Annotated in this window: 214 protein-coding genes, 1 tRNA gene, 1 riboswitch and 1 other annotated feature (2 of these 217 only partly in view); of the genes, 155 read left to right on the forward strand and 60 right to left on the reverse strand. The window is 51.1% G+C overall.

All coding sequences use genetic code 11. The annotated features are described in order from the left end of the window. Positions 1-600, forward strand: partial view of a LamB/YcsF family protein gene (locus QU597_RS11850; protein ID WP_310832822.1) — the 3' portion only. The gene continues 180 nt to the left of window position 1, outside the view; the window shows 600 of its 780 coding nt (coding positions 181-780); its start codon lies beyond the left edge, outside the window; the stop codon is at positions 598-600. Positions 601-706: 106 nt separating this feature from the next. On the opposite strand, the gene QU597_RS11855 is transcribed toward QU597_RS11850, so the two are convergent. Then, on the reverse strand, positions 707-1,990 hold the full coding sequence (locus QU597_RS11855) for an ammonium transporter (RefSeq protein WP_310832823.1): 1,284 nt from the start codon (positions 1,988-1,990) through the stop codon (positions 707-709). 139 nt (positions 1,991-2,129) lie between these two features. After that, on the reverse strand, positions 2,130-2,477 hold the full coding sequence (locus tag QU597_RS11860) for a P-II family nitrogen regulator (protein ID WP_054940182.1): 348 nt from the start codon (positions 2,475-2,477) through the stop codon (positions 2,130-2,132). Positions 2,478-3,324: 847 nt separating this feature from the next. On the opposite strand from QU597_RS11860, the gene QU597_RS28770 reads away from it, so the two are divergent. Further along, complete coding sequence (locus tag QU597_RS28770) at positions 3,325-3,531, forward strand: DUF5131 family protein (protein ID WP_369698843.1); 207 nt, start codon at positions 3,325-3,327, stop codon at positions 3,529-3,531. A gap of 256 nt (positions 3,532-3,787) precedes the next feature. On the opposite strand, the gene QU597_RS11865 is transcribed toward QU597_RS28770, so the two are convergent. Beyond that, a complete protein-coding gene (locus QU597_RS11865; RefSeq protein ID WP_310833289.1) occupies positions 3,788-4,030 on the reverse strand; it encodes a hypothetical protein in 243 nt (80 codons plus the stop codon). A gap of 328 nt (positions 4,031-4,358) precedes the next feature. Between QU597_RS11865 and QU597_RS11870 the strand changes: the two genes are divergently transcribed. Further along, a complete protein-coding gene (locus QU597_RS11870) occupies positions 4,359-4,547 on the forward strand; it encodes a hypothetical protein (RefSeq protein ID WP_310832824.1) in 189 nt (62 codons plus the stop codon). 137 nt (positions 4,548-4,684) lie between these two features. On the opposite strand, the gene QU597_RS11875 is transcribed toward QU597_RS11870, so the two are convergent. After that, positions 4,685-4,756, reverse strand: a tRNA-Val gene (locus QU597_RS11875). A 168-nt stretch (positions 4,757-4,924) separates the two neighbouring features. On the opposite strand from QU597_RS11875, the gene QU597_RS11880 reads away from it, so the two are divergent. The 3 genes from QU597_RS11880 to QU597_RS11890 are packed head-to-tail and all read left to right on the forward strand — an operon-like array spanning position 4,925 to position 6,426. Beyond that, entirely contained in the window at positions 4,925-5,458 is a 534-nt protein-coding gene (locus QU597_RS11880; protein WP_310832825.1) for a cupin domain-containing protein, read from the forward strand. Further along, the gene (locus QU597_RS11885) at positions 5,455-5,886 is read left to right on the forward strand and encodes an NUDIX hydrolase (protein ID WP_310832826.1); all 432 of its coding nucleotides are present in this window, start codon (positions 5,455-5,457) and stop codon (positions 5,884-5,886) included. The genes QU597_RS11880 and QU597_RS11885 overlap by 4 nt, the downstream gene beginning before the upstream one ends. A 57-nt stretch (positions 5,887-5,943) precedes the next feature. After that, positions 5,944-6,426 (forward strand): NUDIX hydrolase, encoded by a 483-nt coding sequence (locus tag QU597_RS11890; RefSeq protein ID WP_310832827.1) that lies wholly within the window; start codon positions 5,944-5,946, stop codon positions 6,424-6,426. Here the strand turns inward: QU597_RS11890 and QU597_RS11895 are convergent. Both QU597_RS11895 and QU597_RS11900 read right to left on the reverse strand, forming a co-directional pair. Further along, entirely contained in the window at positions 6,398-6,703 is a 306-nt protein-coding gene (locus tag QU597_RS11895) for a hypothetical protein (RefSeq protein WP_310832828.1), read from the reverse strand. The two genes, QU597_RS11890 and QU597_RS11895, sit on opposite strands and share 29 nt — an antisense overlap. 52 nt (positions 6,704-6,755) lie before the next feature. Then, positions 6,756-7,238, reverse strand: coding sequence for a hypothetical protein (locus tag QU597_RS11900; RefSeq protein ID WP_310832829.1), 483 nt, complete (start codon positions 7,236-7,238; stop codon positions 6,756-6,758). A gap of 277 nt (positions 7,239-7,515) precedes the next feature. Between QU597_RS11900 and QU597_RS11905 the strand changes: the two genes are divergently transcribed. The 3 genes from QU597_RS11905 (at position 7,516) to QU597_RS11915 (ending at position 8,613) form a co-directional block, all read left to right on the forward strand. Beyond that, a complete protein-coding gene (locus QU597_RS11905; RefSeq protein ID WP_310832830.1) occupies positions 7,516-7,731 on the forward strand; it encodes a hypothetical protein in 216 nt (71 codons plus the stop codon). Positions 7,732-7,845: 114 nt separating this feature from the next. Beyond that, positions 7,846-8,289 carry a GNAT family N-acetyltransferase gene (locus QU597_RS11910; protein ID WP_310832831.1) on the forward strand — a complete coding sequence of 148 codons (444 nt, stop codon included), beginning with the start codon at positions 7,846-7,848 and terminating at the stop codon, positions 8,287-8,289. An 87-nt stretch (positions 8,290-8,376) separates the two neighbouring features. Further along, complete coding sequence (locus QU597_RS11915) at positions 8,377-8,613, forward strand: DUF3892 domain-containing protein (RefSeq protein ID WP_236329060.1); 237 nt, start codon at positions 8,377-8,379, stop codon at positions 8,611-8,613. A 77-nt stretch (positions 8,614-8,690) separates the two neighbouring features. On the opposite strand, the gene QU597_RS11920 is transcribed toward QU597_RS11915, so the two are convergent. After that, complete coding sequence (locus tag QU597_RS11920) at positions 8,691-9,428, reverse strand: MBL fold metallo-hydrolase (RefSeq protein WP_310832832.1); 738 nt, start codon at positions 9,426-9,428, stop codon at positions 8,691-8,693. 153 nt (positions 9,429-9,581) lie between these two features. Here QU597_RS11920 and QU597_RS11925 point away from each other — a divergent pair, with 153 nt between their 5' ends. Next, positions 9,582-10,133 (forward strand): hypothetical protein, encoded by a 552-nt coding sequence (locus QU597_RS11925; RefSeq protein ID WP_054940195.1) that lies wholly within the window; start codon positions 9,582-9,584, stop codon positions 10,131-10,133. Between the two features lie 91 nt (positions 10,134-10,224). Further along, positions 10,225-10,548 carry a DUF1292 domain-containing protein gene (locus tag QU597_RS11930; protein WP_019911532.1) on the forward strand — a complete coding sequence of 108 codons (324 nt, stop codon included), beginning with the start codon at positions 10,225-10,227 and terminating at the stop codon, positions 10,546-10,548. 120 nt (positions 10,549-10,668) lie between these two features. Here QU597_RS11930 and QU597_RS11935 read toward each other — a convergent pair whose 3' ends face one another. After that, on the reverse strand, positions 10,669-12,144 hold the full coding sequence (locus QU597_RS11935; RefSeq protein WP_310832833.1) for an aminotransferase class I/II-fold pyridoxal phosphate-dependent enzyme: 1,476 nt from the start codon (positions 12,142-12,144) through the stop codon (positions 10,669-10,671). A gap of 92 nt (positions 12,145-12,236) precedes the next feature. Here QU597_RS11935 and QU597_RS11940 point away from each other — a divergent pair, with 92 nt between their 5' ends. From QU597_RS11940 to QU597_RS11960, 5 genes are all read left to right on the forward strand, one after another. Continuing rightward, the gene (locus QU597_RS11940; protein ID WP_310832834.1) at positions 12,237-13,523 is read left to right on the forward strand and encodes an MFS transporter; all 1,287 of its coding nucleotides are present in this window, start codon (positions 12,237-12,239) and stop codon (positions 13,521-13,523) included. A gap of 313 nt (positions 13,524-13,836) precedes the next feature. Further along, positions 13,837-14,433: a YkzI domain-containing protein gene (locus QU597_RS11945; protein ID WP_310832835.1), complete on the forward strand. Its 597-nt coding sequence runs from the start codon at positions 13,837-13,839 to the stop codon at positions 14,431-14,433. A gap of 55 nt (positions 14,434-14,488) precedes the next feature. Beyond that, positions 14,489-14,719 carry a hypothetical protein gene (locus tag QU597_RS11950; protein ID WP_310832836.1) on the forward strand — a complete coding sequence of 77 codons (231 nt, stop codon included), beginning with the start codon at positions 14,489-14,491 and terminating at the stop codon, positions 14,717-14,719. Beyond that, complete coding sequence (gene gnd, locus QU597_RS11955; protein ID WP_310832837.1) at positions 14,695-16,107, forward strand: NADP-dependent phosphogluconate dehydrogenase; 1,413 nt, start codon at positions 14,695-14,697, stop codon at positions 16,105-16,107. The genes QU597_RS11950 and gnd overlap by 25 nt, the downstream gene beginning before the upstream one ends. Positions 16,108-16,238: 131 nt before the next feature. Then, positions 16,239-16,784, forward strand: coding sequence for a shikimate kinase (locus QU597_RS11960; RefSeq protein ID WP_310832838.1), 546 nt, complete (start codon positions 16,239-16,241; stop codon positions 16,782-16,784). A gap of 23 nt (positions 16,785-16,807) precedes the next feature. On the opposite strand, the gene QU597_RS11965 is transcribed toward QU597_RS11960, so the two are convergent. Beyond that, positions 16,808-17,116: a rhodanese-like domain-containing protein gene (locus QU597_RS11965; RefSeq protein ID WP_310832839.1), complete on the reverse strand. Its 309-nt coding sequence runs from the start codon at positions 17,114-17,116 to the stop codon at positions 16,808-16,810. Between the two features lie 114 nt (positions 17,117-17,230). On the opposite strand from QU597_RS11965, the gene aroA reads away from it, so the two are divergent. The 3 genes from aroA (at position 17,231) to QU597_RS11980 (ending at position 20,201) form a co-directional block, all read left to right on the forward strand. Continuing rightward, positions 17,231-18,523 carry a 3-phosphoshikimate 1-carboxyvinyltransferase gene (aroA, locus tag QU597_RS11970; RefSeq protein ID WP_310832840.1) on the forward strand — a complete coding sequence of 431 codons (1,293 nt, stop codon included), beginning with the start codon at positions 17,231-17,233 and terminating at the stop codon, positions 18,521-18,523. 191 nt (positions 18,524-18,714) lie between these two features. Beyond that, positions 18,715-19,149: a CoA-binding protein gene (locus QU597_RS11975; protein ID WP_310832841.1), complete on the forward strand. Its 435-nt coding sequence runs from the start codon at positions 18,715-18,717 to the stop codon at positions 19,147-19,149. 383 nt (positions 19,150-19,532) lie between these two features. Then, positions 19,533-20,201 carry a hypothetical protein gene (locus tag QU597_RS11980; protein ID WP_310832842.1) on the forward strand — a complete coding sequence of 223 codons (669 nt, stop codon included), beginning with the start codon at positions 19,533-19,535 and terminating at the stop codon, positions 20,199-20,201. 347 nt (positions 20,202-20,548) lie between these two features. Here the strand turns inward: QU597_RS11980 and QU597_RS11985 are convergent, their stop codons facing one another. Further along, positions 20,549-20,932, reverse strand: coding sequence for a hypothetical protein (locus QU597_RS11985; protein ID WP_310832843.1), 384 nt, complete (start codon positions 20,930-20,932; stop codon positions 20,549-20,551). Between QU597_RS11985 and QU597_RS11990 the strand changes: the two genes are divergently transcribed. The 4 genes from QU597_RS11990 (at position 20,892) to QU597_RS12005 (ending at position 26,669) form a co-directional block, all read left to right on the forward strand. Next, positions 20,892-22,778 carry a glucose PTS transporter subunit IIA gene (locus QU597_RS11990; protein ID WP_310832844.1) on the forward strand — a complete coding sequence of 629 codons (1,887 nt, stop codon included), beginning with the start codon at positions 20,892-20,894 and terminating at the stop codon, positions 22,776-22,778. The two genes, QU597_RS11985 and QU597_RS11990, sit on opposite strands and share 41 nt — an antisense overlap. Continuing rightward, positions 22,775-24,532: a phosphoenolpyruvate--protein phosphotransferase gene (gene ptsP / locus QU597_RS11995; protein ID WP_310832845.1), complete on the forward strand. Its 1,758-nt coding sequence runs from the start codon at positions 22,775-22,777 to the stop codon at positions 24,530-24,532. Before QU597_RS11990 ends, ptsP begins: the two co-directional genes overlap by 4 nt. A 192-nt stretch (positions 24,533-24,724) precedes the next feature. Further along, positions 24,725-25,258 (forward strand): sigma-70 family RNA polymerase sigma factor, encoded by a 534-nt coding sequence (locus QU597_RS12000; protein WP_310832846.1) that lies wholly within the window; start codon positions 24,725-24,727, stop codon positions 25,256-25,258. Next, the gene (locus tag QU597_RS12005) at positions 25,248-26,669 is read left to right on the forward strand and encodes a hypothetical protein (RefSeq protein ID WP_310832847.1); all 1,422 of its coding nucleotides are present in this window, start codon (positions 25,248-25,250) and stop codon (positions 26,667-26,669) included. The genes QU597_RS12000 and QU597_RS12005 overlap by 11 nt, the downstream gene beginning before the upstream one ends. A gap of 85 nt (positions 26,670-26,754) precedes the next feature. Here QU597_RS12005 and QU597_RS12010 read toward each other — a convergent pair whose 3' ends face one another. Next, positions 26,755-27,279 (reverse strand): type 1 glutamine amidotransferase domain-containing protein, encoded by a 525-nt coding sequence (locus tag QU597_RS12010; protein ID WP_310833290.1) that lies wholly within the window; start codon positions 27,277-27,279, stop codon positions 26,755-26,757. A gap of 175 nt (positions 27,280-27,454) precedes the next feature. Between QU597_RS12010 and QU597_RS12015 the strand changes: the two genes are divergently transcribed. From QU597_RS12015 to QU597_RS12025, 3 genes are all read left to right on the forward strand, one after another. Beyond that, the gene (locus QU597_RS12015; protein WP_310832848.1) at positions 27,455-27,940 is read left to right on the forward strand and encodes a hypothetical protein; all 486 of its coding nucleotides are present in this window, start codon (positions 27,455-27,457) and stop codon (positions 27,938-27,940) included. 362 nt (positions 27,941-28,302) lie between these two features. Then, complete coding sequence (ccpA, locus tag QU597_RS12020; protein ID WP_206104454.1) at positions 28,303-29,313, forward strand: catabolite control protein A; 1,011 nt, start codon at positions 28,303-28,305, stop codon at positions 29,311-29,313. A gap of 99 nt (positions 29,314-29,412) precedes the next feature. Continuing rightward, a complete protein-coding gene (locus tag QU597_RS12025) occupies positions 29,413-30,108 on the forward strand; it encodes a 5'-methylthioadenosine/adenosylhomocysteine nucleosidase (protein ID WP_310832849.1) in 696 nt (231 codons plus the stop codon). Between the two features lie 17 nt (positions 30,109-30,125). On the opposite strand, the gene QU597_RS12030 is transcribed toward QU597_RS12025, so the two are convergent. After that, a complete protein-coding gene (locus QU597_RS12030) occupies positions 30,126-30,758 on the reverse strand; it encodes a GNAT family N-acetyltransferase (protein ID WP_310832850.1) in 633 nt (210 codons plus the stop codon). 160 nt (positions 30,759-30,918) lie between these two features. Here QU597_RS12030 and acsA point away from each other — a divergent pair, with 160 nt between their 5' ends. After that, positions 30,919-32,643, forward strand: a complete 1,725-nt coding sequence (acsA, locus tag QU597_RS12035; RefSeq protein WP_310832851.1) for an acetate--CoA ligase — start codon at positions 30,919-30,921, stop codon at positions 32,641-32,643. Between the two features lie 92 nt (positions 32,644-32,735). Here acsA and QU597_RS12040 read toward each other — a convergent pair whose 3' ends face one another. After that, positions 32,736-35,765, reverse strand: a complete 3,030-nt coding sequence (locus QU597_RS12040; protein WP_310832852.1) for a transglycosylase domain-containing protein — start codon at positions 35,763-35,765, stop codon at positions 32,736-32,738. 138 nt (positions 35,766-35,903) lie between these two features. After that, positions 35,904-36,161 (forward strand) — a binding site (T-box leader). Between the two features lie 87 nt (positions 36,162-36,248). On the opposite strand from QU597_RS12040, the gene tyrS reads away from it, so the two are divergent. After that, positions 36,249-37,502 (forward strand): tyrosine--tRNA ligase, encoded by a 1,254-nt coding sequence (tyrS, locus tag QU597_RS12045; RefSeq protein WP_310832853.1) that lies wholly within the window; start codon positions 36,249-36,251, stop codon positions 37,500-37,502. Positions 37,503-37,570: 68 nt separating this feature from the next. On the opposite strand, the gene rpsD is transcribed toward tyrS, so the two are convergent. Then, positions 37,571-38,170, reverse strand: coding sequence for a 30S ribosomal protein S4 (gene rpsD, locus QU597_RS12050; RefSeq protein ID WP_206104461.1), 600 nt, complete (start codon positions 38,168-38,170; stop codon positions 37,571-37,573). Between the two features lie 391 nt (positions 38,171-38,561). On the opposite strand from rpsD, the gene QU597_RS12055 reads away from it, so the two are divergent. From QU597_RS12055 to QU597_RS12075, 5 genes are all read left to right on the forward strand, one after another. Further along, positions 38,562-40,559, forward strand: a complete 1,998-nt coding sequence (locus QU597_RS12055) for a sensor domain-containing diguanylate cyclase (RefSeq protein ID WP_310832854.1) — start codon at positions 38,562-38,564, stop codon at positions 40,557-40,559. 206 nt (positions 40,560-40,765) lie between these two features. Beyond that, positions 40,766-41,581: a hypothetical protein gene (locus QU597_RS12060; RefSeq protein WP_310832855.1), complete on the forward strand. Its 816-nt coding sequence runs from the start codon at positions 40,766-40,768 to the stop codon at positions 41,579-41,581. Between the two features lie 94 nt (positions 41,582-41,675). Continuing rightward, positions 41,676-42,791, forward strand: coding sequence for an aminopeptidase (locus QU597_RS12065; protein ID WP_054940213.1), 1,116 nt, complete (start codon positions 41,676-41,678; stop codon positions 42,789-42,791). A 147-nt stretch (positions 42,792-42,938) separates the two neighbouring features. Beyond that, on the forward strand, positions 42,939-43,184 hold the full coding sequence (locus QU597_RS12070; protein WP_038590490.1) for an HPr family phosphocarrier protein: 246 nt from the start codon (positions 42,939-42,941) through the stop codon (positions 43,182-43,184). Positions 43,185-43,419: 235 nt separating this feature from the next. Further along, positions 43,420-43,722, forward strand: coding sequence for an Fpa/YlaN family protein (locus QU597_RS12075; RefSeq protein WP_310832856.1), 303 nt, complete (start codon positions 43,420-43,422; stop codon positions 43,720-43,722). 99 nt (positions 43,723-43,821) lie between these two features. Here QU597_RS12075 and cax read toward each other — a convergent pair whose 3' ends face one another. Beyond that, a complete protein-coding gene (gene cax, locus QU597_RS12080; RefSeq protein ID WP_310832857.1) occupies positions 43,822-44,892 on the reverse strand; it encodes a calcium/proton exchanger in 1,071 nt (356 codons plus the stop codon). A 154-nt stretch (positions 44,893-45,046) separates the two neighbouring features. On the opposite strand from cax, the gene QU597_RS12085 reads away from it, so the two are divergent. Beyond that, entirely contained in the window at positions 45,047-45,412 is a 366-nt protein-coding gene (locus QU597_RS12085) for an Asp23/Gls24 family envelope stress response protein (RefSeq protein ID WP_019911482.1), read from the forward strand. A 79-nt stretch (positions 45,413-45,491) separates the two neighbouring features. On the opposite strand, the gene ftsW is transcribed toward QU597_RS12085, so the two are convergent. Beyond that, complete coding sequence (ftsW, locus tag QU597_RS12090; protein WP_310833291.1) at positions 45,492-46,727, reverse strand: putative lipid II flippase FtsW; 1,236 nt, start codon at positions 46,725-46,727, stop codon at positions 45,492-45,494. A 5-nt stretch (positions 46,728-46,732) separates the two neighbouring features. Next, positions 46,733-47,080, reverse strand: a complete 348-nt coding sequence (locus QU597_RS12095; RefSeq protein ID WP_206104468.1) for a YugN family protein — start codon at positions 47,078-47,080, stop codon at positions 46,733-46,735. A 215-nt stretch (positions 47,081-47,295) separates the two neighbouring features. Here QU597_RS12095 and QU597_RS12100 point away from each other — a divergent pair, with 215 nt between their 5' ends. The 16 genes from QU597_RS12100 (at position 47,296) to QU597_RS12175 (ending at position 64,706) form a co-directional block, all read left to right on the forward strand. After that, positions 47,296-48,489 carry a M20 family metallopeptidase gene (locus QU597_RS12100; protein WP_310832858.1) on the forward strand — a complete coding sequence of 398 codons (1,194 nt, stop codon included), beginning with the start codon at positions 47,296-47,298 and terminating at the stop codon, positions 48,487-48,489. A gap of 79 nt (positions 48,490-48,568) precedes the next feature. Next, the gene (locus tag QU597_RS12105; RefSeq protein WP_310832859.1) at positions 48,569-49,000 is read left to right on the forward strand and encodes a CBS domain-containing protein; all 432 of its coding nucleotides are present in this window, start codon (positions 48,569-48,571) and stop codon (positions 48,998-49,000) included. Positions 49,001-49,121: 121 nt separating this feature from the next. Beyond that, complete coding sequence (locus tag QU597_RS12110; protein ID WP_310832860.1) at positions 49,122-50,819, forward strand: DNA repair helicase XPB; 1,698 nt, start codon at positions 49,122-49,124, stop codon at positions 50,817-50,819. Continuing rightward, positions 50,816-52,732, forward strand: a complete 1,917-nt coding sequence (locus QU597_RS12115) for a helicase-associated domain-containing protein (protein ID WP_310832861.1) — start codon at positions 50,816-50,818, stop codon at positions 52,730-52,732. Before QU597_RS12110 ends, QU597_RS12115 begins: the two co-directional genes overlap by 4 nt. Before the next feature lie 73 nt (positions 52,733-52,805). Next, complete coding sequence (locus QU597_RS12120) at positions 52,806-53,243, forward strand: YlbF/YmcA family competence regulator (protein ID WP_310832862.1); 438 nt, start codon at positions 52,806-52,808, stop codon at positions 53,241-53,243. 41 nt (positions 53,244-53,284) lie between these two features. Further along, complete coding sequence (locus tag QU597_RS12125; protein ID WP_054940223.1) at positions 53,285-53,548, forward strand: YlbG family protein; 264 nt, start codon at positions 53,285-53,287, stop codon at positions 53,546-53,548. Between the two features lie 383 nt (positions 53,549-53,931). Then, positions 53,932-55,371, forward strand: a complete 1,440-nt coding sequence (locus QU597_RS12130) for an ethanolamine ammonia-lyase reactivating factor EutA (protein WP_369698850.1) — start codon at positions 53,932-53,934, stop codon at positions 55,369-55,371. Between the two features lie 18 nt (positions 55,372-55,389). Continuing rightward, entirely contained in the window at positions 55,390-56,745 is a 1,356-nt protein-coding gene (locus QU597_RS12135) for an ethanolamine ammonia-lyase subunit EutB (RefSeq protein WP_310832863.1), read from the forward strand. Positions 56,746-56,822: 77 nt separating this feature from the next. Continuing rightward, positions 56,823-57,533 (forward strand): ethanolamine ammonia-lyase subunit EutC, encoded by a 711-nt coding sequence (gene eutC, locus QU597_RS12140; RefSeq protein WP_310832864.1) that lies wholly within the window; start codon positions 56,823-56,825, stop codon positions 57,531-57,533. Between the two features lie 238 nt (positions 57,534-57,771). Further along, positions 57,772-59,337 carry an amino acid permease gene (locus QU597_RS12145; RefSeq protein WP_310832865.1) on the forward strand — a complete coding sequence of 522 codons (1,566 nt, stop codon included), beginning with the start codon at positions 57,772-57,774 and terminating at the stop codon, positions 59,335-59,337. 172 nt (positions 59,338-59,509) lie between these two features. Further along, the gene (locus QU597_RS12150; RefSeq protein ID WP_310832866.1) at positions 59,510-60,418 is read left to right on the forward strand and encodes an EAL domain-containing protein; all 909 of its coding nucleotides are present in this window, start codon (positions 59,510-59,512) and stop codon (positions 60,416-60,418) included. After that, on the forward strand, positions 60,399-61,367 hold the full coding sequence (locus tag QU597_RS12155; protein WP_310832867.1) for a GGDEF domain-containing protein: 969 nt from the start codon (positions 60,399-60,401) through the stop codon (positions 61,365-61,367). Before QU597_RS12150 ends, QU597_RS12155 begins: the two co-directional genes overlap by 20 nt. A gap of 115 nt (positions 61,368-61,482) precedes the next feature. Beyond that, positions 61,483-61,926, forward strand: a complete 444-nt coding sequence (locus tag QU597_RS12160) for a hypothetical protein (protein ID WP_310833293.1) — start codon at positions 61,483-61,485, stop codon at positions 61,924-61,926. A 329-nt stretch (positions 61,927-62,255) separates the two neighbouring features. Further along, complete coding sequence (locus QU597_RS12165) at positions 62,256-63,155, forward strand: selenium metabolism-associated LysR family transcriptional regulator (protein WP_310832868.1); 900 nt, start codon at positions 62,256-62,258, stop codon at positions 63,153-63,155. Between the two features lie 40 nt (positions 63,156-63,195). Then, a complete protein-coding gene (locus tag QU597_RS12170) occupies positions 63,196-63,762 on the forward strand; it encodes a GNAT family N-acetyltransferase (RefSeq protein ID WP_310832869.1) in 567 nt (188 codons plus the stop codon). A gap of 35 nt (positions 63,763-63,797) precedes the next feature. Beyond that, positions 63,798-64,706: a PHP domain-containing protein gene (locus tag QU597_RS12175; protein WP_369698851.1), complete on the forward strand. Its 909-nt coding sequence runs from the start codon at positions 63,798-63,800 to the stop codon at positions 64,704-64,706. A gap of 169 nt (positions 64,707-64,875) precedes the next feature. Here the strand turns inward: QU597_RS12175 and QU597_RS12180 are convergent, their stop codons facing one another. Continuing rightward, entirely contained in the window at positions 64,876-66,747 is a 1,872-nt protein-coding gene (locus tag QU597_RS12180; protein ID WP_310832870.1) for an Rqc2 family fibronectin-binding protein, read from the reverse strand. Between the two features lie 192 nt (positions 66,748-66,939). On the opposite strand from QU597_RS12180, the gene QU597_RS12185 reads away from it, so the two are divergent. The 5 genes from QU597_RS12185 (at position 66,940) to QU597_RS12205 (ending at position 74,813) form a co-directional block, all read left to right on the forward strand. Further along, complete coding sequence (locus QU597_RS12185; RefSeq protein WP_310832871.1) at positions 66,940-69,759, forward strand: calcium-translocating P-type ATPase, SERCA-type; 2,820 nt, start codon at positions 66,940-66,942, stop codon at positions 69,757-69,759. 76 nt (positions 69,760-69,835) lie between these two features. Beyond that, complete coding sequence (dapF, locus tag QU597_RS12190) at positions 69,836-70,672, forward strand: diaminopimelate epimerase (RefSeq protein ID WP_310832872.1); 837 nt, start codon at positions 69,836-69,838, stop codon at positions 70,670-70,672. Between the two features lie 174 nt (positions 70,673-70,846). Beyond that, positions 70,847-72,490: a spore germination protein gene (locus tag QU597_RS12195; protein WP_310832873.1), complete on the forward strand. Its 1,644-nt coding sequence runs from the start codon at positions 70,847-70,849 to the stop codon at positions 72,488-72,490. A 2-nt stretch (positions 72,491-72,492) separates the two neighbouring features. Beyond that, positions 72,493-73,698: a Ger(x)C family spore germination protein gene (locus QU597_RS12200; protein WP_310833295.1), complete on the forward strand. Its 1,206-nt coding sequence runs from the start codon at positions 72,493-72,495 to the stop codon at positions 73,696-73,698. A 14-nt stretch (positions 73,699-73,712) separates the two neighbouring features. Continuing rightward, positions 73,713-74,813, forward strand: a complete 1,101-nt coding sequence (locus tag QU597_RS12205) for a GerAB/ArcD/ProY family transporter (RefSeq protein ID WP_310832874.1) — start codon at positions 73,713-73,715, stop codon at positions 74,811-74,813. Here the strand turns inward: QU597_RS12205 and QU597_RS12210 are convergent. Next, on the reverse strand, positions 74,786-75,043 hold the full coding sequence (locus tag QU597_RS12210) for a hypothetical protein (RefSeq protein ID WP_310832875.1): 258 nt from the start codon (positions 75,041-75,043) through the stop codon (positions 74,786-74,788). The genes QU597_RS12205 and QU597_RS12210 overlap by 28 nt on opposite strands. Positions 75,044-75,212: 169 nt before the next feature. Here QU597_RS12210 and QU597_RS12215 point away from each other — a divergent pair, with 169 nt between their 5' ends. From QU597_RS12215 to spoVM, 16 genes are all read left to right on the forward strand, one after another. After that, positions 75,213-77,087 (forward strand): bifunctional homocysteine S-methyltransferase/methylenetetrahydrofolate reductase, encoded by a 1,875-nt coding sequence (locus tag QU597_RS12215; protein ID WP_310832876.1) that lies wholly within the window; start codon positions 75,213-75,215, stop codon positions 77,085-77,087. Between the two features lie 38 nt (positions 77,088-77,125). Beyond that, positions 77,126-78,022, forward strand: coding sequence for a YicC/YloC family endoribonuclease (locus QU597_RS12220; protein WP_310832877.1), 897 nt, complete (start codon positions 77,126-77,128; stop codon positions 78,020-78,022). A gap of 50 nt (positions 78,023-78,072) precedes the next feature. Further along, positions 78,073-78,333 carry an extracellular matrix/biofilm regulator RemA gene (gene remA, locus QU597_RS12225; protein WP_006209218.1) on the forward strand — a complete coding sequence of 87 codons (261 nt, stop codon included), beginning with the start codon at positions 78,073-78,075 and terminating at the stop codon, positions 78,331-78,333. A gap of 18 nt (positions 78,334-78,351) precedes the next feature. Next, positions 78,352-78,921, forward strand: coding sequence for a guanylate kinase (gene gmk / locus QU597_RS12230; RefSeq protein ID WP_236329193.1), 570 nt, complete (start codon positions 78,352-78,354; stop codon positions 78,919-78,921). Between the two features lie 54 nt (positions 78,922-78,975). Further along, the gene (gene rpoZ / locus QU597_RS12235) at positions 78,976-79,176 is read left to right on the forward strand and encodes a DNA-directed RNA polymerase subunit omega (RefSeq protein WP_310832878.1); all 201 of its coding nucleotides are present in this window, start codon (positions 78,976-78,978) and stop codon (positions 79,174-79,176) included. 331 nt (positions 79,177-79,507) lie between these two features. After that, on the forward strand, positions 79,508-80,740 hold the full coding sequence (coaBC, locus tag QU597_RS12240; RefSeq protein WP_310832879.1) for a bifunctional phosphopantothenoylcysteine decarboxylase/phosphopantothenate--cysteine ligase CoaBC: 1,233 nt from the start codon (positions 79,508-79,510) through the stop codon (positions 80,738-80,740). Continuing rightward, positions 80,740-83,271 carry a primosomal protein N' gene (gene priA, locus QU597_RS12245; RefSeq protein ID WP_310832880.1) on the forward strand — a complete coding sequence of 844 codons (2,532 nt, stop codon included), beginning with the start codon at positions 80,740-80,742 and terminating at the stop codon, positions 83,269-83,271. The genes coaBC and priA overlap by 1 nt, the downstream gene beginning before the upstream one ends. Before the next feature lie 63 nt (positions 83,272-83,334). Further along, complete coding sequence (def, locus tag QU597_RS12250; protein ID WP_310832881.1) at positions 83,335-83,820, forward strand: peptide deformylase; 486 nt, start codon at positions 83,335-83,337, stop codon at positions 83,818-83,820. 5 nt (positions 83,821-83,825) lie between these two features. Continuing rightward, positions 83,826-84,764 carry a methionyl-tRNA formyltransferase gene (gene fmt / locus QU597_RS12255; protein ID WP_310832882.1) on the forward strand — a complete coding sequence of 313 codons (939 nt, stop codon included), beginning with the start codon at positions 83,826-83,828 and terminating at the stop codon, positions 84,762-84,764. Positions 84,765-84,883: 119 nt separating this feature from the next. After that, positions 84,884-86,257, forward strand: coding sequence for a 16S rRNA (cytosine(967)-C(5))-methyltransferase RsmB (gene rsmB, locus QU597_RS12260; protein ID WP_310833296.1), 1,374 nt, complete (start codon positions 84,884-84,886; stop codon positions 86,255-86,257). Positions 86,258-86,506: 249 nt separating this feature from the next. Then, complete coding sequence (rlmN, locus tag QU597_RS12265) at positions 86,507-87,547, forward strand: dual-specificity RNA methyltransferase RlmN (protein ID WP_232381107.1); 1,041 nt, start codon at positions 86,507-86,509, stop codon at positions 87,545-87,547. 6 nt (positions 87,548-87,553) lie between these two features. After that, entirely contained in the window at positions 87,554-88,330 is a 777-nt protein-coding gene (locus tag QU597_RS12270; RefSeq protein ID WP_206104497.1) for a Stp1/IreP family PP2C-type Ser/Thr phosphatase, read from the forward strand. Beyond that, positions 88,327-90,525, forward strand: coding sequence for a Stk1 family PASTA domain-containing Ser/Thr kinase (gene pknB / locus QU597_RS12275; RefSeq protein WP_310832883.1), 2,199 nt, complete (start codon positions 88,327-88,329; stop codon positions 90,523-90,525). The genes QU597_RS12270 and pknB overlap by 4 nt, the downstream gene beginning before the upstream one ends. Positions 90,526-90,658: 133 nt before the next feature. Continuing rightward, the gene (gene rsgA / locus QU597_RS12280; RefSeq protein WP_310832884.1) at positions 90,659-91,564 is read left to right on the forward strand and encodes a ribosome small subunit-dependent GTPase A; all 906 of its coding nucleotides are present in this window, start codon (positions 90,659-90,661) and stop codon (positions 91,562-91,564) included. Between the two features lie 3 nt (positions 91,565-91,567). Further along, positions 91,568-92,236, forward strand: coding sequence for a ribulose-phosphate 3-epimerase (gene rpe / locus QU597_RS12285; protein ID WP_206104500.1), 669 nt, complete (start codon positions 91,568-91,570; stop codon positions 92,234-92,236). 200 nt (positions 92,237-92,436) lie between these two features. After that, positions 92,437-92,517, forward strand: a complete 81-nt coding sequence (spoVM, locus tag QU597_RS12290; RefSeq protein WP_020431362.1) for a stage V sporulation protein SpoVM — start codon at positions 92,437-92,439, stop codon at positions 92,515-92,517. Between the two features lie 101 nt (positions 92,518-92,618). Here spoVM and rpmB read toward each other — a convergent pair whose 3' ends face one another. Next, a complete protein-coding gene (rpmB, locus tag QU597_RS12295) occupies positions 92,619-92,807 on the reverse strand; it encodes a 50S ribosomal protein L28 (protein WP_036686205.1) in 189 nt (62 codons plus the stop codon). Between the two features lie 191 nt (positions 92,808-92,998). On the opposite strand from rpmB, the gene QU597_RS12300 reads away from it, so the two are divergent. The 5 genes from QU597_RS12300 to QU597_RS12320 all read left to right on the forward strand — a co-directional run bounded on the left by QU597_RS12300 (position 92,999) and on the right by QU597_RS12320 (position 101,003). Next, positions 92,999-94,777: a DAK2 domain-containing protein gene (locus QU597_RS12300; RefSeq protein WP_310832885.1), complete on the forward strand. Its 1,779-nt coding sequence runs from the start codon at positions 92,999-93,001 to the stop codon at positions 94,775-94,777. 29 nt (positions 94,778-94,806) lie between these two features. After that, positions 94,807-95,667, forward strand: coding sequence for a DegV family protein (locus QU597_RS12305; protein WP_310832886.1), 861 nt, complete (start codon positions 94,807-94,809; stop codon positions 95,665-95,667). 7 nt (positions 95,668-95,674) lie between these two features. After that, positions 95,675-97,732 (forward strand): ATP-dependent DNA helicase RecG, encoded by a 2,058-nt coding sequence (gene recG, locus QU597_RS12310; protein WP_310832887.1) that lies wholly within the window; start codon positions 95,675-95,677, stop codon positions 97,730-97,732. Positions 97,733-97,798: 66 nt separating this feature from the next. Next, the gene (locus QU597_RS12315) at positions 97,799-98,086 is read left to right on the forward strand and encodes a stage VI sporulation protein F (protein ID WP_206104504.1); all 288 of its coding nucleotides are present in this window, start codon (positions 97,799-97,801) and stop codon (positions 98,084-98,086) included. A 247-nt stretch (positions 98,087-98,333) separates the two neighbouring features. Then, positions 98,334-101,003 carry a calcium-translocating P-type ATPase, SERCA-type gene (locus tag QU597_RS12320; protein WP_310833297.1) on the forward strand — a complete coding sequence of 890 codons (2,670 nt, stop codon included), beginning with the start codon at positions 98,334-98,336 and terminating at the stop codon, positions 101,001-101,003. 69 nt (positions 101,004-101,072) lie between these two features. Here QU597_RS12320 and QU597_RS12325 read toward each other — a convergent pair whose 3' ends face one another. Further along, positions 101,073-102,011, reverse strand: a complete 939-nt coding sequence (locus QU597_RS12325) for a C40 family peptidase (protein WP_206104505.1) — start codon at positions 102,009-102,011, stop codon at positions 101,073-101,075. Positions 102,012-102,353: 342 nt separating this feature from the next. Here QU597_RS12325 and QU597_RS12330 point away from each other — a divergent pair, with 342 nt between their 5' ends. From QU597_RS12330 to QU597_RS12345, 4 genes are all read left to right on the forward strand, one after another. Continuing rightward, positions 102,354-103,430 carry an ABC transporter substrate-binding protein gene (locus QU597_RS12330; RefSeq protein ID WP_310832888.1) on the forward strand — a complete coding sequence of 359 codons (1,077 nt, stop codon included), beginning with the start codon at positions 102,354-102,356 and terminating at the stop codon, positions 103,428-103,430. A gap of 68 nt (positions 103,431-103,498) precedes the next feature. After that, complete coding sequence (locus QU597_RS12335; protein WP_206104507.1) at positions 103,499-104,425, forward strand: ABC transporter permease; 927 nt, start codon at positions 103,499-103,501, stop codon at positions 104,423-104,425. After that, the gene (locus QU597_RS12340; protein ID WP_310832889.1) at positions 104,412-105,206 is read left to right on the forward strand and encodes an ABC transporter ATP-binding protein; all 795 of its coding nucleotides are present in this window, start codon (positions 104,412-104,414) and stop codon (positions 105,204-105,206) included. The genes QU597_RS12335 and QU597_RS12340 overlap by 14 nt, the downstream gene beginning before the upstream one ends. Before the next feature lie 253 nt (positions 105,207-105,459). Beyond that, a complete protein-coding gene (locus QU597_RS12345) occupies positions 105,460-106,335 on the forward strand; it encodes a GNAT family N-acetyltransferase (RefSeq protein WP_310832890.1) in 876 nt (291 codons plus the stop codon). A gap of 106 nt (positions 106,336-106,441) precedes the next feature. On the opposite strand, the gene QU597_RS12350 is transcribed toward QU597_RS12345, so the two are convergent. Then, complete coding sequence (locus tag QU597_RS12350) at positions 106,442-107,524, reverse strand: GntR family transcriptional regulator (protein ID WP_310832891.1); 1,083 nt, start codon at positions 107,522-107,524, stop codon at positions 106,442-106,444. A 292-nt stretch (positions 107,525-107,816) separates the two neighbouring features. On the opposite strand from QU597_RS12350, the gene QU597_RS12355 reads away from it, so the two are divergent. The 15 genes from QU597_RS12355 (at position 107,817) to QU597_RS12425 (ending at position 127,664) form a co-directional block, all read left to right on the forward strand. Further along, positions 107,817-109,430, forward strand: a complete 1,614-nt coding sequence (locus tag QU597_RS12355; RefSeq protein WP_310832892.1) for a xylulokinase — start codon at positions 107,817-107,819, stop codon at positions 109,428-109,430. Between the two features lies 1 nt (position 109,431). After that, entirely contained in the window at positions 109,432-110,127 is a 696-nt protein-coding gene (locus tag QU597_RS12360) for an L-ribulose-5-phosphate 4-epimerase (RefSeq protein ID WP_310832893.1), read from the forward strand. 34 nt (positions 110,128-110,161) lie between these two features. Continuing rightward, positions 110,162-111,586, forward strand: coding sequence for an L-arabinose isomerase (gene araA, locus QU597_RS12365; RefSeq protein WP_310832894.1), 1,425 nt, complete (start codon positions 110,162-110,164; stop codon positions 111,584-111,586). Positions 111,587-111,798: 212 nt separating this feature from the next. After that, positions 111,799-112,590, forward strand: coding sequence for an SDR family oxidoreductase (locus tag QU597_RS12370; RefSeq protein WP_310832895.1), 792 nt, complete (start codon positions 111,799-111,801; stop codon positions 112,588-112,590). Between the two features lie 290 nt (positions 112,591-112,880). After that, complete coding sequence (locus QU597_RS12375) at positions 112,881-113,603, forward strand: MgtC/SapB family protein (protein WP_206104513.1); 723 nt, start codon at positions 112,881-112,883, stop codon at positions 113,601-113,603. 84 nt (positions 113,604-113,687) lie between these two features. Then, positions 113,688-114,677: an aldose 1-epimerase gene (locus QU597_RS12380; protein WP_310832896.1), complete on the forward strand. Its 990-nt coding sequence runs from the start codon at positions 113,688-113,690 to the stop codon at positions 114,675-114,677. 240 nt (positions 114,678-114,917) lie between these two features. Next, positions 114,918-116,714 carry an LTA synthase family protein gene (locus tag QU597_RS12385; RefSeq protein WP_310833298.1) on the forward strand — a complete coding sequence of 599 codons (1,797 nt, stop codon included), beginning with the start codon at positions 114,918-114,920 and terminating at the stop codon, positions 116,712-116,714. 206 nt (positions 116,715-116,920) lie between these two features. Further along, a complete protein-coding gene (locus QU597_RS12390; RefSeq protein ID WP_310832897.1) occupies positions 116,921-117,934 on the forward strand; it encodes a substrate-binding domain-containing protein in 1,014 nt (337 codons plus the stop codon). A gap of 24 nt (positions 117,935-117,958) precedes the next feature. Further along, complete coding sequence (locus tag QU597_RS12395) at positions 117,959-119,818, forward strand: cache domain-containing sensor histidine kinase (protein WP_310832898.1); 1,860 nt, start codon at positions 117,959-117,961, stop codon at positions 119,816-119,818. Positions 119,819-119,837: 19 nt separating this feature from the next. Next, the gene (locus tag QU597_RS12400) at positions 119,838-121,070 is read left to right on the forward strand and encodes a response regulator (RefSeq protein WP_310832899.1); all 1,233 of its coding nucleotides are present in this window, start codon (positions 119,838-119,840) and stop codon (positions 121,068-121,070) included. A gap of 234 nt (positions 121,071-121,304) precedes the next feature. Beyond that, complete coding sequence (gene chvE, locus QU597_RS12405; RefSeq protein WP_310832900.1) at positions 121,305-122,390, forward strand: multiple monosaccharide ABC transporter substrate-binding protein; 1,086 nt, start codon at positions 121,305-121,307, stop codon at positions 122,388-122,390. Positions 122,391-122,487: 97 nt separating this feature from the next. Then, positions 122,488-124,017, forward strand: a complete 1,530-nt coding sequence (gene mmsA / locus QU597_RS12410; protein ID WP_310832901.1) for a multiple monosaccharide ABC transporter ATP-binding protein — start codon at positions 122,488-122,490, stop codon at positions 124,015-124,017. 6 nt (positions 124,018-124,023) lie between these two features. Beyond that, positions 124,024-125,187: a multiple monosaccharide ABC transporter permease gene (gene mmsB / locus QU597_RS12415; protein WP_310832902.1), complete on the forward strand. Its 1,164-nt coding sequence runs from the start codon at positions 124,024-124,026 to the stop codon at positions 125,185-125,187. Between the two features lie 202 nt (positions 125,188-125,389). Beyond that, complete coding sequence (locus QU597_RS12420; protein WP_310832903.1) at positions 125,390-126,058, forward strand: TraX family protein; 669 nt, start codon at positions 125,390-125,392, stop codon at positions 126,056-126,058. A 91-nt stretch (positions 126,059-126,149) separates the two neighbouring features. After that, the gene (locus QU597_RS12425) at positions 126,150-127,664 is read left to right on the forward strand and encodes a copper amine oxidase N-terminal domain-containing protein (protein WP_310832904.1); all 1,515 of its coding nucleotides are present in this window, start codon (positions 126,150-126,152) and stop codon (positions 127,662-127,664) included. Between the two features lie 112 nt (positions 127,665-127,776). Here QU597_RS12425 and QU597_RS12430 read toward each other — a convergent pair whose 3' ends face one another. Then, positions 127,777-129,213, reverse strand: coding sequence for a metallophosphoesterase (locus tag QU597_RS12430; RefSeq protein ID WP_310832905.1), 1,437 nt, complete (start codon positions 129,211-129,213; stop codon positions 127,777-127,779). A gap of 271 nt (positions 129,214-129,484) precedes the next feature. On the opposite strand from QU597_RS12430, the gene QU597_RS12435 reads away from it, so the two are divergent. After that, positions 129,485-130,084, forward strand: coding sequence for a nitroreductase family protein (locus tag QU597_RS12435; protein ID WP_310832906.1), 600 nt, complete (start codon positions 129,485-129,487; stop codon positions 130,082-130,084). Positions 130,085-130,159: 75 nt separating this feature from the next. Next, the gene (locus QU597_RS12440; RefSeq protein ID WP_206104525.1) at positions 130,160-130,354 is read left to right on the forward strand and encodes a DUF2188 domain-containing protein; all 195 of its coding nucleotides are present in this window, start codon (positions 130,160-130,162) and stop codon (positions 130,352-130,354) included. An 80-nt stretch (positions 130,355-130,434) separates the two neighbouring features. Here the strand turns inward: QU597_RS12440 and QU597_RS12445 are convergent, their stop codons facing one another. Then, positions 130,435-131,640, reverse strand: a complete 1,206-nt coding sequence (locus QU597_RS12445) for a peptidylprolyl isomerase (protein WP_310832907.1) — start codon at positions 131,638-131,640, stop codon at positions 130,435-130,437. 238 nt (positions 131,641-131,878) lie between these two features. Continuing rightward, positions 131,879-132,214: a hypothetical protein gene (locus tag QU597_RS12450; protein WP_206104527.1), complete on the reverse strand. Its 336-nt coding sequence runs from the start codon at positions 132,212-132,214 to the stop codon at positions 131,879-131,881. 222 nt (positions 132,215-132,436) lie between these two features. On the opposite strand from QU597_RS12450, the gene QU597_RS12455 reads away from it, so the two are divergent. Next, on the forward strand, positions 132,437-133,543 hold the full coding sequence (locus QU597_RS12455) for a lactonase family protein (RefSeq protein ID WP_310832908.1): 1,107 nt from the start codon (positions 132,437-132,439) through the stop codon (positions 133,541-133,543). 153 nt (positions 133,544-133,696) lie between these two features. Here QU597_RS12455 and hfq read toward each other — a convergent pair whose 3' ends face one another. Further along, the gene (gene hfq, locus QU597_RS12460; protein WP_108721988.1) at positions 133,697-133,918 is read right to left on the reverse strand and encodes an RNA chaperone Hfq; all 222 of its coding nucleotides are present in this window, start codon (positions 133,916-133,918) and stop codon (positions 133,697-133,699) included. A 150-nt stretch (positions 133,919-134,068) separates the two neighbouring features. Between hfq and QU597_RS12465 the strand changes: the two genes are divergently transcribed. Continuing rightward, on the forward strand, positions 134,069-134,671 hold the full coding sequence (locus QU597_RS12465) for a phosphatase PAP2 family protein (RefSeq protein ID WP_310832909.1): 603 nt from the start codon (positions 134,069-134,071) through the stop codon (positions 134,669-134,671). Between the two features lie 67 nt (positions 134,672-134,738). On the opposite strand, the gene QU597_RS12470 is transcribed toward QU597_RS12465, so the two are convergent. After that, on the reverse strand, positions 134,739-135,233 hold the full coding sequence (locus QU597_RS12470) for a hypothetical protein (protein WP_310832910.1): 495 nt from the start codon (positions 135,231-135,233) through the stop codon (positions 134,739-134,741). A gap of 334 nt (positions 135,234-135,567) precedes the next feature. Between QU597_RS12470 and QU597_RS12475 the strand changes: the two genes are divergently transcribed. Continuing rightward, positions 135,568-136,599: an FUSC family protein gene (locus QU597_RS12475; protein WP_206104531.1), complete on the forward strand. Its 1,032-nt coding sequence runs from the start codon at positions 135,568-135,570 to the stop codon at positions 136,597-136,599. 230 nt (positions 136,600-136,829) lie between these two features. Next, positions 136,830-139,187, forward strand: a complete 2,358-nt coding sequence (gene helD, locus QU597_RS12480) for an RNA polymerase recycling motor HelD (protein ID WP_310832911.1) — start codon at positions 136,830-136,832, stop codon at positions 139,185-139,187. 82 nt (positions 139,188-139,269) lie between these two features. Here the strand turns inward: helD and QU597_RS12485 are convergent, their stop codons facing one another. From QU597_RS12485 to fsa, 3 genes are all read right to left on the reverse strand, one after another. Beyond that, positions 139,270-140,472, reverse strand: coding sequence for an MFS transporter (locus tag QU597_RS12485; protein WP_310832912.1), 1,203 nt, complete (start codon positions 140,470-140,472; stop codon positions 139,270-139,272). 12 nt (positions 140,473-140,484) lie between these two features. After that, entirely contained in the window at positions 140,485-140,928 is a 444-nt protein-coding gene (locus QU597_RS12490; protein WP_310832913.1) for a MarR family winged helix-turn-helix transcriptional regulator, read from the reverse strand. A 163-nt stretch (positions 140,929-141,091) separates the two neighbouring features. After that, positions 141,092-141,745 (reverse strand): fructose-6-phosphate aldolase, encoded by a 654-nt coding sequence (gene fsa, locus QU597_RS12495; RefSeq protein ID WP_206104535.1) that lies wholly within the window; start codon positions 141,743-141,745, stop codon positions 141,092-141,094. 233 nt (positions 141,746-141,978) lie between these two features. Here fsa and QU597_RS12500 point away from each other — a divergent pair, with 233 nt between their 5' ends. The 3 genes from QU597_RS12500 to QU597_RS12510 are packed head-to-tail and all read left to right on the forward strand — an operon-like array spanning position 141,979 to position 143,499. Beyond that, entirely contained in the window at positions 141,979-142,446 is a 468-nt protein-coding gene (locus QU597_RS12500; RefSeq protein WP_310832914.1) for a hypothetical protein, read from the forward strand. A gap of 4 nt (positions 142,447-142,450) precedes the next feature. Continuing rightward, positions 142,451-142,984 (forward strand): macro domain-containing protein, encoded by a 534-nt coding sequence (locus QU597_RS12505; protein ID WP_310833299.1) that lies wholly within the window; start codon positions 142,451-142,453, stop codon positions 142,982-142,984. A gap of 38 nt (positions 142,985-143,022) precedes the next feature. Then, entirely contained in the window at positions 143,023-143,499 is a 477-nt protein-coding gene (locus QU597_RS12510; protein ID WP_310832915.1) for a GNAT family N-acetyltransferase, read from the forward strand. Positions 143,500-143,508: 9 nt separating this feature from the next. On the opposite strand, the gene QU597_RS12515 is transcribed toward QU597_RS12510, so the two are convergent. Further along, entirely contained in the window at positions 143,509-143,706 is a 198-nt protein-coding gene (locus QU597_RS12515) for a hypothetical protein (RefSeq protein WP_310832916.1), read from the reverse strand. Positions 143,707-143,779: 73 nt separating this feature from the next. Here QU597_RS12515 and rpiA point away from each other — a divergent pair, with 73 nt between their 5' ends. The 5 genes from rpiA (at position 143,780) to QU597_RS12540 (ending at position 149,204) form a co-directional block, all read left to right on the forward strand. Continuing rightward, positions 143,780-144,466, forward strand: coding sequence for a ribose-5-phosphate isomerase RpiA (gene rpiA / locus QU597_RS12520; RefSeq protein ID WP_310832917.1), 687 nt, complete (start codon positions 143,780-143,782; stop codon positions 144,464-144,466). Continuing rightward, positions 144,423-144,941, forward strand: coding sequence for a VanZ family protein (locus QU597_RS12525; protein WP_310832918.1), 519 nt, complete (start codon positions 144,423-144,425; stop codon positions 144,939-144,941). The genes rpiA and QU597_RS12525 overlap by 44 nt, the downstream gene beginning before the upstream one ends. Positions 144,942-144,955: 14 nt before the next feature. Then, complete coding sequence (locus QU597_RS12530; RefSeq protein ID WP_310832919.1) at positions 144,956-145,396, forward strand: GNAT family N-acetyltransferase; 441 nt, start codon at positions 144,956-144,958, stop codon at positions 145,394-145,396. A gap of 195 nt (positions 145,397-145,591) precedes the next feature. Beyond that, positions 145,592-146,065 carry a MarR family winged helix-turn-helix transcriptional regulator gene (locus QU597_RS12535; protein ID WP_310832920.1) on the forward strand — a complete coding sequence of 158 codons (474 nt, stop codon included), beginning with the start codon at positions 145,592-145,594 and terminating at the stop codon, positions 146,063-146,065. Further along, positions 146,043-149,204, forward strand: coding sequence for an MMPL family transporter (locus QU597_RS12540; RefSeq protein ID WP_310832921.1), 3,162 nt, complete (start codon positions 146,043-146,045; stop codon positions 149,202-149,204). The genes QU597_RS12535 and QU597_RS12540 overlap by 23 nt, the downstream gene beginning before the upstream one ends. Before the next feature lie 543 nt (positions 149,205-149,747). Here the strand turns inward: QU597_RS12540 and QU597_RS12545 are convergent. From QU597_RS12545 to QU597_RS12565, 5 genes are read right to left on the reverse strand one after another with little or no spacing between them, the layout of a single operon-like run. After that, the gene (locus QU597_RS12545) at positions 149,748-150,461 is read right to left on the reverse strand and encodes a GntR family transcriptional regulator (protein ID WP_310832922.1); all 714 of its coding nucleotides are present in this window, start codon (positions 150,459-150,461) and stop codon (positions 149,748-149,750) included. Positions 150,462-150,470: 9 nt separating this feature from the next. Further along, entirely contained in the window at positions 150,471-151,487 is a 1,017-nt protein-coding gene (locus QU597_RS12550) for a sugar kinase (protein WP_310832923.1), read from the reverse strand. Beyond that, complete coding sequence (dagF, locus tag QU597_RS12555) at positions 151,480-152,247, reverse strand: 2-dehydro-3-deoxy-phosphogluconate aldolase (protein ID WP_310832924.1); 768 nt, start codon at positions 152,245-152,247, stop codon at positions 151,480-151,482. Before dagF ends, QU597_RS12550 begins: the two co-directional genes overlap by 8 nt. Then, positions 152,244-153,353 carry a DgaE family pyridoxal phosphate-dependent ammonia lyase gene (locus QU597_RS12560; RefSeq protein ID WP_310832925.1) on the reverse strand — a complete coding sequence of 370 codons (1,110 nt, stop codon included), beginning with the start codon at positions 153,351-153,353 and terminating at the stop codon, positions 152,244-152,246. The genes dagF and QU597_RS12560 overlap by 4 nt, the downstream gene beginning before the upstream one ends. Next, positions 153,319-154,452: an amidohydrolase/deacetylase family metallohydrolase gene (locus QU597_RS12565; RefSeq protein ID WP_310832926.1), complete on the reverse strand. Its 1,134-nt coding sequence runs from the start codon at positions 154,450-154,452 to the stop codon at positions 153,319-153,321. The genes QU597_RS12560 and QU597_RS12565 overlap by 35 nt, the downstream gene beginning before the upstream one ends. A 256-nt stretch (positions 154,453-154,708) precedes the next feature. Between QU597_RS12565 and QU597_RS12570 the strand changes: the two genes are divergently transcribed. The 6 genes from QU597_RS12570 to QU597_RS12595 all read left to right on the forward strand — a co-directional run bounded on the left by QU597_RS12570 (position 154,709) and on the right by QU597_RS12595 (position 163,619). Next, positions 154,709-156,619 (forward strand): beta-N-acetylhexosaminidase, encoded by a 1,911-nt coding sequence (locus QU597_RS12570; RefSeq protein WP_310833300.1) that lies wholly within the window; start codon positions 154,709-154,711, stop codon positions 156,617-156,619. 198 nt (positions 156,620-156,817) lie between these two features. Further along, the gene (locus QU597_RS12575) at positions 156,818-158,599 is read left to right on the forward strand and encodes a cache domain-containing sensor histidine kinase (RefSeq protein ID WP_310832927.1); all 1,782 of its coding nucleotides are present in this window, start codon (positions 156,818-156,820) and stop codon (positions 158,597-158,599) included. Beyond that, the gene (locus QU597_RS12580) at positions 158,596-160,167 is read left to right on the forward strand and encodes a response regulator (RefSeq protein WP_310832928.1); all 1,572 of its coding nucleotides are present in this window, start codon (positions 158,596-158,598) and stop codon (positions 160,165-160,167) included. The genes QU597_RS12575 and QU597_RS12580 overlap by 4 nt, the downstream gene beginning before the upstream one ends. 173 nt (positions 160,168-160,340) lie before the next feature. Beyond that, complete coding sequence (locus QU597_RS12585; RefSeq protein ID WP_370656262.1) at positions 160,341-161,675, forward strand: extracellular solute-binding protein; 1,335 nt, start codon at positions 160,341-160,343, stop codon at positions 161,673-161,675. Positions 161,676-161,862: 187 nt separating this feature from the next. Continuing rightward, positions 161,863-162,741 (forward strand): carbohydrate ABC transporter permease, encoded by an 879-nt coding sequence (locus QU597_RS12590; RefSeq protein ID WP_310832930.1) that lies wholly within the window; start codon positions 161,863-161,865, stop codon positions 162,739-162,741. Further along, entirely contained in the window at positions 162,738-163,619 is an 882-nt protein-coding gene (locus QU597_RS12595; RefSeq protein WP_310832931.1) for a carbohydrate ABC transporter permease, read from the forward strand. The genes QU597_RS12590 and QU597_RS12595 overlap by 4 nt, the downstream gene beginning before the upstream one ends. Before the next feature lie 368 nt (positions 163,620-163,987). Here QU597_RS12595 and QU597_RS12600 read toward each other — a convergent pair whose 3' ends face one another. Both QU597_RS12600 and QU597_RS12605 read right to left on the reverse strand, forming a co-directional pair. Further along, the gene (locus tag QU597_RS12600) at positions 163,988-164,116 is read right to left on the reverse strand and encodes a hypothetical protein (protein ID WP_310832932.1); all 129 of its coding nucleotides are present in this window, start codon (positions 164,114-164,116) and stop codon (positions 163,988-163,990) included. 64 nt (positions 164,117-164,180) lie between these two features. Then, entirely contained in the window at positions 164,181-164,852 is a 672-nt protein-coding gene (locus tag QU597_RS12605) for a tetratricopeptide repeat protein (protein ID WP_310832933.1), read from the reverse strand. Positions 164,853-165,006: 154 nt separating this feature from the next. On the opposite strand from QU597_RS12605, the gene QU597_RS12610 reads away from it, so the two are divergent. Next, on the forward strand, positions 165,007-166,005 hold the full coding sequence (locus tag QU597_RS12610) for an aldo/keto reductase (protein WP_310832934.1): 999 nt from the start codon (positions 165,007-165,009) through the stop codon (positions 166,003-166,005). 169 nt (positions 166,006-166,174) lie between these two features. Next, positions 166,175-166,333 (forward strand): hypothetical protein, encoded by a 159-nt coding sequence (locus QU597_RS12615; RefSeq protein WP_167347611.1) that lies wholly within the window; start codon positions 166,175-166,177, stop codon positions 166,331-166,333. A gap of 169 nt (positions 166,334-166,502) precedes the next feature. Here QU597_RS12615 and QU597_RS12620 read toward each other — a convergent pair whose 3' ends face one another. Beyond that, on the reverse strand, positions 166,503-166,808 hold the full coding sequence (locus QU597_RS12620; protein ID WP_310832935.1) for an HNH endonuclease: 306 nt from the start codon (positions 166,806-166,808) through the stop codon (positions 166,503-166,505). A gap of 3 nt (positions 166,809-166,811) precedes the next feature. Then, on the reverse strand, positions 166,812-167,024 hold the full coding sequence (locus QU597_RS12625; protein ID WP_054940297.1) for a hypothetical protein: 213 nt from the start codon (positions 167,022-167,024) through the stop codon (positions 166,812-166,814). 240 nt (positions 167,025-167,264) lie between these two features. On the opposite strand from QU597_RS12625, the gene QU597_RS12630 reads away from it, so the two are divergent. The 17 genes from QU597_RS12630 (at position 167,265) to QU597_RS12710 (ending at position 189,322) form a co-directional block, all read left to right on the forward strand. Next, positions 167,265-168,626: an ABC transporter substrate-binding protein gene (locus QU597_RS12630; protein ID WP_310832936.1), complete on the forward strand. Its 1,362-nt coding sequence runs from the start codon at positions 167,265-167,267 to the stop codon at positions 168,624-168,626. Between the two features lie 117 nt (positions 168,627-168,743). Continuing rightward, a complete protein-coding gene (locus tag QU597_RS12635; RefSeq protein WP_310832937.1) occupies positions 168,744-169,697 on the forward strand; it encodes a carbohydrate ABC transporter permease in 954 nt (317 codons plus the stop codon). Further along, positions 169,694-170,557 (forward strand): carbohydrate ABC transporter permease, encoded by an 864-nt coding sequence (locus QU597_RS12640; protein ID WP_310832938.1) that lies wholly within the window; start codon positions 169,694-169,696, stop codon positions 170,555-170,557. The genes QU597_RS12635 and QU597_RS12640 overlap by 4 nt, the downstream gene beginning before the upstream one ends. 149 nt (positions 170,558-170,706) lie before the next feature. Next, positions 170,707-172,431 (forward strand): sensor histidine kinase, encoded by a 1,725-nt coding sequence (locus QU597_RS12645; protein WP_310832939.1) that lies wholly within the window; start codon positions 170,707-170,709, stop codon positions 172,429-172,431. A 35-nt stretch (positions 172,432-172,466) separates the two neighbouring features. Further along, positions 172,467-173,813 carry an ABC transporter substrate-binding protein gene (locus QU597_RS12650; protein WP_310832940.1) on the forward strand — a complete coding sequence of 449 codons (1,347 nt, stop codon included), beginning with the start codon at positions 172,467-172,469 and terminating at the stop codon, positions 173,811-173,813. Positions 173,814-173,830: 17 nt separating this feature from the next. Then, positions 173,831-175,438, forward strand: coding sequence for a response regulator (locus QU597_RS12655; RefSeq protein ID WP_310832941.1), 1,608 nt, complete (start codon positions 173,831-173,833; stop codon positions 175,436-175,438). 145 nt (positions 175,439-175,583) lie between these two features. Then, a complete protein-coding gene (desA, locus tag QU597_RS12660) occupies positions 175,584-176,648 on the forward strand; it encodes a Delta(5) desaturase DesA (protein ID WP_310832942.1) in 1,065 nt (354 codons plus the stop codon). 150 nt (positions 176,649-176,798) lie between these two features. Next, the gene (locus QU597_RS12665) at positions 176,799-177,938 is read left to right on the forward strand and encodes a sensor histidine kinase (RefSeq protein ID WP_310832943.1); all 1,140 of its coding nucleotides are present in this window, start codon (positions 176,799-176,801) and stop codon (positions 177,936-177,938) included. Further along, on the forward strand, positions 177,935-178,537 hold the full coding sequence (locus QU597_RS12670) for a response regulator transcription factor (RefSeq protein WP_054940304.1): 603 nt from the start codon (positions 177,935-177,937) through the stop codon (positions 178,535-178,537). Before QU597_RS12665 ends, QU597_RS12670 begins: the two co-directional genes overlap by 4 nt. 415 nt (positions 178,538-178,952) lie before the next feature. Beyond that, positions 178,953-180,392, forward strand: a complete 1,440-nt coding sequence (locus QU597_RS12675) for an SWIM zinc finger family protein (protein ID WP_310832944.1) — start codon at positions 178,953-178,955, stop codon at positions 180,390-180,392. A gap of 52 nt (positions 180,393-180,444) precedes the next feature. Further along, positions 180,445-182,286, forward strand: a complete 1,842-nt coding sequence (locus QU597_RS12680) for a HEAT repeat domain-containing protein (RefSeq protein WP_310832945.1) — start codon at positions 180,445-180,447, stop codon at positions 182,284-182,286. 50 nt (positions 182,287-182,336) lie between these two features. Next, on the forward strand, positions 182,337-183,440 hold the full coding sequence (locus QU597_RS12685) for an AAA family ATPase (protein ID WP_310832946.1): 1,104 nt from the start codon (positions 182,337-182,339) through the stop codon (positions 183,438-183,440). Further along, positions 183,440-185,782, forward strand: a complete 2,343-nt coding sequence (locus QU597_RS12690; RefSeq protein ID WP_370656263.1) for a DUF5682 family protein — start codon at positions 183,440-183,442, stop codon at positions 185,780-185,782. The genes QU597_RS12685 and QU597_RS12690 overlap by 1 nt, the downstream gene beginning before the upstream one ends. Then, positions 185,783-186,997 carry a VWA domain-containing protein gene (locus QU597_RS12695; RefSeq protein WP_310832948.1) on the forward strand — a complete coding sequence of 405 codons (1,215 nt, stop codon included), beginning with the start codon at positions 185,783-185,785 and terminating at the stop codon, positions 186,995-186,997. Positions 186,998-187,143: 146 nt separating this feature from the next. Continuing rightward, complete coding sequence (gene asd, locus QU597_RS12700; protein WP_310832949.1) at positions 187,144-188,229, forward strand: aspartate-semialdehyde dehydrogenase; 1,086 nt, start codon at positions 187,144-187,146, stop codon at positions 188,227-188,229. 128 nt (positions 188,230-188,357) lie between these two features. Further along, positions 188,358-188,528 (forward strand): DUF3934 family protein, encoded by a 171-nt coding sequence (locus QU597_RS12705; RefSeq protein WP_370656244.1) that lies wholly within the window; start codon positions 188,358-188,360, stop codon positions 188,526-188,528. 95 nt (positions 188,529-188,623) lie between these two features. Continuing rightward, positions 188,624-189,322, forward strand: a complete 699-nt coding sequence (locus QU597_RS12710) for a pseudouridine synthase (RefSeq protein WP_310832950.1) — start codon at positions 188,624-188,626, stop codon at positions 189,320-189,322. A gap of 1 nt (position 189,323) precedes the next feature. Here the strand turns inward: QU597_RS12710 and QU597_RS12715 are convergent, their stop codons facing one another. Then, positions 189,324-191,159, reverse strand: coding sequence for an ABC transporter ATP-binding protein (locus QU597_RS12715; protein ID WP_310832951.1), 1,836 nt, complete (start codon positions 191,157-191,159; stop codon positions 189,324-189,326). Positions 191,160-191,184: 25 nt separating this feature from the next. Continuing rightward, positions 191,185-191,640 (reverse strand): MarR family winged helix-turn-helix transcriptional regulator, encoded by a 456-nt coding sequence (locus tag QU597_RS12720; protein ID WP_310832952.1) that lies wholly within the window; start codon positions 191,638-191,640, stop codon positions 191,185-191,187. Between the two features lie 126 nt (positions 191,641-191,766). On the opposite strand from QU597_RS12720, the gene QU597_RS12725 reads away from it, so the two are divergent. Next, entirely contained in the window at positions 191,767-192,309 is a 543-nt protein-coding gene (locus tag QU597_RS12725) for a GNAT family N-acetyltransferase (protein ID WP_310832953.1), read from the forward strand. 62 nt (positions 192,310-192,371) lie between these two features. Here the strand turns inward: QU597_RS12725 and thiE are convergent, their stop codons facing one another. From thiE to QU597_RS12760, 7 genes are all read right to left on the reverse strand, one after another. After that, positions 192,372-193,028: a thiamine phosphate synthase gene (thiE, locus tag QU597_RS12730; protein WP_310832954.1), complete on the reverse strand. Its 657-nt coding sequence runs from the start codon at positions 193,026-193,028 to the stop codon at positions 192,372-192,374. Continuing rightward, positions 193,025-193,843: a bifunctional hydroxymethylpyrimidine kinase/phosphomethylpyrimidine kinase gene (gene thiD, locus QU597_RS12735; protein WP_310832955.1), complete on the reverse strand. Its 819-nt coding sequence runs from the start codon at positions 193,841-193,843 to the stop codon at positions 193,025-193,027. The genes thiE and thiD overlap by 4 nt, the downstream gene beginning before the upstream one ends. A 29-nt stretch (positions 193,844-193,872) precedes the next feature. Continuing rightward, the gene (thiM, locus tag QU597_RS12740) at positions 193,873-194,670 is read right to left on the reverse strand and encodes a hydroxyethylthiazole kinase (RefSeq protein ID WP_310832956.1); all 798 of its coding nucleotides are present in this window, start codon (positions 194,668-194,670) and stop codon (positions 193,873-193,875) included. A gap of 120 nt (positions 194,671-194,790) precedes the next feature. Further along, on the reverse strand, positions 194,791-195,849 hold the full coding sequence (locus QU597_RS12745) for an ABC transporter substrate-binding protein (RefSeq protein ID WP_310832957.1): 1,059 nt from the start codon (positions 195,847-195,849) through the stop codon (positions 194,791-194,793). Then, positions 195,846-196,613: an ABC transporter permease gene (locus QU597_RS12750; protein ID WP_370656264.1), complete on the reverse strand. Its 768-nt coding sequence runs from the start codon at positions 196,611-196,613 to the stop codon at positions 195,846-195,848. The genes QU597_RS12745 and QU597_RS12750 overlap by 4 nt, the downstream gene beginning before the upstream one ends. Further along, positions 196,603-197,289, reverse strand: a complete 687-nt coding sequence (locus QU597_RS12755) for an ABC transporter ATP-binding protein (RefSeq protein WP_310832959.1) — start codon at positions 197,287-197,289, stop codon at positions 196,603-196,605. The genes QU597_RS12750 and QU597_RS12755 overlap by 11 nt, the downstream gene beginning before the upstream one ends. A 187-nt stretch (positions 197,290-197,476) precedes the next feature. After that, a riboswitch (TPP riboswitch) is annotated at positions 197,477-197,579 on the reverse strand. Positions 197,580-197,608: 29 nt separating this feature from the next. Beyond that, positions 197,609-197,812, reverse strand: coding sequence for a hypothetical protein (locus tag QU597_RS12760; protein ID WP_310832960.1), 204 nt, complete (start codon positions 197,810-197,812; stop codon positions 197,609-197,611). A 297-nt stretch (positions 197,813-198,109) separates the two neighbouring features. On the opposite strand from QU597_RS12760, the gene QU597_RS12765 reads away from it, so the two are divergent. From QU597_RS12765 to QU597_RS12775, 3 genes are read left to right on the forward strand one after another with little or no spacing between them, the layout of a single operon-like run. Then, positions 198,110-198,955: an amino acid ABC transporter substrate-binding protein gene (locus tag QU597_RS12765; protein WP_310832961.1), complete on the forward strand. Its 846-nt coding sequence runs from the start codon at positions 198,110-198,112 to the stop codon at positions 198,953-198,955. Between the two features lie 54 nt (positions 198,956-199,009). Further along, positions 199,010-199,678 (forward strand): amino acid ABC transporter permease, encoded by a 669-nt coding sequence (locus QU597_RS12770; protein WP_310832962.1) that lies wholly within the window; start codon positions 199,010-199,012, stop codon positions 199,676-199,678. 12 nt (positions 199,679-199,690) lie between these two features. Beyond that, positions 199,691-200,443 (forward strand): amino acid ABC transporter ATP-binding protein, encoded by a 753-nt coding sequence (locus QU597_RS12775; protein ID WP_310832963.1) that lies wholly within the window; start codon positions 199,691-199,693, stop codon positions 200,441-200,443. Between the two features lie 168 nt (positions 200,444-200,611). Here the strand turns inward: QU597_RS12775 and QU597_RS12780 are convergent, their stop codons facing one another. Together QU597_RS12780 and QU597_RS12785 are read right to left on the reverse strand one after the other, a co-directional pair. Beyond that, entirely contained in the window at positions 200,612-201,286 is a 675-nt protein-coding gene (locus QU597_RS12780; protein ID WP_310832964.1) for an S-layer homology domain-containing protein, read from the reverse strand. A 112-nt stretch (positions 201,287-201,398) separates the two neighbouring features. Next, the gene (locus tag QU597_RS12785; protein ID WP_310832965.1) at positions 201,399-201,977 is read right to left on the reverse strand and encodes a hypothetical protein; all 579 of its coding nucleotides are present in this window, start codon (positions 201,975-201,977) and stop codon (positions 201,399-201,401) included. Positions 201,978-202,261: 284 nt separating this feature from the next. On the opposite strand from QU597_RS12785, the gene QU597_RS12790 reads away from it, so the two are divergent. Then, positions 202,262-202,735, forward strand: a complete 474-nt coding sequence (locus tag QU597_RS12790; RefSeq protein WP_310832966.1) for a Fur family transcriptional regulator — start codon at positions 202,262-202,264, stop codon at positions 202,733-202,735. 89 nt (positions 202,736-202,824) lie between these two features. On the opposite strand, the gene QU597_RS12795 is transcribed toward QU597_RS12790, so the two are convergent. Continuing rightward, complete coding sequence (locus tag QU597_RS12795) at positions 202,825-203,505, reverse strand: TIGR00266 family protein (RefSeq protein ID WP_236329368.1); 681 nt, start codon at positions 203,503-203,505, stop codon at positions 202,825-202,827. A 213-nt stretch (positions 203,506-203,718) separates the two neighbouring features. Here QU597_RS12795 and brfA point away from each other — a divergent pair, with 213 nt between their 5' ends. Continuing rightward, positions 203,719-203,985, forward strand: coding sequence for a ribosome rescue factor BrfA (brfA, locus tag QU597_RS12800; RefSeq protein ID WP_310832967.1), 267 nt, complete (start codon positions 203,719-203,721; stop codon positions 203,983-203,985). Here brfA and QU597_RS12805 read toward each other — a convergent pair. Beyond that, positions 203,948-204,766 (reverse strand): helix-turn-helix domain-containing protein, encoded by an 819-nt coding sequence (locus tag QU597_RS12805; protein WP_310832968.1) that lies wholly within the window; start codon positions 204,764-204,766, stop codon positions 203,948-203,950. The genes brfA and QU597_RS12805 overlap by 38 nt on opposite strands. Before the next feature lie 305 nt (positions 204,767-205,071). On the opposite strand from QU597_RS12805, the gene QU597_RS12810 reads away from it, so the two are divergent. From QU597_RS12810 to QU597_RS12830, 5 genes are all read left to right on the forward strand, one after another. Continuing rightward, entirely contained in the window at positions 205,072-205,839 is a 768-nt protein-coding gene (locus QU597_RS12810; RefSeq protein WP_310832969.1) for a sugar phosphate isomerase/epimerase family protein, read from the forward strand. Further along, positions 205,832-206,932, forward strand: coding sequence for a Gfo/Idh/MocA family protein (locus QU597_RS12815; RefSeq protein ID WP_206104583.1), 1,101 nt, complete (start codon positions 205,832-205,834; stop codon positions 206,930-206,932). Before QU597_RS12810 ends, QU597_RS12815 begins: the two co-directional genes overlap by 8 nt. A 39-nt stretch (positions 206,933-206,971) precedes the next feature. Beyond that, the gene (locus tag QU597_RS12820; protein ID WP_310832970.1) at positions 206,972-208,042 is read left to right on the forward strand and encodes a Gfo/Idh/MocA family protein; all 1,071 of its coding nucleotides are present in this window, start codon (positions 206,972-206,974) and stop codon (positions 208,040-208,042) included. A 252-nt stretch (positions 208,043-208,294) separates the two neighbouring features. Next, positions 208,295-209,263, forward strand: coding sequence for a sugar phosphate isomerase/epimerase family protein (locus QU597_RS12825; protein ID WP_310832971.1), 969 nt, complete (start codon positions 208,295-208,297; stop codon positions 209,261-209,263). Positions 209,264-209,269: 6 nt separating this feature from the next. Further along, positions 209,270-210,250: a phosphotransferase family protein gene (locus QU597_RS12830; RefSeq protein WP_310832972.1), complete on the forward strand. Its 981-nt coding sequence runs from the start codon at positions 209,270-209,272 to the stop codon at positions 210,248-210,250. Between the two features lie 114 nt (positions 210,251-210,364). Here QU597_RS12830 and fabV read toward each other — a convergent pair whose 3' ends face one another. After that, positions 210,365-211,555, reverse strand: a complete 1,191-nt coding sequence (fabV, locus tag QU597_RS12835; RefSeq protein ID WP_310832973.1) for an enoyl-ACP reductase FabV — start codon at positions 211,553-211,555, stop codon at positions 210,365-210,367. Positions 211,556-211,841: 286 nt separating this feature from the next. On the opposite strand from fabV, the gene QU597_RS12840 reads away from it, so the two are divergent. Beyond that, on the forward strand, positions 211,842-212,912 hold the full coding sequence (locus tag QU597_RS12840; RefSeq protein ID WP_310832974.1) for an ABC transporter ATP-binding protein: 1,071 nt from the start codon (positions 211,842-211,844) through the stop codon (positions 212,910-212,912). 222 nt (positions 212,913-213,134) lie between these two features. Then, positions 213,135-214,547: an arabinan endo-1,5-alpha-L-arabinosidase AbnB gene (gene abnB, locus QU597_RS12845; protein ID WP_310833302.1), complete on the forward strand. Its 1,413-nt coding sequence runs from the start codon at positions 213,135-213,137 to the stop codon at positions 214,545-214,547. 63 nt (positions 214,548-214,610) lie between these two features. Here abnB and fabF read toward each other — a convergent pair whose 3' ends face one another. Then, positions 214,611-215,846, reverse strand: a complete 1,236-nt coding sequence (fabF, locus tag QU597_RS12850) for a beta-ketoacyl-ACP synthase II (protein ID WP_310832975.1) — start codon at positions 215,844-215,846, stop codon at positions 214,611-214,613. Between the two features lie 146 nt (positions 215,847-215,992). Here fabF and QU597_RS12855 point away from each other — a divergent pair, with 146 nt between their 5' ends. Both QU597_RS12855 and QU597_RS12860 read left to right on the forward strand, forming a co-directional pair. Beyond that, positions 215,993-216,829 carry a helix-turn-helix transcriptional regulator gene (locus QU597_RS12855; RefSeq protein ID WP_310832976.1) on the forward strand — a complete coding sequence of 279 codons (837 nt, stop codon included), beginning with the start codon at positions 215,993-215,995 and terminating at the stop codon, positions 216,827-216,829. 129 nt (positions 216,830-216,958) lie between these two features. Further along, the gene (locus QU597_RS12860; RefSeq protein WP_310833303.1) at positions 216,959-218,062 is read left to right on the forward strand and encodes a citrate/2-methylcitrate synthase; all 1,104 of its coding nucleotides are present in this window, start codon (positions 216,959-216,961) and stop codon (positions 218,060-218,062) included. A gap of 128 nt (positions 218,063-218,190) precedes the next feature. Here the strand turns inward: QU597_RS12860 and QU597_RS12865 are convergent, their stop codons facing one another. After that, positions 218,191-218,478, reverse strand: a complete 288-nt coding sequence (locus QU597_RS12865) for a hypothetical protein (protein WP_054940336.1) — start codon at positions 218,476-218,478, stop codon at positions 218,191-218,193. Positions 218,479-218,648: 170 nt separating this feature from the next. Then, positions 218,649-219,824: an MFS transporter gene (locus QU597_RS12870; protein ID WP_310832977.1), complete on the reverse strand. Its 1,176-nt coding sequence runs from the start codon at positions 219,822-219,824 to the stop codon at positions 218,649-218,651. A 136-nt stretch (positions 219,825-219,960) separates the two neighbouring features. On the opposite strand from QU597_RS12870, the gene QU597_RS12875 reads away from it, so the two are divergent. Continuing rightward, positions 219,961-220,725: an exodeoxyribonuclease III gene (locus QU597_RS12875; protein WP_310833304.1), complete on the forward strand. Its 765-nt coding sequence runs from the start codon at positions 219,961-219,963 to the stop codon at positions 220,723-220,725. 96 nt (positions 220,726-220,821) lie between these two features. Here QU597_RS12875 and QU597_RS12880 read toward each other — a convergent pair whose 3' ends face one another. The 3 genes from QU597_RS12880 to QU597_RS12890 are packed head-to-tail and all read right to left on the reverse strand — an operon-like array spanning position 220,822 to position 224,997. Next, on the reverse strand, positions 220,822-222,285 hold the full coding sequence (locus QU597_RS12880; protein ID WP_310832978.1) for a serine hydrolase domain-containing protein: 1,464 nt from the start codon (positions 222,283-222,285) through the stop codon (positions 220,822-220,824). A gap of 40 nt (positions 222,286-222,325) precedes the next feature. Further along, a complete protein-coding gene (locus QU597_RS12885; protein ID WP_369698844.1) occupies positions 222,326-223,846 on the reverse strand; it encodes an amidase family protein in 1,521 nt (506 codons plus the stop codon). Continuing rightward, positions 223,843-224,997: a VanZ family protein gene (locus QU597_RS12890; RefSeq protein WP_310832979.1), complete on the reverse strand. Its 1,155-nt coding sequence runs from the start codon at positions 224,995-224,997 to the stop codon at positions 223,843-223,845. The genes QU597_RS12885 and QU597_RS12890 overlap by 4 nt, the downstream gene beginning before the upstream one ends. A gap of 226 nt (positions 224,998-225,223) precedes the next feature. Here QU597_RS12890 and QU597_RS12895 point away from each other — a divergent pair, with 226 nt between their 5' ends. From QU597_RS12895 to QU597_RS12915, 5 genes are all read left to right on the forward strand, one after another. Continuing rightward, positions 225,224-225,571 (forward strand): hypothetical protein, encoded by a 348-nt coding sequence (locus tag QU597_RS12895; RefSeq protein ID WP_310832980.1) that lies wholly within the window; start codon positions 225,224-225,226, stop codon positions 225,569-225,571. Positions 225,572-225,752: 181 nt separating this feature from the next. Next, positions 225,753-226,988, forward strand: coding sequence for an aminopeptidase (locus tag QU597_RS12900; protein WP_310832981.1), 1,236 nt, complete (start codon positions 225,753-225,755; stop codon positions 226,986-226,988). Positions 226,989-227,152: 164 nt separating this feature from the next. After that, a complete protein-coding gene (locus QU597_RS12905; protein ID WP_310832982.1) occupies positions 227,153-229,177 on the forward strand; it encodes a YncE family protein in 2,025 nt (674 codons plus the stop codon). A 248-nt stretch (positions 229,178-229,425) separates the two neighbouring features. After that, on the forward strand, positions 229,426-229,959 hold the full coding sequence (locus tag QU597_RS12910; RefSeq protein ID WP_310832983.1) for a sigma-70 family RNA polymerase sigma factor: 534 nt from the start codon (positions 229,426-229,428) through the stop codon (positions 229,957-229,959). After that, positions 229,952-230,686, forward strand: the 5' portion of a protein-coding gene (locus tag QU597_RS12915; protein ID WP_310832984.1) for a DUF4179 domain-containing protein. It continues 396 nt past the right edge of the window; only the first 735 of its 1,131 coding nucleotides appear in the window; the start codon lies at positions 229,952-229,954; its stop codon lies beyond the right edge, outside the window. The genes QU597_RS12910 and QU597_RS12915 overlap by 8 nt, the downstream gene beginning before the upstream one ends.

Below are 230,686 nucleotides of genomic sequence, written 5' to 3' on the forward strand. Positions count from 1 at the left end.
GGCGCTCACCCCGGCCTGCAGGATCTGACCGGCTTCGGACGCAGGGAGATAAAGCTCTCCCCCCGGGAAGCCTATGAAATAACCGTCTATCAGGTGGGTGCACTATGGGGGTTTGTGCGGGCGGAAGGTGCGGTTCTTCAGCATGTTAAGCCACATGGCGCGCTTTATAATATGGCCGCTGTTTCCGCAGGACTGGCGGAGGCGATTGCAGAGGCCGTGTACCGAATCGATCCGGAGCTTATTCTAGTCGGCCTGGCTGGGAGCGAACTGATCCGGGCGGCCAAGAATACCGGGCTTCGCAGTGCCAGTGAGGTATTCGCCGACCGAACTTACCAGCGTGACGGATCATTAACGCCCAGAAGCGAGGCGGGCGCACTGATCACGGATAAACAACAGTCGTTGCAGCAGGTCCTGAAGATGGTAACAGAAGGTAAGGTGCGCTCCATTGGGGGAGAGAATATGCATATCGCCGCGGAGACAATCTGCCTGCATGGCGACTCTTCCCACGCCGTAGAATTTGCATCGTCCATCCGCTGCTTATTGGAGACAGAGGGAGTGTCGGTACGGAGCCTGAGCCATACAACTAAGCGCTTATCTTGAACAATATGCACACTATCACCCGTATAACAAAAGAAACCTCGCTTTAGAAATGGCAGGCTGTACTCCATTTTCTAAAGTGAGGTTTCTTAATTGTACTTGCGGTCTTCTAATCCTCTGAACCGGTTCTAAGGAGCAAAGCTTCATCCAGACCAGGCTGATCGCTGAACCGTTCCAGCTCGTTATATGCAGGGATACCATGCATAGCCATGTCCAAACCTTCTTCTTCCTCAGAGGCATTGACCCGCAGACCAACGGTTTTCTGAATCAGCTTGGCCGCAGCGTAGCTCATTACAAATCCCCATACCATGACTACGGCCACACCTAGCAGCTGAACACCCAGCTGGTGAAACTGTCCTGTGGTGAATAAGCCTTCCTGTTTATCAAAAAGCCCCACAGCTAACGTACCGAATGCTCCGTTAATTCCGTGTACCGCAACCGCTCCGACTGGGTCATCCACCTGCAGCTTATCGATGGCAAGCGTTCCCCAAATCACCAGGATACCGGCAATCAGACCAATAAGAATGGCCGAGTAGGGAGTTACAAACGCGCAGCCTGCTGTAATCGCAACGAGACCGGCCAGTGCACCGTTCATAGTCATACTCGGATCCGCTTTACCAAAACGGAACATCGTGTAAACCATAGCGGAAGTCCCTCCTGCAGCAGCAGCCAGCATAGTATTTAAGGCAATAACGGAAAGGTTAAGATCCGCAGCATTCAAGGTGCTTCCGGCATTAAAGCCAAACCAGCCAAACCAGAGGATAAAAGTACCTGCTGATGCCAGTGGAATATTACTCGGTGCAAACACGTTCACACTGCCATCGGTGTTGAATCTTCCACGGCGAGGGCCCAGAACTTTGGCGAAGGCCAGCGCAGCAGCTCCCCCGAGGGCATGTATAGCGGCTGACCCGGCGAAATCCTTCATTCCGAGACTAGCCAGCCAGCCGTCCGGGTTCCAGACCCAGTGTCCGGAGACCGGATATAATATCGCTGCCACAAAAAAGGCGATGAGGATATAAGCTTTAAAGGACATCCGCTCAGCTACCGCGCCGGAGATAATCGAGATGGCTGCGATGGCGAAGCCGATCTGAAATAATACGTAAGCTGATAATGGGAGATTTAAATCTATAGGCAGAGACTGGGAAGCTCCCCAAAAATTAAAGCTAATGATTCCGGCAAAATCTTTTCCGAACATAATTCCAAAGCCAATCAGGAAAAATGCCAGAACTCCGACTGTAAGATCTACAAAAATCTTCATGGTGACATTCACCGCGTTCTTCGTCCGCACAAAACCTGCTTCGAGCAGGCTAAAGCCGCCCTCCATAAACAAAACCATAGCAGCAGCAAGCACTACCCAAACCGTATTTAATGCCATATCCGTTCCGGCGTTCATGATGTTACCCTCCCTGTCACTTTTACAACATAGTAATGATATAAGGAGAGTGTAGAGAATGTCAACTTCAAATGTTATGTTAGCTTACATAGAATCCGGTTAAAAACGTCTGCTCATTTGCACTTTATGACATATTGGGCTATTTTAACTCGTCGATCGTATCATCGGTTTCGCCGGTTCGGATGTTGTACATTTCAAGGAGGGGCAGCACGAAAATTTTACCGTCTCCCATTTCTCCGGTCTGGGCGGTAGCAATAATGGTCTTAATCGTTTCTTCGACTTTATGGTCGGAGACGACGATTTCCAGCTTTATTTTATGGTGCAAATTAACGGTATACGATTTCCCTCTGTACACTCCGGTTGTGTTTTTTTGCTGGCCGCGCCCCTGGGCCTGGGTAACAGTGAATCCCGTGACTTGAATCGTACGGAGTGCATCGATGACTTCTCTTAGTTTCTCGGGGCGAATAATCGCTTCAACTTTTTTCATATATATCCTCCAGAATCAGTGTATCTGCTATGTGAATTGTACCACAACATTTGCACTCATAGGTATTTCAAAAAATATGACTTTAGCAATGAGAAGCGTTAAAAAGTTTTTTGGTAGCGCTGTATTTTGTAGCAGAGAGTTGACGGTGATTATCACCATTACCTGATTCTACTAACCGATCAGGTCCTTAAATCGCCTAATTGAAGTGCCAATTCCGGCTTCATTATATGTACACAATTCCGAAGAGGTCTCTAGTTCCTGTTTCAGATTGCAGATTGTAAGGAATATGGGCTGCGATAGTGTGGACGGTACGGGATACAGCATGTTTCCGGACACGAACTTTCCGGGTGCACTCAAATACATGCGGCACGATCAAGTAGCAATAGTTTTCGAAGAATCAATATGTGGGCATAGCCCCTAAAAGGGGAGAGAAACGATGCATCCGGAATGCAATTATTGTGACAACGTATTTCTGCCAAGTAATTATGACGGCGACCTGGTCTACAGCAGCTACGGAGCTAAGTAGGAGGATGCTCGAATCTTGGTTGAAGATGAACAATACGTTGATGAGGACTGAGGGAGGGTTAAACATCCCCCCTTATAAATCCTACTTTTTCTTACGTTTGTTCAGGAACCCTATCCAACAACTAGTAGCTGCGAGGAACGCAAGAATAACTGGCACCAATTGATTATTAGACAAGCTAATACACCCCCAGTATTCCAAATGCTAGCATTAAATAATTTTGGATTATGTACTTTATATCACCGAAGGAGATAAACAATATGAGCGGCAAAACGGGTAATGAATGGGCAAACGCGGCTACCTTCCGGTTCCTAAGCTGTACCGTTGCTGGGGGTAGTAATCTATCATGGCATATGTAAGACGTCAAATGATCAGTACGGCGGCCAGTTAACCGGGTCAACTACCAGCATAGATTGGCTCATCGTCGGCGGAGAAAGCGGCCATAAAGCCCAACCTATGCATCCATGGTGGGTGCAGGAGCTTTGGGACAAGTGTCAGGCTGCCGGCGTCCCTTTCTTCTTCAAACAGTGAGGGGAGTGGAAAGAGACCCAAGCTCTACGATGCAACGAGCCGGCGATTTAAAGGCAAGCAGGTAGCTGGCAGGGAACTGGACGGCAGAACATGGAATGAATCTCGGGGATGGTTACAGTATTGACGTAGTAGACGCAAACTGTGCAGTAAGGTGGGGCGTAGGTACCGAAATTTCTAACGAGGGTAGCTCACAATGAATGTCGTTGTTTTGTTGAACTAACGTTACCCGTTCCATGAACGCTAAGTATATTGCTATTTAATTAATAATATCGTGTTGTTGACCCTCTTTTGGGTCTTTTATAACAACCCATTGGTCCTGTATAACTTTGTACTTTTCAATGCAGTAGTCAAAAGCTTCATCAAACGTTTCAAACCATAAATCGGCAAATCCACTCTTATCTTCTTGTGTATCATACAAAAAAACATAAACTCCATTTTCATTATCGTAAATCATAAGCTTTCTAACATCATTAACATGTTCTTTAAGAAGGGCATACATTCGCACTTCGTTACCCCCAATTCATTTTTGCACCATTTTACCATTAAACAAATCAGCTCGGTAGCTAAATGAGTTTTTTTGCCAAGAGTCATAGTGACTGTTGAATAGTACGACGATACCAGGGAGTAGGAGTATCCCTCCTCTCCCAAAGGTTCAATAAATTACTTCTTCTTTTTGAAGAAACCAAACAAAAACAAGAGAATTAAAATAACGATTATAAATTTCATCGGTATCACCTCATTTTTTGGGATTATAGCATGATCTGCACGATTGATATAGGGGGTAGAGGATGTAAAAGCCTTCCTCTCCCGCAGGGAGGATATAAGCAATGGGTGAATCGAACAGGGCCATTAATAAATCAACATCAGATTATCCTTCAGCTCTCACGGCACAGAAGTTGAAGAAGTACTGGGCATCGGAAAACGTCAAACATATTAAATTTTGGACTATTTCATGTGGTACGGGTTTTGCAAAAATGATAAGAATATCTAAAGAACTCTTCCTGTTGGAAGGATAAAAAAGCTGGTGCCGAAGATGGCACCAGCTTTTACTTTAGTCTAGTACGGGGTACCATATCGGCACCAATACCATTTGTGATTTGATATGAGGAGGAGGAAAAGAAAAAAAGCCTTGGTATACAAGGCTTTTTGCGTATAGGACGGATGGGGTTCGAACCCATGACCCCTACCCTGTCAAGATAGTGCTCTCCCGCTGAGCTACCGTCCTGCAACGAAATTTATAATACCACAGGATGTCAGGTGAGCGCAATATTTTTTTCAGGGATAAGGTTAATCGTGGTTTTTAGGTATTGTGAATGAAATTGAAAATTATGGTAAAGTAAACGGATATCATGGTATCTTAAGTGGGACGAATTAATAAAGGGAGTGAGCGGAAATGGCGACGATTTTTAATGAACACAATATTTCTTTTACACAAAAACAGTCTCCGGTACCGGAGTTTGCCTGGCATACCAGTGAAAGGCTGGCGAATATGGTCGGTTCGAAACATTTGATCTTTGATATCCGGTCACTCGATCCGGGAAAGTATTCTTACCCTTATCATTTTCATAGAAATGCGGAAGAGATCTTTGTGATTATGGAAGGAAAGGCAATGCTCAGAACGCCAAAAGGAATTGAGGAGCTGGGCACAGGCGATGTTGTGTTTTTTGAAACAGGTCCGGAAGGAGCACATCAGCTGTTTAATCATACAGAGGCGCCATGCAAGTACTTGGATCTGCGGACGAATAACGGATTAGATGTGGCGGAGTATCCTGATTCCGGAAAAATCAATATTTTGCCGTACGAAGAGCTGTATCAATCCGAAGACCGGGTGGATTATTACAAAGGCGAAGACAAGACCCGGGAGAAGTGGGAGCAGCTATCCGGAAGTTCTTCCAGCTATTCTGACAAAGGGGATAACAGCCAGTGAAAGTAACGATGCATGAGACAGATGTAGATGAAGCTGTATTAAAGTATGTGGTTATTGTTGCGAGACAGGGTGAGCAGTGGGTAATGGCAAAGCATCGGGAACGGTCGACATGGGAGTTTGCCGGCGGACATATTGAGCCGAATGAATCCCCGGATGAAGCTGCGGCCAGAGAGCTGTTCGAGGAGACTGGAGCGGAGGAATACACCTTATATCCAATTTGCATTTACTCGGTTGTCAGTGAAGGAGTCCCCGAGAGCTTCGGCAAACTCTATCTGGCAGCCGTTCATAAGTTCGGACAACTCCCGCAATATGAAATGGGGGAAATTAAGAGCTTTGCGGAAATACCTGAAGAAGTAACGTACCCGATGATCTACCCTTCGCTTATGGCCAAGGTGAAAGATTTCATGAGGCAGGATGAGCAGGTCTAACTAGCTGTATAAGGCAAGGCTTAATGAATAATTAATTATTGATTTGGAGGTGCCGTCATGGCAATGCCCGTTCATATTGTAGCGGTCGGGGGAATTGTTGAAAATGAGCAAGGTGAGATTCTTTTAGTCAAAACCTTTCATGGAGGCTGGGTGTTTCCCGGCGGGCAGGTGGAATCGGGGGAGAATCTGCTGGATGCGCTGGTAAGGGAAATCCGGGAAGAGAGCGGAATCGAGACGGAAGTCTCCCATTTAATTGGCGTCTATTCCAATACAGGAATGTACAAATGGCATGATGGTGTAACAGATGTGCCTACCAAAGTGATGCTAGATTATGTATGCAGACCGGTGGGTGGTACATTAGCGGTTTCTGAGGAGACGTCGGAGAGCTGCTGGACCGCAAAAGAGAACGTGCTGAATATGATCACGAGCGCTGCGATCCGGACGCGTTATCAGGCTTATCTGGATTTTAAGGGTCAAGTAGCTTACATGGCCTATGAGACCAGACCTGAATTTACAGTGAGTGTGACGAGACATATTTAGATTTTATCCAATCGAGAATAAGCCCTGCAGCCAAAAAAGTTGCAAAGTGAAAGAGGTAGGCGGGAAACCTTAGCGCAATCAGCGCACTGCTGCCGGACCATTTGATGCTGTGTACACTGGTCATCCAGCTGCTGAAGGGCTCAGTGAGCACAAGCGAATCAACCAGCGGATTGCCCCGGACCAGCAGGATATTTGCAAAGCCGCTTCCTAAGTAGTCGCTGTAACAAAGAGCAATGCTGAGGATAGACAGCCAGAAAGTGTATTTTCGTATTAACAAAAGAACCCACCCCACTTCATGACAGTTGAATACAAAAAATTAACTTTGCTCGTCAGTATTGCTGCTGAATGAACTCGTAATCATAATAAAATTGTTCCACAGCTTGCGCTCCCAAATCGTTGTAGATGATCAGTGCTTTATCTGGCAAGTTCCAGGAATACCCTTGAAAATTGGCATCGTTTCTAGAAGTGCCTTCACCATAAATATTGGAGTATTGTTGTGTCAGCTTGTCAGCGAGCAAAGTTCTGGCATTATCATCTTCTATATAATAGATATAGCCGGCTATGCTTAATCTGGAATTGCTCTTTTGCGGGAATAAATAATAAACATATGCGCTGTCAGATTCCGGTGACAGGTAAGGGTACTGCAAAATCTTCACTGCACCATCGGCCAGAGTTTCAAACGGCAGTTGCTCACTATCCCTGACCTCAGCAATGCTCATACCTACGTATGCACTGCGAAACAAAGGCTCTTGTTTGGGAGAAGAAGAGGCAGTCAGACACAGGAGGGTGAATAGAATAAGGGATTTTCTCATAGGGTTACCTCTGAATAAGTTGGATGTTGCGGGACAATAAAGCTGATTATCATTAAATACCCGGCACATTAATATTAATCCTGTCCTCCAGCATATGGCAATCAGGAATAACCGCATTCTCAGTGAAATCCGGTTATTCATTTTAACCAGAAGCGCTCTTTCTTCTACTATGTGCTCATTTGATCCTCCCAAAGAGCTTCTGCCGAGGAAGGTTGTTTAATAATCCCCGCAATCGTCAAAGCTGGAAACAGCAGATGATGATAGGAGGAAAAAGCAAATGCGCAAATTCAAGTTACCGGTAACCGTTCTCTGTCTGGCGCTGCTCCTGGGATTAACCGGTTGTATGGCAGCTTATCAGGCTCCAGATGCTGTGGAAATACACCAAATGACGGACATGGGCGGCAAGCAGAGTAGTTTATATGGTCCGCTGTCACCCGTAATGCAGGATGTCTATGACCGTTCCATCTCCACAGAAGTCTACTCGGCTGAATAAGCCCTGCTGCCCCCGCCGTGGCAGGAGCAAATGTACTTCCCTATACAGGTAATCAAAAATTCAGTATAATAGATCAACTATTGTTTAGACATAGAGAGGGGACAAAGGGAGAACATGGCGGCGGAAATTGTACATGTGACTACAGATGAACTGCTTCAGATGGGACTGGATATCCGCAAAAAGGTATTTGTTGACGAGCAGAAGGTACCGGCGGAAGAAGAAATTGATGAATACGATGTGATCAGCGATCAGGCGCATCATATGCTGATTATCGATAACGGCCTGCCGGTAGCCACCGGACGCCTGATTTATTATAAAACGGGAACTGCCAAGATGCAGCGGATTGCTGTGCATAAGGATTACCGGAGCAAGGGATACGGACGTGTTCTGCTGATGGCACTGGAGGAGCGGGCCCGGGAGCTGGGTCTTGAGTTCTCCGTGCTCGATGCACAGTGCCACGCAGAGGACTTTTACAGTAAGCAGGGCTATGAGGTTATCTCTACGGAGCCGTTTTATGATGCCGGTATTTTACATGTAAGAATGCAGAAGAAGCTGTAACGGGCACAGGTACATATTTTGTCGGTGCTGAGGGCAGGATAGGGGTGAGCCGTATGGCTAATCCAAGCGTGAAGGAATGAATCCCAAGTGATGAACAATGAACGCGAGCGGTTTATAGCCGCCCAAAGAAATGGTGACGGTGACCTGATGAAGTTTCAGACTTCCTCAGGACGGGTGCTGGATTACCAGCAGGCACTTCAGGAGGTTCAGGCCGGCAGTATAGCGGGAGTGAACGTGTTCAAAGGAAGAGACGGGGAGATGTATATCCGCGGTGATGCAGACGGTGATCCAAGCAATAATCTGGATCAGCTGCCGCAGTTTTAAGTACGGCTGGACAAACGCTATTAAAGCGTACTTGTCCGGCCTTTTTTTTCGTGTATTTCCAAAAAGTTTAGCAGATATTACATCGCATAGATTACATGCTGCTCCAGAAAGGTCATCTCAGCAGTTTTTCCCTCGAACTCAGGCTTATGATCGCTATAATGCATCAGTCGGATCACCTTACGGACGTCTTCGGGCAGAGACAATAATTCACTAAGCGTTGTATGAACATCGCCGGGACCTTTAAGCTGGCAATCGTGGAAGATTTGGCGGATCCCCTGCTTACGGACCAGCTTCAGGAGCAGTTCAGGTTGAAAGATCATATCGGCACTATAAAAGATATCTCCGCCCAGCAGCAGAGAGTAGCTGTCTTTGCCGCGGATATGGGGTGTGCGGAGCAGCTCCAGTGTGAATTCGGTGGAGAGCTTATAAGGAGAGCCAGGTTTCAGCAGCCTGACCTCAAACGCGTCTTTTAGAGAACTTGGGTTCTGTGCTGGTGCGGGGCTGTTCTTTTGAAAACTCTCCCACAGCGGTTCAGCTAATGTATCGGCTACCAGCAAGATCATCTTTCTGCCGAATTTAGTTTTCATAAGCCTGGAAAGCTTAGGAAGACCACCGACATGATCATCATGGATATGGGTGATGAGGACGGCGTTTACATCCGCGAAGGATCTGCCCAGCTTCTCCATTGCCAGCAGAGCTGTCGTTCCACAGTCGATCAGAAGTGTGTAATCCCTGCTCAGAAGCAGCCCGTTATTATTATAGTAGTTTTTGGCAAAAGCATCGCCTGTACCAAGCATTTGCAGATTTATGGACATCGTATCGTTCCTCCAATATTCAGTGCTGAGGCCTTAATTTAAATATAGTATCATTTTAAGCTTTGTATTGAAATTTTCGCCTTCATCCTGCGCAACTTGTGGCAATCTTAGTAGTATATATTAACAGCATGAATTATTTGGAGGGTCTCTATTATGAGATGGAAAAAAATTGCTCTGTGCGTGGTTGTATTTTCCCTGATGGGAGGATCATTATTGTTCGCGGACGCTGTAAATCAAAAGCTTAGGGTATGGAGCAATGGAAAGGAAATGGCCGACGGAGGCTATTTGATTGACGGAAAAGCCTATATACCGGCTAGAGAAGCCGGAGGTGTCGTCAGCTGGGACGGTTCGGGCAAAGTAACGATCCTTAAGCCAAATGTGCAAATCGTGCTGTTTAATGGCGATAAGGTTTTTGGCAATGTAAATGTGGGCAAGCTCAAAATCAAGGTGTTGACCCAAGTGGACAGTCTTACCGACGATATTGCTGCAGTGAAGGTCGCCATTACCGATCCTTCCGGCAATGTGAAGGACATTCAGTCCCAGGAGCTTGGCGGTTCGAAGAAGGAGGATTTCTGGTTCCCGACTTCGGAGTTCACTTATGATTTCAAGGATGCCGGCAAATACCGGGTGGGCTTCTATATCAAGGCGTCCAAGGGCTCTGATTACGTACTTGTGTCGGAGAAGGTAATCACTGCGCTGGATTAAGTATTTTGGGCGGCCTCCAAATTGACCTGAACTTATCATACGTGTTACGATACCAAATGTAGGATAATTCAATTTAAAGTGAGGTATTTCAATGAGCGATCACAAACATGAGCATGGCCATGAACATGGTGAAGCATGCGGTTGCGGACATGATCACGACCATGAGCACGAGGAGTTTGTGCTGACCTTGACGAACGAGCAGGGCGAAGATGTAGAAATGGTGCTGGTGGAAACGTTCGACGTAGGCGAGAAATTGTACGCACTGCTGCTGGAACGTGAAAACCCTGAAGCGGACGGCATCATTCTGCGTATGGAAGAAGAAGATGAAGAAATGGTTCTTTACAACATTGAAGATGAAGCTGAATGGAAAGCTGTTGAAGAAGCTTACAATGAGCTGCTTGCCCAGCAAGAATAGATTTCAGTGTAGCTGAGAGGCTGCGGACCGGACAGGCAGCGGCGCTCTAATGCACAAAACCCGATACTGATCCAGTATCGGGTTTTTGTATGGAAACATTTAATTGGGAGAAGCGGCCGATCAGGAGATCGGCTCGGCTTCTACAATCACTTTAACGAAGTTGATGCTGCGGTCTTCAGGCCCTTTGACCGGCAGACCGATTTCTACATGGTCGATGATATAGTCGATGTTATCCTGGGTAATAACTTCACCGGGGAGCAAAATAGGAATCCCCGGCGGATAGACGTAGATAAACTCCGCTATGATATAGCCTGCAGACTCGCGGAACGGAACCACCTGAGTGTCTGCATAGAAGGCGTCCCGTGGGATTAGGGCAAGCTGCGGAATTTCCGGCACTTGCACCTTTAGCTCATAGATTTCACCCTTGCTGTAGTGGATCGCTGAGAGCACCCGCAGTGCGGAAATCAATTTATCTACGGATTCCTGGGTATCACCAGGGGTAATCAGGCAAAGAATGTTATACATGTCGCTCAGTTCAACTTCAATGTTGTACTTCTGGCGGAGCCAGTTCTCAGTCTCGTAACCGGTAATGCCAAGATGACGCACATGAATGTTGAGTTTCGTCGGATCCAGATTAAAGGTGGCTTCTGTACCGAGAATTTCTTTACCAAAACTGTACAAGCCGTCAATGTTATTAATCGCCTCACGTGCGTAATTGGACAAAGCAATCGTCCGTGAAGCCATTTCGTGGCCGTTCAGTGCCAGATTGCGTCTGGAGGTATCCAGGGACGCCAGTAAAATATATGAAGTGGACGTTGTTGTGAGCATGCTGATGATCGTCTGTACCCGCTGCGGGTTGACCAGGCCGGTTTTTGCATTCAGATTCAAAACCGAGCTTTGCGTCATGGAGCCGCCCAGCTTGTGTACACTGGTTGCTGCCATATCCGCTCCGGCCTGCATGGCCGATACCGGCAGATCCTCATGAAAATGAATCAATACTCCATGTGCCTCATCCACCAGTACGGGAACCCCGTAGCTGTGGGCAAGATCCACAATCGAACGCAGGTCGGCGACAACGCCAAAATACGTCGGATTGATTACTAGAACTCCTTTGGCGTCCGGATGACGCTTTAATGCCCGTTCCAGCGAGCTGGTGGTAATGCCGTGGTCTATCCCAAGATTCTCATCCTGTACAGGTGAGACAAAAACAGGCTTGGCTCCGGAGAAAATTATCGCCGACATCACTGATTTGTGAATGTTGCGGGGGACAATTATTTTGTCTCCTTCCGAGCAGACAGAGAGGATCATAGTCATGATGGCATTGCTCGTGCCTTGTACGCTAAAATACGTATAGTCGGCGCCAAAGGCCTGCGCAGCCAGCTTCTGAGCTTCCAGTATCACGCCGGTAGGCTGATGGAGGTCATCGAGCGGTGCGATGTTGATCAAATCTATGGATAGCGCGTTATCGCCGATAAACTCACGGAATTCGGCATCGGTTCCTAGCCCCTTCTTATGCCCGGGAATATGAAATTGAACAGGGTTTCCGGCGGCATGCTTTTTAAGAGCGGTGAAGAGGGGAGTTTCGTGTTGATTCATTTAATGCTGTCACAACCTTTCGTCAAGATTTATTTTTTTACGACAAGCATCAGTATAACAAATCAATCACCATAATACTAGGATGTGATGTAATGTCTGGCAAAGTAGCACAACGTATGCATATCAATCTGGCTTCGCCGTTCATCATGGAGATGTGGGGAATTATCTTTCTGGTGGAATTTGTAAAAGGATCCCTGCTGGTCGCTTTGCTGCCGGTTTATATGGAGAACATTCTGGGTCTGTCAGTCACCGTTGTCGGTTTCGCTTTTGCCCTGCAGTATTTAGGTGATAATCTCTTCCGCAGCCCGTTCGGTTGGGTGATGGAGCGTATCGGGTACCGCTGGACCATGACCGGGGCTTTGGCGCTGATTCTGGTGGCTGTCGGTATGATTATATATGCTAAGGATGCCGTAACGTTGTCTGCAGCCTGTCTTATTCTGGGCATCGGTACTTCGCCCCTCTGGCCATGCACCATGACCGGCATCACCGAACTGGCAGGCTCCACCGAAAGCGGCAGCAGCGGGGCAGCGATGGGCGCGGTGGAGATGGCTTCGCTGGCCGGAACGGGTATCGGACCGATTGTTGTTAATTTCATGATGGATCATGGAGGACAGAGCTACCGGTTCGTATTTTTTGTACTCATGGGCTGTGCCGCAGCGGTGGCTGCGATTGCCCTGCTGCTGCCTTCGAGAATTGGCGGGCAGGTGCCTCATGTGGTACGCGATATGCATGGTGATGCTCCGGAAGCAGTGCGCAGACCGCTACAGCCCCTGCAGAGTCTGAAGCGTACGATGCATCAGGTAAGAACCTCGCTGAAGGTCAGCCGGCTGCTCTTCCCGGCTTTGTTCCTTCAGGCGTTTGCCATCGGGCTCATGACTCCTGTGGTGACCCTGTTTACACGCGCTGAGCTGCATGTGACCCCGAACCAGTTCAGTCTGCTCTTAATTGCAGGTGGAGGAATCACGGTACTGGCGCTTATTCCAGCAGGAAAGCTGGTAGACAGGATCGGAACAACACTCTTTTTGAATATCGGCTTCCTGCTGGCGGCCTGCTCGCTGGCATTCTTCTCCCAGGTGCGCTGGCTGCCGCTGGCCTTCGTGGCTGTGGCGCTTGTCGGAATCAGTTATGCGCTTATTCTGCCCGCCTGGAATGCTTTTATAGCTAAGCAGGTGCCAAAAGGTGAGCGGGGCACCGTATGGGGCTTGTTCCTGACCCTGCAGGGCTCCGGGATGGTAGCCGGGCCTGTGCTGTCTGGCAAGCTGTGGGATTCGGTCAGCCATAGTGCGCCTTTTCTGGCGAGTGCAGCGGTGATGGTATTGCTGTTCGGCCTTCATCTGCTGATCGTCCACCGGACCAGGCTGAAGCATAATCCAAGCTGAATACTGTCGGTCAGCCTCATTAACAAGCCGCAAGCCAGGGAACACTGTTGTTCCTGTACTTGCGGCTTTATTTTATCGTAAGGGGCTGAATTAATAGGGGCATAAGTAAAATGAGCGGACACCGTTTGGAAATGACAGGAAACGGGTAAAAATAGTCAATAAACCAAGTTACCGCTACATAATATGAAGTATAAAATAAGTGTAAGACGAATGCATAGCTATTGACAGGTAAAGTGGAGGTCCGGCAGTCAGTTTTACTCTATGTATACAGATCAGCTGTATTGTATTAACAAAGCTGTTAGGGGGGAGTGCCGTGAACAAAAATGATGAAGTGGAGTACTGTAATCTGGAGCTGCGCTTTGACAGACAGCATATTCAGGAGCTGATCAAGGATTTGATCAAAGAAGGCTATTCCCTTTACTGGAGTGAGAATGAAAGTGTTTTTTTGATTTCGGTGCGCACCGGACGCAAGCTGGTGAAGCTTCGCTTCCAGCAGATCAAGGATGGCTATAAGCTGGTAGGCGATTATATGATCCGTGATGCGCGCCTGTCCGAGTGGATGGAGAAGCTGATTGGCGATATGAGAGGACACGCGGTAGTGAAACGGTTCCGTGACCGCCAGATCATTATTGAGAATATTTTATTTGGTGAAGTGATCCGGCTGGTGGAGATTTCCGGCTATCAGCAGCGTGTGCTGTACCAGAAGGGCCCGCTGCTATCGGATCAGGAGCTGACGAAGCTATTCTACTCCGGCGAGGGGGAGGAACGGATCCAGCAGCGCAGAGTGGAAGTGGATGAGGAGCTGGACCGCATGAGCGAAGCGCTGCGAAGCAAGGACCCCGCGCTGGTAGAGGCTAGCAAGGCGAAACTGGCTAAACTGGCCCGTGAATTAAACATGCTTGAATGGTAAGGACAATCAGCATTGATACCAGGGTATCCCGCAGGCCGGGGTGCCCTGATTTTTGATGAGTGATGGTCAGGGGTTCACTTCTGGCGGCAAAAACGGTAAAATAGTCATTGTGAGCAATTTCCTGATTGAAAAGGATTTTGTCAATGAAATTGATCTCTCTTTCGCAGGCGGAACTTTGCTGTATCTGACAAAGGGTGGTATTCTTAATACTGCGAGAAATGGATTTCACAAAAATACAGGGTGCAAAGGGTGGAGGACCAGATGGCAAAACAACAAATCGGCGTGATTGGCTTGGCGGTAATGGGTAAAAACTTGGCTCTTAACATCGAGAGCAAAGGCTTTACCGTATCGGTATTTAACCGTTCCCCGGAGAAGACACATGATCTGATTGCCGAGGCAGAAGGCAAAAACTTGGTAGGTACTTTTTCTGTCGAAGAGTTTGTAGAATCACTTGAAGTACCGCGCAAAATTCTGATCATGGTACAAGCGGGTAAAGCTACTGACGCTACAATCGAGCAGCTTCTGCCGCATCTTGACCAGGGCGATATCATTATCGATGGCGGTAATGCTTACTTCCCTGATACTGTGCGCCGCAGCAAAGAGCTTGAAGAAAAAGGCTTCCGCTTCATCGGCACCGGTGTATCCGGCGGTGAAGAAGGCGCGCTTAAAGGACCTTCCATTATGCCTGGCGGTCAGGAAAGTGCCTATAAGCTGGTAGAACCGATTCTTACGGCAATTTCGGCCAAAGTGGACGGAGAGCCTTGCTGTACATATATTGGACCTGACGGTGCCGGACACTATGTGAAAATGGTGCATAACGGTATCGAGTACGGCGACATGCAGCTGATCTGTGAAGCGTATCAATTATTGAAGGATGTGCTTGGCCTGGATGCCAAAGAACTGCACAGCATCTTCAAAGAGTGGAACAGCGGGGAGCTGGACAGCTACCTGATCGAGATCACTACCGATATCTTCGCACAGTATGATAAAGAAACCGGCAAACCGATGGTAGACGTAATTCTGGATGCAGCGGGCCAAAAAGGAACAGGCAAATGGACAAGCCAAAGCTCGCTCGACCTTGGTGTGCCTCTGTCCATGATCACCGAATCTGTATTCTCCCGCTTCCTGTCTGCTATGAAGGATGAGCGTGTAGAAGCCAGCAAAGTGCTGAGCGGACCGGCAGTGGAGCCTTTCCAGGGTGACAAGGCAGAATTCATCGAGAACGTGCGCAAAGCACTGTTTGCCAGCAAAATCGTATCTTACGCTCAAGGCTTCGCCCAGCTGCGCGTAGCTTCCGACGAATACAACTGGGATCTGAAATACGGCAGTCTGGCTAAAATCTGGCGCGGCGGCTGCATTATCCGCTCCCGTTTCCTCCAGAACATCACCGACGCTTATGAAACCAATCCGGAGCTGAAGAACCTGCTGCTGGATCCGTTCTTCAAAGACATCATGAGCTCCTATCAGTCCGCTTGGCGTAAAGTGGTTGCCGCAGCGGTAACTCAAGGGGTACCTGTACCGGGCTTCTCCAGTGCACTTGCGTACTACGACAGCTACCGTACAGAGCGCCTGCCTGCGAACCTGCTTCAGGCACAGCGCGACTACTTCGGCGCCCACACCTTCAAACGTGTGGACAAGGAAGGCGTCTTCCACCACAACTGGCTGTCTGAATAGTAGTAAGGGATAAACCGCTAATACGGCCCGAACAGCTTCCCTTTCGCGGGAGGACGTTCGGGCCTTTTTTATTTGTGCAACCTTTTCACCCTGTGTTATGATATGACAAATGTCGCGGTTGGAGGGTAGTCATGACAGGGGATAGGGAGCAACAAAGTGATAACAGGGCGAAGCGGAACAAGAACATTATCCTGGTCGGGATGATGGCTACAGGCAAGTCAACGGTTGGCGCTATGCTGGCAGAGGAACTTGGCTACGAGCTGGTTGATTTAGATCATGTCATTATTGAGAATGAAGGCCGGAGTATCGCAGAGATTTTTGCGAGTGAGGGTGAGGCGTATTTCCGGAAGCTGGAATCGGCAGCATTGCTGCGGATGCTTGAGGGAGAGGGAAGAATAATTTCCACAGGCGGAGGAGCGGTGCTTGTCCCCGGTAACGCCGAGATTATGCTGGCCCATGGTCTTGTGGTGGCTCTTACAGCTACTGAGGAGGCAATTCTTGCAAGGGTTAGCGGAGATCAGAATCGTCCGCTGCTCGCCGGCAACGCGCAGGAAAGGGTCCGCACCATAATGGAGCAGCGCCGTGAGGCTTACCGTTTCGCGCATTGCACGGTCGATACATCGGAGCTGAGTGCGGCAGAAGTGTCGCAGCATATTTTAATGCATTACCGCGGTTGAGCTTTTAAGTGTGCTTGCACAGCTTATTCTTCTGCAGTTTCGTTCCATTCAATCATCCCGCCGCTGAGGTTGGCGGTAGTAAAGCCGAACTGCTGCAGATATTCACAGACACGCTGGCTGCGCGCGCCGGAGCGGCAGATGAAGACCACTTCAGCATCGGCCGGAAGCTCTGCGGTACGCTGCGGGATCTGGCCCATGGGAATGTGAACAGCGCCCGGAATCATACCGGTGGCCACTTCATCATCTTCACGGACATCTATCAGACACAGGTCCTCACCTGCCGTAAGACGCTGCCGCAGCACTTCGGGTGTAATTTGTGGAATCTCGTTCATGGTAAAGACCTCTTTTCTTTTTGAAGAATGATTTTATGATAACACAGCATTAGATTGCCATGTCAAACTCAGCACTACATATATACACTACATTTATTAAGGAGCGTTTGGATTATGGACGTTATTGTTAGGCCGACACCTACCCTGCAAGGAGAATTTGGAGCACTGTCTTCCAAAAACTACACAACACGCTACCTGCTGGTAGCCGCTCTGTCTGAAGGCGTGAGCACCATTTATCATCCTGCGCACAGTGAAGACAGTGATGCTATCCGCAGATGTATCGCCGATCTGGGAGCTGTGCTGACGGAAGACGACGAGAAAATCGTGATTCAGGGTTTCGGCCGGAATCCACGCGATGTAAAGGAATTGAATGTCGGTAATGCCGGAGCAGTACTGCGTTTTCTGATGGCTGTTGCCGCGCTGAGCCCTGAGGTAACCTTTGTAAATACATACCCGGATTCACTGGGTAAACGACCGCATGACGATCTGATTAAGGCACTGGGGCAGCTGGGTGTTGAAGTGGAGCATAACAACGGAAGGCTTCCGATTACGATTCGCGGTGGCAAGCCGGCCGGCGGGCGGATTACCGTCTCCGGAGCAGTCAGCTCTCAGTATCTCAGCGCACTGCTGTTCCTGACACCGCTTCTTGAGGAAGACAGCGAGATCATTGTTCTGGACGATCTGAAATCGAAGGTCGTTGTCGGCCAGACACTAGAGGTGCTGGAGCAGGCAGGCATCATTGTGCATGCCGCAGATGATTACATGTCCTTTAAAGTGCCGGGCCGCCAGGCTTATGCCGCCAAATCGTACACTGTACAAGGCGATTATCCGGGATCAGCGGCTGTGCTCGCGGCAGCGGCAGTCACGAAGTCGGATGTCAAGATCCACCGGCTGGCTGAACACAGCAAGCAGGGAGAGCGGGCAATTGTCGACGTGCTGCGTATGATGGAAGTACCGCTTACCCATGAGAACGGTACAGTACATGTTCAGGGCAACGGAATCCTGAAGGCTGTGGAATTCGATGGCGATGCAGCCACTGACGCTGTACTGGCTATGGTAGCAGCGGCGGTCTTTGCCGAAGGTACCTCTCGCTTCTATAATGTGGAGAATCTGCGATATAAGGAATGCGACCGCATTACGGAATATCTGGCTGAGCTGACCCGGGCCGGAGCCAAAGTCGAGGAGCGCCGCGACGAGATCATCGTCCATGGTATGCCGGAAGGCGTAGAAGGCGGCGTGACTATTAACGCGCATTACGATCACCGGGTCATTATGGCCTTGACGGTGGTGGGCCTTCGTGCCCGTCAGCCTCTGCTGATCAAGGACGCTCACCATGTCGCAAAATCGTATCCGCAATATTTTGACCATTTGCGCGAGCTTGGTGCGGATGTGGAATGGGTAAAATAGCAGTAGAGCGCGAAATAAGACTTGAATATCATAGGGGTCTGGAAGCGGAAGACCATCTTGGACCGTACACATCCGATTCCTTTGTGGGAGGCTTGCTTTGAGCTAAACCCAAGTCTAATATGAATGTGATCCATAATATTCACAGGAATCCCGGCCTAAGGCGGGGACAACTGAAAAGGGGGCAAATCACTATGAGTTTTGAGAACCCGAGCCGTGAGCAGATCGGTGACATCCTCGCCTCTGCTGGCAATATTGCTGTTGTAGGTCTTTCTGACAAATCGGACCGTACCTCGTACATGGTCGCTTATGCCATGCAGAGCCGGGGTTACCGGATCATTCCGGTTAATCCTACAGTGGACGGCGACATACTGGGCGAGAAATGCTACCATACACTGGCTGAGATACCGGAGCCGGTCGATATCGTCAATGTGTTCCGCCGCAGTGAATTCTGCGCTGAGGTTGCGCAGGAGGCGGCTGAAATCGGGGCGCGCGTGCTGTGGCTCCAGCAGGGCATTATCAGCCAAGAGGCGGCTGACATCGCCGCTGAGCACGGCATGATCGCAATCATGGACCGCTGCATCAAGGTCGAGGAAGCCGTTACGATGCACGGGCGCAGCCGCGCGTAACCACTCGGGCTTGGGGCGGAACGGGGAAGCCGTCCGGACACAAGCCTGAATGCGTGAATAGTGACTGGAATCCATAGACCAGAGACACTGTAACCCCGGAACCTCAGGAGCAACGGAAGCTCGGGTACCCAGAACCCCGGAATCCCGGGCAACGGCACTCCGGCACTCCGGAATCCCGGCACCCCCGGCACCCCGGCACCCCGGAACCCCGGAACCCGGGCAACCGGCACTCCGGCACCCGAGAGAGAGTTCTTGGGTCCAGTTAGTTTATTATGGAAAATCCCTGGCCGGATTGCTATACTGGCATTAGACGAAGAACGTCCATACCCGTAAGATTACTTACGTGCTGTGGGCGTTTTTTTTTTTGCCGGGAGGGGTACCATATGGAGTTTGATGAAGGCCACAGTTTGTGGATCAGCCGCCATTCAGAAGAAAGAAACGGTGAACGTAAGGGAAGATTAAGGAGAGGTCATCATTTTGCGGAGAAGTTGTTCGTACAGAACGTGTGGTGGCTTCTGTTTGAGTCGCTCGACCATTTGCATCCCGAATATGAGGTGTATGACTGGAACCGCAAATCACAATTTCTGGACTTTGCTTATCTGCCGCAGAATGGTGCGCGCTTTGGGATTGAATGCGATGGGTATCAGAGCCACGTTAAAGACATGGACCGGGAGAAATTCAGCTATGCGCTGAATCGGGATGCTTTTCTAACCGCAATGGGCTGGAGGATGCTCCATTTCTCGTTTGATGATGTCCAGCAGCTTCCGGAAGTGTGCAGAATGCTGCTCCAGCTTGCACTTGCACCTTATTTTGCCAGAAAAGAAAATGCAGCCAACCTGCTTTCCGAAGAAAAGGAAGTGTTGAGGTTAGCCTGGCAAATTGGCAAACCGCTTCGCCCAAAGGATGTTACCAACTACTTTCAGATTAATTTCCGGACAGCCCGGAGGCTGCTGGATAATTTAAGTGGAAAAGGGCTGCTAAAGCCAATTGCGGGTGGCCGAGGGGTTCGATATTATGAGCTAAAGCCAATGCAACCTGATCAAATTTGGTGAACAAGAGTGCTTGGGGTGAAAATTCGCAAAAGCCTAGAATGATATTCACTGGTTGTACTCACAAAAGGAGGCTCTCCGTTAAATCTGATGTATTTGGTGCAGTAGATTAAACGTAAAACATCCTCTGAATGGATTCTATTGCACTTTGTACAGCAGAATTATCCGATTTCCTTCTATTTGGTCTATATATGCGAAATCTGATGTATGAAGTGCAATAGATCGCAAAAATGAATACGAAATCAGCCAATCTATTGCACGAAATACAGCAGAATCTAATATTGGCCCGGAAAGCGTGTGTCTCTGGTAAGTGACTAACACAAGAAGTTTGTTTAATCGATTTTATGTATCTATTTACAATATTGTAGTTGTAAAAATACACTTACCAGCACCAGCACCAGCACCAGCACCAGCACCAGCACCAGCACCATTCTGTTTTTACTATAATCAGTTGGTGAAACAATAATCCGATGATCTCTCTTAACCACCTGAAAATACAGTGTGTGCAAGAACCGCCATCTGCCGATTCCCTTGCCGATTCCCTGCTGCAGGAGCAGCTTTTTCTGTGCTGCGTAATTTCGAATTCCCTTCCCATCCCACCTGGAAGCGTGGTATTCTAAGTGTTGCGTATTCTTTTGACAAAAACTGCTGTAGCGCTTACCATTCATTATAGAACGAAAGGAGAGGGTCACCTTGAATTGGCTCGGATCTTTGCAGCAGTTGGGCAGAGCCATTATGCTTCCTACCATGGTGCTTCCGGCTGCGGCCATTCTGCTGAGTCTGGGCAGCTTACCGTGGTCTGCATGGGGACTTTCTTCGGTATCCGAAGTGACTACATACGCGGGGCAGGGGATATTTTATTTCATGCCTTATTTGTTTGCTGTCGGTGTAGCCTGGGGGCTGTCCAATCAGGCCGGACCGGCCGGGCTTGCAGCGCTTGCGGGAATGTTCACATATGACCGGATTGTTACCAATATGGGCAACGGGGCTGTTCAGCCTGCAACACTCATCGGAATTATCCTCGGGATTGTCGCCGGCGTGGCGCATAACCGGTTCAAAAATATCAAGCTGCCAGAGGCGATTCAGTTTTTTGGCGGTTCACGTTTCGTACTGTTGTTCATGGGACTGTTCTCCGCCTTGTTTGCCTGGGTAATGCTCGGTGTTTCGCCGCTCTTGCAGGATGTGCTGGATATTTTATTCCGGGATATACAGGCCGCCGGCGGATTTGGGGTCTTTGTATATGGGGTTTTGTATAGGGTCCTTACAGCCTTTGGGCTGCATCATATCCTGAACAATGTATTCTGGTTCCAGCTGGGTACCTTTACCACTCCTGACGGCAGTGCGGTCGTGCAGGGGGATTTGCCGCGTTTTTTTGCGGGTGATCCAACAGCAGGCGTCTTTATGGCCGGTTTGTTCCCGATCATGATGTTCGCACTGCCGGCGATTGCACTGGCTATTATTCAGGAAGCACGAGAAGACTTGAAGCCGAAGATTAAGAAGACTTTTCTGCGGGCAGCCCTCGTCTGCTTTTTGACAGGGGTTTCGGAGCAGATTGAGTTCGCCTTCCTCTTTGCTTCCCCTTATTTATTCGGTCTGCATGTGGTCATGTCGGGTCTAGCTATGGTGCTGACCTATGCGCTGGGCATTCATCACGGGTTCTCGTATTCGGCGGGAGCGATTGATTTCATCCTCAATATGCATCTCTCACAGCGTGCCTGGCTGCTGATTCCGATCGGCATCGGCTACGGCATTGTATACTATAATGTGTTCCGCTGGGCGATCCGCCGCTTCCAGATTCCGACACCGGGGCGTGAGGAAGGTTCGGAGCTGGGAGATTGGGCAGGTAACATTCCATATCAGGCACCGCTGATTCTGGAAGCTCTGGGCGGCAAAGAAAATATTGTCCAAGTGCAGGCCTGCATCACACGGCTAAGATTAACGGTACACAATGACCGATATATAGACACAGCGGCACTGAAAGGCCTTGGCTCTGCAGGTATTATCAAGCTGGGCGGCGGTAACGTACAGGTGGTGTTCGGGACTTACTCCGAGCTGATCCGCGAGGAGATCGATAAGCTGATGCTGCGTGACCTTCCGCAGGTGTTGTTCTGTTCACCGATTCAGGGCCGGATGATGCCGATTGAAGAGGTGCCGGATCATATTTTTGCAGCTAAGCTGGTTGGAGACGGAGTTGCCTTTTTCCCGGAAAAAGGAGAGCTGGTTTCGCCTGTCTTCGGCAAGGTAATGCACGTGTACCCCACAATGCACGCAGTAGGCATTTCAACGCCTGAGGGGCTGGAGGTGCTTATGCATATAGGGATCGATACTTCGCAGCTTAAAGGGCCGTTTGAGGCGCTTGTACAGGAAGGTGACAGTGTGGAGCCGGGACAGCTGCTGGTCAGATTTGACCTGGCCTTTTTGCAGGAGCATGCAGCTTCACTTGCCACACCAATGGTCATTACCAACCCTGACCGTGTAAAATCCTGGAGCTATGCTCCATTCAAAAACGTGAAAAAGGGGCAATCGTCTGTAATGTCCGTGGTACTACATGAGAGTAATGTTGGAGGGATCGAAGCATGATACAGGGCATAGGCGCTGCAGCAGGTGTAGCCATCGGGAAGGCCTTTGTCTTGCCGAACTGGGAATGGAGCCTGCCGGATACGCAAGTGAATCCCGTGGATCTGGCCAAGGAGTTTGAACGGTTATATGAAGGCATCCGTACCTCTAAAGATGAAATAGAATTTATTAAAAAAGAATTCCGGGAGGTCGTAGGTCCGGAAGAATCGAGTATCTTCGACGCTCATCTGGCTATCCTGGATGATCCGGTATTCATGAGTGAAATCCGCGGTATTATTGAACGTCAATATAAAGCGGCTGAGGTAGCTGTTAAGGAAGCAATCGATCACTTTGTTGCGATGTTCGATCTGCTCGACGATGAGTACATGAAGGAGCGGGCCGTTGATATTAAGGATGTCGGAAACCGCCTGCTGAAGCATCTGCTGGGAGCGCCAGAGGTGACGCTGCCGTCAGATACACAGCCGTATATTCTGGTGGCAAAAGAGCTTTCGCCCTCCCAGCTGGCTCACTTGAATCCGGTTTATGTGCTCGGCATTGTTACGATGATGGGCGGCAAAACCTCCCATTCCTCGATTATGGCCCGGGCGCTGGGCATTCCGCTGGTTGCGGGCCTGGAGAACAAGCTGACGAACCCGATCCAGACCGGAGATATGCTGGTGATGGATGGTGAGACCGGGACGGTGCAGATTCATCCGGATGAATCCACGGTACAAGCCTACGCCGCAAGACGCGATAAGCAGCAGAAGAAAAAAGAACAGCTCGAGCTGCTCGCGACGGTGGAAGCCGTCACCAAAGATGGTGCGTCTCTGCATCTCGCCGGCAATATCAGCTCAGTCAAGGAGCTGGATATGGCGCTGAAGTATGGAGCCGAAGGCGTAGGGCTGTTCCGTACAGAGTTTTTGTATATGGACCGCCACTCGTTCCCGACGGAAGAAGAACAATTTGAAGTCTATAAGCTGGTTGCTGAGAAGGTGGGCAGCAACAGCGTAGTGATACGTACCCTGGATATCGGGGGGGACAAGCATCTGGATTATTTCCAGCTGCCGGAAGAGCAGAACCCGTTCCTTGGCTACCGCGCAATTCGCATCAGTCTGGACCGTAAGGATATGTTCAAAACGCAGCTGACTGCGATTTTGCGGGCAAGCCATTATGGAAATGTCAAACTGATGTTCCCGATGATTTCTTCGGTAGAAGAAGTTCAGGCGGCCAAAGCCATACTGAATGAAGTGAAGGACGAGCTGGATAAGCAGGGAATTCCCTATAACCGTAAAATACCCGTCGGCATCATGATTGAGGTTCCGGCTGCTGTTATGATTGCGGAGCTGCTGGCGGAGGAAGTTGACTTTTTCAGCATTGGCACGAACGATCTGGTGCAATATGTACTGGCGGTTGACCGGATGAATGAGCAGATTGCCCATATGTACCACCCGTATCATCCGGCCGTACTGCGCATGATCCGGATGACTGTGCAGGCTGCACGGGATGTTGGCATCGACGTTAGCGTATGCGGCGAGATGGCTGCTGATGAGCGCTCGCTTCCGCTCTGGCTGGAGCTGGGCATCCGCACTCTCAGTATGTCACCGCAGGCGTTGCTGCGGGTGAAGCACCGCACACTTAATACATTAGCCGCTGAAGCTAAAGAGACAGCCAAGGCTTGTTTCCGTCACCGGACAAGTCTGCAGACGGAAGAGCTGCTAAGCGCATTCGCCGTACGAAGCGGAGCTGCTGCCGAAGCATCGAAAGAGAAGACCTTGTAATGATCAGGCAGCCAAAGTATATTCGATGAAATGAAGGTCCGGCGGATACGCCGGGCTTTTTGCGTTACTGCTCCAAGAATGCCGTTAGCAAAAAAAGTAAAACCGTTTTCGCCTTAAGGGAGTCAGTATAGATAGAAGTACATAAGGGGCGCTTTTTGAGGCTGTTATTAAGGGAGGGAGAGAAAACGGAGCATGGAAAACCTGATGGAAGGCGAACGGATTAAGTATGGTGAAGAAAGCGGCCAGGCTTTTATCGGACTCGTCTCGGCGCAGAAAAGAATACTTTACGGAATCGCATACAGCTACTTCCGGAGTGAAGCGGATTCGCTCGAAATGCTGCAGGAAGCTACGTACCGGGCTTGGATGAAACGTAAAAGTCTCAAAGATCCGGAACGGTTTGCACCCTGGATCACGCGAATACTGATCAACTGCTGCAAGGATGAGTTGAAGCGTAGAAAGCGGCTGGCTTCCGTAAAACCTGTCCATAACGGCAGTGATGGAGTGATGGAAATGACCAGTGACCGCAAGCTGGACATGGAGCAGGCGCTTGACAGCGTGAAAATGAAATACCGCCAGGTGCTGGTGCTGAAATATTACCGTGATATGACCCTGACAGAGATTGCGGAAGTGCTCGGCAAGCCCGAAGGGACGGTAAAGACCTGGCTGAATAAAGGGTTAAAGCAGCTGCGTGACAAAATGAAAGGGGGGCTTACCAATGGCCGGTAATGAGGAAAGGCTGCTGAAGGATTATTTTGAGGGATTATCCAGGCAGGTGGAGGATGTGTCGGAAATCAAATTACAGGCGGCAATACGCAGCGGGATGTCAGAACCTGTTCGTTACCGTATTTCTGCAGTCAAAAAGCGGGTTGCAATAAGTATTGCGGTAGTCATAGCGGCTGCTCTGCTATTCACATTCCCTAGGTTCGCTCAGCAGGTGAGGCCTCACAGTGCCCAGACTCCGCCGGAAATGGTCCAGAGAACAGGGGAGTTCGACGAATACCGTGTAGCGGCAGGCATTAATCCTGCTGGATACGATAACACTACCGTATTTTCGGCGATCGAAGCAGGTTTGATACAGCGCGTCAGCGGTGCTACAGCCCGGCAGAATGGATTTGTGCTGACGGTAGACGGAATTGCTGCAGACCGTATGGGGATTATTATCTTGTACTCCCTGCAGAATAATACAAAACAGAGAGCCCGCGTGAATTTTCTGCAGCTAACAGGAACTGGAGATAAGCCGGTGAACAATCTGCCTGGATCGGGCTGGAATGCCAAAGATGTGCCGACCGGCACTACGCGCGGATATGAAGTATTGCAGTGGGGTGAGGAGTTCAGATCGCTACCGGACCAGATTACGTTCGACGTAAAGCTTGGGGAGTATAAGCTTGCGGATTTCGGAGATACGCTGGCGCAGCTGTCAGTGCCAATCCTGCTGGATAAGGAGCAGATGGCCAAAACAGGAGAAGTTAGGAATATAGACCAAACTCTAACTATAGCGGGACAGGATATACAGATTGAGGATGTTTACCTTTCAACCACAGGTGTTTATTTGGATTATGTCTACGAACCGCAGAACACCAAGCAAATCTTTTCATTGCTTAATCCGCAGCTTTTAATGGGCAATAGTGGTGATTTTACGAATCTGGCTTTGCTTCGCACACTGGAAGTTGAAGGGAGTAATCGTTTGGTATTTGCGAACGATAGCCGTTACAGCCAGCCGCTTAAGCTGCAGATCGGCGGAATTCTGGCGCTGGATAAGGATGCAACGGAACTGATTATTGATACGGAGAAGCAGGAAATTATTAAGGCACCCGACAATCATTTGAAAATGTCACTTTACAGCACTGAAAAGGGTTCTACAATGATTCTGGAATATTTCAGGGCGTCAGCAAAGCAGAGATTATACAATACCCTGATGATTGACAGTGAGTTTACGGATGCAGATGGTAAGATTCATTCAGCCAATCAGTTTGATATCAGCATTCCACAGCACCAGGTGTCGGAGGAGAAAAAGTTAATCCCACTGCTGCATTATCTGGGTCTCGGTAGCAATAAATATTCCCAGCCTCTGACGTTCACCATAACAGGCTATCCTAATCCGATACAGGAGGCACTATCTGTCCCTATCCGCGAATAGCAGCCATAAAGCACAAACAGCCCTGCACCTCAGCAAGCAGTAGAGGCAGGGCTGTTTATCCTTGTTGAAGATATTTAATTACGGCCTATTCCCCGGCCAGCGCATCACAGAACGCCTTACCGTAAGGCGGGAGATCCGGCGGACGACGTGCAGAAATAATATGTCCATCCGTCACTACAGGTTCATCCTTCCAGATAGCCCCGGCATTCTCCATGTCATCACGGATGCCAGGGGTAGATGTGACGGTAACGCCATTCAGAATCTTGGCCGATATCAATACCCAGCCGGCGTGGCAAATTTGGCCGATCGGCTTCTTAGCTGTGTTAAAATCCTGCACCAGCTTCAGTACGGCACTGTAACGGCGGATTTTATCCGGTGCCCAGCCACCAGGCACTAGAATTCCATCATAATCGTCCGCATTCAGCTCATCCCAGGAATATTCGGCTGTAGCGGGTACGCCGTATTTACCGGTATAAGTTTTGCCTTTCTCAAGGCCTGCCAGATGAACCTCGGCGCCTTCCTCCCTCACACGGTACACGGGATACCAGAGCTCCAAATCTTCAAACTCCTCATCGACAAGCGCGATAACCTTTTTACCGGATAGTCTCATGATCATTGCAGCTCCCTTCACGTCATCATATCCTGTTTATTCTATCAAATTTGAAATATGAAGTCATCTTTGAACATGTAAACCTTTGCTTTATTACCAAATAAATCATTTTATGCAAATGAGAAGGGATTTAAGGCGAAGAGGGCGAATATAGCAATTGAAAAGGCGGACTCACGTGTTTTTCAATATTGAGCCTGAGGTGTGGGAGATGTTAAAAGATAATCTGGTTAAAAAGTCATGCGGCTGCGGCGGAATCATGACCCTACATATGCATACGCTGATTTACAGCGCAAAGATCAAAATCACTCATGTTCCGGTCTATACATGCGGCGTCTGCGCCCGCTATGAACCCTTACCCTTCATTAAAAAGGAACTGGGCAAGCTGATTGGAGAATTAGGAGAGACTCCACCCAGACGCCATCTTTCCTTCGCAGACCGGAATGAATGGGCGAGTGTACTTAAGGATGCTTTTACTTCCGGCATATTTCCCGGTGGAATGACTGAGCTTGAAGAAACCATTTATAAGTCGATTCAGGGACGGATCGATGTCCTTTTGGACGTATACCGGCTGTCGGCGGAGCTTGGTGACCATCAATGGATGGAAGAAACTGGTTCCAGACTGTCACAATTGACACTTCAATCGGCAGAAAGTGCGAAATGAAATGTTTTTTCTGCAAAATCAATGAAAATTTTTCACGAATGTTGGATTTTTCACGGACTTTTTGATACGATAGAAGCAGGTTCAGATTATCGCTGATTCCGGCAGAACCCCTAGCTGATGTCTCCAGCATTTTTCGTTAAATTATAGCAAAGGGAATCAACGCCGCACCGATAGCCTACTGGAAATCAGTGGAGGGCTTTATTGAGGGAATTGGAGATAGAACCGCGCCAGGATAAGCTTTTTGCTCCTTTGAAAGAATTTTGAAAGGAAAATGAAGCGTTATCATTGCACAATTGTACAAAGTGTCGTATCATAATTTTAATTAGTCGAACGATAAAATTTATCGCAATGGAGAGAGTAATTTGACGGTAACCATTTACGATGTAGCTCGCGAAGCAGGCGTATCTATGGCAACGGTATCACGGGTTGTGAATAATAACCCTAACGTGAAGCCGCAGACCCGGAAGAAAGTATTTGAAGCAATTGAACGTTTGGGCTATCGTCCAAATGCTGTGGCGAGAGGTCTCGCCAGCAAGAAAACGACAACCGTAGGGGTTGTCATTCCTGATATCTCCAACTCGATTTTTGCAGAAATTGCACGCGGGATTGAAGATATTGCCAATATGTATCATTACAATATTATTTTGTGTAATGCCGATAAACGCAAAGAGAAGGAAATTCGTGTAATTAACACACTTCTGGAGAAACAAGTGGACGGGCTGCTCTTCATGGGCGGAACGGTAACTGAGGAACATATCCAGGCTTTCCAGACCTCTGCAGTTCCGATCGTGCTTTGCGCAACGCGTGACGAGAAGGGGACTTACCCGTCGGTTGATATCGACCATGAGAATGCGGCTTTTGATGCTGTGAACACGCTAATCCGCCACGGACACCGTGAGATTGCGATGATCAGCGGAACGCTGCAGGATCCTGCAAACGGCTATGCCCGGTTCCAAGGCTACAAGAAAGCACTTGAAGCGGCAGGAATCGAGTATCAGGAAGACCTGGTGCGTATCGGTAACTATCGTTACGAATCCGGTGTCGAAGCGATGAAGTATTTCCTTGGCCTCAAGAAGAAGCCGACAGCTGTTTTCGCCGCAACGGATGAAATGGCTATTGGCGCAATTCACAGTATTCAGGATGAAGGTCTTAAAGTTCCGGATGATTTCTCAATCATCAGTGTAGACAACATCCGTATGGCTTCGATGGTTCGTCCGCTGTTGACTACGGTAGCACAACCTATGTACGACTTGGGTGCGGTAGCGATGCGGCTTTTAACGAAGCTGATGAAGAAGGAGACGGTTGAGAATCCACGGGTTATTCTGCCGCATGAGACCATTCTCCGTTTGTCTGTCAATCATGTAAACAAATAAGATTATAGGTTCGTAGAAAGCTCCTTCGGGGGCTTTTTATGTTGAAGAAGTGAAAGTTCAGCCTCCCGCTTGGTGGAGGAATTTACGGAGGGGTACATATTGAGTGAATTAATCGGTTTAATTGGCGCGATGGATGAGGAGATTGAACTGCTGCTGAAGAGTATGGAGAACAGGCAGACCACCGTTAAAGCCGGTATCAAATATTATTCGGGAGCCATCTTCGGCAAACCTGCTGTTCTCTGCAAGTCGGGAGTAGGCAAAGTAAATGCAGCGGTGACTACGCAAATTCTTCTCGATACCTTTGGTGTATCCAAGGTGTTGTTTACCGGTGTGGCGGGGGCTGTTCATCCTGGCCTTAATATTGGAGATATCGTAATCTCCTCCCATTGTATCCAGCATGATATGGATGTAACAGCCCTAGGTTATCCCAAAGGGGTAATCCCTTATCAGGAGGTATCAACCTTCACTGCAGATGAGGCTTTAGTCAAATTGGCAGAGCAGGCTTGCTCTGAGCTGAAGCAGCATGCCATCACCGGAATTGTGCTGTCCGGCGATCAATTTATTGCAAGCAGTACTGTGGTTGCTAATCTGCGAGAACAGCTGAACGGCGCTTGTGCCGAGATGGAAGGGGCGGCTGTTGCACAGGTCTGCACCATGAATGCTGCACCATTTGTTATTATCCGTTCCATGTCAGATAAGGCTGACGGCTCGGCTCATGTGAATTATCAGGAGTTCACGGTATTAGCCTCCCGGCGGTCCCATGCCATTCTTGAATATATGCTAAAAGCATTATAACGGTACTCACCCGCTATTTAGTACATAAAACGCTGCCTGAAGCGCACTCTGTCGAAGGTCTCTTGAGAAGACATCGGCACTTCATTTCCAATCCGGACCATCAGGCAGTTGGCCGGATGCGAGCAGATTTCCGGATCATCGGTGGCATACCAGACCATATCAACAGTTTTCATGAGGTTTTCCATCATTTTCCGGTATGCCCATACATCCAGTCCGCTGCCCTTCAGGTCCCAATGCCAATAGTATTCTGTAGTGTAAACAATACAATTCTCCAGCTGCTCCCGCTCAAACGCTGTGGCAATCAGCAGTTTGCCAAGCCCGCCTCCCCTATAAGCGTCTGCTACCTCTATAGCTCCCAATTCAATCAGGTCAGGCATGCCTCCCTGTGACCACAGCTCCAGCTCATCCGGATAATGAAAGGTTACATAGCCTATCAGCATGTTATCTGTAACTGCGGTAATAACCCTGCCCTCGGGTAGACCCGAAATTTCAATCAGTGCCTCCAGCTGTTCATGCGGCTTACGGAAGGCATCCAGATCGTTATGGATGTCCAGGCTTTGTAAATCTACAGGGGACATAGGACCGCTAATTATAATTTCTTTGTTGTGATATACGTATACATGTGAGACGGGGATCTTGCGGTGCTCCATGAATGGGCTCCTCTCGAACAACTAATTTATGGAATGTAACCGTTTCCTATGTTATACTGATTCCGACATAAATATTTCACATTTAGTACATTGACAGTTTTCATGAACTGAGAATCTCGCCCTTAAAGCTTAATTCAATCTAGTAGGGGAGGCAAGAGTAATGGGGCAAGTCCATAGTGAAATTTTACCGGGCCGTGTACAAAATGCGAACATGACAGATTATACCCGGGCAGTCAGCGAATTCCGGTGGGAGGATGTAGAGAAGGAGTTCTCCTGGTTTCATACGGGCAAAGTGAATATGGCCCATGAAGCCATAGACCGCCATGTAGAAGAAGGGCGTGGTGCGGCAACAGCACTTATCTACAGCGATTCTGCCAGAGAGGAAAGGTACACTTTCAGTGATCTGCAGGAACGCTCCAATCGCTTTGGGAATGTTCTGCGTAAATACGGTATAGGCAAAGGCGACCGGGTATTTATCTTTATGCCGCGGAGCCCGGAGCTGTACTTTAGTCTCCTTGGCGTCCTAAAGGTTGGTGCGGTGGTCGGACCGCTGTTTGAAGCTTTTATGGAAACGGCCGTGAAGGACCGGCTGGAGGACAGCGGAGCGGTGGCATTGGTTACTACACCGGAGCTGCTGAAGCGGGTCAGGCATGAGGAGCTTCCAGAACTGCGGCATATTATTGTTGTCGGGGCGAAGGCAGAGCCGGAACACGGTATTCTAAGCTACGAAGAGGAGACAGCCGCTGCTGCGGCCGAACTGGAGCCGGAATGGCTAACCTTGGAAGATGGACTTATTATGCACTATACCTCGGGCTCAACCGGGAAACCTAAAGGGGTCTACCATGTGCAGAGGGCGATGATTCAGCATTATTATACAGGCAAGATCGTACTCGATTTACGTCCCGATGATGTGTATTGGTGCACCGCAGACCCGGGGTGGGTTACAGGAACCTCTTATGGGATTTTTGCACCTTGGCTGAATGGGGTGGCCAACGTAGTCCGGGGCGGGCGCTTCAGCCCGCAGGACTGGTATAAGACGATTGAACGTTTCGCGGTTACGGTATGGTACAGTGCGCCTACAGCATTCCGGATGCTGATGGGAGCAGGTCTCAGCAGCCTGCAGGGGATTGATCTGAGCAGTTTACGTCATGTGTTATCTGTCGGGGAGCCGCTTAATCCAGAGGTTGTCCGCTGGGGGGATAAGATTTATAACCAGCGCATTCATGATACATGGTGGATGACCGAAACAGGCGCGCAGCTGATCTGCAATTACCCGGGAATGGACATTAAGCCAGGCTCCATGGGACGTCCGCTGCCAGGTATTGAAGCGGCGATTCTGGATGACCGGGGCAACGTGCTACCCCCCTATTCGATGGGGAACCTGGCTATACGGACACCTTGGCCTTCTATGATGGGTACCATCTGGAATAACAAAGCTAAATACGACGAATATTTCCGCATTCCCGGCTGGTATATCTCTGGGGACTCGGCTTATATGGACGATGAGGGGTATTTCTGGTTTCAGGGGCGGATCGATGATGTTATCAATTCCTCCGGTGAACGGATTGGCCCCTTCGAAGTCGAAAGCAAGCTGATAGAGCATCCGGCAGTGGCGGAGGCGGGAGTCATCGGCAAACCGGATGTGCTGAGGGGAGAGATCATCAAAGCATTCATCTCTTTGCGGGAGGGCTACCTGCCCTCACTGGAGCTTAAGGATGAGATCGCTGCCTTTGTCAAAGCGGGGTTATCCGCGCATGCGGCCCCCCGGGAGATTGAATTCAAGGATAAGCTGCCGAAAACCCGCTCGGGCAAAATCATGCGCCGGGTGTTAAAGGCCTGGGAGCTTCATCTTCCGGCTGGAGACCTGTCGACAATCGAGGATTAGGCGTGCTTAAGCAGTATACGCAAAAAACACCGATTCCCGCACTTTCGTGAGGAATCGGTGTTTTTGCGTTTTGAAAGGCCGGCCTGGAGCGGTTACTTTGTTTTCCCGGCACCCTTACCACCGGGAGCAGCATTATTGCTTCCGCCGGCAGCATCGTTACCTCCGCCGGCAGCGTTATTGCCTCCGCCGGCAGCGTTATTGCCTCCACCGGCAGAGTCGTTACCCCCGCCGGCAGCGTTGCTGCTACCGCCAGCGGCGTTATTCCCACTGCCAGTTGGTACATCCGAGCTGCCTGGATCCACAATAATCATCCCGGGATCTTCGGTTCCTTCAGGTACCGCGCCTCCGTCAGGAGTCGGATCAGTTCCCGGCAGCGCTTCTGGTGTCGGCGTTACCTCCGGTGTCGGAGCAGCACCGCCTGCTACGCTGCCTGATGCTGTCTCATGGCCGGCTACATCTACAGCGGTCACGTAGAAGGTTGCATTTACGGTCTCTGGTGTGCCGGGCGAGAAGACGGTATTTTCACCGGCGGAAATGACCGCCTGCTTCTTGAAGGTACCTCCGTTTAAGGAGCGGTACAACCGGTAGCCTACAACGTCGGATGAGCTGCTTGGGGTAAAGGTTACAACGGCTTTACCGGAGCTGTAGGAGACATTAACTCCGCCTGGAGCCGCGGGTGCGTTTCCGTCATCAACACGCGGGTCTACTTCCGTTGGGAAGTCGGTCTTGGCATCCTCCGGCATATAGTATTCCAGCGGTTCATGCTCCTTCATAGCCGGGAAAGCAGCCAGTAGTTCTTTGACCAGATCCTGAATCGGCTTCTCACGCTTGACGACGATTTTCTCCTTCAGGAAATCCTCCGGTGTGCCTTCCAAAGGCAGATAGTTTACGCCGCCATATGTTATATATTTGGCTTTGGAGATACCGTCATCGCTATCTTTAGGCACATATTTGGTATTGAACAGGTCTGTTGTGAATTTGTCGGTCAGATCCGTAGGAAGCTTGCCGCTGTAAGCGGAGACTGTCTTTTTGACGATACCCTCAGGCTTAGTGAACGCTTTGGTTACGAACAAATCAGGCTGTTTCTCGATCACCTTGTTCATTACCTTAGTCCAGAGCGTCTGTGCCTGCCGTTTTTGGGCATCACCCTGGAGGGTGTTGATCTGCTCTTTATAGCCTACCCACATACCCAGTGTAACATCTGGTGTGTAGCCCATAAACCACACATCTCCATAGTTCTGTGTAGATCCGGTCTTCCCGACAATCGGCACTTCTTTGAAATGCTTATAATTGCTTCTTACCGTGCTTGCTGTACCTTCGGTAATAACCGTACGCAGCATGTCGGTCATAAGATAAGCCGTCTGTTCGGAGAATACCTGCTCCGGATTCACTTTATGCTGATACACAATTTTACCTTGCGAATCTACGATCTTCTCGATCATATAGGCGTCGTTAAAAGCGCCTTTGTTACCGATGGAAGAGTAGGCATTCGTTAATTCTTCTACGGACACCCCGTAACGCAGCCCCCCGATAACCCCGGTTTGCGCATTATAGTCATCGTCCTGAATGGTGGTGATCCCCAGTTTCTTAGTGAAAGCCCAGGAGGCTTCGATCCCTACCTTGTCATTAAACAGTTTAAGGGCAGGAAGGTTCAAGGATTTGTTGAGCGCATAGCGTGCTGTAACGAGCCCCTGATAGCGGTTATTGGCATTCTTCGGAATATGGAATCCCTTGGTGCCGTCCTTCAAAATAATCGGCGCATCGTCCAAGATACTGGCAGGCTGAATTAATCCGGCGTCAAGCGCAGGCAGGTATGCGGCAATTGGCTTCATGGTGGAACCCGGTTGACGAACCATCTGCGTGGCGTAGTTCATCTGCTCGATATTGAAGTCACGGCCCTCGATCATCCCGAGAATGGCCCCGGTTTTGTTATCGATCATCATGCCCGCAGTCTGTTCTTTGCCTCTTGATTTACTATCCTTGGTAAAGTTGTCGCTGTCTTCAGAAATGCTGTGCATCGCGCTGTACACTTTTTTGTCAATAGTGGTGTATACACGGTAACCGCCGGTCATAAGCTGCTGGCGTGCTTCCTCGAGTAGTACGGTGTCATCTGTAGAAGCGGCGGGATCTGCTGCGTCAGTCTTCTCTTCATTCATGGAGAGCAGGATCTCTGCAGCCTTGCGTTCCGTTTCCAGCATCAGATAAGGATATGTAGCGTACGCTTTCTTCGTGTGCGGAGCCAGGGATGCCTTGATGTCGAACAGCAACGCTTCATCATATTGTGAGGTGGTGATTTTGTTCTCTTCGAGCATCCGGCGCAGGACCAGCTTCTGGCGGTCCATGGCACGGCCAAAGGCAGTTTCGTTGAATTCGCCTACTCCGTTAAAAGCGGAATACTTGGAAGGAAGCTGCGGAAGCCCGGCTAAGTATGCGGCTTGGGCAATATTCAGCTTGTCGAGATCATCGAGCCCAAAGATCCCCTTGGCTGCAGCTTTGATGCCGTATACATTATAACCGTTTGATCCGTTCCCAAAGGGAACCTTGTTAAGATAAGCTGTAATAATTTCCTGTTTGGACAAAAAACGCTCCAGCCGCAGAGACAGCAGGATTTCTTTTACTTTGCGGTCTTCTGTGCGGTCCAGATTCAAAAATACACGTCTTGCCAGCTGCTGGGTGAGTGTACTGCCTCCGGTCTGAACGGATTCATTAAGCAGCTTCTGTTTGACGGCACGCAGAGTGCCGCTGAAATCGACTCCTTTGTGGTCATAGAAATTATTGTCCTCTATAGCGAGAACGGCATCGATCACTAGCTGTGGAATATCATTAAACTCAATAAGCCTGCGGTCTTCTTCAGTGCGAAGCTGACCGATAGGCTGGCCGTCACGGAAATAAGCAAAGCCGGTGATGGCGTTCTGGCTGACTTGCTGCTGAATCAATTCTTCGGAGCGCACAGGGTCATCTTTTACTATGGAAGTGACATAGCCTGCCACGGCACCGCCTGCAAACAGAATGCCCAGGATGCCGAGTATAAACATCCACTTTACGACTGAACCGAACCTGCGGAGCCAGGATCTTCGCGCGGGACGCTGTTTTGCGGTCTTCTTCTTGTTCTCCTCAACCATCGACGATAATCCTCCTTTTAACGGAACTATTATAGCACAATTTGCCGATTTTGAATGCGCTTCTGCCCGGAAACCCGGTTTGCGGGGGTGTTGACTTGTTAAAAGCAACTGTGGTATAAATTTACTCAATTGGATATTCAAAAAGCATTGAAGGACATCAGTAGAAGGCAAGCCAGGTGTTTCAGAGAGCCGGTGGGTGGTGCGAACCGGCAGCAGGCCCCTTTGAATTACAGTCTGGAGCTGTCCGGAGGAACATCAGGCGCTAACGTGCTTGCTCAGTAGTCCGGAACCGGGGCGTGCCCCGTTATCGCAATGAAGTGAAGGATTACGTCCCGCGTCCCGGCGCGGCGGATCTTTAATTAGGGTGGTACCGCGAGTCTTTGACTCGTCCCTTTGTGGGATGAGTGAAAGGCTCTTTTTGTGTTGCTGAACAGGAAACAAAGAATCACTATTCATGGACAGATTGTTTAAGGAGGAGTAATTATGAATTGGAAAGAGTTGACTCTCACACAGCAGCTGGAAGTGGAAAGGCAGCTGGAAGCGGTCTCACGTGGTGCAATGGAAATTGTACCGCAGGAGGAATTGCGAGGCAAGCTGATAAAGTCTGTGGTGACAGGGGTTCCGCTAAACATAAAGCTGGGGCTTGATCCCTCGGCGCCTGATATTCATATCGGGCATACGGTTGTACTTCATAAGCTGCGCCAATTTCAGGAATTTGGACATGTCATTCAGCTGATCATCGGAGATTTCACCGGACGGATCGGCGACCCCACAGGTAAATCTGAGACACGGAAACAGCTTAGTGAGGAAGATGTGCAGCGTAATGCCATGACTTATAAGCAGCAGGTGTACAAGATCCTTGATCCGGAAAAGACACAGATACTATGCAACTCGGATTGGCTGAGTCCGATGACTTTTGCGGAGGTAGTGAATCTATCGGCAAAGGTAACCGTAGCCCGGATGATGGAGCGTGACGACTTCACCAAACGTTTCCAGGGCGGCCAGGCCATCAGCATTCATGAATTTTTCTACCCGCTGATGCAGGGGATGGATTCAGTGGCGAACGGGACGGATGTTGAGATCGGCGGTATGGATCAGAAATTCAATATATTGATGGGACGCACCCTGCAGAAGGAATACGGGGCAGAGCCGCAGGTAATTATGCTGATGCCGCTGCTCGAAGGGTTAGACGGAGTGAAGAAAATGAGTAAAAGTCTCGGAAACTACATCGGTATCGATGAAAAGCCGAGTGAAATGTACGGGAAAGCAATGTCTATTCCGGATGAGCTGATGCTGAGATACTATGAAATGGTTACGGACCTCAGCAATGGGGAGCTGGATACGCTTAAGGAAGCTCTGTCTTCCGGAAAGGCACATCCAAGAGATGTCAAAATGCAGCTGGCCTACACCTTTGTACGCATGTACCATGGTATAGCGGCAGCGGAGGCCGCGCAGCAGCATTTCATCACCGTGTTCCAGCAGCGTGTCCTGCCTGAGGATATTGAAGCTCACACCCTTCCGGCAGAAATGCTGGTGAACGGCACGCTCGCGCTGGTTAAGCTTCTGACCCTCCTGGGCTTTGCAGACTCAAACAGTGAGGCAAGAAGGAGCATCCAGCAGGGCGCAGTGAAGCTGAACGGGATGAAGCTGGAGGACCCGAACGGGGTAATTAAGCCGCAGGACGGGGATATTGTTCAGGTAGGTAAGCGGAAGTTCGCTAAATTGATCTTTTCATAACGAAGCTGAGCACAAAAAAAGCCTCCGGAAAACCGGAGGCTTTGATGGATTCGCGTAAACGCGAAATCTTAACGGTTGTAGAATTCGACGATTTGCTTTTCATCGATATCTTGGGACAGCTCGGCACGTTCTGGCAAACGGATGTATTTGCCTTCGAAAGAGCCATCAGCATATTCCAGATAGCCTGGAAGGTGGGAACGGTTATCCAAAGCTTCTTTGATCGAAGTCATGGAGCGGCTTCTTTCGCGAAGTCCGATAACGTCGCCTACACTTACACGGTAAGAAGCGATGTCGACTTTTTTACCGTTAACGGTTACGTGGCCGTGGGATACCAGCTGACGTGCGCCTGCACGGGAGTTAGCAAAACCAAGACGGTAAACCAGGTTGTCCAAACGGCTTTCGAGCAGGAACATGAAGTTTTCGCCCGCGATACCTTGGAGCTTTTGTGCTTTGGTGAAGAGAGTTTTAAACTGTTTTTCACCCAAGCCGTACATGTGGCGCAGTTTTTGTTTTTCCAAAAGCTGCATTCCGTAGTTACTTACTTTTCTGCGTTGGTTAGCGCCGTGCTGTCCTGGTGGGAAAGGGCGTTTCAGGTCTTTGCCTGTACCGCTAAGGGAAATGCCCAGACGGCGGCTGAGTTTGAATTTAGGTCCGGTGTAACGTGCCATGATATAGTAGACTCCTTTATAATTGAAATTTCATGTTAGGGCCTATTTGTGCCGCAAATCGTATCCGTGAAAGCGTGTATTTGGTTTCACTCTGCCGGGGAAGTTCAGCCGCTGCCCTGGCAGTAACGAAATGCGTGAGGGTGACACAACGTTACGCCCAGTAAGACTTCTTACAGTCTTGTTCAACAATAAATATTATATGAAAACAATATATAATGTCAAGCGCATCTTTAAAGAGATTTTGTCTATCTTTGTCGTTAGTTCTTTGGTCCTAAAAAAAATCCCGGTTTTCAGGAAAATATAATGCATTGCAGGAAAAAAGAGAGTAAAATATAGCTAATTAGATGTTATCGGAAAGAAATTCATTTGAGATGCAAAGGGGATCCTTTTTATGTCGGAACAGGAAGCATATGGTCGTAAAGACAATCGTATGCTGTTGCAGGACACGATGCAATCAAGCGGAGAGTTCAATGATCCCGCCGCATGGCTCAAGGAAACGGATATTGTATCCTATGATTTCCCGTATGCAGCCGAATTGATTGCAGAGAGCTTCAGAGAATGGCGGGGACAGGCTGTCCCCCCGTTCGCAAAGTTGTGGGAATGGTGCGTGCTGAGTTTCGACGGGAAGTGGCTTGAGGCCATTGACGGGTCCGGAGCACGGAGTGAACGCTGGAAAGCGCAGTGGGAAGCAGAGGCGGCATATTCTCTTCGCTCCGGAAAGCTTTATTCGGCAGAAGAACGGACAACTGAACCGGCGATGGTGCTGCTGACGATTCCTGTATTTACCAGAGGTCTCGGAGAAATATTTGCCCTGCTCGGCTGTGCAATGACAGCAGAGCAATATGAACAGGGGGGAGTGCATACGGCGGAAGCGATGGCTATGCATTTCCAGACCTGCTTTTACCACAGATTCGAACATGTTTTTGTGTCTGATCTGGCAGGAGTGCATCAGCATGCGGAACGGGAAAGCAGCCGCCGGTCATTACTGTTTCAGATCGTTCAGCGGATGCATGACAATATCGATGTTAACGCTGTGCTGACTGAAGTCATCGACAGCATCTCAGCGATGTATCCGGGAGCCCGGCTGGATCTTTTCATGTCCCAGGATCACCGCAGCACTCATCCACAAGTCAAGCCGCTTCCGTTTCGTTGGGGCGATGATGACGTCTGCGCCAAAGCCTTCAAGGACGGGCGTGTAGCCCTTCACGCTGGACCTGATAAGAGGTCTGTGGAAATCGGACTGCCGCTTGGAGGTAAGCAGGGCGTATACGGCGTTTTTCATATGGTGCTGGACAGGCCGGCATTTCCCGATGTGGATCTCCGCTTTCTTTCAATGGTAGCAGATACTGCGGGGACTGCTTTTGAGAACGCCAAGCTGTATGAGCGCTCTAATCAGCTAATCCGTGAGCTGAGGATGAGTAATGAGCTGACCCAGCGTCTGAACCAGAGCTTGCGTCTCGGAGATATTTTTCAATATGCCTTTGAAGAGCTGCTGGAGATGTTCGACGCGGATTACTGCTGTATCCTGCATCTTAATGAAGAAAAGGGCGGCCTCGAAGCGATTGCCTGCAATTACCAGCCGCTTCGCGGTGAGATTATTGATGCGGGCAATGGACTCGGGGGGAAGGTTTATACCACGGGTGAGCCCATTATAGTGTCTAACTATAGAGATGCCGAAGATACCTCATCCAAGCTTATGCAGGCAACACACTCACAGTCACTTATTGCTACTCCGCTGAGTGTCGGCGGGGAAGTGCGCGGAGCGATCATGCTGGCCCACCGTGAACCACAGTTCTTCTCCTATGACAGCTTCAGGCTGCTGCAGGCGATGGCCGGTCATATCGGACTAGCCGTAGGCAATGCGCGTTTGCATGCAGAGGTTCGTTACCTGGCGAACCGGGACAGCCTGACCGGGCTATATGCCCGCCATTATCTGGACGAGGAGATCAAGGAAAGGCAGTCCAAGGACTTCTGCGGATCCTTGATTGTCGTCGATATCGATCAGTTCAAAATGGTCAACGACACCTACGGGCATCAGAAAGGCGATAAGATTCTGAAGCAGGTTAGTGAAATTGTGAAATCCTCGATCCGCCAGGGTGATATCGCTGCAAGATGGGGCGGGGAAGAACTGGCAGTCTATCTGCCTCAGCTGGGAGTTCAGCAGGCTGTGTTTGTGGCCGAGCGGATCCGCAAGCGGGTGATGGGTGAAACGGAGCCCCGTGTTACCGTATCCTGCGGAATAGCGGAATGGAGCTGGACTGATGATAGAGTGAGCGTAGAATCCCTGTTCTACCGGGCCGACATGGCACTATATGATGCTAAGAACAACGGCCGCAATCAGGTAGTGATCGACTGTAAAGACGCAGATGTGAGTGTGAAGAATCCTTAAGGCGTAAGCCGCAAGGGTTCTTTTTTTTGCCCGGGGAAGAAAGTAAGTATAAGCAAAATGTGAAGGGAGAACCTATAAAAGATCGTTCAGGCGAGAAGTGCAGTCTTATTCCGCCTGAACCTTCCACAGCAAATTACTCGACCGGGAAAGGCTTGAATGCCATGAATATACCTAACTATCGGTGTAAGAGAAAGGCTTCATTCATAATGATATTACTGCTTCTCAGCGGCTGCGGGACCTTAAACGGCAAACCTGCTGCGCAGGAACTGAATCTGGTTCTCGCCGGTATGGACGGCAGCGACGCGGTATCTTTTGAAGGAGCGGCGGCGCTGCTGATCGGCGGACAGCCCGTTTCCGAATCGGCGCTTTATTATGGAGGCAAGATTGAGGACCATAACAAGGTCAGTCTGTATTCACTGCTGCCTGATGAGCCGGGAGAGACGAAGGCGGCAGCACAAGAAGGCCTGAATAAGCTTGAGCAGAGCCGTTCGGCAGCTCCTGCATACTACACTCGGCTTGAGAAGAAAGACGGGGAGTGGCTAATGCAGTCTTCATCCCCGGAATCCGGGGCAGGAAATCCGCTTACTGCGCTGAACCCTCTGCGGCAGCTGGAAGAGCTGGAACAGCTCGAGAAGCAGGTGACAGAGGAAACGGGCTCGGCCAGGGGGAGCAAGGTGCTGCGGATTAAGCTGAGTCCCGGTGAAGCGAAGCGGCAGCTTAAGGCACAGCTTGAACGGGAGATGCAGGCTATCCGCCCGGCTGCAGGCAACACTCAGGACCCAGCAGGGCAACGGACTGAAGTCACTACTGCGATGAATACCTTATGGGCACAGAAGGAGAACGAGCTGCAGCAGAAGCTGGCTGAAGCTGAGATCACGTCTGTGTATTTCTTGAAGGTAGATACAAAGCGCAATCTGCCCAAGCGGTTAACTTGGACCCGTACGGTAAGTTATCCCGCTTCCGGGGACCCTGCGGAGGTCGAAACCTATGTGACCAAGGTGGATTTTTACGGGTATCACTGAGAAGCTGCTGCAGGGGAAAACCTTGCGCTAAGTAGTGGGCGTGCTACAATAGAACAGTATGTTTATTTTCTGTAAGAGGAAGGAAGAGAGAAAGATGAAAGATCCAAGAATTCAAAAGCTTGCGGCAAACCTTGTAGGTTATTCCGTAAACGTGCAGCCCGGTGAGAACGTGCTCGTCGAAATGATCGGCAGCGAAAGAGATTTGATTAAAGCTGTGGTGGAGGAAGTCGGCAAAGCCGGAGGTCATCCCTTTGTGCAGCTGACAGACCGTACTGTCCTGCGCAGCATGCTTCAATATGCTACCCCAGAAGGCCTCAAGGCTTGGGCGGACATTGACCTGAACCGGATGAAGCAGATGGATTGCTATATCGGAATCCGTGCCGGTGAGAATGTTAACGACCTGGCAGACGTGCCGGAAGAAAACATGAAGCTGTACAACGCCCTTTATTCGCATCCGGTACATAGTGAGCAACGCGTAAAGCATACTAAATGGGTTGTACTGCGTTACCCGAATGCAAGTATGGCTCAACTGGCTAATACTACTACAGAAGCTTTTGAGGACTTTTATTTCGAGGTCTGCAACCTGGATTACGCTAAAATGGATAAAGCACAGGACGCACTGGCGGATCTTATGCGTAAGACTGATAAGGTGCGTATCGCAGGACCTGGTACAGAGCTTACCTTCTCCATCAAAGGGATCGGCGCAGAGAAATGCTCCGGCCAGAAAAATATTCCGGACGGCGAAGTATACAGCGCCCCTGTCCGCGATTCCGTAAACGGTACTATCAGCTATAATGCGGCAACCCTATACAACGGGATCACGTTTGAGAATGTGAAATTCCGATTCGAGAACGGTAAAATTGTTGAAGCGACCAGCAATGATACTGTACGCCTCAACGAAATTCTCGATTCCGATGACGGTGCGCGCCATATTGGTGAATTTGCCATTGGCTTTAACCCTTACATCCTGCATCCGATGAAGGATATTTTGTTCGATGAGAAAATTGCCGGAAGCCTGCACTTTACACCGGGCCAGGCTTATGATGTAACTGATAACGGCAACCGTTCTTCCATCCATTGGGATCTTGTGCTGATTCAGCGTCCGGAATACGGCGGGGGCGAGATCTATTTTGATGATGTGCTGATTCGCAAGGACGGCATTTTTGTCATTCCTGAACTTACAGGTCTGAACCCTGAAAACCTGAAATAAAATGTAATAACAAGCAGAGTGTTCTTATGTTCTTAGTGTATTTACAGAAAACACCTTGCGCGAGTAAGCGGATTCAATGTATCATGGAATTGGTTACAAATGAACAAGCGTACTAAGTTTTTCTAATCAAGTTGCGGAGGGATTCCTATGTCCAGTAACAATGCGGCAATCGTGGATATTGCCCAAACGGCAAGCCAGTTCAACTCATCTATCGTTCTTCAGGCGGACAACAAGTACATTGACGTTAAGAGTATCCTTGGATTGTTTACTACTCTGGTTTCCAGTCAAAGTTACGAACTTCATGTTCATGGTACTGATGCCGAAGAGGCTAAGAAGGCAATGAGCGAAGTTTTTGCCAAACATGGTCTGAACTTTACAGTAGTTGCTGAGTAATCTATTCAAATCTGAGACGTCCTGCCCTAAACGGCAGGGCGTTTTTAGTACATATCAGAAACTATAGATTCAGAGTTCCCTCAAACGTTCTGAATAAGCTTCAATGGAAAGGCCCTGCTTTGTGGGGTTATTTTGTATACTTGAAACTGAATTCTTGTATTGGGTCCCAATTTCGACTAATATTAAACTAAATAGCAGTAGCAGCTGTAACTTTTGGACATGGGGGGGAAAATGCATGACTTCATCGGATTTGCAGGACCAGCTTAACCTTAAAGCCATCACTCTTCTACAAGAAGATGCCGATAAAATTCAGAAGCTCATCGAAGTGCAGATGGAGAATCTGGCAACTCGTTACTGCCCTCTCTATGAGGAAGTGCTGGATACCCAGATGTACGGCTTTTCAAGAGAGGTTGATTTTGCGGTCAGAGCGGGTCTGGTTCCTGAATTTACCGGCAAGCAGGTATTGAGTGAACTGGAACGCAATTTGGCTGTGCTGTATGAGGCTCTGAACCAAAAAGCGAAAGAACGCGAGAATTAGGCTGAGCTTCCGGGCTAATCATAAAAACGCACATGAGGACCTGCCGGCCGCTCATGTGCGTTTTTTGTTGTACCGCTAAAGATGAAAGAGAGCCCGTACTTAAACCAGATAGAAGGACACACCGAGGATGAGGTACACTGCCAGCAGGAGCAGTCCTTCATACCAGTTGGTTGCACCGTCCTGAATGATTGATTTGGCAATAAACACGGATACGGCGATGGCCACAATTTCAATGGTGGTAAAGACGATATCCATCGTATTCCCCATAAAGTAGCTGGCGAAGATGAGCACTGGGGCTACGAATAAGGCGATCTGCAAGCTGCTGCCAACAGCGATTTCCACTGCGGCACCGATCTTGTTCTTCATCGCCAGCATGATTGCAGCACTGTGTTCAGCCGCATTACCGATAATGGCTACGAGGAATGCACCGACGAACAGCTCGCTGAAGCCAAAGCGTTCAGTTAACGTCTCCAGAGTACCGACCAGCCATTCGCTGACAAAAGCGACCATTACAGTTGCTAATACCAGATAGATGATTGACTGTCTCATCGACCAGGCCGGCTTGTGCTCATTAGGCAGCTCTTCCTCAGAGTCCACAGTGACATCAGCCAGGTATTTCTTGTGTGTGATCATTGAGAAGACCAGCCAGGCCATATAAGCCGCAATGAGCAGACCTGCGACGACAAGACTGAGCACATCGGTGTCTCTCTCAGTGATCGAGTGGGTGTTGAAGAACATAGCAGGAACAAACAGGGCAATGACTGCCACGATCATCAGTGAGCCGTTCAATCCGGCCAGGGTAACATTGAAATTCTGTACCTTAAACTTCATCCCGCCGGCAAAAATGCTGAGACCAAGCACTAACAGCAGGTTGCCGATGATAGAACCGGTAAGACTGGCTTTTACCATGTCGAAGAGTCCTTCCTTGACCAGGAAGAAGGCGATGATCAGTTCGGCAGCATTACCGAAGGTGGCATTAAGAAAGCCGCCCAGCCGCTGGCCTGCATAGTGGGCTACACTCTCTGTGGCTCTGCCGAGAAAGCCGGCCACAAATACGACTGCAATTGCGGATAATACGAACTGCAGAGTGTGGTCCCAGTCTGCATAGTGTCCGATGGCGCTTAAGATAAATGTGATTATCAACAGCGCTGGAGAAATCCATTTTTTCAAGTAAGACACACCCCAGTTTCTATATGTAGGTTGAATTCATAATTCAATATACCCAAATTGATCCACTGTGTAAACGGGTGTGATAGAAAGTCATTTGCTTTTTAGCCTGTTTTCGAATTACAATAATTGATAATGAGTGTAGGGGGGATATGGCATGGCGGAACAACTTCAACTTGAAATGGGAAACATACGGATATCCAATGACGTCGTCTCGAAGATTGCCGGATTGGCTGCGCTGGAGACTCCGGGAATTGCAGCCATGTCAGGCGGATTGTCCGAGGGATGGGCGAAACGCCTCAGCGGTAAAAACGTGCAAAAGGGCGTTACTGTTGAAGTAGGACAGCTTGAAGCCGCAGTGGATTTACGCATTATCGTACTTTATGAAACTCCGATCCATGAAGTCTGCCGGATGCTTCAGCAGAACGTCCGCGAGGCTGTGGAGAGCATGACCGGACTTCATATTGTTGAAGTCAACGTTAAGGTGGAAGGTGTAGCTTTTAAGAATGATGAGATTTCGTAAGATAGAACACAAAAAGGCAGTCCGGAGGTTATTCCGGACTGCCTTTTTGTGTTGCTTAGCTAATGTTGTATATGTAGGCTTAGCGTGCCCGTACTTGTCTGACTGTGGTCACTGATTTTGTTACTTCTTCTTTGGCCGGCCGGTTAGTCTCGCGGGAAATGCTCAGCATGATACCCATACAGAACATGGTGACCACGAGTGAAGAACCGCCGTAACTGATAAATGGCAGCGTGACCCCTGTGAGCGGAATGGTTTTGGTAACACCGCCGATATTAACGAAAGCCTGGATCGCTATCAGGCCCATGACCCCAATTCCGACTAGGGTACCGAAAGGATCGGTACACCTTAGGGCAATCAGAATGCCCCTCCAGATGAAATACAGATACACCAGCAGGAAAATCGTTGTTCCGATAAACCCAAGCTCTTCACCAATCACGGCAAAGATAAAGTCTGTATAGGGATAGGGCAGATAGTGCAGCTTCTGGATGCTCTGTCCGAAGCCGGCGCCGCTCGTTCCGCCTTCACCGAGTGCCGTGAGCGACTGAATGATGTTATAGCCTCCGTCTTCGGCATCCTGAAACGGATCCAGAAAAGCCTCGATACGGTCCATTTTATAACTCTGGTCAGCTGCGACTGTCTGGGTCTGCGGTGACAATGAATCAATTGCAGTCTTAGCGCCCATGACGATCCCGACACCAAGCACGAGCAGCGCAATGGAAGCGAGAATATGCTTCATGCTGGCCCCTCCGGCATAAATGACCAGACCGCTTGTCGCTACAAGGATTAAGCAGGAGCCCAAATCCGGCTGCATCATTATTAATCCTGCAACGATTCCTACGATAACCATTACCGGAATGTAGCCGGTGCGCAAGTCTCTTAACCGCTCGCCTTTTTTGGTAATCAGTGCCGCAAGATACAGGATAATGGAGATCTTGGCCAGCTCGGTAGGCTGAATACCAAAGCCTCCGATATTAAACCAGCTCTTGGCGCCGTTCGTACGCTCTGCGAAGGCAACTAGAAACAGCAGCAGAAGCGTTAGCAGAAATATCGGAGCATACCATTTCTTGAATTTGCTGTAATGGACATTCATTACGAAGAACATCACAACAGTGCCCACGACAACCCATTGCATCTGGTTCTTAAAAAAGTATAATGGATCATTGCCGAATTTTTCGCTTGCCAGAGTCAGGTTGGAGCTGGCACTGAACACCATGACGAGTCCGAAGCCGACAAGCAGCAGGGTGAGAATAAGTAACTGGAAATCGGGCGTTCCTCTTTTGGGCAGGCTGACTTTTTTACTCGTCTTTCCCTTCATTGTACTCAAGCTTCAAGCAGCTCTTTCAGCTCAAGAATCCGCTGTGCGGCAGTATCCAGTATAGGCTGTGGAACCGGAGAGTCGTACTCCAGGCCGTGGGGAAAGGTAGCCTTGCCCAAGTAAACGGCTTCAATGGCCAGTATGCTATCGGGTTTTTCCAGCTTGCCTTCGACAGCACGTGTATTAACCCTCAGGAAGTATTCCCCGCCATTCTGATGGTCTTCTATCTTACAGTCGTAAGTGGCGCGGTAATATTCCCATTGCCAGCGGATAAATCCGGCTTTGGCCGCGCTCTCGTCAAGATAAAGTAGGTCGCTTTTTAATCCAACGAGGCCAGTGTTCTCAAATATCATAGCGAACATATCCCCCTTATGAAGTATAATGATTATTTTGTAACCGTAATTATTAATGTTCTACCTCATGATAGTATGTTTCCGGGGGATGCGCAAGGTAGGCGGGGCCTATCGATACACAGTTTTTTGCGTTTCTGCTACAATATAAGAAATATAGTTCTTTGCGGCAGGAGACCTGCGCAAACGCTGCGTTTGCAGGTCTGCCGGAGCGGGCTATGGAAGAAGGGAATGGAAGCGATATGGAGAACACGGCATTGGAACAGCTGCTTCCGGATATGGTGGCGTGGCGCCGCCATCTGCACATGCATCCGGAGCTGTCTTATCAGGAGAAAGAGACATCAGCTTATGTAGCCGCCCGATTGGCTGAATTCGGCATTGAAGTCAAACGGAGCAGTGCCGGCTTCGGTCTGACCGGGATTCTTAAGGGGGACAAGCCGGGAAAGACGGTAGTCCTGCGCGCAGATATGGATGCGCTGAATATCACTGAAGAGAACGGAAGCGAATATGCTTCGCAGAATAGTGGTGTTATGCATGCCTGCGGGCATGACGGACATACAGCAATGCTGCTTGCAGCAGCTTCCTATTACAGCACCCGGCGTGATAGCCTCAAAGGGGAGCTTCGCTTCCTGTTTCAGCCTGCTGAAGAAATCTGCCCCGGCGGAGCAAAGGACATGATTGCCGAAGGGGTGCTTGAGGGAGCAGATGCCGTCTATGGCCTGCACCTGTGGACACCGCTGCCGCTCGGCACGATCGGCAGTGCACCGGGACCGCTGATGGCTTCAGCGGATGAGTTTTTTATTGATATCACCGGTAAAGGCGGACATGGCGGCATCCCTCACCGCACGGTAGACAGTATAGTTGCCGCAGCAGCGCTTGTAACCCAGCTGCAGACGATCGTCAGCCGCAATGTTGATCCGTTGCAGCCTGCCGTTCTGAGTGTGGGGACGATCCAGGGCGGATCTGCACAGAATATTATTGCCGAACGATGCCGGATTACAGGAACGGTCCGGGCTTTTGATGAGGAAACCCGTTATTTGATCCGCCGCAGAATCGAAGAAATGGCTGTTTCTGTAGCAGCGGTATACGGGGCGGAAGCGAACGTGGATTATTTGATGGGGTATCCGCCGCTCGTCAATGACGAAGCGGAGTTCAACAGGTTTTTCCGTGTTGCTCCGGAAGCCCTTGGAGACTCCGTAAATGTGATCCGGATGGAGAAGATTATGCCGGCTGAAGATTTTGCCTATTATGTTAAGGAGATTCCTGGCTGCTTTATTTTTGTGGGTGCCGGCAATCCGGACAAAAATGCGGTATATCCGCATCATCACAGCAAATTTGATTTCGATGAGGATGCAATGCTGCATGGTGCGAAGCTGCTGGTAGCGCTGGCTGAATCCTGTCTTAATGAATAGTCGTATTCTTGACGAATAAAAAGCATAGTTCGGGGAGAACCTACTTCCGTAGATTACTGAGCAGACAGGAGGTTCTTTTTTGAAAACAGTCCAGGAAGTAATGACAACACAGCCTGCAGCCGTGACGCTGCAAGACAACATTTATGAGGTTGCCGTCAAAATGAGAGATTTTGATACGGGATTCATTCCTGTAGTTGATTCAGAAACGAGTAGAAAGCTCATTGGTGTGATAACGGACCGTGACTTGGTTCTTAGAGGATATGCGGACAAGCACTCAGGTTCTACCTCCGTTGAGACGGTCATGAGCAAACCGGTGACCTCGATTGCAGAGAACGCATCTGTAGATGAAGCGGCTGAAATTATGGCCTCAGGACAGATCCGCCGCCTGCCGGTAACACGTAATAACGAACTGATTGGTATCGTATCGCTGGGCGATCTGGCCGTGAAGCGTATCTTCGCAGATGAAGCGGGAGAAGCGCTGAGCGAAATTTCGCAACGTCAGCTGCATTGAATAAGAAAACAGGGAAGCTCATGTCCGCATTCGTGCGGAGGTGGGCTTTTTCCTGCTTCATCTTGACAAGACATCATACAGATCTGACAGCATGTAATGTTAAAAGACAGGAGGGGACCCTATGACTGGGACAGGGTCATGCATTATCCGCAAAGATAAGACGATCCTGCTGGAATGCGGCCATCCGGGATTTGAAGCGGCGAGAACGGCGCTGGCTGATTACGCTGAGCTTGTGAAAAGTCTTCCGACCTACCACACCTACCGGATCACACCTCTGTCTTTATGGAACGCAGCATCCGGCGGAAGGACAGCGGAAGAGATTATTGCCAGCCTGCAGGGATTGTCCCGATGGGGAACACCGGCCGGGCTGGAGGAAGAAATCCGCAGGCTCATATCCCGATATGGCAGGCTGGAACTGCATGCCCATATGACTGACAGCCGGATCATGATCCTTCGCTCTGATCTGCCTGCTCTGCTAGATGAGCTGGGGGAATTTCTGGTGCTTAGCGGGCTCCAGTTGAACAGATCAGGGCTAATGGAATGTGAATGTCCTGCGGTGAATCGGGGACTGCTGAAGCAGGAGCTGACCAGACTCGGATATCCTGTGATCGACATGGCGGGCTACCGGGAAGGCCAGAGACTGAACCTTGCCTGGAAAGAAAAAGAATACCACGAAGGTGATTCTAAAGAAGAGATCTTCGGGCTTCGGGATTACCAGCGGGAAGCGGTCCGCTTATTTCATGGCAGTGGCGGCAGCGGTGTTGTTGTCCTGCCCTGCGGGGCAGGCAAGACAGTGGTCGGACTTGCCGTGCTGGAGAGGCTGCAATGCGAAACGCTGATTCTCACTTCGAGTACAACATCAGTGGAGCAATGGCGGGAAGAACTGCTGCAGCGGACGAATCTGGAGGAAGAGGAAATCGGAGAATATACCGGTGAACGCAGAGAAGTACGGCCTGTCACACTGGCTACCTATCAGATGCTGACACACCGGCGCTCTAAGGGCGATCCGTTTGTTCATATGAACCTGTTCAAGGAGCGTAACTGGGGGCTGATCATCTATGATGAGGTGCATTTGCTCCCGGCTCCGGTGTTCCGGGCTACCGCTGACATCCAGGCGACACGCCGCCTGGGGCTGACCGCGACTCTCGTCAGGGAAGACGGGCGTGAGGGAGATGTCTTCTCCTTGATTGGCCCGCGATGCTACGATCTGCCGTGGAAGTCGCTGGAGCAGCAGGGCTGGATTGCGGCTGTGGAATGTGTAGAGGTCATTGTGCCGATGGAGTCTGCCCTAAGGAGCCGTTATATCTATGCCGGAGGGAAAGAACAGTTCAGGCTTGCTGCAGGAAATCCGGCTAAGGCTGAGGTGGCGGAGCAGATTATTGCAGCGCATTCCGGAGCAGCAGTGCTCGTTATCGGCCAATACCTGGATCAGTTAGAGGCTTTAGCAGACTTCCTGGAAGCCCCTTTGATAACCGGTAAAACGCCGCAGCGGGAGCGTAATGAGCTGTATGCGGCATTTAATGAGGGGAGCCTCAAGGTTCTGGTGGTGTCTAAGGTTGCTAATTTTGCCGTGAATCTGCCGGATGCCTCAGTAGCTATAGAGGTTTCGGGCGCTTACGGCTCGCGGCAGGAAGAGGCTCAGCGGCTGGGACGAATCCTGCGCCCTAAACCGGATGAGAACAAAGCGTATTTCTACACACTTGTAACCGGGGATAGCCGGGAACAGGAATTTGCTATGCGGCGCAGGCTGTTTCTGACCGAGCAGGGCTATGAATATGCCGTTAGAGCAGGAGACCCGCAGAAGGAGGCGATACTATGATGACGCTGAGTCCGCCGGCACAGGAAGTCCTGAGGCGGATCTGCGCCGCCCATGCCGCACGGCCTTTTGCAGTGGAGAAGCTGGAGCGGCTGCGACCCGAGGCGCTGTGCCGCGCCGAACTGCAGCTGGCCATGCTGGAGCTGCGCCAGGCTGGGCTGGTTGAGCTGCGGCAGAAAATCTGGGGGGAACAGTTGTATCAAATCCCCCCACAAGAGCTGGCAGCGATTCAATGGAGCTGCTTCCCTCATACGCCCAAGCCGTTATCTGCAGAAACCGTAACGGTGGAGTGCCCGGCGGAGGCAGGCCTGGCCGGACAGCTGTTCCAGGCGCTGGTCTTTACAGCGCAGCAAGGGCTTCCTCTGACAGCTAAGGGGAGCATCCACAAAAAGCAGTCGAGCCGTCTGTCTGCCCTGCTGCCGGTTCAGGATAAGCATCTGCGGGGGCTGTTTCCTCCGGCTGCCGATTGTGAGACGTGCCCGCTCGCGGTTACAGTAATAGTAGACCTGATGCTGGTTCTGGGCCTGGTGGAACGCCACGAATCAGCTTATTTTCCGGACATGGAGAAGCTTGAGAGCTGGCTATGCCTCTCCGAGCCGCAAATGACAAGTATTCTATATAACATGATACTAAACCGTTATGGAATAGACGGGCCTGCACAGCAGCATTTCAGATATCTCATCTCATCCCCCGACTTCGCTAAGAGTAATTGGTATCCCTTGGGCGATGTTCTGGAGTGGATGTCCCAGGTTCAGCTTACGGCTGAACAGCCTTTAGAAACTCTCCAATCGGCCTGTCTGGCTTGGCTAGGCAGTCTGGCCGGATTTGGCTGGTGTGAGCTGGGGTATACAGAAGGTGGGGCATGGTGCTTCCGCTGGACGGAGCATAAACCGCTGCTGGTTACCGGTAAAATGTTGGATTCTGACCCTGAAAATCTGTCCGCCATCTTCGGGGGAAGTGAAGGGCAACCTATAAGCGGCGATGAAGGCCAGTTTATTGTCCAGCCGGATTTCGAGGTGCTGGTTCCTCCTGACGTGGATTACCTTCTCCGCTGGGGGCTCGCTGGCTGTTCGGAGCTGCTGTGCGCGGATGAATTATGGAGCTTCAGGCTAAGCCGGATGAAGCTGGAGGAGGCTGCTGAACAGGGGCAGCCGCCAGAATCGGTCATCAGCTGGCTGTCTTCCCATGCCAGAGGAGGATTGCCGGCCCAGGTAGAGCTGACCTTGAGGCAATGGGCCAGAAGCATCGGGCGGACGGCCTGGTCCGAGGTGATTCTGCTGGCTTGCCGGAGCGAAGCGGACGCTGCTGACATCGCCGCCCATCCCCGGCTGCAGGGCAGCCTATCGAGGGTGGGACCGCTTCATTTCATCGTACGGCATGACAGCACTGAGCAGGTCCGCAAAGAACTGTCGGCCGCGGGACTGGCCCCGCCGCGAATCATCGGCGGCCGTGAAGGGGAGATCCCGCCGCAACAGACGGATTACTTTCTGGACAATAAAGTTCCGAAGGCTGGCATATATGCGCTTCCTTTACAGGAGGTGCAAACGGGATTACTGGGTGGAGGGGCAGTTCTACAACCGCTGCCGCTTCCATCATCAGATCCGGAGAAGCTTATACTGCCCGGTGAAGACACTGTTCCGCAAATGTGGCTCCGGGAATGGCGGGAGTATCATATTACTACGGCTCAAAAGGTTATGGAGCAGGCTCTGGCATGGGGAATCAAGGTCCGTTTGTCCCTGGAGGGCCAAATCTGCGATTTTATTCCCGAGCAGCTCCGGGGTAATCCCTGGAGGGTGGCCGGAGGCCTGCTGCCTGCCGGCACAGAAGAGCGTGAAGAAGCGGAGCTGGCCGCCGGGGACTGGAAAGAGATGAAGCTGCTGATTCCGCAGAAGCGGAGAAATTCCTCTTCTGCTTAAGCAACGGGTTATGGTATGATAAGGTAGTCTACGGTTTACTGTAGAACATTAACACAGAAAAGAGTTGAAGTTCATGAGCGTAGCGGAATTAAATACGGTCGATATGGCCGAAGTGCTGACATACGCCTATGAATTAGGCGATATGATTAACCAATCCGCCGAAGTGTCGGATTACTTATACTGGAAAGGGCGGGTTGACACCAATCCCGAAATCCAGGCCATAGTCAAGCGGCTTCAGAACAAGAAGGAGCTGTTTGAAGAGACACAGCGGTTTGGACATTTTCATCCGAACTATCATTCGGCTAAGGATGAAGTGACGGCTGTAGAGAAGGAGCTTGAGCAGTTCGAGGAGGTTGTCCGCTTCAAGCAGGCGGAGGCGACGCTGGATGATATTTTACATTCCATGTCTGAAGCAATCGCGTTCTCGGTATCGGACAGCATCAAGGTTCCAAGCAATGACCCGTCGCCGAAGGGCGGATGCGGCAGCGGAGGCAAATGCTCTTGCGGATAAGCTGCCTCTAAGAGGGAGAGAAGGAAAGGGCGGTTGAGCTTATGTTTGCGGAACGGACAGGATATATCGTTTGGGTTAGTGATGTCAAAGCGGCACGCAACCTGGAGAAATACGGGACACTGCATTATGTATCCCGGAAAATGCATTACGCCGTAATGTATGTGAATGCGGAACGCGCCGAGGAAGTCATGAAGACCGTCCGCAGACTATCATATGTGCGTAAGATTGAAAGATCATACCGAAATGAATTGAAGACGGAATACACCAGCAACGGGCCGGACAAGACCCGTTACTATGGACTGTAGGATGTGCTGATAGATCATTCAGAAGCAGGCACCGCTGGTGCCTGTTTTTTTTGTGTCCTGTGTGAATAACAATGTTAGGTTTGGAGTGGCGGAATCTGTATTAAGGTATACATTATATTGAAATTGTAAGTTACGAGTTATTATAAATGACACAACTTCCGAATAATATAAATAAAAGTGAATTTCATGTGATTTAAATTGACAATTATATAACCCTGTCATACTATGATCGAAGACAGCAGACAATCCAATATGATTTAAGCACAGACGCTTCTAAGGCATGCATAGAGAAAGTAATGCAGGGCTCAAGGCGTCTTTTTTGCTACTTATGAACTGAACATCCCAGAAGGGGGGCGGAAAGCACGGATACGGTCCGCTCGGTTATAAGCGTAGGGATTGATGTCGGAACCAGCACGACGAAATGCATTTTCAGCAGGCTGGAAATTGAGCGATGCTACGGAGCCTCAATGCTTCCCGGGTTTAAGATTACCGGGCGGAAGCTGTTGTATGAAAGCCCTATGTACAGTACGCCACTCATCAGTGACCGGGAAATCGATCATCCTGCACTCCACGCCATCCTGGCTGGGGAGTATGAGAGAGCCGGATTACAGCCGGAAGATGTGGACACCGGGGCAGTAATTATTACAGGTGAAACGGCTGTGAAGCACAATGCGGATCAGATTGTGCACCATCTGGCCCGATTTGCCGGTAAATTTGTCGTGGCTCAGGCTGGGGGCGATTTGGAGGCCGTACTGGCAGGTAAAGGATCGGGTGCGGAGGCACGTTCACTGGAAATTGCAGGCCAGGTCGTAAACGTCGATATCGGAGGCGGAACAGCGAACTGCGCATTTTTTGCCGGCGGGAGCTGCACGCGTACTATCAATTTCCATATTGGCGGCCGTTTGATCAGACTGGGCGCACAGGGAAAGGTTCTTGAACTGTTCCCGGTCATTGAGGAGTGGCTGAGAAGGGAGGGCTACGGGCTGGCGGAAGGGGAACTTGCCGACTTGGAACAGCTTAGGGAGATAACCGGCAAATGGAGTGTAACGCTGCTGGACACCATTTTGAATTCGCGTGATCCCAGGGCCTGCCCTCTTGTCTACGGCCAGCCTGAAGAAGTAACGGGCACAGCAGAGCCTGTGTCTGAGCTGTGGGTCTCTGGGGGCGTGGGTCTGCTGCTGGAGCAGCCAGGTACACGCAGCCTTGCGGAAGCCGCCCGATTTGGCGATATTGGCCCGCTGCTGGCTGAATCCCTGGTCCAGGCCGCGGCGAACTATTCCATTAAGCTGCGGACCACACCGGAGGCGCAGCGGGCGACCGTAATCGGCGCTGGAATCCATACAACTTCACTTAGCGGCTCGACTGTATTTGTGGACAGCGGACTGTTACCGCTGCGGAATATTCCGGTGGTAAAGTTAAGCCGGCCGGATGATGCGGAGGGAGACCTGGCCAGGCTGGCTTCGGCAGTGGAGAATGCATATGCGGAAGGGAGACGGAGATTTGGTACAGGTGATCCCGCAGATCTGCTTTTTGCTGTATCTCTTCCGGCTTTCATACCCGGAACCTATCCGGTAATCCGCCGGATTGCTTCTGCCGCGGCAGAGGCTTCTCTCCGGAATGGGATGAAGGTTATCATTCTAATCTGTGAGAACGATATTGCCAAGGCTGTCGGAAATGTGATCCATCTGCTTACCCGGGGAGAACAGCGCTGCATTTGTCTTGATCAGGTTGCTGTCAGACACGGTGACTATATTGACATCGGCTTTCCTCTGGACGGGGACTGTATTCCGGTGGCGGTAAAAACTCTCGTTTTCCAGCCGTGAATAAAGGAGTTGTAAAGCATGAAACTGACGATCTCCCTGCTGGGTGAAAGCTACCGATTCCATGATTTAAAGGAGCTGTTTGCCAAAGCGAATGAAGAGAAGTCCGGGGATCAGCTGGCTGGCATCGCTGCGGATCATGCGAAGGAACGGATGGCAGCCAAGCTGCTGCTGGCTGATCTGACCCTGGCCGATATCCGAGCCCACCCGCTGATACCACCGGAGGAGGACGAAGTATCCCGGGTGATTGAGGAAGGGGTGGATGAGGCGGTGTATGAGCAGATCCGCCACTGGAAGGTGGGAGATCTGCGGGAACAGCTGCTATCACAGGAGGATGCGCAGGTACAGGCTATCGGCAGAGGCCTTAACAGCGAAATGGCAGCGGCGGCTGCCAAAATCATGTCCAATCTGGACCTGATTCAAGCCTCCGCCAAATGTGAGGTACTTACCCGCTGCAATACTGTCCTCGGACAGAAAGGCAGGCTGGGCAGCCGGGCCCAGCCCAATCACCCTACCGATGATCCGCAGGGAGTCAAAGCCTCAATTTATGATGCTTTAAGCTACGGGGTGGGAGACACGGTGATCGGCATAAATCCGGTCATTGATACAACAGACAATATAGTGCGCCTTTTCCATGAAACGATGGAGGTTATCACAAGGTGGAACATCCCCACGCAGAACAGTGTTTTGGCCCATGTGACCACCCAAATGAGGGCGATCCATAAAGGTGCTCCCGCGGATCTGATCTTTCAGAGTCTCGCTGGTACTGAGAGCGGAAATACTTCCTTTGGCATCAGTCTGCGGCTGCTGGAGGAAGCGGATCAGCTGATTCGCGAGTCAGGGACGGCGAAAGGCGAGAACCGCTGGTATTTCGAAACGGGCCAAGGCTCGGAGTTGTCCTCCGGAGGGCATCACGACCTGGACCAGGTGACACTGGAATCCCGCTGCTACGGTCTCGCCAAACGCTTTAAGCCGTTTCTGGTCAATACAGTGGTCGGGTTCATCGGCCCGGAGTATCTCTATGACAGCAAGCAGGTGATCCGCGCCGGCCTGGAAGATCATTTCATGGGGAAAATTCAGGGGATTCCGATGGGCGTTGATGTCTGCTATACAAACCATATGAAAGCTGACCAGAACGACATGGACAATCTGTCCGTATTGCTGGCGGCCGCCGGGGTTAACTTTTTGATCGGTGTGCCAATGGCTGATGATTGTATGCTCAATTATCAGTCCACCAGCTTTCACGATATTGCCACTTTGAGAGAGCTGCTGCGCCTCCAGCCGGGAGCTGAGTTTGCCGCATGGGCGGAAGGCATGGGAATTCTGCAGAACGGGCGCCTGACCATGCGGGCTGGAGATCCGGGTATTTTTGTGTAACCTGAGGATTAAGCGTTGTATGGCATGAGAGTTAGCGGGAATGCTGAAGCACCTGAAACTTTAAGGAGGGAGATCCTATGGTTAACAGTGAGGTGGACAAAGTTGAGTGGTTAAAGCAAACGACACCCGCCAGAATCGGCACCGGCCGTGCAGGAACCAGGCCCACTACAGCCGAACAGCTGAAGCTGCGCTGTGACCATGCGGCGGCAGTGGACTCGGTTTACGGTAAGGTCAGCCAGGGGCTGCTGGAGGAACTGGGGTTATTTTCAGTAGAGTCGGGCGCTCTGGATAAGGAGCTGTATCTGCGGCGTCCTGATCTGGGCAGGCTTCTGCCTGACAGCAGCCTCCAGACCCTGAAGCAACGCTGTATCCAGCAGCCGCAAGTGCAGATTATAGTATCGGACGGACTCAGCGCAAATGCGATTGAGAGCAATCTTCGGGACATCTACCCGGCGCTGCTGGATTCGCTGGAGGTGCACAAGTTGTCCGCAGGCACTCCGTTTTTTGTGCTTAACGGCCGGGTAGGCTGCATGAATGCCATCGGCGATATCCTGCACCCGGAAGTGGTAGTGCTTTTGATCGGGGAGCGGCCGGGGCTGATCACCTCTCATTCGATGAGCGCGTATCTCTGCTACCGGCCCAGCTATGGAATGACTGATTCCGAGCGGATCGTCGTTTCGAATATCCACCAGGGAGGTACCCCTCCTGTTGAAGCTGGAGCCTATCTGGGCGGGCTGATCGCCAAAATACTGGAACAGCAAACGAGCGGTGTCGGCCTGCACCTGTAGCCTGCTTAGAATTCTCCCCGCACACATTGTGCACCTGACCAAAAACTTAGGTTTTGCTAGGGAGGTGAGGAAGATGGTTCTGGGTATCCTATGCGTTCTGCTGCCTTGTCTGGTTATTCTTGGCATTACACTGGCAGCAAACAAAAATATCCGTGAATTTGATGAGTCCACTCATGAAAGCTTTTTGGGGTAAATGCCTCGTAGCATCCATTATGTGAACCGGGAGAGGAAGATGGACATGAATCAGATCAAAGATGAGCAACTGCTGCAGGACAAAAAGGATTTAAATAAATTCGGCTATGCCCAGGAGCTGCTGCGCAGTATGGGCGGATTCTCCAACTTTGCCATTTCCTTTTCCATTATCTCTATACTCACCGGAGCTGTCTCCCTTTACGGCCATGGCCTGACTTACGGCGGTCCGGGGATGATGGGCTACGGCTGGCCGCTGGTAGCGCTGTTCGTGCTGCTGATAGCGGCTGCGCTGGCTGAATTGGCTTCTGCGATTCCTACGGCCGGGGCGCTGTATCACTGGGCTTCGGTGCTGGCGAACAAACGGTGGGGCTGGTACACAGCCTGGATCAATCTGATCGGCCAGATCGGGATTGTTGCCGGCATTGATTATTCCGCTGCATTATTCGCTGATCCGCTGCTGTCGGATGTCTTCGGCTATACCTCGACGGATACCACGATTCTAATCACATTTATTGTTATCCTGCTCACCCACGGCATTTGCAATCATGTCGGTATCCGCATGGTCGCAAGACTGAATGATTTCTCCGCCTGGTACCATATTGTGATTGCTGCCGGACTGGTCGTAACACTGGCGCTGTTCACTAAATCTGACCTCCAGCCGGTCAGTTATTTATTCAAAGTTGGAGAGACGTTCTCCGACAAGCCGTATGCCTTTGCCTTTCTGATCGGGCTGCTGCAGGCCCAGTGGACTTTCACCGGCTACGATGCGTCCGCCCATACCATTGAAGAGACGGTGAATCCGCGGATCCGCGCGCCTTGGGGGATTTTCACCTCGGTAGCTTATTCGTTTGTTTTCGGATTTATTATGCTGGCCTTTGTGACTTTGTCGATTCAGGATGCGGGCGCAGCTACGGCGGCAGACAATGCTTTTATATATGTCATTAGCGAGGCGCTCGGAGGCACATTCGGCAAAATCGTTCTGTGGCTCATTACCCTGGCAATGTGGTTTTGCGGGTTGTCCTCCATTACCTCCTTCTCCAGAATGATGTACGCCTTCTCCCGGGACAAAGGGATGCCGCTTAGCAGACACTGGGCGGAAATCTCCAAGAAATACCGTACACCGGCCAAAGCAATCTGGCTGTCAGTTGCGCTCTCTTTTCTGCTGGCTTTTATTGATTATATGATTAAAATCATCAATCCGGATGCTACCTACGGAACGTTAGTATTTCTCACGGCAGTAAGCGTGGTCGGACTGTATGTGGCATACGGCATTCCGATCTTCCTGAAGCTGCTGGCCCAGCGTAAAGGCTTGTTTCAGCCCAAGCATCTGGGACCATGGAATTTAGGCAAATACAGTAATATTGTGGCTGTGCTGTCCCTGGTGTGGATCGTGTTCATCAGTGTAATTATGATGATTCCGCCTAATCAAAACGCGGCCTATGCCATGTTGGGCATGATGCTGATCCTGGTAATTATGGATTTCTCGTATTACCGCAAACATTTTGAAGGACCGCAGGCTGCGCTTCGGACCTCCATGGCGGACCTCCAGCGAAGAGAACAGGAATTGGAGCTGAGCTCCGGCCAGGGAACGGGCTCTGCCACCACGCTATAGTGAACCTACATACCTTTCCGGCTGAGTTATCCTCTGCCTGCTGCTGCGGGTGGAGGATTTTTGTGTCTAATTGTCGAGATTTGGCAGAGTACTTTATCGCCGCTTAATACTTCCCGTATATGCTTGTAAGAAGAGTGATAAAATTCACGAAGAAAAGCATATAGGTGATGAGATGAATAAACAGCGGACACTGTCCCGCAAATTAGCGGTAATTCCACAGTACCTCCAGCATTTAAACGGCAGGCTGAAAGGGGAAGTCAAAGCGCTTGGCCAATTATCCGCATTGCTGGATATTATGAATAATGAACGTCTGGATACGTTTTTCCAGCCGATTCTTCAGCTGCGAACCGGGCGGACACTCGGGCATGAGGTGCTTAACAGGCCCCCTGCTTCGATGCATTTTCCGACGACCGAGCATTTTTATGAGTTTGCCGGACGGACGGAGCAGATGTACAGGTTTGAACAAAATTGCCGCAGGATGTCACTTACGCGGTACATAGAAAGGCTGCCGAGGACGGAGGCCGGGAGCGGTAGGCTTGTGTTTGTTAATGTCCATCCGGGGGTACTGGATGACGCCCGTCATAAAAGCGGTGAGACGCTGGCCTTGCTGCAGTCGCTGGGATTGTCACCGGAGCGGATAGTTTTTGAGCTGACTGAACGGCAGGCGGTGCAGGATTATATCGGCTTTGAAAAGGTGCTGTCCCATTACCGTGAGCAGGGCTTCCGGATTGCTGTTGACGATGCGGGTTCCGGTTATAACAGCCTAAAAACGCTTGTCTATTTGAAACCGGAATTTATCAAGCTGGACAAATCACTGATCCGCGGAATTCACGGCAGCCGGGAGCAGCAGGAGCTGCTGGAGCTAGTCAGGGAATATGCTGCACGCTCGGCAACCCGGGTAATCGCTGAAGGGATTGAAACGGCGGAGGAGCTGCTGTTTCTACAGCGGGCAGGCATCGATTTCGGACAGGGCTATGCGCTGGGCAGACCGGCACAGCTGCCGGTACAAGGAGCCTTGCCGCCGGGATCCATTCAAGCTGCAGGAAGAGGAGGCTACAGCTATGTTTCTTCAGATCGGTGAAATTGCTGAGCAGATTCCGGAGATTTCCCCGCATCATAAATGCGAGTATGTGGATCAAATTTTCAAAACAAGCCCCCGGCTGCAGGGAGTCTGTGTTATTGAAAACGGACAAGCAGTAGCCTTGATCATGCGCATCCGTTTTTATCAGCAGATCGGCACTTTGTACGGATATACGCTTTATATGGGCAGACCGGTGGAGCTGGTTATGGACAGGAACCCGCTGGTGGTTGACTACAAGACGCCGATTACAGAGGTCAGCCGATTAGCTATGGACAGAAGTGAGGAGCATCTATACGACTACGTGCTTGTAACACATGAAGAGCATTTATTCGGGGCGGTGAGCGTTCGTGATCTGCTGCTCAACTTTGCCGAGATTCAGGCGGTTGCGGCCAGCTTTCTTAACCCGCTCACAGGTCTGCCGGGCAACCTCAGCATCAATGAATGGATGGTGAAGTCGCTTTTGCAGGAGCAGTTCAGTGTGCTTTACATCGATCTGGACCATTTCAAAGCGTATAACGATTCATACGGATTTAAAGAGGGTGACCGGATGATTCAGGCGGCAGCTGAGATATTGAAGCATTCTGCCCTGCAGCTGGAAGGGTTCCTGGGCCATATCGGCGGAGATGATTTTATCATCTTTATTAATAATTATCAGTTTGAAGACTGCTGTAAAAGGATCATTAAGGAGTTCGAAACGGCTGTAAAGGGCTTTTATCACCCGGGTCATCTAGCTCAGCAATATGTACTGGCGGAAACCCGCTCGGGGCGCATGGAAAAAATTCCGCTGGTCTCGATATCCGTTGCTGTAGTGACTAACCGATTCCGCCAGTTCGCAACGATCGAGGCACTTTCCGAGGAAGCGGCGCGGATTAAGAAAAGATGCAAAATGATCAAAGGCAGCAGCTATGTAGACGATTCTGACCTTGTTGTCAGCAGATCCGGCAACTAACACGGGTAGTTCTCAGCGGCTGAGAAGGGTCAGTACGCTTGAACAAGCTGCGTCTATGCGGTAATATTGACAACAATAAGAGCATGCTAGACCCTTTCGGTGGAGAGTGATGAGAATGCATGGCAAGGGGCTGGAGTCGTGGGGGGCGTTCGAACCCTTCCACATCATGCTGAATGATTACAGGGTCGCTGATATCGTGATAACTTCTCATGCCCAGAGCCGCTATACGGACCGGGTAAGCCAAAGCGAAGGCAACGGCAGCAATGGAGAGATTGGCGCATGGTTGTGGCAATGTCTGAAACAGAACCGGATTAAGCCATATTTGCAGAGCAAATACAACGCGTACCTGATTGACGAGGATACCGTTGTGATAGCAGAGTTCAAGCAGCTGGAGGGCGTCACCAGCCTTTCCGGCCGTCCGCTGCATATCATGGTCATCATATCCTTTCTGGGGCGGATCTCAGCGACTCCACAACTGCGGGATTTGCAGACGTATTATTCCAGGCTGCGGAATTCCCGCCGGATGAAGCTGATGAAGAAGCGCCGCAAACGCAGATAATGCACAGCGATTTACAAAGAAGGCATGCGGCTGAGGCTGCATGTCCTTTTTTTGAGAGGAAGTCTATACGGAAAGTTAAAATGAATTGCTATATATTTGACTTGAAAAACTTAAGAAAAGGGAAAGGAGTGACGGAGGGGGGTTTTGGAACTGGAGGAGCGGTAGCGTCCGCCTTTTGGTTTGGATTTATACCGCGAAAAGCGGCTAAATTCAGAAAATCCAAAACTAACAGCGGCCGGAAGTCCAAACATTCACCGCAGTTGCGACTGAACTTCGTATTCTTAAAACTTTCATTTCAATTTATTAAGCAATGAAGGAGTCCTGAATGCATGAATTTTCATCAGCTACATATTTTTTATACCGTTTCCGAACAGGGAAGCTTCTCAGCTGCGGCCCAGAGACTGCATATGACACAGCCTGCCGTGACTATGCAGGTGCAGGCGCTGGAGGATTATTTTGGCGCCAAGCTGTTCGACCGCTCCAGTAAAAAAATTGTTCTCTCTGAAGCAGGCCAGGTCCTTCTGCCTTATGCACGGCGGAGCATTCAGCTGATCCGTGAGGCAGATCAGGCCATGTCGGCGTTCACACATATGCTGGAGGGGCGTCTGCAGCTGGGCGCCAGCCTGACGATTGGCGAGTATGTGCTTCCGCGGCTGCTCGGGCCCTTCGGTAAAGCATATCCGAATATCTCCATTATGATGAAGGTGATGAACACCTCGCAGATCATAGAGGAGATTCATAAGCATCAGCTGAATTTCGGGCTGATTGAGGCCCCGGTATCGCATCCGGCAATGGTATTTGAACCGGTCATGGGCGATGAGCTGAAGCTGATCGTTCCCAGGGAGCATCCGCTAGCGGACAAGGAGGAAGTTACGCTGGCTGAAGCGCTGCAGTACCCGTTCGTACTGCGTGAGCAAGGGTCGGGAACCCGTAGGGTGATGGAGGAGCAAATGCTTGACAAAGGGCTCGATCCGGGAGCAATGCGGGTGGTGATGGAGCTGGGCAGCACAGGGGCGGTTAAGTCAGCCGTGGAGGCCGGACTAGGGATCACGATAATCTCAGCTTCTTCGGTCAAGCATGAAGTCACTCTGGGTCTGTTGAAAATTGTGAATATTACAGATGCCTCTTTTAAAAGGCAATTCTATGCGATTCATCTGAAATCGACGCTGCTGCCGATCTCGGCGGTCACCTTTCTGACTTTTCTGCGTGAGCATACGGATGAATGGTAATTGGCTGAAGTGTATATAACATAGACGGGGGAGTCGGAGAATGGCTGTATTAGTGCGGGGTGAAAAGGTTGTACTGCGGGATCTGACCGAAAGTGATATACGTAAAATCTATTATCACTACTATGAGGCAGAAGACCAGGAGTTTCAGCGCTGGGATGGACCGTATGAACCGCTGGAAGAGCTGAGCTATGAACAATTCGCCGGGAAATATCAGGGGGCATTAGCCCTTGCTGGAACGGATGAACCCCGGAACCGGCTGATTATTGAAATCGACGGTGAGCTAAAAGGCACAGTCGGCAGGTACTGGGTGTCGGAGGCTACGAACTGGTTCGAAATCGGTATCGTTATTTTTGACTCCCGGTACTGGTCAGGCGGTTACGGCACAGAGGCATTCAAAATGTGGATGGCCTATCTGTTTAATTCGCTTGATACCGTACACCTCGGCATAGGTACCTGGTCCGGCAATGTCCGGATGATGGGTCTGGCTGCTAAATGCGGTATGGTAGAAGAAGCGCGTGTCCGTAAAGCACGGATCGTGCGGGGCGAGCATTATGATGCCATCAAGATGGGAATTCTTCGTGAAGAATGGGAGTCGGCAGGCAGATAATAAATCTTGGGAACGGAGTGGCGGGCGTGGACAAACTGAAGGAAGACGATAAGCAATTGGAAATTAGAAAAGATGCTAAGCCTGAACTTCATGGGCGCTGTGATTTGCATACGCATTCCCAAGCGTCGGACGGCATGCAGCCGCCAGCGGAGAATGTACGGATTGCCTATGCCAAAGGGCTGTCGGCTGTAGCTATTACTGATCATGATACGGTCAGCGGTGTTGCGGAAGCCATAGAAGCAGGCCTGAAACACGGAATTACCGTCGTACCTGGGGTTGAGATCAGTACCCGTGCTGAAGGCAAAGAAATCCATGTACTCGGATATTATATAGATATCGAGCAGGAGCGGTTTCTCTCACGGCTTGCAGCACAGCGGGATACCCGGGCTGCGCGGAACGAAGCGATCCTCGCTAAGCTGCGCGGGCTTGGCATAGATATTACACTGGAACAGGTTATAGCTAATCTGGGCCGCGAACTAAAGCCGGATGAGAGCGTCGGACGGCCGCATATTGCCGATGAGCTGGTACGGCTGGGAGTTGTGGCGGATATGCGCGCTGCCTTTGATCAATATCTGGCTGACGGTGCGGCAGCTTATGTATCGCCTCCGCGCATAACGCCGGAAGAAGCCTGCACTTGGATCCTTGAAGCTGGGGGTACCCCGGTGCTGGCTCATCCCGGTATTTACGGTGATGATGAGCTGGTGCGGAGGATTATTGCCCGTAGCAGCCTTAGCGGCATTGAAGCTTATCATTCCGACCATGGTCCGGAAGATGAAGCCCGCTATATGGCAATGGCTGAAGAATACGGGCTGCTGGTTACCGGCGGCTCGGACTTCCATGGTGCGCGTCAAGGTGTCATCTTCCATGGCGATTTAGGCAGTGTGAGTGTTCCGGTGGCTGTGCTGGAGCAGCTCCGGAATCAGGCGGAAGGCAACCGCAAATAACGATGAGGGGCGGCACAATATCGATGTGCCGCCCTTTCTATGAAACTTCCAGCTGCTCTATGACCGGCAGCAGACAAAACCCCCGTAAGGCTGGACGAGAAAATCGTCGCAGTATACGGGGGTTTTTATAAAAGATCAGAAAGTATCATGGAGCTTAGCTATTCTTTAGTTAGCTCCGCAGAACATTCGGGAGACTCTTAATCCGCTCCTCATCCGGTGTGACAAACAGCGTCTTCTGATGATCGTAGATGACGAAGCCGGGTTTGGCGCCGCTCGGCTTGCGGACATGGCGGATTAGCGTGCAGTCTACAGGGACGCTGCTTGATTGCTTGGCCTGGCTGTAATAGGCAGCAAGCTGTGCCGCTTCCTCCAGTGTGGCGTCGCCGAACTCTTCGCTGCGGATTACGACATGTGAGCCCGGAATGTCTTTGGTGTGCAGCCAGGTGTCATTGGCCGAGGCCAGCCGGTTCGTGACGTACTCATTCTGCAGATTGTTTTTGCCGACATAGATGTCCACACCTTCTGAGGAAGTATAGACCTGCAGGGTCGGACGGGTTGATTTTTTCTTCTTTTTGCCTTTTTTACTGCGGTCGCGTAAGTAGCCCTGATTCACCAGCTCATCGCGGATTTCCTCGATATCATTGAGGGAGGCATGCTCAAGCTGCTGCAGCAGCATCTCCATGTAAATGATTTCTTCATTCGTTTTGATCCTTTGCTCCTCAATTACGAGCAGGCTGTTCTTATACTTGTTGTACTTCTTGAAATAACGCTGCGCGTTATCCGATGGAGTAAGCAGCGGGTCGAGCGGGATGGTGATCTCGGCCTGGTTCTCATCATAATAATTGACCAGTTTTGCTTCTTTATCGCCTTTGGATACCGTATGGAGGGAAGCGAACAGCAGCTCACCCCAGATCCGGTACTGGTCTGCGTCATCCGCTTCGGCCAGATCCTTCTGGAGCTTGGCCAGCTTCTTCACATTTTTACTTCGCTCGTTGCTCAGGAAACGGATCAGGTCGCTTACCCGCTGCTTCACCGTGTCCCGCTCCGCTTTATCCCCGTAATAATCCTCGAGGCAGGCGCTAATCGAGCTGTAGTGCTTGGCGTCACCGCCTAATGAAGTTAGCGGAATGGCTGAAAAGACCGGCTTGCCTTTGGCGTTATAGCCTGTAACAGGAGAGAATTGGAACTCTCTTACCGGCGCCATGATAGAGTCAAAAGCAGCCCATAGCCGGGCGGGATCAGCCGAACCGTCCGCATTATGCCGTTGGCCGGCCCTCAGCAGGATCTCTGCGGCGATGAGCGGACTCATTCCGCTGAATGCATGTACCATCCAGCCCATAGGGTCAACGGAGGGTGCCGGACCGCCGCTGCCGTCCGCCTTCGGTTCTTCCAGGGAACGTAGCAGCTCCGCAATATCCCCCTCTATGATATCTTCAGGTTCTTGTTCCTCCACAGTGCCTGCGAGAAGTGCAGCTTCTTCAGCGGACGCCATCAGGGAGATGAACGCCTCTTGCCCCACTGTGAGCGGATTCAGCTTATGCTGCTGTGGCGGTTCCGTATAAGCAGCTCCGGGCATCACAATCCGATAGCTGCTGATTGACGGGGTTACATGGTGAATGCCATCGATAATCGTACCGGTTGCGAGATCGGTGAGGATTATATTGCTGTGGCGGCCCATCAGCTCGATGATAATCTTTTTGGCGGATACATCTCCAAGCTCATCCCGGGTTCTGATCTGGATATGAATGATCCGCTCCATGCCTACCTGGGTGATGCTCTCAATGGTTCCGCCTTCGCAGTGCTTGCGCATCAGCATACAGAACATCGGTGCTTCCGCCGGATTGATGCTGTTGCGCTCGCTCAGGTGCAGGCGTGGATAGGTCGGATTGGCGGAGAGGAGCAGCTTTCCTCCGCCGCCTGCACCGCGCAGAATGAATATAAGATCGTGAGTGCTAGGTTGATATATTTTGCCGACGCGTGCACCGATAAAGGGTTGAAGCTCGTGCACGATCGCTCTGGTAACAATGCCGTCTAATGCCATGATAAAGCTCTCCTGTCGCAAAATGATAATATCCTACTCTCTATGATGCCATACTTTAACACATTCGCGCAAAAGGAGAAGCGGCCAGGCAGTGATATTTTGGGACGACCATGAATACACTTGGTCATGAACAGGTGGAAAAGCTGTGCGCCGCCGGAAGTCAAGAAACGACCGGGAGGGGAAAGAAACGATATGGAACAAAAAAGCTGGCACCGGCTCGGTGCTGAGGAACTGCAGAAGATGTTCGGCGTTCATCCGGGAGCGGGCTTAAGCGGAGAGACGGCCGCGGAAAGACGCCAAGAGAGCGGGTACAACGAGCTGTCTGAAGGCAAAACAGTTTCGCCGCTGACCTTGCTGCTTAACCAGTTCAAGGACTTTATGGTGCTTGTGCTGATGGGGGCAACGCTGGTATCCGGCCTTCTGGGCGAATACCTGGATGCAATTACGATCATCGCCATTATTCTGCTCAATGGGGTGCTGGGGTTTGTGCAGGAGTTCCGCGCCGAGCGTTCACTGCGGGCGCTGAAGCAGCTCTCTGCACCGAGTGCTAAGGTACTGCGTGACGGCAAACAGGAAGTTATCCCGGCCAGAATGCTCGTTCCCGGCGATATCGTGCTGCTGGAAAGCGGTGACCGGGTTCCGGCGGATGTCCGCTGGCTGGAGTGCAGCGCACTGTATGCCGAGGAATCCGCATTGACCGGTGAATCACTGCCTGTCTCCAAACATGCGGAAGCTATTCACGCCGAGGAGCTGCCGCTAGGGGATCAGAAAAATATCGGTTTTATGGGCACGATGGTCACGCGGGGGACGGGCAAAGCTCTCGTTGTACGTACGGGGATGGATACCGAGATGGGGAAGATCGCAGATCTGATCCAGAATACCGAGTCCCAGGAAACACCGCTGCAGCACCGGCTGGAGCAGCTCGGGAAAATCCTGATTTATGTCTCGCTCGGTCTGACAATCGTTGTTGTGCTTGCCGGGATTCTGCACGGCCAGCCAGCAGCTGCGATGTTCCTCGCCGGCGTAAGCCTTGCGGTCGCAGCCATCCCTGAAGGCTTGCCGGCGATAGTAACCATTGCGCTGGCGCTCGGAGTGCAGCGGATGATTAAACGCAAGGCTATCGTCCGCAAGCTGCCTTCGGTGGAGACGCTGGGCTGTGCTTCTGTCATCTGCTCGGATAAGACGGGGACGCTGACCCAGAATAAGATGACCGTGACGCGGATCTGGAATGCCGGCCGCAGCCTTGAGGTGACCGGTGAAGGCTATGCGCCAAGCGGGCACGTTCTGCAGAAGGGCAAGCCTGTCGACCTGAAAGCTGACCAGAGTCTGCGCCGCCTGCTGCAGATCGGTGCACTCTGCAGCAATGCAGAGATCGTTGAGACCTTCCCCGGAGAAATGCGCGGCAAACGCAAGGGGAAGGAGAAGGGCGAGGACACGGAAAAGGCGCTTAAGAGCCAGTCGGTATGGGAGCTGAAGGGCGACCCGACCGAAGGAGCCCTGGTGGCCCTGTCCTCTAAAATGGGACTTACCGCGCAATCCCTCGCGGTTACTTATGCCAGAGAGCAGGAATTCCCGTTCGATTCGGAACGAAAGCTTATGTCCGTCATCGTCAGCCATCCCGGCGGGCGGATGATCTGCACCAAAGGAGCGCCGGATGTTCTGTTAAATTGCTGCTCCTATATGCTATGGGAGGGCGGGGTCGTTCCGTGCACACCGACGCTGCGCCAAAAGGTGCTTGAGGCGAATGAGGAGATGGCATCTGGCGCCCTGAGGGTGCTCGGCATGGCTTACCGCGACGTCCGCTCAGGCGAAGTGGTAGGCAGTGAAAAGGAAGCGGAAAGCCAGCTGGTCTTTGTCGGACTGGCCGGAATGATTGACCCGCCGCGTCGTGAGGTACGTGATGCAATCAGCATTACCCGCCGGGCGGGCATCAAAACGGTGATGATAACAGGCGACCACGGAACAACAGCAGAAGCCATTGCACATCAGCTCGGCATTCTGCAGCGCGGAGGAACTGTGCTGACCGGCAGCCAGCTGACACGGATGGACGACGATGCGCTGGATAAGGTCTCGGATAATGTCTACGTCTATGCCCGTGTATCCCCTGAGCATAAGCTGCGGATTGTCAAATCGCTGCAGCGGCGCGGACATGTGGTGGCGATGACCGGGGACGGGGTTAATGATGCACCTGCGATCAAAGCGGCGGATATCGGGATTTCCATGGGGATCACCGGTACCGATGTTACCAAGGAGGCTTCGGCGCTGATCCTTGGGGATGATAACTTCTCGACCATCGTTGCTGCAATTGAGGAAGGGCGGAATATTTACGAAAATATCCGCAAATTCATCCGCTATTTGCTGGCCTCCAATGTCGGTGAGATTCTGACCATGTTCTTTGCTATGATGCTGGGCCTACCGCTGCCGCTTGTGCCGATCCAGATTCTCTGGGTGAATCTGGTCACTGACGGGCTGCCGGCCATGGCGCTCGGTGTCGATCAGCCGGAGAAGGACCTGATGGAGCATAAACCGCGCGGAGCGAAGGAAAATATTTTTGCCCGCCGGCTGGGCTGGAAAATCATCAGCCGCGGGCTGCTGATCGGTCTCTGCACATTAGGTGCCTTCTGGCTGACCCTGCGGACTGATCCGGGCAGTGCACAGCAGCTGATCCGTGCGCAGTCGGTTGCTTTTGCCACACTGGTTATGGCTCAGCTTATCCATGTATTCGACTGCCGCAGCTCCCGTTCCGTGTTCCACCGCAACCCGTTACAGAATAAATATCTTGTACTTGCCGTATTGTCATCTGTACTCTTGATGCTGGTCGTTATGTATCTGCCGCTGCTGCAGCCGGTGTTCAAGACCGTGCCGCTGAACTTCCGCGAATGGTGTCTCGTATTCGTAAGCGCGGGTATTCCTACATTCCTTATGGGAGCGGGCAGTGTATGGGGCGGTAAAAAGAACCGCAGCCGCAGCGGCGGGCGGACGATGATAAAAAGTACAAAAATTTCAGCATAAAATCAATAGCATCGGCCCTCTCCTTAAGGTATGCTTGTTTCACAAGAATATTTAACTTTTAGGAGTGGACCTATCAATGGAATTCACAAAAATGCACGGCCTCGGCAATGATTTTATAATCGTATTTGGCGAACAGGAGCTGCCCGGCAATGCTGCAGAGCTGGCAGTTAAACTCTGCAACCGGTTCTTCGGCATCGGTGCCGACGGACTGGTGTACATCCTGCCGTCGGAACGCGGAGATTATATGATGCGCATTATGAACTCGGACGGCTCAGAAGCAGAACAGTGCGGAAATGCAATCCGTTGTGTATCCAAGTACGTATATGAACATGGTCTGGTGGAGTCAGAGGAGATTGTCATTGAAACGATCGGTGCCGGGGAACAAAAGGTATCCCTCACCGTAAAGGATGGCGTGGTAGAGTCAGTTACTGTTGATATGGGTGAACCTGTATTGTCAGGAACACAGATTCCAGTGGCCATTGACGCAGAGCCGGTGCTGGATCAGCCGATCGAAGCGGATGGTGCAGAATTCAAGTTTACGGCTGTATCGATGGGGAACCCGCATTGCGTGATTTATGTAGAGGATGCGGTATCTTTTGATCTTGCAACTTGGGGTCCGAAGCTTGAGGTTCATCCGTTGTTCCCGAGAAAAGTGAACGTAGAGTTTGCGACTGTTCTTGACCGCGGTCATGTTGATATGCGTGTCTGGGAACGCGGTGCGGGACCTACCCTGGCCTGCGGCACAGGAGCCTGCGCAACGCTGGTATCCTCTGTACTGAATGGTCTCACCGACCGTTCGGCTGTAATCAGCCTTAAAGGCGGGGATCTGTTTATTGAATGGAACGAGCAGGACAACCATGTGTATATGACTGGCCCGGCGCAGGTGGTATACACAGGTTCTGTAGAGATTTAAAGGAACAGATAATCAGCCTGCGGTTCACACCGGCAGGAGAATTTCAAAAGGATGTCCAGTAAGCCGTTCATGGCTTGCAGGGCATCCTTTTGGCATTTCGGGCAAAGATGCAGCCGAATAATGGCAGGTCGATCCGTGAATAATAAGGAGCAGCATAAGAAAGGGGGGAGTCTGGTGGATACTAAGCGACGTACAGGCAGACAACTGAAGTCTGCTAATTCGGCAGGTTCCGGCAGCAGAGCGCCGATGTTATCAGAGGTTCTGGCTGAGAGTATCGAGAACATCCAGGGCGAACTCGGGTACAGTCCTGACCTAAAGGTACGGAAAGTTGACCTCGGCGGAGAGCGCCCGGTACAGGCTGCAGCAGTTCATCTCAGCGGACTGGCGGATAAGACTTCCGTCAATGAATTTGTTGTAGGATCCCTCCTGCTGAACACTGACGCATGGACCCAGGGACATGATGATAGCCCTCCTGACCTCCCCGCATTGCTATTAAGCCGTATTCTGGAAATTGGTGAAGCAGAGGTCCAGGAGGATTGGAACGATATTATGCTGGCCGTGCTCTCCGGGGATACGGCGATACTGATCGAGGGCTATACACTTGCGATTATCTGTGAGACCCGAGGCGGGGAAACCCGGTCCGTCGAAGAATCCTCTTCGCAAATGGTGGTCCGCGGACCAAAGGATGGATTTGTGGAAGCTGTGGGCACTAATGTCTCTCTAATCCGCCGGAGAATTAAATCCTCCAGACTGCGGCTGGAGTTCATGAAGCTCGGCACAGAGACGAAGACCCATGTGGCAATGATGTATCTGAAAGAAATAGCCAGTGAAGACCTGGTAGAGGAAGTGCGGGAGCGACTGAATAGGATTGCAAATGACGAGGTGCTGGAATCAGGTTACCTGGAGGAGTTGATACAGGATAAGACCTTCACTCCGTTTCCGACAATCTATAATACCGAACGGCCGGATGTTGCTGCGGGAAATCTGCTCGAAGGCCGGGTGGTGGTCATTGTGGACGGAACGCCGTTTGTGCTGATTTTACCTGCGGTGTTTACCCAGTTTTTCCAGTCGGCAGAGGACTATGCCCAGCGGTTTGATATTGCGATTCTAATGCGGATTGTCCGATATGTCAGTTTTATTGTCCTGCTGCTGGGTCCTTCTGTATATATTGCATTCACTACCTATCATTATGAGATGATTCCGACAACACTATTGATTAACCTGCTCTCCCAGCGGGAAAATGTGCCGTTTCCGGCTTTTGTCGAGGCGCTGCTGATGGAAGGCGCCTTTGAGATTTTGCGTGAAGCCGGGGTGCGCATGCCGCGAGCCATCGGCCAGACCGTCTCTGTTGTAGGTGCGCTCATTCTAGGTTCGGCCGTAGTGGAAGCGGGAATTATTACACCGATTATGGTTATCGTCATCGCGCTGACCGGTATAGCGAGCTTCGCCATTCCGGCATATAACATGGCGATTGCAGGACGGATTATCCGTTTTGCTTTTCTGCTGCTGGCAGGAATGTTCGGGTTCTACGGTATTACGCTTGGCCTCATCGTACTGGTGGCGCACATGAACAGCCTGCGCTCATTCGGCTTACCCTATCTGTCACCGTTTGTTTCTTTGTCCATGATGGACAAGAGGGACACTATTCTTAGACTGCCGGTCTGGCTGTTGGAGCCTGGCCAATCACCGCAACAGATGCGCGATGAGATGCCGGAGTTCAAGCGGGTGACGTCAGGTCATGAGTCGGAGCTGGCTCCGTTAATCAAAAAGAATGAAGACAGGGGAAAGCGGCCAAAGGGTGAAGGAGAGGCTGAGTGAAGATGAGACGCCTTTGTATTTTTTTGCTGGCTGCTTTGCAGCTCCTGCTTCCGCTGGTTCTTACCGGATGCTGGGATAGTGTTGAGCTAAACCGGCGGGCAATCGTTTCCGGTGTGGCGATTGACCGGGGGGAAGGAGAGGCTGAGAAGTATGTGGTTTCTTTTCAGGTCATTATAGCCGAAGAAATCTCTGGTAAGAACGCACGCGGGATTTCACCGGTTGCTCTGTATACAGGGAAGGGACGGACCATGTTTGAGGCGCTGGCTAATGCCTCCCGGCAAACAGCCCGCTTCTTATCACTAGGCCATGTCCGGGTCCTGGTCATTTCCGAAAAACTGGCGCGGGAAGGCATTAAGGATCTGTTGGATGTGCTTGAACGGGAGAGCGACACCCGGCTTACCAGCCTGATTTTTGTTGCCAAAGGCCAGCCTGCAAGTGAACTCATGTCTACAATGACCGTGTTCAGCAAAATCCCCGCCAATGATCTGGTCGAGAAGCTTGAAACAACCTCGAAGCAGTTCGGCTACAATTACCGGATGGAAGTGGATGATGTAATCAGAGGCATTCAGCTCAGAGGCGGCGGTCCGGTGATCAATGGGGTATTTACCGGCGGGAGCCGGGAGAAGGCGGATAGTAACGATAATCTGAAGACAATTGTGCCACAGGCGATCCTGAAGGTATCTGAGCTGGCAGCTTTTAAGGATGATAAGTTAAAGGGCTGGCTCAAGGGGGATACTGCGCTGGGAACCGTCCTTCTGCACAACAAAATCAAAGAATATCCTGTGGTCATCACTCATCCCCAGGGTGGATATATTGCTTTTAATGTGTATCAATCCCAGGTGAGGCTGACGGTAGCGGCCAAAGATCCGGAGCACCCGGTGTTCACTGTGGAAATTAGCCAGCAGGTTTCGATCAAAGAAAATGCCAATGCGTTAAACTTGGTCTCTCCGGTAACAGTTGCAGATTTATCGTCACATATTACTAAGGATACCACCAAAAAAATTAAAGAAGCGATCGAAACGGCCAGGAAGTACAACAGTGATTATCTGGGATTTGGACAAGCGATGCAGCGGGAGAACCCGCAGGGCTGGAAAAAGGTGATGAAACACTGGGAGGATATTTTTGCCGAATGCGAATACAAAATTGAGGCAGATGCAGTGATCAGACATACCGATATGCGGAGCAACTCGTTTCAGGTGAATCCGTAGAGCAGGGGGACAAAATGGGAAAGGTTAAGATCGGCTTGCTTCAGTTTTTCACTTTAACAGTGCTGTTTGAGCTGGGGACGGCGCTTGTTGTCAATCTGGGCATGAGCGCCGGCAGGGATGCATGGATGTCGATTCTGATTGGCTGTCTGGCAGGGCTGGCCATGTTTTCGGGGTATGTATATTTGTACCGGAAGCACCCGGACATGCCTTTCACGGCCTACACCCGCAAACTGCTAGGCACAACAGCCGGCACACCAGTTGCGGTAATGTATATTGTTTTATATATGAATTTGGCTGGCCGAGATCTGCGTGACGGCAGCACGATGCTTGCGATGGCTACAATGCATAACACACCTCTCTTTATCCTAAGTATGCTGATGATCTTATCCGCTGCTTATGTGCTGCACAAGGGTCTGGAGGTACTTACGAGGACGTCGCTGATGTTCGCTGTAATCGTCCTGCTGATCGGTGCATTCAGCCTGATCTTACTGATTCTGTCCGGTTCAATAAAACTTCTGCGGCTGCTTCCTGTTCTGGAGAACGGGATCGGGCCGGTGATGGATTCCGTTGTACATCAGAATTATATGTTTCCGTTCGGTGAAATGGTTTGCTTTACGATGCTTATGCCTTATCTGTCTCATGTCAAAAAAGGACCGTGGGTTATTGCGGCAGGTATGCTGGTATCCGCTCTGCTGCTCAGCGCTACCATGGCTCTTAATATATCGGTGCTTGGGGCAGATATCGTGGAGCGTTCCCCGCTGCCGCTGATGCCGACTATCAGCAAGATCTCGATCTCGGATTTTATCCAGCGGGTTGACATTTTTGTAGTAATGGTGCTGATCATTGGCGTGTTTTTCAAAGTGTCTGTTTTCTTCGCGGCTGCACTAATCGGTATTTCTGAATTGTTCAATCTTCCATACCGGAGAATGGTGTATCCTGTTACGCTGATTATCCTGTTTACTTCTATGCTTGATGCCCGCAGTTTCACTGAACATCTGAATGAAGGCGGAAGACTCCTATACGCGGTCTATCCGCTGTTTATGATTGTTATTCCGGCCATTCTGATCATTGTAACTGCAATACGCAGCTACTTTTCGGCGCCCCGGCCGGGCTGAGTGCCGCGTATCCAATAGATGGCATCCGGAATGATAAGGCATAACAGCATAACGGAGGCAGCCAGCTTCTCCGAGGCCGTATAGAGGAGATAGTTGAGAATATAGCCGATGTTATTTAGCCCATATCCGAACAGCCAGTCGTTCAGGTAAAGATACAGCTGTGAAAGTACTGATAGTAAAAGGATCGCTGTGTACTTGCGGAGCAAGAGCTTACGGGTTCTTTTTTTCAATCAAAACAGTCCTTTCCGGGTGATTAAGACTAGTATGAATCATTTCCTGGACTGCCATGCAGAGCCAGGCCCGGCGAGGGACTGCTTTTGCGCTATGAATGCTTATCATCCATCCCGATTTATGTTACATTAGTATGAAACTAATGACAGTATAGGGGAGGTTCTTGCGGTGAAGCCGGATTTGCGCTCTGCATGGAAGAATAACGTGTTGGTCGGAGACGGAGCGATGGGAACTTTTTTATATCAGAAAGGCTTCCCTGTCGGCATCTCCTATGAAGAATTAAATCTGACCTCTCCAGAGGTCATTGAAGATGTGCACCGCAGCTATATTGAAGCCGGGGCGGTGCTGCTGGAGAGCAATACGTACTCGGCCAACTATGATAAGCTGTCCAAGTTTGGCCTTGAGGCCAAGGTGGAGGAGATCAACCGTGCCGGTGTACGGATAGCCCGGCATGCCGCCGGTGAAACCGGATATGTTGTCGGTGCGGTAGGCTCGATCCGTGCCGGTAAGCGTGCGAACCTGTCCAGCTCGGAGCTGAAGCGGTTTTATGCCCAGCAGTTTTCAGCGCTGCTTGAAGAGCAGCCGGACGGTATCATGCTGGAAACCTTCTATGATGTGGAGGAGCTGCACCTGGCGCTCAGAGCGGTCCGTAAGCTCAGCGGGCTTCCGGTGATCTGCCAGCTGGCTGTGGATGAAACAGCACGCACGCTAGACGGATTAACACTGCCTGAGGCTTTTCGGATTCTGGAGCAGGACGGGGCAGACATTATCGGCTTCAATTGCCGTACCGGACCAAACGGAATCAAGCGGGCTTTGAAATCGCTGCAGGGAAGTCTTACACTGCCCGCTTCGGTATATCCTAATGCCGGTATCGCCGATTATGTGGACGGGCAATACCGTTACGGCGCATCCCCGGAATATTTTGGCCAGATGGCCCCGGTGTTTGCTGATATGGGCTGCCGGATTATCGGCGGATGCTGCGGTACTACACCGCAGCATATCACTGAAATTTCTGCAGCGCTGCGCGGATATATTCCGCAGCCGCTGCCTGAGCCGGCAGTGAAGCGAAGCATAGAGAGTATTACTTTGCATGAGCCACTCGGAGAAGACAGCGCCCGGAACGGCGGCGAACCGAATCTGGTTGATCTGGTTAAGGAACGCCATACCGTGATTGTAGAGCTGGACCCTCCGCGGGATCTGGATATCTCTAAGTTCATGAAGGGTGCCGAAGCGCTGCGCAGAGCAGGTGCAGATGCGCTGACGCTGGCCGATAATTCCCTGGCCGTGACCCGGATGAGCAACATGGCGCTCGGATCTCTAGTACAGAGCCGTACCGGACTACGCCCCCTGGTCCATGTTGCCTGCCGAGACCGCAACCTAATCGGAACGCAATCCCACCTGATGGGCTTTGATGCGCTGGGTATTGACCATGTGCTGGCTGTGACCGGAGATCCGGCAAGGTTCGGCGATTTACCGGGGTCGAGCTCGATTTATGATTTGACCTCCTTCGAGATCATCCGGATGATTAAGCAGCTCAACGACGGCATTGCTTTTTCCGGCAAACCGCTCAAGCAGAAGGCGAAATTTGTGATTGGGGCTGCGTTTAATCCGAATGTGAAGCATTTGGACAAGGCAGTGGAACGTCTGGAGAAAAAAATCGCCTCAGGTGCTGATTATATTATGACTCAGCCGGTGTACGATCCGGAGCTGATTGCCCGCATTGCCAAAGCCACCGCACATCTGGATATTCCGATCTTCATTGGAATTATGCCGCTGGCGAGCGGCCGTAATGCCGAATATCTGCATAATGAAGTGCCTGGTATTCAGCTCTCGGATGAAGTGCGCAGACGTATGCAGGGACTTGAAGGAGAGACTGGCCGCGCGGAAGGTGTAGCTATAGCCAAAGAGCTGCTGGATGCAGCGACAGCGCATTTTAACGGGATCTATTTAATGACACCTTTCATGTTCTATGATATGAGTGTGCAGCTGCTGGAATATATTTGGGCGAAGCAAGGACGCAAATTGTCCCCCTTGTTTCGGTAGTAATAATCAATTACAATAGTGTAATGGATGTGATTCCGTTGTCATTTAGCATGACCGGATACGGTCAATCATCCCTGCAATTCGGCGGTTACAAGATAACGTTCGAAGTCAAATCGGTGAATAACCGTTACTGCGAAGTTGTGCTGCGGATGCCCCGGGATTGGACGGTTTATGAGGATATGCTGCGACGAATAGTTCAAAGTCATATCAAACGGGGACGGGTAGATGTCATCATTAATAGGGAAGTCACTGAAGAAGCTGCTTCCTTACAGGTTTTGAACCGTAATGCGGTGAAGTCCTACCTGAAGTCAGCGGAAGTGCTGAAGGATGAGTTCGGGCTGCCGGGAGAGTTGACTTTACGTGATATACTTTCTATGCCCGGGGTTATGGAACTGAAGGATGGACCGGCGGACGAAACGTCCGGTTCTGCCGAAGAGTGCTCCGAGATGCTTGCACAGGGATTGACGCAGAGCCTGCAATCGCTGCTCCAGATGCGTGCCCGTGAAGGAAGCTATCTTGCTGCTGACCTGTTAAGCAGGCTTGGCCATCTTGAAGAGCTTCAGGCTAGAATGGCTGCGCTTGCCCCCGCTGTTGTAAGTGAATACCGAGACAAGCTAAGGCTGCGGCTAAGTGAACTGAATGACGGAACGTTCCCTTTTGAAGAGCATAAATTCGGAATGGAAATTGCTATCTTTGCCGACCGCTGTAACATTGATGAAGAGCTTACCCGGTTGTACAGTCATTTTGAACAATGCAGGACTCTGCTGAATGGAAGCGAGCCGGCAGGACGCAAACTGGACTTTCTCATCCAGGAGATGAACAGGGAGACGAATACAATCGGGTCGAAATGCAATCATCTGACTCTGGTGAACCTCACGCTTGAGATGAAGGCTGAGCTGGAGAAGATTCGTGAGCAAGCGGCGAATATTGAATAACAGGAATCTGTATAAGCAAAGATGTAACTTATGGGGGGAACAACCGGAACATGGCAATTAAATTAATCAACATCGGCTTTGGGAATATCGTATCGGCCAACCGTATTATTTCCATTGTCAGCCCGGAATCTGCACCGATTAAACGTATTATCCAGGAAGCGAGAGACCGGCATATGCTGATTGACGCTACCTATGGCCGCCGGACGCGGGCCGTCATTATCACAGACAGCGACCATGTCATTCTGTCGGCCGTTCAGCCGGAGACTGTGGCACACCGCTTATCCAGCAAAGATGACGATAACGACGAATAACAACAATTGGAGTGTACTATGTCAAAAGGATTGCTGATCATTTTATCCGGACCTTCCGGCGTTGGCAAAGGCACAGTGTGTACAGCACTACGGCCGAAAATGCCCGAGCTTGTCTATTCCGTTTCCGCCACCACCCGTAGTCCGCGTGAAGGCGAAGAGAACGGTGTCAATTATTTTTTCAAGAGCAGAGAGCAGTTTGCGGCGATGATTGAAGCCGACCAGCTGCTGGAGTATGCGGAGTACGTAGGCAATTATTACGGTACTCCGCGTGATTTTGTGGAGCGGACACTTGAGAGCGGAAGAGATATTATTCTGGAAATCGAGGTTCAGGGAGCACTCAAAGTCAAAGAGAAATTTCCCGAAGGAATCTTTGTATTCCTGCTGCCGCCATCGATGGACGAACTCAAGGACCGTATCCGCGGGCGCGGTACGGAGCATCCTGATGTGATTAACCACCGTATGTCCGTGGCGGAGGATGAGATTGGCCTGATTCGGCATTACGACTACGCCGTAGTGAATGATGAGATTGATCTCGCCTGCAAGCGCATAGAAAGCATTATTATCGCCGAACATTGTAAGGTAAGATGATATGCACTACAAGAATGGATCATATTTACAGTAAAAGATGAAGAGGTGTCTTACGTGCTATATCCATCTATTGATGAAATGATGACTAAGGTTGACAGCAAGTACTCGCTGGTTGTCGCTGCGGCCCGCCGGGCAAGAGCACTCCGCGAAGGCGGTAAAACGGATGTTAAATCGCCGAAATCGCACAAATTCGTTGGTGTGGCGCTGGAAGAAATCTATGAAGACCGCATTATTGTAACCCGCGGCGAAGAGTAATCCGGGAAGCCTGCTATGCCTACAGTAGAAACGGTCACCGCCAGCTTCATTCGCGGCACCGTTTCTTCTTCTGTTAGCGGGGCTTGTATTGTATAATGCTATATGTAGCCCGTGCTGGGCTGATCCTGACAACCGGAAGGTTGTTATTTTTTTAAGATTCCGTTAATTTTCAGTTGATATTGATTTCCTGCATGTCCTGCAAGAAACGGGTGCCGTCCTTTGCTAAAGGCGACGCAGCCGTTTCTTCTTGCCGGAATATGAAACCATAAGGATATCTTTTTTCATAGCCGGTTCATTTGCTTCTTACAGGTTTGGAACAGGGGGGATTAAGTTGAACAGCTTACAAGGCAAAACCATCATCCTTGGAGTTACAGGAGGCATCGCTGCCTACAAGGCGGCGGCCTTGACCAGCAAGCTAGCCCAAAAAGGTGCCGAGGTTCATGTCATTATGACGTCTTCGGCCAAGCAGTTTATTACCGAACTGACGTTTCAGTCGCTGTCCAAACAGCGGGTGTATAGTGATACCTTCCAGGAACGCGACCCGGCTTCAATTTCTCATATAGATCTTGCCGGTTCTGCTGATCTGGTTCTGATTGCTCCGGCAACGGCCAATATTATTGGTAAAATGGCGCATGGACTGGCTGATGATATGCTGTCCACCACGCTGCTTGCAACTACAGCGCCAGTTATGGTCGCACCGGCAATGAACGTTCATATGTACCAGCATCCGGCGGTAATCAGCAATATGAACACACTTGCCGCCCGCGGTGTGCAATTTATTGAACCGGGCGAAGGCCTGCTCGCCTGCGGTTATGTGGGCAAAGGGAGGCTGGAGGAGCCGGAAACGATTGTCCGCGTGGTGGAGGATTACTTTGCTCTCCAGGCAGTCAACGTAAAGGGGCCTTTAGCCGGTAAAAAAGTGATTGTTACCGCCGGTGGAACAGTAGAACGGATTGATCCGGTCCGCTATATCTCTAATGATTCTTCCGGTAAAATGGGCTTTGCCATTGCCCGTGCCGCACGGGCAATGGGTGCGGAAGTTACCCTTATTGCTGCACGGACCGATGAAGCGCCGCCGCAGGATCCTGAAATCTCGTTAATTCGGGTGGAATCAGCACAGTCCATGCTGGAGGCCGTCACCAGCCGGTGGGATGAGTGCGATATTCTGATCAAAGCTGCCGCAGTGGCTGATTACCGTCCAATGCACAGTGCTGACTCGAAAATTAAAAAAAGCGGAGATACGATGACGCTTGAACTGGTCAAGACAACCGATATTCTGGAGACTCTGGGGAACATGAAAGACGGCCAGTTCCTGGTCGGATTTGCCGCTGAAACCGGCAATGCCGAGTTTTATGCAAAGGATAAGCTGGTCCGCAAAAATCTGGATCTTATCGTTGCTAATGATGTGTCCACGGAAGGCGCCGGCTTCGGCACGGACACCAACATTGTATCGATCTATGATGCCGGTGGACTGGTGCTTGATCTTCCTTTGAGCTCGAAAGATGAAGTCGCACGCCGTCTGCTGACCCTGGCGGCAGAGCGTATTTCCGGGGTAGCGTTATAATGGAAATAGCGAAGGTCATTGTCGATGTTCCTGTGCGCAGCACCGACCGGCCGTTCGATTATTTGATTCCTGATTCCCTGAAACTGTGGATAGAAGTCGGCAGCAGGGTAGCCGTTCCTTTCGGCCACCGGACGGTGCAAGGTTTCGTAGTCTCACTTGAATCCGGTGAGACTGGCTCAGTCTCTAGTCTTAAGCCGATTCAGGAGGTCCTGGATCTCCTGCCTCCTTTATCGCCCGAGCTGGTTGAATTAGGTGACTGGATGAGTCAAAGATATGCCTGCAGACGTATCTCTGCTCTGCAGGCAATGCTTCCAACGGCTCTTAAGGGCAAAGCTGAGCGTCTGATTTCTCTGGGGGAGGCTGCGGAAGAAGCAGCTAAGCCGGAGGATGAGCTGTTTCCGCTTTTCCTAGAGGATGATCAGGAGGAACGTACGATCATTGATTTTGTCAGACGTGGCGGAGAGGTCTCCATGAAGCAGCTGACCCGGACTTTTCCGGATGCGGCGGAAACAGTGAAGTTTATGCTGCGGAGGGGAGTGCTGACCGAAAGCCAGTCTATTAAGGATAAAATGGGCAAAAAAAAGCTGAAGGCGGTAGATTTGGCGGTTGGTCTGGCTGCAGCCCGCGAATCGCTCGGAAGTTTCCCGGCGCGTTCCGCCCGGCAGAAGGAAGTTTTAGCTTTTTTGATCGAGATGGAGCAGATGCTGCCCATGCCTATGAAAGACCTGCTGTCAGTGCTGCAGGTTACAACCGCTACGGTGAAAGCTCTTGAAGATAAAGGTTTCATCGAAATCACTGAAATCGAGGTGTACCGCGACCCATACCGGGGTCGTGACTTCAAACCGAGTACACCGCTGCCGCTTACTCCTGAGCAGCAGACGGTATTCACACGGATTGCCCGTACGGTTGAAGAGCAGCAGCATGAAGTGTTTCTGCTGCACGGGGTTACCGGTAGCGGGAAAACGGAGATCTATTTGCAATGTATCCAGCGAGTAGTCGATCAGGGAAGACAGGCGGTCGTGCTCGTGCCGGAAATTGCACTTACTCCGCAGATGGTGGAACGCTTTAAAGGCCGGTTCGGCAGCGGTGTAGCGGTCATGCACAGCCGCCTGTCCGTAGGTGAACGTTATGATGAATGGCGCAAGATCAGGGAGGGGAAAGCGAACGTTGCCGTCGGGGCGCGTTCGGCGGTATTTGCCCCTTTTTCAAATCTGGGTCTGATCATTATGGATGAAGAGCATGAATCCTCCTATAAACAGGAGGAAAATCCGAAATATCATGCCCGTGATGTCGCTGTTCGCCGTGCGGAGCAGGGCGGAGCAGCGGTTATTCTGGGCTCAGCCACTCCTTCACTGGAGAGCTATCATGCGGCCAGATCACAGAGCGATATCCACTTCTCTCCAGTCCTGCTGGAGATGCCTACCCGGGCACTGGGCAATGAATTGCCCAAGGTGCATGTAGTCGACATGCGGGATGAACTGAAAGAGGGCAACCGCTCGATGTTCAGCCGCAGGCTGCATGCCGCACTGGAGAGCAGGCTCGAACGGGGAGAACAGACCGTGCTGCTGCTGAACCGCAGAGGTTTCTCTACCTTTGTGATGTGCCGGAGCTGCGGTTATGTGGCTACATGTCCGGAATGCGATATTTCACTGACGTATCACAGCCGAAGCGACAATTTGCGCTGTCATTATTGCGGACATGCCGAAGCCTCGCCGAAGGAATGTCCGGAATGCGGGAGTGAACACATCCGTTTCTTCGGGACAGGGACCCAGCGTGTAGAGGAAGAGCTGGGCAAGCTCTTTCCAGGCATTCGCGTCATCCGGATGGATGTAGACACAACGACAGAGAAGGGCTCGCATGAAAAGCTGCTGAACCAGTTCAGAGATAAGAAGGCAGATGTGCTGCTGGGAACACAAATGGTGGCTAAAGGACTGGATTTCCCGGATGTAACGCTTGTCGGCGTCATCACTGCAGATTCCGCTCTCAATCTGCCGGATTTCCGCGCAGCAGAAAAGACGTTCCAGCTCCTTACACAGGTCGCAGGCCGGGCCGGAAGACATCAGCTTCCCGGTGAGGTCGTAGTGCAGTCCTACACACCAGAGCATTATTCAATCGTTCATGCCAGCGGACATGACTATAATTCTTTTGTCCGGGAAGAACTGAAGCACCGGAGAGATTTGCATTACCCGCCATACTGCCGTCTGATTCTTGTCACGCTCTCACATGAGCAGCTTCCGCTGCTGCTGAAGATGGCGGAGAATTACGCGCTGAATCTGCAGGGACGGGCAAGGCAGCTCCGCTGGTTCGGCAGTCTGGACAAGCTGTCCTCAGATGCGCTTGACCTGCTCGGCCCGGTTGCCTCGCCTTTGCCCCGGCTGAAAGGCCGATACCGCTTCCAGTGCATCGTGAAATGGCGTGGAGCTATCGATGCCATCGGACTGGCCCGCCAGGTAGCTGAAGAGCTGGAGGATTCAGTCCGTGATAACGGTCTGCAAATCAGTATTGATGTGGACCCGCAAATGTTGATGTAGATTACAGACATGATACAATGAAAATACTATTGAAATGTTCAGAACAAGGATGGTGTACGTGTAATGGCAATCAGATTAATCGTAAAAGAACCGGATGAAGTGTTGCACAAGACAGCGAAAATCGTAACGAAAGTAACCGCAAACGTCCAGAAGCTGCTGGATGATATGGCAGATACTATGTATGATGCCGAAGGTGTTGGTCTTGCTGCACCACAGGTGGGAATTCTGAAACGGCTGATCGTCGTTGATGCTGACGAAGAGCATGGGCTGATCAAGCTGATTAATCCGGAGATCATCAGCACGGAAGGCGAGCAGTTCGGACCGGAAGGCTGCCTCAGTATTCCCGGACTCAACGGTGACGTACGCCGTGCGGAGACGGTAACAGTACGCGGACTTGACCGCGAAGGCAATGAGGTCACCATTACGGGCAGCGGACTTTTGGCCCGGGCTTTCCAGCACGAGATCGATCATCTTAATGGAGTCCTCTTTACGGACATTGCCGAGAAGGTTTATGAGTACAAAGCTGAACACAGCGAAGCCGGGGAGTGAATGAAATGAAGATAGTGTTCATGGGAACACCCGCATTTGCTGTGCCTTCATTGAAGATGCTCGTGGAGGAAGGCTATAACGTGGTAGCTGTTATCACCCAGCCTGACCGGCCGCAGGGCCGCAAGAAGACGCTTATGCCTACTCCGGTAAAGGAGGCTGCACTGTCACTGGGGTTGCCGGTGCTGCAGCCGGAACGGCTGCGCCGTCCGGAGGCGGTAGCCGAGCTAGCTGCCTATGAGCCGGATCTGATCGTTACGGCTGCTTACGGGCAATTTTTACCGAAAAGCGTACTTGATCTGCCTAACAATGGCTGTATCAATGTTCATGGTTCACTGCTCCCGAAATACCGCGGAGGTGCGCCTATTCAGCGCTGCATCATCAACGGGGAGAACGTAACTGGCGTAACACTGATGTACATGGCAGAAGGTATGGATACCGGTGACATGATTTCCCGCGTCGAGGTGCGGATTGAAGAGGAAGACACTGCAGGTGATCTGTTTGAAAAGCTGAGTCTTGCCGGACGTGATCTACTAAAGACTGAGATGCCTCGTCTGGCGAATGGACGGGTAGAAGCAGCAAAACAGAATGACAGTGAGGCAACGTATGCACCAAATCTTACCCGCGATGATGAGCGGATTGACTGGAATGCAGGCTCACGTGAAATCTACAACCGTATACGGGGACTGGTGCCGTTCTCCGGTGCATTTACCCTCTGGAATGGCGAGACCTTTAAAGTATGGGCAGCGGCTAAGCCTTCCGCAAGTCACAGCCCATCGGGCAAAGCGCCTGGTACAGTGCTTGCGGTTAACGAGCGCGGTGTAGAGGTGAGCACCGGTGACGGATCACTGCTGCTGACCTCTGTGCAGCCGGCCGGCAAAAAAGCGATGAGCGCCGGCGACTTCAGCCGCGGCGCGGCTATGAGTCCAGGGACGGTGCTAGGTTGAGCGCGGGCGGCAATAATGCGGGCCGTGGAGGGCACCGGCCTCAGAGCAAGAGTGGAGCTGGTAAGGCTGCGGGCAGTACAGCACCTGCCGGAACCAAATCTGGAGCGGATCGCAAGAATATCCGCAAGAGCACCAAGCAGGCGGCGGGTTCTGCCAGGGAGGTTGCGCTTGATGTTCTCGTGCGGGTCGAGCAGGAAGGGGCTTACAGCAATCTCCTGCTGAACAGCAGTTTGCAGAAGTCAGCGCTTAGCCGTGAAGATTCAGGGCTGGTAACGGAACTTGTATACGGTACTATTTCGCGGATGCTCACCCTGGATCACGTCCTGGGAGATTTCGTGAGCAAGGGCATCACGAAGCTGCAGCCTTGGGTACGAAATCTGCTGCGCCTAAGCCTGTATCAGATTATGTATTTGGACCGTATTCCATCCCATGCGGCTGTTAATGAGGCGGTTAATATCGCTAAGAAGCGCGGTCATCAGGGTATTTCCGGTATGGTTAACGGTGTACTCCGCAGCGTCCTGCGCGCAGGCGATCTGCCGGTACTTAGCAAGAATATTAGTGAGGCTGAGAGAATTTCCATTATCCATTCCCATCCGCTCTGGATGGTAGAGCGCTGGAGTGCAGAGTATGGGATCGAGACAGCAGAGGCTATGTGCGCCGCTAACAATGAACCCCCGGCAGTCAGTGTTCGTGTGAACACAACGATGATCAGCCGTGATGGTCTGCTGGCGCAAATGCAGGAGTCAGGACTGGATGCTGCTGCCTCTAAAGTAAGCCCGTATGGTATCGTGGTCAAAGGGGGCGGTAATCTGGCCCTGTCTGCCTGGTACAAGGACGGATATCTGTCTGTGCAGGACGAGAGCTCCATGCTGGTCGCCGAAGCTGTAGAACCAGAGCCGGGAATGAGGGTGCTTGATTGCTGTGCAGCTCCCGGCGGTAAAAGCGCGCACATGGGTGAGCTGATGAAGGATGAAGGATATATTTATGCGAATGATCTGCATGCCCACAAAGCCAAACTGATCTCCGATCAGGCGGAACGCCTGGGGCTGGACAGCATCACTACAGGCAGCAGTGACGCGCTTGAACTTGCAGCAGCGCTGCCGCCGGAATCCTTTGACCGGATTCTGCTGGATGCGCCCTGCTCCGGTCTTGGGGTCATCCGCCGCAAACCGGATCTTAAATGGCGTAAGCAGCCTGATGACGTAGCCAGCGTAAGCGCTCTTCAGGGAGAACTGCTGCAGTCGGTGTCACGGCTGCTGAAGCCGGGCGGTGTGCTGGTGTACAGTACCTGTACAACTGAACAGGCCGAGAACAGCGGGATTGTGGCTGAATTTTTAGAACGGAACCCGGATTTCGTTCCGGTGAGCTTTGAGACGCCTGTCTGGGAGCGTCTCGGCGGAACGGCGCTGGCCGCAGGTCAGGGAATTCAGCTGCTGCCGCAGCATTTTGGAAGCGACGGATTTTATATTGCCCGGCTCCGGCGACTCTTGTAAAATAGTAAACCGGCAGGGGAATTACAGATGTCCCGCCCGCAGATTTTAGTGCGCGGCGGGCTTTTCTTTTACCGTCTCTGATATTTGTGTTAAAATAGGAAGAATGAGAAATAATACGCATATCCGTTAGGATAATCGTCATATCGTCCTTTTAAGGACGGTATTCGTTTTGTGCTGATACAGAAGCTGGTCCGCAGTCGTCCCGACCCATTGATTTTATACTTTATGAAAGAACAGGTGCTAAATATAATGAAACCTTTAATATATGATTTCTCTTTGGAAGAGTTGCAGCAGTGGGCCAAAGATAACGGAGAGCCTGCTTTCCGCGGCGGCCAGATTTTCGACTGGCTGTACGTGAAACGCGTCAATGACTTTGAGTCCATGAGTAACCTGTCCAAGGCGCTCCGCGCCAAGCTGACGGAGCAGTTCAGCATTAATGCATTGACTGAGATTACAAAACTGGAGTCTAAGGACGGAACCGTTAAATTCCTGTTCGGTCTGCATGATGATCATGCGATCGAGACAGTTATTATGAAACACAATTATGGAAACAGCGTATGTGTTACGACACAGGTAGGGTGCCGGATTGGCTGTACATTTTGTGCCTCTACACTGGGCGGACTAAAGCGCGACCTTACAGCCGGCGAGATCGTTGCCCAGGTTGTCCGTTCCCAGCAGATTCTGGATGCACGCGGTGAACGCGTCAGCAGTATCGTAATTATGGGTACGGGAGAGCCGTTTGAGAATTATGACGCCACGATGCGGTTCCTGCGTTTGATGATTCATGAGAAGGGACTCAATATCGGCCAGCGTCATATCACAGTATCTACAAGCGGAATTGTGCCGAACATCTACAAATTTGCTGAGGAAGACACACAAATCAATCTGGCGATTTCGATTCATGCACCCAATGATGCGTTGCGCTCCAAGCTGATGCCGGTCAACCGGCGTTACCCGTTCGATGATGTAATTGAGTCCTTGCGTTATTATCAGGCCAAGACAGGCCGCCGGATCAGCTTCGAATATGCGCTGATTGGCGGAGTCAATGACCAGCCGGAGCATGCGAAAGAACTGGCCGGTGTGCTCAAGACCATGCTGTGCCATGTCAACCTGATTCCGGTCAATCATGTACCGGAGCGCAAATATGTGCGGACTTCCCGCAATGATATTTTTGAATTTCAGCGTATTCTGGCCGACCAGGGTGTGAATGTAACGATCCGCCGTGAGCAGGGCCATGATATTGCGGCCGCATGCGGACAGCTGCGCGCCAAACATATGGAGTTGGGGTGAGGATATTTGATCAGAACAGTTCATGCCAGCGACGTTGGCCGGGTACGTACCGTCAATGAGGATTCGGTCTGGATCGGCACAACACGTCACGGTTATACCCTCGGCATTATTGCCGATGGAATGGGTGGACATTTAGCAGGAGACACTGCGAGCAAGCTCGCGCTGGAGACCATGCGCAGCACACTCGACGGGCTGCCGCCGGATCTTCCGGAGGAAGAGCTTAGAGAAGCGCTGTCGGCTGCCATAATGGAGGCCAACCGCACAGTCTTTACCGAGGCTTCGCGCGACGAAAAGTACCATAACATGGGTACGACAGTGGTTGCTGTTCTACTTCAAGGGCCGGCAGGATATATTGGCCATATCGGAGACAGCAGAGCCTATCTTGTTAAAGACGGTGCCGCAATTCAATTAACCGAGGATCATACGCTGGTCAATGAGCTGTTCAAAAACGGCCAGATCAGCCAGGAGGAGCTTGGCAATCATCCGCGCCGCAATGTACTGACTAGAGCGCTGGGGACGGATGCCGAGGTTAAGGCTGATTTGGCTCCCGTAAGCTTGTCCCTGGGGGAACTTCTGCTGCTGTGCAGTGACGGTCTGAGCAATTTCGTCAGCCAGGAGCATCTAGGCAAGGTTGCCGGAATTCATGAAATACCGTTAGAGGAAAGAGCGGATCGATTACTTCAACTGGCACTATTAGCCGGTGGCGGCGACAACATCAGCGTCGCTATGTTAGAACATCAAGGAGAGGCCGCTGTGCCCGAGACAAAGGAGTGGAATAGATGATCGGTCACGAATTGGGCGGCCGTTACCAAGTCATCGAACGGATCGGGGGAGGTGGCATGGCGCTTGTCTACAGAGCCCATGACATTTTGCTTAACCGGAACGTCGCCATTAAAGTATTAAGAAATCAGTTTGTACATGACGAGGAGTTCATCCGCCGCTTCCGGCGTGAGGCACAATCGGCTGCTTCCTTATCGCATCCGAATGTAGTCAGTATCTACGATGTAGGTCAGGAAGAGGATGTCCATTACATCGTGATGGAGTATGTTGAAGGTAAGAACCTGAATGAAATTATTAAAGAACGGGCGCCGCTTCAGGTAGATGAATCTATCCGGATTGCTTCCCAGATTTGCGATGCGCTTGATCATGCCCATCAGAATCAGATTATTCACCGTGATATTAAACCTCATAACATCCTGATTGGACGCAACGGCCGTGTTAAAGTAACGGATTTCGGTATAGCCCGTGCAGTTACTTCTACCACAATTACCCAGACTGGTTCTGTAATTGGTTCTGTGCATTATTTTTCACCGGAGCATGCCAAAGGTGTGATGACCGGAGAAAAGTCCGATTTGTATTCGCTCGGAATAGTACTCTACCAGATGTTAACCGGTGTGCTGCCTTTTTTGGGTGAAAGCCCGATCAGCGTAGCGCTTAAGCATCTGCAGGAGGAATTTGAAGAGCCTCGGCTGCTGAATCCGCTGATTCCGCAAAGCGTGGAGAATGTGATCCTGCGTTCCATGCGCAAAAATCCGGATGAGCGGTATCAGTCTGCTAAGGAGATGCTTCAGGATCTGGAGACCTGCCTGCTGCCTGAACGGCGCAGCGAAGCCAAGGCCTTGTTCCATGATGAGGATGATGAAGACCGGACAAGGATTATCCCGGCGATCAAACCGATTCAGCGTGGTCTGGGCAGCCGCAGCGGCGGGGGTGAAGAGCGGATGCGCCGTATGGATGAGGAGGAAGACGTTCCGCCTGCACTGAACAGCAAGAAGAAATGGGGGCGTCCGGCATTATGGATAGGTCTTACCCTGCTTTTATTGCTGGCCATGGGCAGTGTGGTCTGGTATGTGAACTCCAAGCTGGTGGTTGCCGAAGTCACTGTTCCGGATGTAACTAACCAAACTCTGGAAAAGGCTACCGCAATGCTGGATGAGGTTGGGCTGATCGTGGAGGATCCGGTTGTAGAGCAATACAACCCGAACTTTGACGAGAATGTCGTCTGGGAGCAGAATAAAAAGAAAGGCACTGTGGTAAAAGAAGGAACGCATGTTGTTCTAACAGTGAGCACTGCAAAGCCTACTTCAAATGTGCCTTCATTGTCCGGCAAAACCTATGATGATGCTGTAAAAGCTTTAATGGCGGAAGGTGTGGAACAAAGCCGCATCAGCCCGGATCCGCGATTTAGCGAAGATTTCCCTGAAGGACAGGTAATCGGCACTGAACCGGCGGAAGGCAGCGAATATGATCCGGAGACAGCTACAATTAAGGTCATTGTCAGTAAAGGTGAAGAAAGCAAGCCGATGCCTGACCTGACAGGCAAAACCCAGGATGAAGCCAAGGCAATATTGGAGGGCTTGGGACTGGTGCTGGATGAGGTCAGTGAAGATACCAGCTACTCCGTCGATAAAGGGAAAATCACGAAGCAATGGCCTTATGAGAAAGACGATATGGTATCTCCCGGAGATAAGATCTCCATCTCCCTGAGCACAGGATTCCCGCCGGAAGCGTTGAATTATACTTTCAATGTGCCGGTAGCACCTTCAAGCGACGGGAAGAAAACTAAAATTCGTATCGTGTATTCCGATGCCCGCAACGATGGGGAGCCTCAGGAGTGGGGGACGCGTACGATAGCGAAGACCCAGGTATTGTCTGTGAATCTGGTTCTGGCTCCGAATAAAGACGGGGCGGTTTCGATCTACCAGGACGGGGAATACATCGAGGCTTATGAGATCCGCTATTCCGATGCCAAGAACGGCACGGTACAGCAGCCAGAACCTCCGGCGACTCAGACACCAGAGCCCACGGTAGCACCTACCGAGACACCGGCAGAACCTACGATTGAACCGGAAATCCTGCCGCCGGGTTCAGAAGAAGGCGGAAATACAGGCGGTAACAACCAAACTGGGTATATCGTGAACAACGCCTCGGAAGGTCAAAGTAATAAAAAAGGTAAAGTGAAAAACAATAAGAATTAGAGAAATATCTAATAAAAGAGAAAAGCTGCAGCAGTTCCAGTTCATTAGCGGTAAGGCTGCGGCAGCGAGATGACCCGGGGTGTTTTTAGCTTGGGTCATTTGCGCAAAATCAGGAGAGGAAGGCTCATTATGTATGCCTGAAGGAATCATTGTAAAAGCGCTGAGCGGTTATTATTATGTAAAACCGCTGCATAACGGATTCATTGCGACAGAAGAAGAGGCTGTACAGTGCCGTGGACGGGGGATCCTGAAGAAAAGGGGCGTCGCTCCGCTCGTAGGAGACCGAATTATCTACGTTCTGACCGAAAACGGGGAAGGAATGGTTGATGAGATCCTCCCCCGGGAATCGGAATTAATCCGGCCGCCTGTAGCCAATGTCAAACTGGCGGTGCTGCTGTTCTCGGTACGTGAGCCGGATATGAATTTGAATCTGCTGGATAAGTTTCTGGTGCATATCGAGCACTCCGGATTGGAACCCCTAATTGTACTGACGAAGCAGGATTTGGCCGTTGACGAAGGTGAAGCCACAGCACTCGTGAAAGATCTGTACGAGCGTATCGGATATGAAGTGATGATTACCAGCTCTTTAACCGGCTCGGGCAGTGATGAGCTGCGCAACCGGCTGGCCGGAGTTATCAGTGTCTTCTCCGGTCAGTCCGGAGTCGGCAAATCGACGCTCTTAAATCGGCTGGTGCCTGGGCTTGAGCTGGAAACAGGTGAAATCAGCATGCGGCTGGGGCGGGGGCGTCATACCACCCGCCATGTCGAGCTGATGGACATCGGGAACGGCGGATTTGTAGCTGATACACCAGGGTTCAGCCAGCTGGATTTTTTAGAACTGGGTGTGGAGGAGCTGTCGGTCTGTTTCCGGGAATTTGCTTCCTATGCGGAAAATTGCAAGTTCCGCGGCTGCAGCCATCTTCATGAGCCGGGCTGCCGGGTCATAGAGGCCTGGCAGGCCGGTGAGATCGCAGACAGCCGCTATGATCACTACAAGCTGTTCTACAATGAAATGAAAGACAAAAAGCGGAGGTACTAACCTATGATATTACTAGCCCCATCCATTTTATCTGCCGATTTCGCAGCACTTGGTGCTGAAGTCGCGGAGGCTGAGGCCAGCGGCGCAGACTGGATTCATGTAGACGTGATGGACGGCCACTTTGTGCCGAATATTACACTTGGGCCACCGATTGTTAAGGCGGTAAAGGCGCATACCTCTTTGCCGCTGGATGTTCATTTGATGATTGAAAATCCGGAGCGTTATATCGCTGAGTTCGCAGCTGCTGGCGCATCTGTTATTACTGTACATGCCGAAGCATGCGTACATCTTCACCGTGTAGTTCACCAGATTAAGGAGCTGGGAATTATGGCGGGAGTGGCGATTAATCCGGGAACCCCGGCTTCAGCTGTACGTGAGGTGCTTGAGGATGTGGATATGGTGCTGGTTATGACGGTGAACCCTGGTTTTGGCGGACAGGCTTTTATTCCTAATACGATGCGTAAAATCCGCCAGATCCGTGAATGGGCCAATGAAATCAATCACAACAATCTGCGGATTGAAGTCGATGGAGGGGTTGCGGAGAACACCGCTCCAATCGTCGCTGAGGCTGGCGCAGACGTGCTGGTGGCCGGCAATGCCGTATTTGGACGTACTGACCGTGCAGCTGCAATACGGGCAATCCGTGAGGCTGCAGAGAGTGCAGTCCGTTAATTGCAGCTTATGAGCAAGCATTGAGGGATTAAGGTATAGGCCAAGTTATGGCCGCATAAATATGGTTACATGAGCAGAAATCTCATGTAGCCTTTTTTTGTACATCAAGGGAGGTCTGCAGTTCGTCTGGGTTCAATTATGTATACGGAAATTAAGGGAAGTCTCCTACCGTATGGCAAGAATTGATGGGAGGGTTAATGATGAAATTTTACACGTTTAAGCTGCCAAGATTTTTGGGAGGTTTTGTTAAGGCGATATTGAACACGTTTCAGAAGAGCTGAGTTCATAACCGAACAGAGAACATGAAAAAAAGCACCTTACGAATGTAAAGGGTGCTTTTTGCTTCATATGAGATATCGCTGGGCCCTGGAATAATCCAAGACTAAACGCGTTCAACTTTGCCGGCTTTCAAAGCACGGGTGCTGACGTACACGCGTTTTGGTTTTCCGTTCACGAGAATACGGACCTTCTGAACGTTAACTCCCCAAGAACGACGGTTGCGGTTGTTTGCGTGAGACACGTGGTTACCGCTGCTTGGCTTCTTGCCTGTTACTGCACATTTGCGGGACATAGATTACACCTCCTTGTTACTTACACCTGCGTAAAACAATACTTAAATATAATATCACAGCAAAATTTGCTACGTCAACCGATTCAAAAACATTTATTTCTTTTGGCTCTTATAGTACAATGTAAATTAGTGCATTATGTCCAGTTAATCATAGAATTGATTAGGCATGAAGTTAGGAAGGGGAATTCTCATTGAGTAAGCGTTCTATAAACGGAGCAGATTTTACCGCAATGGTACTCGCCGGTGCGGAAAAGCTGCAGCAGCATGCAGAGCACGTCAATTCCTTGAATGTATTTCCGGTTCCGGATGGAGATACAGGAACCAATATGAATTTGACGATGACCGCAGGTGCGAACGAATTGAAGAAGAATAATACCGCCTCAGTCGGTCAATGTGCAGGAGTACTCTCCAAAGGTCTATTGATGGGCGCACGGGGAAACTCCGGCGTTATTTTGTCACAGCTGTTCAGAGGTCTTGGACGCTACGCCGCCCAATATGATGAGCTGAACACGCAGCAGTTCGCAGCAGCGCTGCAGACCGGTGTGGATACGGCCTACAAAGCAGTGGTTAAGCCAGTGGAAGGAACCATCCTTACCGTCGCCAAAGAAGCTGCCAGACATGCCGTATACTATGCCCGCCGTACCACTGATATTACTGAACTTATGACAGAAGTATTGTCCAAGGCAAAAGAAGCGTTAGCCAATACACCGGAATTGCTGCCGGTCCTGAAGCAGGTTGGAGTAGTAGACTCCGGCGGCCAGGGTCTGGTCTACATTTATGAAGGATTCCATCAGCATTTGACAAGCGGAAGCTCCGGCGTGCAGACCCCTGCGCAAGGACAAGCTCCTGCCCCTGCAGCTGCAGCGGTACCCGTGCTGACTAAACAAGAAAATGTATTGTCATCCGTACAATCCTCCGCTCAATCCCAGCTTTCCACGGAGGATATCGAGTTTCTATATGATATGGAATTTTTCATCAACCGCCAGCTTGGCGCATCCGTGAAAGCGGATTTTGATGAGGAAGCTTTTAGGAAAGCGTTATCAGTCAACGGAGATTCCATTATTGTTATTTCCGATGATGAAACAATCAAAGTGCATGTGCATTCCAAAACACCTGGTGAAGTGATGAGCTTAGCACTCCTATATGGAGAGATCACTCAAATTCATATTCTGAACATGCGTGAACAGCATCGTGACTTGTTGACCGCGGGGATGGATATTGCGCCTATGCCGGAGCTGTTCGCGGATATGCCTACAGAGCAGAGCTCAGTGCAGGCACCGGCTGTTCCGCCGGCGGATGATATGGCGCCATACGGTTTCATCGCTGTATCTTCAGGTGAAGGCATTTCCGATATATTCAAAAGCCTTGGGGTCGATGCCGTGCTTGCGGGCGGACAGACCATGAATCCAAGCACAGAAGATTTCGTGAATGCGATTCACTTGATCTCTGCGAAGCATGTCTATATTCTGCCTAACAATTCCAACATCGTGCTTGCCGCACAGCAGGCCAAAGAGCTGCTCGAAGGTGAACGCGACATCACCGTGATCCCAAGCAAGAGCATTCCGCAAGGGATTGCTGCAGCCTTCGCCTTTCAGGAAGAGGATGCTGTGGACACCAATACCGAGAATATGCTCGAGGCCATTTCCCAAGTGAAGTCCGGGCAGGTAACGAATGCGGTCCGCGATACGGTCATCGAAGATCTGGAGATCAAATCCGGGCAGTTCATCGGTATTTCCAACTCGAAGATTGTAGCGGCCTCTGATGAGCTGCTTGCAGCCAGTAAGGCACTGCTTACGACCATGCTGGAGAACGGGGATGAGATAGTTACCGTTCTGACCGGTTCAGATGCCGAAGCAGACGTAACAGATTCGCTCGGAAGCTGGCTGGAAGAAACGTATCCGCAGGTGGAAGTAGAAGTTCATGAAGGCGGACAACCGCTTTATTATTATCTTTTCTCTGTGGAACCATAGGTTATTATTATAGTTTGGGGAGGAAACCCATGAATCGTACGGTCATTGTCACTGACAGCACATCAGATATCCCGCCGGCACTGGCGGAGAAGTACGGCATTGAAGTCGTACCGCTTACGCTTATGTTCGGTGAAGAAGCTTTCCGGGATAATATCGATATGACACCGGAGCAGTTCTATGAGCGTCTTCCCCGCTCACCACAGTTACCGACAACTTCTCAGCCTTCCCCGGTTGAATATATGAAGGTATACAGCAGCATTTTGGAGCGTAATCCGGATAGCCGTATACTTTCTTTTCATATTTCTTCCGGGCTCAGCGGTACATACCAGTCCGCCGTGCTCGCCAAATCGATGCTTGAGGAACAGGGAGAAGTTATCACTGTTGTTGATTCACTGTCCGCATCCTACGGGTTCGGATTTATGGTAGTAGCAGCTGCGCGAATGGCAGCGGAAGGCAAGGCGCCGGCAGAAATTCTGGAATCCGTAGAACAGCTGCGCCAGTCCCGCAAGTTGTATTTTTTGGTCGATACACTGGAATATCTGCAGAAAGGCGGCAGAATCGGCAAAGCGTCTGCAATTCTGGGCACGCTACTCAATATTAAGCCGATACTTTCCATTGATGCCGAAGGTATCATCTATGCGGTAGAGAAGGTCAGAGGCCGTAAAAAGGCAGTAGCCCGAATGATCGAGCTGTTCAAGGGGGATCTGCCGGGTGTGGACAAAATCAACGTGGCCGTGGGTCATACGGCTGAACCGGCTTACGGCGAAGAATTCCTGCAGGAATTGGCCGGGCACTTTACCCTGGAAGAGAAGGTGCTGACCAATGTCGGTCCCGTTGTAGGCAGCCATGTGGGCAACGGTACTCTAGCCGTATTCATTTGGCCCGCGTAAATAGGGGATGAATACACTGCTATCATTAGATCAAATTGAAGTCAAACAAATAACTGGCGTGAGCGCTCAAAAGCAAAGTGAGCTTCACGCCTTTGGCGTCTTTACAGTGAAGGATTTGCTGGAGTATTATCCGTTCCGTTATGAGGATTTCCGGCCTAAGACACTGAGTGAGGTCAAGCACGGCGACAAGGCTACACTGGTGGCTAAGGTGATCGGCATACCAGTGCTGCAGCGTTTTGGCGGCAAATCACGGATAAGCTGCAAAATGGTCGCCGAACCGTGGATGTTCACGGCGATCTGGTTCAATCAGACCTATGTCCGCGAACAGCTGACCGTTGGCCGTGAGATTGTGATTACGGGTAAATGGGATCAGAAGCGGAGCCAGATTAATGTAACGAATTATGAGTTTCCGGACCGCGGAGAGGGTAAGACAGGTACATTGCAGCCTGTCTATTCGGTCGGAGGGAAAATCACACAGACTTGGCTGCGTAAGGTCATCAATCAGGCCATGCAGCAGTTTGGAGAGCTGATTCCGGAGATCCTGCCGCAGGTAATCCTTCGGAAATATGATTTCATGCCGCGTAAACGGGCAATTGCTACGATTCATCAGCCCGAAGATACCCGAGAAGGCCAGCAGGGACGGCGCCGGATGGTGTACGAGGAGCTCTTTCTGTTCCAGCTCAAGGTGCAGGCATTCCGCGTGCTGAATCAGGGCAGAATGGATGGTGTGGTGCACACGGTCGATAATTCTACAGTCCGCCAGTTTGTGCGCAGCCTTCCGTTTGAGCTGACGGATGCCCAGAAGCATGTGGAGCTGGAGATTCTGCAGGATATGCGTTCCGGCTACTGCATGAACCGTCTGCTTCAAGGGGATGTGGGCTCCGGTAAAACGGTCCTCGCGGCCATTGCGCTGTACGCTACCGTAAGATCGGGTTTTCAGGGGGCGCTGATGGTGCCGACTGAAATTCTCGCCGAACAGCACATGCGCTCGCTGACCAAGATGTTCGAGCCTTTTGGCATCACAGTCGGCCTTCTGACGGGAAGCGTCAACGGCCGCAAGCGCAAGGAGCTGCTTGCTTCGCTGCAGATGGGGCTGCTCGATGTTGTGGTGGGAACCCACGCATTGATTCAGGAGGATGTATTCTTTCGCGCACTCGGTCTGGTGGTCACGGATGAGCAGCACCGTTTCGGGGTGAACCAGCGCAGCATCTTGCGGCGCAAGGGCTACAATCCTGATGTGCTCACGATGACGGCGACGCCGATACCGCGTACGCTTGCGATAACAGTATTCGGTGATATGGACGTGTCTACACTGTCTGAGCGCCCGAAAGGGCGAGTGCCTATTACTACCTATTGGGTCAAGCATGACCTGATGGAACGGGTGCTGAAGCTGGTGAACCGGGAGGTAGACCAGGGCAGACAGGCGTATCTGATTTGTCCGCTCATCGAGGAGTCGGAGAAGCTGGATGTGCAGAACGCGATCGATCTGCATGTGCAGATGTCTCAAGCTTTCCCCGGCTACAAGGTAGGATTGCTGCACGGACGGATGACCCCAGCGGAAAAAGATGAGGTCATGCGGGCCTTCTATAGTAATGAGATTCAGCTGCTCGTCTCCACTACAGTGGTAGAGGTCGGAGTTGATGTTCCTAACGCCACACTGATGATCATCATGGACGCTGACCGATTTGGCCTGTCGCAGCTGCACCAGCTGCGCGGCCGGGTCGGCCGCGGCCAGCATGCTTCCTACTGTGTACTTGTGGCCGATCCGAAATCGGAAATTGGCCGGGAGCGGATGACAGCCATGACCGACACGGATGACGGGTTCGAAGTGTCGCGGCGCGATTTAGAGCTGCGGGGTCCTGGGGATTTCTTCGGCACGAAGCAGAGCGGCCTTCCGGAATTCCGGCTGGCGGACATGACAGCTGATTTCGAAGTGCTGGAGCAGGCACGAGATGATGCCGCCGGGCTGCTGAAAGAGGCGTCATTCTGGACTTCACCCGATTATGCGCCGCTGCGCAGCTATTTACAGAGCGAGCAAATATTCCAAGGCGATATAATTGATTAAATAGGCACATGCGGCCGCCTGCCCTCATATACTGTGAATGATTGGATATGACGGGAGGTGCTGCATTTGGGTTATCAGCAATACGGAATCAGTCCACAGCTGGTGGAGCGGATCAAGCTGAAGATGAAGAATCCGGCGGTTAAGGAACGGATTAAGAACATGATTAACGGGATCTCCAAGCAGGAGCTGCAGGATACAGCGGTGGTACGCAGGCTTGTACGCAATGCCTCGGCAGTGCTGAGCGAGAAACTGACAGGGGCCCAGGAGGAACAGATCGTTAAATTTGTAATTGCGCAGAAGATAGATCCCAGCAATACTTTTCATCTTATACGTTTATGGGGGATGTTCCGCTGAGTGCGGAGGATGCCTGGTATCCGGCACAATTAAAGGCCGTTCCCGCAATGAATATTGCGGAAACGGCCTTTTTGCGTTTCACTGCAGGTGCATAAGACAGATGATTTTGAATATATACACAGTTTCTCTGCATCCCGCAGAACCTATTGGGTAAAACTCCATATAAGGGTTAGCGTAGATCCATGAAATCTTGGAAGGAGCTGAGGTATTGAATTCAAAGCCGGCAACGAAAGAAACTGCAGATAACATACCCTATCATACGCTGGATCATGGTGAGGTACTCAGGCGTCTGGAATCAGCGAAGAACGGATTAACAACCCCAGAGGCAGCACAGAGGCTCGAGCATTACGGAAAAAATATGCTTCAGGAAACAAAGAAGAAGTCTCTGCTGGCAAAATTTATGGAGCAATTCAAAAATGTAATGATTTTTATTCTGCTGGCCGCTGCGATACTGTCGGGGATTTTGGGAGAATGGACGGATACGGTCATTATTTTGCTGGTTGTGATCCTGAATGCTGTGCTTGGGGTTATCCAGGAGAATAAAGCGGAACAGGCGCTGGAAGCTCTGAAAAGTATGTCTTCACCGATGGCGAGAATCCGCCGGGACGGACAGGTTATGGAGATCAAAAGCGAGGAGCTCGTACCAGGCGATATTGTACTGCTGGAAGCCGGGAACGTCGTGCCAGCCGACCTTAGGGTACTCGAATCTGCATCTCTCCAGACCGAGGAAGCGGCACTGACCGGAGAATCCCTGCCGTCAGATAAACATGCCGGGGCACTGGAAGGCACGGATCTTGCACTCGGGGATCGCACCAATATGGCCTATATGAGCAGCAGTGTGACTTACGGCAGAGGAGTAGGAGTGGTTACGGCAACGGGAATGTTGACTGAGGTCGGCAGAATCGCGGGTTTTATAGCCCAGGCTGAACAGGATGTAACCCCGCTGCAAAAGAAACTGGATGAGCTAGGGAAATATTTTACGTATATAATTTTGGGAGTTTGCGTTGTGATTTTTGCCGTCGGAATTCTAGAGGGCAGAGAAATGCTGGATATGCTGCTCACTTCCATTTCACTGGCTGTAGCGGCGATTCCGGAAGGCCTGCCGGCGATTGTGACGATAATTCTGGCCCTTGGTGTCCAGCGGATGGCCAAGCGCAAGGCTATTATCCGCAAGCTTCCAGCGGTGGAGACACTGGGCAGTACCGAAATCATTTGCTCCGACAAGACGGGTACGCTGACGCTCAACCAAATGACTGTGGAGAAGCTGTTCGTAAACGGCCAATCTATAGAGGCCACAGACGCAGTCAAAAGCGAATCCGGAGGAGAACTGCTGCTGCAGGCGATGACGCTGTGCAATGATTCCAGTATCGATGAGAGTAAGGAAGTCAAAGCCGGGAAAACGAAAAGCGGCAAAGCAATCATCGGCGACCCGACAGAGACTGCACTGGTTGATTATGCACTGAGCATCGGGGTGGATAAGCGCGAGCTGGAAAAGCGGAATCCCCGGAAAAGAGAGCTGCCTTTTGATTCCGACCGCAAGCTAATGACTACGGTCCATGCACAGGAGCAGGGCGGGGAATTCCGCGCCTATACCAAGGGCGCACCCGATGTGCTGCTGTCCAAGTGCAGCTATATCTACGAAGCCGGCCATGTCGTTCCGCTGACGGATGAGCACTCCCGGCAAATTACAGCCCGCAATAAGCAGCTGGCTGACGAAGCGCTGCGTGTTTTGGCTTTTGCTTACCGTGATTACGGAGAACTTCTTGATGAGATGACGCCGGAGAGCGCAGAGACGGAGCTTGTATTCATCGGGCTGTGCGGGATGATTGACCCTCCGCGGGATGAAGTCCGAGATGCGGTAGCCGTCTGCCGCAAGGCGGGCATCCGTCCGGTCATGATTACCGGCGACCACAGGGATACAGCTGCGGCCATAGCCAAACGTCTGGGCATCATTGACGATGACCGCAGTGTGCTGACCGGCCGGGAACTGGACAAGATCAGTGAAGCTGATTTTGCCGAGAAGGTGACCGATTACTCTGTGTATGCGCGTGTCTCCCCTGAACATAAAGTACGGATCGTCAAAGCCTGGAGGCAGAAGGGTAAGATTGTCGCTATGACCGGAGACGGAGTGAATGATGCACCTGCGCTGAAATCTGCGGATATCGGTGTAGGCATGGGTATCACCGGAACGGATGTGGCTAAAGGTGTCTCTGATATGGTGCTTGCTGATGATAATTTTACAACGATTGTAGTTGCTGTTGAAGAAGGGCGGAAGGTGTACAGCAATATCCGTAAAGCTATTCAGTTCCTGCTGTCCGCCAATCTCGGAGAAGTGCTGACCTTGTTCATCGCAACGATGATTGGCTGGCGCATTCTTGAGCCGATTCATATTCTCTGGATCAATCTGGTGACGGACACCCTGCCTGCATTGGCACTGGGCCTGGAGAAGGCCGGGGAAGATGTAATGAAACGGAAGCCCCGCAAGTCAAGCAGCAGCATATTTGCCGGCGGAGTGGGTGCCGGTATTGTGTATCAGGGAATTATTGAAGCAGCGCTGACACTGCTGGTCTATTACTGGGCGCACACGCATTATGATGAGGGCGTTGCGGTTACGATGGCATTTGCTACTCTGGGACTGCTCCAGATCACCCATGCCTTCAACGTCAGATCCAATACCAAATCACTATTCCAGATCGGATGGTTTACCAACCGCTTTATGCTGGGAGCATCCCTGATCTCAGGCCTGCTGCTGGTACTGGTAATCATCATACCGGGTCTGAACGAATGGTTTGGCGTGGAGCATCTGAGCGGCCTGCAATGGGGAATTGTCTGCGGTGCTGCCATAGCTATTGTAGTTATTGTGGAAATCGTAAAGCTGTTTCTCCGGATGAGCGGCAAAGGAAAGACCTGGGATTAACATGCAAAGAGCCTGGTAGTCCAGTTACGGACTCCAGGCTCTTTTACCCTCAGCAAAGCGGTCGGAATTTTAAAGCACACGCTGCATATGCAGGATGACATTATGCCAATAGCCGGTGTCGAGCTCGCTGATCTGTACGCCGGGTTCACCCCAGGTATGGATGAATTTCCCGCCGCCGATATAAATGCCGACATGGCCTGGTACAGCATCACTCTCAAAGCGTCCGGGCACCGTGAAGAAAATCAGGTCGCCGGTCTGCAGATCATCGCGGCTTACCCGGCGGCCGATATTGTCCTGATCTCTAGCCAGCCGCGGCAGAGTGACACCGAATTTTTTAAATACATGCCGGGTAAAAGAAGAGCAGTCAAATTTCTTGGTTTCCTCGTAAGAGCCGGCACCAAAATCATAAGGTACACCTAAGAACTTTTTGGCGTAATCCACCAGTTCTCCGGTGTCAACATTCGAGGCACTCTGGATGCGCAGCGGTTTAGAACCGTCGGTAATTCCGTTCCTGCCTGTACTAACACCGGTATCTTTGTCCTTAGGGGGAGCAATATTGATCTCCCCACTGCTCGGATTCCAGCCCACTTCAGTCTGGAGCAGCTTGGACAGCGCTGTAGGCGTGATGTAGATTTGACCGTCGCGGCGAACCGGAGCATCCGGCAAAGTGATTTTCTCACCTAACGAAAAGACCTGGACTGAATCCGGCTTTAACATATACATCACGTCAGTGTAGCCGATCTTGGCATATCCACCGCTGGAGGTGTCATCCTTCATCCTGTAGCCAATAGAAGCAGCCGCCGGCTTCAGCGGAATCCAGAATTTTCCTTGCTTGTCGGTAATGGATGATTTCTCGTAATAGCTGCCTACAAAATTTCCAGCCGGATTAACAGCGTTCACTTTAGGTTTAGTATCGGTTTTGTAATATCCGCATGCGCTGCCGGTGAGGGAAAACGCCAATAGTATTGCTGCGGTGGCAACTGATTTTTTCTGTGCAGAAATTGTCATATGTCACGCTCCATCTTCATACTGTAGCTTAAGTTTGCACAGCCGGGTGTTGTTTCATAAGATCGGATGGTGTAAACATCTTGGGTAAACTTCCTGATTTTATAAGAAAAAGCTGCAATGAGGATGCGGGCCGCAGGAATCTGCACGGAATGTAATATCTGGATCATTCATAAATGATTGACGGATAAACAACGTCCATATAATATTAGTTAATAGATTTGCTGTATTAAATGGGAGATTCGTGTGAACTTTCGCTTTAATGCTTTTATCTTTAAAAGCGATAATGCTGAGTCGCTCACTTTGATGCACGCGCTGATACCGTAAATGAAAAGGGGTTATTTGATGAAGAAAAAGAATATTTGGGCAGGCTTAAGCCTGTGTTTGATGCTCGTAGCAGCAGGCTGCGGAAACAACAATGCAGCGAACACAGAAAATGCTGCTAACGCTGGGAATTCACCGGCAACAACTACCAATGCCCCTGCTAATGCCGGAGCTAACGACGCCAAATCCTATAAAATTGCAATCTCCCAATATGTTGAGCATCCTTCGCTGGATGCCACACGTGAAGGGTTCCTGGCCGCACTCAAGGACGCCGGAATCGTAGAAGGCGAGAACCTTAAGGTGGATCTTGAGAATGCTCAGGCCGATCAGGCTAACAACCTGTCCATCGCGCAGAAGATTGCCGGAGATAAGAATGATCTTGTCCTGGCGATTGCTACACCGTCAGCCCAATCAATTGTACAGAATGTGAAAGACACCCCAATTTTGTTTGCAGCTGTTACTGATCCGCTGGATGCCAAGATTGTTACTGACCTGGAGCATCCGGGCGGCAATGTATCCGGAGCATCTGATACGAATCCGGAAGCTATCACCCGGCTGATGAACTTCATAGCAACGCAGTTCCCTAACGTGAAGAAGCTGGGGCTAGTGATTAATGAAGGCGAGCCCAATGCAGTCGTCATGGCTGATATTGCCAAGAAAGAGCTGGACAAACACGGCATCGAGCTGGTGAAGGCGGCGATCACGAATACTTCCGAAGTGAAGCAGGCTGCAGAGTCCCTCGTCGGCCGTGTGGATGCCTTCTATATCACCCTTGATAACTCCGTCGTGAGCGGTGTGGATGCAATCATCCAGACGGCAAATGACAACAAGATTCCTTTCTTCTCGGCTGACCGCGACACCGTAGAGAAAGGCGCTTTTGCTACAGTCGGCTTTAAGTATTATGATCATGGCTACCAGGTTGGTGAAATGGCTGTTGAAGTGCTTAAGAACGGTACCAGCCCTGGAGATATGAAAGTGACGATGCAAGAGAAGCTGGACCTGATTCTTAACCTGAAGGCAGCAGCTGCCCAGGGTATAGAAGTCACAGATGCCATGAAAGCTGAAGTCGCCGATCAGGCAAGCAATATCATTCAATAATTGTCAGACATCATTATGGGGCGATTCCCGGCGGGACGCCCCTTGCCGCTTGAGGGAGGAAGTCACCTATGTATAATTCAATGCTTGGAGCCGTGGAAATGGGCCTCTTGTATGCTTTTATGGCTTTAGGGGTTTATATTACGTTCCGGATTCTCGATTTCCCGGATTTAACCGTGGATGGAAGCTTTACAACCGGCGGTGCAATTGCCGCTGTGATGATTACAAACGGTTATTCACCATGGCTGGCTACTCTTTGTGCGCTGGCAGGAGGTATGCTGGCCGGCATGTGTACAGGCCTGCTGCATACCAAAGGTAAGATTAACGGACTGCTGTCAGGGATACTGATGATGATTGCGCTTTATTCGATCAACCTGCGGATATTAGGCAAACCGAATGTTTCGCTGATGGGGGAAACAACATTATTCAGCTCGATTAACCCGCTGCTTGTAATGCCGTTTGTTGTGATCCTGGTTAAGGTTCTAATGGATCTGTTTCTGCGGACTGACCTGGGACTCGCTCTGCGGGCAACAGGAGACAATGCGCGGATGATCCGCAGCTTTGGCGTGAACACCGATACTACGACTATTCTCGGCATCAGCCTGTCGAACGGGATGGTGGCGCTCTCGGGCGCACTAATCGCCCAGTATTCCACTTTTGCCGATTCATCTATGGGTATAGGAATGATTGTTATCGGTCTGGCCTCGGTAATTATCGGGGAAGCTATCTTTGGAGCACGTAGCGTATTCCGGGCCACATTGGCTGCAGTTCTCGGCTCTATCGTGTACCGGATTGTTGTCGCACTGGCTCTGAGAGTTCCTTGGCTAGAGGCCTCCGATCTGAAACTGATTACAGCCATTATTGTCATTATTGCACTGCTGTTCCCTTCCCTTCAGCGTTATCTGAAAACGAAGAATACAGCACGCAGGCGTACGGCCGAGCTTGAAGATCTGGCGTTGCGCAACAAGAAAGGGGGAGCAGCTGATGCTAAAGCTTGATAATGTCTCCAAGCTGTTCAATCCCGGCACACCCGATGAGAAAATCGCGCTGTTCGGCATTGATCTGGAGCTTCGTGCCGGAGATTTCGTGACGATTATCGGAAGCAACGGAGCAGGCAAGTCTACGCTGATGAATGTGATTTCCGGCGTGATGCGGCCGGATCTGGGCGAAGCCCGGATCGATGGAAGCTCTATCAGCCACTTGCCGGAGTTCCAGCGGGCCCGCTGGATCGGGCGGGTCTTTCAGGACCCGATGGCCGGAACAGCGCCGCATATGACCATTGAAGAGAACTTGGCGATGGCTTACAAGAGAGGCCAGAAGCGCGGGCTATCCTTTGGCGTTAATGCCGCCAGACGATCTATGTTCCGCGAACAGCTGAGCCGCCTGGGTATCGGGCTGGAGAACCGGCTGCGCGCCAAAGTGGGACTTCTGTCCGGCGGGGAGCGGCAGGCGCTCAGCCTGCTGATGGCGACCTTTACCCAGCCGCAAATTTTGCTGCTGGATGAGCATACGGCAGCACTCGATCCTGCCCGGGCGGAACTGATTACCAAGCTGACCGAATCCATCGTCCGCGAGATGAAGCTCACGACGCTGATGGTTACCCATAACATGGAACAAGCAATCCGCCTGGGTAACCGTCTGATCATGATGGATAAAGGATCGGTTATTCTGGATATTGATGAAGAGCGAAAGAAGGATCTGACTGTAGAACGTCTGCTTGGCGAGTTTGAAGCGATCAGCGGACACAAGCTGGCGGATGACCGGATGATGCTCGGCTAATCATAACTGTAACGGCAGGACTTAACACTGGATAGAGATGTAAAGACTTGAACACAGTTAAGCAACATACTGTGATTCAAGTCTTTTTGGTTTATAACAGAGGCTGTATTCCGAATAAATAGCTGTTAGAATAGGATAATTACAGTATCAAGGAGGCGGTTCCATTGGCAACTCTAATAATGCGGACAGATATAAGAAGGATAGCGCCTGATCGTCCATAAACTGCGTATTTCCTTCCTGATGAGGGTCGTATATGCAAAATTATCAAATTACAAAAATGAAGGACTTTTCCAAAGCTCAAATTGATCCAATCCACAGACTGGAACAATTATGCAAGACATTTGATTGTTCAAGTTTAAGAGTGGGCTTAGAAAGTCTTAAAGAAATTGACGGTGATGAAGCCTTTCTGTGCCATACCGGTAACCAGATCATCGGATTCCTCAGCTGGTATACCTCGGATGGGAAGGAAGCGAATATTAATGGTATGGTCCACCCGGACTACCGCCGCCAGGGTATATTTCGCGGATTACTGGAACATGCCGCATCAGACATGCAGACACAGGGCATCGAAACTTACCGTTTCAGGATTCCGGCCAATTCTGAGCCAGGTATGGAGTGTATTCGGTATCTAGGCGCTGATTTTGCAACATCTGAATTTACCATGATGCTAAATCGCGGACAAGTGGAAGACTCTTTGCTGCCCAGTCACTCCATAGATCTGCGGCTTGAGCAGGCTTCCGATTTTGAGTTCATGGTTAGCTGCTCCTCCCTGGCGTTTGGCGATTCAGAATCATGGACCAGAAGTTATTTAACACGTACCAAAGGACCGGAACGGATCACTTACATTGCAACGGAGAGCATGATTCCGGTCGGGATGATCAGAATCAATTACCTGGCAGCAGGTCTTGCTGTCATTCATGATTTTTGTGTGCTTCCTGCATACCAGGGCAAAGGGCTGGGTGGTGAAATCCTTGGTGCGGCAGTTAAACTCTTGCTGGATCAGAAGGATGTTCGGGTGCGTCTTGGAGTCATCACTCACAATAGGCGGGCATTGAATCTGTATCAGAGAGCAGGATTTGAGATCTCTGCGGAGTCTCATTATTATGTGATCGCGGCGGACAAATTCTAATATGTATTAAAAGTTTTCCTAAATGATAATCGCCCTGCATCCGGTCTGTTTGACCGGGTGCAGGGCGATCTTCTTATATTCTGGCCGAGGTGTGTGCCTGTGCAGCTTATCTTTTCCTTACCGTCTCGCCTTCAACCAGCACAGGCTGATAGTAGGTTTGATCGCGCAGATCCTTTTTTCCCTGCAGCTTCTTTATAACCCAGTCGGCGGCATCCCGCCCCATTTGTTCCTGAGGGTGGGTCAAGGTCGTCAGTGTGATGTTCGCATTTTTGGCAATATAAGAATTATCCTGGCCAATAATGGACAACTCTCCGGGAACCGAAATATCAAGTTGTCTGCACACCTGTACGACCTCCAGGCCAACCTCATCGTTATAACAGACAATTGCAGTTAATGCGCCTCTATTTTCGGTCAGGAAGTTCTTTAAGTTGGCGGACAGCTCCTGCTTCGTCTCTGTATAGAAGGAAAGGACCTGTTCCGGGTGAAACCGTAGCTTGGCTTCTCCGAGTGCTTTGATATAGCCTTTCATCCGGTACTTTCCCTGCAAATCGTCCATTTTGGCGATGATCCCAATCTGTGTGTGTCCGTTAGAGATCAATTCCTTAGTAGCCAGGTAGCTGGATTGAACGTCATCGAGGCAAAAGAAAGGAACCTCCAATTCCTCATAATAGGCATTAATCATGATGAACGGGACATCCTGTTCTTTGAACGTCAGGTAGTAGGCGATATTGGGATTGTACAGGTTACTTTTCGTAGGCTCAATGATCAGACCGTCCACCCCAAAGGACAGCATCATCTCTAGTGCTTTCTTTTCCTGGGCGACATCGTTATTTGTACTGGCCAGCAGCAAGGAATAATCATCTTCGTTCAATCTGGACTCAATCCCGCGGATAATGGAAGGGAAGATGTAATCAGAGATGTAAGTCGTAATGACGCCGATTGTTTTATTATTGGAATTCCCGCCGGTTTTGGAGCGGAACTGATTGCTGACATAAGTGCCCGAGCCTTTCTCACTTCGCAGGAAACCTTCGTTTGCAAGCTCCAAAATCGCCTTTCGTACCGTCTGCCGGCTGACTTGATACATCTCCTGCAGAGCGGATTCCGTGGGGATCTGGTTCCCTACGCTGTATGTTCCTGATAGAATATTGCTTTTTATATCTTCAAGGATGACCTGATACTTTGGTTTCACACGATTCCTTCTTTCCTGGTTGTTCTAATACTACTTTGTCGTTCCGTAATAGTTGTATGTACATATTCTAGCACAGTTACGAACAAATTATAATCCATCGTCTTACCATGAACATAAATTTGAGGTGGATATTAGAAAAATGTCGCTTAATCAGGATATTTGTATGTATAACTATTAAAGTGTGTTGACAAATGTACGAACAAAAAATATACTTGAGCAGTAAATAAGGGAAAGCGCCTTCTTTCAATATTATAGCGAATAAAACAGTTGTTCAGAGAGGAGTAACGTGTGCATGGATCAAGACATTAAACAAGCGATACTCAAGGGAGAAACCTCACTGGGTATCGAATTTGGATCCACACGTATCAAGGCAGTGCTGATTGATCAACGTTTTGAGACAATCGCATCTGGTAGTTATGAGTGGGAGAACCTCCTGGCAGACGGATATTGGACGTACAACTTAGAGAGTATTATCTCTGGTCTGCAAGAGGCTTACAGTGGAATGAAACAAGAGGTTGAACGGAAATATGGAATCACGATCCGCACAGTGGGGTCGATTGGATTCTCTGCAATGATGCACGGCTATATGGCTTTTGACAGCGAGGGTGAGCTGCTTGTTCCGTTCCGGACCTGGCGTAATGCGACAACGGGTGCTGCAGCAAAAGAGTTAACTGAACTATTTAAATTTAACATTCCTGAGCGGTGGAGTATTGCCCACCTGTATCAAGCGATATTGAACGAAGAAGACCATGTATCACGTATTGACTTCGTTACAACGCTGGCCGGCTATATTCACTGGCTGCTGACCGGCAATAAGGCCATTGGTATCGGTGATGCTTCCGGTATGTTGCCGATTGATGAAGCTACTCATGATTTCAATGAAACGATGGTTAAGCAATTTGATGAACTCGTTGCAGCCAAAGGCTACTCCTGGAAGCTGAAGGATATTCTTCCTGAGGTCAATATTTCAGGTCAGCAGGCTGGTGTGCTCTCCGCAGCAGGTGCCAAAATCTTAGATAAATCCGAAAACCTGCAGCCGGGTATTCCGCTTTGTCCTCCAGAAGGTGATGCGGGAACAGGGATGGTTGCCACGAACAGTGTAAGAAAGCGGACGGGTAATGTCTCGGTGGGAACTTCGGTTTTTGCTATGCTTGTATTGGAACAGGAGCTTTCCGCGGTATATCCGGAGATTGATATGGTAACTACGCCGAATGGTAATCCGGTCGGAATGGTTCATGCCAACAACTGCTCTAGTGATATCAACGCCTGGCTGGGCTTGTTCCGTGAATTCTATGAAGCCATGGGACTTAAGGCGGATGTCAATCATTTATACGGTGTGATGTTCAATAAGGCTTTGGAGGCAGATCCGGACGGCGGCGGCTTGCTCAGCTATGGTTATTTCTCGGGAGAGAATATTACTGGTATCGAAAAGGGCCGGCCGCTGTTTGTCCGTTCCCCGGAGAGCCGTTTCAATCTGGCTAACTTCATGCGTACTCATCTGTTTACGGCTTTTGGTGCTTTGAAAATCGGAATGGACATTCTGACCAAACGCGAAAATGTCGCCATTGACAGCATTCTGGCACACGGCGGTTTATTTAAAACTCCGATTGTCGGGCAAAAAATTGTTGCGGCTGCGCTGAATGTTCCTGTATCCGTAATGTCGACAGCCGGAGAAGGCGGAGCATGGGGGATGGCCATTCTGGCTTCTTACATGAGTAACAAGGAACAGCAGGAAACCTTGGAAGACTTCCTCGACCAAAAAGTATTTAAAGATGCTGAGGGCCAGGAAATTTACCCTGACGGCTCCGATGTTAAGGGCTTTGAGACATTTATGGAACGCTACACTCAGGGTCTGGCCATTGAGCAGGCTGCTGTAGATAATCTAGTGGAGAACCGGAGGGGTTAGTGTGTTAGAGCAACTGAAGGAAGAAGTATTTCAGGCGAATCTGGATTTGCCTAAACATGGACTCGTGAAATACACCTGGGGAAATGTAAGCGCCGTTGACCGTGAGAGCCGCTTATTTGTTATCAAACCCAGCGGCGTAAATTACGACAAAATGAAGCCTAGTGACATGGTAGTTGTTGATTTTGACGGCAAAGTAGTTGAAGGGGAGATGAGACCTTCTTCAGATACACCAACCCATGCGGTACTGTATAAGCACTACGAGGAGATCGGCGGTATCGTGCATACACATTCGACCTGGGCGACCATTTGGGCTCAAGCCGGCCTGGATGTACCTGTTATGGGAACTACTCATGCAGACACGTTCTATGGTTCTGTTCCTTGTGCCCGGTTCTTAACCCAAGAGGAGATTGACCGTGGTTATGAAGCGGAAACCGGCCGTGTCATCATCGAGACGTTTGAGCAGCGCGGGCTGGATATTTTAGCAGTACCCGGTGTTCTGCTTAAAGGCCATGCTCCCTTCACCTGGGGCAAAGATGCGAAATCGGCAGTCATGAACAGCGTCGTGCTTGAAGAGGTTTCGAAAATGAATCTGTTCGCAAGACAATTGAACAGCTTCGCTGAAGAATTGCCGCAGCGTATTCTGGATAAGCATTATTTGCGCAAACACGGGAAAGACGCCTACTACGGGCAGAAGTAAACCAAACCAACAACTCATGAAAAGAGGATGAATAATGTCAACAGCAGGAACAAAAGTATTCTGGTTTGTCGTAGGTTCACAACATCTGTACGGGGAAGAAGCACTCGCGGAAGTTAAAGCTAATGCACAAGTAATGACCGATGCCCTGAATGAAAGCGGCGTTCTGCCATACCCGCTGGTATTGCAGGATCTGGCAGTTAGTGCAGACAAAATTACTACCCTCATGAAGGAAGTTAACTATCGTGACGAGGTTGCCGGGGTTATTACCTGGATGCATACTTTCTCCCCTGCAAAAATGTGGATCCGCGGGACTAAATTACTGCAGAAGCCGCTGCTTCATCTGGCTACGCAATACAATGAAAGTATTCCTTGGGCTACCATCGACATGGACTTCATGAACCTCAATCAGGCTGCTCATGGTGACCGTGAATATGGATTTATCAATGCCCGTCTGAAGAAACAGAATAAAGTGGTAGTAGGGTACTGGGGACGTGCAGAAGTTCAGAAGCAAATCGCAGAGTGGATGGATGTAGCGGTTGCTTACAATGAAAGCTTCACGATCAAGGTTGCACGCTTTGGCGATAACATGCGCAACGTTGGCGTAACGGAAGGCGATAAGGTAGAAGCGCAGATTCAATTTGGCTGGACCGTTGACTACTTCGGCATCGGCGATCTTGTTCAGTACGTAAATGCTGTAAAGGAAGAAGAAATTGATGCTCTGTTTGCTGAGTATGCTGAACTTTATGATTTCGAATATGGATCATACAGCAAGGAAGCCTGGGAAGCCAGCGTAAAAGTTCAGGCGAGTTATGAAATTGCCCTCAAACGCTTCCTGGATAACGGCGGCTATACAGCCTTCACAACGAACTTTGAAGATCTCTACGGAATGAAACAGCTTCCAGGTCTGGCCGTTCAGCGTCTGATGGCACAAGGATACGGTTTCGCCGGAGAAGGAGATTGGAAGACTGCAGCACTCGATCGTCTGTTGAAAGTAATGAGCCATAACCAGAACACCGGTTTCATGGAAGATTATACTTATGAATTGACCGCAGGCCAAGAATCGATTCTGCAATCCCACATGCTTGAGGTTGACCCGACACTGGCCAGCAATAAACCTAAGGTTCTCGTATCCCCGCTCGGCATCGGCGACCGTGAAGATCCGGCCCGTCTGGTGTTTGACGGTAAGGCAGGAGATGGCGTGGTTGTTTCCATGGCTGACTTCGGCACGCATTACAAACTGCTGATCAATGAGGTTACTGCCTTTGAACCGACAGTTCCTGCTCCAAATCTTCCTGTAGCCCGTGTACTGTGGAACGTAAAGCCAAACTTCCAGGACGGGGTTAAAGCATGGATTGAAAACGGCGGCGGTCACCACACTGTGGTTTCCTTGAATCTGACGACAGATCAAATCGTTACTTATGCTAAGCTGGTTAACCTGGAATACGTAGTTATTAAATAATTCAGAAGATTATCCGCTTCCAAAAAGCATTGGGTTCCTTCACAGGACTCAATGCTTTTTTGTGATGATATGGATGAAGATACACAAATCCGGTTTGTCAAAAGACTGACCATCCGGTTCACTTTCGTGTATGTGAGGTAAAGGTTAAGGAAAGAACTTCATAGGTCAGCAAAATTTTGCTGGTTCTACTACTGTGAGGAGGAAGCAGAGATATGACAGTTCAAAAGCTTGCAGGCAAGGTAGCGATTGTAACAGGCGGGGGTTCGGGTATCGGACGGGCATCGGTGCTGGAATTCGCAAGAAACGGTGCTAAGGTCGTAATGCTAGACCGTACTCCGGAACATGCCGAAAAAGTAAAACGGCAGATCGAACAGGAAGGCGGGGAAGCCGTTGTGATTGCCTGTGATATCGAGCACCCGCAGCAGGTGGAAGAAGCGGTGAAACAGGCTGCCGAGAAGTGGGGGCGGCTGGATATCGTCTTTGCCAATGCCGGCATTAACGGGGCGATGACACCGATTGAGACGATGGATATCGAAGCCTGGGACCAGACGATTCATATTAATCTCCGTGGAACGTTTGCGACAGTCAAATATGCGATCCCATATATGAAGGAGAAAGGCGGCAGCATTCTGATCAACAGCTCGATCAACGGCAACCGCGTATTCTCAAATATCGGATTTTCGGCATACAGCACGACTAAGGCAGGCCAGGTTGCTTTTATGAAAATGGCGGCACTGGAGCTGGCTCAATACAAAATCAGGGTCAATGCCATCTGCCCGGGTGCGATCACTACCAATATTGATGACAACACCTATCCATCCGACGATCTGAAAGAAGTGCAGATTGAAGTGAACTTTCCGGATGGCGGACAGCCGCTGGAGGATGGACCCGGACGGCCTGATCAGGTGGCCAGACTGGCACTGTTCCTGGCTTCAGAAGATTCAGATCACATTACGGGTACGGAAATCTATTGCGACGGCGCAGAATCGCTCCTGCATGGCTAGGTCATTCTAATTCTGTTCAGCCGGGCATAAAATAAACAGAATAGTTCCTTATCTGAAGAAACGGATTCCGTCCTCAGCAGTCCTGCATAGCCCTCAGCGGCAGATATGAGATGCAGTTTGCGGCAGGCCGGCAATGCGTTTCTTCTTGCTATAAATAAACTAAAGCTTTTGCACTGTTTTCAGGTATACTGATCCTATCTGTTTTTTTTTATATGGCTGATGCTTCCGGAGCGAGTTTTGTACGGAGTCAACCAGAGATGATTATGCTAACAAAACTTTTAGGAGGAATTATGAGTATTGATCTGCACACGGAATCCATTGTAAAACTGCTTGTGGCCATGCTGTTCGGGCTGTTCATCGGTATTGACCGGCAATTGAAGCAGAAACCGCTGGGGATTCGGACCAGTATGGTCATTAGTATTGCAAGCTGTCTGGTTACACTTGTCTCCATTCATGCTTACGACAAATTCGGGGGGAACGAGCATCCCAATATGGACCCGATGCGTCTGGCGGCGCAGATCGTCAGCGGGATCGGTTTCCTGGGGGCAGGCGTTATCCTGCGCAGAGGCGGGGATGCCATATCGGGTCTGACTTCTGCAGCACTGATCTGGACGGCTTCCGGGATTGGAATCGCGGTCGGCGCCGGTTTTTATGTAGAAGCGGGTTATGCAGTTGTGCTCCTGATGTTCGCGGTCAATGCTGTCCCACTGTTAATCAAAGCGGTTGGCCCGGAAGTGCTGAACAAACATGAAATTTCAGTGAAAATCATTATGGAGCCGAACTATGTACTGACCGAGGTGATTCAGAAGATTGAAGGGCGGCAGATGACCGATAAGCGAAAAACGCGGAGTCCCGGCCGGACCATCCGGCGGATGAAAATTAAAGATCTGGATGACGGCAGACAGCTGATCGATATGGTGCTGTCAGCACCGGACCGGGATTATGCTACGGAAATTTATTATGATGTGAAGAAAATCGAACATGTGATGAGCGTAGAAGTCGAACAGTTATAAAAATGCCATGTTTCCGCTTACTCAAATGTGTTAATCTATTTAAGAGAGTCATTTTGAGATTATGGAAGGGAGAAGGAAATTACGATGTCAATTACTGCATATGAAGGACATTATGAGGGAGAAGCTGCAGTCTGGCTGAAGGCCGGACGTTATGAGGCGGCAATCCTGCCGGGGATCGGGGGGAACCTGATCTGTTTCCGCGATACCGAAAACGGTTACCGTTTCCTGCATGAGCCAGGAGCGGAAGAGATGGAAGGGTTCAAGGCTAATCCGGGAATTCACGGGATACCAGTACTGTTTCCTCCAAACCGCTATGAAGACGGCGAGTTCCCCTGGAATGGACAAACCTACCGGTTCCCGGTGAATGAGACAGCAACAGGCAACCATCTGCATGGCTTTTTACATACAGCTGCGTGGGAAGTTGAGGAATTCGGCAGCGGTAGAAGTGAAAGCTTCGTCACTGTAGCGATCAAAGTGGATGAGAATCACCCGTCCTATCAATACCTGCCGTTTAAATATACCATCAAGCTGCGCTATACACTTGGTGAAGGCGGCTTGTCCCAACAGCTGCTGGTGCATAATGACGGTGAAGAACTGATGCCTTGCCTGCTGGCGTTCCATACGGCAATCAATGCACCGTTCGCGCCGGGAAGCACCGCTCAGGATTACCTTGTGAAGCTGACCATCGGCGAACGCTGGAACCTCAACAATCGCATGCTGCCAACGGGTACCTTCCAGGAGCTGACCGCTGAAGAGATCGCTTTGCGTAATCAAGGCGTGAATCCGTTCTATGCGGCAATGGACAACCATTATACTGCAGTAGCGCAGAATGGCCGTAACCGTATGGAGCTTACCGACAGCAAGGCCGGTGTAACTCTGGTCTATGATGTCGGAACTTCGTACAAGCAGTGGATGATCTGGAACAATGGGGCGACCGAAGGCTTCTTCTGCCCTGAGCCGCAGATTAACCTGGTCAATGCACCGAAGGTGGACCTTCCAGCTGATGAAATCGGTTTGTTCGGCCTTGAGCCAGGTGAATACTGGGAAGAAACCAGCCGTCTGTATGTAAAATAGCAGGGCTTCTCTGGGACAGCATACTGTGCAGGGATCTAAAGTAAGGCGGAATGCAGTGAAGTTTGCTGCGTTCCGCCTTTTTTGCTGTTTAGGAGGATTAGATAGGTATACGCTGAGCGGAACCTTGCGCAGAATAGTGGCAGTGCATGGAGATTTTCCAGCGGGTTTTTAATGCTGTTTTAAGCAAAGTGGCGTATACTACACGTTTAGTATAGATTGGAGTGATTGTACTTGCGTCATATGCTGCGTTCATGGCGGCTTGGCATCCTGCTGCTGAGCTTGCTCCTTACGGGGCTTTTGCTGAATTTGTTTATGCAGGTAGCCACATTGGAGCTGAATCTGTTAAAAGTCTTCCTATGGATCGGGGAATATCCACTGCTTTATGCTGCCGGCAGTCTGTTTTTCTTCTTTCTTCTGCTGGCCTGTTCAGCACTCTTACCTAATCTTTATTTAGGCCCGGTGCTTATCTCCCTGGTATGTGCTGTTCTGGGGATCGCAGACTATAAAAAGCTGACAACCACCGGAGAGCCGCTGTTCCCCTGGGATTTACTGCTGCTCAAAAATGCCGGGGAAATGAGCAAAATTACCAAGGGAATGGTGTCGCCGCTGGCGCTTGCCGCTGCAGTTCTGCTCGTCGCCGCACTTCTCTGGGTATTGATGAAGCTGCCGAAGACGAAGCTCCGCTTGCCGCTGCGGGTGCTTTTTGCCGGGATTTCCGCTGTGCTGCTTGCCGGATTTATAATCATGGTCGGCGGGCAGACCACGCTTGCTTCCTCACTGAAGTACCAGAATATATTCTGGAACCAGAAGGTGAACTACACGCAGAACGGGTTTCTCTTTGCCTTTGCCGGAAATCTGCGGCAGAATCTGCTGGAGCAGCCCGACGGTTACAGCCGTAAGGCCATTGAAGAGATCGCTGCCAAATACAGCGCATTACCGGATTCTGCTGCTGCGGCTACTGCTGTTGAGCAGCCCAATATCATCTTTATGATGGATGAAGCCTTTTTCGATCCGACCCGGCTGAGCGGGCTCACCTACAGTGAGGATCCGCTGAAGTTCATACATCAGGAAGAGTCTGCCACACCTTCGGGTTATCTGCTCTCCCCTGAATTCGGCGGTAATACGGCCAATGTCGAGTTTGAGGCTTTGACCGGAATGTCGATGTATTTCCTTAACGACGGATCGATTCCGTACCAGCAGCGGATTGTGAAAATGTCTACGCTCCCTTCCATAGTCAGCATTCTGAAAGACCGGGGCTACCGGGCACTGGCCCTGCATCCGTTTGATGAGACCTTCTATAACCGTAACCGCGTCTATCCGGTGCTGGGTTTCGACTCTTTTACCAGTGACAAGGATCTGGAGCAAGCGGCCCGGATGACCCCGGACGGTTATATTTCAGACAAGGCTGCTGTGCAGGAGGCTGTGCGCGAGCTTAAGACTTCAGCTTCCCCGGCGTTCCTGCACCTGGTAACAATGCAGAACCATTTTCCGTTCACCAAGGGACTCAATGGACCGAATACGATTGCTGTAAACGGCGTTCAGGCGGGTTATAAGGATGAGCTTGAAACCTACTTCCAGGACACCAAGCTGACAGACGAGGCGCTTGTCTTTCTGCAGCAGGAGCTGAAGACAATTGAGCGGCCGACGATTGCCGTATTCTGGGGGGATCACTTGCCGGCGTTGTCGGCAGGAATCTATGCGGATGCAGGCTGGGACAGTGAACCTCGGCTTAAGCATGAGACAAAGCTGATGATCCTGGCGAACTTTGACATCGGCAGTACAGCCCTCGGTACGATTAGCCCGGCTTATCTCGGACCGACGGTTTTCCGGCTGTCCGGGCAGGCAATGCCGGCTTACTATAAGCTGCTGGAGCAAGTGCAGGCGGAAATTCCCGGCCTTAGCAAAAGTGTGCTAATCGGCGCTTCGGGCCCACTCACCGGGTTGACAGAGAAGCAGCAGAAGCTGCTGGATGACTACCGGCTGGTGGAATACGACATGCTGGAGGGTGAAAACTACTCGGAAAGTCTGCTTTTCTGAAGTGCGGGTCCGCTGTCACCCCTAAATCATAGTTTGAAATTAATGGGCTCACCATACAGGTGGGCCTTATTGCTGCAGGCAAGTCAGTCGAACAAGTGGTTAATCATGACATGAATCCCACTTAAATTTCTATTTCCTTCCCCGGGTAAACAAGGTATTATGGCGATAGCTATTTATCTTAGTTGGTTTTGAAAGGGGTTACATTTGTGAAAAAGCTGTGGCTGGTCTATGTGCTGCTGATCGGGATTTTCCTCATTTATGTACTGAATTACAAGCTGCAGGCAAACAGCACAGATGCATGGGAAACCGCAGGATTGCGCGGCAATATTGAAGATAAATATGTGATGGTGACCTTCCAGATCGGAATCGACTACTGGAAAAGTGTTCTCAAGGGTTTTGAGGATGCCGCGGAAGAACTGAATGTATCAGTCGAATACCATGGCTCCACCCAGCATGATGCCAATGAGCAGATGACGGTGCTGGAGCAGATTATTGCCAAGAAGCCGGCCGGCATCGCCATATCGGCAGTCAATTCCAAGCTGTTGACGGAGACGATCAATAAGGCGGTAGACAGCGGAATACCGGTTGTCTTATTTGATTCCGGTGCGCCGGACAGCAAGGCCTATTCATTTCTCGGTACCGATAACTATAATGCAGGAGTAGAGGCCGCGCGAAAAATGGCCGAGCTAACCGGAGGCAAAGGTGAAGTGGCCATTATTACTACACCTGAACAGCATAATCACCAGGAGCGGACAGACGGGTTCAGTATGACCATCCGCAGCGAGTTTCCGGAGATGAAGGTGACTGCCATCAAGGACGGGCGCGGGGATCAGGTGGCCTCCAGGGAAGCCGCGGAGCAGCTGTTGACAGCGTATCCGCAGCTGGATGGGATTTTTGCCACGGAGTCTAATGGCGGGATCGGGGTGGCGGAAGCCGTAGAGAAAATGCAGGGCAGTCGCTCCTTGCTTAAGATTATAAGCTTTGATACGGATAAAGGTACGCTGGATCTGGTCAAAGAAGGCAAAATCGCCGCAACGATGGCCCAAGGCACCTGGAATATGGGTTACTGGTCGCTGACAGAGCTGTTCCGTTTACACCGGGATTTGCAGGAGGATTCCTCCGCTTATGACAATAATAAGCCGCTGCCGGTGCCGGACAAAGTAGATACCGGAATTGATGTGGTAACCCGGGCAAATGTGGACAATTATTATGCCAAGTAGGCTGGGCAGGGGGAGGAAGGCCACATGCAGAGGAGCAGCTTAACGATCGAAAAGCTGAAGTTGAACAACCTGCCGATCAGGTATAAGCTGATTATCCATTTTCTGCTGATCAGCATCCTGCCGTCCATTGGACTTGGACTATTAATCGGCTGGACGGTGGACCGCAGAGTTGAAGAACAGAGCAGTGAGAATACGATGCAGCTGATCGGCAAGGTGAATACCGCCCTGGAGAATGATGTTGAGAATCTTCAGAAGATCACTTACTTAATCTCGTTTGATCCGGGGGTTCAAGCCTTTTTGAAGGGGACGATGAAGGACAGGGCTGAGCCGGGCGGTACCGGTGTAAACGGGGAGTCGGCGGAATATAATATCCGCAAATTTTTGCAGGGCTTCACTACACTAAGCTCTGAAATCGCCGGAATAATGCTGGTGAATCAGGCAGGTGAGTTCATCAGCAATGAGATGTATACCCGGCCGGGAACCGAAGTGAAGAATGAAGCATGGTACAAAGCAGCGGCCGCCAATAAAGGAATCTTTAAAATGATCGGACATCCTTACGGCCGCGCAGTTATGTCTCATGCCGACTACAAGGAGAGCGAGGTCGTCTCAGCCGTCAGAGCAATTGTGGATCCTGATACCCAGGTGGTCCAGGGTGTTGTGCTGGTCGATCTGAAGCTGCGGGTTATTGCAGAGACAGCAAGGGATGTGACACTGGGCAAAACCGGATATTTAACCGTAGTCGATGACAATGGTGAGCTCGTCTATGCGCCGCAGCATCCCTTTATGCAGTCGATTCCGGCCGGGCTGTTCAGCGAGACGTCCGGGATCACTTCCGAAACGGTAAACGGCCGTGATATCCAGCTGATTTACCGTACCTCGTCCTTTACCGGCTGGACGACAGTTGGCGTCTTTCCTATGGATGAATCGGCGTATGGAGTCCGGGAGATTACCTTTAATGTGGTCACCTTCGTATTTGTGGTCTGCATGCTAGGGATGACAGCATCGTTCTATTTGGCTTATTCAATCTCCCGCCCTATCGGGCAGCTTGCTTCCTTTATGAGTAAGGCGCAGTCAGGAGACCTCACGATCCGCTATTGGGGCAAACGCTCGGACGAAATCGGGATGCTGGGCCGCAGCTTTAATACAATGCTGGCTCAGATCAGCCGGCTGCTCACCCTGACTGAACTTCAGGCGAGGCAGAAGCGGGAAGCGGAGCTGCGTAGTCTGCAGGCACATATCAAGCCGCATTTTCTCTACAATACACTGGATACCATTCACTGGATGGCCCGCAGCAGAGGCGCCGACGATATCGCGGAGGTTGTACAATCCTTATCCAAGCTGTTCCGTCTCGGCCTCAGCAAGGGCAGCGACATCATCCCGCTCTCCGATGAGCTGGAGCATATCGTCAGTTATCTGAAAATCCAGCATACCCGCTACAGCAGTAAGCTGTCCTACACTATTGATTCGGAGCCGCAGTTCGGGGAGCTGTATGTGCTGAAATTACTGCTCCAGCCGATTGTAGAGAATGCAATCTATCACGGAATTAAGGAGCGGCGCGGTCCCGGAAATATCAGGATCGCTGTGGCTGAGCACGGCGGTGACTTGGTTCTGACGGTAGCCGACGACGGCGCCGGCATTCCGGCGGAGCGGCTTGCACAGCTGAGGAAACGCCTGGATGACATAGGTGCGGGCAGCATCGAAGCGGAGCAGCCCATACCAGAAAGCGCCGGCACCGGCTACGGCATCCTGAACGTACAGGCGCGGATCAGACTGACTTACGGAGAGCCATATGGCCTAAGTATTGACAGTGAACCGGGCAGGGGTACCCTTGTGACTGTCCGTCATCCCGTAGTCCGCAGCAGCTATCCTGAAGATCATAAATAAGGGAGGAAGCCATAGAGCTATGGATAAGTGGAAGGTTCTAATCGCTGATGACGAAGATATTATCCGTGACGGGATCAGGCGTTGCGTAGACTGGGATGCGCTCGGGCTGCAGGTTGCAGCAGAGGCTGAGGATGGGGAAGAGGCGCTTGAACTTGCGCTGCACCACTCCGTGCATATCGCACTGGTGGATCTGAACATGCCGATCATGCATGGCATGGAGCTGATGAAGCAGCTTAGAGAGCGGCTGCCCTTATGCAGGATTATTGTAATCACCGGGCATGATGAGTTTACCTATGCCCAGGAGTCGATCCGCCTGCAGGTCAATGATTATATTCTCAAGCCTGCAGATCCGCAAGCCCTGATGCAGGTACTGCGCGGGGTGAGGGATGATCTGGAGGCGGAGCGCCGGCAAAGCGAGCATCTGCAGCAGGCCTCCAGGCAGATCCTGAAGAACTTTCCGCTGCTGCGCGAACGCTTCTGCCAGGAATGGCTGGACGGCAACCTCAGCCGGGAGGAAATCTGCGAGCAGCTGCAATTTCTAAAGCTGCCTCAGGCGCCTCCTCAGCTGATCTCTATTATCCGCTGGCGGGGGGAAGTCCGCCAGCCCGCGATGAAGGAGAACGAGCGGCAGCTGTTTCTGTTTGCCATCGAGAATATCAGTACCGAGCTGCTGGAGCCTTACCCGAAGGTAATCTTCCGCGATGCTGCCGGACTGATTGTAATCCTGCTCTGGGATGCCGGAGGCGAACCGGTCCTGGCCGGCATTGAAGCAGCGGTTCGCAGTCATCTCAAAATTGCGGTTGAGGTGGGCATACAGCAGGCAGACGCAGATATCACCGGCCTGCCCGCAGCCTACCGGAAATGCAGAGTGGCCCTGGCCAAGGAGCAGCCCTTATCACCGCTGGTCCGCCGGGCCAGGCAGTATGTGCAGGAGCATTACACGGAATATGGTCTGAGTCTGGAGTCGATGGCCGGTATCCTGCAGGCCTCGCCGGTGTACCTCAGCCGTCTTTTCAAGCAGGAGCTGGGCGAATCGTTCGGAACGTATCTGACCCAAATCCGGATCCGTAAGGCTGCGCAGCTGCTGCACTCCACAGATATGAGCATCAATGAAGTGGCAGAGCGGTCAGGCTATGAGACGCAGCACTATTTCAGTACAGCCTTTAAGAAACAAACCGGTGTCTCTCCCCTGCAATTCCGCAAAGGCGTGCTCCCGGAAGAAGGGGACAGCGGAGTGCCCGGGAACGGCTGAGCTCCGGCCCGATTCAGTGCAAAATTTCTGCAATCATACACTAAGCACATGCTGGCTATAAGCGGTATGTGCTTATTTTTCGTTTTATGAAAGCGTAAACAACAAAGGTTTGTTTTTTATAAAAACAGTAGCTTCAGTGTAAATACGCCGCCATACCCCGGTTGCTATACTCAACTTGTCGAACGGGTGGCACCCGCTTCGGACGAACAACAGACCAGTTCAGGGGGTATCAGGATGAAGAAGGTTTCATTAATGATGTTGACGCTTGCTCTAATGCTGATGATGTCCGCTTGCAGTAACGGGAACGGCTCAGGCAGCTCAGAAGGAAAGGAAGGCAAAGTGGGTATCGCGATGCCTACGAAATCCTCAGAGCGCTGGGTGAATGACGGCAACAACATGGTGAAGGAATTTGAAGCGCTGGGGTATGGGACAGACCTGCAATATGCGGAGGATGTCGTAGAGAATCAGGTGTCGCAGATTGAGAATATGATCACGAAAGGCGTAAAGGCGCTTGTCATTGCTTCAATCGATGGAGAGGCGCTGACTGATGTGCTGCAAAAAGCGCATGACGCAGGCGTGAAAGTCATTGCTTACGACCGGCTGATCAAAAAGAGTGAATACGTGGACTACTACGCTACCTTTGACAACTTCAAAGTCGGTGTGCTCCAAGGCTCTTACATTGAAGAAAAGCTGGGCTTGAAAGAAGGCAAAGGCCCCTTCAACATCGAGCTGTTCGGCGGCTCGCCGGATGATAACAATGCCTACTTCTTCTTCGATGGCGCAATGTCCATCCTGAAGCCTTATATCGATTCCGGCAAGCTGGTCGTCCGCAGCAAACAGACCACGATGGAGCAGGTAGCTACACTGCGCTGGGATGGAGCCACTGCCCAGTCGCGGATGGATAATCTGCTGAGTGCCAATTATGCCAGCGATAATCTCGACGCCGTGCTTTCCCCGTATGACGGCATCAGCATCGGCATTCTTTCTTCGCTGAAGGGCGTTGGTTACGGATCCGGGGACAAGAAGCTTCCGGTGGTAACCGGACAGGACGCCGAGCTGGCCTCTGTGAAATCGATCCTGGCCGGAGAACAGACACAGACGGTTTTTAAAGATACGCGTGAGCTGGCCAAAAAAGCGGTGCAAATGACCGAGAGCGTGCTTAAAGGCACGGAAGCAGAAGTCAATGACACAACCACCTATGATAATGGAGTCAAAATCGTCCCTTCCTACCTGCTGGAGCCTGTCTCTGTTGACGCAAGCAACGTGGATAAGGTGTTGGTGGAAGGCGGCTACTATACCAAAGACCAGCTGGGTCAATAACCGGTTGAATCATTATTAACGGCATGCAGCGGCAGCTCCCTCGGGAACTGCCGCCGGCATACCGCTGCACAGTACCAAGGAAAGCTGGGTGAGACTGATGAGTGAGTATATTTTGGAGATGAAGAGCATCACGAAGACTTTTCCAGGAGTCAAAGCACTCTCGAACGTGAACCTGCAGGTGAAGGCAGGCGAAATCCATGCACTCTGCGGGGAGAACGGGGCCGGAAAGTCTACGCTGATGAAGGTGCTTAGCGGAGTCTATCCGCACGGAACGTATGAAGGGGATATTCTGTTCGGCGGTGAGGTGTGCCAGTTCAAGGATATCAAAGACAGTGAAAGACTGGGGATTGTCATTATTCATCAGGAACTGGCGCTGATTCCGTATTTGTCGATTTCGGAAAATATCTTCCTCGGCAATGAGAGGGCGAATCGTGGAGTGATTAACTGGAGTGAGACAACGGTGAGGACGAAGGAGCTGCTGGAGACGGTCGGCCTTCAGGAATCGCCGCTTACCCGGGTATCCACAATTGGTGTGGGCAAGCAGCAGCTGGTGGAGATTGCCAAAGCACTCTCCAAGGAAGTGAAGCTGCTCATTCTCGACGAGCCTACAGCAGCGCTGAACGAGGATGACAGCGAAAATCTGCTGACGCTGATCCTTGAGCTGAAGAAGCGGGGGATCTCTTCGATTATCATTTCACACAAATTGAACGAAATCGAGAAGGTAGCGGATTCTGTAACGATTTTGCGGGATGGCCAGACCATCAAGACACTGGATATGAAGCTGGATGCGGTCACGGAGGATGTCATTATAAAAGGTATGGTCGGCCGGGATTTGACTAACCGCTATCCGGAGCGGACACCTGAACTCGGGGAGACCATCTTCGAAATCCGTAACTGGGAGGTGTATCACCCCACGCAGGCTGACCGCAAAATGCTCGATCAGATCAATCTGCATATCCGCCGCGGGGAAGTAGTCGGTATTGCCGGTCTGATGGGCGCAGGGCGGACAGAGCTGGCGATGAGCGTATTTGGCAAGTCCTACGGCAAGCGAATCAGCGGTCAGCTGTACATGCATGGCCGGGAGGTCCATTTAAATAACATCAACCAAGCCATTGAAGGCGGACTGGCCTATGTGACGGAGGACCGCAAACAATATGGGCTGATCCTCATCGACGATATTAAACGCAATATTTCACTCAGCAGCCTGAAGAAGCTGTCCCGCCGGGGCGTAATCAATGAGAACGAGGAAGTGCTGGTGGCTGAGGAATACCGCAGGAAATTGAACATTAAGACGCCTAGCATTTTGCAGAAAACAGTCAATCTAAGCGGCGGTAACCAGCAAAAAGTGGTTCTCAGCAAATGGATCTATGCCCAGCCGGATGTGCTCATACTGGATGAGCCGACAAGGGGGATTGATGTGGGTGCCAAATACGAAATTTATTCTATCATCAACGGGCTGGCAGCAGAAGGCAGAGGCGTGCTGGTCATCTCTTCCGAGCTCCCGGAGATCATCGGGATGTGCGACCGGATTTATACCATGTGCGAAGGACGGATTACAGGGGAAGTTGAACGGCAGGATGCCACGCAGGAGCTGCTGATGAAATTTATGACACGAAGCAGGGGGTAGCACCATATGGGAACAATCAGTGAAATTTTCAAAAAGAATATCCGCCAATACGGCATGATTATTGCCTTAATCTTTATTTCAGTCTTTTTTCAAATTCTGACGGATGGCATTCTGCTCAAGCCGCTTAACGTCACGAACCTTATTTTGCAAAACAGCTATATCCTGGTGCTTGCTATCGGCATGGTGCTGGTTATCATCACCGGACATATCGATCTTTCCGTAGGGTCCGTTGCCGCCTTCATCGGGGCACTGTCAGCGATTATGATGGTGGATATGCAGATGAATCCGGTGCTTGCCGTCATCCTCTCCCTGCTGATGGGGGCGCTTGTCGGTGCCTGGCAGGGATTCTGGGTCGCCTATATCAAAATTCCCGCATTTATCGTTACTCTGGCAGGAATGCTGCTGTTCCGCGGGTTAACGATGATTGTGCTGAACGGGCAGTCGATCGCCCCTTTTCCCAAAGCTTTTCAAAAAATCAGCTCCGGCTTCATCCCGGATTTCATCGGCGGAAGCTCGCTGAATGTGCTGACGCTGGTCGCAGGCATCATTCTTTCCGTCCTGATCGTCTATCAGGAATTCAGAACACGCAAAATCTCCGTGAAATACGGGTTTGAGCTTCCGCCGGTATGGATATCCATTACCAAAGCGGCCGCCTTGGTTGTCGTAATTAATCTGTTCACCTTCGTTCTCGCCCAATATAACGGGATTCCGAACATCCTCGTAATCCTGCTGGTGCTGATTGCGATTTACTCCTTTGTCATGAACAACATGACGATGGGCCGTCATATCTATGCACTGGGCGGGAACGAGAAGGCAGCCAGCCTCTCCGGTGTGAAGACCAAACGGGTGACCTTCTGGGTATTCGTTAATATGGGCGTTCTTGCCGCATTGTCCGGCCTGGTCTTTGCTGCACGCCTTAACTCCGCAACACCGAAAGCGGGTACGAACTTTGAGCTGGATGCCATTGCAGCCTGCTTCATCGGCGGAGCTTCCGCTTCAGGCGGAATCGGAACGGTGGTCGGGGCGATTATCGGAGGTCTGGTTATGGGCGTTATGAATAACGGTATGTCCCTGGTTGGCCTCGGTGTCGATTGGCAGCAGGGGATTAAAGGGCTGGTGCTGCTGCTCGCGGTGGGCTTCGATATTTACAACAAGTCTAAGACAGCTTAGACACGAAGTCTGATGATAATAGAAAAAATGGTGAGCCGTTTTCCCGATCTGCCGGGAAACCGGCTTTTGTTTTTGGATATCCGATGGAACAACTTGTGTTAATAGACGTATATCTTGTAGGATATGGATGCAGGCACAAATAATTGTCCATGCAATCATGTGAAGTCAGCTTTAACCTGATGAACTATACAGGAGGCCGGAGATGCAGATTATTGCGATGCTGACAATGCTGATTGACCATATCGGCTATATTTTTTTCCCGGGGGAGCTTGGCTGGAGATATATTGGAAGAATTGCTTTTCCGATTTACTGCTACGCGCTGGTGCAAGGGCATATACATACTAAATCGAGGCCCCGATATTTGCGGAGGCTGTTCCTGATTGCCTTAATTGCCCAGGTGCCGTATAATTTAGCGCTGGACCCCGGCGGCTGGAATGTTGTATTTACGCTGCTGCTCTCCGCGATCGTGCTGGTCATTCTGGATAAGCTGCCCTCGCTGTGGCTTGGCATTCCGGTTGTGCTGGCGGCAATTTTCCTGATGGATTATTTCCCGATTGATTACAATGCCTACGGGCTGGTTTTGGTGCTGATTTTCCGTTATGCACGTTCCTACTGGCTGATTGCGGGGCATTTTTTGCTGAATGGCTTCTATTTATTTTATAGCGGCTGGCTGGTCCAGTTGTTCAGCATTGTTCCTACAATATTCATCGCCTTAACGCCAGGGATATGGGGCTTTCTGGAGAAAAAAAGGCTGCCGCGCTGGATGTGGTGGTCCTTTTATCCGGCTCATCTGGCGGTGCTGGCAGCAGTGAAGATTCTGACTTCCAGAGAATGGGTAACTATTGAGTGGAGAAGTCTGCTCACTTTATAAATTTTTTACATATAGGCACTTGCAAATTCAAGTCCTTCCTCATTTGAGTTGATGGATAGATTTAACAAATATTCGTAAAAGGAGTCTTGCTATGAGGAAAATGAAAGCACGAACAAAGTGGCTGATGCCGGTTCTGGCACTGCTGCTGATTCTGGCAGGTTGCCAAAGCGTTGGCGGTCTGGATGTCAATAAGGCGCTGCTGGGGGGTCTGGATGTTAAGTCGTCGGAATCAAGTACAACCTTTGCATTAAATGTGGTTCCGGCAAGCGGAATAACCAGTGAAGATCAAGAAATCATCGATCTTATTAATTCTTTTTCAGTTAATATCGCGCATGTAAAGCTGCAGGATAACGGAAACGTTTCTGCTGCCGGAACGGTCGCGTATAAGCAATCCGCTGTGCCGTTTACCTTCTTTATGGATAAAGAAGCGGTTGTGTTCACCGCTGAAGGCGCGAAACAGCCGTTCTACTTCCCTCTGGAGAGCTATGAAGATTCCATGGGTATTGAAGGATTGGATCAGGCCAAAATCCAGGATATCTCCAAGCTTGTTACAGGGTTTGTTGTGAAGAATCTTCCAAACCCGGCCGCCATCAGTGCTTCTTCGGTAAGTGAAAACGTCTATGGCCAGCAGCTGAATCTGACTAAGCTACATACGGAAATCACAGGTGATGAGCTGCCTGCTTTAGTGAAAGGGTTCCTGAAATCAGTCTCCAAAGATACAGAAGGCTTTACTGCTCTGATCAGCGGCCTCTATGATTACCTGTATCCGATTCTGACCGCAGCTGATGTGGATTCAGAGCTGAATGATCTCGGATTTGGTGATATTCCGCTGGAAGACAAAGATGGTGTTGTAACTGTAGCCCATGATGCTGCCAAGCTGGCTGTGGATGCGCTGCTGCTTGTTTATGATAAACAGCTCGAAAGTCTGTATGAATCTACTCCTGAGCTGAAGACCATTCTGAGCAAAGATACGAAGCTGCAGGTGGATCTATTTGTGGACAGCGGGCTGCATATCCGTAAGCAGAATGTCGATCTAAAGGTTGCACTGCCAGCCAGCGAAGATCTGCCGATCCAGAGCCTTTCAATGAAGATGGAAAGTCAGACCTGGAATGTGAACGGACCGGTTACAGCTGATCCGATCCCTACCAAAGGTGCACTGGATTTGTCTTCAGCAAGTCTTACACCGGGTGAAACCCTTCGCAGCTTTGAAACAGGTTCTACCGTATACAACCTGCTTAAGGATGACTTAGGCATTACGGCGAGAACCTTAGTCATCGCTCCGGATGATGAGTATTATTATCCGATTGTTGAAGGAGGCACGACTTATGTTCCGCTGCGTTACGTGGCAGAAGACCTTGATGCAGCAGTGACATGGGATGGTGCAAACCGGGCGATTACAGTTACCGATGATGTATACGGCGATAAGCTGGTGTTCAAAATCGGTTCCGATCAGGCGCTCATTAAAGGCACTACTGTAAAGCTTCCACAGCCGGTATTCGTTGATGAATACGGCGATGCCTATGTGCCGCTCCGCATCCTTGCAGAGGCGCTGCATGCCAAGGTAGAGAAGGATGAGGAAGGTTATATATTCATTGACCGTCCGTAGGATAACTTATTATGTATAACACTAGAAGGCCGAAGCTCCTGAAATTCAGGGCTTTGGCCTTCTTTGTATCGACTGGGTTCTATGGAATATACCTCTGATGGAGTCTAGGCTCCTATTGTGTGGTTAGAATCATTTCGAGCGATACTTTACTCACTTCCTGCGGCTCCAGCATGCTGTCAATATATCCTGACATGAATCCTTCCTTCTGACTCTCCCATAACTTATAGCCGGGCATGGCTTTGATCTCTGCGGCAGCGCTGGCGGCTTGACCGGCAAAATATTTCACATTCAGCTTAGACATCATTTCAGCCATGGACTGTTTTTCCGATTCTGTGAAAGGACTATCCTGCAGATTATTTAATGCTTTGTTGTATGACCCCCCGGCAAAGCTCTGCTCAGCGTAAGCCTTAAAGTTTAACAGATTGGGGTCGGTGATCCCTTCCGCAGCAGCCCAGCCCTCAACATCAACAGATACGGTATTATAGCTGACTTTTCGGGAGAGCGGATCAAAGGTCATGGCACCATACTGATGCGGGTTGACAGCAAACGCACTTGTGGCAATATCATATACCGGCAGGGCATCGGAGTCAGCTGTACTCTCCTGACCCGTGGCCGGATCACGGCGGATATCCTGCATGTGGATATGACCGGATAACACGAGATTCAGGCCGTCCTTGCGCAGCATTTTCATTGTTTCCTGACTGTTATTCAGCTTAAAGCCGGAAATAGGCATGGAGGTGTGGCTGAGCAGGTTATGGTGCATTACTGTAATGATGGAGGCGTGCTGCTCAGCTGCCAGCTTCACACAGTCATCCATCCAGTCTAAAGTCTCCGGCAGAATCCGCCCGTCTGTCTGCGGAAATTCATATTTCTCATTATTCCGGTACTGACTGCTGTCGATCATGAGCAACCATAATCCGGGTGCAGCGCTGACAACATAACTCAGACTGTTCTGATCGCGCGATATCGCCTCATCATATCCATAATCAGCATATAACGCTGTAAAGTCCTCATCGGTAATGTGTCCGGTAACAATCTGCTGATCTCCCTTGAAGGATCTTGCCCAAGGATTGAACAGATCATGATTCCCGGGAATGACATAAACAGAGGTCCCCAGCTCCTCAATACGCTTCAGCTTGGCCGCAAGCTGCTTATGGCTGCTCGCTTCACCGTTGTTCGTCAGATCGCCGCTCAGGATCAGGAATTCCGGCTTCTGCTGCTGCACATCATACACTAGGGCTTCCATCAGCTCATCGCTGTAGGGTAGCATTTTACCATCCCCGCTGGATACATAGCTTTGAAAGGCGGCTCCGCCGTCCTGCAGTGCTTTATCAAGATAATGGGTGTCGGTAGCTACCCAGAAGGAAACAGGCTCTTTAGAGTCCTTAGGATTTGAGGGAGCAGCGGCAGTGGAAGCTTCAATGGAGACAGTTGACGATATTGTGTCCCGGCACCCTCCCAGAAGCGATGCGGAGATAATCAGTATAGATAAAGCGAAAAGCGGTGCTTTTTTTAGCGGAATAAGTGCTTTTTGCGGTAATAATTTCATGTTTTATGACCTTCCTTCAGCAAATTGGCTGAATTATTGTAGCTTATCTGTAGCTACATTGTATATCGGAAAATAGGAGGTGTTTCGAAAATAGTCTATGTGATTATAGAAAATAGTGGAAGGTGAATAAATCGCCGGATTACTGCGACAATAAGTGTGGGGACTCCGTGTGATTTTAGGAAAATGTTGTGAAATAGATGTTGTTTTATCGGAATAAAAGTGTTATGATATAAAAAAGTTAGTTACTAATATTAATGGAGGTAGTTATTTTATGTCTAAAACATTTCTGGAAGCTGTAGAAGCAAGACGTTCCGTATACGCCATCAGCAAAGAATCCCCGGTTTCCGATGCACAGATCAAGGATATTGTTGAAGCGGCGGTATTACATAGCCCAACTTCATTTAACTCCCAAAGCTCCAGAGCTGTAGTTCTTCTGGGCGAACAGCACGACAAGCTGTGGGATATTACAGCAGAAACGCTTCGTAAGATTGTACCTACTGAGCAATTCGAAGGTACAGCTCAAAAGTTGTCTTCGTTCAAAGCCGGCTACGGCTCAGTATTATTCTTCGAAGACCAGACAGTCGTGAAGAGTCTCCAAGAGAACTTTGCGCTGTATGCTGATAATTTCCCGATTTGGTCTAACCAATCCTCCGGTATTCTGCAGTTTGTTGTGTGGACGGCATTTGCTGAAGCGGGTCTGGGCGCTTCGCTCCAGCACTACAACCCGCTGATTGACGACGAAGTAAAAGCAACGTTCGGAATTCCGGCCGAGTGGAAGCTGATTGCCCAAATGCCATTCGGCAAGACGGTTACCCCTCCAGGGGAAAAAGAATTCCAGCCGATCGAAGAACGTGTAAAAGTGTTTAAATAAGCACATAACAGAAATGTTTAGAACCTCCTTGATCAGGCTAAGTATAACTATAACCTGATCAAGGAGGTTTTTGTTATGCCTTGGAACAAGGATGATTATCCGGACTCGCTGAAGAATTTCATGGCTCCCGTGCGCAACAAGGCGATTGAAATTGCCAATGCACTTTTGGAGGACGGCTATGACGAAGGGCGGGCGATCTCCATTGCTACGGCACAGGCCAAAGAATGGGGCGAGAATCACGATAAACAAATCCGCAAGAAAAACACATAATAGGACAATGATCTGATTGTAAGTCCAGCAGACAGCAATCAGGCCCGGCGGAATCCGCCGGGCCTGAATCATGTGCTTAATTATTTAGTAGCAGGAGCTTCAGTTGCTGCTGCTTCTGCGCTAGCCTCAGGAGAAGCAGATGCTTCCGCTTTATCCGTTAGCGTGTTAGTGATTTTAGCTTTGGCCGTCAGATCCTGGAGCCAAGTGGAAGACATTTCGGAAACCTTCTGCGAAATCAGTGTCTTTTTGATTTCGTCTTTCTTTTCTTCCAGCGTATATTCTTTTGCTTCTTTGCGGTCAGTCACTTTAATGACGTGGTAACCGTATTCGGTCTTCACAGCACCGCTGGTTTCTCCGACCTTAAGCTTAAAGGCGGCATCAGAGAACTCGGCAACCATGTCTGCCTTCTTGAAGAAGTCGAGATCCCCGCCTTTATCTTTCGAACCGGTATCCGAGGATTTCTCTTTAGCCAGAGTAGCGAAATCGGCACCGTCCTTAAGCTGTTGAACGATAGCATCGGCTTCCTCTTTTGTTGCAACAAGGATGTGGGAAGCGCGAACTTCTTCTTCCTGGTTAAAGGTAGCTTTATTTTCTGTATAGTAAGTTTTAATGTCTTCATCCGTCACCTTAACCTGCGGTTCAAGCAGCTTGCGGATCTCAACCTGCAGCGGCATTTGCTCCTTAAGATCGTCCAGTGTCATCGAGCTTTGTGCCAATGCGGAATTCAGTGCCTCCTCACCGCCGAACTGGGTCTTTAAATCTTCAATCTCAGTATTGATATCTTCATCGGTAACGGTGATGTTGGCTTTCTTGGCTTCCTGATCTACGAGTGTAGTGGTAATCAGGTTTTGCAGGGTGGATTCACCACCGGCTTCAACAAGTTTATCATACAGCTGTGCTTTGGTAATGTCCGTACCATTTACGGAAGCTACCGCCGTACTGCTGTCATCTTTTTGGAATGGCGGTTTAATTAGTACAATAATCAGTGCTGCAGCGAGTACGATGGAAGCGATCATCCATCCTTTGCCGCCTTTAGAAGAAGGGGAGGAAGGAGGAGTGCTGCCGCCTACTTTGCTCATTACAGGAACACTTTCAGTTACGCCGCCTTGTGCAGGGACATCAGCCGGAATGTGAGCGGCTTCTTCTGTAGCTGTAACTTCCTGTACAGGAGCAGGTGCTGCTTCTGCATCAAGTGAACCTTCATTGTTGTTTACGGAAGGGGTAACCTCTTCCTGTGTTCCGTTGTTGCTTTGTTGCTCATTGCCTTCAAATTCTTTTTTGTCCATTATAAGTAATGACTCCCTTCGATATAGGTGATGCCTGTCTTTCTACAACTTTACCAGAAATCATGATTCCAAACCTTAAGAAAGTATAAAAAAGCATAATTTCTTTTTAAGTTTCCATTAATATAAAGGAAAAAGCCGGAGCGGCATGGGATCCCCACGCACCTCCGGCTTATTTGTAGGAAGTCACAAGAATGCATAAGTGTAACAGATTACGCATTCTTGTATCCACTTCAGATGCTTAAGAAGTAAGCCCTTTCAGCAAATGGCGTATGCTTTCCTGTTTCCGTCTGGGTACACGGACATTTTTGGCGTAGAGGCCCTTTTCTCCGAAATAGATGCAGTCATCTTCAATTGCACTGATCTTATTCAGATTCACGTAGCAGCCTCCGTAGACATGATAATAACTGGGATTCGACAATAAGCGGTTCAGTTGCTCGGCAGTCATTCTCTTTTTAATGTTATAGTTTCTGCCGTGAAAAATGACCAAATCATGGTCTCCGACCTTAAAGAACAGAATGTCTGTTTCCACCTCGAAGTCCTCATATACGTTTCTGGCTTCCAGCAGGCTGCTCATTCGTGTTCCCCCTTTATACAAAATAAAAGACAGATGTTAGCGCTTTCATTATAGCATATTTCTTTTCTCTTGAGAAGTCTTATTTTTGAAATGTTTTTTGTCATTTTTTCCGTTGCATTTGTCATAGACGCTGAAAAATTGTAAATTATAAAGATGGCTGCTGAATTAATGACGGCTGGTAGGCATAAACACCGGATGGACTAATGGAGGAGGAATACCGAGATGAATGAGCATTCAAAGCTGTTATTGTTTACCGGCTCCTACGCGAGTGCGGCAGAAAATGGAGTGCAAGTGTATGAATTTAACGGGGAAGCCGGGGGCACGTTAGACCTGCTGGATAGTGTAGAAGGAATTATTAACCCTACCTTTGTTAACGTGGACGCTGCGAATCATCGTTTGTACGCAATTGGGGAGAAAGCAAATGGTGAAGGCGGCAAGGAAGGCGAGGTAGTCTCCTTCGCAATTGATCCGCAGACCGGCAAGCTGACCGAACTGAACCGGATTTCCACGATGCCAGCTCTTGGAGCAGGGCAAACCACAACTTGCCATATTAACAGGGATGCGGATAGTGAATATATGGTGGTCTGCAGTTATCACGGCGGCCTGGTAGGCTTAATCACAATGGATGAGAACGGCCAGCCCCTGCAGCTCATAGATACTGCTGTACATACCGGTAAAGGAACCGTACCCGGTCAGGAAAAGCCGCATCCGCATTCGGCTATCTTCAGTCCGGATGAACGATACCTGTTCGTTTCCGACCTTGGTCTCGATCTGATCCGTTCATACCGCATTAACCGGGATCAGAATACCCTTGAGGCTCATGGCGAAACTAAGGTACAGCCTGGCGCAGGCCCGCGGCATTTTGTCTTCCACCCGGACGGCAAATCAGCTTATGTAATTAATGAAATTGACTGCACTGTAACATCGTTCCTATATGACAGTGAGGCTGGAACGTTGCAGACTGCGGGTACCATTTCTACACTTCCTCAAGATTTCCCGGCGGAAAAGAACAGCTGCGCGGAGATCGCATTCTCGAAGGACGGACGTTTCTTATACGGCTCCAACCGTGGACATGACAGTATTGTAGTCTACGCTGTGAATCCGGACACTGCAGCACTGACGCTGGTGGAGCATGTGTCCACACGAGGCGGGCATCCGCGTCATTTCACTGTGACCCCGGACGGAGAATACTTAATCGCAGCCAACCGCGATGGAAATAACCTGGTGGTATTCTCACTCGATACAGTCAGCGGGCGGCTGAGCTTTACAGGCAATACTGCTGAGCTGTCCAAGCCTGTTTGTGTTAAACCGGCTGTATTCCCTCTCTAGTAGACTTATATCCATTATAGGGAGCGGCCAATTATTCCGGCGGAACACCGGCAAAAGGAACACCGGACGGGTTAGCTCCGGTGTTCCTTTTGAATTAAAACTGTTATGTTCGTTTGTCGGATTGAAGAAGCAGAATGATAAGGGAAGAGTAGCTTATTTAAGCGAGACGGGCTTTAACGGCACGATTGTCGAGACCGCCGATTTGAACAAAACGTTCTGTCTGCCATCACCCTGGCCCTGCAGGGTAATTGTATAAGCGTCATAAGAGGTAACGAGTCCCTGCATCTTGACCCCATTGGTTGTAAAAATCGTCACGGGCACCTTTGTTGAAATACACTGGTTCAACAAACGTTCCTGTAATTTTAGACTTTCCACTTGGCAGCACTCCATCTTTTATGAATTGACTTCCGGGTTCATTATAACACGGGAATACCTATCCCAGGAAATGACTTCATAGACTACAAAATAAACAAGGGGGCAGTTATGCTTTATTATCGGAACTGGTCTAGAGGGGGCCGCTTTTTCTTGTTGTTTCTGCTGGGCTTTGCTGTCATTGCCGTACTTGTAATGTTTGACCAGACCGCATCCTTTGATAACTTCATCATACGTCATGTACAGTCAGCAGAGTCGCCTCTACTTACTGTGATAGCCAAAAACCTGTCTCTGGTAGGTTCGACTTGGTTTGTTGTTGTCATATCACTGGTGACTATAACACTGCTGTTCTTAGTGCTAAAACACCGGATGGAACTGATCCTGTTTGTCTGGGTTGCACTAGGCTCGCAGCTGCTGAATACATTGTTCAAGCTGTGGTTCCGCCGCGAGCGGCCTACACTTCACCGCTTGATCGAACAGGAAGGCTTCAGCTTTCCCAGCGGACATTCTATGGCGGCTTTTTCCTTGTACGGGGCTATTGCCTATTTGCTCTGGCGTCATATGCGGCATAGAGCGCAGAGGATTCTGCTCATTCTGTTTACTGTCTTGATGACAGCTGGCATTGGCTGGAGCCGGGTTTATCTTGGTGTTCATTATCCCAGCGATGTTATCGGGGGATACGCTGCCAGCGGGGCATGGCTGATGTTGTCTATCGCAGGTTTCGAGGCATACCGGAGTAGAAAGCAGCGGAAATAAACTTGTCTGTACTAAAAAATACGGATACCAGCGGCTAGCTTTGCTAAGGTATCCGTATTATAATGCTTTATTTAGTCTTTAGCGGCTGCTCTGACGGTTTACCTTTATGGGCATTTGCGGCATTACTGATGCTAAGCTTCAGAAGCGCGGGAAGACCCGCCTTCAGCTTTTTGACTTCATCCTTCGTCAGCTGGCCGTCCTGAATGGTCTCATCCAGCTTTTGGCTTGCTGCGTCGCTCAGCTTCTGTATATATTGATCTTCGCTCCAGCCCTTTTTTTCCTTTGCCAGGCTGTAAAGGGTTTGTCCGCTCTTCAGGCTGTTCATCAGCTCAGCGCGGTCCATATCCAGCAGTTTGGCGGTTTCACTCAGGATAAAATGTCCTCCTGCCCTGAATCCCCGCGCGTGGTGCGGATGCGACGGCTGTTCTTGACCGGATCGGACACTGTCCGCTGATGGCGCGGGTGTGCTGCCGGCAGAATTCTCTGCAAATGCAGCGGCTGGTGTCAGGCATAGCATGACGGATGCCGCAAATGCAGTTATTCTTTTAATGCTGCTATTCATGGGGTCACCTCTCGGGTATGTGATGGTACTGCTGTAATCAGTATTCCCGGGAAGCTGAAAGAATGCTGAAAGCCAGCTTAAGACTTTCTAAAAATTCGTCTTCCTGCTTCATGGGTAATTACATTTGTACTCTAATAGAGATTGACCGAAGCTTCCGGGGATATACATAAAAGGTGCGAACAAAACTTAAAGCATATGCTTCCGAAGTGAGTTTGCGAAGCAATTTTAGTGGAGCTTATGCTATACAAAACTTTAGGCATATGCTTCCGAAGCGAGTTTTGCCGAAGTAATTTCAGTGGAGCTTATGCTAAACAAAACTTTAGGAGGGATGGATTTGGCTTTTGGCGCCCGCATACTAAAAACAGGAATGGCAGTTACCCTTGCCCTCTATTTATCCGCTCTGCTGAATTTCACTTCTCCTGTCGGTGCGGCGATTGCTGCTATTTTTGCCATGCAGCCGTCCATCTACCGTTCATGGCGTTATTTCCTGGACCAGATTCAGACGAGTACCATGGGCGCTGTGCTGGCGCTGCTTGGGGGTATGCTGCTGTCCAATGAACCGATTGCGGTCGGACTTGTATGTATCCTGGTGATTATGATCAGTATGAAGATGAACCGTGCTGATACCATTGGCCTGACTCTGGTTACGGTCATTTCCGTGATGGAGGCTTCCGGACAGTGGGAGTTTGCACTTACCCGGTTTTTGCTTACTCTGACGGGAATTGTCTCTGCATTCATCATCAATATCAGTGTATTTCCGCCGAAGCCGCGCAAGCAGTACATCCAGCAGATTGAGACCGTGTTTACCGGACTTTCGCTGCTGCTGCGGACTGCAGTGTCGCATGAGATGAAGGAGAGTGTATTTCGTGATGAGAAGAATGCGCTCGAGGGCTCGATAAAAGCGCTGGCAGACAAATATGCATTATTTGAAGAAGAGCAGAAGCAGCTGCGCCGGGCAAAATACAGCCAGACCAGACAGATGGTGGTGTATAAGAATCTGCTGCATTCTTTGCAAAAAGGGTTTGAAGTGCTGGAAGCGGTAGACCGGCATTATTTCCAGGCGGAGCGGACAGAACGGACGGATGAGCTGTTTGACCGGCATTTAGAGCAGCTGATCAAATACCATGAGTACATTCTGCTTAAGTTCGAAGATAAGCTGAAGCCGGGTGCTAATGACTCGGAGCCGCTCGGAGACGACAATGACAGTTTTCTGAATGCTGCGATTCAGGGTTACGATCCAGAGAAATCAGGACAATTACGCTTGTCAGTTGTGGCAGCGGCGATTTATGATTATGGATACCAGCTCGAACGTCTCGACAAACTGGCGGATCAGATCAACCGGCAGAACGGGGATGAAAAGGAATAACTGTACTTTTAAGCTGAACGCAAAAAATCCGGCCTCAGGGGCCGGATCATATACATAGAATAAAAAAACATCATAGAGCACGTTGCGAAACACAGTACGACTTGAAAAAGTGCAGCGAAGTTGTTAGAATATAAGGATATCGAAAGATAACAATATTTAGACATAGATAGTCAATTTAATTATAACATGTATGAATTGTAATGTCAACCTTCCAAAGGGGATGAAATGCATTGGAGAAACATGATAGCGAGTGGCAAGCGGAACAAGAGAGGGTAACGGGAATTACGAAGCTGCTTACTGCCCGTATCCGGCAATTATCGGAGGAGCTTGGCCTCCATCGTAGCGATGTGGTAGATATGCGTAAAGACTTTTGGGAAGAGGTTACCGTGAACTTCAGCAGCCCGGATGATCTGGGTGAAACTTCTACAAGCCTGCGGCAGCAGGCGCAAATTCTGAATGAACGTGAGCGCCATCACCTGCAGTCCAGCAAAGCGCTTAAGAAATATAAGAAGCTGGTAGTATCCCCGTATTTCGGACGGATTGATTTCTCTGATAGCGGAGATAGCGGAGCAGAGAAAATCTATCTCGGAATCGGATCTTTAATGGAGGATAACGGCACATTCCTGATTTATGACTGGCGGGCGCCGATTTCCAGCTTATATTACGACGGCGCCCCCGGTCCCGCAGCTTATGAGACACCGGGCGGCCTGGTGAACGGCACCATGGAGCTTAAGCGCCAGTTTGTAATCGACAACGGCATCATTGAGGTAATGTTCGATACCGGGATGACTATCGGTGATGAATTGCTCCAGCAGGTGCTCAGCCACAGTGCGGATGACCGGATGAAGAGTATTGTCGCAACGATTCAAAAAGAGCAAAATGCCGTAATCCGTAATGACCGGAGCCGGATGCTGGTGGTACAAGGGGCGGCCGGCAGTGGCAAAACATCAGCAGCACTGCAGCGAGTCGCCTATCTGCTCTACAAGTACCGTGAAGTGCTGCAGGCGGATCAAATGCTTCTATTCTCACCGAATCCGTTGTTTAACAGCTATGTATCCACGGTTCTGCCTGAGCTTGGCGAAGAAAACATGCAGCAGACTACATTCCAGATGTATCTCGAACACCGGCTGGGCCAGGAATTTCAGCTGGAGGATGTGTTCAGCCAGACGGAGAGCCTGCTCAACGCGCCGGATGGTCCGGCTGCGGCTGTGCGCCGTGAAGGGATTGGCTATAAATCCTCTGTTGCATTTCTGGATGCCATCCGGCGTTATGTGAATCTGCTGGAACATGAGGGTATGAAGTTTAAACCGCTGATGTTCCAGGGACGGGCAGTTGTCAGCAAAGAAGAGATGGAACGGCAGTTTTATGCCTATGACTCTAATATTAAGCTGGCGAACCGGATCGACCTGATGACAGGCTGGCTGCTCAAAAAAATAGCCGCCTTCAGTGTGGAAGAGCGCAGTGCCTCCTGGGTAGAAGATCAGATTGAAGTGCTTGATTCCAGCGATTATCAGCGTGCTTACCAGATGACACGGCGCAAAGGCGGCGCCCATGACAACAGCTTTGATGATTTTGATACCGAAAAAAGCATGCTGGCCCGCTACATTGTCAGCCAGCGCCTGAAGCCGCTTCGTGTTTGGACCAAACGTGGACGTTTCGTTGATGTAAAGGGGCTGTATAGCAGACTATTTTCAGACCGTCCGTTAATGGACAGTCTGAATGGCGATAGCGTTTTGCCGGAGGCGTGGGCTGAAATCTGTGCAATGACGCTGGATACCATCGCTGCCGGGGAGCTTGCTTATGAAGATGCGACCCCATTCCTTTACCTGAAGGAACTCAGCCAAGGCTTCCGGACGAATACGCTGATCCGTCATGTGATAGTGGATGAAGTACAGGATTACTCTCCATTCCAGCTGGAGTTCATGCGCAGGCTGTTCCCGCGGGCTAAGATGACAGTGCTCGGCGATTTGAACCAGGCGATCTATGCCCAGGGAGAAGTGCTGGGTGATCTGGCCGGGCTGGTCAGTATTTACGGCGAGGAAAATACAGAGGTGATCTCCCTGACCCGAAGCTACCGCTCGACCTACGAGATTGTAGAGTTTACGCGGGCGATGATTCCGGGCGGAGAACGGATCGTTCCCTTTAACCGCCGTGGGGAGACTCCATCGTTAACTGTAGTGAACAGTGAGTCCGAACTGCTGGCTTCAGTGGAACAGGATGTGCTGAATCTGCATGCAGCCGGTTATCATTATGTGGCGGTCATCTGCAAAACAGCAGAGGAGAGCGCAGATGTGCATGCCAAGCTTCAGAACAGGCTTCCGGTCAGACTGGTTACAAAGGAGACTCCTAATTTCCAGAAGGGCACATTGGTTCTCCCGGCTTATCTGGCCAAAGGAGTAGAGTTCGATGCGGTTATTATTTACGACGGCTCGGATCAGAAATACAGCAGAGAAAATGAACGCAAGCTGTTTTATACGGCATGCACCCGCGCAATGCATCTGCTTCATATCTACAGTCTGGGGCAGCTTAGCCGCTTTTTACCGGCTGCAGCCCGTGAGTCAGTGGCTGCAGGATCGTTGAAGAGCTGATTCGCCGCACCTGGCTGCTACAATAAAAGGCTAAAGACCATCCATTAACAGTTTGTGGTCTTTAGCCTTTTGGCGTTTTGATTCATATATCGGAGACTCTAGATAATGCCGTACGGTTGCGGCGCTGTACCATAAGAATAATCATGTAGATGACCAGCAGAAGCAGAGGAGCAAGTGCAGAATAGCGGTACATTACAGCATAAGAGTTATAAAGGGCTACTGATCCAAGGAGCATGGTGCCGATGGCTACCCCGAAATCCAGTGAATTGAAAAACATGCCGTTTGCCATGCCCCGCTGCCGCACGTCTACAGATTGGATCATCCAGGTCTGGAGCGCAGGCTGCATGGATCCGAAGCCGATGCCATAGCAAATTGCGGCGGGGAAGAGCGCGGCGGTTGAACCAGCAAAAGAGAGCAGCATCAATCCGCCGATAATAAACAAGCTGCCGGGGATCAGCAAGGCTGCCGGGCCGAAGCGGTCATAAATTTTACCGGAGACCGGCCGTATGATGACGATGGCCACAGCGTTAAACAGGAAAAAATAAGCAATATGCTCCAGATGAACCTCCTGGCCATATAAGGCAAGAAAACCAAGCAGGCCGCCGTAGGAGATAGACAGCAACAGATTCAGCAGGCAAGGAATGAACAGCTTGCGGAATAGACTACCCTTAGGGCCGGGTGCTGAAACTGGAACGGGTTCTTTGTGATTGGCCGGCAGGCCTTTAGTCAGGCGGTAGCCAAGCGGCAGAATTAATGCAAGCGCAAGGCCGGTGCTCAGGAGCAGAGAACCGAAGCCCGGTCCCTGCAGCAGGCTGAGTCCGATCAGCGGGCCGGCGGACATCGCAAGACTGGTGGACAACCCGAAATAGCCCATGCCTTCGCCCATCCGGCGGATGGGAATGACATCTGAGGCCATTGTGGGAAATGCGGTGCTGGCCATCCCGAACCCTATGCCGAAGAGCATCCGCATCAGCAGCAGGACGATAATGGTTCCTGACCAATAGTAGCCGGTTACAGCAGCAAGAGAGATTGCCAGACCGAGGAAGATCAGCAGATTGCGGCCGCCTTTTTCCATGGCTTTGGCGGCGAATAACCGGGAAGCGATGGCGCTTAAGGCGAACAGACTGGTTACGAGACTGATTTGCACAGAGGAAGCATGAAGGGTTCCCTCAGCATAAACCGGCAGGGTGGACAATGTCATCTGCAGGCCGGTGAACAGCAGCAGATTGCAGAGAGTTAGTAGGATAAAGGATTTGGTCCATAAACGTTCAGAGGTATTATTCAATACGAATTGCTCCTATTCTTGATGTGGGTTCCCTGTGTTGTGATAGATGAGCTCAAGCATCTTCCGCAGCTGTTCAAGCTGCTCTGAGGTTAGTCCGGTGACTGAATTATCAATCACCTGCTGCTCCAGGGTCAGAGTGTTGTTGATTAATGCCTTGCCTTCCTCAGTTGCGTAGAGCTGGTAAGCACGGCGGTCACTCTTATTCATCGTTTTTGTGATAAAACCTTTTTTCTGGAGAAGTTCAACGATTCGGGCAGTGGTAGGCTGGTCCTTGGCTGCTGATGCGGCGACTTCTTTCTGGTTTATTCCGTCCCGGTCTACGATCATTAGCAGGACAGACCATTGTTCAGGGGTAATATCGTAAGGCTTCAGTACACGGGCAAAGGCAGTTGAAATCCGCCGGTGAGTGGAGCCAAGCAGAAATCCGAGAAATTGCTGCGGTGAGGAACCAGACATAACAAATCTTCCTTCCCAAATAGTTGTTATAACAATTATATTCATGACAATTAAAATTGTCAATAAAGATAGAGCAAAAAGCACCCCCCGGAAAAATATCAGATCTTGCATAAGATCCAAAATATTTCTGGTGAGGTGCTTAAGTTGTAGTTAGCTTTGATTATTATTTAGCCGCTTGCGGAACAGTTTCCCAGTCTTTCAGGAAACGCTCAATGCCGCTGTCTGTCAGCGGGTGTTTCCAGAGGGAAGGGAGCAGGGAGCCAGGGATTGTTGCAATGTGCGCTCCGGCAATGGCCGCTTCCTCTACATGTGCGATGTTGCGGATGCTGGCTGCAATAATTTCGGAAGAGAGTCCGTAGTTGGTCAGGATGGTTTTGAGATCCTTGATCAGCTTCATACCGTCTACACCGATATCATCCAGACGTCCAACGAACGGGCTGATATAAGTAGCGCCTGCTTTGGCGGCCATCAGGCCTTGAGCGGCGGAGAATATGAGGGTAACGTTGGTCTTGATACCTTTTTTAGTCAGCTCGTAGCAGGCAGCCAGTCCATCTTCGGTCATAGGCAGTTTAATAACTACGTTAGGTGCCCATTCCGCGATTTCGAAGGCTTCCTTAAGCATTTCTTCGGTTGTGAGGCCAATAACCTCTGCACTTACTGGACCAGGTACAATCTCAACGATTTCTTTAATTACATCTTTGAACAGTCTGCCTTCTTTGGCGATCAGCGACGGGTTAGTCGTCACGCCATCCACTAATCCGAGGCGGGTAATACGTTTGATTTCTTCAATGTTTCCGGTATCCAAGAAAAATTTCATTGTAAATTAATCCTCCCTTGATTTCATATGGATTGACAAACAGTATGCATATCTTCATTATGTATCATGCCACCTGAAGTTTCAACTGTTAATATGAATATTTCAAAATAACTTTATAGAACTCCCCCTTAGAAAAAAATGAATTCTACCTTTAGACCATTTCCCGGCACGTTCCTCCCATGATAATATAGAAACGGTATTGCTTAAATAGTTACGAATGGCTGGTGACAGTGATGATAACTGTAATTGCCGGAGTTGCCCTGTTTCTGCTGGCAGCTGCCGGACTTCTCGCCTACCAGAACAGCAGGCTGATCGCTGAACAGGAAGCTGACAGCACTGCGGTCCCCGCGGGTATGCTGATGTATTCCGTGTTTAATGAACGATTTTTGGAGAATGATGAAAGACCTGAAGCCGTTCCCCTATTTCAGTACACAGTGTTATCGGAGCCGGGTGAGCAGCTCTCTTTGGGAGAAACCGGAACAACGTTTGCCCTATGCCGTGTACCGGCCGGTACCGGAGAAATGATTCTTTGGGATGCACAAAACTGGATGGTGAACAATATCCGCAAGGCTGCTATCCAACGTGTGCTGATGGAGCATTCCGGATTTCCTGATAAAGCTGCCCGCAAAGGGGAGAAAGAGCTGATTTTAAATCTGGAGGCTACGGTGAAGGAGGAAACCGGACATGCAGATCCATATTAATCATGTGGATATCTCAGTCAGTGTAGGAGATATTACAACCTGGCAGGGCGATATGATCGTGAACGCCTCCAACTCGGGACTGTATGGAGGCGGCGGTGTGGATGGTGCGATCCATCGTGCAGGCGGACCGCAAATTGCTGCCGAATGCGCGGTCATCCGCCAGAAACAGGGAGGCATCCTGCCGGGGGAAGCTGCTGTTACTACCGCAGGAAAATTGCCGTACCTGGGGATCATACATACCGTCGGACCGATTTGGAAAGGCGGCGGTGCAGGAGAGGCCGCAATTTTGGCCAAATGTTATATAAGCAGCCTTGACATGGCGGTTGCCCGCGGCGCGCAAAGCATTGCTTTTCCGAACATCAGCACGGGGGTTTATAATTTCCCTAAGCTGCTCGCCTGCCAGACGGCGCTTTCTACAGTGATCCAATATGTGTCTGACAGGGATTCCCGGTTGCTGCCACTGAAGACCATTGCGTTTATTTGCTTCGAGCAGGACAATGCTAAACTGTATGAGGAAACGCTTAAAAGTTATATGTAAAGAAACCGGAATGCCGGATGAAACGGGGGAAGCGGGAGATGTCATCTGTTACTGAAGTGAAATTTGTTGAAGTTAATCCTGATAATGAGGACTTGCATGAGCTGATCAACCGCCTGGATGAAGATTTAAAGGTGAGGTATCCTCATGAAATGATTTATGTTGTGGATTTCTCCGATCCCAAAGTTCACGAGATGACCTTCGTAGTGGCTTATCTCAGCGGGAAACCGGTGGGCTGCGGAGCACTGCGGCCGCTTGACAGCGAGAGCAAGGTCATGGAACTGAAACGATTCTACGTGGATCCGGGCAGCCGCAAGCAGGGGATTGCGAACAAAATGCTGCTCCACCTTGAGGCCAGAGCAATGGCTGCCGGCTACGGGGAGATTAAGCTGGAGACAGGAATTAAGCAGCCGGAAGCCATCGCACTCTACGTAAAACACGGCTACCGGCCGATTGATCTGTTCGGTCCTTATATTGCTGATCCGGACAGCCTCTGCTACGGCAAAATATTGTCCTGACCGTAAGGGTTAAGCATGGTATTTGCCGGAGGGTGCGTTGAGTACCCATTCGAGCATAAGGATCATATCCTCGAGTCTGCCAATCTGCGCGTTCAGACTCTCCCGCTGGGGGCTGTCTGATTCAAGGGGGGCAAGGCGGGTCTCCAGGGCTCTGCACTGGATCGTTAGTTCATTGATTTTGGATTGAATCTGATTTTCGGTTCTCATCCGGAATCCTCCTGGTGATTATAGGTTAAAGTCATGATTAGTTCATTATAACGGATAACATGGAGGTATTAAAATGAGTGTCAATGTGAAGCAGCTGGCTGCGGAGAAAGCCGTGGAATATGTGCAGGACGGTATGAAGGTGGGACTGGGTACCGGTTCTACCGCCTATTGGGCCATCCGTAAGCTGGGAGAGCGCGTGCAGCAGGGTCTGAAAATTACCGCGGTCGCGACTTCCCGGGCTTCCGAGGATCAGGCGCGCGAGCTGGGGATTCCGCTGGTTGCTTTTGGCGATATTGACAGCCTGGATCTGACAATTGACGGCGCGGATGAATTGGACGGGGAGCTTCAGCTGATTAAAGGGGGAGGCGGGGCTCTGCTGCGCGAGAAAATCGTAGCTATGGGCAGCACCCGCATGATTGTTGTTGCCGACGAGAGTAAAGCGGTACAGACGCTTGGTAAATTTCCGCTGCCGGTAGAGATTGTTCCCTTTGCCTGGGAATGGACGGTCGCGAAGCTCGCGAAGCTCGGCTGCAAACCGGAGCTGCGCCGAAGCGGCGAGGAGCTCTACAAGACGGATAACGGCAATTTTATTGCAGACTGCCGGTTTGAAGCCATTCCTTCCGCTCCTGAACTGGCCTTATCGTTGCAGGGTATTTCAGGTGTAGTGGATCACGGACTGTTCATCGGAATCGCCAGTATGGCGATTATCGGCAAGAATGACGGCAGCATCGAAATTATCGAAGGTGAGAACCATCTCTAAACCGCGAAAACAACGAAGCAGTCCTTCACGTACCGGAAGCTCACAGATCCGTCCGCGGCTTCAGCTTGGGAAATGGATGTTGCTGTTTCTGTATAGTGCGGCCGTGATATACTGGATGTTTCTTGGTTTTGGACGAACGGTCCGGACGGAGGGGCCGCTGAAATATAATCTGGAGCTGCTGCGTACCGTGAAGCTTTATTTTAATTTGGATAACGGAGTCTCCGTCACCGGCAGATTGATTAATCTCGCTGGCAATGTGGCTGTGTTCATTCCGTTTGGCGTGTTATACCCGTTGCTGCTGAGAAAATTTCGTTCCTTACTCATACTGACCTTATGGGCAGTTCCTAGTATTTTGCTGCTGGAAATCTTTCAGATGCTGCTGCGGGTCGGCAGCTTCGATGTGGATGATCTGCTGCTCAATCTAATAGGTGTATGGTTAGGATATTTATTGCTTCGTATGAATAAACACATTTAGGAGGATTAACATTTATGCTGATAGATCTGAAGCAGCGCATCGGAACAGCTGAAGTGGATGAGCTGCTGTCTTACGCCGTAATCGATGAACCGGATGCACTGTGGCGCGCTTCAGCCGAATATAGCAAGCATGCTGCGCTGCAGCTGTACGGCTGGGAAGAAGAGGGGCTGCTGCTAGGCCTGGTAGGCTTCGAAGAGACCGAGGACGGTTCACTGGACATCCGCCACATTGCTGTTCTGCCTGAGAACAGAGGCAAAGGCTATGCGCGCGGCATGATTCTTGAGCTGCTGACTGCCCGTCAGCCGCGTTACCTGCTTGCAGAGACTGAAGATGAGATTGCTGCGGACTTTTACCGTGCGCTGGGTTTCATGGTGTACAGTCTTGGCGAGAATCCGGCGGGCATTGAGATGTTCCGCTGTGTGTATGAAGTTGAAGAGACCGAAGACGAAGAATAAAGGGCACTCCGCTGGTGCCGTTCAAATGAAGCTATCCGGGAGCCCATCCCGGGTAGCTTTTTTGTTGTCTATAGGTAGTGAAAGATTCCGCAGAAAGGAGCCCGTGCCGGGTTGACTTTTTAGGCCGATGACAATATAGTTTTACTGTGAAACTATTCTACTCGTGAACTATTATGGGAACAGGAGGCAGCAGTGTTGAAGGAAGATGCAGAACGGTGGATAAACCGCTACGTGGATGCCTATCTCGTAGTGACAAGGCAGATCAATGCCCGGATCAAGGAGCGGATGGCCGAAGGTCTGACGAGTGATCAGTTTCTGATTCTGCGGCTGATCAAAGGCCAGGCGATGTGCACCTCCACCTATCTGGCGGAAGCCGTATGTGTCGGCAAGAGCTCAATTACCGCAATTATTAACCGGCTTGTTGAAGCGGGAATGATCGAACGGACCCGTGATGAGCATGACCGGCGCCAGGTATACTTGTCGCTCACTGAGCTGGGGGAGCAAATATATCTGCTGGCTGAAAAGCAGGTAAAGGAAGTGATCTCTCCTTATCTGCTCTATTTTATGGAAGAAGATATCGAGAAATTCATCACCATGTTTGAGAAGCTGGCATTTTTAATGCAGGAGAAACAGGAGGGAGAAACGATTGAAGACCATACTGAAAGCTAGATGGGCTGTGATAACAGTCTGGCTCGCCGTCGCTGTAGTATTATTCATGACTGCGCCGGCCATGTCCGATCTGGTTCGCGAGAAGGGGCAAATCTCCGTTCCGGACGGATATACCTCCTCCCGAGCAGCCGAAATTATGCGGGAGGTCGCAGCTGCCAAGGGCGGAGAGACGCTGCATCAGGTAGCTCTTGTGTTCAATAAGCCGGAGGGGCTTAGCGCCGAAGATAAAGAGAGCATCAAACAAGGCGTGGAGAAGCTGGCTGGAGACAAGGAGGCGCTTAAGCTTGACTCCATAACAGATCCTTTTTCGCAGTCAGAGCTGGCGGATACGCTGATTGCCAAAGACGGTAATACCATCATGGTGGCGCTGTCGGTAAAAGGCGGGGAGGAAGAGGTAAAAGCGTTGCCGGATAAGGTGGATGAATTGCTCGGAGATGTCACTGCCGATCATTATCTTACCAGTGAAGGGCTGATCACCGAAGATACGATTGTCAGCTCGGAAGCCGGCCTGAAGAAATCAGAATATATTACCGTTATTTTTATTCTGCTGATTCTGTTTGTCGTATTCCGTTCCTTCGTGGCGCCGTTTGTGCCGCTGCTGACGGTGGGACTGAGTTATATTGTATCGCAGTCGATCGTGTCCTTCCTGGTTGACCGTTTTGACTTCCCGCTGTCGACCTTCACACAGATCTTCATGGTGGCCGTGATGTTCGGGATCGGGACGGATTACTGCATTCTGCTGATCAGCCGCTTTAAGGAAGAAATGGCTACTGCAGAAGATACGAAAAGCGCCATTATAGCAACATACCGCAAGGCAGGAGGTACGGTGTTCTATTCGGGACTTGCCGTATTCGTCGGCTTTTTGGCAATCGGCCTCTCGAAGTTCATGCTGTACCGTTCAGCGGTGGCCGTGGCGGTAGGAATTGCTGTGATGCTGCTTGCCCTCGTGACCGTTGTTCCCTTCTTTATGGCTGTCCTGGGCAAAAAGCTGTTCTGGCCTTCACGCGGCAAGCTGGAGCATAGTGAAAGCCGGATTTGGGGAGCGGCAGGCTCCTTCTCGCTGAAAAGACCCTGGGCGGCGCTGCTGATTGTAGCGGCTGTCGTTGCTCCGTTCCTGATTACTTATGACGGGAAGCTGTCTTTCAACAGCATGGATGAGATCGGCTCGAATTATGCCTCGGTGAAAGGCTTTAATATCATTTCGGAGAGCTTTGGCCCGGGTGAATCGATGCCGGGTAAAATCGTGATCAAAAATGACGACCGCATGGACAGCTCTGAATATATGGGACTGGCTGAAAAAATCAGCCGCGAGCTGGAAAAGGTGGATGGCGTCAAGTCGGTACGCAGCATGTCTCGGCCAACCGGAGAACAAATCAATGATTTTCTGATTCCGACCCAGGTTGCTACACTGTCAGACGGACTGGATCAGAGCAATGACGGACTGAACAAGATCCAGTCGGGGCTTGCGGAAGCAAGCAAGCAGCTGAGCGACAATGAACCGAAGCTCCAGGAGGCTGTGTCCGGCAGTGCGAAGCTGACGGAAGGGACGGCGGAGCTCAAACAGGGCATTGCTGCACTTGGCGACGGCCTCTCCCGGATTGAGAGCGGCATTAAGAGCGGCTCTGCCGGTGCCGGAGAGATCAAAGCCGGTCTGGCCCAGGCTGCAGCCAGTGCGAAGCAGCTGGCAGATGCGAATGCTGCGCTGCTTCAAGGCTATAAGAAGATTGGCGCAGGATTGACTGCGCTTGACGGAGGCCTTGGCGGGCTGCAAACCCAGCTTGAAGGTGTGGCCTCCGCATTAACCGGGCTGGATGCTTCATTCACCGGCCTTGAAGGCAGTCATCCTGAGCTGCTTCAAGATATGAATTACCAGACAATCAAAGGTACCGTAACTCAAACCGGTACAGGAGCTTCACAGCTTGCAGCAGGGCTCGGCCAGATTTCCGGCCAGCTTCAAAGCGCAGCGGCAGGCTTGACTGAAGCTAACACCGGTTATGCCAAGGCGGCGGCAGGTCAGACAGCGCTGGCCCAGGGCCTTGAGAAGCTGGTGGCCGGAATCGGGCAGCTGCAGACAGGGCTGAACCAGGCGGCAGCCGGCCAGGGCCGGATTGTGGATCAGATTCCGTCGATCAGCAGCGGGCTGGATCAGCTGCAGGGCGGACAACAGCAGCTGGCTGACGGTTTTGGACAGCTGACCGGGCAGATTGGCGAGCTGACCAGCGGTCTAAGCGACAGTGCGGACGGCCTAAAGCAGATCACCACGGGCCTGAGCTCTGCCCAGGATTACCTGCAGCAGATTCAGGATGCCAAAGACGATGAGCTAAGCGGATTCTTTGTTCCGGCGGAAGCTCTGGAAGCCGATGGCATGCAGCAGGTGTTTGACACGTATCTCTCTGACGACCGCAAGGTGATGACGCTGGATGTTGTATTTTCTTACAATCCTTACAGCTCTGAAGCGATTGACAGTATGGGAGATATTCAAGCGGCAGTGGACCGTGCGGTCAAAGGCACGAAGCTGGAAAATGCCGAGACGGCCATCAGCGGCGTAACCAGCACCTACAGCGATTTGCAAAAGATCTCTAATGAGGACTATACACGGACGGTTGTGCTGATGCTTGCGGGGATTTTTATCATTCTCGTATTGCTGCTGCGCTCGGTAATCATGCCGCTGTATTTGATTGTATCGCTGGTAATCACCTACTTTACGGCTCTTGGCATTACAGAAGCAATCTTCGTGAATCTCCTGGATTATTCCGGGATTACTTGGACCACGCCGTTCTTCAGCTTCGTAATGCTGATTGCATTAGGAGTAGATTATAGTATCTTCCTGATGGCCCGTTTTAACGAGAACAAAACATGGGATGTGCGTGAAGCGATTCTGCATGCAATGCGCAATATGGGTACGGTTATCCTGTCAGCGGTAGTCATTTTGGGCGGCACCTTTGCTTCAATGTATCCTTCCGGTGTATTGTCGATGATGCAGATTGCCACTGTGGTGCTCTCGGGGCTTGCCCTGTACGCCTTGGTCTTCCTGCCGTTCTTCGTACCAGTTATGGTCCGTATGTTCGGACGCGCGAACTGGTGGCCGTTTGCCGTCAAGGACAGCGGAGAGACAACCAAGCATGACATGCATATGTAAATGTAAATGGCGGATTCCTTCTAAATAAACAACAAAAGAACCTCTGTGAATCACTGGTGCCGTCTGCTGTCGGGCGTTCAGGACCGTGCGAATGGCTTCCTGCGCGTGTTCAGCGGTTCATCGGACAACATCGTTTGCGGACCGAATTAGCCGCGATTCAATACTTTCTGATGCTGCCGGAGAAGCCGTTGATGCCGTTAATGCAGTAGACTGCCTTACGGAAAGAGGGACAGTACATTACGGCTAGTACAGTGTGAAGCAGCAAGCAACAGAGAAACCGTGAGCAACAGCAAACGGTAGTAGCAGCAGAACCAACAAAGCAACAGCAAACAACAGTAGCAGCAGAAATAACAAAACAACAGCAAAGGGACCCGTAGGGTCCCTTTTTTAATAGACTAATCACATTTTCTGCTTCCCCGTGGAAACTCTGCATACAGGTCATGTTAGAAGGCTTTCTCATTATTTCATGTACCACACTCCGAGTGCTTCAGTCCTCAGGGGAAGCTGGCGGCCGGTTTCTGCCGCGTTCCCCAGCGCTTGAAATCAAATGTCGTAATTGACAACATACGGCTGAAGCTCGGAACGGTAATACCCTTCGCTGTATTCAACGACGCTGCCCGCCTCGTCGTAGGCGTAACGGTATCTCTTGAGCATGGGATGACTCTCCTTGGTCTGCAGAAGACCTGCGACGGCGGGCGGCGGGGACGCAACGGCGAATTCGTCCCTGAATTTGGCAATCGTTACCTTGCGTTCCTCCAGCCAGCCGTACAGGGACTGGGCGTCCAGCTCCGAGGGCTCCGCCTCGCCGATCCACGCCGGAAAGTAATGCGTGTAATGGATGTACGGCGTACCGTCTAGCTCATACAGGCGTTCAATCCGCAGGCCTTTGTCTCCGAACAGGGCGTGGGGACGGCTCCCCTCCTCATGAATTACGACCTCCGCACTGAGCAGTACTTTGCGGATGACCCGGCCTTCTTCCACAAGCACCTCGGTGAATCTTTTCCAGGTGGAGCGCTTGGAAGTGGAGGTATTGCGGATCACCTTCGTTCCTTTGCCGCTGCTTGTCTCCAGGTAACCCTCCTGGACCAGCTCCTTGATGGCATTGCGGACCGTAATCTTGCTGACGCCGAACTCCTCCTCCAGACGGGGCTCGGGTGGGATATTGGACTCCAGCGGATAATGGCCGTGAAGAATCCGGTCTTTGATAATATTCTTAATCTGCTGATATAAAGGCCGCTTGTTACGGGATAAACTCACGCTGTATTCCTACCTTTCTACATCGCCGCTCCATTCGGTCATGGCCCGGAGGATGGCACTTTCGGGAGAGAGGGGCGTGTCGCCCGGAATCGTATGGGCCAGCATCGCTGCCGAGGCGGCGAAACGGACTGCCATTTCGGGAGGATGGCCCTCCAGCTCTCCGTGAATGATTCCGCTCGCAAAAGCGTCCCCGGCTCCTATCCGGTCATGGACCGGGAAGGTCAGCTGTTCGGAATAGGCGAAGGCGGAATGTTTATACAAATAACCTTGAAGCGAATGCGTATTGTCCGGGTTCACCGTGCGGTGAGTCCCCGCGATGACGGCGATGCCGTATGTATCAGCCACCTGGGGGATCAGCTCTTCCAGCTGCTTCTGCCGGGTTTCCCGTCTGCTTGTCATCCCCAGAATATAAAGAGCGTCCTTCTCGTTCATCATGACGATATCGGCAAGCCCCAGCATCTCAGTATACCACGGCTTGGCCTTCACATACCCGTCATCCCCCCATAGGGAAGGCCGGTAATTGCAGTCGAAGACGACCAGGCCGCCCGCCTCCTTGACGGTACGGGCAAAGGTCAGCGCATGCCGCCGGACCGTGTCATTCATCGCCAGCGTGATCCCGCAGAAATGAACGGCATCACATTCACGTGTGGCGGAGGCGAAATCATACGCTCCTTCAGGAGCTGTATTAAAGCTGCTCTCCAGCCGGTTCGTGTAGGTCACTCGGCTTGGCCGGGGACCGAAGCCGTTCTCCAGTACATACATCCCCATATAGGCACCGGCGCGCCGGATGTGGGAGGGAAGCAAGCCCAGCTTGCTCAGGTTGGCGACCGCCGCGTCTCCAATCGCGTTGGCCGGCAGTGTCGTGACGAGGTATCCGGTATGCCCGAACCGGGCCAGAGCGGATACGACGTTGACGCCCGTTCCGGAATACGACACCTGAAGCGTATCGCTCTGGGACAGCAGGCTGAAGCCCGGCACCTGAAGGCGCATCATCACTTCTCCGAAGGCGGCGACCGTTTTAGGCATGGAGATCGACCTGCTTTTTCATGATGGCGAGCAGGGTGCGCACATCCTCAACCCGGGTGTCGCCCGTCGCCTTGTCGATGATGGAGGAGTAGACATGGGGAATGACCTGCGGGACGCCAGCTTCCAGTGCGATGGAGAGGATGGGCTCGAAGTTGTCCAAGTCGATACCGCCAGTCGGCTCCAGGGCGAAGCCTTCCTCACCGCAGGCTTTCGCCACGGCGCGGTATTCCTCCTCCAGCGTAAGCCCGTTCATTGGAAAATACTTTAGGGCGTTTCCGCCCATATCGCGGAGCAGCGCGATAGCCGCCTTGACCGGAATGACGGCATGTTCCCCGGCGGCACTGAACGGTCCGGTCGAAATGTTGACATAGCCCGGACGCCCGGAGGGAGACACAAGGCTGTTGATCCAGCTGTTTCGTGCGCCAAGGCTCGCCCGGGTCGCTCCAACCGCCGGAAACACCTGGTTGATATGGCTGCCGGCATACGTCTTGGCGATTTCGGCCACGACCGCCGCCTGGCGGTTATCGCCTGCGCCAAGTCCGATGGACACCGCGTCCTCGATAACCGCGCCGTATTCCCTCATCGCTGCCGCCGCTTCAGCCGCGTTCGGGTAGTTCTTGGACAGCACGCCTACGAGCACATGGCCTTCGGCCGCTTCATAGATGTCGTTCGCATTGTCGATGCTGCCGGCCAGTACGTTCAAAGCCGCACGGTTCTTATACAGCCGTCCGGCGATATTCATTTGAGAGATGTCGCTCATCGTGATTGCCCCCCTGCTAGCTCTTGAATTCTGGCCTGAATGACGGCGAGGTCATCGCCTTGAAGCGGCCGCGGATCGATATCGAAATATCCCTGTCTCACTCCGTAATCCCGCGTATAAATGGCGATCTCGCCCTCCTGCAGCGCCTTGACGACGGCGGCGGCGCTGGTACCGGACTGCTGCGGGTCGATCTTTACCCGTGCGCGGAAAATCGCCCGTCCCGCTTCGTCCTGCACAATCGTTACCTGGACACCGGGCGTTTCATTCAGCGTAAGCAGCGGCAGCAGCGCCGCCCGTTCCTGATCGCTCGTATCTTCTTTAACCATATACTCATCCAGTGCCTGGAGCAACCCGAAGGTCGTTTCTTTACCGACCTTCATGCTCCTACCGATCCCGTGCAGCTGAACCTTGACCCACTCAATAAAGCTTCGCTTGCCCGCGACAAGGCCGGAGGTCGGGCCTTCAATGGCCTTGCTTCCGCTGTAGATGGCAAGATCCGCGAGGGAAACGTATTTCCGCAGATCCTCTTCCGCCGCGGCATCGACGATAAGCGGAACGCCCCGGCGGCGGGCCAGCTCGGAGGCTTCCTCCACGGAAATCATGTTCTTCTGCACGGCATGATGCGATTTGACGTAGAGAATCGCTGCGGTATGATCGGAAATTGCTTCCTCAATATCTTCCGCCTGGCCCTCGTTGGCGTATCCGGCTTCCACGATCCGGCCCCCGCCCAAATAAACCATCGTTTCTACAGGAGCCCCATACTGGACATTATGACCTTTAAGCATAATGATCTCATTCTTCGGGAGAGGATCCTGATGCAGGCGCAGCGACCGGCGCCGGTCGCCCTGTGTGACGATGCCGGCCACTGCAAGAGCGATGCCGCTTGAGGCGGAATTGACCACGACGGCGGCTTCCGCGCTGATGAGCCGGGCGGCGTAATCGCCCGCTTTATTCACAAGGTCGGCGATCTCGACATAACGCTGACCGCCGGTCTTCATCGCCTCCATCACCGTGTCGGATGGGGCGGAGACGCCAAGTATGCTCATTCTGCCGCTGGCATTGATGACCCGTTTAAGGCCGTATTTCGCATGCAGCGTATTGTCCATGAATAATCACTCCTTTGGGATGAATGCTTTGGGACGCTGTCCGTACGACTCCTTCGGAATCCGTAAGCGGGACCGGGCCGTCCTCGACGGCGAACAGTGTCAGATTGGCGGTCTCGCCGGGGCGGATCCGTCCCAGCTCGGGACGGTTCAGCCAAGCCGCCGCGCGGATGGTGACGGCATCGATGACCTCCTGGAGTGAATAACCCAGGTGCAGGAACTTGCTCATCACATTCGCCAGGCTGTATACCGGACCGTTCAGCCGGTTGCCGCGGTAGATGTCGCTGCTGATCGTGTCCGGTGCAATCCCGTGCCTTCGGGCGGCCTCGGCGACCCGGAAGGAGAAGCTTGCCGTGCCGTGACCGACATCCAGATGCACGCCCCGTGCAATCGCCTCGGTCAGCACCGGAAGCGGATTGCCTGCGGCGTCGAACAGATTGTTGTCCTTTCCGTTCAAATAGTGGGTCAGCACGTCCCCCTGCTCCAGAAGGGGAATAACATCGGCGATATCGGGAGGCCCGGAGCCGATATGCACCATGAGCGGCAGAGACAGCGCCCCGGACAGGCTTCTCGCCATCCGGAGCGGCTGGATGCCGTTATCCTTGACGACACTGCCGCTGATCCGGGCCTTCAGCCCGACAATTAGGTCCGGATGAGCCCTGACGGCTTCCGCCGCCCGTTCGGCATCGATCCATTCCAGTCTGGAGAGCTCGTCGATCCGCGATAGTCCGATGCGGGAAATGTTCAGAAAGGCAAGCAGATTCGTCCGGGCGCTCTGGGCGCTTGCGGCAAGCTCGCCAATCCGGTCCGCTCCGCAGCTTCCGGCATCGACGATGGTTGTAACGCCCTGCCGGATACCGATCTCGTCGATCTCGTCGCCGTAAGGGTCGAACTCGGGGAACGCATGTACGTGCATGTCAATCCAGCCGCTGGATACGTACAGGCCCGTGCAGTCCAGCCTTCGTTCGGCCTGTCCTTGGCCCGGAGGAGCCAGCTCCGCAATATGTTCTCCGTCCAGCACAATGTCAGCCCTGCGGCCGTCTGTCATCCGCACATTAGAGAGCACCAGCGTCGCTTCTTGCGTTTGGTTATGTTCCCGCATATGATTCACCTGCCTATGTTGAATAAATGAATTTCAATTCTTCCTGCCGCCGATAATCATGTATTGCGCTTCGACGTACATTTAAGATACCATAGAAATCAGAAAAAACAATATAACGTTATAATGTTTATGAGAGTTTGTTTAGTAACTGGTGTTTGAGGATCTGTTTGAGGAGCTGTTTGAGAAGCTGTTCGGGAAGCTGTTAAGCAGATGATGTCTGCTTCGGATTTACTTGATATTAGAGGAGGATGGGAAAATGAAGTTTCGGTTCGAAGGCGACGTAGCACCGCTGCTGCCCGGGATCGGGATCATAGCCGGGGAGCTTGGATTCGAGATCGTGGAGGACGGCACGCCCGTGCGTGTCGGCGTAAACGAAGAGGGGATCGAGGCCGGCTGGGAAGAGGGGAAGGCCTATATATCGTATGCACAAACCCATCAGTTCTTCCGCGGGCTCGGTCTGCTGGTCCAGCATATGCGCAAGGGGAAGCCGTTCCGAATCCGGGAGCGTCAGCAATTCGACCTGGTTGGCCCGATGTTTGATCTGTCCCGGAACGCGGTCCTGACGGTAGAGAGCTTTAAATCCATGCTGAACCGGATGGCTTTGATGGGACTGAACACCGTTATGCTGTACATGGAGGATACTTACGAGATTGAAGGGGAGCCTTATTTCGGCTACATGCGGGGCCGCTACTCCCGCGGGGAGCTGCGCGAAATCGACGATTACGCTGCGCAGTTCGGCATCGAGGCGTTCCCGAGCATTCAGACGCTGGCCCATCTGGAGGAATTCCTGAAATGGGAGCCTGTATCCCATTACAAGGATACGAAAGGCGCCCTGCTCGTCGGCGAAGAGAGGACCCGCGCGCTGATCGGACGGATGATCGAAGCCGCGAGCACCCCGTTCCGCAGCCGCAAGATTCACATCGGCATGGATGAAGCGGAAGAGCTGGGCCGGGGCAAATATCTGGACCGAAACGGCTATGTCAGCCGGTTCGACATCATGACCTCGCATCTTGAAGTGGTGCTGGCCGTTGTCCGCAGCAAAGGACTGGAGCCGCTGATGTGGAGCGATATGTTCCTGAAGCTCGCCTCGTCAAACGGCAGCGAATACTACGACGGGGAGACGAAGATTCCGGAAGAGATGCAGCGGCGCATACCGAAGGATGTCGGGATGGTGTATTGGGATTATGTGCACACGGAGGCCGCTGACTATGAGGCGTTGATTGCCAAGCACCGCCCGTTAGGCTCGAGGCTTGTATTCGCCGGGGCGGTGTGGATTTTCAATACGTTCGGGGTCAACTACGGTCTGTCCCTTAAAGCGTCTGACACCGCGCTTCAAGTGTGCAAGAAGGAAGGCATCCGCGAGGTGTACGCCACGATGTGGGGGGACGACGGCAATGAGGGGAATCCGTTCGCGGCGCTCCTCGGATTGCAGCAGTACGCGGAGCATGCCTATTCGGAAGGCTCACCGGAATGGGAGACGCTGGCGGAGCGCGTGAGGTTCTGCACAGGGATCGAAGCGGACAGCTATATGCTGATGAAAGATCTCGACGAGACGCCGGGCGCGGAGCCGGATAACCGGGTCCAGAGCAATCCGTCGAAGTTTCTGCTGTACCAGGACGTGCTGCTGGGCCTGTTCGACCGGCAGATCGAGGGCCTTGAGATGAACGCCCATTACGAGGGGCTGGAGCGCCGGATTGCTGCGGCCTGCGCGACCGATCCCGCGGCGGCGGCGATGCTCGAGGTGCCGGAGAAGCTGAGCGTCGTACTGAAACGCAAGAGCGAGCTCGGCATTGAGCTGAAGCGGGCGTACGACGCCGGCGATGTGGGCACACTGGCCGATGCGGCCGTGCGCCGTTTGCCGGAAATCGCCGGAGCGGTGCGGGAGCTGCGCAGCGCGCACCGGGCCGCCTGGCACGGGATGTTCAAGCCGTTCGGGTGGGAGGTGCTGGACATCCGGTACGGCGGACTGCTCAGCCGGCTCGACTCCGCCGCTCTGCGTCTGCTGGACTATACGGAGGGCCGGATCGCCAGGATTGAGGAGCTGGAGCAGGAACGCCTGCTGTACAGCTCGGCCAACCGGTTCAACAACCGGGGCGCCGGCTGGTGCAGCTATTATTACCGGATGGCGTCGCCGAATGTCTTTTTCCACGTGCTGAATCCGTTCTAGTAATCCCAACCCCCTTATAGAAGCCGCTTCCGACCGGTGATAGCCCGGCTGACACGGAGCGGCTTCTTTGTTCATGTAAACATCATGAAAACCGTCAGGAACTGTTCGAAATAGTGTGAAAATTGTGCGCCTGTACTAAAGACCATCCGGGCGGTTTGAGGTACAATGTGAAAAATGTTAACAGGGAGGGAGGTCATCATGGGAATCAAACAATCACTGAAGGGGAAGCTGTCGCTGCTGCTGATTGCGGCGATTGCGCTCCCGCTTCTTGGCGCGGGGGCCGTGTCTTACCGGATCGCGTCCAACCTGACGGAGAAAATCGAGAAGCAGTCCGGCATGAACACCATCCGGCAAATCTCGGACAAACTGGATTTCATCATCAGCGACGCGGAGAACATGTCGGTATTCATCATCGGCCAGCGCAGCATCCAATCCTATCTCGGCAGCGCGCAGGGGGACATCTCCCTGTACTCGCAAAACGTCGCTTTCCTGCTGAATCTGGCCTCTTCCAAGGCATATATTTCTAACATTACCATTACCTCCGACCGGGGTTATCCGACCTTGTCCAACACGACCGTTCTGCATTCCGGGCTGCCGCGTCTGCTGGAATTAAACGCGGATGCTTATGACCCGGAGAAAAAATGGTGGACGCCGTTATATGAGAACCAGACGACCGACGACGGGATGAAGCGGGTGTTCTCGCTCGTCCGCCCGATCCGCAGCACCGAGAAGTTTCAACCGCTCGGCGAGCTCTCGGTCAGCGTTAACGTGGATGAAGTGCAGAAGATGCTTCAGGACGCGGCATGGAATGAGAGCGGGCGGATCTGGCTCGTCAACCAGGAGAACAAAATTATGTCCTCGCAGACCGGCGAGGGCCTGAACCAGTCGCTCCAATCGGTCCTACCGGGAGTTGCAGCGATGAAAGGGACCGAAGGGGTTCTAACGGTAGCGAGGGAAGGGGAGAGCAATACGCTGCTCTACTATACGCTGCCCAGCCTGAACTGGAAGCTGGTCGGCGTCATCCCGACCCGGATATATACCGCCCAGAACGAATACGTGCTGACGCTGACGGCCATCGCGATTGGTGTAGCCGCTGTGTTCGCGGGAGCGCTTGCGCTCTATTTTACGGCATGGGTGACCCGGCCGCTGACGAAGCTTGCCCGCAAGCTGAAAGACGTCAGGCCTGGCGATCCGGTCGAGCAGTTCGAGGTTCGTTCGACCGATGAGATCGGGATGGTGCTGCACAGCTACAATCAGCTAGGCGGCCGGATTGAGCGGCTGAAGAGCCAGCTTCAGCTGAACGAAGCCAAGAAGAAAGAGGCGGATATCCGGGCGCTTCAGGCGCAGATCAACCCGCATTTTCTGTACAATACCTTATCTTCCATTCACTGGACCGCCCTGATGAACAAGGACTGGCAGGTGGCGGAGATGGTGGGGGCGCTCGGCGATTTTCTGCGGTTCAGCCTGAACGACGGCAAGGAATTCTGCTCCGTCGGACAGGAGGTGGCGCATGCCCAGAACTATGTGAGCATTATGTCCAAGCGCTTTCCGGACAAATTCGACTCCACATTTCTGATCGAGCCGGACATGCAGGGGCGGATAATACTGAAGCTGCTGCTGCAGCCGTTGATCGAGAACAGCATCATGCACGGCCTGCAGAAAAAACAGGGCAAGGGCAGCGTATACGTCTATGGCGAGCTGAAGGAGGGCGGGATGTCCTTTACCGTGGAGGATACCGGTATCGGCATGGACGCGGAGAAGCTCAATTCACTTCGCCGCATGCTGCTGATGGCGGAAGCCGCGGACGCCGAAGAGGGACGAGGCGCGGACTCGTCCAAGTCCGGGTACGGACTCGGAAGCGTGCACAGGCGGCTTCTGCTGCACTACGGAAGCGGCACAGGACTTCATATCGAAAGCGGGCCGGGCAGCGGCACGCGTATTTCCTTTACTATACCTGAGGCGACGGAGGGATTCTCGTGAACATACTGATCATTGACGATGAATCGATCATCCGGACGGGGCTGTGCACCGTCATTGACTGGGGAGAGCTGGGCATGACGCTGCTTCCGCCGGCGGAATCGGCCGAGGAAGCGCTGGCGCGGATTCCGGCGGAGCAGCCGGACATCGTGCTGACGGATATTCGTATGTCCGGCATGGACGGGATTGAGCTCGCCGGGGAAATTAAACGGCGGCTGCCTGATGCCGAAATCATCATCCTGACCGGCTATGATGATTTCGGTTATGCCCAGCAGGCACTGCGCCAGGGCGTGACCGATTATCTGCTGAAGACGAGCGGGCCGGAAGAGGTGATCAAGGCTGTTATGAAGGCGCAGCAGAACCTGACGGCGAAGCGGGAGTCGGCGAAGCAGGGAGTGGCCCAGGCGGCGGCGCTGCGGCAGCGGCTGATGGAGGAATGGCTAACAGGAGGAGCAAAAGCCGGCGCGGGCGGAACGGTTCCCGAGCCGGTAAGACAATGGCTGGGGGAAGCCGGCGTGATTTCCGAGTCGGAGACCCCCGGCGCCCCAACGGGTGAGGTACGGGTGCTTCTGATCGGGGCATCCGGCTGGGGAGACGGGCGGTTTGACGAGCTGATGCTCGGCAGCGCGGAGAACCGGCTGCAGGAGCTGCTTCCGTGCGTGACGCTGCGCCGGAACCGGACGATTGTCGCAGTGCTGAGGACCGAGGCGGACCGGGCGGGCAGAGCGGCGCTTGCGAAAGCCCTGGGCCGGGTGGAGGAAATGCTGAAATGCGAGCTGTTTGCCGCCGCCGGCAGCAGGGTAAGCACCTTGGGCGAGCTTGGGCGTTCCTATGAGGAAGCGGAGAAAGTATTCGCCTACCGGGTTCTGTTCGGGGACCGGGGATTTTACGAAATCGGGGATATCGAGCGCCGCCGGGGCGGCCGGTCGGTGTGTTCGGAGAAGGAAGAGCAGGAGCTCTTGGGCCTGCTTATTCAGCATCATACGCCGCAGCTACACGCCTGGACCCGGCGGGTCGTAAGCGAGCAGCTGGAGGATCCGGAGACGACGCCGGCAACGCTGCGGGCCTATCTGCAGTCGGTCGTCATAGTCGCGCAGCGGTGGCTGGAGCGGCACCGGGACGGCCGGGGGCAGGAGACGGGCGGTTCACCCTCTTTAAGCTTCGAGCCGGGAGTCAAGCTGGAGGATGAGGTGTTCCGGCTTCTGCTGTCGGTCATGAACGAGTTCCACCGCGAAGCGGGCGAAGGCCGGTATTCGTATATCCAGCGGGCCATAGCTTACATCCGCAGCCATCTGAACCAGCAGCTCAGTTTGCAGCAGGTCGCAGGCTTTGTGCATCTGAACCCCAATCATTTCAGCGAGGTTTTTAAACGGGAGACCGGTCAGGGATACATGGAATTTGTGACCCGGGAGCGGATGAGCCGCGCGGGAAGCCTGCTGATGACGACCCAGAAGAAGATCAGCGAGGTGGCGGGAGAGGTGGGGTATGAAGATGTGAAATATTTTAGCCAGCAGTTTAAAAAATCGACCGGGCTTACCCCATCCGAATTCCGTCAATCAAATGGCATATAATCTAACATATCGAAGTGATATATTCAAAGGAAACGCTTTATATCCGAAAATAATGTCCTATTTCCTCCCATAAACTGAATTTTGTCTACCCTGATCCTGTAGAATGTCACCTTTTTGACCCGTCCTTAAGCACCTATACTGAACATACCAACTGAAACGAGGAGGGCTTGATGATGAAAAAGAAACCACTGGCAATTACTGCCTCTGCGGCGGCGCTGTCGCTGCTGCTTGCGGCCTGCGGGCAAGGCGGCGCAGAGAACACCGGAGCGGAGGGGAATGCGGCCGATGCGGCATCCCCCAAGATCAAGCTGTCCATCTGGCATAACTTCTCCGGGGATGATCTTCGAGCCCAGGCGGTCCGCGCCCAGATTGACAAGTTCAAAACGGAGCACCCGGAAATTGAGCTGGATGCTCAAGCCATTCCTCCCGACGGCTACCGCCAGCGCCTGAAGACCGTGGCCGCGGCTGATGAAATGCCGGACGTGTTCTTTACCCAGTCCGGAACCTCCATTAAAGAGTTCTACGATGGCGGACTGATCCAGCCGATCACACCGCTGCTCGATCAATATCCGGATTGGAAAAACAACTTTATCCCGGGCTCGCTGGACACGCTGTCTTTTGACGGTCAGGTGTATGCGACTCCGCTGAGCGGCTCGGCGACCTCCTTCCTGTTCTATAACAAATCCCTGTTCGAACAATATAACGTCAAGGTTCCGACCACATGGGATGAAATGATGACTGCGGTCAAGACGTTCAACGATAACAAGATTACCCCGATCTCGCTCGGGAACAAGGCCTCTTGGCTGGCCCAGTCCAGCATCATCTCGTCGCTTGCGGACCGGGTGACCGGCACCGAGTGGTTCAAGAAGGCCGTCGCCCAGGACGGAGCGAAATTCACCGATCCCGAATTCGTGCAGGCGCTGAGCCTCTTTAAAGAGCTGGCCGACGCAAAGGCGTTCCAGAACGGCTTCAACAGCCTCGACAACACGCAGATGGAGCAGTACTTCATTGAGGGCAAAGCTGCCATGATGATCGACGGCGCGTGGGCCTTGACGAACATGGCCGCTTCTGGCACCGAGGAGCAGCTGAAACAGGTCGATGTAACGATTCTTCCTTCCGTACCCGGAGGCAAAGGCGATCCGAACTCCATGTCCGGCGGCTCGGGTGGAGGTCTCGCGCTCAGCAAGCATGTGGAAGGCGATCAGCAGAAGGCTGCGCTGGACCTGATTTATACCGTCAGCGGACCGGAAGCTATGGAAGCAATTGCAAACAGCAACTCTATCGTGACGTACAACGTGGAGCCGGATCAGACCAAGGTGATGCCGTTGTTCTACAAGGCGTTCAATCTCTATAAATCTGTGAAGCTGACGCCGGTATACGACGCTTACCTGACCTCCTCGGCTACGGAAGCGGTGAACAACGGCCTGCAGGAAATCTCTATGGGCGGCAATCCGGAAGATATCGCGAAGAAAATTCAGGAGGCCCAGGCCCGCGAGCTCGGCCAATAATCGCCTTCATAAAGGTTGGGCGTCCTCCGCCGCCTGATAGCCGGTGGAGGACCTTTTTACCGGGCGACACCCGGATTTAAGCAAATATCGCGTCCGTATCTTCTGCCCGCAAGGGAAAGGCCGATCGCCGGATCGTTTCCCTCTATCTCTCTAATCCATTCTGCAAGGCTAGCAAAGGAGGCCGGCTATGGCATTCACGAACCGTCTCAGAGGCTTTATTGCGATTGGGCTGCTGCCCGCCTTGACCGTTTACCTGGTCTTTGTCATCATTCCGATTGTCTGGTCCGCATATTACGGGTTTTTCGACTGGAAGGGCATCGGCGCAGCCAGCTTTCTCGGCTTCGACAATTATGCCGAAGCGCTTCAGGACCCCGTATTCTGGCGGGCGCTGAAGAACAATATGATCATCGTCGTGGCTTCCATTCTCGGACAGCTGCCGATCGCGCTTCTGTTATCCATGATTCTTAGAAAAAGCACCCGGTTTCACCGGTTTGTCCGCTCAGCTGTGTTTATGCCGATGGTCGTCTCCACTGTGGTGATCGGGCTGATCTGGGGATACATTTATCATCCGCAAATCGGTATTTTGAACGTGCTGCTGGAGAGTATGGGGCTCGGATCCTGGATCCGGGACTGGCTGGGCGACCCGGGCATCAACATGTATTCGGTCAGCGCCCCGGTCATTTGGGCCAACATCGGCCCTTATCTGATTATTTTTCTGTCCGCCATACAGAACATCCCCTCGGAAATTGAGGAAGCCGCCAAAATCGACGGCGCGGTCAAAGGAAAGTGGCTGTATCTGATCGTCATCCCCATGATTTGGGACACCATTAAGGTCGCTATTGTGCTGTGCATTTCGGGCAGCCTAAAGGCGTTCGATCTGATCTTCGTCATGACGGGCGGAGGGCCGGCGCAGTCCACCGAGCTTCTCGCCACGTATATGTACAACAACACCTTTGAAATCTTCCGCTACGGCTACGGGTCGGCGGTTTCTACCTTAATTATTATCATCAGTATGATTCTGGTGCTCGGCAGCCAGCTGCTCATGCGGAAACGGGGGATGGAATGAAGACGATCGCTACCGGCAGCTTGACGGAACGACCGGCCGAAAGACAGGCCAGGACGCTGAAGTTCAGCGGGGCGTGGATCCTGAACCCCGTTCTCCTCATCTATGCGCTTCTCACCTTGTATCCACTGCTCTGGCTGTTTATCAGCTCCTTCAAATCGAACCAGGACTTTTTCGGCAGTCCGTTCGCGCTCCCTTCGGAGTGGCAGTTCAGCAACTATACGCGGGCGTGGGAGATCGGCGGCATCGGCTCAGCATTTCTGAATTCGGTCATTGTGTCAGTATGCTCCCTGGCGTTGACGCTGTTTCTCGGAACACTTACCGCTTTTATCGTGTCCCGTCTGCAGTTCCGGCTGAAGGGGGTGGTCATGATGCTGTTCGTGCTCGGCATGCTGATCCCGATTCACAGCACGCTGGTGCCCTTGTTTATTCTGATGAAAAATATCGGCATCCTGGACACGTATGCGTCTCTGATTCTTCCGTACACCGCCTTCGAGCTTCCAGTCGCGATCTTCGTCGTGGCCGCCTATCTGACCGCCTTCCCGAAAGAGCTGGAGGAAGCGGCGATGATCGATGGCAACGGTTACTGGGGCATTTTCTTCCGGATTATCGTCCCGCTGGCGGTTCCGGCTATGGCGACCGTGTCTATTCTCGGATTCCTGCGGTTCTGGAACGATTTCGCCTTCGCGCTCGTGTTCATTAACGATCAGGCGCTGAAGACGCTGCCGCTCAGCCTATCGCTGTTCTCGGACGGGTACGGCACGGACTACAGCCTGACGATGGCGGCGATGTCGATTGCGGTGATTCCGACCATCATCATTTATCTGCTGTTCCAGAATTCGATTATGAAAGGGATGGTTGCGGGGGCCGTAAAGGGCTGAGCGTAGCATATCCATATACAATAAGGCGGCCTGCTTACCTTATTTAACGGGAAGCAGACCGCCTTGTTTGTATTGGGTGGATATTATTCAGGCGGAGGTCAACAAGCCGTTGCGTTATCGCGGTGCGGGGAGGCGGCCGGGAATCAACGAATGGTCCGGCGGCGTGCGTCTCCGAAGGACACCATCTGCGCTGGCGGTGGAATGAAGCTGCAGTGAGAATAGTAGATGTTTGATGCGGATGAACACAACCGGATAAACGAAAAATATATCAAAACGGGGGCGACAGGATCGCTCCCGTTTTGATATATTGGGCTATATATCTACGATGGGAGGCATGCTTGTATGAAACACTCGCCGCCTAGGTCCTGTCAGCCCCAATATTCAAACATTGATCCTCCGGCGACCGGTCCGAGGCCAAGCTCCAAAGATACGGCGGACATGACGGTAGCCATCGTCTTGCCGCGGCGGTCCAGCGGGATATAATGCGTGAACAGCAACAGCGGTCCAAGTCATACGCATAGGTTCTTGTTTAAAACATAGAGTTATGTAGCAGTGCACACCTTAACGCATCTTTGCAAAATAGCTGCGCAGTGCCCAGCCGCGTTCCTGGCGTTTTTTGTATTTCGGGAGGGTGCGGTAGATTGCCGTGGATTCCTCAAAAGCCCGTTTGGCATCCTCATTCCTGCCGAGTGCCTTATACATAGAGCCGGCAAGGTAGTAGGCTTCACTGGATGAAGACTGAATCTCTTGAAATTGGCTCACGTAGTACAGCGCTTTGTCCTGATCTACACCACGGAATGTCTCCGCGAGCTGAAGATAAGGCTGGCCGTATCGTGCTCTGCGGTTGATCTCAAGTCCCTGCAGCATCTGAGCCTCACCTTCCGGCATCAGACCTAGCTTCAGATTCACGTATCCGAGCTCCACCCAATATTCGGCGGATTGTTCATACCGGTCTGTGATCTGCAGGAGAAGATCTTTGGATTCGTTGTACCGCTTGCGTTCAACAAGCAGACGGGCCAGTTCGAATTTGGCAGAAACATCGTTGGGATTAAGCGAAATGGTGGTCCGCAGTCTGGATATTTGCCGGCTCCTCCGGAAAGGTCTGGTGATGCTGGGGAAGATGCCGACGTAACGGCGGTCCAGGAAATACAGAATCACCAGCAAAATGATCAAGGCAAGAAAAGGATTGCCCACCAGACGGATTAGAAGTAAAAAGCCCAAGATTTTAAACATGAATTCCCTCCGTTAAAATGGTAACTCCGGATTGGCATTTCGATTACTATCGAACTGCAGAGCAGGGTAATTATACCATATTCCTGCAATATTCCACGATGTCATTTCTGAACGAAGACGCTTTATATTCTATTTAATGAAAGAGGGATAAGAGATGAGTACAGTGACATCACCAATCGAATTACGTAAGCTAGGACAATCGGATCTGGAGGTTTCACCGCTGGGCCTCGGATGCTGGCAATTTAGCCGGGGGAGCGGAATTGTAGGGAAGTACTGGAGTAATCTTGAGGATGCGGATATCCTCGAGATTGTGCGGGCGAGTCTGGAGGGCGGCATGAACTGGGTGGATACAGCTGAAATATACGGGGGCGGCAAATCGGAACAGGCGCTTGCCTATGTGCTGGATCAGCTGAAGCGCGAAGGCAGCATCCATGCCACACCGCTGATTGCCACCAAGTGGTGGCCGATGTTCCGCACCGCGGGGTCGATCACCTCTACCATTGATGAACGTATCCGCTGTCTGGGCGGACGTAATATTGATTTATATCAGATTCACCAGCCCTTTTCGTTATCTTCTATCGCCAGTGAGATGAAGGCGATGGCCGGTTTAGTTAAAGCAGGCAAAATCCGTTATGTTGGCGTAAGCAATTATTCGGCCAAACAGATGACGGAAGCACACCACCTGCTGCAGCAATACGGCTTGTCGTTAGTCTCGAACCAAGTGAAATACAATCTGCTGCACCGCAATATTGACCGGAACGGCACGATGGCAGCCGCTAAGGAGCTCGGTATTTCAATTATTGCCTATTCCCCGTTACAGCAGGGCATTCTGACCGGTCGATTCCATAATGACCCCGCACAGATCCGTGCGGTATCCCGCCTGCGGAGGATGCAATCCGGCCTCGATGAGAAGAGCCTGGCCCGCAGCAAGCCACTGATTGATCTTCTTGCCGTCTTTGCCGAAAAATATGGAGTTACACCGGGCCAGATTGCCCTAAACTGGTTAATCTATTATCACGGCGATACGGTGGTTGCTATACCCGGCGCTTCTAAGGTCCGTCACGCCCGGGAGAATATCGGAGCCATGAGCTTCCGGCTGGACAAGCAGGAGCTGGAACAATTGAATGAAGCCTCCTGGGCGGCTTTGAAATAGAATTTATTATAGCTTTGGACCGGATAAACGGTCTGAAGCTTTTTTTATGTGGGAATGCAAAAAAAATGCAAAAAAACTGTTTAGGATTGGAAGCGCGGGGTTAAATAAGGGATAAGAAATTGCGCAACCACGAAAATGGGTGCAGATTACGGAAGGAGGCTGAACCATTATGAGTATGACAGTACATAATCTTATGGCTTTCAATCATCAGTTTTTTAGACCTCAACCTGTCATCGAGCCCAAGCAGTCCAGAACAGATGAGAAGACGCAGAGCTTCCAGGATATCCTTAACGAGAAGCTGAAGGTCCAGAATCAGATGAAGCGGTAGCCTGGAGAACAACAAAGCAATTATCGCAGAATATTCATGAAATTGAATAGAAGCCGGACATTTGGCCAAATAGGGCTATGTGTCCGGCTTCTTTGTGTTTCTGTAGACTTCGGGGAAGGGAATTCAACGGCAGTTTCTTGGCATCTGTTGAACAGGCAGAGGGGGAGTCTTACCGTTTGCTCCGGACCCTCTGTGACTTGCGCAGCTTCGGCTCGGCTCCCGGGGGTTGCTTGCTTATCCACTTCAAATATGCAGCAATCTGCTGGTCCTGCCGCAGGGCCTGGAGGGTGGTCAGGTGCATCCGGACAAGATCGGAATTGGTATAAAGCGCATGTATCTGCCGGTGGCAGGCTTTACAGAGCAGCGCAGTGGGCTGCATTGCGCCTCCTTTTTCCCGGGGAACGAGATGATGGACCGTAGTAGCCAGCGGTGAACGTCCGCACAATTCACAGGTGCCTGCAGCCTGTCCCTTCATAGTCTAAGGTCTGACCTCGAAGAACTGGCAGGTCCGGCGGGAATAATAAGTTAAGTCGCTTACCCGCGACTGAATAACTACGTCCGAATCCGTGAAACGGACAACGGTTGCCCCCGAATTCACCAGATGATCATCCTCAAAGACCCGGACAGGCAGTTTATGGTCAATCGCTTCCTGTAAATCGCTGTCGGTCATAAGCGGGCGGTTGATAGGCATGAGAGCACTCTCCTTTTAGCGGCAAATAATAGCTGGAAATACAACCAGTATACCTGCGGAGGAGGGATAAATCCAATCCGTTAGCCCAAAACAATAGCTGTCTGCAGTGTAAACGTAATCACATTTGAACGTAATCGTAAGTATTTCCACCTCAAATCGGAAGTTTGACTCCTCAAAAAATGATTTCTCCTACGTTACACTAAGTCTTGTAAGAGAAACCTTTGAAAGGGGTACAAAGGAATGAAAAAAGTAAAGCACCTGGCGCTGACGCTTGCGTCCATCATGCTTGTAGGTTCACTTGCAGCATGCGGAGGCAACAACAACGCAGGAAACAATGCTACGAAAGAGAATACGGGTAACAACGCAGCAAGCACTAATGCACCGGCAACAGAAGAAGCAAGCGCAGAGCCGGCTGAGAAAGTGGAGCTTTCGTTCTGGACACTCGGTAACGTCAACTATGAAGAGCTGGCGAACGAGTACACGAAGGAGCACCCGAACGTTACGATCAAAATTCAGAATACCGGTGACCAGACGGCACACCACAACAATCTGACGACTGCATTGTCTGCCGGTTCAGGCGCACCTGATATTTTCCAGCTTGAAATCGGTTTCATGGAGCGCTTTATCAGTGCTCAGGACAAATTTTATAACTTGAACGATCTGGGCGCCAAAGACATTCAGGCCAACTATCTGGACTGGAAATGGAAGCAGGCTTCCTCCATCGACGGCAGCTTCCAGCTTGGTCTTCCGACAGATATCGGCCCTACCGTTGTATACTATCGTACCGATCTGGCTGAAGCAGCCGGTCTGCCAAGCGATCCGGAAGGATTCAGCGCAGCTATCGACACTTGGGACAAATTCGCGGCTGTAGCCAAAGCATACAAAGACAAAACCGGCAAATATTTCTCCGATTTGACCGATCTTACGTATAACGCACTGCGCGACCAGTCTGCAGATGAAATCTACTTCAGCAAAGCTGACGGCAAATTCATCGGCGACACCAATCCGCAAGTGAAAAAGGCGTATGACTTCACCGTTAAAGGTATCCAAGAAGGCTGGATCAGCAACTATCTGCTGTGGTCGCCTGAGTGGGGCCAAGGCATGAGTGACGGTTCGTTCGCTGTAGTTATGGGTCCTGCATGGATGGCCGGCAACATCAAGAGCAATGCGCCGGATTCCTCCGGCAAATGGAAAATCGCACAGCTTCCTGAAGGTGCCGGTAACTGGGGCGGTTCGTTCATCACCCTGCCGAAAGAAGGCAAGCATCCGAAAGAAGCGTATGATTTCATTTCTTGGATGGTCAACAAAGACAATCAGCTCGAATCGTTCAAAACAAAGGGTCTGATGCCTTCGATTCCTGCACTGTATGAAGATCCGGCATTTGTAGATTTCAAAGATGATTTCTTCGGCGGCCAGCAAACAGCCGTTGAATTCGGTAAAGCGGCAAACCGCGTTAAACCGGTATACTACGGACCACTGCATGACCAGACGGACACTTTCTTCAAAAACGCGCTTAAAAACGTAATCGAAAAGAAAGCGGACCCTGCAAAAGAGTGGGACGATGCTGTAAAACAAGCGAAGACCTTGGCTGAACGGAGCTAGGACTCCCCGGCGCCAAGACTGATATGAACCGGATATCCGGATTCCTGGAGAGTAAGCCTCCCCGGGAATCCGGATTCTTCGGAAATGGAGTTTTCTTAATTTTCTTGGAGGTGTGACATGGCAGAACCCGTAATTACGAGTCCGCATGCCGAGAGCAAACGCCCTTTTTTAACTGAACAAAGACGGAGCCGGATTACGGCCTATACCTTCATTTCTCCGTTCTTTATTCTGTTCTCGATATTTGGACTATACCCGATTTTCTTCACCTTTTATTTGTCCTTCTTTAAATGGGATGCACTCAACCCGATGAAGTTTGTCGGCTTCAAGAACTATGATCTGGTCACCAGTGACCCGACCTTCTGGATTTCTTTTACCAATACACTCATTATGGGGCTTATGGGAACGGTTCCCCAGGTAATGCTTGCCCTGCTGCTGGCAGTCCTTTTGCACTCAGGGATGACCAAATTCAAAAAAACGTTTCGCATTCTTTACTTCATGCCGAATATTACGTCCATTGTGGCCGTTACACTTGTATTCAGCACCTTGTTCGGAAACAACGGAATGATCAACTGGATGCTGAACGGGCTCGGGCTTGATAGCGTAGCCTTTAACTCCGGCTGGTGGGGAGTAAAGATAGCCATTTCCACCATGGTCATGTGGCGCTGGACGGGTTACAATGCAATTCTCTTCCTGTCCGGGCTGCAGAGTATCCCGATGGATTTGTACGAAGCCGCCCGCATCGACGGCGCGAACCGCAGACAGCAGCTGTTCTCGATCACTTTGCCGCTGCTTAAGCCCTTCATTATCTTCGTGTCCCTGCAGTCAACGATCGGCGCGCTGCAGCTCTTCACAGAACCTTATGTATTCCTCGGACAGGCGGGCACAGGCTCTACCCGTCAGGAAGGGATTACGATGGTTACGTATCTTTACAGCGAAGCATTCCGCAACGGATTCTTCGGTACAGCGGCGGCTACAGCAGTCATGCTGTTCCTCGTTACAATTCTATTCTCCATCCTTAATATGCTGATTTCCAGAGGCGCAGGCGGAGACACTGGAGGTAAAAAAGCGTGAGTACACTGCGTATATTTAGGAAAAAACCGGATGATATCGGGTTCTTCGGCAAATTAGGCTACTATCTCCTCTTAATTTTTGGAGCACTCATTTCGGTCTTCCCGTTTTACTGGATGTTTGTCGTAGGAACCAATGATAAAGGCGCTGTGTTTCATGTACCGCCATTGCTGACGGTCGGAGACCAGTTCTTCCACAATTTCAAGCGGGTGCTGGAGAAGGCTGACTTCTTCCAGGCGCTCGGCAACTCGCTGTTCGTTTCGTCAATGGTAACTCTTTCTGTTGTGTTTTTCTGTACTCTGGCCGGTTATGCTTTTGCCAAATATGAATTTCCGTTTAAAAACGGGCTGTTTGTATTTGTTATTGCCACTCTAATCGTTCCGCAGCAGCTCGGTGTATTGCCTACTTATGTCATTATGGCTAAATTGCACTGGATTGACAGCTATAAAGCGCTAATTGTTCCGGCCATGGTCAATGCCTTCGGGATCTTCTGGATGCGCCAGTATATTTCTACCGCCGTTCCAACCGAGCTGATTGAGGCTGGACGGATTGACGGGGGCGGTCACTTCCGTATTTTCTGGAATATCGCCGTGCCTGTTATTACACCTGCAATGGCGACCCTGGGCATTCTCAACTTCATGACAGTATGGAATGATTTCTTCTGGCCGCTCGTAGTCTTGAAAAACAAGGAGCATTATACGATTCAGCTCGCCCTGCAGCAGCTCTTTACAACCCGTGACGGGCTTGATTATGGGATGATCATGTCCGCAACCTTTACCGCCACCCTGCCGCTGCTGATCGTGTTCCTGCTGTTCAGCCGCTGGGTCATTGCCGGTCTGACTTCAGGCGCGATCAAGAGTTAAAACTGGTTTTGGCCGGTAAACAAGGAAACCGGAAGTTCCGTGAAGAATAGTAAATAAAGCAGAAACGGCAGAGCCGTCCTTTTAAAAAAAAGGGCGGCATTCGTTTCGCTTAAGTCAGGCTTAAGGCAGCAGGGAGAAGGTAAGGAGAAATGAAGCTACGGCGCAAAATCTTATTCGCTATTATTCTTCTCGTGTTCATTCCCGTAATCATTATGGGTACCGTTACCTACGTATATTTCTCAAGTGCGATGGAGAAGAAATCAAGTAATTTCTATTGGATCTCCCTTTTGGAGACAGACCGCAAGCTTAAATTTGCTCTCAGTGAAATCTCTTCAATCACCAATTCGGCCATTACCCAGCCGGCGATTCAGCAGTCGCTGAAGCAGCCGAATTTTGTGCTGACGTATGACCGCAAGCAGGAAATCAACAATCTGCTGATTAACCATCCTATGATTACCTCCTTCAGCCTTTATGGCAAGGACCGTTTGCTTTATCAGTACAATGCGCCGATGTCTTTTGCGGATATGCGCAAACAGGTGTGGTATGGCGCCATGGAAAGTGCGGAGGGCCGGCCCGTCTGGTCAGGTCCAGGAGAGAATGGCTCCGAAACTTCAGGAAATCCTGTTCTTGTACAGGCACGAGTCATCAAAGACTATTATTCCCTTGAGGATATAGGCTACCTCGTCGTTTATGTTAAACCTGATTTGCTTGATCAGATTTTCTGGGAAGCAGCGACGCTGAAGAAAGGGGATATTCTGCTTGTCAACAAACAGGGCAATATCGTCTTCAATAAATCCGGGGAGCATATCGGACAGCGGACGGATTTTCCTTTTTTACAGGAGGATTATACCCAGACGCAGGACTATTACATCGACAACTATCAAGGAGAGAAATCACTGATTACTTTCCTGCCTTCACATAATGCGGACTGGTATCTGGCAGCAATCACACCGATGAATCTGATTTCTTCGGAGTCGGCTTCCATCCGCAATTTAGCCATTATCTTGGGAACGGTTTCACTTTTGTCCGCCTTTTTGTTTGACCGTTATTTTATCAGGAGGCTTGTGCGCAGCATCAACAGTGCGGTCAACGGGATGAAAAGGGTAAAGCAGGGGATTTTTATGCCCATACACAGCCCTGTGCGGTCAGATGATGAAAGCGACCTGCTGATCGACGGATTCAACCGGATGAGCTCACAGATTAGTGAACTGATCCAGCAGGTGCAGACGGAACAGGGACGCAAAAAGGAAGCGGAAATGCAGGCGCTCATGGCGCAGATCAATCCGCATTTTATCTATAATTCACTCGAATCCATCAACTCTATGGCGGTGCTGGCAGGTAACCGTGATATCAGTAAGATGGTCGTCTCGCTCGGCAAGCTGCTGCGGATCAGCATCAGCCAGAATCAGGAGCTGATCCCGCTGCAGATGGAGTTTGAGCATGTCCGGCATTATCTGGATATCCAGAAATTCCGCTTTGAAGATAAGTTCAGCTATGCCATCGATCTGCCGGATCCGCTCAAACTGGTGATGACCCAGAAGCTGATCGTGCAGCCCATCGTGGAGAACGCGCTTTATCACGCCATTGAGCAGATGGAAGAGCACGGGGTGATTACAATCGGTGCACAGGAGAACGGCAAGGATATTATCATCATTGTGAAGGACAATGGTCCGGGCTTTGATCTGTCGACCTTGATGAGTCTATGGGATAAGGAACACAGCAATCCGAAGAAATACAGCGACAACGGGGTGGGGCTCCGGAATGTGCATGAGCGACTCAACATCCGTTTTGGCAATCCTTACGGCATTCTAGTCTGTTCATCTCCGGGATTCGGCTCGACCATCTGTATCCGTATTCCAAAAATACAGCCATGAAGAACGTAAGCGGGACGAAAGTGGGGAGAAATGCTGTGAGATGGTTAACCAAATGGGGCTGGATTCTGCTCTATATCTTAATAATGGCCGGAGCGGTGCTGTTTATTACAATTGGCTACAAGGAGCCGATCGAAGACAACTCTCCCGAGAAAATAACGCTGACCTTCCGCCATTTCTGGATGAAGGAGCATGACCGGCCGCTGCTTGCCATCTTTGAAGAGGTCGTCCGGGATTATCAGAAGGAACATCCGAATGTGAAGGTGAACTTCGAAGGCTTAGACCAGACCATCCACCGCGAGCAGAAGCTGAAAAGCGAAATGGTCACTGGTACGCCGCCCGATATGTTTGTGCTCTTCGGTGGTGCCGAGATCGAGCCTTATGTCCGTTCCAACCGTTTGATGGATCTGACAGATTTCGTGCAGGAGAACGGCCTGAGAGACCAGTTCAGCGATCTGCATCTCTGGACCTTCAACAATCATATCTACGGGCTGCCGATTGAAGGGAATGCGGAACCGCTCTATTATAACAAGGCCTTGTTCAATAAGCTCAGTATCAAAACTCCAGGGACGGTGGAAGAGCTTGATAAAGCGATCAGACAGCTGAAAAAAGCCGGATACATCCCCTTTGCCCTCGGTAATGAGGACCGCTGGCCCGCAGGCATTTTTGCGCATTATCTGATGGACCGTTATGCCGGACCGGAGCTGATTCAGAAGCTGGTAACAGGCAAAGATGCAGTCACCTTTAAGAATAAGGCCTATCATCAGGCCTTTGACCATCTGAAGAAATGGATCGATGAAGGGGCATTCAGCAGCGCTTCCAATGATACCTCACCAGAAGAGGCGGTCCGGATGTTCACAGGCGGCGAAGCCGGGATGTACCTTAACGGTAACTGGGACATCAACCTTTTTACGGGGGAGACAGCTCCTGCTGATTTTCAGAACCAGGTAGGCGTCATTCCCTTTCCTTCATTGATCAAAGGAACAGAAGCCTCGATTGCCGGCGGCTATACGATCGGGATCGGCCTCTCTTCCAGCCTGACAGAAGCGAAGCGGGAGGCGGCACTGGAATTGATGAAAGCCTTCTATACGAAGGAAATCCAGACACGGATCGTCTATGAGGGATTAAGAATTCCCTCCATGCGCATCACCTTTGATCCGGAGAAGACGGGTCCGGTGTTCGCTCAAGTCATGACGGTGATGGAAGAGAACCACCAGAGCTTCGTGCCTTATGACAATTTACTGTCACCTGAAGTGAAGAAGACCTTCCTCAGTGTGATCGAAGATATGATCGACGGCGGCCTGTCTGCTGATGATGCTCTTGGGCAGCTGCAGTCCTCGTCCGAACAATACTGGAATCTCATACAAAGCTCAACACTTCAATAATCTGGGAGGTGCCGGGAATGGGTGCACGGCAAGAGAAATATAAAGTGCTGCTGGTGGATGATGAGCCTATCATTCTGCGCAGCCTGAAAGTGGCGATCCCGTGGGAGGAGCTGGGTCTTACCATCGCGGGTGAAGCGCGGAACGGTGAAGCGGCATTGAGGCTCATTGAAGAGCATTCTCCGCATATTGTGATCAGCGATATCCGCATGCCTGTGATCGACGGGATTGCTTTAATGAAAGAAGTGCTGCCGCGGAGTGCGAAGCTGCTGTTTATTTTTATCAGTGGCTACGGTGAATTCGAATACGCACGGGATGCACTGCGGCTGGGCGCATTTGACTATCTGCTGAAGCCGATCGACCATGATGAGCTGACGGAAATGCTGACCCGGGCGCGGCTTAAGCTTGACCGCCAGAAAGAGAATGAGCAGCTGATGCATTCGGTGCAGATGCTGTCCATGCTGGCGAGAGAGAGGATGTTCACCGAGTTCACACTTGGCAATCCGCGTCCGCTGCAGCATCTGAAGTGGCTGGAGAACAGCGAACTGGAAGGGGAATATTTCATGGCTGTAGTCCGGCTGGACGATTATGCCGCCCTCACAGCCAAATGGAGCCCCGAGGAGAAACATCTCTGGCTGTTCGCGATCCGCAATATTCTTGAAGAGTGGTCGCTGGAGAACGGGGCATTGTCGATCTTCCCGTTCTACAATGGGGAGTGGGTGCTGTTGTTCCCAGGAAGCCTTAGCACAGTCAAAAAAGAACTCGGCGAGCGGCTGGTTGCCGATATTAAGCGCTATTCCAAGCTGCATTGTTCGGTGGGCATCAGCCGAAGCACACAAGGAATTGACCAGTTAAGCACCGTATATCCGCTTGCTGCCAAAGCGCTGTACCAGCGTTTTTACTCCGGCCAGGCAGGGGTATTCATCGAAGAGGAAACGCCGGAGGACGCCGGCCGTGAGGTGCAGTATCCGAAGGAGCTGGAGCTTGCGCTCATTGAGAGTATCCGCACCTTGAATCTGGAGCGGATGCTGTCCCTGTTCGATGAAATGGCCAGCTTCATCGAATCCCAGTCACTGCCGAAGGAATTAGCACAGCGGATCATCATCGAGCTTGTCGTAGTCTTGTACAGACAATTTGAGCAGCTGAACATGCAGGCGGAGTGGTCGCTCGAAGGGCTGCTAGGCAAGCTGCAGGGACTGGGAACACTAACCTCGGTTATGAATGTGCTCAAGGAGGACTTCCGCAGCTGGATGCAGGAGGGCAGCAAGCAGGTCACCCGCGAGGATGGCCGGAGTGTCGTCGATAAGGCCAAACGGTACATTGAAGATAATTATCATAAAGATCTCAGCATCGAAGAAGTTGCGGAAGTTGCGGACTTAAGCATCAGCCATTTCTGCACCTTGTTCAAACAGATCTCGGGCTATACCTTCCTGGAGTTTGTGACCTACTACCGGATGGAGAAGGCTAAATATATCCTTCAGAACAGCAGTGTGAAGGTGTATCAGGTGGCGCCGCTCGTCGGATATCAGGACCCCAGATATTTCACCCAGGTGTTCAAGAAGGCAACCGGCAAAACGCCGACGGAATACCGTGAGCAGTATACCCAGCAGGCGAATGAGGGATATTAATAATAATTGGATCAAGGAGAGGGTATGATATTTGTCATACCCTCTCCTTGATGTTTATGCCTTACTGTCATGACACTTCCTTCCTTATAATGATAAGTATAGATGAATGTATCCCTTACCGGACACACGAGGAGGAAACGACCAGATGACGAAGAGCAATGCTACCCAGCTCTCCAGCCTAAAAAAAAGCGTGGCCCCTTTTGAACAAAACGACCATAAAAGAAGTATAAACCAGCTTATTAATACGCTTGGCCCACTGATCCTGTTATGGACCGCAGCCTACTTGAGTCTTTCTGTATCATATGGGCTGACCTTGCTGTTCGCAGTACCGGCAGCGGGCTTCGTAATCCGCACCTTTATTATTTTCCATGACTGCTGTCATGGTTCATTCTTCAAGAACCGGAAAGCCAACGATATTCTCGGTACTCTTACAGGGGTGCTGACCCTGGTGCCTTACCGCCAGTGGAAGCACAGCCATTCGATTCATCATGCCGGCAGCAGCAACCTCGACAAAAGAGGCATCGGCGACATATGGATTATGACTGTGGATGAATATCTTGCGGCGACTCCGCTTAAACGATTATACTACCGGATTTACCGCAATCCGCTGGTTATGTTTGGTGCCGGACCGATTGCCGTATTCCTGATTCAATACCGCTTCAATGCCAAGGGTGCAAGACGTAAAGAGCGCATGAATACTTATCTGACCAATATCCTGATTGCGGCCCTGTACGGGGCGATGATCTGGGCGATCGGCTGGCAGGCTTTCCTGCTGGTACAGCTGCCGATCGTGTTCGTCTCCGGTTTTCTCGGCATCTGGCTGTTTTATGTACAGCACCAGTTCGAGGATACGTTCTTTGAGCATGAAGAGGAATGGAGCTATGTGATGGCTGCTGTGGAAGGAAGCTCTTATTATAAGCTGCCGAAGATCCTGCAATGGATCACCGGCAATATCGGCTTTCACCATGTGCATCATTTAAGCCCGAAGGTGCCGAACTATAACCTTGAGCTGGCCCATAACGCTACACCGCCGCTGCAGAAAGCAACGACAATCACCATCGGAACCAGTCTCAAGGCGCTCCATTTCCGGCTGTGGGATGAGGAAAATAAAGGTTTTGTAAGCTTCAAGGAGATCAAAGCCCGGCTGCGCCATCCTTTACCTTCGGTAGAGGGGCTGAAAGTGCGCAAACCGGAACTCCAGGCCAAATAGTATGCTGCGCGTGCGCAGTCAGGAGAGGAAGTCAGTCCCGGAGAACTATCCAGCGGGTGCGGCTTCTTCTCTTTTTTTCCGGGAATTGCCGGTTAACGTAAGCTTTATGCTAAAATGGGGGTAATCTAGCTGGCTAAAAGGATGGCTGACATGCAGAAGTGGCATCATATTTTTCATAAAAGTACAGGTCTGAGCCCTTATGTATGGGTTGTGTTCTACATCCTTCCGTTTTACTCGATATTCCGGTCCTCTTCGATGGATCAATGGGTATATGGAATTGTGATGATTATTATGTTTTTTGCCTGTTACGTGCTCGCCTTCAAATCTAAGGGATGGGTTGTTTATTTCTGGACGAGTGTGCAGATTATCGTCTCCATTACGATGACGCTGATGTTCGGTTATATGTATTTTGCGCTGTTTCTGGCCTTTTTTATCGGTAATATTCAGAACCGCGGCGGCTTCTTCACTATGTATACGATCCATTTGCTGACGACCATCGTAGCCATCAACTACGAGCTGATTACCCGAAACCCGGTATTCCTGTCGCAGCTGCCGTTTGTGCTGGTGAGTATCATTGCCGTAGTGCTGCTTCCCGCCACGACCTATAACCGCAATAATCAGGATAAGCTGCAGGGACAGCTGGAGGATGCCAATAAAAGGATTTCCGAACTGGTCATCATGGAGGAGCGCCAGCGGATCTCCCGCGACCTGCATGATACCCTGGGCCAGAAGCTGTCGCTTATCGGGCTAAAAAGTGACTTGGCCGGCAAGCTGATCAACAAAAATCCGGCGCAGGCGGTCGTGGAGATCAATGATGTCCGCCAGACAGCCAGAAGCGCGCTTAAAGAGGTCCGTGAAATGATTACGCAGATGCGCGGCATCCGGCTTGAAGATGAACTTGTGCGGATCCGGCAGTTTCTGCAGGCGGCAGAAATTGAATTTGAGCTGGAGGGCAGCCCTAAGCTGACCAATACTTCACTGATTACGGAAAATGTGCTCAGCATGTGCATTAAAGAAGCCGTGACGAATGTGGTGAAGCACAGCGGCGCCACGTTTTGCCGGATTGGGATCGAGCCTTCCCGCACAGAACTGGTCATCAAGGTTGCCGATAACGGTAGGGGCCTTAAGCCCTCAAATCCGCAGGATAATGGCCATGGTTTGCAGGGCATGCGGGAGCGGCTTGAATTTGTGAACGGAAGCATGGAGATTGTGCAGAACAGCGGGACAACCATAGTGGTTAAGGTGCCTACGGTGATCCGGCAGCTGGAGCAGGAGGGGAAAGAGGAATGATAAAGATAGTAATTGCTGAGGATCAGCGCATGCTGCTGGGCGCACTGGCTTCGCTGCTTGATCTGGAAGAGGATATGAAGGTGGTCGGCCGTGCGGCCAACGGTGAGGAAGCTGTTAAGCTGGTGAAGCTGCATACGCCTGATATTTGTATTATGGATATAGAAATGCCTGCCATGACCGGTCTCGAAGCCGCGGAGGCCCTGAAGAATTCCGGCTGTAAAGTCATGATCCTCACCACCTTTGCCCGGGCCGGCTATTTCGAGCGCGCTGTGAAGGCTGGAGTGGACGCCTATCTGTTGAAAGACAGCCCCAGTGAAGAACTGGCCCTCTCCATCCGCAGTGTAATGGCCGGCAGACGGATTTATGCACCGGAGCTCATGGATGAGGCTTACAGCAGTGAAGCCAATCCGCTGACACAGCGGGAGAAGGAAGTGCTCGGACTGATTGCCGACGGCAAAAATACCAAGGAAATCGCCAGCCAGCTGTACATTACAACAGGAACGGTACGTAACTATATCTCAGTTATTCTTGATAAGCTGGATGTTGGCAACCGGATTGAGGCAATTACACGTTTTAAGGAAAAAGGCTGGTTTAAGTAAGCAGGATTCCGCATATATTTCATCATGAGGTGGAGCTGTCATCCGGAATGTACAGTCACACCCGATCATCACGGGGGACCGCCAAGGTCTGCCCTGTTTTTTTGCGCGGATTTTCTTTGAAATATAAGAATTAATATGTATTACGCTATAAATTATCCTTCTATTTTTCGCAGAAACGGATACCGTCCCTAATCGGACGGCGAAGCCGTTTCTTCTTAGGTCCATATTCAGTTATCTAGTTCCATTCTCCTGTTTTTACCATTCAGAGGCTCAAGAGATTGGAAGAGGAAATGATTTTTGCTAAGATGAATGCAAACATGTGATCTTATTCCCTGTACTTGGGTAATAGAGATCATGTTCCAATTTTGCCCAATATTACGTTGTATTCAGCTAAACCAGTCGGGAGGAATCTGATTTGCCTGAACTTACTTCATCCTATGTAGATTCGTTAGCACCGAATGCCGCCGCTATCAAGAATGGACAGGGGCTGGTACGCAAAAAAAGCTTTATCCAGCTTCACCGTTCAGAGAACGGAGAGCTGCTATTCGGGCAATGTGCGGGAAGCGGAAAGACACCATATGAATGCTCTGTAGATTTTGTGTCTCCGGAGAACCCTGTCTTCCGCTGTTCCTGCCCGAGCCGGCAATTTCCCTGCAAGCACACCCTGGGTCTCTTGTATGCCTATGTGGAGGGCCAGTCCTTTACGCCTGCGCAAGTTCCTGAGACGATTGCCGCCAAACGCGAAAAGGCTGAGAAACGGGAAGAGAACAAGGTGAAGCAGGCTGCTGAAGGCGGCGGGAGCAAACCGAAGAAAGTCAATAAATCAGCACTTAAGAAAAAAATATCAGCCCAGCTTGAAGGGCTGGACCTGCTGGAGAAGCTGGTGCTTTCATTGATCCGCGGCGGGTTGTCCACGATTGATGCCAAAACACTTAAGTCGGTTCAGGAGCATGTGAAACAGCTGGGCAACTATTATTTGTCCGGTGCACAGATTGAACTTCGCCGGTTCGCGCTGCTGCTGGGAAAGGGGCAGGACCGTGAGCAGAGCTATACATATGCTGTGGAGCAATTGACACGGCTGCATGCCTTCATTAAGAAAGGCCGGAGTTATCTGACCGCAAGAAGCGAGGACCCGGAGCTTGCGCCGGATTATGAATCAACCATAGATGAATGGCTGGGTCATGCCTGGCAGCTGGCAGAACTGAAGGAATACGGGCTTACAGAGGCAGATGTTGAACTGCTGCAGCTCTCCTTCTACAGCTACGATGATCAGGCACGGCAGGAATTCGTCGATCTCGGGTACTGGCTGGACATGGCCAGCGGCAGGATCCACAAGACCGTACACTACCGCCCCTACAAAGCAGCCAAGCTGCTGCGGGAGGATGACAGCTTCTTTGATGTAGCCAAGATTCCGCTGCTCTACAAATATCCAGGGGAACTCAATGCACGGGTACGTTATGAAGAGATGACAGCAAGACCTGTCTCTCCGGCAGACCTGGTCCAGGTTCGGGTGCATGCACACCGCAGCTTCGCGGAAGCAATCAAGAGTGTGAAAAATCAGTTGAAGAATCCGCTCAGCGATAAGCAACCGGTACTGCTTTTATATGCAGCAAGCCTTGGAGTGACGGAGAACGGCCAATATGTCATAACGGATGAAGCCGGCGGGCAGCTTGTGCTGGGGGATATCTCCTCATTGCCCCAGAGTACGCTCCAGCTGCTGCCATTCCTGCCTCCTGCAAGCCTCAAGGGCTGCTCGCTGCTGGTGATGTTTGAACATGACCTGGACCAGGGCAGGCTGGTTGCCCAGCCGCTAAGCGTCATTACTGATGAGGGGATTACGCGTCTTCTATACTAAGCAAACTTTATGAATATTAATTTTCGTATACCTTTGAGTAGGGGGACTGCCCATGAGTACAGCGTTATTACAAGAGCTTCATCAGGAAGTCAGAAGACTTTATATTGCCGGCAGCGACCTGGCGGCGGATGACTTCCGCCTGAAACGCCTGTTGCCGCAGTTTCAGCAGCTGGGTGAGCGGGCAGCTGTCTTTAAGCGGCTCGGCGAAGGCGTGGCGGCCCTTCTCAAGCAGGAGAGTGCAGGGGAGGCTGCTCCGGCGGTGAAGCTGCAGGAGCTGACCCTTCTGCTGGAGTCCGTGCTCTATACACAAGGAAGCACATCACCAGCCGGTATTCCAGGCGAGCTGCCGCGCAGCAGCTTTACCCTTGAAACCAAAGTATCTTACCGCAAGCTGGCTGCGGTCCGGCAGGCGCTGACCACAACAGGCAGCGGCAGATATGAGACGGTAGTAGAGGCGTTCAATGAGGGGATATTTCAAGATTTGCGCCTGCTGCCGCTGGCTATCGGTGCCTTAAGTGACCCGTATGCCGAGATCGCTGAATTTGCCATGAAGCAGATTCTGCCATCCTATGGCCCGGCAATCGCCGATTATCTTATGCGGGAATTCGATCCTTCCGGCGGGAAAAGCGATGTACGCAAGCTGCAGGTGATCGGAGAAGCAGGCGGGACGGAGCTGCTTCCTGAGATTTTCAAGGCAGCTGAGAACGGCAGTGATGATGTCCGTGTTGCTGCTATCGGGTGTCTGGCCGGACATGAGGCGTATACGCCGTCATTGCTTGAATGGACGAACGATAAGAAGAAGCCGATCCGTGAAGCTGCATTTACTGCAGTGGCCGCCGGAGGTTCTCAAGCTGGCATGGAACGGCTGTTTGAGGCGTTTGCCGGGAAGAAAGACCGGGCGCTTGCAGCCGAAGCGATCGCGAAATGGCCGTCCGCACCGCTTGCAGAACGGCTGTCCGTGCGGTTCATGGAGGAGCTTCAGGAAGCCTTACAGCAGGATAATACCGACAAGAAAAAGAACGAGAACGTCTGGACCAGCATACAGCCTTATTTAACCGCGCTTGAGGAAGCACAGAATCCGCTGCTCGACCAAGTCTACAGCTTTGTGATACAGAATTATGAAAAGTTTATCGCTTTAGGTTGGCTGCCTCTGCTGGATCAGGCAGCTTATTATGAGGAGAGGGCTGCTTCGGAACAGGGCCTGGAACTTCTACGGGAGCTGGAGCAGCGTAATTCGCGTTATTTGCCTCACTATTTCCGTGCAGCGCAGCAATTGCTGAGTGCAAAGGAACTCTATAAGCAGTTCGGCGGAACAATGATGAGCAGGCTGAAATCTAAAGTATCGAAAGAAGCGGCAAAGCGTGACCAACAGCTGCTGGAAACGCTGGGGCGGCAGATTATAAACGCTGAAAGCGTTGTATATGAGGTCCCCTGGGATTCCTCCAGAGACCGCCAGCAAATCTGGAGGGAAATGCTGTCAGCTGACAAAATTGCTGCAGCCTGGGATCCCCGCTGGCTCGACTGGTTCATTGACCAGGATGCGCTGGATCTGGTATGTGCCTTTGCCCGGCCGAATTCTCCCGCCGCACTTAATTATCTGCTCGGCAAACTTCAGGAGCAGAGCGGTAGACGGAGAGGCCACGATTACATGCTCCATATTTTTATGGGACTGGAACGTGCAGGATTGGCAGAACCGGAACGGCAGGAGCTGCTCATGTCCATCCTTGAGAAGGATAGACTCTATAATCCGTATATGATTCCTTATTATTTGTTTCATCTGATGCTCCGCTTTCCGGCAAGCTACTTTAGCCGGATTGAAGCCATTGTACCTAATTACCGTTATGAATCCAAAACACAGCTGGAATATCTGCTGAATCATTTGCAGAGACAGTAATAATGGACTTAGGAAGCTGAATTCACGGTTTACACAAAGGAGAGGTGTACATGTCAACGGGACAAGAGCAGCTTCAGGATTATATGCGGCTGCCTGCTGAGGTTTTGTACCGCGAGGAGCTTGAAGCACTGCGCAGAGAGGATACGGGCAGAATACCTGCCGGCTGGCAGATGTCACCGCGTGCAGTATTCACATTCATCGCCGGGGGGAAGGCCGGAAGCAAGGTCATAACCCCAAAATATATCGGCAACACGCGGCTGATCGAAATGGCTGTTGCTACTCTGGTCACAGACCGGGCGCTGCTGCTGATCGGAGAACCGGGGACGGCTAAATCCTGGCTGTCCGAAAATCTGGCAGCAGCGATATACGGTAATTCCGGACTGGTGGTCCAGGGGACTGCCGGTACAAGTGAAGAGCATGTGCGCTACTCCTGGAACTATGCCATGCTGCTGGCGAACGGACCGACCCCGGAGGCGCTGGTCAAAAGCCCGATTATGCGGGCGATGGAGGACGGGGGCATCGCCCGTTTTGAAGAGATTTCCCGCTGTGCCTCCGAAGTGCAGGATGCGCTGATCTCCATTCTCTCGGAGAAGACTATCTCCGTACCGGAGCTCGGCAAGGAGGCCGGTGCCCGCAAAGGCTTCTCGATCATTGCCACAGCTAACACCAGAGACCGCGGGGTCAATGAAATGTCCGCTGCGCTGAAGCGGAGGTTCAATATCATCGTGCTGCCTGCACCTTCAGATATTGAAACAGAGCTGTCCATTGTCAAGAAACGGGTTGCTGAGATAGCTTCCTCATACGAGCTTCAGGCTGCGGTACCAGCGGATGATGCGCTGCTCAAGGTCGTGACGATTTTCCGGGAATTGCGCAGCGGGATGACACTCGATAAGAAAGAGAAGGTGAAGACGCCTGCCGGGGTAATCTCCACCGCGGAGGCGATCTCCCTGTTGACCAACAGCATGGCGCTTGCTGCAAGCTTTGGCAGCGGTAAGCTGACCGACAGTGATCTGGCTGCGGGCCTCCAGGGGGCTATCGTCAAGGATGATGATAAGGATAAGCTGGTCTGGAAGGAATATCTGGATAATGTCATGAAGAAAAAAGGAACGGAGTGGCGCGGCCTTTATCAGGCCTGTAAGGAGATGAACGAGTGATTAAGGCTGCTGAAGCTGGAGTGCATATTTTCGGGGTGCGGCATCTGTCTCCCGGCGGCGCACAGCATCTGCTGGAATATCTGGATAAGCTTCAGCCTACGGCGGTGCTGATCGAAGGTCCCAGCGATGCAACGATAGAGATTACGCATCTGACCCAGGGGGCGACCAAACCGCCGGTAGCGATTCTGGCCTTTACTGATGAACTGCCCGTACGGACGGTGCTCTGGCCGTTTGCCGTCTATTCTCCCGAATATCAGGCAATGAAATGGGCTAAGACACACGGTGCTGCAGCTGCATTTATTGATCTGCCTTCTTCGGTAACGCTTGGTTTGCAGGATGCCATGAACCGGGGGAGAACCGCTGTACGGGAATCAGTACCTGCTGCCGATCCATCGGGTGAACCTTCCAGCGCGGAGGTTCAAGACGAAGAATCGCTGTACAGCCGGATCGCCCAGCTTGCCGGTGAATATGATTATGATATGTATTGGGAACGTAACTTTGAGCATAATGCGAGTGCCGGTGCCTATCTGACCTCCATCCTGTCCTTCTCTTCGCAGATGCGTGAGCTCGGTGAGGAGAAGGAGCTGCGGGAACAGCCGTCGGAATATGCATATAATGCGCTACGCGAAGCATATATGAGCCGGCAGATTCAGGCGACAATTGCAGCCGGACATGAGCCGGGCAAAATTGTGGTGATCTGCGGTGCTTATCATGCTTCTGCACTTGCCGGTCAGGCGCCCCCTATGAGTGACGAAGAGCTGGCAGCCCTGCCGTCCCGCAGTACGAAGCTGACACTGATGCCCTATTCGTATTATAAGCTGTCAACAATGTCTGGCTATGGGGCAGGCAACGCCGCCCCTCATTACTTCGAAATGATGTGGGAGACAATTGAAGCGGGGCGGCCGGAGGAACTGCCGCACCGGTACCTGTCCTCGGTGGCCAGCCATGTGCGCAGCGGCGGCACGTACCGTTCTACGGCCGAAGTCATTGAGGCGGTCAGGCTGGCGGAGTCGCTGGCTGCGCTGCACGGCGGCAGCAGGCCAACCCTGCGGGATTTGCGCGATGCCGCACAGACACTGCTCGGGCATGGCGATCTTGCGGCTATCGCGGAGCCGCTGGCTAGAGTAGATGTCGGTACAGCGATCGGTTCTCTCGCCGAAGGCGTCAGCCAGACACCGATTCAGGATGACCTGAACCGGCTGCTGAAGACCTATAAGCTGGAGAAATACAAATCCACAGTTGCAAGCGAGCTGCAGCTTGACCTCCGGGAGAACCGCAGAGTATCAAGCAGTGAAGCCGCTTATCTGGATCTGCACCGCTCGGTCCTGTTCCACCGTCTGAATCTGCTGGGAATAGCCTTTGCCAAGAACCGGCCAAGCAGCCAGGACAGTGCCACCTGGGCGGAGCATTGGGTCATCCAGTGGTCGCCGGAGGTGGAAATCCAGGTGGTGGAATCCACACTGCTGGGCGAGACGGTGGAGGTGGCTGCTGCCTATGTGCTGCGGGAGAAGCTGCAGGAGTGCCGCTCCATAGCGGAAGCTTCGGCGCTGATCCGGATCGCCTGTCAATGTGCGATGACATCGCAGATGGAGGAAGGCAGCCGGGTGCTGCAGAATCTGGCAGCTCTCAGCAGGGATGTCGTAGGCATGGCTGCCGCGGCCCGTGAACTGTCAACCATCCTTAGCTTCGGTGATATCCGGAAGGTCGATACCGCCCCGCTGATGCCTCTGCTGGAAGAGCTGTTCCGCCGCGGCTGCCTGTTCCTGCTGGATGCCAGCGGCTGCAATGATGAAGCGGCAGGCGCTATGCTAACAGCAATGAATGAGCTTAACGGGATTTCCCTTGAGCATGGGGATACCCTGGATGAGAAGCTATGGCTGCAGGAGCTGCTGCTGCTCTCGGAACGCGATGACCGCAATCCGCGGCTCTCCGGTTATGCCTGCGCCATTCTGATGGAGCGGGGTGCGGTCTCGGCCGGAGAGGTCGCCGCTGAGGTGTCGCGGCGGCTTTCACCGGGCATCCCTGCTGATCTTGGAGCAGGGTGGTTCGAAGGACTGTCGATGCGCGGCCATTACGGTCTCCTGTCACGCATGAGTCTGTGGGAGCAGCTAAACGACTACATCAATGCGCTCGATGATGATGAATTCAAGCGGGCGCTGGTCTTCCTGCGCCGTGCATTCAGCACCTTCTCGCCGCGCGAGAAGACAATGATATCCGAGCTGCTGGGCGAGCTGTGGGGTGTGAACACCGAACAGGCTGCAGAGATTCTCACCGGTGAGCTGAAGGAGGAAGAAGCTAAAATGCTGGAGGAGCTGAATGATTTTGACTTCGGGGACTTTTAGATGACGAATGAACATAAGCAGGAGAATACCCTATCCCGCTGGCGGCTGATTCTCGGCCAGGAAGCGGATGCTGCACTGTCCGGCTACGGTGAAAGCGGACAGCTGATGCTGACGGAAGAAGAGAAGGTAATGGATGCGGCGCTTGCCGCTATTTATGACGAGACAGGAACGGGCGGTACCTCGGGAACGGCTGCCGGCAGTGCAAAGGGCAAGGGCTCAAACACCGGGCACGGTGCCCTGCATCTGTCCAAATGGCTGGGGGATGTGCGCAGCTTCTTCCCGGAGGATGTGGTGTCGATCATCCAGAGCGATGCCATGGAGCGCCGGGGCTGGAAGCAGCTGCTGTTCGAGCCGGAGCTGCTGGCTGCAGTCAAGCCGGATATTCAGCTTGTAGGGACTCTGCTCTCGCTGAAGGGCAAGATCCCGGAGAAGACTAAGGATACCGCGAGAATGCTAGTTCAGGCGCTGGTAGACGATCTGGTCAAGCTGCTGGAGACGGACATCCGGCGCGCAGTCACCGGAGCGCTGAACAAGCGGCAGCACTCACCGCTGCCATCGCTCAGCGGGCTGGACTGGAAGCTGACGATTCAGCGGAATCTGAAGCATTATGACCAGGAGCGTAGAATCATCATTCCCGAGCGTTTTTATTATTTTGACCGCGCCCGCCGCAGCAAGGAGTGGACGGTTATTGTAGATATCGACCAAAGCGGATCTATGGCCGATTCGGTCATATGGGCATCGGTTATCGGGTCGATCTTCGCCAGCATCCCTGCCCTGAATACACGTGTGGTAGTGTTCGATACTGAGGTTGTGGATCTGACTGAGCAATGCGCCAATGATCCGGTCGATATGCTGTTCGGCATTCAGCTGGGCGGCGGAACAGACATCCATAAATCAGTGAAATACTGTGAGCAGTTTATTGAAGAGCCGAAGAAGACGCTGTTCATTATCGTTTCAGACCTGTATGAGAACGGGAACCAGGCCGGACTGGTGCGGCGGATGCGTGAGCTCCGGGAGTCCGGTGTACGCACAATGACGCTGCTGGCATTGTCGGATTCAGGTAAACCTTCTTATGATGAACATCTCGCAAGGCAGCTGTCGCGGGATGGAACGCCTTGTTTTGCCTGTACTCCGGCTTTGCTTCCGGCGCTTGTTGAAGGTGCGCTGAAAGGGCAGGATTTGGAAGAACTGGCGAAACGCCTTGGAACAGCATAGGTTTTAAGATTGCGGAAATCTGGGGATTTCACAAAAGGAAAGACTTACTTTTCATTCACATATTGTGTAAGCTGCGTATATCATTTATAATCGGTTATTAAAAAGCACCTATCTATAGGAGCGGCTTGAAAGGAAATGAATTTCTTATGTCAAGTAAGTTGAGAGCGGGTATTGTTGGCGGTACCGGTATGGTGGGCCAACGTTTTATTGCACTCCTTGAGAATCATCCATGGTTTCAAGTGACAGCAATTGCTGCAAGCCGGAATTCGGCAGGCAAAACGTATGAAGAATCGGTCAAGGGCAGATGGAAGCTGTCCACTCCTATGCCTGAGGCGGTTAAGGGTATTATGGTCCAGGATGCCTCCAATGTGGAAGAAGTGGCTGCAGATGTGGATCTTATCTTCTGCGCTGTTGATATGAAGAAAGAAGAGATCAAGGCACTGGAAGAAGCTTACGCGAAGACCGGAACACCGGTTATTTCCAACAACTCGGCACACCGCTGGACTCCAGATGTTCCAATGGTCATTCCTGAGATCAATCCGGAGCATCTAGAAGTGATTGCCCAGCAGCGCAAACGTCTGGGTACAGATACCGGATTCATCGCCGTGAAGCCGAACTGCTCGATTCAGAGCTACATGCCTGCACTAAATGCATTGAATGAATTCAAGCCTTCCAAGGTCGTAGTAACAACTTATCAGGCGATTTCCGGAGCCGGTAAAACCTTTGGCGATTGGCCGGAGATGCTTGATAACGTCATTCCGTACATTGGCGGCGAAGAAGAGAAGAGTGAGCAGGAGCCGCTGCGGATCTGGGGCGAAGTGACGGATGCAGGTATCGTTAAAAGCGAGCAGCCGGTGATCACCAGCCAATGTATCCGTGTTCCGGTCGCTGACGGCCATTTGGCTGCGGTATTTGCTTCCTTTGAACAAAAACCGTCCAAGGAAGAAATTCTGGAACGCTGGAACAGCTTTAAGGGACGTCCGCAGGAGCTGGGGCTTCCAAGCGCACCGAAACAATTCATCACCTATTTTGAGGAAGAAAACCGCCCGCAGACCAAGCTTGACCGCGACATCGAGAACGGAATGGGGGTTTCCGCAGGCAGATTGCGTGAAGATTCGCTGTATGATTACAAATTCGTCAGCCTGTCCCATAATACGGTACGCGGCGCAGCCGGCGGAGCCGTGCTGATCGCTGAACTGCTGAAGGCGGAAGGTTATATCCAGCCGAAATAATAGAGCCTACAATGCAGCCTTCCGGATCTGTTCCGGGGGGCTGTTTGTGTATTTACCTGACATTCTGCCCATAGTAATGGTAAGATAGATGAAGTCTAACGAAAACTGAATACTGACGGAGTGATATTGTGGCAAAAAGTAAAGGCGGCGGCACAGGCAGAGGGACAGGCAGCAAGGGCTGGACCCGCTGGAATAAAACAGCGAAGCCGGTGAAGCCAAAAGGCGGACCCGCCGGCAGCCAAGGGGCAAAGGGTGCTGCCAAAAGCAGCAGCGGAGCAAAAACAGGCGGCAGTAAATAATCTGGCCTTGTGCCTATAGATGGGGTACATGCAGCATCTGATTTGTACGTTGAAATCAGGTGCTTTTGTATTTTCCAGCCGGAAGGAAAGAAACGATGAAGATTGATAAATACATGAGCAGGACAGGAATCTACCCGCGCAGAGAGACCGCCAGGCTGATCCAAGCCGGCCGGATTACAATAAATGGTATAGTATGCGAAAAGGGTGCCGAGGTAGAGGCGGGTGATCTTGTGGCTGTTGACGGCCAGCCCGTCAGTTTAAGCCAGGAAGAATTGGTCTACCTGGCACTGAACAAGCCCGTTGGAATTACTTGTACAGCAGCACGCGAAGTGGAAGGCAACATCATTGATTATGTGAATTATCCTTCACGGATCTTTGCTGTGGGCCGGCTGGACAAACATTCGGAAGGGCTGATCCTAATGACGAATGATGGGGATATCGTTAACAAAATCATGCGTTCCGAGAACCATCATGAGAAGGAATACCGCGTATCTGTCGACAAGCCGGTAACTTCCGAATTCCTGCAGGCGATGTCCGCCGGCGTACCCATTCTCGGAACCGTTACGAAACCCTGTGTTACTTACCCGGTTGACGATCAGGAATTCGGGATCGTTCTGACCCAGGGACTTAACCTGCAAATCCGCAGGATGTGCAAAGAGCTGGGCCAAAGAGTCCTGCGCCTGGAACGGACCCGGATCATGAATATCACGCTGGATGGATTGGCACGCGGGAAGTGGCGGCATCTGACCCGGGATGAGCTGGATGAGCTTCTGGCTACACTGAACCGACAATAGCCTAAGCGAAAACTTTTGGCTCAAACTGCTTGTCATACAAATCCTTATAAACGCCGTTCAGCTCAAGCAGTGCTTCATGCGTTCCTTCCTCAACAATTGCCCCGTCTTTACAAACGAGAATTTGATCTGCTGCCATAATGGTGGAGAGCCGGTGGGCGATAACAATGCTCGTCTTATTCCTTAACAGGACATGCATGGCTTGCTGAATGTAAAATTCTGAGACGGTGTCGAGTGAGGATGTGGCTTCATCCATTATGATAACGGGCGGATTCTTCAGCAGCACACGGGCGATGGAGATCCGCTGCTTTTCCCCTCCGGACAGCTTGATGCCGCGGTTTCCGACCACTGTATCATAACCTTCCGGCAGCCCCATAATAAAATCATGAATATATGCGGAGCGGCAGGCCTCAATCATCTCCGTTTCACTGGCCTCAGGGCAGGCATAGAGCAGATTCTCCCTGATCGTACCGTTGAACAAGTAGGTATCCTGAGTAACCAGTCCAATCTGGGAACGCAGCGACTCCAGTGTAAAGTCACGGATATTTCTTCCTCCGATGGTAATCTTCCCCGAAGTGACCTCATACAGACGCGGAATCAGGTTCGTAATCGTTGTTTTCCCGGCTCCGCTCGGTCCGACGAGTGCCGTCAGCGTTCCCGCAGCCGCAGTAAACTGAATACCACGCAGAGCGGGTTTATCCGGCTGATAGGCGAAACCTACATTCTCGAATGCAATGCATTTCCCCGCGGCGCTGATCGGTTCTGCCTGTGGTTCATCGAAGATGAGCGGCTCCATATCAAAATAATCAAAGATCCGTTCAAACAAGGCCACCGAGCGCTTAATATCCACATACAGATTGGTCATCTGCATCACAGGTCCGTACAGTCTGCCGAGCAGTGCGACGAAAGTAATGATGGTACCTACCGAAAGCTCTCCTTGAATAAAAAGAAATCCGCCATACAGGTAGATCAGCATCGGGCCGATACTCGTAAAGGTGGAGAGAACCATCATGAACCAGCGGCCGGCCATCGATTCCCGGATTTGCAGGGAGGTAGCCTCCGCATTGATGGCAGCGAAGCTTTTATATTCCGCATTCTCTTTGGTGAACAGCTTCATTAGCAGATACCCGCTGATACTGAGCGTTTCCTGGATAACCTGATTCTGCTCCGATACTTTCTCCTGTGTCTGCTTGGCGAGCTTCCAGCGCACGTTGCCCATTTTGCGGGTAGGGATAATGAACAGGGGGACAACCAAGATACCGAGCAGTGCCAGCTTCCAGTTCATGATAAATAAAGCCGCAGCGGTCGATACGAGAATAAACAGATTGCTGGCAAAATTGACAATCGTGTTGTTGAATACGCCTTGGACCCCAGAAATGTCACTTGTCATTCTCGTGATGACTTCACCCTGCTTAACTCCCGAGAAGAACTGCAGCGGCATCCGCTGGAGATGGCGGTACATCTGATTTTTCATATCGTGGACGATATTTTGTGAGATAAAGGAATTCAGATAATTCTGCAATACGCCGAGCAGTCCGGAAATCACCGTCGTTCCGAGCGAAGCGAGCACCAGCAGTACGAGCAGCCGCAGATTTTTGTCCGGCAGCGCCACGTCGATAATCTGCTGAATCAGGATAGGCGGCAGCAGCCCCAGAACCGCTGACACAATCAACACAAGCATTACTACAAGTGTCTGCTTCCAGTAGGGTGCAAAATATTTAGATATACGGAGCAGCAGCGCCTTGGAAATATTCGGTTTCATTTCGTCATCGTCAAATTTAAGTTTCCCGTGACCCGGGCCACCGCCGAAACCACTGCCGGGACCAAATCCTCTAGACATTACTCATCACCAGCTTTATTTGGATTTAATATTGTTGGTCCTGCACCTGCATTAACCGGGCAAGCAGCTGTTGGTTCATACGCAGCAGGGAGTGGATGTCTTCCTCCGGAAACTGCTCCAGCGCTGAACTCAGCATTTTGTATGAAAAAGCCTCTTCGTTATACCGCTTGCATAGCGCCTCACCCTCTGAGGTAATGAACAGCTTCGTTTCTCTGCGGTCCTGCTCTGAGGTTACCCGGGATACTAAGCCCTTCTCGGCAAGGGAATCGATATGGAGGCTGACTCTGCTTTTGGCAAAAACAAGCTGTTCTGTCACCTCTTTCTGCGTCTGCCCCGGATTCTCATGGATGGAGTTCAGCACGCCGATCTGATGAACGGTCAGCCCGAGGCTGGCTGCACTCTGATGCGCAAGCCGTTTGAGCTGGCGGGCTACTTTGAAATAAGAATGATAGAGCTCAATCGTGTGTTCCGGATCAATCATAGTGAACCCTGCCCCTCTGAATATAGTTATGCTTGTAAACCGTTAACAATGTAAACTGATTTTACTCCTGTACGCCGGGAAAGTAAATGCTATAATTTAACAACCGATACAATGGAGGATCAAAAGATGTACATAGACAGTCTGGAATTTCAAAGGAACGGGTTACGTTATATCATCAGGTCAGCGGCCGAGCAGGATGCTGCGGAGTTATCCGGGTTAAGATGGCAGATCGACGGAGAGACGGAGAATTTAGAGCGGCGGCAGGGTGAGGGATTCATTGATACGCAGGGGTTTGCCGGGATGATCCGGGAAGATACGGAGGCTAGCCGAAATTTGTTTTTGGTTGCCGAGGTGCAGGGGAGGCTAGTCGGATTTGCCAGATGTGAAGGCAATACCTTGACGAGAAATGCCCACAAAGTTGAATTTGGCATATGTATCCTTCAGAAGTTCTGGGGGTATGGGATCGGATACAGTCTGCTGCAGCAAGCGACTGCCTGGGCTGATGCGAACGGAGTTGTAAAAATATCTTTAACGGTTCTGGAGACGAACGGGCCGGCGATCTCGCTGTACCGCAAATTTGGTTTCGAAACCGAAGGTATACTTAAAAAAGATAAGCTTTTAGCTGACGGTACATACTACAGTACACTTATGATGGGCAGATTTCATTAAACAGAACGGGTGCCGTCTCCTGAAGGAGGGGCACCCGTTCTGTGTTACTGAAATATCGCCGCTTATATTGAGGTGGCATCCAGCAATTGCTGTGCTGCTGCGCGAATGTCTGCGGCTGCGGCAATTGCAGAGATCACTGAGACTCCGTCAGCTCCAGCCTGGATGACCGGAGGGACATTACCCGCTGTGATGCCGCCAATCCCGACCAGCGGGATGGTAAGACCGCTGCGCCGCAATTCCTCAAGGACCTGAGTCCCCTGCACAGCCTGTGCATCGTCTTTGGAGGAGGTGGGATAGACCGGACCGACTCCCAGATAGTCCGCTCCATCCGCAATCGCCTGCTTCGCCTCGGCCAGACTATGGGCCGATACGCCGACGATTTTATGGGCTCCGAGCCTTTGACGGATCGAGCCAGCCGGTTCGTCCTCCTGGCCGACATGAACCCCATCGGCACCAAGCGCAATAGCGAGGTCTACATCATCGTTCACGATGAAGGGAATCCCGTGTTCACGGCAAATGGCCTGGAGCTGCCTGGCCAGATCGAAAGCCGCGTTACCGCGCAGCGCGCCAGCACCCTTTTCACGAAACTGAAAAATTGTAATTCCGCCTGCAATAGCCTGGGTCAGTGTCTCTGCAGGGGGCAGGCGGCAGTTTACGCTGCCCATGATAAAATATAGCTTTAGCATCCGCCGCATATCCTCGGCACTGATCTGCTTCATGGCAGCATCCCCCTGCGTCTGTTCCCATAGGCAAAATGGTTGGTCGGCCCGTGACCGGCACCAATTCCCAGGCTGTCCTCTATCGCCGCCTGGATGAAGGCCTTCGCCGTAGGAATGGCCTTCGCTACCGTGTTCCCTTTAGCAAGTCCAGCGGTAATGGCCGCTGAATAGGTGCAGCCTGTTCCATGGGTGTGCCGGGTTGCAATCCGCGGACCGTCCATGTATATGAACTCCTGGCCGTCATAGAGCAGATCAAGCACTCCGGATGTTCCGTCATCGTGGCCGCCTTTGAGGACCACATACTGCGGGCCCATGGCATGAAGAACCTGTGCTGCTCTTTCACGGTCCGGGAGTCCCGAAATGGTCATTCCTGTTAATATTTCCGCTTCGGGAATATTGGGGGTCACGACTCGGGCAAGCGGTAGCAAGTCTGTAATCAGCGCCTTCACAGCTTCCTGCAGCAGCAGCGGGGAGCCGCCTTTTGCCACCATTACAGGATCAACCACCAGTGAGTTCCAGCCGTATTGCCTGATCTTACCGGCCACAATCCGGATAATTTCGCTGCTGAACAGCATGCCTGTCTTGACCGCGTCCGGCTGAAGATCGGTTCCGATGGAATCCAGCTGGGTGGCAACAGCATCGGGTTCCAGCGGATAGACCGCCTGAACGCCAAGCGTATTCTGTGCAGTCACGGCTGTAAGTGCCGACATGCCGTATACGCCCAGCTCCTGAAATGTCTTGAGATCAGCCTGGATACCCGCACCTCCACCGCTGTCCGATCCGGCAATGGTAAGGGCCTTAAATACACTAGTCATTATGGAGTCTCCTTTTATTTCGCTGACGATTATTGGTTAAGCAGCCGTATCCGTGATTTCCCGCTATAGATTTGTGGTGTGACCATAGTCAGCTGGTTCAGGAATTCGATCTGGAAGGCTCCCGGACCTTTGTGCGCGGTCAGCTCTGCAGCAATCTCTGCGGCTACGCCATAGAAAGAAATAGCTTCCGCGGCGGCTTCCAGCCCGTTGCCTTCACTGACAGCGAGAAAGGCACCGACGACAGCGCTCAGCAGGCAGCCGGTGCCGGTCACTTTGGTTAAGACCGGGTGGCCGTTGCTGACAATGAAGGTGCGGCTGCCGTCTGTAATAACATCTTCTTTACCGGTAATGATAACCACAGAGCCGAGCTTGAGCGCTGCCTTGTTGGCAAGAGCAATGACATCTCCATCGCCTGCTCCGGCATCTACGCCTTTGCTGGCCCAGATCTCCCCGGCGACATTGGCTACTTCGGCGACATTTCCGCGCAGTGCCGTAATCTGCATCTCATTCAACAGTCTTTGTGTGACCTCGCTGCGGTAAGCTGTGGCTCCGGCTCCCACCGGATCAAGCACCAACGGGACATTATGAGTGTTGGCAGACTGTCCGGCCAGCACCATCGAGGCGATTAACTGCTCGTTCAGTGTGCCGATATTCAGCACTACGGCCCCCGACATAGCGGCTACATCCGCTACCTCTTCCGGGGCATCGGCCATGAACGGGGAGGCGCCCAGTGCGAGCAGGCCGTTTGCCGAGAAATTGGCAACTACAATATTCGTAATGTTATGAACAAGCGGATTCAGTTCACGTACTTTGGCTAAAAAAGACATGATTAGTCCTCCTAAAAGTTTTTTTGTAATGCTTCATTGAATGACTTCGGCAAAACTGGCATCGGAAGCATAGGCTTAAGTTTTGTCAGCTATACTTCATAGAATCTGTTTCGTACAAAACTACAAATTAACAAAAGCATCCTGGCTATTAATCTCAGCCGGCAGCAGATCGTTCGCACTTAGCCATTGTTGCACCCTCGCCCAGGATTCAGGAGCTTGGTAGCCAAAAGGCTGATCCCCCGCATCCATTAGCGGCAGCAGAATTTCCAGGCTTTTGGTTTCGATGTCCTTCTCAAGGGGTGCAGTCGCATCCTCATGGGCGATTAGAAGCTCCAGCGCTTTTTGCGGCTGCTCTATCACAAATTCCTGCCCCTTGCGGGCCGCTGTCATGAACTTTTTGATATCGTCTTCTGACTTCTGCAGCCCCTGCTCACTGGCGACAAGGACTAGCTCATAGTAGTCAGGAACGCCATAATCTGTCGGATTGATAGATGTGACAGGATGGCCTTCTTTCTCGAGGATCAGCTGTTCATGGTTAATGAAGCCGCCGATGATTCCGTCAACACGTCCGGTGGAGATGGCCGGAATCAGATCAAAGCCAACATCGGTCAGATTCACGGCTGCAGGATCGCCGCCGTCGCTTTTAACCATCGTCCGCAGCATCGCTTCATACAGCGGAATGGAGGAGTAGCCGGCAATTTTACCCGCGAGATCTTTAGGGCTTGTGATGCCGCTGTTCGCCGGAACCATCAGATGGTTCAGCGGATGCCTTACGATGGCAGCGACCGACTTGACGGGGATCTGCTCCCCGCGGGCCATGAGCACTTGCGGCTGGTAGCTGAGGGCCAGGTCGACTTTGCCTGCGGCGACCAGCTTCAGCGCGTCATTACTGTCTGCTGGCATCTGGATATCCACATCCAGGCCTTGCTCGGCAAAATAACCGTTCTGCTGTGCGGCATACAAGAAAGAGTGGACCGCATTGGGATACCAGTCGAGCATAATTGTCAGCTTATGCGGCTGTGCGCTTTTTACATCGGAAGACGCAGTTGGAGCAGAGCTTGTTGAGCTATTAGAGTTTCCACAGCCGCTGGTGCTCAGACTCAGACACAGAAGTAATAGTAGCGGGGCAAATCGGATCTTTCTTTTCCATGTGGATGCAGATCTGTTGTTAGGAATCATCGATGAATGCCTCTTTTCTTCAAAATATACTTTTCAAGCCCGGCTACACCGAGGAACAGGACGACGCCGAGGGCGGACAGCAGAAAGACGGCGGCGAACATTTCGGCGCTTTGCAGATTACCGGCCATCCGGCGGCTGAAGTAGCCGAGTCCCCGGCTGCCGCCAAGCCATTCCCCGATGGTCGCACCGATGACACAGTAGACGATGGACAGCTTCAGTCCGGAGAAAAAGGAAGGAAGCGCCAGCGGAATTTGCGTTTTTCGCAGGATATGCCAGCGGTTTGCGCCAAGCGTCAGCAGAAGCTCCCGGTAAATCTTTCCGCTTTTATGCAGACCGTCATATGTACCCACGACTACTGGAAAAAAGGCGGTTAAGAACACGACGGCAACCTTGCTCCACAGCGTATAGCCGAACCACATGATAAAAATGGGTGAGAGGGCGATCAGCGGAATCGTCTGGCTGATAATCAGCAGCGGATAGAGCGCTTTTTCCAGCGGTCTGAACATGTGCATACCTGCGCCCAGCAGGGTGCCACAGCTTACGGATAAGGCAAAACCAATCAATACCTCCTGCAGCGTGGCGGGAAGATGCTGCTCGAACAGCAACCGCCTTTGTTCTATAAGTGCTGTCCAGATGGCGGAAGGGGCAGGGAGAATGAAAGAGGGAACCAGTCCAAGACGCGATACGGTTTCCCAGACTGCACAAGTCAACAGCATCAATAGCATAAAAGGCCCGTAATCCCGAAATGGCTTCCTAAAAAACATGGCTTTCATGCAGCCTCCGCTCTAAATCCTCCCGCAGCGCGACGAATTGCGGTTCATAGTTCATTCTGTAATGTCTGGGCCTCGGCAGATCAACAATCAGCTCCTGCAGTCCACTTCCGTTCATCAGATAAATCCTGTCGCTGAGCAGCAGAGCTTCTTCAAGATCATGTGTAATGAACAAGACTGTCTTTGCAAGCACACCCCACAGGTTCAGCAGCCAGCGGTGCAGCTCCCGTTTGGTGATGGCATCCAGCGCTCCGAAGGGTTCGTCCAGCAGCATCAGTTCATTTCCGGCGGCCAGCGTGCGCAGTACGGCGGCCCGCTGGCGCATCCCGCCAGACAGCTCGTGCGGATAGGCCATCTCCATATCGGCCAAGCCAAAGCGTCCCAGCATGCCGCGGATAAATGCGGTAGCCTCGGTCTTGGAGCAGTCCTTCTTCAGTTCCCAGGGCAGCAGACAGTTGTCCAGGACCGTTCTCCAGGGAAGCAAAAGATCCTGCTGCGGCATGTAGGCGACCCGCCCGAGGCGTAAAGCAGCTGTAGGCGAGGGGACTCCGTGGACACGGATCTCTCCGCTGGCAGGCTCCATTAATCCGGCGATAATCTTGAATAATGTGCTTTTTCCGCAGCCGCTGGCACCGACAACAGAGATGAATTCTCCTTGATGAATGCTCATCGAGAGCCCAGAGAAGACCGGAGCCTTGAGGGGCGTGTCAAACGAATAGGACAGGTTTCGAATAGAAATCATTTCCGTAATAGATCAGCCTCCTTAAAAGTATTTAATAATAATAAAGACCCATCCATCTCCAAGGGAGACAAATGGGTCTGAAAGTTTCAGTCAGTTAGATGCTGCGGCACTGCTGATCATTTCTGCTCCACTTCCCTCCGCTGGTATGATCCAGATCAGGTTCCAAGGGTCCGGAGCATTATCTCCGTCTCAGTCGTTGGACTCCCCTAGTGAAATAACAGGTCGATATTGAATTCGTAATTGCTACTTAATATACCATAAACTCACATCTTGTAAAGGGAGCGGATTTCAGGGCTGCGGCAGTCCGGTCACGAACAGCGTAATGATTCCCTGCGAGATTTCCTGTTTGGTTGAGCCATGCAGCTTCTGCTGATACCAGAATCTCTCCGTTGTTGGAAGTGCGGCGCAGCAGTTTGGCCAGAATGGAATTAGCGAATCTCTCTGATGGCATACAAGTGCTGCTAGGGGGGGCGTGATTTCCGTGTGGAATATTCGCCTGTTTCTGGGCAAGATAAATAACGCCGGCTATATTCTGCATTTTTAGTATCTGCAACACCAGCGATATACCTACCGACACTTTTCGGGGGAATTGCTTGAATTTACCTTACATCATAATTCCGATGTTTATTATCGGAAAAAATGATTGACGAACATGACGTGACGGTGTACTATTCAATTTGCCGATATAAACATTCGGAAGCTAAAGAGAGAAGAAGACAAAGAAAAGATACGAGAGGGGATTTTTGTAATGAAAAAATTTAGTCTAACGATCCTATTGCTGCTGACAGTGGTCCTGGTAGCTGCCTGTGGCAATAACAACAATAATACGGCAGCCGAGCCATCAGCGGCAGCAAATGAAGGTACTGCTGCAACGGCAGCACCTGCCGCTCAGAACAGCCTGGAAGCTGTTAAAGCCAGCGGCAAGCTGCGGATCGGAACGGAAGGAACCTATGCACCGTTCACCTTTCATGATGCAGACGGCAAACTTACAGGTTTTGACGTAGAAATCGCAGAAGAGGTCTCCAAGCGTCTTGGTGTCGAGCCGGAATTTTTTGAAACGCAATGGGATGGCATTTTTGCAGGTATGGATGCCAAACGTTTCGATGTAATCTTTAACGAAGTGTCAATTACAGATGAACGTAAGGTGAAATATGATTTCTCCGATCCGTATATTGTCTCCAAAGCGGTGTTGATCGTGGGTGAGAACAACAATGATATCAAAAGCTTCGCTGACTTAAAGGGCAAAAAAGCCGGACAATCGCTGACCAGTAATCTGTCGGACATCGCCCGCAAGAACGGTGCAGAAATTGTGGATACAGATGGCTTCAACCAGGCTATTGATCTTTTGACCTCGGGCCGGATCGATGCCACAGTAAACGACGGTTTGTCTTATTTGGATCTTAAGAAGCAGAAACCGGATGTGAAAATTAAAGTGGTTGATGAAATCGCCGAGGGTTCCCACAGTGCAGCTGCCTTCTTGAAAGGCAACGACGAACTGGTGAAGGCTGTTAATGACGCATTGGCTGCCATGCAGAGCGATGGAACCTACCTGAAAATTTCCGAGAAATATTTTGGTGCTGACGTTTCCAAATAACATGGATGGACCCTGGCTGTAGCGGCCAGAAGGTCTGAGAAGGATGTCTGAATTATGGATGACCGAAAAATACAGATTTTCCTGGATTCGCTGCTGCCCCTGTTTAAAGCAGGGGTGGCTTTTACCATTCCGCTGGCAGTAGTCTCCTTTGTGCTGGGGCTGATGCTTGCCGTGGCTACTGCACTTATCCGTCTTTCGCCCTGGAGAATTCCGAAGCTGATCGCTCGGTTCTATGTATGGATTATTCGCGGAACCCCGCTGCTCGTCCAACTGTTCATTATTTTTTATGGACTGCCTGCGGCCGGTATTATTCTGGATCCGTTTGTTGCAGCTACCATCGGGTTTACGCTCAGTGTGGGGGCATACTCCTCAGAGGTGGTGCGTGCCGCCATTCTTTCCATACATAAAGGGCAATGGGAGGCAGCGTTCTCGGTCGGGATGACCCGGAGCCAGGCGCTTCGTAGGGTTATTCTCCCGCAAGCCGCACGGGTATCAGTTCCACCTTTGGCGAATTCGTTCATCAGTTTGGTAAAAGATACATCGCTTGCAGCGACAATCACGTTGGTTGAAATGTTCAAAACGTCACAGCAAATTACAGCAAGAACCTATGAACCGCTGCTGTTATACTGCGAAGTTGCGCTCTTCTATCTGCTGTTCTGCTCCGTGCTGTCGGCGCTGCAAAATTACCTGGAGAAACGGCTGGACCGTTACTCAGCGAGATAAGGGGATGTACCTATGATTGAAATACGTGATCTGCATAAATCCTTCGGTTCGCTGCAGGTACTGCAAGGCGTCGATCTCAACGTTGAGCATGGTAAGGTGCTGGTGATTATCGGCCCGTCGGGATCCGGCAAAACCACGCTGCTGCGCTGCTTCAATCTTCTGGAGCTGCCTGATCGTGGGAGCATTTCCCTGGATGACATTAAGCTCGACTTTACGTCCGACGGCAAAATTCCGCAGCGCTCGGTGCTGGCGCTTCGCCAGAAGACAGGAATGGTCTTTCAGTCCTACAACTTGTTTCCGCATATGACGGCCCTCGGCAATGTGATGGAGGGTCAGGTGACCGTTCAGAAACGCTCCAAGGAGGAAGCCAGAAAACGGGGAGCTGAGCTGCTGGCCAAGGTTGGGCTAGCCGATAAAGCGGACGCTTATCCGTTTCAGCTGTCAGGCGGCCAACAGCAGCGCGTGGCGATTGCCCGGGCGATGGCCGTGGAACCGGAGGTGCTGCTGTTCGACGAACCGACCTCAGCGCTCGATCCCGAGCTGGTTGGCGAGGTGCTGAAGGTGATCAAGCAGCTTGCCGCCGAAGGTATGACGATGGTTATCGTCACCCATGAGATGAAATTCGCCGCCGATGTGGCAGATGAGATTATATTGATGGATGGCGGAGTTATCCTTGAGCAGGGAACGCCGCAGGAAGTGCTGGAGCATACCAAGAATCCCCGCGCCCTGCAGTTTCTGAACAAGCTTAGCGGCGAGGAAATATGATGATTTGGCCTGCAAAATGGAGCTTCTGCTTCGAAGCCTTTATCCGGTGATTTGCAGAAGCCCTAGAACTACACAAAAGGCAGTCCACGAGGAAACCCGGGACTGCCTTTTTGCTATATTTATTCAATTCAATGTTTCTTCGCAGGGGAACAATAATGCAGTCGAGATTTAGCTCTGCGGTGCAGCCTCAGTTTTGGATTTCAGGTATTCCAGTGCATTGTAGAGCATTACAGCTGCTTCAGCGCGGGTAAGCTCGCTTTTCGGATTAAATTTGCCGTTTGCATCCAGGGTATTGATATTGTATTTCAGGGAGCGCTGGACACTGCCCTGATACGAGGGATCCAGTGCATCATCGTCAGCGATATCCACCGGGACAATATTAATCATAGGCAGATTGCCTGCTTTTTCTACGCCCTGAATCAGGAAGTTCGTGAACAGCTCCTTGGTAATCGGCTTGGCCGGATCGATATCTGCCGGAATTTCAATGCCATTATAGTAGGCGTTAATGAAGGCCTCTGTATACCAGACATTGTCCTTTACCTTGCTGAAAATACTGCTGGCTACAGGAGCCTTGTTGAAATCAATCGCAGCCAGGCTCAATTGCAGACCGCCGGAGATGAACTGTACCCCTTGGGCTGTCGTCACTTTGGAGCCTGGAAGGAACTGCGTATCAGATATCCCTTTAATCAGGCCTTGTGCTTTTAGCGCGTTAATCTTGTCTTTGCCGGTCACATTGCTAATATCTTTGAAGGTACCACCTGCCGCAAACATAGGACTCCCGAGCGAAAAGGAGAGGAGCGAAACCGTTGTTATTACAGCAAAAGCATTCTTTTTCATGTTCATCACCATTCCACCTCTGGCTTTAGTTGGGCCGCTTGGCCATGTTCAACTCCTTTGACGCAGCAGAATGTGGAAAAGTTGCATGCCAGCTATAATTTTGTCTTTACTGAACTGCTTACATATTCTCTTGAAACAGCAGGTTGCGGTAGGGGTATTTACTGAACCGGGTTTTGAACAGCAGGGCCAGGCCGTGCTCTTCTATTGTTACAGACTTAAGAGTTTGGGCCTTGATGAATCTGCGGACCATGGCATTGACGGTTTTGTTCTGATTTCTATTGATTGCCGCAGCCAGATCCTCGGCATAGCTTTGGGATACAGCAAGCTTCTTGTAAAAAGGCAGAACAGCCCGGGCAACGGCGCGGTGTACCGTGGTACTAAAGGTGAATTGCACTGAGCCTGGCGGGATCGTCGTCCCATTCGTGTAGAAGGCAACAGGCAGCGGGAAAGGAAAAGAGATAAAATATCCGATGCCATTCGTTCCATAATTCTTCACACCGGCAAGAGTGGGTATACCGGATAGCAGCCGGCCCATCAGACTGAGGTCAGCTTTGACTACAGCGGCCGACCATTGCCTGGCAAAGCTGCGGTTTCCGGCAATTTTCCGGTAAAAGGGCAGCATGGCCTTGGCTACCCGGCGCAGAACACGGGCTGTTACGAGAGGCTGGACTTGCTGTCTTCGGTTTGGTTGTGCCATCCGGACCATCCTCACATATTGGAATTAACTCTCTATATGGTATGGATTCTTGCCGTCTCGCGGATGGGCAGGTGTTTAGTCCCTGGATATTTTTGATTCATTGTGCGGAATTTGGGGCATTAATGGTATAATGAATGTAGACACTTTTCATATTCCGGTAATTTTGCTATGATTATATCGTAATGATTACTATTTAGTGTGGGCTTTAACTTGTGGACATGAATTTGTCTCAGAGTCAGAGACTATGGATGATGGAAATGCTTCCGGAAAGGTGGGAGATCTGAGTGAACCCAATTACGAATATCAGCCAGCAGTTTGCCGCGCAAAACTATAAATTAACACCGCAGCGTGAAGCCATCGTGAAGGTGCTGCTCGACAATGAAGAAGAGCATCTAAGCGTAGAAGAAGTTTATATGAGAGTGAAAAGCAGCTATCCGCATCTTGGCCTGGCGACGGTCTACCGGACCTTGGAGCTGTTGTGCGAGCTGCATATTGTGGAGAAAATGAATTTCGGCGACGGCGTGGCCCGTTACGATTTGCGGGACCATGACCATGCCCATATGCATCATCATCTGATCTGCAATGTCTGCGGCAGACTGGAGGAGATCAAGGATGATTGGCTTCTGGAGCTGGAGCAGCGGCTCGAGGCGGAATACGGCTTCAGCGTGACGGACCACCGGCTTGACTTCAAGGGAACCTATAATACCTGTAAGCGGACCGGCTGTAAGGGTGATAAGGAACGCCAGGCGGTATCCTGACTCAGACAGTCTGTTATGATTAAGTTACAGCAAAAAAGCAGGGCTGCTCTGTGCAGTCCTGCTTTTTTTGTATTGCTATAGTTCAACCTTTAAGGCCTGGAGGGCACAAACGACTTGATCCAGTTGCCAAAGCTGCCCGGATTCCGCGTCTGCACCAATACAACGCCTTCGCCGCGGAAACGGCAGACGAGAGCTTCCCCGCTGGTCAAGCTGTTCAGCCAGCCGGTGGCTGCTTTTTCTATCTTATAGTCCATATAGTCCGGCCAGGCTACCAGATGTCCGTTGTCGATAATCATCTCTTCGCCAGGCTCCAGATTGATCGCATGAATCGCCCCGAAAGAGGAGAGGAAGACTGTTCCGCTGCCGCTGATTTCGACAATGAAGAAGCCTTCACCGGAGAACAGGCCACGGGTCAGATTCTGCATCTTGGTATTGACCTGAATGCCGTGGGTGCCTGCAAGGAAGCCGTCTTTCTGCACGTACAGCTTGTACGATCCGTCCAGCTCAATGGCTTGAATATCACCGATCGCACCCGGAGACAGCAGCACTTCACATTGTCCCCGCGTTGCTGCCAGCTCCTGGAAGAAAAATTTTTCTCCGCTCAGCATCCGGCCCAGCCCGCGCATGAGACCGCCGTCTACCGTACCTCTTAATTCAACACCGGGCGACATGGCCACCATCGCACCCATCTCTGCCTTTACGCTTTCGCCGGGATTCATCTGCACCTTTAGCATTGCAAAGGCACCATCGTATAATACATCGTATTTCATCCAATTCCTCCGATTCCGCCTTTTTTATAGGCTCCGCTGCTAAATTCACTTCTATCATACCATTTTCTGATTCTGCAAGCTGCCAGCGGGAAGGCCCGGTAACAGTTAATTAATACTCAAGTATTACAGGTAAAGCCGTCAGAATTATGTTAAAATTAAAGTACTGTCAGCCGGCCGGCAGACAGATTTCACAACTGAAGGAGTGTTGCCTCTATGGCACGCACAAAAACGCAAAAAGCCCTGCTTAAAGCAGAACGCAGCGGAACCTGGGTAGCGGAGAAAAACCGGAGAACAGGACTGGACTATAGCGCAATCTCTCAGCACGTTAGAGTTACGCCGAGCAAACAGCAAAAATTGCATAAGGTCAAACACAAGGAGCGGATCTTCCAGGATGGCGCTCCTTTTCATTTGCCCTTCTGCAGGACAGGCAGTTTAACCCGGCTTACATCTGTTCCCTGCTGTATACGCGGTATTGTCTAGGCGACATTCCGAAACGGCCTCGGAACAGGCGGTGGAAGTATGTATAGTTGGCAAAACCGCAGGTTTCAGACACATGCTCAAGCGGCATCGGACTAAAGGTGATCCGCTCACGCGCCATCTCCAGCCGCACATCATTTACATACTTAACAATGCTGGTTCCAAAAGCCTCCTTAAACAGATGAACCGCACGCGAGACTGATATATCCACATAAGCTGCTACATCCTCCAGGCGGAACGGAATGGCGGCATGCTCCTCCACATACTGCTTCATCCGGTATGCGAGGTAGCCTTTGGGTGAAATTGCCGGCTGCTCTGTCATCAGCCTGTCAATCTCCATACATAAAATCTGCAGATAACAAGCTGTAATCTCCGGTGAAGAATCGGATAACCGGCGCTGTTCCAGGACAAGCTGGCGGAACAGGCCGAGGAAATGATCGCTAAGCGGCAGACGAAGCACAGCAGGGCGGTGCTTCCGGTTCCACCATTCCTCGATCCAGGGCCCGCCGCAAAAAATGTGATAATCCCCGCTTTCGACCCGTGGTTTGCCTGCGGAATAGGTTTCTTTGTCAATGCTTAAGTAATAAGGGTCGTTAGGTGCAAACAGCATCAAATCTCCAGCTTCTACCGAAGAAAGGACACCGTCAATGCGGGTTCTGCTGCGGCCTTCCGTTTGCAGCCGCAGCAGATAATTCTGGACACCGTCTGCCCGGGACATGTGGAAGGGCTTGCGGTGGAATGAGAATCCGGCAGTATAAACGTGGCATGGTGCGGTGTATGTCATGGGCCCTCCTGAGTGGCAGAAATAATAGCTGAATTGTTCATGTTTGAATCATATTATTCATTTTATTATATACGCTTTCATATTACCATGTAGCTATGCAAAAACATATAAACCAAGAGAAGGGGGCTGTGCTGCGGCTCTGAAAGCTACATAAGCAGTTTAGGATATGTAATTGTACTGAAACGGGATATATAGGACAGCTTAGTATAGCAGCCCTTTTGTTCAGGTGGCTTGCCGGGTGTGTCTGATATAGGACAGCAACAGTGTTATGTACATTAACTCTATACCAAATAGGAGTGGGAGCAATGTTAAAACTTGGCCTTCAGCTGTATACACTTAGAGAAGAATTGGAACAGGATTTCGAAGGGACGCTGCGAAAAGTAGCTGAACTGGGCTATGCCGGTGTGGAATTTTACCACTTTTTTGGCCGGACAGCAGAGGAAATAAAGGGGCTGCTTCAGGAAACTGGACTGGTCGCTCTTGGGGCACATCGTCCGTATGATGCCATGCTGAATGATACGGAACAGGAAATCAGCTTCAATCTGGAGATTGGCAACCGCAACCTGATCATTCCTTATCTGACCGAAGAGCAGCGTAACTGGGAAGAGGTCGTTGCGAATTTCCGCATTATCGGAGAAAAGTGCAAGGAACGGGGTGCAGTTTTTTCTTATCATAATCATGATTTCGAATTCACGCAGTCGTTTGGAGAGCGTACCGCTTTCGACGGAATCTTCGAAGAGGTGCCGGCTGAGCTGCTTCAAGTGGAAATGGACACCTGCTGGGTGTACTACGGGGGCTATGATCCTGTAGCTTACATTCAAAAGTATGCCGGACGCCTGCCGATCATCCATCTGAAGGATATGAAGAAGCTCGAAGACGGTTCAGCTGAAACCGTAGTTCTGGGAGAAGGGGAAGTGAATCTTCCGGCAATCCTGGAAGCTGCGGATCAGGCCGGTGTCGAATGGGCTGTTGTGGAGCAGGATTTCTGCAGCCGTTCGCCGCTTGCAAGTGTAGAAGACAGTATGAAATGGGTTAAAGCCTATGCCAATCAAGGAGGAAAAATTCATGTCTAACAAACTCAAAATTGCTATTATCGGTTGCGGTGGAATCGCAAACGGCAAACATATGCCAAGCTTGTCCCGTCAGAGTGATGCTGAAATGGTAGCCTTCTGCGATATTATTGAAGAACGCGCTCAGGAGGCTGCCGACAAGTATGGCGCCGAAGGTGCTGCTGTATATACTGATTTCCGCGAACTCTTGGCAGCAGGCGGATTTGATATCGTGCATGTATGTACACCGAATGACAGCCATTCCGAAATTACAGTAGCTGCGCTTGAAGCAGGTAATCATGTTATGTGCGAGAAGCCGATGGCTAAGACTACAGCCCAAGCTCAAGAAATGCTGGATGCGGCCCGCCGCACCGGCAAAAAATTGTCGATCGCCTATCAGAACCGCTTCCGGTCAGACAGTGAATATTTGAAGGGAATGTGCGAAAGCGGAGAACTCGGCGATATTTATTATGGTAAGGCGATTGCGCTGCGCCGCCGTGCTGTTCCGACCTGGGGCGTATTCCTGGACGAAGAGAAGCAGGGCGGAGGCCCGCTGATTGATATCGGTACACATGCGCTCGATTTGACCCTGTGGCTGATGGATAATTACAAGCCGCGTATGGTTGTAGGATCGACCTTTCACAAACTCGGCCAGCGTAAAAATGCCGCCAATGCCTTCGGTCCGTGGGACCCGGAGCAATTCAAGGTGGAAGACTCAGCCTTCGGCTTTATCACCATGGAGAATGGGGCAACCATCTCGCTTGAATCCAGCTGGGCGCTGAATGTCTCCGAGTTTGGTGAAGCCAAAACGCTGCTGGCAGGTACCGAAGGCGGTGCAGATATGAAAGACGGCTTGCGGATCAACGGAGAACGTGCCGGACGGCTGTTCGAAACCAAAGTTGATCTCTCCTCTGGCGGTGTTGCCTTCTACAGCGGCTCTGCTGAGACTGAAGCTGACCGTGAAGCCCGCTTATGGCTTGAAGCGGTGAGAGAAGATAAGGATCCGGTCGTGTTACCGGAACAAGCCCTTGTCGTTACCCAGATTCTTGAGGCTGTGTATGAATCTGCCCGCACCGGCCGAGCTGTATATTTTGACGGAAGCTCGGACAACGAATAGAATTAAATTGGAAACATTAGACAAACAGGAGTGGAATTCATGAGTTCAAACAAACATACTGTAGTCATCGTTGGATATGGCGGCATGGGCAGCTATCATGCCCAGCTGATCGGAGAAAATGAGCATCTGGAAGTAGCAGGCTCATTTGACCCGCTGCGGGCACGGAAGGAAGCATCGGAGGCAGCAGGCTACAAGGCTTATGCCACCTATGAGGAAGTGCTTGAAGATCCCGCTGTTGAGGTTGTACTGATTGCTACACCAAACGATGTGCATAAAGAAATTGCCGTCCGGGCGCTGCAAGCCGGCAAGCATGTCGTCTGCGAGAAGCCCGTTGCTATGTCTTCGGATGAGTTCAAGGAAATGATTGCTGCAGCAGATGAAGCCGGCCGTGTCCTGATGGTCCATCAGAACAGACGCTGGGATGAAGATTTCCGTGTGATCAAACAAATGTACGAGAAGGAAACGATCGGGGCGTTGTTCCAGATCGAATCCCGTGTCCATGGGGCTAACGGCATTCCGGGCGACTGGCGGCATGTTAAGGAGCAGGGTGGCGGTATGCTGCTGGACTGGGGTGTGCATTTGCTGGATCAGCTGCTGTTCATGATTGACAGCAAGGTAACCAGCGTGTCCAGCACCATGAGTTATATTCTTGGCAACGATGTAGACGACGGATTTGAAGCGGTTCTGCAATTCGAAAATGGCATCAAAGCCATCGTAGAGGTCGGCACGACCAACTTTATCACTTTACCGAGATGGTATGTTAAGGGGATAGAAGGTTCGGCCGTAATTGAAGACTGGTCTCTGACCGGAAGAATCGTCTCCCGCAACAGTGCAAGCGAACACCGGGAGCCGACTCCGATCCGTGCCGGTGTAGGTCTCACTAAGACAATGGCTCCTCCATCAGAAGGTTCAACGATTACTGAAGCGCTGCCTCCGGCAGCCGAGCTGCCGGACGGATTCTACAATAACTTTGTGGCCGTCATTGAAGGCACTGCTGAACCGATCGTGAAGAATGCGGAAGTGCTGCGTGTACAGAATCTGATTGAAGCGATATTTGCAGCCGCCGAGAAGAACGAGGTCATTAAGGATTTTGACACTTACGAGGACTAGTAGTTATATCAATTGAACTTGATTTAATACTTTTAGAGAAATAGTGGCGGAGGGGAATTTTGGAACTGTAGGAGCGGAAGCGTCCGCCTTTGTCTGCGGATTTCAACCGCGAACAGCGGTATACAATCAAGAAATCTGCAGAAGGGCAGCGGCCGGAAGACCAAATATTCTCTGTAGTCACGGCCAATCTCTAAAATAGTACTATCCCAAGTTTAATTTTGATTTATATTTATGATGAGAGGCGGCAGGTCAATGAAACTTGGAGTATTTATGGTGCTTTTCGGCGGTCGCAAGCTGGAGGACGCGCTGGATTATGTAGTTTCCAAGGGACTCAAAGCGGTAGAGATCGGCACCGGGGGCTATCCGGGCAACAGTCACTGCAATCCTAAGCAGCTGCTGGAGGATGAAGCGGCACTGGGGGAATTCAAGCAGCAGATTGAATCACGCGGTCTGATCATCAGTGCGCTCAGCTGTCACGGCAATCCGCTGCATCCGCAGAAGGAGCTCGCCCTTAAGGACCATGAGGATTTGGTCAATTCCATTAAACTGGCCCAAAAGCTGGGAGTACCTGTGGTCAACACCTTCTCCGGCTGTCCGGGTGACCATGAAGGCGCAAAGTACCCGAACTGGCCGGTTGCCCCTTGGCCGAACGATTATCAGGAGATTTTAACTTGGCAGTGGGAGAATAAAGTCATTCCATATTGGAAGGAAATGGGCGAGTTTGCAACGCAGCATGGCGTGAAGATCGGGCTCGAGCTGCACGGCGGCTTCTCGGTGCACACACCAGCTACATTGCTGCGTCTCAGAGACGCAGCAGGGGAGGCTATCGGTGCTAACCTTGACCCGAGCCATATGTGGTGGCAGGGTATTGATCCGGTGCAGGCGATTCACATTCTCGGACGCCGCGGCGCAATTCACCATTTCCATGCTAAGGATACCGTCATTGATCCGGTGAATGTTAACATGTACGGATTGACAGACATGCAGTCCTATGGCAATATGCTGGACCGCGCATGGCAGTTCCGCTCTGTGGGTTATGGACATGATGTGAAGACATGGGCTGATATTATCAGTGCCCTCCGTCTGGTCGGTTATGATTATGTAGTCAGCATTGAGCATGAGGATGGTCTGATGTCCATCGAAGAGGGCTTCTCCAAAGCTGTCGATAATCTCCGGCAGGTTCTGATAGAGGAACCGCTTGGCGATATGTGGTGGGTGTAGCGTTTTATGGAGAGCTTCACTAAGGTCAAACTGGATGACCGGCAGCTGGAGAGGCTGGTTCACACCGCCTTTGCTGCGGATATAACCATCGTCTCCAGTACGGAGCTGACGGGCGGATTTTTTAATACCGCCTATGATTTGTTGCTCAGTGATGGAAGGTCTGTCATTCTGAAGGTCGCTCCTTCGGAGGAAACGCAGACGTTGAGTTATGAGAAGGACATTATGCGGGCTGAAGTGGAAGCTATGCGGCTCGTCGCGGCAAGGGGAAAAGTTCCGGTTCCTGTTGTCTACAGCTTTGACGAGAGCCGGAGCTTAATCCCCTGCCCTTATTTTTTCATGGAGAAGGTTGAAGGCCAGCCATACAGTGAGGTAAAAGAAAGTTATTCGGCCGGGGAGAGAGCCGCGGTTGAGGCTGAGCTTGGCCGGTATCAGCGGCTGATTAATGAATTTACGGGACCGGGGTTCGGCCTGTTCGGACGGGATACAGAGGGAACCGCGGCTTCGTGGCGGGAAACGTTTACTACTATGATATCCAATCTTTTTGCAGATGCACGGAATCTGAATGCAGTCCTGCCGGCAAGCGAAGAGGAAATCAGGCAGGTGCTGGAGCAATATCTGCCTGCGCTGGATGAGGTGACAGAACCGCGTCTGATTCACTGGGATCTGTGGAATGGCAATCTGTTTGTTAAAGACGGTGTAATTGTCTCAATCATTGACTGGGAGAGGGCGCTGTGGGGGGATGTGCTGATGGAGTATTACTTCCGGCACTTCGAGAATTCACAGGCCTTTATTCAGGGGTATGGGCAGACTTTTGACAGTCCAAACGAACATCTCCGTAAAAAGCTCTATGATTTCTATCTTGATCTGATCCTGGTGATTGAGTGCTACTCCAGGCAGTATAAAGATGACAATCATGTGCGGTGGGCTGCAGAGAATCTGGCGGAGAGCTGGAAGTCCTTCAAGCATAACAATGCTTCCAAATTGTGAAACAAGAAGGCCGGATCTCGCTCCTAGCGGGTTCCGGTCTTCTTGTATATAAAATAGTGCGTAATAAGCTTCACGAAATGGATGTTTCTTCTTGTGTCAGCGCTGCAGACATTTTCAGAACTGGTTAGGGACACTGACGTGAGGATTCGTGTCAGCTTCGTAATTAACGCCGTCTGTTTCAAAGCCGAATAGCTGGAAGAATTCCTTCCTGTAGCCGGCAAGATCGGACAGCTCATAAATATTCTCGGTTGTGATCAAGGGCCAAAGCCGGTCCACTTCTGTCTGAACAGAAGGCTTCAGCTCCCAATCGTCAATGCGGATCCGGCCTTCTTCGTCAACAGAAGTGCCTTTGGGCGAATACAGGCATTCTGTGAACAGGCGGTAAGCCTGCTCAATGCAGCCTTCGTGAAGGCCTTGAGCTTTCATCACCTTGTATAGAAGAGAGGTGTAGAGCGGGACTACAGGAAGCGCTGAACTGGATTGGGTCACCAGCCCTTTACTGACAACGACATAGGCTCTGCCCCCTTGAGCAGCAAGTTGCTCATTGAGCTGCCGTGCAGTGGCCTCGAGGTGGTCTTTGGCCTGGCCAATGCTGCCTTTGCGGTAGATTTCCTGAGTAAGTTCAGGTCCAATATAGGAGAATGCCAGGGTCATTGCATGGTCAGCCAGAACTCCCGCTTCCCGCAGACTGTCAATCCACAGCTGCCAGTCTTCTCCGCCCATGACATGGACGGTACTTTCAATCTCTGATTCTGTAGCAGGATCTATGGTTACTGGGCTGACTTCACCAGTGTGAAAGTTTACCGTCTTGTTCGTATAGGGATGCTTAACCGGCTTCAGCACCGAATTGTACACTTCACCGCTTACAGGGTCTGTCCGGCGTGCAGTAGCTACACTGTAAATCACAAGATCGACCTGTCCCAGTTCGCGCTTGATCAGCCGGGTGGTACGGTCCTTGGTCTCCTTGCTAAAAGCATCGCCGCAGACACTGTAGGACCTCAGGCCTGTATCAAGCGCAGACTGCTCGAAGGCTGCCGAGTTATACCATCCGGCGGACGCGGTACGAGTGTCAGTAGCTGTACTTGGACGGTATACACCTACCGTCGCCGCTCCGGCACCGAAGGCTGCAGCGATTCTCGAGGCCAGGCCGTACCCGGTTGAGGCGCCGATGACAAGTACATTGCGTGGACCTTGAACCGTTGGCTTGCCCTTTATATACTCTATCTGCTCCTGAACCTGCCGGGCGCAGCCCACGGGGTGGGCGGTCGTGCATATGAAGCCGCGTGTGCGTGGTTTGATGATCATGAAGGAGTCATTCCTTTCTTATTTAAGAGGGTAATTGTTAATTTAGTATGACATAATGCAAGACTATATTATAGTTAACAGCTTTTTAAGATCATGTTTTGTTATAATTATAAATTATGGATTAAACAACTGATGACGTTCAGGTAATCTGACATGAATTTGTGATGATTCATTTTCAGAAAGCTCTTGACTAAGAGGCATAAAAATAGATAAAATAATACTTATTGCCTATCTATATACTGAGAATCATTATCGTACTTTTGAAAAGAGCAGAGAGGGTGACAGGATGGAGCGCCTTTTAGAGGTAAAAGACTTAGCAATTTCATTCAAAACACGCGGCGGAGAGGTTCAAGCGATCCGTGGTGTTAACTTTCATGTGAATAAAGGTGAAACACTGGCGATTGTAGGCGAATCCGGTTCCGGTAAAAGCGTAACTTCCCAAGCGGTCATGAAACTTGTTCCTCAGCCGCAGGGTCAATACAAACGTGGTCAAATCTTATTCGACGGACAAGACCTGATTCCGAAAACCGAAAAGCAAATGCAGAAAATCCGCGGTAAAGAAATCGGCATGATCTTCCAGGATCCAATGACTTCCCTGAATCCAATGATGAAGGTCGGCAAGCAAATTACCGAAGTGCTGTTCAAGCACGAAAAAATCTCCAAAGATGCTGCCTATAAACGTGGTATCGAGCTGTTGAGCCTGGTAGGCATTCCGTCACCGGAACGCCGTTTTCAGCAGTATCCGCATGAGTTCAGCGGCGGGATGCGCCAGCGTGTCGTAATCGCTATGGCACTTGCGGCTAACCCTAAGCTGCTGATTGCCGATGAGCCGACAACTGCGCTCGACGTAACCATTCAGGCACAAATTCTTGACCTGATGAAGGATCTGCAGAAAAAAATCGACACAGCGATTATCTTTATTACCCATGACCTTGGTGTAGTTGCCAGAATGGCTGACCGTGTAGCGGTTATGTATGCCGGTCAGATTGTTGAAATGGGTACTGCTGAAGAGATCTTCTATGATCCTAGACATCCTTACACTTGGGGCTTACTTGCTTCCATGCCAAGTCTGGAGAGCAAAGGTTCCCTGCTGACAGCTATTCCGGGAACACCTCCCGATCTGATCAAGCCGCCTAAGGGTGATGCATTTGCTCTGCGCAGCACCTATGCTATGGCGATTGACATGGAGAAGGAACCTCCGATGTATAAAGTATCGGATTCACACTTGGTGAAATCCTGGCTGATGCATCCGATGGCTCCGGCTGTTGAGCCGCCTGATGTGGTGAAGAAGAGACAGCGTGTAATGCCGAATGCTTATCCTCAGCCAATTCTGGTAGAAGGCAACAGCGTGTATTAATTATCGGTTTAAGTTTATACTAATAAGATTAGCGTCAGTCCGTTATACGGATTGGCGCTTTTTGTGCGATAAAGGTGTATTTCAAAAGGATTTAGGCAGCATTATGTTTTATAAAAGTATGAACTAATATTAATATATATAAATAAAAGTATTGACTATTTTTCTTTTTCACAGCACAATGTAAGGGTATACATAGGAGGTATTCTCATGAAAAAACGTGCTATGACCACATTATTATCCTTAACCCTGTTATCCGGCTGCAGCGGCAGCGGTGCACCCCAGTTCAAGAATGTATCGGTGCATGATCCTTCCGTTATTAAGGTGAACAATACGTATTATGTATTCGGTTCCCATCTGGCTTCGGCCAAATCCAAGGACCTGATCTCGTGGAAACAGATTTCTTCTGTAGTGGAAGACGGCAATAAGCTCATTCCGAATGTTACCGAAGAGCTCAGCGAGACCTTCAACTGGGCTAAAACAGACACGCTGTGGGCGCCGGATGTGATTCAGCTTGATGACGGCAAATTCTATATGTACTATAACGCCTGCAAAGGGGATTCACCTCTATCAGCGATGGGGATTGCCGTCTCTAACAAGATTGAAGGGCCTTACAAGGATCTGGGGATCATTCTGAAATCCGGAATGGCCGGAGCAGGAAGTGACGGTGAAATTTATGATGCCACCCAGAAGCCGAATGTAGTGGACCCGGATGTGTTCTTTGATAAGGACGGCAAGCTGTGGATGGTATATGGTTCGTATTCAGGCGGAATCTTTATCCTGGAACTTGACCCGGCTACAGGCTTCCCGCTTCCGGATCAGGGCTACGGCAAGAAGCTGCTGGGCGCGAATCATGCCCGGATCGAAGGGCCTTATATGCTATATAGCCCGGAAACCGATTATTACTATCTGTTCCTATCCTACGGTGGGCTGGATACCAAAGGCGGATATAATATCCGTGTCGCCCGCTCCAAGAATCCGGATGGCCCTTTTGAGGATTCAGAAGGCAAGGCTATGATAGATGCCAAAGGCAATCCGAAGAAGCTGTTCGACGATAAGTTCTATGCACCTTACGGAGTGAAGCTGATGGGCAATTTCGAATTCAGAAACGGTGATTCGGAGCCTGCGGCCATTGGAGAAGGATACGTATCACCCGGGCATAATTCAGCCTACTATGATGAGAAGAGCGGCCAGTATTATCTGATTTTCCATACCCGTTTCCACAACCGGGGAGAAGAGCATGAGGTGCGGGTGCATCAGATGTTCATGAACGAGGAGGGCTGGCCGGTAGTGGCTCCCCACCGGTATAGCGGTGAGAAGATCGCTGCGTACACTTCCGAAGAGGTTACCGGAGAGTACAAATACGTGAACCACGGGAAGGACATTACAGCCAAGTCTGTAGTATCGAAAATGATTGAGCTGACTGCTGACGGTAAGATCACTGGAGCGGTAACAGGCACATGGAGCTTAAGCGGGGAACATACTGTTAAGTTAACGGTGGAAGGCAAAGAATACAGCGGCGTTTTCCTGAAGGAATGGAATGAAGCAGTGGACGGCAATGTGATGACATTTACCGCACTTTCCAAAGAGGGTATAGCTGTTTGGGGAAGTCATGTACTGACAGAACCTAAGGAATAGTTGGTACAAGACTGTAACAGCAACCTCCGGATAACGTATTGACGTTGTCCGGAGGTTTTTGTGTTACTTAAACTTCTTAACCACGATTACTGCATTGTGTCCGCCGAAGCCAAAAGAATTAGATATCCCAATATTAACTTCTGTAGTACGTGAGTGGTTTGGCACATAATCGAGGTCACAGATATCGTCAGGCGTCTCCTGGTTGATTGTAGGCGGGATCAGACCTTCCTGGATACTCTTGATCATAGCAATAGCTTCCAGTCCGCCAGCCGCACCGAGAGTGTGTCCGGTCATTGATTTATTCGCGGTTACAGGAATACGGTAGGCAGCTTCGCCGAACAGCTTTTTAATTGCGGTTGTCTCTGAACGGTCGCCGATTAAGGTGCTGGTCGCATGTGCACTGATCAGGTCTACTTCTTGCGGTTGTACTCCGGCCTCCTGCAGCGCCAGCTTCATCGCCTGATAGGCGCCAATCCCTTCGGGATGGGTTGCAACCATGTGGTATGCATCTGAACTGGCCCCGTAGCCTATAACCTCAGCATGAATGACGGCGTTCCTGCGCAGGGCGTGCGAGAGGGACTCCAGAATCAGAATAGCGCCGCCTTCGCCGATCACAAATCCGTCCCGGTTGCCGTCAAACGGCCGGCTGGCTTTCTCCGGCTCCTCATTGCGGGTCGATAAGGAAGTCGCATTGCCAAAGCTGGCCAGTGCAATTTCTGAAATCGCCGCTTCGGCGCCCCCGGCAATAACACAATCCGCACCGCCATAGCGTATCAGCCGGAATGCTTCTCCGATTGCGGTATTTCCGATCGAGCAGGCGGTCACCGGTGACAGCGTAGGGCCAAGTGCCCCGAACCTGATGCTGATCGTGGCTGCAGCCATATTGGAGATCAGCATAGGAATTAAAGTCGGACTGACCCTTTCCGGTCCGCGGGTCTTGAGAAGCTCTGCCTGCTCCATCAGTGTATTTATACCTCCAACACCTGAACCGACATACACACCGAGCCGCTCCCGGTCAACTTTCTCCAGCTGCAGGCCGGAATCGGCCCATGCTTCTTCAGTCGCTGCCAGCGCAAACTGGGTAAACCTGTCCATCCGGCGGGCTTCCTTGCGGCCGAATCTGGCTTCCGGATCAAAGTCCCGAACTTCTCCGGCAATCTTGCTTTTGAAGTGTGATGTATCAAATGAAGTGATCGGGGAGATCCCCGATTCACCGGCGCTTAAGCGTCTCCAGAATGGTTCTACCGAGTTGCCGAGCGGTGAAATTAAGCCCATGCCTGTAATGACTACCCGTTCCATATGAATCCTCCTTGAGTCTCTTGATTACTTCCCTGTAAGGGGTATAACTGTATTTTTCCACTTTACTTATCCTATTACAAGTTGTGGTTTATACTAGTATAATTACTACTATTGTATAATCATTAATTTGAAGGGCGGCATAGAACATGTCCAATCAGACCAGACTGCAGGCCTTGTCCAATTTCCTGAAATCGCGCCGGGCAGCGATAACACCAGCTTCTGCGGGACTCGCGGAAGGAACCCGCAGAAGGACTCCGGGACTAAGAAGAGAAGAAGTTGCACAGTTAGCCGGAGTAAGTAATACATGGTACACCTGGCTGGAGCAAGGGAGGGATATTAAAGTCTCTCCTTCTGTACTGGAATGTATCGCTGGTGCGCTCAGATTGACCAAGGATGAACGGAATTATCTGTTTGCCCTGGCGCTGGAGAATGGCCCGGGCATGGCCGCGTTCCAGCAGGAGGAAGCCTCAGTGATCAGCCCGTCTCTGCAGAAAATTCTGCAGGAGCTCACGACCTGCCCGACGATTATTTCGGACCGCCGCTGCGGGATTGTCGGCTGGAATGAGGCGGCGGCGCATGTCTTTCTGGATTTTGCCCAGCTTCTGCCGGAAGAGCGCAATATGATCCGCCTATTGTTCGTGCGCAAGGAATTCCAGCGGCTGGCCGTGAATTGGGAGCAGTTCGTCCGGGGGTTTTTGTCTATTTTCCGGGCGTATTACGGACAGTATGTGGAAGACAGCTGGTATGACGATTTTATCGCGGAAATGAAGGCTCAGCACCCTGCTTTTCATGAGCTGTGGGAGGAGAGCCGGGTCAGCAGTGCACCGGATGTGGTGCTGGAATTCCGCCATGCCAAGGCAGGGAAAATGCTGTTTCACCTTACCTCACTTCAAGTGCATGGCAGTACGGATTTACGCTGCAGTATCTATACTCCAGCCAAGGATTCCAATACGGAAGCCAAGCTGAAGCAGTTAATGAAATAACATAGGTACAATGGTTGATAAAAAAAATTTATGTATTCATAAAAAACAATAAATATGCAATATCGAGTTTCCGGCATATACTTTTATTGTGATGTTAACTTTCAGATGAGCGGAAAAGGAGCTAGTATGATGGCAAAGGTTACCGGATTAGAAGGCGTAGTTGCAGGAGAAACAGATATTGGATTAGTGGATGGCGAAAAGGGGCATCTGGTCTACCGGGGGTACTGGGCGAAAGAGCTTGCAGTCAGCAGAAGCTATGAGGAAGTGGCTTATTTGCTGTGGAACGGGCATTTGCCGGATACTGACGAATTGGAAAAACTTAAGCAGGATATGGCTGGAGCGAGAATAATCCCGGATTATTTGCGTGGAATGATTGATTTGCTTCCTCCATCCGTTCCTATGATGCTGGTGCTGCAAAGCGCTGTAGCAGCCTTAGGAGAACCGGTGAATGCGACCTGGCCGCCGACACTTCCCCAGGCGCTCCGGTTAACCTCGGTACTGCCGACAATTATTGCTTACAGATACCGCAAATTGAATAACCTGCCGGTTATTGAGCCGCTTGCTGAGCTGGGTCATGCCGCAAATTATTTGTATATGCTGAAAGGGCAAATACCTGAAGAAGCCCATGTACGGGCACTCAGCGCCTATCTGATTCTTTGTATGGAACATGGTATGAATGCTTCTACCTTTGCATCCCGGGTCGTCCTCTCCACAGAGTCAGATATGTGCGCGGCGGTGTGTGGGGCTATCGGAGCGATGAAGGGCCCGCTGCACGGCGGAGCACCTTCCGAAGTCATTGCTATGCTTGAGGACATCGGAACAATGGACCGGGCTGAGCCGTGGATCCGCGCTGTACTTGACAACGGAGGCAAGATTATGGGCTTTGGACACCGGATCTATAAGACGAAGGATCCGCGCGCTGAAGCGCTGATGATTGCGACTGTAGAAATGAACGGTAAAGACCCGTCCTTTGATCTGGCCATTCATGTAGAGCACACCGCTATCCGCCTGCTGGAGGAATACAAACCGGGCCGCCGCTTATTCACCAATGTAGAGTTTTACGCTGCGGCAATTCTGCGTGCTTTGCAGCTTGACCCGGAGATCTTCACTCCAACCTTTACGGCGGGTAGAATTGTCGGCTGGACTTCGCACATTCTTGAGCAAGCGGCGAACAACAGAATATTCCGTCCTCAATCCGTATACACAGGGCCAATGCCTGATCTCGAAGCTTAATAGCTTTGAAGAAATCACGTGAAAGAGCCGTATAATATTGCAAAAAACACCCCTGACCGCTTAGCGGCCAGGGGTGTTTGATAGAGGGAATGCTCATGAGTGAGTATGGCGGATACTCTGGTATTACATTAGAAGTCTGATGTTGCGATTTCGATGGTGCCGAAAACTGCGCCGGCAGCTGTGCTTAACAGTGCGGCAACCAGCAGCAAGTTTACTGACAGCGTAAGGCTGTTCAGTGCAGGAATAGTGTAAGTGACTACTGGGGCATTTACCCGATAGATAACGAGATCGACGGGAAATGCCGAGCCGTTGTTAACAGTAACAGCAGCGTTAATGCCTCCGGCAAGATTCTCGTAATAGGATTTACCTACCGATGGAGCCAGATTGAAGTATTGAATCGGTAATAAGATAGCCATCATGATGACCTCCTTTGTGTTTGATAGAATATCATATTCAGTAAATCTATGAGTGTTATAACGGATGTCTTGGGAGATTCGCACATTTTAATAGGCTGCTGCGTCTATAAAAGAACAGCCCCTATCCGTAATGGATAGAGGCTGCTAAAGAAGAGAAGCGGGAACAGTAATTATTCCTTTGAAGTGACCTTCGGTTCTGTTCCTTTAGAACGATTACCATAAGTCCGGTACAGGGCCAGTCCGAAGACTGTTCCGGCAAATGACATCGCTGACACGTACAGATAAAAGCTTCTTCCTCCGAAGGAACCATACAGCGCCCCTCCCGCATAGGAAGCCAGAATTCCTGACACTCCGAAGAACAGAAGAGCCAGCACCGTTTGACCTGTTGCCCGCCATTCTTCCGGCACAATGCGGTACAAATACTGGATGGCCGCCGAGTAGAAGACAGGGAAAGTGAAGAGCTGCATAACCTGAAGGTATGCCAGCAGGTGCGGGTCTGTGATCCAGGCGGAGAGAAAGAAGCGGACAAAATAACATGCACCCGCGAAACTGATAATGATCAGTTCCTTACCTTGACGAAGCCACCAGAAGCTCAGAGCGAAGACCAGAATTTCGCTGATTGCCGCCAGAAAAAAAGACTGGCCTATTAGTGCTGCACTGCCGCCAAGATCCAATAGGGTCACCCCTAAAAAGGTATCGTTCATTCTTGCCGGCACAGAGATAATGAACACCAGCAGCAGGAACAGCAGGGTCTCCTTATTGCTGAAAAAATGCCTGAGGCTGTTCAGCGTGACCGGTTTTCCCGATACCGGCGCATCTGGCATCTTCCAGCTGACTACAAAGCCCAGCAGACAGCTGCCGGCAAACAGCAGGCCCAAACCGTGCGCTCCCAAATAATACATTACATAGCCGGTAAGTAAAGCCATGATGCCGTATCCAAGTGCACCATAGGTGCGGATGGAGCCATAGCTGATGCCGCTAGCTTCGGCAATCCGGAAATTGAGGCTCTCTGTCAGCGGATCGATCGGCATCAGAAAGAAATAGAGCAGCATCGCGAGCAGAATGAGCTGTATATAGCTGGTGGAGTCATACAGGAAGTAGCCGGTGATAGCTGAGCACAGCAGTAGCAGCAAAAGTACTTTGCGGATCGTCTTCGTCCGGTCACTGATCATCCCCCATAAAGGCTGGGCGATAATTGTGATGAACCCGCCTGTCCCGATTACCAGACCAATCTGCCCCGGGGTCAGGCCCTGATCATCTAAATAGACCGGCAGAAAAGGGATAAACATCGCCAATAAGGCAAAATACAGAAAGTTAAAGCTTCGGAGCAGAATAGATGTGTTCATAGATTTAAAAACCCTCGCGTTTTTCATAGAATAATTAGGCAAGCCCAGTTATTGTATCATGCCTATGAACTCCAATCAGCTTAGAATATGTTACACTTGGAATAATTCTAGTGAAAATGTAAGGAGAATGACGATGATCAAACTGGTGTCCTGGAATGTAAACGGTCTTCGAGCCTGTGTGGGCAAGGGTTTTAACGACTACTTCAAAGAAAGTTCTGCAGATATCTTTTGTGTGCAGGAAACGAAGCTGCAGGAAGGCCAAATTGTCCTGGAGCAGGGCGAAGAGTATTACCAGTATTGGAATTATGCCCAGAAGAAAGGCTACTCGGGAACAGCCGTGTTTACGAGAATCAAGCCCCTCTCTGTAAGATACGGTCTGGAAGAGGATTCCGAACCAGAGGGTCGGACGATCACTTTGGAATTCGACAGCTTCTATCTCGTAAATGTCTATACTCCGAATGCCAAAAGGGATCTTACACGGCTGGATTACAGAATGGAATGGGAGGACCGATTCCGCACCTATCTGCTGGAGTTGGATAAACGTAAGCCTGTCATCGTTTGCGGCGACCTTAATGTTGCCCACGCCGATATTGATCTGAAGAATGCCAAGTCTAACCGCGGGAACTCAGGCTTCACCGATGAAGAACGCGGACGGATGACTATACTGCTGGAATCGGGTTTTATTGATACCTTCCGGTTTTTTTATCCGGAGACAGAAGGAGCTTATACCTGGTGGTCCTATATGCCAAAAATAAGAGAGCGGAATGTCGGCTGGCGGATCGACTATTTCCTGGCCTCTTCACGGCTTGCGCCGCAGCTGATAGATGCAGCCATAGATTGTAATGTACTGGGAAGTGACCATTGTCCGGTAGTGCTCACAATGAAGGGTCTGGAAGCTTAATAGATATCCAGTAAGGTATTATTACAAGAGGCTATGCATCCCTGTTAAGGAATGTCATAGCCTCTTGTTTTGGTTAGAAGATTTAAAAGCTGCAATTTACTCTATGAGATAGCCTGACAATGTAACCGGTTCGTTTGGACCCATGGTCACATTGAAGGAATGTGAGAGTTGGATCGATTTCTCTTTCACGGTTAGTTCTTCTGTAATGCAAAAAGGCGTTTCCACAAGCTGCATCGTCAATTGAAGTTTGTCCTCTGCCGCCCAGGTGAAACTGGCCATGATGGCATTGGACCCCGAAGGGCTTGGTATAATATTAGCGGAGTTTGCTGTCCACTCCTCCCGCCCAAAAACTATGCTCTGCCGACCTGACTTTTCTTGAATAGTCAGCACCGCTTCATTCCCGCTAAAGGAAACTTCAAGTGTGTCGATATCCAGCTCGTTAGCTTCCAGCTTATAGACTTGGCCGCTCAAGGAGCTTTCCAGGGTTGAAGAAAGGATACATCGTGGCGGTACAATCTGCAGTGTGCTGAGCTGAGCAGCCAAGTCTGCGACTGCAGAAGGCTCCTCTTGAAGTAAGGGGGCAGATTTCATAGCCGGAAGCAGAAGCTCCCAGACAGCATCCATCACCTGCTGCGTATCATTCGTACCGCTAGTAATCACTACAACTGCATCCTGTTCCGGCATAACGATACAGAGCTGGCAAAAGGCACCGTCTGCACGGTAGGCGCCATGCCGGCAATTCCAGAACTGATACCCGTATCCTTGTGACCATTCTCCGCTGTCCGGGCTCCCATCACCATTCGCAATTTGCTTGGAGCTTGCAGCAGCGACCCATTCCCTGGAGAGAATCTGCCGGTTATTCCACTGTCCCTGCTGTAAGTACAGCTGCCCGAATTTAGCGATATCTTCTGTAGTGAGATTTAACCCGTACCCTCCGATATTGATCCCGCGCGGACAGCTTTCCCAGGTAGGATCCTTAATGCCCAGCGGAGTGAACAGCCTTGGACCGAGATACTCCAAGAGTGTCTGGTTGGTTACCTTTTGCAGAATGGCAGAGAGCATATAGGTAGCTCCGGTATTATAGAGGAAATATGTACCGGGCACCTCCTCAACCGGAAGCTGAAGAAAGGCTCTGACCCAATTGCCTTCATGGGACTGCAGCATGTCGGTCATTGTATCCATGGTGTGGCCGGTACCCATCATCAGCAAATGGCTGATGTTCATCTGTGACAGGTTATCACCAGGCTCTGCGGGGGATTCGTCAGGAAAAAAGGAAACCACCTTATCTTCCAGAGATAAGAGCTGTTCTGAAACTGCCAGTCCGATGGCCGTAGCGGTGAAGCTTTTGCTGAGTGAAAACAGCATGTGAGGAAATTCAGGTCTGTACGGAGACCACCAGCCTTCTGCAACAACATGGCCATGCCTTAGTAACATCAGGCTATGCAGCTCGATGTTCAGGTTCTTAATCCGGTCCAGAAATGCAGATACAGCGGTTGAGCGGATACCTTGTTCCTCGGGAAGACTTCTTGGCAATGGAGATAAAGTTCCGGTAATGTTCATGTTCACAGCTCCTCGTGGGATGAATGAATAAAGTGCTTGTTTATTTAGACAGGCGGGGCGGGAAGCGCCGCTTTGACGCCTGTTCAAATCCATATGCGATCGAGATCAACGTCGGCTCACTAAAGGCCGTGCCGGAGAAGGTGACGCCATGGGGGCCTTTGGTAAGATATCCTCCTGGTGTAACGATTCCATTGGCTGCAAAGCCAGCAGGAACTGTGATGAGCGGATAGCCTGCTCTGGCAGCCAGATCTGTTCCGTGAAATCCGGGGAACATCAGGGCATCCAGCCGGTATTCCTTTATGGCGTAATCTATTCCATGATCACGTGCCTGACCGCGGGATAGGCGAAGCTGTTCAAGGTACATTTCTTCCGTTATACCTTCTCCGGACTGTTCCAGCCATTCTAGCGTGCCTTGCCCGTATTTCAGAGCTTTTTCACTATGGAGTTTATTATAGGCGATAAGCTCGCTTAAACTATGTACGGGTATGGACTCGGCAAGTCCGGCCAGATATTGATTCAGGCCTCTTTTAAACTCATATTGCAGCATGACCGGGCTCCATTCACTGTTAAGACAGGGAAGCTCAATGGGATCAACGATCACAGCGCCTTGTTGTTCAAGAAGCTTAATCGCTTCTGCCATAATAGCCAAAACCTCTTCATCGAGCTCCTGATAGATAGCCCTAGGGATACCGATCCGTACCCCTTGTATATACGCTGCATCCAAAAAAACCGTGTAATCTGCTATTCTTCCCTCCCGGGCTGTTCCGGACACTTGAGTGTCTACTTCATCCAGTCCGGTCATCGCTCCCAGCAGGACCGCTGCATCAGAGACTGTCCTGGCCAGTGGTCCTGCGGTATCCTGGCTGCCGATGCCGGGAATGATTCCAGCCATGCTGACAAGTCCCGCGGTTGGTTTAATCCCTACGATACAGTTCTGGCTGGCCGGGCTGATAATCGAGCCGGAAGTTTCCGTCGCTACGGCCGCGGCAATGAGATTGGCTGCAACGGAAGCCGCACTGCCGGAGCTTGAACCCCCTACAAACAGCTCGCCGGGTCCGTAGGGGTTGAGGACGAGCCCGCCGCGTGAACTGTACCCGGCCCACATCCCGGGAGCCATAAAATTAGCCCATTCCGTCATATTAGCCTTCCCGAGAATAATGGCACCTGCTGCGCGCAGCCGGCTGATGACCGCAGCATCCTTAGCTGCCGTTGACTCTGCTAACGCTATAGACCCTGCACTTGTGTGCAATTTATCTGCGGTGTCTATATTATCCTTGATTAGAAGCGGAATGCCGTGCAGGCTGCTGCGGACTCCTGCTATTTGCCGCTCTATATCAAGCTCGCGGGCAATATCCATTGCATCGGGATTGAGCTCCAGCACAGAGTTAATAACAGAATCATACCTGTTGATCCTTTCCAGATAAAGGCTCACCAGTTGTTCAGCAGTTAACGAGCCTTTGTTCATTTCAGCCTGCATGGCTGTGATATCCGCTTCAATAATCCATTCCTGCCACTCCAGGCTGCCGTCCTTATTGTTTAAGTTAGTCTTAACTTGGTTCACCGGATAGATTCTCCTTTTCTTTTAAGGGATAACGGTAACTCTACTGTGTCTGCCTGCTGCTGTTTCTCAGGCCAGGCAATGATATTCCGGGTCCGGCTTAATCGCTCGTAGAACAGCGGCTCCTTCTTAAACATACTGATGATTAGATGAATGAGGAACAGCAGATCTGCCAGCAGCACTATACCACGGGCCGGACCGGATATATCCGGTCCAAGGGTGTTTACCCATGCCGTATTAAACTGCAGAATATTCATACCGAACGTTACTCCATAGAGCAGACCGTATCTTAGGACAATCATCCATGGCCGGAGGCTGCTACTGCAGCCCTCTACCCGGATACGTACAATCCATTTCCCAAAGGTCTGTCCCCGGGTCCAGCAAGGAATTAGCAAGAAGTATACCCCAAGTACGATCCATAAAGGGCAGGGAACCGGGAACAGGCTTAGTATACCGGCAGCGGTCAGCCACACACAGGCGTCCAGCATAAAGGCGATGCCCCTGCGGGTATAGGTGACACGTTTTGTACTAAGATTCGCCCTGCTGTCCAGTTGTTCGATCCGGGGCAGCAGTCCCGACATCCGGAGTGCAATTCGGAATCCGGCAATTCCGCCAAGTGTATTGGTAATCAGGTCATCGACATCAAAAATCCGGTACGGATTGTCAAAGAAACCGTATATGCCGGTAATTTGCGTTATTTCAAACGATAGTGAAAGCACAAAGGAGAGCAGAATGCACACTACCCAGCGGGTGCGAAAATAGTAGCCCAGGAACATGCCGAAAGGAACTGTCAATACAACATTGAATAAAGCTTGAAAAAAGGCAGGGTTACGCAAAACCGTCAAATAGGTGGACGGCTGGTCAACCGATAAAGGGCTGCTGCGGACAACTTCTCCTATAAATTGCAGTGGCACAACCTGAATACAGCTGCCTGATAAAGGCAAATTGTGCCTGGAGGAAGGGAAGGGCAGCATAATCAGATAAAAGGCATTCAGTAAATAGAGCAGCAACAGATAAAGCACTAACGCCCGAAGCTTGTGAATATAGCCGTGCCGCCGGTATTGGACTATCAGGAAGGGCAAAGTGAAGAGCATCGCCGCGACCGGAAAAGACATAAAGGCATATGAGATCGGAAACAGATACGAAGTAAACATGGCCCACCTGCTGTCAACTAATTTGGCGGAGTATCATCATTATACCGGCAGCTTAGCTTAGGTAATCCGAATAAATGCTCTGCAGTCAGTTAGACGCTGTATCCATCCGGATTCACTGCAAGTAACCAATATCATTATAGAATTATCTGGAAAACGGCTCTATGTATTTAATCAATATATTTAATCTCTCCGGCATACATATGTTAGGAGAGGAGCGTGAGCAAGAATGGAAAAGAAAGTGCAGCAATACTATAAACTGAAGTCCAAACAGAAGGATATCGAGAAGGAGCTGGCTGAACTCAGGCAGGAGATTCTGGCCTATTGTGCGGATCAGGGAGAGACGGAGAAGGTAATCGGCAGCTATAGAGTCAAGCTTGTTACGCAGAACCGGAAAGAATATGACGATGAAAAGCTCTACAACACGCTGGCTGACCCGCAGGTGTGGCGGCTGCTCTCCAAGGCGGACCCGTCGAAGGTCGCAAGTCTGGCGAAGCTTAATGTGATTGCTGAAGAGAAGCTCGCGGGTACGTACACGGTGAAGGAAGTTACTTTATTGCAGGTGGATAAACACTAGGGCAGAAATAGATTTTTAAGAGGCGGTTCTTCAGCGGAACTGCCTATTTCTTTTGTCTCATAAATTTCCGGTCAAAGGACAATTAATCGCCATAGCCCTCATTTTGCGTTAAAATAGCTACTGGAGCTTTTTTTGAGGATATCAAGATAGTCAAAGATCAGTCAGAGATGGAGGATAAGAAATGAGCAAGGATTTTGAGTTGATGCTGGAGAAATATGCGGATCTAGTAGTAAAGGTTGGAGTGAATGTGCAGCCAGGGCAAGTGCTGATGATTCATTCGCCTTTGGAAACGGCCGAGCTTACGCGCCTGATCGTAGGCAAAGCCTATGAAGCCGGTGCGAAATATGTAATGGTGGACTGGGATGACGAGGCGGTTACGCGTATCCGTTACGAGAAGGCTCCAGAGGATTCTTTCGGTTATTACCCGCAGTGGCATGCCGACATGCTCGAAGGGTTCGCCGAAGAGGGCGGAGCCATTTTACATATTAAAGTACCTGATCCGGAGCTGTTCCGCGGGATTGATTCCGCCAAGGTCTCCACAGCCGTCAAAGCTGCAGCTATAGCCCGTAAGAAATACCAGAATTACACACGCAGCAGTAAAATTAGCTGGTCGCTGATTAAAGCGCCGACACGCGCCTGGGCGGACAAGGTGTTCGCGGATCTTCCCCGGGAAGATCGTATTGATGCGATGTGGGAAGCTGTTTTCCAGATGAACCGTGTGGGGACAGAGGACCCGGTGGCTGCCTGGCGTGAGAATATTGCCCAGCTGAAGCAGAGCCAGGACCGGATGAATGCCAAGCGGTACAAAAGTCTGCATTACCGCGCACCGGGCACGGACCTGCATGTGGAACTGCCTGAAGGCCATCTCTGGCGCGGCGGTGGCGGCGAAAACGGCAGTGGAGTGTATTTTGTGGCGAACATGCCTACAGAGGAAATCTATACCATGCCGCAGCGGACCGGGGTTAACGGCACTGTAACCAGTACACTTCCGCTGAACCTGAATGGCCGCCTTGTGGACGGGATTACGTTCACCTTTACCGATGGCAAGGTTACTGCTTATGATGCCGTTTCCGGCCGTGAGCATCTGACTTCCCTGCTGGAGACCGATGAAGGAGCCTCTTATCTGGGTGAAGTGGCTTTAGTGCAGCATGATTCACCAATTTCAAGACTGAACAGAGTATTCTATAACACAGGTATTGATGAAAATGCTTCCTGTCATTTTGCGCTGGGCAGCGCGTACCCGGTAAATATCGAGGGCGGCGTAGGCTTAAGCAGTGAAGAGCTGCTGGGACGCGGCGCCAACGTCAGCCTGACACATGTTGATTTCATGATCGGCTCAGCTGAGCTGGATATCGACGGTGAATTGGCTGATGGAACGATCGAGCCTGTCTTCCGCAATGGGAACTGGGTGCTGTAAATAATATCCATCATATTCTCAAGCCGTAAACCCGCCAAGTGTGGAGTTTACGGCTGTTTTTATTATGCCGGATAACAAACTGTGAACCAATACATATATACAGGAATCCAGAAGATGAAATATACTGGAAAAGTATATGGAAAATATGGTAGAGGAGACAGTTCATGAACCGTCGTTATAGAAAAAGCTTGGCTTTTTTTATCATCATTGTGTTGGGTATCACAAGTGTACTGCCGTTTGGATTTGCGAATTCTACTGCCCATGCATTGGGAACGGTTGTTTCGGAGACTTCCCTTGACCCTGGTTCGAGGCTGGCAAGCATGAAGCTGGATGAACGCAGAGGTTATTTATACGCTGTGTCGCGTGAAACCAATGAACTGCTTTTTATCAATAAAGATTCAATGCAGATCGATAAAAGACTAATTGTCGGCAAAAGTCCTGAAGGCATGGATATGGTAGATAACAGACTCTATGTCGCTCTGAGTGGTTCAACTTTTATCGCGGTAGTCAACCTGGATACAGGGGCAATAAAAGCTAGGATCCCGACAAAAGTGAAGCCCTCCCAGGTCGCAGTTGACGGAAATAGCCTCTACTATTCTAATAATGATCAGGGGAGTAAGGTTTACCGTAAAGATTTAAGAACGGGTGAAGAGAGGGTAGTTGAAAATAATATTTCACGGCCTTCACTGGTAGTTAACAGGAAGACTCACAAACTCTACGCTACAGAAACGGAAATATTCAGTGATCTGCTTACAGTATTTGACACCGCTACTGGAGTCAAGCAAGCTCAAGTGGAGCCGGATGGGAATGACTTTTCTAATGTGGTGGTGAATGACGGGGAACTTTATTTTGGATCACTCCGGCTTAATCCTGATAAATTGTCCACAATTTCCACCACTCCTGGCGAGATCCGGGCTGTGGATGATGCCTACATCTATAGTGATATCGGAATATATACCAAGGATGAAGGCATAAATGTCTTAAAGTTCGCTAATGACTTCATAATGACAACCTTTATGGAAGTAGATCATAACCATACTATTTACAGCTACAATAAATGGACTTCCCTACTGTCTAAGACAAGCTATAATCTCCCGATTGATTCTGCAGCAATTGAATATAGTGACAGTACTAACCGGATTACATTCAACCGGAACCTCAATGCCTGGGCTATAGGGAAAGATGAGAAGTATCTGTATGCTGTATCCAAAGAGAGTAACCGGCTGCTGCAGATCAACAGTGTATCGTTTAAAGTGGTAGCAGACCGCTATATAGGTTCGCAGCCATCGGATGTGGATATCCATAACGGAGTAATCTATGTTTCACTAAATGGAAGTACACATCTTGCCAGGATCGATACTTTGGGCGAGAGCAATTTTATGGCTCCGGTCACTCAACTTGAAATTGGCATACATACTACGGATATAGCTGCAGGAAATGGAAAAGTTTATTATGCTAATGGAAACTATTGGCATGCTGTTGGTGAATTTGATGACGCGTACAGCAATTTTCCGCAGTCTTACAACAATCCTTCACTTTCAATGAATAGGGATAAATCGCTATTATATATCGGTGAAACCGATTTTTCAGTCAGCAATCTGTATAGTCTGGATACAAAAACAAATACCGTCTTGCAGCATACAAATGGCGGGAATGGTTACGGATCAAAAGTAGTGATTCCTGACGGAGAATATGTATATTACGCTGGACAGCGGTTTGCTGCCGATGATCTGAGCAAGAGATACGGAGTTTATAAGGACGGGCCCGATCCGGCCGAGTTGTTGTTTGCCAGGGGGAAACAAGTCTTAGGGTCAACCGCTGTTTATAATAGGGATACTTTTGAACCGGTCAATCATTTACCCTTTACGGCATCCTATGGATATTTTAAAAAGGACGGAACCATTTTGCTGTATTCGGGTAACGGTCCCCAGTTTGCTTTATATAAATTTGACAGCCTCGAGGATATGCAGAAAGAAGTGCGCATTGCTTTACGTCCTGCAGCGGCCTATTTTCAAGATGATGACGGGGATTCTCAGTCCATTGAAGGGAAACTCAACATTTATCCTGGAATGGCTACGCTAAATGCTATAAATTACCGGATTGGTTATTACGATGAAGACGATAAGCCTATAGGATTTTTCGGTTCTGAATTTGTTAATTCACGGGAAAAGCTGTCTGACGGTACATAGGTTCATAATCTGAAAAAGCTTATACCGGTTCATGCGAAAAAAATCGGAGTCACTCCTTATGTTCAAAAGTCTACCGGAGGTCCGGAAGCTGAAAGTTTCATGCAGAGGAGCCTTCCCCCAATGGGGAGGGCTCTCTTTTGATGCGGCAGAGGATTAAGAAAAATCACAGGTACAAACTGCATAAGGTAAAACTGTTTGTGGATACTCTCCGTCTTATACTTTGTAAGGATAGAGAGAGGAGGGGCAAGATGACGATGCCGGGCGTGGAGATGAAAAGGTTAACGGGTGCTGCATCCGGTGAGGAGTTACAGTTTTATGAAGCGGTGATGGAGCATAGCGATAAGCTGTATCAGATTGCCTACAGCTATCTTGGCAACAAGACCGATGCACTGGAGGCAGTGCAGGAGACAACCTGCCGGGCATGGATCAAGCGGAAGGCGCTCAAGGATCCTAGAGCTTTTAGAGCTTGGATCATCCGAATTCTGATCTATGTCTGTATTGATGAGCAGCGGAGAAGGAAACGAAGTGTTCCTACACCTGACGAGTTCATGCAGGAGCCTGTGACTGAAAATGACACCGGACGTATGGATATGCTCTCAGCACTCGAACAAGTAAAATCAAAATACCGGCACGTGCTGCTGCTCAAATACTACAATGACATGACGCTGGGGGACATCGCTGAATTGTTGAACAAGCCTGAAGGGACTATTAAGACCTGGCAGCATAAAGGGCTGAAGCAATTAAGAGGCATTATGAAGGATAGGGGGGATTGGAATGATTAACAGCAGAGAAGAGCGGGCCATGCTATCGGATGCGGCCCGTGTTCAGCGGCACATTCAAGCGGGACAAAGCAACAGTGACTTAACAATTGCGGTTCAGAGCGGAATGGAGCGGGGCATCCGGAATAGTAAACGGTTTACTCTAACGACAGGCTCTTTGTTCGGGTTGGCAGCTGCCGCAGTAATCGCTATTGTGCTGTTTATAATCCCTATAATACACGAAGAACCCCGGACAGCGGTGTTCCCGCAAACTGTCAATTGGGGAGAACTGGAGTCCTTTAAGGAATTCAATACTTATGATATTAATTCAACAACTTTAGAATCAGCAATCCGCAATGACTACATCCAGCTGATCAACAAAAGTGCTGAAATACAGGGCTACAGGATAACACTGAACGCAGTAACGGCAGATGAGAATAGAATCCTCATTCTGTATACTGCCACAACGGAAGCAGACCAGGAGGTCTACAACGTCAGCAGCAGCAGGATTTTGAATACCCGGACCCGAAGTTACCTGACGTCAGCCGGTGGCATGGGTGCTCATGACAAAGTGTTGGGTCAGGACAATTATCATAAATTTTATGGAAAAACCGAATTTGAATTGGACCGGAGCAAGCCTTTTCCGGAGGAACTGCAGGCGGAGTTTCAGATTGCTTCTGTAGACCCGGGCAAGATGGACGATCCCAAGACTGGCACCATCCTTGCGGATATGCATTACTCGCCAAGACTC

This window comes from Paenibacillus pedocola (assembly GCF_031599675.1).
Taxonomy (GTDB): Bacteria; Bacillota; Bacilli; order Paenibacillales; family Paenibacillaceae; genus Paenibacillus_AQ; species Paenibacillus_AQ pedocola.

What these genes read in the sequence shown, in the direction of transcription:
- QU597_RS11980 (WP_310832842.1), top strand. Translation starts at nt 19,533, where the DNA reads ATGGAGTTTGATGAAGGCCACAGTTTGTGGATCAGCCGCCATTCAGAA.
- rpmB (WP_036686205.1), bottom strand. Translation starts at nt 92,807, where the DNA reads ATGTCCCGCAAATGTGCAGTAACAGGCAAGAAGCCAAGCAGCGGTAAC.
- rlmN (WP_232381107.1), top strand. Translation starts at nt 86,507, where the DNA reads ATGAAACCTTTAATATATGATTTCTCTTTGGAAGAGTTGCAGCAGTGG.
- QU597_RS12185 (WP_310832871.1), top strand. Translation starts at nt 66,940, where the DNA reads ATGGAACAAAAAAGCTGGCACCGGCTCGGTGCTGAGGAACTGCAGAAG.
- QU597_RS12680 (WP_310832945.1), top strand. Translation starts at nt 180,445, where the DNA reads ATGAGTACAGCGTTATTACAAGAGCTTCATCAGGAAGTCAGAAGACTT.
- QU597_RS11860 (WP_054940182.1), bottom strand. Translation starts at nt 2,477, where the DNA reads ATGAAAAAAGTTGAAGCGATTATTCGCCCCGAGAAACTAAGAGAAGTC.
- QU597_RS12425 (WP_310832904.1), top strand. Translation starts at nt 126,150, where the DNA reads ATGAGGAAAATGAAAGCACGAACAAAGTGGCTGATGCCGGTTCTGGCA.
- thiD (WP_310832955.1), bottom strand. Translation starts at nt 193,843, where the DNA reads ATGACTAGTGTATTTAAGGCCCTTACCATTGCCGGATCGGACAGCGGT.
- QU597_RS12205 (WP_310832874.1), top strand. Translation starts at nt 73,713, where the DNA reads ATGGGAAAGGTTAAGATCGGCTTGCTTCAGTTTTTCACTTTAACAGTG.
- QU597_RS12530 (WP_310832919.1), top strand. Translation starts at nt 144,956, where the DNA reads ATGCTGATAGATCTGAAGCAGCGCATCGGAACAGCTGAAGTGGATGAG.
- QU597_RS12180 (WP_310832870.1), bottom strand. Translation starts at nt 66,747, where the DNA reads ATGGCATTAGACGGCATTGTTACCAGAGCGATCGTGCACGAGCTTCAA.
- fabF (WP_310832975.1), bottom strand. Translation starts at nt 215,846, where the DNA reads ATGGAACGGGTAGTCATTACAGGCATGGGCTTAATTTCACCGCTCGGC.
- QU597_RS12510 (WP_310832915.1), top strand. Translation starts at nt 143,023, where the DNA reads ATGTCATCTGTTACTGAAGTGAAATTTGTTGAAGTTAATCCTGATAAT.
- QU597_RS11870 (WP_310832824.1), top strand. Translation starts at nt 4,359, where the DNA reads ATGGGTGAATCGAACAGGGCCATTAATAAATCAACATCAGATTATCCT.
- QU597_RS12445 (WP_310832907.1), bottom strand. Translation starts at nt 131,640, where the DNA reads ATGGACAAAAAAGAATTTGAAGGCAATGAGCAACAAAGCAACAACGGA.
- QU597_RS11960 (WP_310832838.1), top strand. Translation starts at nt 16,239, where the DNA reads ATGACAGGGGATAGGGAGCAACAAAGTGATAACAGGGCGAAGCGGAAC.
- QU597_RS12855 (WP_310832976.1), top strand. Translation starts at nt 215,993, where the DNA reads ATGTCCAATCAGACCAGACTGCAGGCCTTGTCCAATTTCCTGAAATCG.
- dapF (WP_310832872.1), top strand. Translation starts at nt 69,836, where the DNA reads ATGGAATTCACAAAAATGCACGGCCTCGGCAATGATTTTATAATCGTA.
- QU597_RS12450 (WP_206104527.1), bottom strand. Translation starts at nt 132,214, where the DNA reads ATGAGCAGCCTGCTGGAAGCCAGAAACGTATATGAGGACTTCGAGGTG.
- QU597_RS12780 (WP_310832964.1), bottom strand. Translation starts at nt 201,286, where the DNA reads ATGAACATGAAAAAGAATGCTTTTGCTGTAATAACAACGGTTTCGCTC.
- QU597_RS12805 (WP_310832968.1), bottom strand. Translation starts at nt 204,766, where the DNA reads ATGACATACACCGCACCATGCCACGTTTATACTGCCGGATTCTCATTC.
- QU597_RS12325 (WP_206104505.1), bottom strand. Translation starts at nt 102,011, where the DNA reads ATGACAATTTCTGCACAGAAAAAATCAGTTGCCACCGCAGCAATACTA.
- QU597_RS12075 (WP_310832856.1), top strand. Translation starts at nt 43,420, where the DNA reads ATGACTTCATCGGATTTGCAGGACCAGCTTAACCTTAAAGCCATCACT.
- brfA (WP_310832967.1), top strand. Translation starts at nt 203,719, where the DNA reads ATGGCACGCACAAAAACGCAAAAAGCCCTGCTTAAAGCAGAACGCAGC.
- QU597_RS12305 (WP_310832886.1), top strand. Translation starts at nt 94,807, where the DNA reads ATGAATCGTACGGTCATTGTCACTGACAGCACATCAGATATCCCGCCG.
- acsA (WP_310832851.1), top strand. Translation starts at nt 30,919, where the DNA reads ATGGGGCAAGTCCATAGTGAAATTTTACCGGGCCGTGTACAAAATGCG.
- QU597_RS12725 (WP_310832953.1), top strand. Translation starts at nt 191,767, where the DNA reads ATGTACATAGACAGTCTGGAATTTCAAAGGAACGGGTTACGTTATATC.
- QU597_RS12490 (WP_310832913.1), bottom strand. Translation starts at nt 140,928, where the DNA reads ATGTCTGGTTCCTCACCGCAGCAATTTCTCGGATTTCTGCTTGGCTCC.
- QU597_RS12400 (WP_310832899.1), top strand. Translation starts at nt 119,838, where the DNA reads ATGGATAAGTGGAAGGTTCTAATCGCTGATGACGAAGATATTATCCGT.
- fabV (WP_310832973.1), bottom strand. Translation starts at nt 211,555, where the DNA reads ATGATCATCAAACCACGCACACGCGGCTTCATATGCACGACCGCCCAC.
- recG (WP_310832887.1), top strand. Translation starts at nt 95,675, where the DNA reads ATGAATACACTGCTATCATTAGATCAAATTGAAGTCAAACAAATAACT.
- QU597_RS12815 (WP_206104583.1), top strand. Translation starts at nt 205,832, where the DNA reads ATGTCTAACAAACTCAAAATTGCTATTATCGGTTGCGGTGGAATCGCA.
- QU597_RS12060 (WP_310832855.1), top strand. Translation starts at nt 40,766, where the DNA reads ATGATATTACTGCTTCTCAGCGGCTGCGGGACCTTAAACGGCAAACCT.
- QU597_RS12910 (WP_310832983.1), top strand. Translation starts at nt 229,426, where the DNA reads ATGACGATGCCGGGCGTGGAGATGAAAAGGTTAACGGGTGCTGCATCC.
- dagF (WP_310832924.1), bottom strand. Translation starts at nt 152,247, where the DNA reads ATGAGCGACATCTCTCAAATGAATATCGCCGGACGGCTGTATAAGAAC.
- priA (WP_310832880.1), top strand. Translation starts at nt 80,740, where the DNA reads ATGGAAATAGCGAAGGTCATTGTCGATGTTCCTGTGCGCAGCACCGAC.
- QU597_RS11925 (WP_054940195.1), top strand. Translation starts at nt 9,582, where the DNA reads ATGAGATGGAAAAAAATTGCTCTGTGCGTGGTTGTATTTTCCCTGATG.
- QU597_RS12065 (WP_054940213.1), top strand. Translation starts at nt 41,676, where the DNA reads ATGAAAGATCCAAGAATTCAAAAGCTTGCGGCAAACCTTGTAGGTTAT.
- QU597_RS12040 (WP_310832852.1), bottom strand. Translation starts at nt 35,765, where the DNA reads ATGGTTGAGGAGAACAAGAAGAAGACCGCAAAACAGCGTCCCGCGCGA.
- chvE (WP_310832900.1), top strand. Translation starts at nt 121,305, where the DNA reads ATGAAGAAGGTTTCATTAATGATGTTGACGCTTGCTCTAATGCTGATG.
- QU597_RS12030 (WP_310832850.1), bottom strand. Translation starts at nt 30,758, where the DNA reads ATGGAGCACCGCAAGATCCCCGTCTCACATGTATACGTATATCACAAC.
- QU597_RS12375 (WP_206104513.1), top strand. Translation starts at nt 112,881, where the DNA reads ATGAGTATTGATCTGCACACGGAATCCATTGTAAAACTGCTTGTGGCC.
- QU597_RS12560 (WP_310832925.1), bottom strand. Translation starts at nt 153,353, where the DNA reads ATGGACAATACGCTGCATGCGAAATACGGCCTTAAACGGGTCATCAAT.
- QU597_RS12380 (WP_310832896.1), top strand. Translation starts at nt 113,688, where the DNA reads ATGTCAATTACTGCATATGAAGGACATTATGAGGGAGAAGCTGCAGTC.
- QU597_RS12455 (WP_310832908.1), top strand. Translation starts at nt 132,437, where the DNA reads ATGAATGAGCATTCAAAGCTGTTATTGTTTACCGGCTCCTACGCGAGT.
- QU597_RS12635 (WP_310832937.1), top strand. Translation starts at nt 168,744, where the DNA reads ATGGCAGAACCCGTAATTACGAGTCCGCATGCCGAGAGCAAACGCCCT.
- QU597_RS12585 (WP_370656262.1), top strand. Translation starts at nt 160,341, where the DNA reads ATGAAAAAGAAACCACTGGCAATTACTGCCTCTGCGGCGGCGCTGTCG.
- QU597_RS12330 (WP_310832888.1), top strand. Translation starts at nt 102,354, where the DNA reads ATGAAGAAAAAGAATATTTGGGCAGGCTTAAGCCTGTGTTTGATGCTC.
- tyrS (WP_310832853.1), top strand. Translation starts at nt 36,249, where the DNA reads ATGAATTGGAAAGAGTTGACTCTCACACAGCAGCTGGAAGTGGAAAGG.
- QU597_RS11920 (WP_310832832.1), bottom strand. Translation starts at nt 9,428, where the DNA reads ATGTCCATAAATCTGCAAATGCTTGGTACAGGCGATGCTTTTGCCAAA.
- QU597_RS12745 (WP_310832957.1), bottom strand. Translation starts at nt 195,849, where the DNA reads ATGATTCCTAACAACAGATCTGCATCCACATGGAAAAGAAAGATCCGA.
- QU597_RS12630 (WP_310832936.1), top strand. Translation starts at nt 167,265, where the DNA reads ATGAAAAAAGTAAAGCACCTGGCGCTGACGCTTGCGTCCATCATGCTT.
- rpsD (WP_206104461.1), bottom strand. Translation starts at nt 38,170, where the DNA reads ATGGCACGTTACACCGGACCTAAATTCAAACTCAGCCGCCGTCTGGGC.
- QU597_RS12755 (WP_310832959.1), bottom strand. Translation starts at nt 197,289, where the DNA reads ATGAGCATTCATCAAGGAGAATTCATCTCTGTTGTCGGTGCCAGCGGC.
- QU597_RS12880 (WP_310832978.1), bottom strand. Translation starts at nt 222,285, where the DNA reads ATGAACATTACCGGAACTTTATCTCCATTGCCAAGAAGTCTTCCCGAG.
- QU597_RS11880 (WP_310832825.1), top strand. Translation starts at nt 4,925, where the DNA reads ATGGCGACGATTTTTAATGAACACAATATTTCTTTTACACAAAAACAG.
- QU597_RS12120 (WP_310832862.1), top strand. Translation starts at nt 52,806, where the DNA reads ATGAGCGTAGCGGAATTAAATACGGTCGATATGGCCGAAGTGCTGACA.
- rpe (WP_206104500.1), top strand. Translation starts at nt 91,568, where the DNA reads ATGATATTACTAGCCCCATCCATTTTATCTGCCGATTTCGCAGCACTT.
- mmsA (WP_310832901.1), top strand. Translation starts at nt 122,488, where the DNA reads ATGAGTGAGTATATTTTGGAGATGAAGAGCATCACGAAGACTTTTCCA.
- QU597_RS12810 (WP_310832969.1), top strand. Translation starts at nt 205,072, where the DNA reads ATGTTAAAACTTGGCCTTCAGCTGTATACACTTAGAGAAGAATTGGAA.
- QU597_RS11855 (WP_310832823.1), bottom strand. Translation starts at nt 1,990, where the DNA reads ATGAACGCCGGAACGGATATGGCATTAAATACGGTTTGGGTAGTGCTT.
- QU597_RS12110 (WP_310832860.1), top strand. Translation starts at nt 49,122, where the DNA reads ATGACTGGGACAGGGTCATGCATTATCCGCAAAGATAAGACGATCCTG.
- QU597_RS12610 (WP_310832934.1), top strand. Translation starts at nt 165,007, where the DNA reads ATGAGTACAGTGACATCACCAATCGAATTACGTAAGCTAGGACAATCG.
- thiM (WP_310832956.1), bottom strand. Translation starts at nt 194,670, where the DNA reads ATGTCTTTTTTAGCCAAAGTACGTGAACTGAATCCGCTTGTTCATAAC.
- QU597_RS12385 (WP_310833298.1), top strand. Translation starts at nt 114,918, where the DNA reads ATGCTGCGTTCATGGCGGCTTGGCATCCTGCTGCTGAGCTTGCTCCTT.
- QU597_RS12055 (WP_310832854.1), top strand. Translation starts at nt 38,562, where the DNA reads ATGTCGGAACAGGAAGCATATGGTCGTAAAGACAATCGTATGCTGTTG.
- QU597_RS12570 (WP_310833300.1), top strand. Translation starts at nt 154,709, where the DNA reads ATGAAGTTTCGGTTCGAAGGCGACGTAGCACCGCTGCTGCCCGGGATC.
- QU597_RS12670 (WP_054940304.1), top strand. Translation starts at nt 177,935, where the DNA reads ATGATAAAGATAGTAATTGCTGAGGATCAGCGCATGCTGCTGGGCGCA.
- QU597_RS12615 (WP_167347611.1), top strand. Translation starts at nt 166,175, where the DNA reads ATGAGTATGACAGTACATAATCTTATGGCTTTCAATCATCAGTTTTTT.
- QU597_RS12200 (WP_310833295.1), top strand. Translation starts at nt 72,493, where the DNA reads ATGAGACGCCTTTGTATTTTTTTGCTGGCTGCTTTGCAGCTCCTGCTT.
- QU597_RS11950 (WP_310832836.1), top strand. Translation starts at nt 14,489, where the DNA reads ATGAGTGATGGTCAGGGGTTCACTTCTGGCGGCAAAAACGGTAAAATA.
- QU597_RS12070 (WP_038590490.1), top strand. Translation starts at nt 42,939, where the DNA reads ATGTCCAGTAACAATGCGGCAATCGTGGATATTGCCCAAACGGCAAGC.
- mmsB (WP_310832902.1), top strand. Translation starts at nt 124,024, where the DNA reads ATGGGAACAATCAGTGAAATTTTCAAAAAGAATATCCGCCAATACGGC.
- QU597_RS12595 (WP_310832931.1), top strand. Translation starts at nt 162,738, where the DNA reads ATGAAGACGATCGCTACCGGCAGCTTGACGGAACGACCGGCCGAAAGA.
- fsa (WP_206104535.1), bottom strand. Translation starts at nt 141,745, where the DNA reads ATGAAATTTTTCTTGGATACCGGAAACATTGAAGAAATCAAACGTATT.
- QU597_RS12715 (WP_310832951.1), bottom strand. Translation starts at nt 191,159, where the DNA reads ATGTCTAGAGGATTTGGTCCCGGCAGTGGTTTCGGCGGTGGCCCGGGT.
- QU597_RS12840 (WP_310832974.1), top strand. Translation starts at nt 211,842, where the DNA reads ATGGAGCGCCTTTTAGAGGTAAAAGACTTAGCAATTTCATTCAAAACA.
- QU597_RS11890 (WP_310832827.1), top strand. Translation starts at nt 5,944, where the DNA reads ATGGCAATGCCCGTTCATATTGTAGCGGTCGGGGGAATTGTTGAAAAT.
- QU597_RS12710 (WP_310832950.1), top strand. Translation starts at nt 188,624, where the DNA reads ATGAAGATTGATAAATACATGAGCAGGACAGGAATCTACCCGCGCAGA.
- QU597_RS12645 (WP_310832939.1), top strand. Translation starts at nt 170,707, where the DNA reads ATGAAGCTACGGCGCAAAATCTTATTCGCTATTATTCTTCTCGTGTTC.
- QU597_RS12865 (WP_054940336.1), bottom strand. Translation starts at nt 218,478, where the DNA reads ATGGCTATCTTATTACCGATTCAATACTTCAATCTGGCTCCATCGGTA.
- QU597_RS11985 (WP_310832843.1), bottom strand. Translation starts at nt 20,932, where the DNA reads ATGGCTCTGCCCAACTGCTGCAAAGATCCGAGCCAATTCAAGGTGACC.
- araA (WP_310832894.1), top strand. Translation starts at nt 110,162, where the DNA reads ATGTCAACAGCAGGAACAAAAGTATTCTGGTTTGTCGTAGGTTCACAA.
- pknB (WP_310832883.1), top strand. Translation starts at nt 88,327, where the DNA reads ATGATCGGTCACGAATTGGGCGGCCGTTACCAAGTCATCGAACGGATC.
- abnB (WP_310833302.1), top strand. Translation starts at nt 213,135, where the DNA reads ATGACCACATTATTATCCTTAACCCTGTTATCCGGCTGCAGCGGCAGC.
- QU597_RS12115 (WP_310832861.1), top strand. Translation starts at nt 50,816, where the DNA reads ATGATGACGCTGAGTCCGCCGGCACAGGAAGTCCTGAGGCGGATCTGC.
- QU597_RS12395 (WP_310832898.1), top strand. Translation starts at nt 117,959, where the DNA reads ATGCAGAGGAGCAGCTTAACGATCGAAAAGCTGAAGTTGAACAACCTG.
- QU597_RS12750 (WP_370656264.1), bottom strand. Translation starts at nt 196,613, where the DNA reads ATGTTTTTTAGGAAGCCATTTCGGGATTACGGGCCTTTTATGCTATTG.
- QU597_RS12760 (WP_310832960.1), bottom strand. Translation starts at nt 197,812, where the DNA reads ATGCCATCAGAGAGATTCGCTAATTCCATTCTGGCCAAACTGCTGCGC.
- QU597_RS12685 (WP_310832946.1), top strand. Translation starts at nt 182,337, where the DNA reads ATGTCAACGGGACAAGAGCAGCTTCAGGATTATATGCGGCTGCCTGCT.
- QU597_RS11965 (WP_310832839.1), bottom strand. Translation starts at nt 17,116, where the DNA reads ATGAACGAGATTCCACAAATTACACCCGAAGTGCTGCGGCAGCGTCTT.
- QU597_RS12825 (WP_310832971.1), top strand. Translation starts at nt 208,295, where the DNA reads ATGAAACTTGGAGTATTTATGGTGCTTTTCGGCGGTCGCAAGCTGGAG.
- QU597_RS12160 (WP_310833293.1), top strand. Translation starts at nt 61,483, where the DNA reads ATGCATGGCAAGGGGCTGGAGTCGTGGGGGGCGTTCGAACCCTTCCAC.
- aroA (WP_310832840.1), top strand. Translation starts at nt 17,231, where the DNA reads ATGGACGTTATTGTTAGGCCGACACCTACCCTGCAAGGAGAATTTGGA.
- QU597_RS12905 (WP_310832982.1), top strand. Translation starts at nt 227,153, where the DNA reads ATGAACCGTCGTTATAGAAAAAGCTTGGCTTTTTTTATCATCATTGTG.
- QU597_RS12575 (WP_310832927.1), top strand. Translation starts at nt 156,818, where the DNA reads ATGGGAATCAAACAATCACTGAAGGGGAAGCTGTCGCTGCTGCTGATT.
- QU597_RS12625 (WP_054940297.1), bottom strand. Translation starts at nt 167,024, where the DNA reads ATGCCTATCAACCGCCCGCTTATGACCGACAGCGATTTACAGGAAGCG.
- QU597_RS12525 (WP_310832918.1), top strand. Translation starts at nt 144,423, where the DNA reads ATGACGGCAGCATCGAAATTATCGAAGGTGAGAACCATCTCTAAACCG.
- QU597_RS12345 (WP_310832890.1), top strand. Translation starts at nt 105,460, where the DNA reads ATGCAAAATTATCAAATTACAAAAATGAAGGACTTTTCCAAAGCTCAA.
- thiE (WP_310832954.1), bottom strand. Translation starts at nt 193,028, where the DNA reads ATGAAGCAGATCAGTGCCGAGGATATGCGGCGGATGCTAAAGCTATAT.
- QU597_RS12435 (WP_310832906.1), top strand. Translation starts at nt 129,485, where the DNA reads ATGTCTAAAACATTTCTGGAAGCTGTAGAAGCAAGACGTTCCGTATAC.
- QU597_RS12720 (WP_310832952.1), bottom strand. Translation starts at nt 191,640, where the DNA reads ATGATTGATCCGGAACACACGATTGAGCTCTATCATTCTTATTTCAAA.
- QU597_RS12170 (WP_310832869.1), top strand. Translation starts at nt 63,196, where the DNA reads ATGGCTGTATTAGTGCGGGGTGAAAAGGTTGTACTGCGGGATCTGACC.
- desA (WP_310832942.1), top strand. Translation starts at nt 175,584, where the DNA reads ATGACGAAGAGCAATGCTACCCAGCTCTCCAGCCTAAAAAAAAGCGTG.
- ftsW (WP_310833291.1), bottom strand. Translation starts at nt 46,727, where the DNA reads ATGAAGGGAAAGACGAGTAAAAAAGTCAGCCTGCCCAAAAGAGGAACG.
- QU597_RS12605 (WP_310832933.1), bottom strand. Translation starts at nt 164,852, where the DNA reads ATGTTTAAAATCTTGGGCTTTTTACTTCTAATCCGTCTGGTGGGCAAT.
- QU597_RS12100 (WP_310832858.1), top strand. Translation starts at nt 47,296, where the DNA reads ATGGAAGAAGGGAATGGAAGCGATATGGAGAACACGGCATTGGAACAG.
- QU597_RS12830 (WP_310832972.1), top strand. Translation starts at nt 209,270, where the DNA reads ATGGAGAGCTTCACTAAGGTCAAACTGGATGACCGGCAGCTGGAGAGG.
- QU597_RS11935 (WP_310832833.1), bottom strand. Translation starts at nt 12,144, where the DNA reads ATGAATCAACACGAAACTCCCCTCTTCACCGCTCTTAAAAAGCATGCC.
- QU597_RS12085 (WP_019911482.1), top strand. Translation starts at nt 45,047, where the DNA reads ATGGCGGAACAACTTCAACTTGAAATGGGAAACATACGGATATCCAAT.
- eutC (WP_310832864.1), top strand. Translation starts at nt 56,823, where the DNA reads ATGGTTAACAGTGAGGTGGACAAAGTTGAGTGGTTAAAGCAAACGACA.
- QU597_RS12420 (WP_310832903.1), top strand. Translation starts at nt 125,390, where the DNA reads ATGCAGATTATTGCGATGCTGACAATGCTGATTGACCATATCGGCTAT.
- QU597_RS12795 (WP_236329368.1), bottom strand. Translation starts at nt 203,505, where the DNA reads ATGAAATACGATGTATTATACGATGGTGCCTTTGCAATGCTAAAGGTG.
- ptsP (WP_310832845.1), top strand. Translation starts at nt 22,775, where the DNA reads ATGATACAGGGCATAGGCGCTGCAGCAGGTGTAGCCATCGGGAAGGCC.
- QU597_RS12335 (WP_206104507.1), top strand. Translation starts at nt 103,499, where the DNA reads ATGTATAATTCAATGCTTGGAGCCGTGGAAATGGGCCTCTTGTATGCT.
- remA (WP_006209218.1), top strand. Translation starts at nt 78,073, where the DNA reads ATGGCAATTAAATTAATCAACATCGGCTTTGGGAATATCGTATCGGCC.
- gmk (WP_236329193.1), top strand. Translation starts at nt 78,352, where the DNA reads ATGTCAAAAGGATTGCTGATCATTTTATCCGGACCTTCCGGCGTTGGC.
- QU597_RS12655 (WP_310832941.1), top strand. Translation starts at nt 173,831, where the DNA reads ATGGGTGCACGGCAAGAGAAATATAAAGTGCTGCTGGTGGATGATGAG.
- fmt (WP_310832882.1), top strand. Translation starts at nt 83,826, where the DNA reads ATGAAGATAGTGTTCATGGGAACACCCGCATTTGCTGTGCCTTCATTG.
- QU597_RS12355 (WP_310832892.1), top strand. Translation starts at nt 107,817, where the DNA reads ATGGATCAAGACATTAAACAAGCGATACTCAAGGGAGAAACCTCACTG.
- QU597_RS12870 (WP_310832977.1), bottom strand. Translation starts at nt 219,824, where the DNA reads ATGAACACATCTATTCTGCTCCGAAGCTTTAACTTTCTGTATTTTGCC.
- QU597_RS12500 (WP_310832914.1), top strand. Translation starts at nt 141,979, where the DNA reads ATGATAACTGTAATTGCCGGAGTTGCCCTGTTTCTGCTGGCAGCTGCC.
- QU597_RS12095 (WP_206104468.1), bottom strand. Translation starts at nt 47,080, where the DNA reads ATGATATTTGAGAACACTGGCCTCGTTGGATTAAAAAGCGACCTACTT.
- QU597_RS12590 (WP_310832930.1), top strand. Translation starts at nt 161,863, where the DNA reads ATGGCATTCACGAACCGTCTCAGAGGCTTTATTGCGATTGGGCTGCTG.
- QU597_RS12765 (WP_310832961.1), top strand. Translation starts at nt 198,110, where the DNA reads ATGAAAAAATTTAGTCTAACGATCCTATTGCTGCTGACAGTGGTCCTG.
- asd (WP_310832949.1), top strand. Translation starts at nt 187,144, where the DNA reads ATGTCAAGTAAGTTGAGAGCGGGTATTGTTGGCGGTACCGGTATGGTG.
- QU597_RS12565 (WP_310832926.1), bottom strand. Translation starts at nt 154,452, where the DNA reads ATGCGGGAACATAACCAAACGCAAGAAGCGACGCTGGTGCTCTCTAAT.
- QU597_RS12145 (WP_310832865.1), top strand. Translation starts at nt 57,772, where the DNA reads ATGAATCAGATCAAAGATGAGCAACTGCTGCAGGACAAAAAGGATTTA.
- QU597_RS12620 (WP_310832935.1), bottom strand. Translation starts at nt 166,808, where the DNA reads ATGAAGGGACAGGCTGCAGGCACCTGTGAATTGTGCGGACGTTCACCG.
- QU597_RS12785 (WP_310832965.1), bottom strand. Translation starts at nt 201,977, where the DNA reads ATGGCACAACCAAACCGAAGACAGCAAGTCCAGCCTCTCGTAACAGCC.
- QU597_RS11910 (WP_310832831.1), top strand. Translation starts at nt 7,846, where the DNA reads ATGGCGGCGGAAATTGTACATGTGACTACAGATGAACTGCTTCAGATG.
- QU597_RS12775 (WP_310832963.1), top strand. Translation starts at nt 199,691, where the DNA reads ATGATTGAAATACGTGATCTGCATAAATCCTTCGGTTCGCTGCAGGTA.
- QU597_RS12890 (WP_310832979.1), bottom strand. Translation starts at nt 224,997, where the DNA reads ATGTTTACTTCGTATCTGTTTCCGATCTCATATGCCTTTATGTCTTTT.
- QU597_RS12900 (WP_310832981.1), top strand. Translation starts at nt 225,753, where the DNA reads ATGAGCAAGGATTTTGAGTTGATGCTGGAGAAATATGCGGATCTAGTA.
- QU597_RS12820 (WP_310832970.1), top strand. Translation starts at nt 206,972, where the DNA reads ATGAGTTCAAACAAACATACTGTAGTCATCGTTGGATATGGCGGCATG.
- QU597_RS12165 (WP_310832868.1), top strand. Translation starts at nt 62,256, where the DNA reads ATGAATTTTCATCAGCTACATATTTTTTATACCGTTTCCGAACAGGGA.
- QU597_RS11930 (WP_019911532.1), top strand. Translation starts at nt 10,225, where the DNA reads ATGAGCGATCACAAACATGAGCATGGCCATGAACATGGTGAAGCATGC.
- QU597_RS12895 (WP_310832980.1), top strand. Translation starts at nt 225,224, where the DNA reads ATGGAAAAGAAAGTGCAGCAATACTATAAACTGAAGTCCAAACAGAAG.
- QU597_RS12340 (WP_310832889.1), top strand. Translation starts at nt 104,412, where the DNA reads ATGCTAAAGCTTGATAATGTCTCCAAGCTGTTCAATCCCGGCACACCC.
- rsgA (WP_310832884.1), top strand. Translation starts at nt 90,659, where the DNA reads ATGCCTGAAGGAATCATTGTAAAAGCGCTGAGCGGTTATTATTATGTA.
- rpiA (WP_310832917.1), top strand. Translation starts at nt 143,780, where the DNA reads ATGAGTGTCAATGTGAAGCAGCTGGCTGCGGAGAAAGCCGTGGAATAT.
- QU597_RS12665 (WP_310832943.1), top strand. Translation starts at nt 176,799, where the DNA reads ATGCAGAAGTGGCATCATATTTTTCATAAAAGTACAGGTCTGAGCCCT.
- gnd (WP_310832837.1), top strand. Translation starts at nt 14,695, where the DNA reads ATGGCAAAACAACAAATCGGCGTGATTGGCTTGGCGGTAATGGGTAAA.
- QU597_RS12005 (WP_310832847.1), top strand. Translation starts at nt 25,248, where the DNA reads ATGGCCGGTAATGAGGAAAGGCTGCTGAAGGATTATTTTGAGGGATTA.
- QU597_RS12010 (WP_310833290.1), bottom strand. Translation starts at nt 27,279, where the DNA reads ATGAGACTATCCGGTAAAAAGGTTATCGCGCTTGTCGATGAGGAGTTT.
- QU597_RS12135 (WP_310832863.1), top strand. Translation starts at nt 55,390, where the DNA reads ATGAAACTGACGATCTCCCTGCTGGGTGAAAGCTACCGATTCCATGAT.
- QU597_RS12470 (WP_310832910.1), bottom strand. Translation starts at nt 135,233, where the DNA reads ATGAATAGCAGCATTAAAAGAATAACTGCATTTGCGGCATCCGTCATG.
- QU597_RS12000 (WP_310832846.1), top strand. Translation starts at nt 24,725, where the DNA reads ATGGAAAACCTGATGGAAGGCGAACGGATTAAGTATGGTGAAGAAAGC.
- QU597_RS12150 (WP_310832866.1), top strand. Translation starts at nt 59,510, where the DNA reads ATGAATAAACAGCGGACACTGTCCCGCAAATTAGCGGTAATTCCACAG.
- QU597_RS11975 (WP_310832841.1), top strand. Translation starts at nt 18,715, where the DNA reads ATGAGTTTTGAGAACCCGAGCCGTGAGCAGATCGGTGACATCCTCGCC.
- QU597_RS12695 (WP_310832948.1), top strand. Translation starts at nt 185,783, where the DNA reads ATGACGAATGAACATAAGCAGGAGAATACCCTATCCCGCTGGCGGCTG.
- QU597_RS12860 (WP_310833303.1), top strand. Translation starts at nt 216,959, where the DNA reads ATGGCAAAGGTTACCGGATTAGAAGGCGTAGTTGCAGGAGAAACAGAT.
- QU597_RS12440 (WP_206104525.1), top strand. Translation starts at nt 130,160, where the DNA reads ATGCCTTGGAACAAGGATGATTATCCGGACTCGCTGAAGAATTTCATG.
- QU597_RS12155 (WP_310832867.1), top strand. Translation starts at nt 60,399, where the DNA reads ATGTTTCTTCAGATCGGTGAAATTGCTGAGCAGATTCCGGAGATTTCC.
- QU597_RS12430 (WP_310832905.1), bottom strand. Translation starts at nt 129,213, where the DNA reads ATGAAATTATTACCGCAAAAAGCACTTATTCCGCTAAAAAAAGCACCG.
- QU597_RS12550 (WP_310832923.1), bottom strand. Translation starts at nt 151,487, where the DNA reads ATGCCTAAAACGGTCGCCGCCTTCGGAGAAGTGATGATGCGCCTTCAG.
- QU597_RS12125 (WP_054940223.1), top strand. Translation starts at nt 53,285, where the DNA reads ATGTTTGCGGAACGGACAGGATATATCGTTTGGGTTAGTGATGTCAAA.
- QU597_RS11900 (WP_310832829.1), bottom strand. Translation starts at nt 7,238, where the DNA reads ATGAGAAAATCCCTTATTCTATTCACCCTCCTGTGTCTGACTGCCTCT.
- QU597_RS11940 (WP_310832834.1), top strand. Translation starts at nt 12,237, where the DNA reads ATGTCTGGCAAAGTAGCACAACGTATGCATATCAATCTGGCTTCGCCG.
- def (WP_310832881.1), top strand. Translation starts at nt 83,335, where the DNA reads ATGGCAATCAGATTAATCGTAAAAGAACCGGATGAAGTGTTGCACAAG.
- QU597_RS11865 (WP_310833289.1), bottom strand. Translation starts at nt 4,030, where the DNA reads ATGTATGCCCTTCTTAAAGAACATGTTAATGATGTTAGAAAGCTTATG.
- QU597_RS12770 (WP_310832962.1), top strand. Translation starts at nt 199,010, where the DNA reads ATGGATGACCGAAAAATACAGATTTTCCTGGATTCGCTGCTGCCCCTG.
- spoVM (WP_020431362.1), top strand. Translation starts at nt 92,437, where the DNA reads ATGAAATTTTACACGTTTAAGCTGCCAAGATTTTTGGGAGGTTTTGTT.
- QU597_RS11905 (WP_310832830.1), top strand. Translation starts at nt 7,516, where the DNA reads ATGCGCAAATTCAAGTTACCGGTAACCGTTCTCTGTCTGGCGCTGCTC.
- QU597_RS12515 (WP_310832916.1), bottom strand. Translation starts at nt 143,706, where the DNA reads ATGAGAACCGAAAATCAGATTCAATCCAAAATCAATGAACTAACGATC.
- QU597_RS12370 (WP_310832895.1), top strand. Translation starts at nt 111,799, where the DNA reads ATGACAGTTCAAAAGCTTGCAGGCAAGGTAGCGATTGTAACAGGCGGG.